Annotated in this window: 168 protein-coding genes, 2 tRNA genes and 1 pseudogene (1 of these 171 only partly in view); 60 read left to right on the forward strand and 111 right to left on the reverse strand. The window is 67.0% G+C overall.

All coding sequences use genetic code 11. The annotated features are described in order from the left end of the window. From hemF to AC1RCS_RS15680, 3 genes are all read right to left on the reverse strand, one after another. Positions 1 to 261, reverse strand: partial view of an oxygen-dependent coproporphyrinogen oxidase gene (gene hemF, locus AC1RCS_RS15670; protein WP_218338490.1) — the 5' portion only. Its footprint begins 708 nt before the window's first position; 261 of the gene's 969 nt are visible here — the first part of the coding sequence; the start codon lies at positions 259 to 261; its stop codon lies beyond the left edge, outside the window. Between the two features lie 139 nt (positions 262 to 400). Beyond that, positions 401 to 1,678: a phosphoribosylamine--glycine ligase gene (purD, locus tag AC1RCS_RS15675; protein ID WP_492245328.1), complete on the reverse strand. Its 1,278-nt coding sequence runs from the start codon at positions 1,676 to 1,678 to the stop codon at positions 401 to 403. A gap of 115 nt (positions 1,679 to 1,793) precedes the next feature. Beyond that, the gene (locus tag AC1RCS_RS15680; RefSeq protein WP_218294864.1) at positions 1,794 to 2,513 is read right to left on the reverse strand and encodes a YebC/PmpR family DNA-binding transcriptional regulator; all 720 of its coding nucleotides are present in this window, start codon (positions 2,511 to 2,513) and stop codon (positions 1,794 to 1,796) included. Between the two features lie 80 nt (positions 2,514 to 2,593). Between AC1RCS_RS15680 and AC1RCS_RS15685 the strand changes: the two genes are divergently transcribed. The 8 genes from AC1RCS_RS15685 (at position 2,594) to AC1RCS_RS15720 (ending at position 11,938) form a co-directional block, all read left to right on the forward strand. Continuing rightward, complete coding sequence (locus AC1RCS_RS15685) at positions 2,594 to 4,117, forward strand: helicase HerA-like C-terminal domain-containing protein (protein WP_218294863.1); 1,524 nt, start codon at positions 2,594 to 2,596, stop codon at positions 4,115 to 4,117. Positions 4,118 to 4,307: 190 nt separating this feature from the next. Continuing rightward, positions 4,308 to 5,114, forward strand: a complete 807-nt coding sequence (locus AC1RCS_RS15690; RefSeq protein ID WP_492245329.1) for a glycine-rich domain-containing protein — start codon at positions 4,308 to 4,310, stop codon at positions 5,112 to 5,114. A 151-nt stretch (positions 5,115 to 5,265) separates the two neighbouring features. Then, positions 5,266 to 6,111: an enoyl-CoA hydratase-related protein gene (locus AC1RCS_RS15695; protein WP_218294861.1), complete on the forward strand. Its 846-nt coding sequence runs from the start codon at positions 5,266 to 5,268 to the stop codon at positions 6,109 to 6,111. 163 nt (positions 6,112 to 6,274) lie between these two features. Further along, a complete protein-coding gene (locus AC1RCS_RS15700; RefSeq protein WP_218294860.1) occupies positions 6,275 to 7,267 on the forward strand; it encodes a threo-3-hydroxy-L-aspartate ammonia-lyase in 993 nt (330 codons plus the stop codon). 185 nt (positions 7,268 to 7,452) lie between these two features. Further along, positions 7,453 to 8,082, forward strand: a complete 630-nt coding sequence (gene upp / locus AC1RCS_RS15705; protein WP_218294859.1) for a uracil phosphoribosyltransferase — start codon at positions 7,453 to 7,455, stop codon at positions 8,080 to 8,082. Positions 8,083 to 8,288: 206 nt separating this feature from the next. After that, complete coding sequence (locus tag AC1RCS_RS15710) at positions 8,289 to 9,299, forward strand: BMP family protein (RefSeq protein ID WP_218294858.1); 1,011 nt, start codon at positions 8,289 to 8,291, stop codon at positions 9,297 to 9,299. 99 nt (positions 9,300 to 9,398) lie between these two features. Next, positions 9,399 to 10,370, forward strand: a complete 972-nt coding sequence (locus AC1RCS_RS15715) for a 5'-methylthioadenosine/S-adenosylhomocysteine nucleosidase (protein ID WP_492245330.1) — start codon at positions 9,399 to 9,401, stop codon at positions 10,368 to 10,370. Further along, positions 10,367 to 11,938, forward strand: coding sequence for an ABC transporter ATP-binding protein (locus tag AC1RCS_RS15720; RefSeq protein WP_492245331.1), 1,572 nt, complete (start codon positions 10,367 to 10,369; stop codon positions 11,936 to 11,938). The genes AC1RCS_RS15715 and AC1RCS_RS15720 overlap by 4 nt, the downstream gene beginning before the upstream one ends. Before the next feature lie 31 nt (positions 11,939 to 11,969). On the opposite strand, the gene AC1RCS_RS15725 is transcribed toward AC1RCS_RS15720, so the two are convergent. Then, positions 11,970 to 12,518, reverse strand: a complete 549-nt coding sequence (locus AC1RCS_RS15725) for a hypothetical protein (RefSeq protein WP_218294856.1) — start codon at positions 12,516 to 12,518, stop codon at positions 11,970 to 11,972. Positions 12,519 to 12,617: 99 nt separating this feature from the next. Between AC1RCS_RS15725 and AC1RCS_RS15730 the strand changes: the two genes are divergently transcribed. The 4 genes from AC1RCS_RS15730 to AC1RCS_RS15745 all read left to right on the forward strand — a co-directional run bounded on the left by AC1RCS_RS15730 (position 12,618) and on the right by AC1RCS_RS15745 (position 15,817). Then, positions 12,618 to 13,679, forward strand: coding sequence for an ABC transporter permease (locus AC1RCS_RS15730; protein ID WP_218341157.1), 1,062 nt, complete (start codon positions 12,618 to 12,620; stop codon positions 13,677 to 13,679). Next, entirely contained in the window at positions 13,676 to 14,599 is a 924-nt protein-coding gene (locus AC1RCS_RS15735; protein WP_218341156.1) for an ABC transporter permease, read from the forward strand. Before AC1RCS_RS15730 ends, AC1RCS_RS15735 begins: the two co-directional genes overlap by 4 nt. Before the next feature lie 83 nt (positions 14,600 to 14,682). Continuing rightward, positions 14,683 to 15,069 carry a hypothetical protein gene (locus AC1RCS_RS15740; protein WP_492260946.1) on the forward strand — a complete coding sequence of 129 codons (387 nt, stop codon included), beginning with the start codon at positions 14,683 to 14,685 and terminating at the stop codon, positions 15,067 to 15,069. Positions 15,070 to 15,082: 13 nt separating this feature from the next. Then, positions 15,083 to 15,817, forward strand: coding sequence for an AraC family transcriptional regulator (locus AC1RCS_RS15745; protein WP_218294852.1), 735 nt, complete (start codon positions 15,083 to 15,085; stop codon positions 15,815 to 15,817). 64 nt (positions 15,818 to 15,881) lie between these two features. On the opposite strand, the gene AC1RCS_RS15750 is transcribed toward AC1RCS_RS15745, so the two are convergent. Further along, on the reverse strand, positions 15,882 to 16,274 hold the full coding sequence (locus tag AC1RCS_RS15750) for a VOC family protein (RefSeq protein WP_369642553.1): 393 nt from the start codon (positions 16,272 to 16,274) through the stop codon (positions 15,882 to 15,884). A gap of 119 nt (positions 16,275 to 16,393) precedes the next feature. Here AC1RCS_RS15750 and AC1RCS_RS15755 point away from each other — a divergent pair, with 119 nt between their 5' ends. Next, entirely contained in the window at positions 16,394 to 17,668 is a 1,275-nt protein-coding gene (locus tag AC1RCS_RS15755; protein WP_492245333.1) for an amidohydrolase family protein, read from the forward strand. Positions 17,669 to 17,726: 58 nt separating this feature from the next. On the opposite strand, the gene AC1RCS_RS15760 is transcribed toward AC1RCS_RS15755, so the two are convergent. Genes AC1RCS_RS15760 through AC1RCS_RS15770 form a run of 3 tightly spaced genes read right to left on the reverse strand, consistent with a single transcriptional unit; the run spans position 17,727 to position 22,697 of the window. Beyond that, entirely contained in the window at positions 17,727 to 18,860 is a 1,134-nt protein-coding gene (locus AC1RCS_RS15760) for an ABC transporter permease (RefSeq protein ID WP_492245334.1), read from the reverse strand. Position 18,861: 1 nt separating this feature from the next. Then, complete coding sequence (rbbA, locus tag AC1RCS_RS15765; protein WP_492245335.1) at positions 18,862 to 21,633, reverse strand: ribosome-associated ATPase/putative transporter RbbA; 2,772 nt, start codon at positions 21,631 to 21,633, stop codon at positions 18,862 to 18,864. Beyond that, positions 21,630 to 22,697 carry an HlyD family secretion protein gene (locus AC1RCS_RS15770; RefSeq protein ID WP_492245336.1) on the reverse strand — a complete coding sequence of 356 codons (1,068 nt, stop codon included), beginning with the start codon at positions 22,695 to 22,697 and terminating at the stop codon, positions 21,630 to 21,632. The genes rbbA and AC1RCS_RS15770 overlap by 4 nt, the downstream gene beginning before the upstream one ends. Before the next feature lie 157 nt (positions 22,698 to 22,854). Between AC1RCS_RS15770 and AC1RCS_RS15775 the strand changes: the two genes are divergently transcribed. Then, entirely contained in the window at positions 22,855 to 23,511 is a 657-nt protein-coding gene (locus AC1RCS_RS15775; protein ID WP_492245337.1) for a hypothetical protein, read from the forward strand. Positions 23,512 to 23,641: 130 nt separating this feature from the next. On the opposite strand, the gene AC1RCS_RS15780 is transcribed toward AC1RCS_RS15775, so the two are convergent. The 7 genes from AC1RCS_RS15780 to AC1RCS_RS15810 form a co-directional block, all read right to left on the reverse strand. Continuing rightward, positions 23,642 to 24,289 carry a DUF1569 domain-containing protein gene (locus AC1RCS_RS15780; protein WP_492245338.1) on the reverse strand — a complete coding sequence of 216 codons (648 nt, stop codon included), beginning with the start codon at positions 24,287 to 24,289 and terminating at the stop codon, positions 23,642 to 23,644. Between the two features lie 176 nt (positions 24,290 to 24,465). Continuing rightward, a complete protein-coding gene (locus AC1RCS_RS15785) occupies positions 24,466 to 25,734 on the reverse strand; it encodes a GGDEF domain-containing protein (protein ID WP_492245339.1) in 1,269 nt (422 codons plus the stop codon). Between the two features lie 159 nt (positions 25,735 to 25,893). Next, positions 25,894 to 27,189, reverse strand: a complete 1,296-nt coding sequence (locus tag AC1RCS_RS15790) for a hypothetical protein (RefSeq protein ID WP_492245340.1) — start codon at positions 27,187 to 27,189, stop codon at positions 25,894 to 25,896. Positions 27,190 to 27,358: 169 nt separating this feature from the next. Then, entirely contained in the window at positions 27,359 to 28,123 is a 765-nt protein-coding gene (locus tag AC1RCS_RS15795; RefSeq protein WP_218294842.1) for a hypothetical protein, read from the reverse strand. A gap of 150 nt (positions 28,124 to 28,273) precedes the next feature. Continuing rightward, the gene (locus AC1RCS_RS15800; RefSeq protein WP_218294841.1) at positions 28,274 to 28,852 is read right to left on the reverse strand and encodes a hypothetical protein; all 579 of its coding nucleotides are present in this window, start codon (positions 28,850 to 28,852) and stop codon (positions 28,274 to 28,276) included. Beyond that, the gene (locus tag AC1RCS_RS15805) at positions 28,849 to 29,148 is read right to left on the reverse strand and encodes a J domain-containing protein (protein WP_492245341.1); all 300 of its coding nucleotides are present in this window, start codon (positions 29,146 to 29,148) and stop codon (positions 28,849 to 28,851) included. Before AC1RCS_RS15805 ends, AC1RCS_RS15800 begins: the two co-directional genes overlap by 4 nt. 63 nt (positions 29,149 to 29,211) lie before the next feature. Beyond that, the gene (locus AC1RCS_RS15810; protein ID WP_218294839.1) at positions 29,212 to 29,925 is read right to left on the reverse strand and encodes a YebC/PmpR family DNA-binding transcriptional regulator; all 714 of its coding nucleotides are present in this window, start codon (positions 29,923 to 29,925) and stop codon (positions 29,212 to 29,214) included. Positions 29,926 to 30,164: 239 nt separating this feature from the next. Between AC1RCS_RS15810 and AC1RCS_RS15815 the strand changes: the two genes are divergently transcribed. Continuing rightward, a complete protein-coding gene (locus tag AC1RCS_RS15815) occupies positions 30,165 to 31,394 on the forward strand; it encodes a nucleoside recognition domain-containing protein (RefSeq protein WP_218341145.1) in 1,230 nt (409 codons plus the stop codon). A gap of 188 nt (positions 31,395 to 31,582) precedes the next feature. On the opposite strand, the gene AC1RCS_RS15820 is transcribed toward AC1RCS_RS15815, so the two are convergent. The 6 genes from AC1RCS_RS15820 to sbcB all read right to left on the reverse strand — a co-directional run bounded on the left by AC1RCS_RS15820 (position 31,583) and on the right by sbcB (position 38,368). Then, entirely contained in the window at positions 31,583 to 32,527 is a 945-nt protein-coding gene (locus AC1RCS_RS15820; protein WP_492245342.1) for a ZIP family metal transporter, read from the reverse strand. 70 nt (positions 32,528 to 32,597) lie between these two features. Beyond that, positions 32,598 to 33,221 (reverse strand): superoxide dismutase, encoded by a 624-nt coding sequence (locus AC1RCS_RS15825; protein WP_218341143.1) that lies wholly within the window; start codon positions 33,219 to 33,221, stop codon positions 32,598 to 32,600. A gap of 93 nt (positions 33,222 to 33,314) precedes the next feature. Then, positions 33,315 to 33,806 carry a DUF2753 family protein gene (locus AC1RCS_RS15830; RefSeq protein WP_218341142.1) on the reverse strand — a complete coding sequence of 164 codons (492 nt, stop codon included), beginning with the start codon at positions 33,804 to 33,806 and terminating at the stop codon, positions 33,315 to 33,317. Positions 33,807 to 34,184: 378 nt separating this feature from the next. After that, complete coding sequence (locus AC1RCS_RS15835; protein WP_218341140.1) at positions 34,185 to 35,504, reverse strand: protein kinase domain-containing protein; 1,320 nt, start codon at positions 35,502 to 35,504, stop codon at positions 34,185 to 34,187. 29 nt (positions 35,505 to 35,533) lie between these two features. After that, positions 35,534 to 36,781 carry a cystathionine gamma-synthase family protein gene (locus AC1RCS_RS15840; RefSeq protein WP_492245343.1) on the reverse strand — a complete coding sequence of 416 codons (1,248 nt, stop codon included), beginning with the start codon at positions 36,779 to 36,781 and terminating at the stop codon, positions 35,534 to 35,536. Between the two features lie 141 nt (positions 36,782 to 36,922). Next, entirely contained in the window at positions 36,923 to 38,368 is a 1,446-nt protein-coding gene (gene sbcB, locus AC1RCS_RS15845; protein ID WP_492245344.1) for an exodeoxyribonuclease I, read from the reverse strand. Positions 38,369 to 38,581: 213 nt separating this feature from the next. On the opposite strand from sbcB, the gene AC1RCS_RS15850 reads away from it, so the two are divergent. Then, positions 38,582 to 39,961, forward strand: coding sequence for a lytic murein transglycosylase (locus tag AC1RCS_RS15850; RefSeq protein ID WP_492245345.1), 1,380 nt, complete (start codon positions 38,582 to 38,584; stop codon positions 39,959 to 39,961). A 151-nt stretch (positions 39,962 to 40,112) separates the two neighbouring features. On the opposite strand, the gene clpA is transcribed toward AC1RCS_RS15850, so the two are convergent. The 3 genes from clpA to dnaE form a co-directional block, all read right to left on the reverse strand. Then, complete coding sequence (gene clpA, locus AC1RCS_RS15855) at positions 40,113 to 42,461, reverse strand: ATP-dependent Clp protease ATP-binding subunit ClpA (protein WP_492245346.1); 2,349 nt, start codon at positions 42,459 to 42,461, stop codon at positions 40,113 to 40,115. 57 nt (positions 42,462 to 42,518) lie between these two features. Continuing rightward, positions 42,519 to 42,887: an ATP-dependent Clp protease adapter ClpS gene (gene clpS, locus AC1RCS_RS15860; RefSeq protein WP_029414237.1), complete on the reverse strand. Its 369-nt coding sequence runs from the start codon at positions 42,885 to 42,887 to the stop codon at positions 42,519 to 42,521. A 107-nt stretch (positions 42,888 to 42,994) separates the two neighbouring features. Continuing rightward, positions 42,995 to 46,528 carry a DNA polymerase III subunit alpha gene (gene dnaE, locus AC1RCS_RS15865; protein WP_218341139.1) on the reverse strand — a complete coding sequence of 1,178 codons (3,534 nt, stop codon included), beginning with the start codon at positions 46,526 to 46,528 and terminating at the stop codon, positions 42,995 to 42,997. 181 nt (positions 46,529 to 46,709) lie between these two features. Here dnaE and AC1RCS_RS15870 point away from each other — a divergent pair, with 181 nt between their 5' ends. Then, the gene (locus AC1RCS_RS15870; RefSeq protein ID WP_218294827.1) at positions 46,710 to 47,507 is read left to right on the forward strand and encodes an outer membrane protein assembly factor BamD; all 798 of its coding nucleotides are present in this window, start codon (positions 46,710 to 46,712) and stop codon (positions 47,505 to 47,507) included. Here the strand turns inward: AC1RCS_RS15870 and yoaA are convergent. Together yoaA and AC1RCS_RS15880 are read right to left on the reverse strand one after the other, a co-directional pair. Beyond that, a complete protein-coding gene (gene yoaA, locus AC1RCS_RS15875; protein WP_492245347.1) occupies positions 47,470 to 49,518 on the reverse strand; it encodes a DNA repair helicase YoaA in 2,049 nt (682 codons plus the stop codon). The genes AC1RCS_RS15870 and yoaA overlap by 38 nt on opposite strands. Further along, the gene (locus AC1RCS_RS15880) at positions 49,518 to 49,721 is read right to left on the reverse strand and encodes a YdcH family protein (RefSeq protein WP_218294825.1); all 204 of its coding nucleotides are present in this window, start codon (positions 49,719 to 49,721) and stop codon (positions 49,518 to 49,520) included. The genes yoaA and AC1RCS_RS15880 overlap by 1 nt, the downstream gene beginning before the upstream one ends. A 107-nt stretch (positions 49,722 to 49,828) precedes the next feature. On the opposite strand from AC1RCS_RS15880, the gene AC1RCS_RS15885 reads away from it, so the two are divergent. After that, positions 49,829 to 50,635, forward strand: a complete 807-nt coding sequence (locus AC1RCS_RS15885) for a PP2C family protein-serine/threonine phosphatase (RefSeq protein WP_218294824.1) — start codon at positions 49,829 to 49,831, stop codon at positions 50,633 to 50,635. A 118-nt stretch (positions 50,636 to 50,753) separates the two neighbouring features. Here the strand turns inward: AC1RCS_RS15885 and AC1RCS_RS15890 are convergent, their stop codons facing one another. The 5 genes from AC1RCS_RS15890 to AC1RCS_RS15910 all read right to left on the reverse strand — a co-directional run bounded on the left by AC1RCS_RS15890 (position 50,754) and on the right by AC1RCS_RS15910 (position 58,343). Beyond that, positions 50,754 to 51,452, reverse strand: coding sequence for a hypothetical protein (locus AC1RCS_RS15890; protein WP_492245348.1), 699 nt, complete (start codon positions 51,450 to 51,452; stop codon positions 50,754 to 50,756). Continuing rightward, positions 51,449 to 52,546, reverse strand: coding sequence for a cell division protein ZapE (gene zapE / locus AC1RCS_RS15895; RefSeq protein WP_218294822.1), 1,098 nt, complete (start codon positions 52,544 to 52,546; stop codon positions 51,449 to 51,451). Before zapE ends, AC1RCS_RS15890 begins: the two co-directional genes overlap by 4 nt. A gap of 81 nt (positions 52,547 to 52,627) precedes the next feature. Further along, positions 52,628 to 54,055 carry a dihydrolipoyl dehydrogenase gene (lpdA, locus tag AC1RCS_RS15900; RefSeq protein WP_218294821.1) on the reverse strand — a complete coding sequence of 476 codons (1,428 nt, stop codon included), beginning with the start codon at positions 54,053 to 54,055 and terminating at the stop codon, positions 52,628 to 52,630. Between the two features lie 90 nt (positions 54,056 to 54,145). Further along, on the reverse strand, positions 54,146 to 55,408 hold the full coding sequence (gene odhB, locus AC1RCS_RS15905; protein WP_218294820.1) for a 2-oxoglutarate dehydrogenase complex dihydrolipoyllysine-residue succinyltransferase: 1,263 nt from the start codon (positions 55,406 to 55,408) through the stop codon (positions 54,146 to 54,148). Between the two features lie 55 nt (positions 55,409 to 55,463). Then, the gene (locus AC1RCS_RS15910; protein ID WP_218294819.1) at positions 55,464 to 58,343 is read right to left on the reverse strand and encodes a 2-oxoglutarate dehydrogenase E1 component; all 2,880 of its coding nucleotides are present in this window, start codon (positions 58,341 to 58,343) and stop codon (positions 55,464 to 55,466) included. A gap of 233 nt (positions 58,344 to 58,576) precedes the next feature. On the opposite strand from AC1RCS_RS15910, the gene AC1RCS_RS15915 reads away from it, so the two are divergent. After that, a complete protein-coding gene (locus AC1RCS_RS15915; RefSeq protein WP_492245349.1) occupies positions 58,577 to 59,641 on the forward strand; it encodes an AI-2E family transporter in 1,065 nt (354 codons plus the stop codon). Between the two features lie 158 nt (positions 59,642 to 59,799). Here the strand turns inward: AC1RCS_RS15915 and AC1RCS_RS15920 are convergent, their stop codons facing one another. From AC1RCS_RS15920 to tolB, 6 genes are all read right to left on the reverse strand, one after another. After that, positions 59,800 to 60,018 carry a hypothetical protein gene (locus AC1RCS_RS15920; protein WP_218294817.1) on the reverse strand — a complete coding sequence of 73 codons (219 nt, stop codon included), beginning with the start codon at positions 60,016 to 60,018 and terminating at the stop codon, positions 59,800 to 59,802. Between the two features lie 333 nt (positions 60,019 to 60,351). Continuing rightward, positions 60,352 to 60,427: transfer RNA gene (locus AC1RCS_RS15925), tRNA-Lys, on the reverse strand. Positions 60,428 to 60,470: 43 nt separating this feature from the next. Beyond that, positions 60,471 to 61,301 carry a tRNA threonylcarbamoyladenosine dehydratase gene (locus AC1RCS_RS15930; RefSeq protein ID WP_492245350.1) on the reverse strand — a complete coding sequence of 277 codons (831 nt, stop codon included), beginning with the start codon at positions 61,299 to 61,301 and terminating at the stop codon, positions 60,471 to 60,473. Beyond that, on the reverse strand, positions 61,301 to 62,089 hold the full coding sequence (ybgF, locus tag AC1RCS_RS15935) for a tol-pal system protein YbgF (RefSeq protein WP_370627849.1): 789 nt from the start codon (positions 62,087 to 62,089) through the stop codon (positions 61,301 to 61,303). The genes AC1RCS_RS15930 and ybgF overlap by 1 nt, the downstream gene beginning before the upstream one ends. Before the next feature lie 8 nt (positions 62,090 to 62,097). Then, the gene (gene pal, locus AC1RCS_RS15940) at positions 62,098 to 62,637 is read right to left on the reverse strand and encodes a peptidoglycan-associated lipoprotein Pal (protein WP_218294808.1); all 540 of its coding nucleotides are present in this window, start codon (positions 62,635 to 62,637) and stop codon (positions 62,098 to 62,100) included. Between the two features lie 44 nt (positions 62,638 to 62,681). Continuing rightward, positions 62,682 to 64,001, reverse strand: coding sequence for a Tol-Pal system beta propeller repeat protein TolB (gene tolB, locus AC1RCS_RS15945; RefSeq protein ID WP_218341129.1), 1,320 nt, complete (start codon positions 63,999 to 64,001; stop codon positions 62,682 to 62,684). 240 nt (positions 64,002 to 64,241) lie between these two features. Between tolB and msbA the strand changes: the two genes are divergently transcribed. Further along, positions 64,242 to 66,050, forward strand: coding sequence for a lipid A export permease/ATP-binding protein MsbA (gene msbA, locus AC1RCS_RS15950; protein ID WP_492245351.1), 1,809 nt, complete (start codon positions 64,242 to 64,244; stop codon positions 66,048 to 66,050). Between the two features lie 38 nt (positions 66,051 to 66,088). Here the strand turns inward: msbA and AC1RCS_RS15955 are convergent, their stop codons facing one another. The 6 genes from AC1RCS_RS15955 to mltG all read right to left on the reverse strand — a co-directional run bounded on the left by AC1RCS_RS15955 (position 66,089) and on the right by mltG (position 70,852). Next, the gene (locus AC1RCS_RS15955; RefSeq protein ID WP_492245352.1) at positions 66,089 to 66,763 is read right to left on the reverse strand and encodes an ankyrin repeat domain-containing protein; all 675 of its coding nucleotides are present in this window, start codon (positions 66,761 to 66,763) and stop codon (positions 66,089 to 66,091) included. Next, a complete protein-coding gene (locus AC1RCS_RS15960; protein WP_492245353.1) occupies positions 66,760 to 67,566 on the reverse strand; it encodes a TatD family hydrolase in 807 nt (268 codons plus the stop codon). The genes AC1RCS_RS15955 and AC1RCS_RS15960 overlap by 4 nt, the downstream gene beginning before the upstream one ends. Before the next feature lie 154 nt (positions 67,567 to 67,720). Then, the gene (locus AC1RCS_RS15965) at positions 67,721 to 68,080 is read right to left on the reverse strand and encodes a PilZ domain-containing protein (protein WP_015013859.1); all 360 of its coding nucleotides are present in this window, start codon (positions 68,078 to 68,080) and stop codon (positions 67,721 to 67,723) included. A gap of 17 nt (positions 68,081 to 68,097) precedes the next feature. Continuing rightward, positions 68,098 to 69,120, reverse strand: coding sequence for a DNA polymerase III delta subunit-related protein (locus AC1RCS_RS15970; protein ID WP_492245354.1), 1,023 nt, complete (start codon positions 69,118 to 69,120; stop codon positions 68,098 to 68,100). Next, positions 69,117 to 69,794 carry a dTMP kinase gene (tmk, locus tag AC1RCS_RS15975; protein ID WP_218294802.1) on the reverse strand — a complete coding sequence of 226 codons (678 nt, stop codon included), beginning with the start codon at positions 69,792 to 69,794 and terminating at the stop codon, positions 69,117 to 69,119. The genes AC1RCS_RS15970 and tmk overlap by 4 nt, the downstream gene beginning before the upstream one ends. Before the next feature lie 74 nt (positions 69,795 to 69,868). Beyond that, positions 69,869 to 70,852 carry an endolytic transglycosylase MltG gene (gene mltG, locus AC1RCS_RS15980; RefSeq protein ID WP_370627848.1) on the reverse strand — a complete coding sequence of 328 codons (984 nt, stop codon included), beginning with the start codon at positions 70,850 to 70,852 and terminating at the stop codon, positions 69,869 to 69,871. A 45-nt stretch (positions 70,853 to 70,897) separates the two neighbouring features. Here mltG and ygfZ point away from each other — a divergent pair, with 45 nt between their 5' ends. Next, positions 70,898 to 71,806, forward strand: coding sequence for a CAF17-like 4Fe-4S cluster assembly/insertion protein YgfZ (ygfZ, locus tag AC1RCS_RS15985; protein WP_369642615.1), 909 nt, complete (start codon positions 70,898 to 70,900; stop codon positions 71,804 to 71,806). Positions 71,807 to 71,958: 152 nt separating this feature from the next. On the opposite strand, the gene AC1RCS_RS15990 is transcribed toward ygfZ, so the two are convergent. The 3 genes from AC1RCS_RS15990 to AC1RCS_RS16000 all read right to left on the reverse strand — a co-directional run bounded on the left by AC1RCS_RS15990 (position 71,959) and on the right by AC1RCS_RS16000 (position 74,747). Further along, positions 71,959 to 72,816, reverse strand: coding sequence for a YbgC/FadM family acyl-CoA thioesterase (locus tag AC1RCS_RS15990; RefSeq protein WP_218294799.1), 858 nt, complete (start codon positions 72,814 to 72,816; stop codon positions 71,959 to 71,961). Positions 72,817 to 72,824: 8 nt separating this feature from the next. After that, positions 72,825 to 73,793, reverse strand: a complete 969-nt coding sequence (locus AC1RCS_RS15995; protein ID WP_492245355.1) for an alpha/beta hydrolase — start codon at positions 73,791 to 73,793, stop codon at positions 72,825 to 72,827. Positions 73,794 to 73,868: 75 nt separating this feature from the next. Further along, the gene (locus AC1RCS_RS16000; RefSeq protein ID WP_369642617.1) at positions 73,869 to 74,747 is read right to left on the reverse strand and encodes a 2-keto-4-pentenoate hydratase; all 879 of its coding nucleotides are present in this window, start codon (positions 74,745 to 74,747) and stop codon (positions 73,869 to 73,871) included. A 59-nt stretch (positions 74,748 to 74,806) separates the two neighbouring features. On the opposite strand from AC1RCS_RS16000, the gene gbd reads away from it, so the two are divergent. Together gbd and AC1RCS_RS16010 are read left to right on the forward strand one after the other, a co-directional pair. Continuing rightward, the gene (gbd, locus tag AC1RCS_RS16005; protein WP_218294796.1) at positions 74,807 to 75,943 is read left to right on the forward strand and encodes a 4-hydroxybutyrate dehydrogenase; all 1,137 of its coding nucleotides are present in this window, start codon (positions 74,807 to 74,809) and stop codon (positions 75,941 to 75,943) included. Between the two features lie 261 nt (positions 75,944 to 76,204). Next, positions 76,205 to 79,036, forward strand: coding sequence for an EAL domain-containing protein (locus AC1RCS_RS16010; RefSeq protein ID WP_492245356.1), 2,832 nt, complete (start codon positions 76,205 to 76,207; stop codon positions 79,034 to 79,036). Positions 79,037 to 79,043: 7 nt separating this feature from the next. Here the strand turns inward: AC1RCS_RS16010 and AC1RCS_RS16015 are convergent, their stop codons facing one another. The 3 genes from AC1RCS_RS16015 to AC1RCS_RS16025 all read right to left on the reverse strand — a co-directional run bounded on the left by AC1RCS_RS16015 (position 79,044) and on the right by AC1RCS_RS16025 (position 83,589). Continuing rightward, positions 79,044 to 80,243, reverse strand: coding sequence for a patatin-like phospholipase family protein (locus tag AC1RCS_RS16015; RefSeq protein WP_492245357.1), 1,200 nt, complete (start codon positions 80,241 to 80,243; stop codon positions 79,044 to 79,046). Positions 80,244 to 80,331: 88 nt separating this feature from the next. Continuing rightward, positions 80,332 to 81,159 carry an HDOD domain-containing protein gene (locus AC1RCS_RS16020; RefSeq protein ID WP_218294793.1) on the reverse strand — a complete coding sequence of 276 codons (828 nt, stop codon included), beginning with the start codon at positions 81,157 to 81,159 and terminating at the stop codon, positions 80,332 to 80,334. A 60-nt stretch (positions 81,160 to 81,219) separates the two neighbouring features. Further along, the gene (locus AC1RCS_RS16025) at positions 81,220 to 83,589 is read right to left on the reverse strand and encodes a Tex family protein (RefSeq protein WP_492245358.1); all 2,370 of its coding nucleotides are present in this window, start codon (positions 83,587 to 83,589) and stop codon (positions 81,220 to 81,222) included. A gap of 170 nt (positions 83,590 to 83,759) precedes the next feature. On the opposite strand from AC1RCS_RS16025, the gene AC1RCS_RS16030 reads away from it, so the two are divergent. The 5 genes from AC1RCS_RS16030 (at position 83,760) to AC1RCS_RS16050 (ending at position 87,424) form a co-directional block, all read left to right on the forward strand. Then, positions 83,760 to 84,167 (forward strand): hypothetical protein, encoded by a 408-nt coding sequence (locus AC1RCS_RS16030; protein ID WP_492245359.1) that lies wholly within the window; start codon positions 83,760 to 83,762, stop codon positions 84,165 to 84,167. Positions 84,168 to 84,224: 57 nt separating this feature from the next. Further along, positions 84,225 to 85,334, forward strand: a complete 1,110-nt coding sequence (locus tag AC1RCS_RS16035; RefSeq protein ID WP_492245360.1) for a DUF72 domain-containing protein — start codon at positions 84,225 to 84,227, stop codon at positions 85,332 to 85,334. 95 nt (positions 85,335 to 85,429) lie between these two features. Further along, positions 85,430 to 85,714: a hypothetical protein gene (locus AC1RCS_RS16040; RefSeq protein WP_218294788.1), complete on the forward strand. Its 285-nt coding sequence runs from the start codon at positions 85,430 to 85,432 to the stop codon at positions 85,712 to 85,714. Positions 85,715 to 85,723: 9 nt separating this feature from the next. Further along, a complete protein-coding gene (locus AC1RCS_RS16045) occupies positions 85,724 to 86,491 on the forward strand; it encodes a histidine phosphatase family protein (RefSeq protein ID WP_492245361.1) in 768 nt (255 codons plus the stop codon). 9 nt (positions 86,492 to 86,500) lie between these two features. Continuing rightward, the gene (locus AC1RCS_RS16050; protein WP_492245362.1) at positions 86,501 to 87,424 is read left to right on the forward strand and encodes an NAD(P)H-hydrate dehydratase; all 924 of its coding nucleotides are present in this window, start codon (positions 86,501 to 86,503) and stop codon (positions 87,422 to 87,424) included. A 96-nt stretch (positions 87,425 to 87,520) separates the two neighbouring features. Here AC1RCS_RS16050 and AC1RCS_RS16055 read toward each other — a convergent pair whose 3' ends face one another. The 6 genes from AC1RCS_RS16055 to AC1RCS_RS16080 form a co-directional block, all read right to left on the reverse strand. After that, positions 87,521 to 88,738 (reverse strand): multidrug effflux MFS transporter, encoded by a 1,218-nt coding sequence (locus tag AC1RCS_RS16055; RefSeq protein ID WP_218294786.1) that lies wholly within the window; start codon positions 88,736 to 88,738, stop codon positions 87,521 to 87,523. A gap of 116 nt (positions 88,739 to 88,854) precedes the next feature. Beyond that, a complete protein-coding gene (locus AC1RCS_RS16060) occupies positions 88,855 to 89,898 on the reverse strand; it encodes a diguanylate cyclase (protein ID WP_492245363.1) in 1,044 nt (347 codons plus the stop codon). A gap of 133 nt (positions 89,899 to 90,031) precedes the next feature. Further along, complete coding sequence (locus AC1RCS_RS16065) at positions 90,032 to 91,312, reverse strand: TRAP transporter large permease (RefSeq protein WP_492245364.1); 1,281 nt, start codon at positions 91,310 to 91,312, stop codon at positions 90,032 to 90,034. Further along, positions 91,309 to 91,884 (reverse strand): TRAP transporter small permease, encoded by a 576-nt coding sequence (locus tag AC1RCS_RS16070; protein ID WP_492245365.1) that lies wholly within the window; start codon positions 91,882 to 91,884, stop codon positions 91,309 to 91,311. Before AC1RCS_RS16070 ends, AC1RCS_RS16065 begins: the two co-directional genes overlap by 4 nt. Positions 91,885 to 92,073: 189 nt before the next feature. Next, complete coding sequence (locus tag AC1RCS_RS16075) at positions 92,074 to 92,523, reverse strand: type II 3-dehydroquinate dehydratase (protein WP_218294782.1); 450 nt, start codon at positions 92,521 to 92,523, stop codon at positions 92,074 to 92,076. Between the two features lie 20 nt (positions 92,524 to 92,543). Beyond that, positions 92,544 to 93,545 carry a TRAP transporter substrate-binding protein gene (locus tag AC1RCS_RS16080; protein ID WP_492245366.1) on the reverse strand — a complete coding sequence of 334 codons (1,002 nt, stop codon included), beginning with the start codon at positions 93,543 to 93,545 and terminating at the stop codon, positions 92,544 to 92,546. A 199-nt stretch (positions 93,546 to 93,744) separates the two neighbouring features. Here AC1RCS_RS16080 and AC1RCS_RS16085 point away from each other — a divergent pair, with 199 nt between their 5' ends. Further along, the gene (locus AC1RCS_RS16085; protein WP_218294780.1) at positions 93,745 to 94,530 is read left to right on the forward strand and encodes an IclR family transcriptional regulator; all 786 of its coding nucleotides are present in this window, start codon (positions 93,745 to 93,747) and stop codon (positions 94,528 to 94,530) included. A 15-nt stretch (positions 94,531 to 94,545) separates the two neighbouring features. On the opposite strand, the gene AC1RCS_RS16090 is transcribed toward AC1RCS_RS16085, so the two are convergent. The 20 genes from AC1RCS_RS16090 to AC1RCS_RS16185 form a co-directional block, all read right to left on the reverse strand. Next, positions 94,546 to 95,124: a methylated-DNA--[protein]-cysteine S-methyltransferase gene (locus AC1RCS_RS16090; RefSeq protein WP_218294779.1), complete on the reverse strand. Its 579-nt coding sequence runs from the start codon at positions 95,122 to 95,124 to the stop codon at positions 94,546 to 94,548. Continuing rightward, positions 95,114 to 96,019, reverse strand: coding sequence for an SDR family oxidoreductase (locus tag AC1RCS_RS16095; protein WP_492245367.1), 906 nt, complete (start codon positions 96,017 to 96,019; stop codon positions 95,114 to 95,116). Before AC1RCS_RS16095 ends, AC1RCS_RS16090 begins: the two co-directional genes overlap by 11 nt. Then, entirely contained in the window at positions 96,016 to 96,960 is a 945-nt protein-coding gene (locus tag AC1RCS_RS16100) for a glutathione S-transferase family protein (RefSeq protein ID WP_492245368.1), read from the reverse strand. Before AC1RCS_RS16100 ends, AC1RCS_RS16095 begins: the two co-directional genes overlap by 4 nt. 40 nt (positions 96,961 to 97,000) lie before the next feature. Beyond that, entirely contained in the window at positions 97,001 to 98,692 is a 1,692-nt protein-coding gene (locus AC1RCS_RS16105) for an isovaleryl-CoA dehydrogenase (RefSeq protein ID WP_492245369.1), read from the reverse strand. Further along, complete coding sequence (locus AC1RCS_RS16110; RefSeq protein WP_218341107.1) at positions 98,689 to 99,141, reverse strand: GNAT family N-acetyltransferase; 453 nt, start codon at positions 99,139 to 99,141, stop codon at positions 98,689 to 98,691. Before AC1RCS_RS16110 ends, AC1RCS_RS16105 begins: the two co-directional genes overlap by 4 nt. After that, positions 99,141 to 100,157, reverse strand: coding sequence for an NADP-dependent oxidoreductase (locus tag AC1RCS_RS16115; RefSeq protein ID WP_218294774.1), 1,017 nt, complete (start codon positions 100,155 to 100,157; stop codon positions 99,141 to 99,143). The genes AC1RCS_RS16110 and AC1RCS_RS16115 overlap by 1 nt, the downstream gene beginning before the upstream one ends. A gap of 94 nt (positions 100,158 to 100,251) precedes the next feature. After that, complete coding sequence (locus AC1RCS_RS16120) at positions 100,252 to 100,683, reverse strand: PaaI family thioesterase (RefSeq protein WP_218294773.1); 432 nt, start codon at positions 100,681 to 100,683, stop codon at positions 100,252 to 100,254. A 134-nt stretch (positions 100,684 to 100,817) separates the two neighbouring features. Beyond that, entirely contained in the window at positions 100,818 to 101,609 is a 792-nt protein-coding gene (locus tag AC1RCS_RS16125) for an SDR family oxidoreductase (RefSeq protein WP_218294772.1), read from the reverse strand. Between the two features lie 145 nt (positions 101,610 to 101,754). Continuing rightward, complete coding sequence (locus AC1RCS_RS16130; RefSeq protein WP_218294771.1) at positions 101,755 to 101,955, reverse strand: hypothetical protein; 201 nt, start codon at positions 101,953 to 101,955, stop codon at positions 101,755 to 101,757. Continuing rightward, positions 101,955 to 103,808, reverse strand: a complete 1,854-nt coding sequence (locus AC1RCS_RS16135; protein ID WP_492245370.1) for an acyl-CoA dehydrogenase — start codon at positions 103,806 to 103,808, stop codon at positions 101,955 to 101,957. Before AC1RCS_RS16135 ends, AC1RCS_RS16130 begins: the two co-directional genes overlap by 1 nt. Before the next feature lie 54 nt (positions 103,809 to 103,862). Beyond that, positions 103,863 to 104,339: a hypothetical protein gene (locus tag AC1RCS_RS16140; RefSeq protein ID WP_218341104.1), complete on the reverse strand. Its 477-nt coding sequence runs from the start codon at positions 104,337 to 104,339 to the stop codon at positions 103,863 to 103,865. A gap of 144 nt (positions 104,340 to 104,483) precedes the next feature. After that, positions 104,484 to 104,987: a PaaI family thioesterase gene (locus AC1RCS_RS16145; protein ID WP_492245371.1), complete on the reverse strand. Its 504-nt coding sequence runs from the start codon at positions 104,985 to 104,987 to the stop codon at positions 104,484 to 104,486. Positions 104,988 to 104,990: 3 nt separating this feature from the next. Further along, on the reverse strand, positions 104,991 to 106,166 hold the full coding sequence (locus AC1RCS_RS16150; protein WP_218294768.1) for an acetyl-CoA C-acyltransferase: 1,176 nt from the start codon (positions 106,164 to 106,166) through the stop codon (positions 104,991 to 104,993). A 77-nt stretch (positions 106,167 to 106,243) separates the two neighbouring features. Beyond that, positions 106,244 to 108,343, reverse strand: coding sequence for a 3-hydroxyacyl-CoA dehydrogenase NAD-binding domain-containing protein (locus tag AC1RCS_RS16155; protein WP_492245372.1), 2,100 nt, complete (start codon positions 108,341 to 108,343; stop codon positions 106,244 to 106,246). Positions 108,344 to 108,652: 309 nt separating this feature from the next. Continuing rightward, positions 108,653 to 109,348: an ABC transporter ATP-binding protein gene (locus AC1RCS_RS16160; RefSeq protein ID WP_218294766.1), complete on the reverse strand. Its 696-nt coding sequence runs from the start codon at positions 109,346 to 109,348 to the stop codon at positions 108,653 to 108,655. A gap of 3 nt (positions 109,349 to 109,351) precedes the next feature. Beyond that, positions 109,352 to 110,143, reverse strand: coding sequence for an ABC transporter ATP-binding protein (locus AC1RCS_RS16165; RefSeq protein ID WP_218294765.1), 792 nt, complete (start codon positions 110,141 to 110,143; stop codon positions 109,352 to 109,354). A gap of 2 nt (positions 110,144 to 110,145) precedes the next feature. After that, a complete protein-coding gene (locus AC1RCS_RS16170) occupies positions 110,146 to 111,477 on the reverse strand; it encodes a branched-chain amino acid ABC transporter permease (protein WP_218294764.1) in 1,332 nt (443 codons plus the stop codon). A gap of 4 nt (positions 111,478 to 111,481) precedes the next feature. After that, positions 111,482 to 112,435: a branched-chain amino acid ABC transporter permease gene (locus AC1RCS_RS16175; RefSeq protein WP_218294763.1), complete on the reverse strand. Its 954-nt coding sequence runs from the start codon at positions 112,433 to 112,435 to the stop codon at positions 111,482 to 111,484. A 68-nt stretch (positions 112,436 to 112,503) separates the two neighbouring features. Next, the gene (locus AC1RCS_RS16180; RefSeq protein ID WP_218294762.1) at positions 112,504 to 113,736 is read right to left on the reverse strand and encodes a branched-chain amino acid ABC transporter substrate-binding protein; all 1,233 of its coding nucleotides are present in this window, start codon (positions 113,734 to 113,736) and stop codon (positions 112,504 to 112,506) included. A gap of 276 nt (positions 113,737 to 114,012) precedes the next feature. Continuing rightward, positions 114,013 to 115,656 carry a 3-(methylthio)propionyl-CoA ligase gene (locus AC1RCS_RS16185; protein ID WP_492245373.1) on the reverse strand — a complete coding sequence of 548 codons (1,644 nt, stop codon included), beginning with the start codon at positions 115,654 to 115,656 and terminating at the stop codon, positions 114,013 to 114,015. A 216-nt stretch (positions 115,657 to 115,872) separates the two neighbouring features. On the opposite strand from AC1RCS_RS16185, the gene AC1RCS_RS16190 reads away from it, so the two are divergent. Further along, entirely contained in the window at positions 115,873 to 116,559 is a 687-nt protein-coding gene (locus AC1RCS_RS16190) for a Crp/Fnr family transcriptional regulator (RefSeq protein WP_218341101.1), read from the forward strand. A gap of 30 nt (positions 116,560 to 116,589) precedes the next feature. Here the strand turns inward: AC1RCS_RS16190 and AC1RCS_RS16195 are convergent, their stop codons facing one another. Then, a complete protein-coding gene (locus tag AC1RCS_RS16195) occupies positions 116,590 to 118,296 on the reverse strand; it encodes a carboxylesterase/lipase family protein (RefSeq protein ID WP_218294759.1) in 1,707 nt (568 codons plus the stop codon). A gap of 183 nt (positions 118,297 to 118,479) precedes the next feature. Between AC1RCS_RS16195 and AC1RCS_RS16200 the strand changes: the two genes are divergently transcribed. The 6 genes from AC1RCS_RS16200 (at position 118,480) to AC1RCS_RS16225 (ending at position 123,236) form a co-directional block, all read left to right on the forward strand. Continuing rightward, positions 118,480 to 119,523, forward strand: coding sequence for an AraC family transcriptional regulator (locus AC1RCS_RS16200; RefSeq protein WP_218341100.1), 1,044 nt, complete (start codon positions 118,480 to 118,482; stop codon positions 119,521 to 119,523). A gap of 121 nt (positions 119,524 to 119,644) precedes the next feature. After that, positions 119,645 to 121,126 carry a protein adenylyltransferase SelO gene (locus AC1RCS_RS16205; protein ID WP_492245374.1) on the forward strand — a complete coding sequence of 494 codons (1,482 nt, stop codon included), beginning with the start codon at positions 119,645 to 119,647 and terminating at the stop codon, positions 121,124 to 121,126. Beyond that, positions 121,123 to 121,536, forward strand: coding sequence for a peptide-methionine (R)-S-oxide reductase MsrB (gene msrB, locus AC1RCS_RS16210; protein ID WP_218294756.1), 414 nt, complete (start codon positions 121,123 to 121,125; stop codon positions 121,534 to 121,536). The genes AC1RCS_RS16205 and msrB overlap by 4 nt, the downstream gene beginning before the upstream one ends. Before the next feature lie 24 nt (positions 121,537 to 121,560). Next, entirely contained in the window at positions 121,561 to 122,109 is a 549-nt protein-coding gene (locus AC1RCS_RS16215; RefSeq protein WP_218294755.1) for a septation protein A, read from the forward strand. A 13-nt stretch (positions 122,110 to 122,122) separates the two neighbouring features. After that, the gene (locus tag AC1RCS_RS16220) at positions 122,123 to 122,383 is read left to right on the forward strand and encodes a BolA family protein (RefSeq protein ID WP_492245375.1); all 261 of its coding nucleotides are present in this window, start codon (positions 122,123 to 122,125) and stop codon (positions 122,381 to 122,383) included. Between the two features lie 67 nt (positions 122,384 to 122,450). Further along, entirely contained in the window at positions 122,451 to 123,236 is a 786-nt protein-coding gene (locus AC1RCS_RS16225; protein ID WP_218294753.1) for a foldase protein PrsA, read from the forward strand. A gap of 146 nt (positions 123,237 to 123,382) precedes the next feature. Here the strand turns inward: AC1RCS_RS16225 and AC1RCS_RS16230 are convergent, their stop codons facing one another. The 4 genes from AC1RCS_RS16230 to AC1RCS_RS16245 form a co-directional block, all read right to left on the reverse strand. Beyond that, positions 123,383 to 124,180: an acetyltransferase domain-containing protein gene (locus AC1RCS_RS16230; RefSeq protein WP_492245376.1), complete on the reverse strand. Its 798-nt coding sequence runs from the start codon at positions 124,178 to 124,180 to the stop codon at positions 123,383 to 123,385. 185 nt (positions 124,181 to 124,365) lie between these two features. Further along, positions 124,366 to 124,442 (reverse strand) — tRNA-Pro (locus AC1RCS_RS16235). Positions 124,443 to 124,614: 172 nt separating this feature from the next. Beyond that, entirely contained in the window at positions 124,615 to 124,866 is a 252-nt protein-coding gene (gene infA / locus AC1RCS_RS16240) for a translation initiation factor IF-1 (protein WP_218294751.1), read from the reverse strand. A gap of 224 nt (positions 124,867 to 125,090) precedes the next feature. Next, complete coding sequence (locus AC1RCS_RS16245; protein WP_492260948.1) at positions 125,091 to 126,302, reverse strand: HPP family protein; 1,212 nt, start codon at positions 126,300 to 126,302, stop codon at positions 125,091 to 125,093. Between the two features lie 296 nt (positions 126,303 to 126,598). Here AC1RCS_RS16245 and AC1RCS_RS16250 point away from each other — a divergent pair, with 296 nt between their 5' ends. From AC1RCS_RS16250 to asd, 7 genes are all read left to right on the forward strand, one after another. Then, positions 126,599 to 127,786 carry an ABC transporter substrate-binding protein gene (locus AC1RCS_RS16250; protein WP_218294749.1) on the forward strand — a complete coding sequence of 396 codons (1,188 nt, stop codon included), beginning with the start codon at positions 126,599 to 126,601 and terminating at the stop codon, positions 127,784 to 127,786. Positions 127,787 to 127,941: 155 nt separating this feature from the next. Then, complete coding sequence (locus AC1RCS_RS16255) at positions 127,942 to 128,583, forward strand: LysE family translocator (RefSeq protein ID WP_218294748.1); 642 nt, start codon at positions 127,942 to 127,944, stop codon at positions 128,581 to 128,583. Positions 128,584 to 128,601: 18 nt separating this feature from the next. Beyond that, entirely contained in the window at positions 128,602 to 129,465 is an 864-nt protein-coding gene (locus AC1RCS_RS16260; protein WP_218294747.1) for a branched-chain amino acid ABC transporter permease, read from the forward strand. Between the two features lie 64 nt (positions 129,466 to 129,529). After that, complete coding sequence (locus AC1RCS_RS16265) at positions 129,530 to 130,531, forward strand: branched-chain amino acid ABC transporter permease (protein WP_492245378.1); 1,002 nt, start codon at positions 129,530 to 129,532, stop codon at positions 130,529 to 130,531. Then, positions 130,524 to 131,300 (forward strand): ABC transporter ATP-binding protein, encoded by a 777-nt coding sequence (locus tag AC1RCS_RS16270; protein WP_492245379.1) that lies wholly within the window; start codon positions 130,524 to 130,526, stop codon positions 131,298 to 131,300. Before AC1RCS_RS16265 ends, AC1RCS_RS16270 begins: the two co-directional genes overlap by 8 nt. Position 131,301: 1 nt before the next feature. Continuing rightward, on the forward strand, positions 131,302 to 132,015 hold the full coding sequence (locus AC1RCS_RS16275; RefSeq protein ID WP_369642642.1) for an ABC transporter ATP-binding protein: 714 nt from the start codon (positions 131,302 to 131,304) through the stop codon (positions 132,013 to 132,015). Between the two features lie 63 nt (positions 132,016 to 132,078). After that, entirely contained in the window at positions 132,079 to 132,930 is an 852-nt protein-coding gene (gene asd / locus AC1RCS_RS16280) for an archaetidylserine decarboxylase (protein ID WP_218294743.1), read from the forward strand. A gap of 39 nt (positions 132,931 to 132,969) precedes the next feature. Here asd and AC1RCS_RS16285 read toward each other — a convergent pair whose 3' ends face one another. From AC1RCS_RS16285 to AC1RCS_RS16405, 25 genes are all read right to left on the reverse strand, one after another. Then, a complete protein-coding gene (locus tag AC1RCS_RS16285) occupies positions 132,970 to 133,179 on the reverse strand; it encodes a hypothetical protein (RefSeq protein ID WP_218294742.1) in 210 nt (69 codons plus the stop codon). Between the two features lie 194 nt (positions 133,180 to 133,373). Continuing rightward, positions 133,374 to 134,195, reverse strand: coding sequence for an N-formylglutamate deformylase (gene hutG, locus AC1RCS_RS16290; protein WP_492245380.1), 822 nt, complete (start codon positions 134,193 to 134,195; stop codon positions 133,374 to 133,376). A 30-nt stretch (positions 134,196 to 134,225) separates the two neighbouring features. After that, positions 134,226 to 135,623 carry a formimidoylglutamate deiminase gene (locus AC1RCS_RS16295; protein ID WP_492245381.1) on the reverse strand — a complete coding sequence of 466 codons (1,398 nt, stop codon included), beginning with the start codon at positions 135,621 to 135,623 and terminating at the stop codon, positions 134,226 to 134,228. Then, complete coding sequence (hutI, locus tag AC1RCS_RS16300; protein WP_492245407.1) at positions 135,613 to 136,911, reverse strand: imidazolonepropionase; 1,299 nt, start codon at positions 136,909 to 136,911, stop codon at positions 135,613 to 135,615. Before hutI ends, AC1RCS_RS16295 begins: the two co-directional genes overlap by 11 nt. A 90-nt stretch (positions 136,912 to 137,001) precedes the next feature. Further along, the gene (locus AC1RCS_RS16305) at positions 137,002 to 137,619 is read right to left on the reverse strand and encodes a HutD/Ves family protein (RefSeq protein WP_492245382.1); all 618 of its coding nucleotides are present in this window, start codon (positions 137,617 to 137,619) and stop codon (positions 137,002 to 137,004) included. A gap of 17 nt (positions 137,620 to 137,636) precedes the next feature. Continuing rightward, positions 137,637 to 138,506, reverse strand: coding sequence for a phytanoyl-CoA dioxygenase family protein (locus AC1RCS_RS16310; RefSeq protein ID WP_492245383.1), 870 nt, complete (start codon positions 138,504 to 138,506; stop codon positions 137,637 to 137,639). A 55-nt stretch (positions 138,507 to 138,561) separates the two neighbouring features. Further along, positions 138,562 to 139,356 carry an amino acid ABC transporter ATP-binding protein gene (locus tag AC1RCS_RS16315; RefSeq protein ID WP_255594646.1) on the reverse strand — a complete coding sequence of 265 codons (795 nt, stop codon included), beginning with the start codon at positions 139,354 to 139,356 and terminating at the stop codon, positions 138,562 to 138,564. Beyond that, the gene (locus tag AC1RCS_RS16320) at positions 139,353 to 140,021 is read right to left on the reverse strand and encodes an amino acid ABC transporter permease (RefSeq protein ID WP_218341088.1); all 669 of its coding nucleotides are present in this window, start codon (positions 140,019 to 140,021) and stop codon (positions 139,353 to 139,355) included. Before AC1RCS_RS16320 ends, AC1RCS_RS16315 begins: the two co-directional genes overlap by 4 nt. Before the next feature lie 26 nt (positions 140,022 to 140,047). Next, positions 140,048 to 140,797 (reverse strand): transporter substrate-binding domain-containing protein, encoded by a 750-nt coding sequence (locus AC1RCS_RS16325; protein ID WP_492245384.1) that lies wholly within the window; start codon positions 140,795 to 140,797, stop codon positions 140,048 to 140,050. Between the two features lie 31 nt (positions 140,798 to 140,828). Next, positions 140,829 to 141,575: an IclR family transcriptional regulator gene (locus tag AC1RCS_RS16330; RefSeq protein ID WP_369642648.1), complete on the reverse strand. Its 747-nt coding sequence runs from the start codon at positions 141,573 to 141,575 to the stop codon at positions 140,829 to 140,831. 109 nt (positions 141,576 to 141,684) lie between these two features. Next, the gene (gene hutU / locus AC1RCS_RS16335) at positions 141,685 to 143,409 is read right to left on the reverse strand and encodes a urocanate hydratase (protein ID WP_492245385.1); all 1,725 of its coding nucleotides are present in this window, start codon (positions 143,407 to 143,409) and stop codon (positions 141,685 to 141,687) included. A 52-nt stretch (positions 143,410 to 143,461) separates the two neighbouring features. Continuing rightward, entirely contained in the window at positions 143,462 to 145,003 is a 1,542-nt protein-coding gene (hutH, locus tag AC1RCS_RS16340) for a histidine ammonia-lyase (RefSeq protein ID WP_218294733.1), read from the reverse strand. Positions 145,004 to 145,067: 64 nt separating this feature from the next. Beyond that, on the reverse strand, positions 145,068 to 145,889 hold the full coding sequence (gene hutC / locus AC1RCS_RS16345; RefSeq protein ID WP_218341083.1) for a histidine utilization transcriptional repressor HutC: 822 nt from the start codon (positions 145,887 to 145,889) through the stop codon (positions 145,068 to 145,070). A 13-nt stretch (positions 145,890 to 145,902) separates the two neighbouring features. Then, a complete protein-coding gene (locus AC1RCS_RS16350) occupies positions 145,903 to 146,682 on the reverse strand; it encodes an ABC transporter ATP-binding protein (protein ID WP_492245386.1) in 780 nt (259 codons plus the stop codon). Further along, positions 146,679 to 147,515, reverse strand: a complete 837-nt coding sequence (locus tag AC1RCS_RS16355; protein ID WP_492245387.1) for an ABC transporter permease — start codon at positions 147,513 to 147,515, stop codon at positions 146,679 to 146,681. The genes AC1RCS_RS16350 and AC1RCS_RS16355 overlap by 4 nt, the downstream gene beginning before the upstream one ends. 35 nt (positions 147,516 to 147,550) lie before the next feature. Continuing rightward, the gene (locus tag AC1RCS_RS16360; RefSeq protein ID WP_218294729.1) at positions 147,551 to 148,516 is read right to left on the reverse strand and encodes an ABC transporter substrate-binding protein; all 966 of its coding nucleotides are present in this window, start codon (positions 148,514 to 148,516) and stop codon (positions 147,551 to 147,553) included. Between the two features lie 365 nt (positions 148,517 to 148,881). Continuing rightward, on the reverse strand, positions 148,882 to 150,288 hold the full coding sequence (locus AC1RCS_RS16365) for a sensor histidine kinase (protein WP_218294728.1): 1,407 nt from the start codon (positions 150,286 to 150,288) through the stop codon (positions 148,882 to 148,884). After that, positions 150,285 to 150,971 carry a response regulator transcription factor gene (locus AC1RCS_RS16370; protein WP_218341080.1) on the reverse strand — a complete coding sequence of 229 codons (687 nt, stop codon included), beginning with the start codon at positions 150,969 to 150,971 and terminating at the stop codon, positions 150,285 to 150,287. Before AC1RCS_RS16370 ends, AC1RCS_RS16365 begins: the two co-directional genes overlap by 4 nt. A 9-nt stretch (positions 150,972 to 150,980) precedes the next feature. After that, positions 150,981 to 151,298: a hypothetical protein gene (locus tag AC1RCS_RS16375; protein WP_218294726.1), complete on the reverse strand. Its 318-nt coding sequence runs from the start codon at positions 151,296 to 151,298 to the stop codon at positions 150,981 to 150,983. A gap of 16 nt (positions 151,299 to 151,314) precedes the next feature. After that, complete coding sequence (locus AC1RCS_RS16380; protein WP_218294725.1) at positions 151,315 to 151,782, reverse strand: Spy/CpxP family protein refolding chaperone; 468 nt, start codon at positions 151,780 to 151,782, stop codon at positions 151,315 to 151,317. Positions 151,783 to 151,978: 196 nt separating this feature from the next. Continuing rightward, positions 151,979 to 152,254 carry a hypothetical protein gene (locus AC1RCS_RS16385; RefSeq protein ID WP_369642651.1) on the reverse strand — a complete coding sequence of 92 codons (276 nt, stop codon included), beginning with the start codon at positions 152,252 to 152,254 and terminating at the stop codon, positions 151,979 to 151,981. A 42-nt stretch (positions 152,255 to 152,296) separates the two neighbouring features. Then, the gene (locus AC1RCS_RS16390) at positions 152,297 to 152,497 is read right to left on the reverse strand and encodes a hypothetical protein (RefSeq protein ID WP_218294723.1); all 201 of its coding nucleotides are present in this window, start codon (positions 152,495 to 152,497) and stop codon (positions 152,297 to 152,299) included. Positions 152,498 to 152,654: 157 nt separating this feature from the next. Further along, positions 152,655 to 152,966 (reverse strand): hypothetical protein, encoded by a 312-nt coding sequence (locus tag AC1RCS_RS16395; protein WP_218294722.1) that lies wholly within the window; start codon positions 152,964 to 152,966, stop codon positions 152,655 to 152,657. Between the two features lie 153 nt (positions 152,967 to 153,119). Next, positions 153,120 to 153,380, reverse strand: coding sequence for a hypothetical protein (locus AC1RCS_RS16400; RefSeq protein ID WP_218341077.1), 261 nt, complete (start codon positions 153,378 to 153,380; stop codon positions 153,120 to 153,122). A gap of 297 nt (positions 153,381 to 153,677) precedes the next feature. Continuing rightward, on the reverse strand, positions 153,678 to 153,899 hold the full coding sequence (locus AC1RCS_RS16405) for a hypothetical protein (protein WP_492245388.1): 222 nt from the start codon (positions 153,897 to 153,899) through the stop codon (positions 153,678 to 153,680). 40 nt (positions 153,900 to 153,939) lie between these two features. Between AC1RCS_RS16405 and AC1RCS_RS16410 the strand changes: the two genes are divergently transcribed. Both AC1RCS_RS16410 and AC1RCS_RS16415 read left to right on the forward strand, forming a co-directional pair. Further along, positions 153,940 to 154,233, forward strand: a complete 294-nt coding sequence (locus tag AC1RCS_RS16410; protein ID WP_369644009.1) for a DUF2249 domain-containing protein — start codon at positions 153,940 to 153,942, stop codon at positions 154,231 to 154,233. Positions 154,234 to 154,255: 22 nt separating this feature from the next. Then, entirely contained in the window at positions 154,256 to 155,446 is a 1,191-nt protein-coding gene (locus AC1RCS_RS16415) for an NnrS family protein (protein ID WP_492245389.1), read from the forward strand. 105 nt (positions 155,447 to 155,551) lie between these two features. Here the strand turns inward: AC1RCS_RS16415 and AC1RCS_RS16420 are convergent, their stop codons facing one another. Together AC1RCS_RS16420 and AC1RCS_RS16425 are read right to left on the reverse strand one after the other, a co-directional pair. After that, positions 155,552 to 156,643, reverse strand: a complete 1,092-nt coding sequence (locus tag AC1RCS_RS16420; protein WP_218295250.1) for a helix-turn-helix transcriptional regulator — start codon at positions 156,641 to 156,643, stop codon at positions 155,552 to 155,554. A gap of 265 nt (positions 156,644 to 156,908) precedes the next feature. Next, complete coding sequence (locus tag AC1RCS_RS16425) at positions 156,909 to 157,190, reverse strand: hypothetical protein (protein ID WP_218295251.1); 282 nt, start codon at positions 157,188 to 157,190, stop codon at positions 156,909 to 156,911. A gap of 326 nt (positions 157,191 to 157,516) precedes the next feature. On the opposite strand from AC1RCS_RS16425, the gene AC1RCS_RS16430 reads away from it, so the two are divergent. Further along, on the forward strand, positions 157,517 to 157,639 hold the full coding sequence (locus AC1RCS_RS16430) for a hypothetical protein (RefSeq protein WP_255590824.1): 123 nt from the start codon (positions 157,517 to 157,519) through the stop codon (positions 157,637 to 157,639). 229 nt (positions 157,640 to 157,868) lie between these two features. Here the strand turns inward: AC1RCS_RS16430 and AC1RCS_RS16435 are convergent, their stop codons facing one another. Next, positions 157,869 to 158,966 (reverse strand): helix-turn-helix transcriptional regulator, encoded by a 1,098-nt coding sequence (locus AC1RCS_RS16435; RefSeq protein ID WP_492245390.1) that lies wholly within the window; start codon positions 158,964 to 158,966, stop codon positions 157,869 to 157,871. 37 nt (positions 158,967 to 159,003) lie between these two features. Then, a complete protein-coding gene (locus AC1RCS_RS16440; protein ID WP_492245391.1) occupies positions 159,004 to 160,125 on the reverse strand; it encodes a helix-turn-helix transcriptional regulator in 1,122 nt (373 codons plus the stop codon). A 312-nt stretch (positions 160,126 to 160,437) separates the two neighbouring features. Here AC1RCS_RS16440 and AC1RCS_RS16445 point away from each other — a divergent pair, with 312 nt between their 5' ends. From AC1RCS_RS16445 to AC1RCS_RS16460, 4 genes are all read left to right on the forward strand, one after another. Next, on the forward strand, positions 160,438 to 160,875 hold the full coding sequence (locus AC1RCS_RS16445) for a hypothetical protein (RefSeq protein WP_218338735.1): 438 nt from the start codon (positions 160,438 to 160,440) through the stop codon (positions 160,873 to 160,875). 237 nt (positions 160,876 to 161,112) lie between these two features. Continuing rightward, a complete protein-coding gene (locus AC1RCS_RS16450; protein WP_492245392.1) occupies positions 161,113 to 162,363 on the forward strand; it encodes an IPTL-CTERM sorting domain-containing protein in 1,251 nt (416 codons plus the stop codon). 74 nt (positions 162,364 to 162,437) lie between these two features. After that, complete coding sequence (locus tag AC1RCS_RS16455) at positions 162,438 to 163,994, forward strand: IPTL-CTERM sorting domain-containing protein (protein ID WP_492245393.1); 1,557 nt, start codon at positions 162,438 to 162,440, stop codon at positions 163,992 to 163,994. Positions 163,995 to 164,349: 355 nt separating this feature from the next. Further along, the gene (locus tag AC1RCS_RS16460) at positions 164,350 to 165,132 is read left to right on the forward strand and encodes a hypothetical protein (RefSeq protein ID WP_492245394.1); all 783 of its coding nucleotides are present in this window, start codon (positions 164,350 to 164,352) and stop codon (positions 165,130 to 165,132) included. Between the two features lie 37 nt (positions 165,133 to 165,169). On the opposite strand, the pseudogene AC1RCS_RS16465 reads toward AC1RCS_RS16460, so the two are convergent. Then, positions 165,170 to 165,880: pseudogene (locus AC1RCS_RS16465) on the reverse strand (IS3 family transposase); the annotation flags it as partial. Positions 165,881 to 166,205: 325 nt separating this feature from the next. Between AC1RCS_RS16465 and AC1RCS_RS16470 the strand changes: the two are divergent. The 3 genes from AC1RCS_RS16470 (at position 166,206) to AC1RCS_RS16480 (ending at position 168,170) form a co-directional block, all read left to right on the forward strand. Continuing rightward, positions 166,206 to 166,544 carry a DNA cytosine methyltransferase gene (locus AC1RCS_RS16470; protein ID WP_492245395.1) on the forward strand — a complete coding sequence of 113 codons (339 nt, stop codon included), beginning with the start codon at positions 166,206 to 166,208 and terminating at the stop codon, positions 166,542 to 166,544. Continuing rightward, positions 166,541 to 166,747, forward strand: coding sequence for a hypothetical protein (locus AC1RCS_RS16475; RefSeq protein WP_492245396.1), 207 nt, complete (start codon positions 166,541 to 166,543; stop codon positions 166,745 to 166,747). Before AC1RCS_RS16470 ends, AC1RCS_RS16475 begins: the two co-directional genes overlap by 4 nt. 286 nt (positions 166,748 to 167,033) lie before the next feature. Beyond that, positions 167,034 to 168,170, forward strand: a complete 1,137-nt coding sequence (locus AC1RCS_RS16480; protein WP_492245397.1) for an Arm DNA-binding domain-containing protein — start codon at positions 167,034 to 167,036, stop codon at positions 168,168 to 168,170. Positions 168,171 to 168,485: 315 nt separating this feature from the next. Here the strand turns inward: AC1RCS_RS16480 and AC1RCS_RS16485 are convergent, their stop codons facing one another. Further along, on the reverse strand, positions 168,486 to 168,824 hold the full coding sequence (locus AC1RCS_RS16485) for a helix-turn-helix transcriptional regulator (protein WP_492245398.1): 339 nt from the start codon (positions 168,822 to 168,824) through the stop codon (positions 168,486 to 168,488). Positions 168,825 to 169,464: 640 nt separating this feature from the next. On the opposite strand from AC1RCS_RS16485, the gene AC1RCS_RS16490 reads away from it, so the two are divergent. From AC1RCS_RS16490 to AC1RCS_RS16520, 7 genes are all read left to right on the forward strand, one after another. Then, entirely contained in the window at positions 169,465 to 170,601 is a 1,137-nt protein-coding gene (locus AC1RCS_RS16490) for a hypothetical protein (RefSeq protein ID WP_492245399.1), read from the forward strand. Positions 170,602 to 170,606: 5 nt separating this feature from the next. Continuing rightward, entirely contained in the window at positions 170,607 to 171,419 is an 813-nt protein-coding gene (locus AC1RCS_RS16495; protein ID WP_492245400.1) for a GSU2403 family nucleotidyltransferase fold protein, read from the forward strand. 487 nt (positions 171,420 to 171,906) lie between these two features. Further along, positions 171,907 to 172,764 (forward strand): WYL domain-containing protein, encoded by an 858-nt coding sequence (locus tag AC1RCS_RS16500; RefSeq protein WP_492245401.1) that lies wholly within the window; start codon positions 171,907 to 171,909, stop codon positions 172,762 to 172,764. An 11-nt stretch (positions 172,765 to 172,775) separates the two neighbouring features. Next, positions 172,776 to 174,212, forward strand: coding sequence for a Wadjet anti-phage system protein JetA family protein (locus AC1RCS_RS16505; RefSeq protein ID WP_492245402.1), 1,437 nt, complete (start codon positions 172,776 to 172,778; stop codon positions 174,210 to 174,212). Further along, positions 174,209 to 174,901: a DUF4194 domain-containing protein gene (locus AC1RCS_RS16510; RefSeq protein WP_492245403.1), complete on the forward strand. Its 693-nt coding sequence runs from the start codon at positions 174,209 to 174,211 to the stop codon at positions 174,899 to 174,901. The genes AC1RCS_RS16505 and AC1RCS_RS16510 overlap by 4 nt, the downstream gene beginning before the upstream one ends. Continuing rightward, positions 174,888 to 178,340, forward strand: coding sequence for an SbcC/MukB-like Walker B domain-containing protein (locus tag AC1RCS_RS16515; RefSeq protein WP_492245404.1), 3,453 nt, complete (start codon positions 174,888 to 174,890; stop codon positions 178,338 to 178,340). Before AC1RCS_RS16510 ends, AC1RCS_RS16515 begins: the two co-directional genes overlap by 14 nt. Further along, on the forward strand, positions 178,337 to 179,518 hold the full coding sequence (locus AC1RCS_RS16520; protein ID WP_492245405.1) for a Wadjet anti-phage system protein JetD domain-containing protein: 1,182 nt from the start codon (positions 178,337 to 178,339) through the stop codon (positions 179,516 to 179,518). Before AC1RCS_RS16515 ends, AC1RCS_RS16520 begins: the two co-directional genes overlap by 4 nt. Positions 179,519 to 179,832 lie beyond the last annotated feature (314 nt).

Below are 179,832 nucleotides of genomic sequence, written 5' to 3' on the forward strand. Positions count from 1 at the left end.
CGAGGGTGGCAGCTGCGGGCCGCGCACATGGCTGAAGCCACAGCCCGCGCGTTCGAACACCCGGCCGCCTTCCAGGATCTTGGTGATGCCATCGCCCTGCAGCGGCTCGCCGGGCGGCTTGCTCCAGGCATCGGCCAGAAAGCGTGCACCGCCCTCTCCTTCCACGGCCTCGAGCGCATCGGTGATGCGCGCCTGCAGGCCCTGCAAGTAGCTGCGTACGGTCGCCACGGTCGTGGCCGGATTCAATCCAGGTTGTTGCATTTCAGTTGTCCATTGCCATCGGCGCCATGCACTGCCGGTAAAACTGGCGCGGCCCAGGCCAGGGACGCCCAGCAAGGGCCACCCCCGCGTGGGCGTCGTCCCTTGCGGGGGAAGGCGCCGCAGGGGACTCAGGAAGGGGTTATTTCACCGCGCGGAAACCAATGTCGCGGCGGTACTGCGCGCCATCGAACTGGATGCCACGCGCCACGTCGTAGGCACGCTGCTGCGCCTGCTTGACGCTGTCGGCCAGCACCGTCACGCACAGCACCCGGCCACCGGTCACGCTGACCACGCCGTCTTTCAGCTGCGTGCCGGCATGGAACACCACGGCATCGTCGGCCTCGGCGGGCAGGCCGGTGATGGGGTCGCCCTTGCGCGGGTTCTCCGGGTAGCCGTGGGCTGCCATGACCACGCCCAGCGCGGTGCGGCGGTCCCATTGCAGCTCCATCTGGTCGAGCTTGCCATCGGCCGCGGCGGCCATCACATCGCTGAAATCGCTTTTCAGGCGCATCAGGATGGGCTGGGTCTCGGGATCGCCCATGCGGCAGTTGAATTCGAGCGTCTTGGGGTGGCCCTTGGCGTCGATCATCAGCCCGGCATACAGAAAACCGGTGTAGGGAATGCCGTCCTTTTCCATGCCCCGGATGGTGGGCAGGATGATCTCGCGCATGGCGCGGGCGTGCACGTCGGCCGTGACCACGGGCGCGGGCGAGTAGGCCCCCATGCCGCCGGTGTTGGGGCCTTCGTCGCCGTCTTTGAGGCGCTTGTGGTCCTGGCTGGTGGCCAGCGCCAGCACGTTCTTGCCATCGCACAGCACGATGAAACTGGCTTCCTCGCCTTCGAGGAATTCCTCGATCACCACGCGCGCGCCACCTTCGTTGTGCGTCACGCCGTATTTGTTGTCCACGAGCATGAAGTCCACGGCATCGTGGGCCTCCTGCAGCGTCATGGCCACGACCACGCCCTTGCCAGCGGCCAGGCCGTCGGCCTTGATGACGATGGGGGCGCCCAGGCGGTCCACGAAGGCGTGGGCGGCGGCCGGGTCGGTGAAGGTGTCGTAGTCGGCCGTGGGAATGCCATGGCGGCGCATGAAGGCCTTGGAGAAGGCCTTGGAGCTTTCGAGCTGGGCAGCAGCCTTGGTGGGGCCGAAGATGCGCAGGCCATTGGCACGGAACTCATCGACCACACCCGCCGCCAGTGGCGCTTCGGGGCCCACCACCGTCAGTGCGATCTTTTCGGCCTGCGCCCACACACGCAGTTCGCGCACGTCGGTGATGGCCACGTTCTCGAGCTTGGAGTTCAGCGCGGTGCCACCGTTGCCGGGCGCCACATACACCTTGGTCACCTTGGGGGACTGGCTCAGTTTCCACGCCATCGCGTGTTCACGGCCGCCGCCACCAATCACAAGTACTTTCATAGGAGCCTTTGGTGAACCCGGCCCACAGCACCGGGCTGCGTGGCGGGGTTCGGGGAAATATCAGTCGGAAAACAGGTCAGCGCAAGAAAAAATCGGCGATCCAGCGGCGCCGAGGTCAGAGCGCGGCGTTGTGGTAGACCTCTTGCGTATCGTCCAGGTCTTCCAGCACGTCCAGCAGCTTTTGCATCCTGGCGGCGTCGTCGCCGGTCAGTTCAATGGTGTTCTCGGGCCGCATGGTCACGCCCGCCACCTCGGCAGTGAGGCCCGCCGCCTCCAGCGCGTTCTTCACGGCCTCGAAGTCGGCCGGAGCGGTCAGCACCTCCACGGCGCCATCGTCGTCGGTCACCACGTCTTCGGCGCCCGCCTCCAGCGCCACTTCCATCACCTTGTCCTCGCTGGTGCCAGGGGCAAAGATCAGCTGGCCGCAGTGCTTGAACTGGAACACCACCGAGCCTTCGGTCCCCATGTTGCCACCGTGTTTGCTGAACGCGTGTCGCACTTCGGCCACGGTGCGCACCCGGTTGTCGGTCATGGTGTCGATCATGATGGCCGCGCCGCCAATGCCATAGCCTTCGTAGCGGATTTCCTCGTAGGTCAGGCCTTCGGCGTTGCCCGTGGCCTTGTCGATGTTGTATTTGATGCGGTCGGCGGGCATGTTGGCCGCCTTGGCCTTGTCCACCGCCAGACGCAAGCGGGGGTTGGCAGACAGGTCGCCGCCGCCCGACCGGGCAGCCACGGTGATTTCGCGAATGATGCGGGTCCAGATCTTGCCGCGTTTTTCATCCTGCCGCCCCTTGCGGTGCTGGATATTCGCCCATTTGCTGTGTCCTGCCACGAGAGATCCTTTTGTATTGATTTAATCTACTGAGCGCGATTTTACTTTTTGCCGAACCTGTACCCCCGAGGAAACCCCAAATGGCCGAACCCCTGCTGATTGCCAAGCACGACACCATCGAATGCCACCTGCTTCCAGGGCTGGCCAACCGCCACGGGCTCATCACCGGCGCCACCGGCACGGGCAAGACAGTGACCTTGCAGACCCTGGCCGAGAACTTCTCGCGCATCGGCGTGCCGGTGTTCATGGCCGATGTGAAGGGCGACCTCACGGGCGCCAGCCAGCCCGGCAAGATCGGCGACAAGCTGGCCGCCGTGCTCAAGGAGCGCGGCCTTCCCCTGCCCGCCCCCCTGGCCTGCCCCACCACGCTGTGGGACGTGTTCGGCGAACAGGGCCACCCGGTGCGCGCCACCGTGTCCGACATGGGCCCGCTGCTGCTGGGCCGCATGCTCAACCTCAATGAAACCCAGCTGGGCGTGCTCAACCTGGTGTTCAAGATCGCCGACGACAACGGCATGCTGCTGCTGGACCTCAAGGACCTGCGCGCCATGCTGCAGTACGTGGGCGACAACGCCAAGGAGTTCACCACCGAATATGGCAACGTGAGCGCCGCCAGCGTGGGCGCCATCCAGCGCGGGCTGCTGCAGATCGAGCAGCAGGGCGGCAGCGAGTTCTTCGGCGAGCCCATGCTCAATATCCAGGACTTCATGCAAACCGTCGATGGCCACGGTGTCGTCAATATCCTGGCGGCCGACAAGCTCATGAATTCGCCGCGGCTGTATGCCACCTTCCTCTTGTGGATGCTGTCGGAACTGTTCGAGCAACTGCCCGAGATCGGCGACCCCGAGCAGCCCAAGCTGGTGTTCTTCTTCGACGAGGCCCACCTCCTGTTCAACGAGGCGCCCAAGGTGCTCATCGAGCGCATCGAACTCGTGGTGCGCCTGGTGCGCTCCAAGGGCGTGGGCGTGTACTTCGTGACGCAAAACCCGCTGGACATCCCCGACAGCGTGCTCGCCCAGCTGGGCAACCGCGTGCAGCATGCGCTGCGCGCCTTCACGCCCCGCGACCAGAAGGCCGTGAAGGCCACGGCCACCACCATGCGGCAAAAGCCGGGCCTCGACATCGAGACCGCCATCACCGAACTGGCCGTGGGCGAGGCGCTGGTGAGCTTTCTCGATGCCAAGGGCCGCCCGAGCATCACCGAACGGGTGTTCGTGCTGCCGCCCGGCAGCCAGCTCGGTCCCATCACGCCGCAGCAGCGCCAGATGCTGGTGGCCAACTCGCTGGTCGCGGGCGTGTATGAAAAGGTGGTGGACCGCGAGTCGGCCTACGAAAAACTCAAGGGCCGCGCGGCCGAAGCCAGTGCCCAGGCGCCAGCCAATGGCAGCAAAGGCACGCCCGCCAACACGGAAGACAGCGGCGGCGGCCTGATGGGCGGGCTCAACGACGTGCTGTTTGGCACCACCGGCCCGCGCGGCGGCAAACGCGATGGCCTGGCCCAGACCATGGCCAAGTCGGCCGTGCGCACCATGGGCACCTCGCTGGGCAAGGAGATCCTGCGCGGAGTGCTGGGCAGCATCTTCGGCGGCAGCAAGCGCCGTTGACCACGGGCGGGGCGCAGATTCCCGCCCCTGCCCTGCGTCCCCGGCGCGGCACTGTCGCCGCGGCTGCAGCAGGGTGGTGATGGTGCGGCGGGCACACCAGCCGTGCCCCCTGGCGACACCACCCGAAGTGTCATCAATCGGTCACAAAACCGCCGTGAAATCGCCACACAACAACAAAAAAGGAGGGACGATGAAACGCATCGACAACATGCTGCTGTGGTGGGCAAGCAAGGTCGTGCCGCTGGCGATTGCCGTGTGGGTGGTTGCCATCGCCGGGCTCCTGGGCGGCGCCTGGCGCCTGCGCTGGCCCTGGCTCCTGTATTTCCTTGCCACGGTCATCATCACGGCCCTGGCGATCCAGTGGACCCGCGCGGTGCGCCAGCGCACCATCCGCGAAGCCCCCCTGCCCCGCTTTCTGCAGCGCAAGCTGCGCGAAACCTACCCCCACCTGAGCACGCGCGACTGCGAGCTGGTGGAGCGGGGCCTGCGCCAGTTCTTCATGGCCTGCCTGCGCGGCAACAAGCAGTTCGTGGCCATGCCCTCCAAGGCGGTCGACGTGCTGTGGCATGAGTTCATCCTGCACACCCAGGCCTACAAGCACTGGTGCCACCATGCGCTGGGCTTCTTCCTGCACCACACGCCCGCCGAGGCGCTGGGCGCGAAGGCCCGGCACAACGACGGCCTGCGCCGCTGCTGGTACTGGGTGTGCAAGGAGGAATCCATCGACCCCAAGGCCCCCAGCCGCCTGCCCCTGCTGTTCGCGCTGGATGCCAAGTTCGCCATCCCGGGCGGCTTTGCCTACGTGCCTGACTGCTCCGACATCGCCCGCAAGAGCGATGCGGGCGGCAGCGGCGGCGACAGCTACTGCGGCACCAGCTTCTCGGACGGCGGCTACAGCGGCAGCTCGGGCGACTTCGGCGGCGCCGACAGCTCGGATGGAGGCGGGAGCGACGGCGCAGGGGATGGCGGCGGCTGCGGCGGCGGGGGCGGCGATTGACGGGCCATGCCACGGCCGTCTGCCACCCTCGTGCAAATGCTCCTCATTTGATAGCTATTGGCGCTTGATAGATAAGGGCTTGAAGCCAGAATCATCCAAAGTCACCCAGGCGACGACACTGCCGGGGCCTGCGGGTCTACAGTGGCACCCCATGAACAAGACCCTCACCTGCTTCAGCCTCGGCATCTCCCAGCATGTCGCCCACCTGGTGATGAACCGGCCCGAGGCCATGAACACCATGCACCCCACCTTCTGGCGCGAGCTGGACGAGGTGCTGGCCCACCTGCAACAGGCGGGCGAGGCGCGTGCGCTGGTCATCAGCAGCACGGGCAAGCATTTCAGCGCGGGCATGGCGCTGGAGACCTTCGGCGGCGCCATCACCATGGACGACCAGAGCCCCGAAGGCCGCGCCGCCATCTTCGACCTGCTCACCGACATGCAGGCCACCTTCACCCGCATCGAGAACCTGCGCATTCCCGTGATCATGGCCATCCACGGCGGCTGCATCGGCGGCGCGGTGGACATGGTGACGGCGGCCTGCGTGCGCTACGCCACGGCGGATGCGTTCTTCTGCATCCAGGAAATCAACATCGGCATGGTGGCCGACGTGGGCACGCTGCAGCGCCTGCCCAAGCTCATCCCGCTGGGCGTGGTGAAAGAACTGGCCTACACCGGCCGCCGCCTGGGCGCCGCCAGGGCCCTGGGCCACGGGCTGGTCAACGAGGTGTTCGACACGCAGGAGGCCATGCTGGCCGCCGCCCTGCAATGCGCCCAGGAGATCGCCGCCAAGCCCCCCGTCGCCATCTGGGGCACCAAGCAGGCCGTGAACTACGCGCGCGACCACAGCGTGGAAGACAGCCTGCGCCAGATGGGCTGGCTGCAGGGCGCCATCTGGAGCAACCAGCACGTGCGCGAGTCGGTCACGGCCATGAAGCAAAAGCGCGCGGGCGACTTCCCGGCCCTGGCGCCGCTGGTACGGTTCAGCGAACTGGGCTGAGAGCGCCGCGCCGCGAGACCGGCGCGAAAAGTCAAAATTGATAGCTGCCCGCGCTGACAGGACAACCGGCAGAGGCCTTTTCGGCGCGCGGCGATCGCGTCTGGGGCTATCATGTGGCGAACACGGGCAACCCCTTGCCCGCCCCTGCCCCGAGGACGCCGCCATGACATTGCCCAGTCTGACCCCGCCCACCTACGACGACGTGGCCGCCGCCGCGCACCGGCTCAAGGGCATCGCGCACCGCACGCCGGTGCTGCGCTCCACCACCGCCGACGAAATGCTGGGCGCCCAGCTCTTCTTCAAATGCGAGAACCTGCAGCGCACGGGCGCGTTCAAGTTCCGCGGCGCCTTCAACACGCTCGCCCAGTTCACCGACGAGCAGCGCGAACGCGGCGTGCTGGCTTTCTCGGCCGGCAACCATGCGCAGGCGATCGCGCTGTCGGCCCGCCTGCTGGACATGCCCGTCGCCATCGTCATGCCCGAAGACGCGCCCGCCTCCAAGATGGCGGCCACGCGCGCCTATGGAGCCCAGGTCGTCACCTACGACCGCTACACCGAGGACCGCGAGGCCATCAGCCGCCGCCTGGCGCTGGAGCGAGGCATGACGCTGGTGCCTCCGTTCGACCATCCCCACGTCATCGCGGGCCAGGGCACCGCGGCGCTGGAGCTTTTTGAAGAAGTGCCCGACCTCGACTACCTGTTCGTGTGCGTGGGCGGCGGGGGCCTGCTGGCAGGCAGCCTGCTGGCCGCGGGCGCCCTGGCACCGCGCTGCCGCGTGATCGGCGTGGAGCCCGAAAACGGCAACGACGGCCAGCAGTCGCTGCGGGCGGGGCAGATCGTGCGCATCCCGACGCCGCACACCATCGCCGATGGCGCGCAGACCCAGGCGCTGGGCGAGCTCACCTTTCCCATCATCCGCGAGCGGGTGGAAGACATCCTGAGCGTGAGCGACGCCCAGCTCATGCAGTCCCTGCGCTTCTTCGCGGAGCGCATGAAGATCGTGGTGGAGCCCACGGGCGCCCTTGCCTATGCGGGCGCGCACGCGTTCTCGGGTGTCGATGACGGCGGCAAGCTGCTGCAGGGCGAACGGGTGGGCGTCATCATCAGCGGCGGCAATGTGGACCTGGCGCGCTATGCGCGGTTCCTGTCGGATTAGACTCACCCATGCGCCGCGCCGCCGCCGCCAGCCCCAGAGGGCGACGCCAGCGGCCCGCCACGGCCGGCCGCACGGCAGCACGGCAGCACGGCAGCACGCAACCCTGACAGTGCCTGCCGCCAGCGCCTCTGTCAGGTAAAAATGCAGGCGCGCCTCTTTCCATCCCCCAAAACACAGGCCCAGCCATGAGCAACGTCACCGTCATCAACCACCCCCTCGTCCAGCACAAGCTCACGCTGATGCGCAAGAAGGACGCCAGCACCAACAGCTTTCGCCGCCTGCTGGGCGAGCTCAGCACGCTCATGGCGTACGAAGTCACGCGCGACATGCCCCTGCAGGACGTGCAGATCGAAACCCCGCTGGAGACCATGACCGGCCAGGTGATCGACGGCAAGAAGCTGGTACTGGTCTCCATCCTGCGCGCGGGCAACGGCTTCCTCGACGGCATGCTCAACGTGGTGCCCGGCGCCCGCGTGGGCCACATCGGGCTGTACCGCGACCCGGCCACGCTGCAGCCGGTGGAGTACTACTTCAAGATGCCGTCCGAAATGGACGAGCGCGACATCATCGTGGTGGACCCCATGCTGGCCACCGGCAACTCGGCCGCCGCCTGCGTGGACCGCCTGAAAAAGCTCAACCCCCGCTCCATCAAGTTCGTGTGCCTGCTGGCCGCCCCCGAAGGCGTGGCCACGCTGCAAAAGGCCCACCCCGACGTGCCGATCTTCACCGCCGCCATCGACCGCGAACTGAACGACCACGGCTACATCCTGCCGGGGCTGGGGGATGCGGGGGACCGGATCTTCGGCACCAAGTAGGCGCACGCCACACCATCGCGAACCAGCCACCGCGGGGCCAGGCCCTCCGGTGGTTTTTTTGGCGCGTCATTTTTTTACCAACTGGTGGCTTTCCTCTGGCAGACTTGCCTCCGGCCTCGTGCCTCCGGGCGGCTGCCCATTGGCGCGCTCCTTGCTTGGCTGCTGACACCCATTCCTCCTTGTTTGCCTGTCTGAAGGACTCCACCATGACCACTCGCCGCATCTTCACCGGACGCCTGCTCTGCACTTCCATGGCCCTTTCGGCCGCCATGGGCCTGGCACCCTCGCTGGCCCACGCGCAGTCCAAGCTCAAGGTCGCGGCGATCTACACGGTGCCCTACGAGCAGCAGTGGGTGAGCCGCATCCACAAGGCCCTGAAGGCCGCCGAAGCGCGCGGCGAGATCGAATACAAGGCCAGCGAGAACGTCTCCAACGCCGACTACGAGCGCGTGATGCGCGAGTACGCCACCGGCGGCAACCAGCTCATCGTGGGCGAGGCCTTCGCGGTGGAGACCGCCGCCCGCAAGGTGGCCAAGGACTTCCCCAAGACCTCGTTCCTGCTGGGCTCCTCGGGCAAGCCGCAGGCGCCCAATTTCAGCGTGTTCGACAACTACATCCAGGAGCCCGCCTACCTGTCCGGCATGGTCGCGGGCGGCATGACCAAGACGAACAAGATCGGCATGGTCGGCGGCTTCCCCATTCCCGAGGTCAACCGCCTGATGCACGCCTTCATGGCCGGCGCGAAGGAGACCAACCCCAAGGTCGAGTTCACCATCACCTTCATCAACAGCTGGTTCGACCCGCCCAAGGCCAAGGAAGCCACCTTCGCCATGATCGACAAGGGCGCCGACGTGCTCTATGCCGAGCGCTTTGGCGTGTCCGACGCGGCCAAGGAGAAGGGCAAGCTGGCCATCGGCAACGTGATCAACACCCAGGACAAGTACCCCGACACCGTGGTCGCCTCCGCGCTGTGGCACATGGAGCCCAGCATCGAACGCGCCCTCAAGCTGGTCAAGGACGGCAAGTTCACGGCCGAGGACTACGGCCCCTACTCGATGATGAAGCACAAGGGCTCTGAATTGGCGCCGCTGGGCACGTTCGAGAAGAAGGTGCCCGCCGACATCGTGGCCAAGGTCAAGGCCAAGGAGGCCGACATCCTGGCCGGCAAGTTCAGCGTGAAGGTGGACGACAGCCAGCCCAAGTCCACGGCCAGGTAGGCACCCCGGCGCGCGGGCACCGGCTGCGCTGTGGCCTGCGCCGCCGTGCGCTGCGCTGTACGATTTTTCCTTTTCTTCTTTTTCCCGACAAGGAACGCCATGCCCGCACCGCTTTCCCACCGCCCCGAGACAACCGCCCTGGCCGCGCGGTGCATGCGCCTGCTGGGCGCCCTGGCCCTGGCCACGCTGGTGGCGGGATGCGCCGCGGTCGTGCCGGGCCAGGCGGCACGGCTGGACAGCATGCCGCGCATCGCCGTCATCTCGGCCTTTGCACCCGAGCTGACGGTGCTGCTGCCCCAGGTGCAGCAGCCGGCCAGGCACAGCGTCAACGGCGTGGAATTCACCACCGGCATGCTCTCGGGCAAGCCCGTGGTGGTGTTCCTGTCGGGCATCAGCATGACCAACGCGGCCATGAACACACAATTGGTGCTGGACCGCTTCAACGTGAGCCACATCGTCTTTTCCGGCATCGCCGGTGGCGTGAACCCCGGCCTGCACATTGGCGACGTGACCGTGCCCGCGCAGTGGGGACAGTACATGGAATGGCTGATGGCGCGTGAAGACCAGCCCGGCCAGTACAGCGCCCCCGCGTGGATGAAAAGCGAGCTGACGATGCCCGCCTTCGGCATGATGCACCCGCGCCCGGTCGAGGTGAGGTCGGCGGCCAAGCCCGGCATCACCAGACAGTTCTGGTTTGAGGCGGACCCCCAAATGCTGGCCACCGCGCGCGGCCTGCAGGACGTGGGCCTGGCGCATTGCCTGGCCAGCACCTGCCTGAAACAGCGCCCGCAGCTCGTGGTGGGCGGCAACGGCGTGTCGGGCCAGGCCTTCGTGGACAACAGGGCTTTCCGCGAGTACGCGTTCAAGACCTTCGAGGCCAATGTGCTCGACATGGAGACCGCCGCCACCGCCATGGTGGCCCACAGCAACGGCGTGCCCTACATCGCCTTTCGCTCGCTGAGCGATCTGGCCGGTGGTGGCGAAGGCGAGAATGAAATGGGCACCTTCATGGGCCTGGCGGCGGCCAATTCCGCCAAGGTGCTGCTGGCCTTTCTCTCGAACTGGAAATGACGGACCCCTCCGGCCCCGTCCTGCGGCTGCAGGGCATCACCAAACGCTTCGGCAAGCTGGTGGCCAACGACGGCATCAGCCTTGCGCTGCAGCGCGGCGAGGTGCTGGCACTGCTGGGGGAGAACGGGGCGGGCAAGTCCACGCTGATGTCCATCCTGTTCGGCCACTACGTGGCCGACGCGGGCCACATCGAGGTCTTCGGCCAGCCGCTGCCGCCCGGCCAGCCACGCGCGGCGCTGGCGGCGGGCATCGGCATGGTGCACCAGCATTTCACCCTGGCCGACAACCTCACGGTGCTGGACAACGTGCTGCTGGGCACCGAACCCTTGTGGCAGCCCTTCTCACGGCGCGCGGGTGCGCGCGAGCGCCTGCTGGCGGTGTCCCGCCAGTTCGGCCTGCCCGTGCGGCCCGAGGCGCTGGTGGGCGGCCTCTCGGTCGGCGAGCGCCAGCGCGTGGAGATCCTTAAGGCGCTGTACCGGGGCGCGCGCATCCTCATCCTGGACGAACCCACCGCCGTGCTCACGCCGCAGGAAAGCGAAGCGCTGTTCGACACGCTCGCGCAGATGGTGGCGCAGGGCCTGTCCATCATCTTCATCAGCCACAAGCTGGCCGAGGTGCTGCGCGTATCGCACCGCGTGGCCGTGCTGCGCCAGGGCAAGCTCGTGGCCGAGGCGCCCGCGCAGGGCACCACGCAAGGCCAGCTCGCGCAGTGGATGGTGGGCCATGCCATCGAGGCCAGCGAACGCCGCCCCGCCCGGAGCGTGGGTGCGCCGGTGTGCACGCTGGCCAACGTATCCACGGCATCCACGGCTCGTGATCGGCTGCAGGGCGTATCGCTCACCCTGAACGCCGGCGAGATCGTCGCCATCGCCGGTGTCTCGGGCAATGGCCAGGTGGCGCTGGCCGACGTGCTGTGCGGCGTGCGCGCCGCCACCGCCGGCCAGGTGACGCTGCTCGGCACGCCGCTGCAGGCCCGCCCGGCTTGGGTGGTGGACCAGGGCGTGGCCCGCATCCCCGAGGACCGCCATGCCGTGGGCGTGGTGGGCGACCTGCCGGTGTGGGAGAACGCCGTGTCCGAACGCCTGCGCAGCCACTGGTTCGCCCACCCCTGGTTCCGGGCCTTCTGGGTCAAGCGCGGCGCCGCGCGCCAGCATGCCCAGCGCGTGGCCGAGACCTTCGACGTGCGCGGCGGCGGGCCCGACACCCCTGCCCGCGCGCTCTCGGGCGGCAACATGCAAAAGCTCATCCTGGGCCGCGCCCTGCTGCCGCCCTACGACGCCAGCCAGAGCGCCCCTGCGCCGCGCCTCATCGTGGCCCACCAGCCCACCTGGGGGCTCGATATCGGCGCCGTCACCTTCGTGCAGCAGCAGCTCATCAACGCGCGCGACGGCGGTGCCGCCGTGCTGCTGATCTCGGACGATCTCGACGAGGTGCTGGCCCTGGGCGACCGCGTGGCGGTGATGCACGAGGGGCACCTGAGCGCAGCGCGGCCCGCAGAGGGCTGGACGCGCGAGGCCATCGGGCTGGCGATGGCGGGCGCGGCCAGCAGCGCGGAGGAAACCCCGTGACTGCGCAGGCGCCGATTCAGCGCCCGGGCCCTTACCCGCCGCCCATGCCAGCCAGTGTCCTGAAGACAAGCCAGGTGAACACCAGGGCCGGCAGGTACAGCGCGGAGGCGATGGACAGCTCCCACCACGACAGGGCGCGCCGCCACCACACGCCGAGCATCACGGGCGCACACCCCATCACCATCAGGATGATGGATGGAAAGAACCACACCCCCGCCAACAGGAACAGGGGCGCCCACAGCAGCACGCGGCTGATCTTGAAGGCCATGGGCCGGCCGCTGCGCCAGGTATGCAGCAGCAGGCCGAGAAAGCCTGCCACCAGGGCCGACACCACGCCGATGGTGATGCGCCTGTGCCGCACCCGACCTTCTTCCTGCAGCCTGCGTGTGTGGTCCAGCCATTCGTTGATGTCGGCGGTGTATTCCGCTTCGTTCTTCAGCGGCAGGTCCGGCGGGGCGACCGGCGCAGCCGTTGCCGGGCCCTCGCCGGTCAATGCCTGTGCCATGGCACCTGCGCAGCCCAGCGCCAGCGCGCCGCACAGCAACATGCGCCCAAGCCATCCCCACACCAGGTTTTGCATGATCTCTCTCCCGTTATTGGCGGCCTGCGTGGAGCAAGCCGAACCTCTCCGCCGCGGATGGTAATCCGATGCCCTCCATTCCCCACGAAGCGCCGACCCATGCGGCTTGAAAAACGCAACCACATCTCCCCCGCCGCCTACGTGGCGGCGCCGGTGGGCGCCGTGGTGTTCACCCTGCTCATCAGCGGCCTGCTGGTGCTGTGGGCCGGCGCGCCCGTGGGCCAGACCTATGCACTGCTCGTCAAGGGCGCCTTCGGCTCGGTCTTCGCGCTGACCGAAACCCTCACGCGCGCCACGCCGCTGATCCTGACCGGGCTGGCCGCGGCCGTGGCCTTTCGCGCACGGCTGTTCAACATCGGTGCCGAGGGGCAGCTGTATGCCGGTGCGCTGGCCGCCGTGGCCGTGGGCGGCCTGCATGGCGGCACGGGGCTGGAATGGTCGCCCTGGCTGCTGTTCCCGGCGATGATGCTGGCGGCGGCCCTGGCCGGCGCCCTGCTGCTGCTGGGCCCGGCGCTCATGAAGTCGCGCCTGGGGGTGGACGAGGTGGTGACCACGCTGCTGCTCAACTTCATCACCCTGCTGCTGGTCTCGGCCCTGCTCGACGGTCCCATGAAAGACCCGCTGTCCATGGGCTGGCCGCAGAGCGTGGCGCTGCAGGGAGACCTGGAGCTGTCCAGGCTGGTGCCGCAGACGCGCCTGCACACGGGACTGCTGTGGGCCATCGGCCTGGCACTGATCCTCTGGGCCATCCTGCGGCGCACGGTGCCGGGCTTCGACATCCGCGCGGCCGGTGCCAATGCGCGGGCCGCCGCGTTTGCCGGCGTGCCCATCACCCGCACCGTGGTGCTGGTGGCCCTGCTCTCGGGCGGGCTGGCGGGGCTGGCCGGTGCCATCGAGGTGGCGGGCCGCACCGGCTACGTCACGCTCGACATGTCGCCGGGCTATGGCTACAGCGGCATCGTGATCGCCATGCTGGCCGGGCTGCACCCGCTGGGCGTGATCGCGGCGGGCACCTTCGTGGCCGGCGTGCTGGTGGGTGCCGACAGCATGAGCCGCGCGGTGGGCGTGCCCACCTACATCGCCGACGTGATCGTGGCCACCTCGCTCATCGCGGTGCTCGTCGCCACCCTGCTCACGCAGTACCGGGTGAGGTGGAAATGACCGAACTCCTCGACATCCTGGCCAATCCGGCCTTCTGGATCGCCACGCTGCGCGTGGCCACGCCGCTCATCCTGGGCACGCTCGGGGTGCTGCTGTGCGAGCGCGCCGGCGTGCTCCACCTGGGCATCGAGGGCATCATGGTGGCGGGCGCCTTCACGGGCTGGCTCACGGTGTACGCCGGGCACGGCCTGTGGACCGGGGTGCTGGTGGCGGCGCTCACGGGGGGCGTGTTCGGGCTGCTGCATGCCTGGCTCACGGTGGGGCTGGCGCTGTCGCAGCATGTCTCGGGCCTGGGCATCACGCTGCTGGCCACGGCGCTCAGCTACTACGGCTACCGCGTGAGCTTTCCGAAGGTGAACACGCCGCCCACCATCGAGCCTTTCGCCGCCATGGATTGGCTGGGCGTGCCCATTCTCTCAGCGCAGACGCCACTCACGCTGCTGGCGCTGGCCCTGGTGCCGATACTGGCCTGGGTGCTCATGCGCACGCCGCTGGGCCTGGCCGTGCGCATGGTGGGCGAGAACCCGCAGGCCGCCGAGGGCCAGGGCATCCCGGTGGCGGCCACGCGCACGGGGGCCATCGTGGCGGGCTCGGCGTTGATGGGTGTGGCGGGGGCCTTCCTCACGCTGTCGGCGTTCAACGCTTTCTTCTTCAACATGGTGAACGGGCGCGGCTGGATCTGCGTCGCGCTGGTGGTGTTCGCCTCGTGGCGCCCCGGCAAGGCACTGCTGGGCGCGCTGCTGTTCGCTTTTTTCGATGCGCTGCAGCTTCGGCTGCAGCAGGCGGGCGGCGCGTGGCTTCCGTACCAGGTGTATCTGATGCTGCCCTACCTGCTCTCCATACTGGCCCTGGTGCTGGTGGCGCGCAAGGCAGCGTACCCGCAGGCGCTGATGAAGCCCTACCGCAAGGGCGAGCGGTGAGGCGTGCGCCCAGCCCCATCGCGCCTTGGCTGGCGGCCGCGCTGCTGGCCTGTGCGGGGCATGCCCACGCGCTGGGGCAAGACATGCCGTATGAATCCTTCACCGCCGCGCCCGATGTGGACTGGGTCAAGGTTTGCGGTCAGTGGCCCGCCCCGGTGCAGCCGGGTGAAGGCGGCGGCACGTACCGCATCGTGCACGCCACGCGCTACGCGCAGTCTTTTCTCTACCTGCAGTGGATTGCGCGGGACCGCACCGACAGCGCCGCCGCGGTTCACACCGAGGGTTTTGCGCAGATCAACAACGACCATGCCGCCATCACCCTGAGCCAGATGAGCTGCCTGCCCACGCGCCGGGGTATTCGCTTCACAGCGCGGGCGCAGTCTGGCCATGACGACAGTGTGTTCCGTATCACCATCGACGCAGGACACAACCCGGGCGAGGTGCGCTTTCGCACCACACAAAAGCGCTGACGGCGGGCCTGCCATGCCAGACGTGCCGCCTTCTCTCAGCACCAGCCCCTTGCTGCCACTGACCGTGCTGGCGCGCTGGCAGTTCGACACCACCGATGCCAGTGCCACCACGGTGCTGCCCGATGGCTGCAGCGACCTCATCCTGCATGTGGAGGCTTGCGGGCACTCCGCCTGGCATATCTCACCACTGGCCGACGCTGCCATGGAGGTGCCCGGACGCGCTGGCGAGCAGTGGCTGGGCTACCGCCTGTGTCCCGGCACCACCATCGATGCAGCAGCATTGCTGCAGTCCGCACGGGCCATCTGGCACCAGCACAGGCGCCGCGCTGGGCCACGCTCCTGCGGCCTGGGCCACGACACCACGGCGCTGGAAGCCTTGCTGCTGGAGGCCATCGACCACCACACCGACAGGGATCCACGCGTCCAAGAGGCGCTACACGCGCTGGCGCATGCAGCCACGGTGGGCGCGGCAGCACACGGCCTAGGGGTGTCCGAACGCACGTTGGAGCGTCTGACCCAACGCTCCACCGGCCAATCGCCCCGCTTCTGGCGCGCGCTGGCCCGCGTGCGCCGTGCAGCGCAGGCGCTCGGCACGGCCAAACCGCTGGCAGAGATTGCAGCCGACAACGGCTACGCCGACCAAGCCCACTTCCACCGCGACTGTCTGCGCTGGCTCGGGCAGACGCCTGCAGCGCTGCGCCGCACACCACAACTGCTGGCCACGGTGGCGCAGGCGGGCTATGGCTGAATTTCATGTGAAACCCACGCCCCGGGGCCGGCACCACCGTCTACGCCTGCGCCACCACGACCGTTCAAACGGCTGGCGGCCCCATGGGCGTGCACAGCTCCACCAGCGCACCGTTGATGTCCGCGACATAGGCCACCGTCTGGCCCCAGGGCATCTGCCCGGGCGCCTGCACCAGCCGGGCACCGGCATCCACCGCGCGCTGCACGGCAGCAGCCACGTCGGTGGTGGTGAACGCGATCTCGAAACTGGGCGCCTCTGCCGACGCGCGCTGCGGGTTCTTGCCCAGCTCGGCCATCAGCCGCAGCGACGAGAAGGCCAGCGCGGTGGCGCCCGTGTCCAGCTCGCCGAAGTCGCCAGCCTCGTGCACGAAGCGGCGGGTGAGGCCGAAGGCGGCCTCATAAAAAGCGATGGTCCTGGGAACATCTTCGACGTAGAGAATGGTGTAGCCAAATTGCATGAAGACTGCCTTTGCAAAAATGCGCTGAAATAGATGCGCCCTGTGAGACACCCAGCTTAGGCACAAAGCCCGCCACGGTCTTGAAAAAACCCGACACCCCGACACCAGACGCCCCCACCATGCTCGACCTGCTCATCACCCACGCCACCCTGCCCGACGGCCGCCAGAAGATGTCGATTGCCGTGCAGGACGGCCGCATCGCCGAGGTGACCGAGGGCCTGCAAGCCCCCGCGCACGAAACAGTGGATGCGGGCGGCCTGCTCGTCAGCCCGCCGTTCGTGGACGCGCATTTCCACATGGATTCGACCCTGAGCTACGGCCAGCCGCGCGTGAACGAGAGCGGCACGCTGCTCGAAGGCATTGCGCTGTGGGGCGAGCTCAAGCCGACCCTCACGCACGATGCCATCGTGGAGCGCGCCCTGCGGTATTGCGACATGGCCGTGGCGCGCGGGCTGCTGGCCGTTCGCAGCCATGTGGACACCAGCCACGCCAGCCTGCTGCCGGTGCAGGCCCTGCTGGAGGTGAAGCAGCGCGTGGCGCCGTACCTGGATTTGCAGCTGGTGGCCTTCCCCCAAGACGGCGTGCTGCGCGCGCGCGGCGGGCTCGACAACCTCAAACGTGCGCTGGACCTGGGCGTGGACGTGGTGGGCGGCATTCCGCATTTCGAGCGCACCATGGCCCAGGGCGCCGAGAGCGTGAAGGTCCTCTGCGAACTGGCGGCAAGCCAGGGCAAGCGCGTGGACATGCACTGCGACGAATCCGACGATCCGCTGTCACGCCACGTCGAAACCCTGGCCTTTGAGACCCAGCGCCTGGGCCTGCAGGGCCGCGTGACGGGTTCGCACCTCACCTCCATGCACAGCATGGACAACTACTACGTGAGCAAGCTCATCCCGCTGATGGCCGAGGCCGACCTGGGCGTGGTGGCCAACCCGCTCATCAACATCACGCTGCAAGGCCGCCACGACACCTACCCCAAGCGCCGTGGCATGACCCGTGTGCCCGAGCTGATGGCCGCGGGCCTGACCGTGGCGTTTGGCCACGACTGCGTGCTGGACCCCTGGTACAGCGGCGGCAGCGCCGACATGCTGGAAGCCGCGCACATGGGCCTGCACGTGGGGCAGATGACCAGCCAGGCCGCGATGCGGCAGTGTTTTGATGCAGTGACGGTGAATCCCGCCAGGTTGCTGGGGCTGGAGGGCTACGGCATCGAGCCGGGCGCATATGCCGACTTCGTGCTGCTGCACGCACGCAATCCCGTGGAAGCAATCCGCCTGCGCGCAGCGCGCCTGGGCGTGTGGCGGCGCGGCAAGCTACTGGCCAGCAGCCCGCCACCCGTGGCCCAACTGCACCTGCCGGGGCGGCCCGACAACGTGAATTTCACATCAAATTAGCCTCTCGCGCTTATGTATCAAACGCAGGCAGCTACACATTCAATAGCATTGCAAGCATCTACGCCATGCGCGCAATCGTCTTGCGAAACCGCGCCAGCGCCAGGCTGAACAGCACGGTCCCAATCCCCAGCAGCCACACCAGCGACGGCCACACCACCGCCCAGCCCGCGCCCCGGTAGAGGATGGCCTGGGCCAGCTCGGTGAAGTGCGTGGTGGGCGCCAGCGCCATGCCGTACTGCACCCACAGCGGCATGCTCTCGCGCGGGGTGACACCGCCCGACAGCATCTGCAGCGGCATCATCACCAGCACCATCAGCAAGCCAAACTGCGGCATGCTGCGCGCCACCGTGGCCATGAAGATGCCCATGGACGTGGTGGCGAACAGGTGCAGCGTGGCGCCCAGCAGAAACAGTGGCACCGAGCCTTCGATGGGCACGCCAATCGCCCAGCGGATCACCGCCGTGAGCGACACCCAGGTAGCCACCAGCACCACCAGCGCCATGGCCCAAACCTTGGCCAGCATGATCTCGCCCGGGGTGACAGGCATGACCAGCAGGTGCTCCACCGTGCCATGCTCGCGTTCGCGGATCAGCGCGGCGCCGGTGAGGATGATGGAGAGCATGGTCACGATGTTGATCAGTTCCATCAGCGACCCGAACCACGCAGGGTTGAGCGCCGGGTTGAAGCGCGAGCGCACCGTGAGCTCGATGGGCTGCTCGGCCACGGAGCGGTCGCGCTGCACGAACTCCGCCACCTCCAGCTGCACGATCTGCTGCACAGCCCCATTGGCCGCGAACGCCTGCCCCATGCGCGTGGCGTCGATGTTGAGCTGCACCTGCGGCACCCGGCCCGCCAGCACGTCGCGCTGGAAGTGGGCGGGGATGTGCAGCACCAGCGTGAAGCGGCCGGCGTCCAGGCCCGGGTCCACCTCGCGCATGCTGATCATGGCGGGGCGCGTGAACTGGGGGGCGTAGAACGCGGTGGCGATGCGCTGGGACAAGGCCGAGTCGTCCTCGTCCACGATGGCAATGGGCACGTGGTGTAGCGTCTCGGGCTGCGCCATGCCCGCCGAATACACCGCCAGCGTGGTGGTGTAGACGATGAGGAACAGCATGGCCGGGTCGCGCCACAGGCTCCAAAGCTCCTTGATGCCTAACCGAAAGATGTTGGACCACCGTCCACGCAGCGCCATGTCAGGTCTCCTGCTTCTTCAGCAAGGCAATGGCGGCACCGACGATGACCGGCACCGCCACCAGCATGGGCCAGAACTCGGCCTGCAGGTCCTGCAATCCCAGCGCCTTGTTGAACACGCCCCGGCTGATGGTGAACATGTGGCTGGCCGGGTAGACCTCGCCCACCCAGCGCGCAAACCCCGTCATGGACGACACCGGGTTGATGAGCCCCGCAAACTGCACGGCGGGAATGATGGTGCCCACCATCGCGAAGAACATCGCCGCGATCTGGCTGCGCGTGACGGTGGAGGCCAGGAGGCCCATGCCCGTGGAGCACAGGCTGAATACCACGGCGGCCAATGTCAATGTGGCAAAACTTCCCGTCATCGGCACACCAAACACCGTCACCGCTGCCAGGCACATCAAGCCAAAGTTGAACAGCGCCAGTAGCACATAGGGCAGCTGCTTGCCCAGCATGAATTCGGTGCGCGTGGTGGGCGTCACATACAGGTTGATGATGGAGCCCAGTTCCTTCTCGCGCACCACGGCCAGGGCGGTGAGCATGGCGGGCAGCATGAGCAACAGCAGCGGGATCACGGCAGGCACCATGGACGGCAGGCTGCGCACGTCGGGGTTGTAGCGGTAGCGCGGCTCCACCTCCAGCAGGCCCCGGGGCACCACGCCCGTGCGGCTGCGGCTTTGCTCCACCAGCCATTGCTGGTGCAGGCCCTGGGCGTAGCCGATGACGGTTTCGGCGCGCTGGGGCATGGCCCCGTCCACCCAGGCACCGATCTGCACCGGCTGGCCGCGTGCCACGTCGCGCGCAAAGCCGGGCGGGATCTCCAGCGCCAGCGATATCTCGGCGGAGCGCATGCGCGCGTCCAGCTCGGCGTAGGTGGCAATCGGCGGCTGCTCGGTGAAGTAGCGCGAGCCCGCGAGGTTCAGCGTGTAGGCGCGGCTCAGCGCGGTCTGGTCGCGGTCCAGCACGGCAAAGCGCAGGTTCTCCACGTCCATGCTGATGCCGTAGCCCATCACGAACATCAGGATCAGCGAGCCCAGCAGCGCCATGGCGCCCCGCACGGGGTCGCGGCGCAGCTCCAGAGATTCGCGCCACTGGGTGCTGTGGATGCGGGCCAGGCTCTGGCGCAGGCGGGTGCGCCAGGTGGGAGCGTTGGGGATGGGCGCCGGGGATGGCGCGGGGCGCTCGGAAGCGTCCACGGTGGCCTGGACCAGTGCATTGCCTGCAGCATCTTCCAGGTAGCCGATGAAGGCTTCCTCCAGCGTGGCGACGCCGCGCTTGGCCACGATGTCCTGCGGCGCGGCGCTCTCCAGCACACGCCCCGCGTGCATCAGCGAGATGCGATCGCAGCGCTCGGCCTCGTTCATGAAGTGGGTGGAGATGAAGATGGTGACCTTGTCGCGCCGGGCCAGCTCCACCATCAGGCGCCAGAAGTTGTCGCGCGCCATGGGGTCCACGCCCGAGGTGGGCTCGTCCAGGATCAGCAGCTCGGGCTGGTGCACCATGGCCACGGCCAGCGACAGGCGCTGGCGCATGCCCAGCGGCAGCTTCATGGGCAGTGCGCTGCGGGCGGCCTGCAGGTCAAAGCGCTCCAGCATGGCCGTCACGCGCGCCGGCACCTCGGCCTCGGGCACATGGAACAGCCGGGCGTGCAGCACCAGGTTCTGCTCCACCGACAGCTCGCTGTACAGCGAAAACGCCTGCGACATGTAGCCCACCCGCCGCCGCGTGGCCATGTCCTTGGGGTCCACCGGCTGGCCAAACAGCCAGGCCTGCCCGTCGCTGGCGGGCAGCAGGCCGGTGAGCATCTTCATGGTGGTGGACTTGCCGCAGCCGTTGCTGCCCAGAAAGCCAAAGATCTCGCCCCGCTGGATGCGAAAGCTCACATGGTCCACCGCCACAAAGTCGCCAAAGCGCATGGTGAGGTCGCGCGCCTCGATGGCGACGTTGGCAGCGTCGTCTGCCTGCGACCGGTCCAGCGGCGGAATCTGCACCGCCCGGTGGCCCCGGCGCTTGGCCTCGGGCAGCAGGGCCACAAAGGCCTGCTCCAGCGCATCGTGCCCGGTGCGGGCCATCAGCTCGGCGGGTGTGCCGGTGGCCAGGATGCGCCCTTCGTCCATCGCCACCAGCCATTCAAAACGCTGCGCCTCTTCCATGTAGGCCGTGGCCACGATCACGCTCATGCCCGGCCGCGCGGCGCGGATGCGGCCGATCAAATCCCAAAACTGCGCGCGCGCCAGCGGGTCCACGCCCGTGGTGGGTTCGTCCAGGATCAGCAGGTCCGGGTCGTGGATGAGCGCGCAGCACAGCGCCAGCTTTTGCTTCATGCCCCCCGAGAGCTTGCCCGCAGGCCGCGCCAGGAACGGGTGCAGGCCGGTGCTGCGCGTGAGTTCATCAATGCGGCGGCGCCGCTCGGCCGCGTCGTGCCCGAACAGGCGGCCAAAGAACTGCAGGTTTTCTTCCACCGACAGCGTGGGGTACAGGTTCTTGCCCAGGCCCTGCGGCATGTAGGCGATGCGGGGGCACACGCGGCTGCGGTGGCGGCTTTGGGCCATGTCGCCGCCCAGCACCTCCACGGTGCCCTGCTGCACCGCCCGCGCGCCCGCCACCAGGGCCAGCAGGCTGGACTTGCCCACGCCATCCGGCCCGATCAGGCCCACCATGCGGCCTGCGGCCACCTCCAGGTCGATGCCATCGAGCGCCACAGTCCGCCCGTAGCGCTGGCCCACGCCGCGCAGGCGGGCCACGGGTGCAGCGCCGGCCGCTGGGTTCACTGGCCAGCCTTGACGGCGAGTTCTGCGGGCCACTCCACCGCAGGGTCCACCCGCAGCCAGGCCACGCCGGGCAGTCCGGTCTTGACCTGTTCCTGGTGGCGCAGCAGCAGCGCCTTGTCGATCTGCGCGCGCACGCGGAACATGAGCTTCTGGCGCTCGCTCGCGGTCTCCACCGTCTTGGGGGTGAACTGCGCGGTGCTGGCCACGAACGACACGGTGGCCGGGATCACGAAGCCCGGCGCGGCATCGAGCACGATGCGCACCTCGCTGCCCAGCGCCACGCGGCCCGCCACGGTTTCGGGCAAAAAGAAGGTCATGTACACGTCGCTCAGGTCCACCAGCTGCAGCACGCGCGCACCCGTACCCACGACCTCGCCGGGCTGCACCACGCGGAACTGGACGCGACCATCGCGCGGCGCCTTGAGCTCGCTGTCGGCCAGCTCCACATCGATGCGGGCCAGCGTGGCCTGCAGCGCGCGCACATTGGCCTCGGCGCTGGTCACCTGCGTGCGCGACGCACCGATGCCCGCCTGCGCGGCCTTCGCCTGGGCTTTTGCAGCGGTCACAGCGGCTTGCTGGCTGCGCACCTTGGCGCGGTCGTCGTCGAGCAACTGGCTGGAGAAAAAGCCCTCGCGCGCCAGCTGCTCGGAGCGCGGCAGGCGGCGGCGGGCGGTGTCGAGGTCGCTCTCGCGCTGCGCGACCACGGCCAGCGCGGCCTGGTAGTCGCTATCACGCTGGGCCACCTGCACCTGGGCACTGCTGATGGCCAGCTGCGCCTGCTGCAGCCGGGCCACCGCCTCTTCACGCTGGGCCTGCAGGCTGTCGATCTGCATGCGGGCCAGGGGTTGCCCGGCTTTCACGAAATCGCCCTCGGCCACCAGCACATCGAGCACCTTGCCCGCGAGCTTGGTGGCCACGGCGATCTCGGTGGCCTCGATGCGGCCGTTGCCGCTCACGAAGCCGGGGCCTGGCCCTTTGGCCTGCCAGGGCGCCCAGCGCAGCAGCAGCCCTCCTCCCAGCAGCACCACGGCCAAAGCCGCAGCGATCTTCCATTGCTTGCTCATGGTCCATCCTTGTGGGCACCTGGGCCCGTCGGGGGATGGTAGCTTTGCACCCCGCGTTACCCCAAGCCGCAGCACGCCCTCCCTTGACCTGCATCAATCGCCACCCGAACATCCGGCCTGCACCTGCCGCGCGTGGCGGCCCCTTGAACCGAAACCCATGACTGCCCTCACCACCCCGCCCCTTTCAGACACCCTGGCCTGGCTGCTGGGCCGCCCTGTCAGCCCCGAAGACGGGCTGCCGGAAGATGAACTGGCCGCCGCAAGCCATCGCCTGGGTGGCCCAGTGCCCCCTGCCCTGCACGCTTATTACGCCGCCGTGGGCAGGCGTGCCGATTTGATGGCCGGTTTTCAGCGGTTTGCGCCGCCGCAAGACTGGGAGTGCCTGGGCGACAAGCTGCTGTTTCTGGAAGAGAACCAGGGCGTGTGCTGGTGGGCCACCGATTCCCGGCAGCGGGTGTGGCAAACCACCGACCTGGATTCCCCGGACTGGTTCGAGGAAGCCGTGGGCCTGGAGGCGTTTTTGCACACCGTCGCCTACTACCAGATGGCACAGGGCGGCTATCCGTTCTGCGGCATGCGCGCGTGCGGGGCGTTCTCAACGCCCGGCGAGTTGGCGTCGCTGCTGGACGCCCTGCGGGCGCGGCCCGTCGTGGACATGGCGGGGCTGCGCATCTTCACCGTGGGCCCGCAGGCGCTGGTGTGGTACCTGCACTCCGAGGGGGAGCTTGCGGAACCCGGTATGTTCCTGAGCGTGCTGGACGCCCTGCGCTTCGACGCCCTCAGCGCCCAATGGGATTTTGACGATCTGGGCTGAGAGAGAATGGGCACATTCGGGTGAAATATGCCTCTGACGCTTGCTGGACAAGCGCCAAAAGCTATAACTTCAATAGCATCCAGCCGGCATCCGCATGGCATGGAACTGCACAGGGCCGCGCAGCCCGCGCTCAGCCCCCTGCGTCAAACGCCGACAGATGATTGGCCAGGTGCATGGCGTGCGCCTGCTCGTACTGCGCCTTGTCCAGCGCCCCGTAGGCGAAGTGCGGGTGCAGCGGCCCCGCGTGCACGGAGAAGTCCTGCACGGCTTGGCGCAGCCGGGCCAGGGCCGCCGACGCCCCGGGCATGGACGCATCCAGCGCGGGCGCGCCCGGGATGGGCTCCGCCAGGTCGTGGCTCATGCGGCCGCGCAGGGCAAACACGTTGAAAGCAGCCGCACCCAGGGTGTTCTGGAACAGCGCCGACCTGGGCGCCGGGAAGCCCCGCAGCGAGAACTCGATGCTCTGTGCGCAGTGCTCCAGCGTCTGCGGCCAGTTCCAGGCCGTGGCGGGCGCCAGCGGCTGGACCGCAGCGCCCGCAAGGCGCTCGACCTCTTGCATGGCGCGCGCCAGGGTGCCAAAGACGAGTTGCCGGTCGTTGCCCGGCCGGTACAGCAGGTAGCCGGCCCCGGCGGCCGCCGCCACACCCAGGGCTGCCAGCCCCGTGCCGGATGCCAGGAACGCCCTGCGCTGCGCTGCGGGCGCCGACGGCGATGCACCAGGCACGGTGCCGGGGCCCGCGCCGCCGAGCGGGTTGCTGCCGTGGGGATTCAATGCCATGGGGGATGGTGGTGGTCTGGGAATGGACGGGACGAGGCAAGGCCACCATTGTGCGGCGGCGCGCTGCGCGGCGGCACGCCCGAAGGTCGGGCAGCCGACACAGGCAGCGTTTCAGGCCCATCAGGCAAGCGGCAGGGCCCGGCGGCGCGACCGCACGCGCGCCTGGTGGAAGCTGGCTACAGCACCGCCGCGCTGCGCGCAGTGCCTGGCCGCTCCGCGGGGCGCGGCCACTTCAACGGCACGGGATCGTCCGGCAGCGCCACGACCTCCACCCGGTTGCGCCCGCGCGCCTTGGCAAGGTACATCGCCTCGTCCGCCCGCTGCAGCACCGCCTCGGCCGAATCCCCGCTGGTGGACAGCGTGATGCCGATGCTCACGGTCAGGGCCACGCGCCGCCGTTCGGCATCCATGGGCTCGGACTCGACCAGCGCCCGCAGGCGTTCGGCCACGCCGGCGGCACCAGGGCCGTCCGCGTTGGGCAGGAAGATGGCGAACTCCTCCCCACCCAGGCGGCCCATCACATCCTCCCGGCGCAGGCAGCGGTGGGCCAGGTCCACGAAGTGGCGCAGCGCGTCGTCCCCGCACTGGTGGCCGCCGGTGTCGTTGATCTTCTTGAAGTGGTCGAGGTCCATCACCAGCACGGGCAGCGCGGCCCGGGTGCGCTGGGCATTGCTCAGGCCCTTGTCCAGCAGCGTGATGAAGGCGCGGCGGTTGAACACGCTGGTGAGCGGGTCGATCTCGGCGAGGTGGCGCAGCTCGCTCGTCACGAATTCATTGGTCAGCATCAGCACGCCAAACGCGATCATCACGAGGGCCACCGTGGCCTCCAGCACCACGAACTGCGACAGCTGCGTCAGCAGGCCGGCATCCGAAGGGGCGGCCAGCCGGAAGATCACGGGGCGCACCAGCACGCACACCCCATGGAAGGCCATGACGCCCGCGAGCAGGTAGCGCGCCGGCACACGGCGAAAGCCACCCTGCGCCAGCGTGCGCGCCGTGAGCAGGAAGCACACGCCCGCGAACCAGCCCGCCAGGGCGAACCGCGCGCCGGGATGGGGCTGCGCCATCGTGAAATACACCGACAGCGCCACCAGCGACACGATGGCGGCCGCGGCATACCGGTGGGCGATGGGCGGGCGCCCCATGTAGGCGCGGCTGCCCAGCCAGCACAGGTAGGCCGCCAGCGCATTGGCGCCCTGCGCCAGCACCACGGCCGGCACTTCGGGCATCCGCTCGCGCGCCAGCAGCGTGGCGCAGAACACCGACGCGCCCAGGAATGACAGCGTCCACAGCCGCAGGCCCGGGATGTTCTTGTTGAAATGCCACACGGCATACAGCACTGCGGTAACCAGCGCCGACAGGATGGCCGCGAGAATGACGAGTGTGGGGCTGTGCACGGAGACGGAACGGGGCAGCGGCGTAAGGGAGCCCCGCGGGGCTGGCATGAAGGGATTGCGGCAGGACAAGAAACGCGCTGAATGTTAACCGAGCCGTTGCGAAATGCAGGAACTATCGCGCGGGGCCACGCGGCGGCGCCACGGGCGCGGGCCGCCGGTGCCAGCGCCCATGCCCCAGGCCGCGGCCGGCCACCTCTTCCTTGGTGCTCAGTCGCCCACCACGTTGCACTCCCGGCGCAGCAGTGCCAGGGCGTCGTGCATCTGGTAGTCCATGTCGCTGAGCAGGGTCTTTTCCGCGTCCTGCACGAAGCCGGTCCACAGGGCGATGTAGTCCTGCTGGTGCACGCCGGGCGCATGGGCGCGGATGAAGTCGGCCGCCAGCGCGGGCTGCAGGCCCGATTTGCGGATCTTTCGGACGAGGCTCGCGGCGGTCTTCTCGGTCAGCAGCGTCTTCTTGGGGGCCCCGGCCGCCAGGCACAGGAACAGCGTGAGCAGCGAATGTTCGTCATCGTTGCCCTGCACCGTTCTCGTCCAGGTCTTGCTCGCGGGAAGCGGAGGTTCCTCACCCTCCTCCAGCGCATCCAGGCTGCGGTGGAAGTTGTCCACCTCGGCCAAGGGGTCGTCCAGCAGAAAGTAGCGCGCGCGGAAAGCGCCGGTGGGGCGCAGCAGCGTGCGCACCGGTGTGGCCGCGTCGAGCAGCTTGGGCAGGTCGGCCAGCACGCTGGCGCAATGCGCCTGCATCACCTCGCGCAGTTCGGCAGGCAAGCCGGCAGGCAGGCGCAGCTGCACGGGCGGCGCGAGCTTCTTCTTGCGCTGTGCCATCAGCACTTTTTCGAACGACACGGTGTTGGGCCACTCGCCGAGGTCCATGGCCTTGGGCGCCAGGGCCACCATGAGCAAGCCAGCGCGGATGACGGCTTCCGCGTCGGCGCCCGCGGCTTCCAGCTCGTCGGGGTCCAGGTCGAACTGCCCGGCCAGCCACTGGGCGGCCTGGATGGCCTGCGCAATCTGCGTGCGGCGCGCCAGCTCGGCCCGGTAGTCGGCGTGGCTGCGCAGCGACCACACGGCCAGCAGCGGGGTTTCGGCATCGGCATAGCCGGCCATGCCGAAATTGCTGCTCTCGGGCATGGCGATCAGGCGCTTGAGCATGTCCGAGCCCCCTTTGGAGCGCGACAGGAACGAATGGTCGCGCAGCGAGACGGCGGCCTCGTGCAGGTCGCCCCCGGTGGTGTCCAGCAGGTACAGACTGATGAGGTTGACCATGCGGTCGCGCGCCTTCTCCAGCTCGGGGCGCAGAAACTCGCTGCCAAAGTAGCGCGCAATCTGCACCATGCCCTTGGGCGCATCGGTGTTGATGGCCGCGAGCTTGTCGGCGCCAATCACGCCGTGCTGGACACCATACGCCAGCGCCTTTTCAAAGAACGGGCGGGCGTCGTGGAGCTGCAGCGCGTTGGCGGCTGCAATCTCGTCAGTCGTTGAAGAAGGCGTGTTGGGCACAGTCATATCAGTATCTATCGCGCTTCGCAGTGCTCATGGGCCATGAAACTGGCACGCTCCAGGCCAGAACCGCCGCGCAAGGGCCGCCCCGCCGCGCTGGCGGTGTCCCCCTTCCCGAATGGCGCAGCCATTCGAGAGAAGGGGGAAGGCGCGAAGCGCCACAGGGGGTTGTCATCTAAATCGCGGATTCTTCGTCGGACGTGCGGGCGGCGGGCGTGGCCTTGCCACGGTCGGTTTCGCTGGTTTCGAACTTGCCGTCGTCTTCCTCGGCGGGCGATTCGTCGCCCTCTTCCAGGCCCAGGTCAAAGGCGCGGGCCTTGGCGCGCAGCACCAGCAAGGTTTCGATGAACAGGTCGCGGCACTCGTAGCGCAGCAGCCAGGCCATCTGCATCCAGTCGCGGTCCGCCACCTCGTCCTGGTCGATGCGCGGCTGCACATAGCCCGAGGCGAGGAGTTCGTCGTCGGTCAGCGTGGGGCCGTAGTCTTCCACCGCGTCGAACGTGCCGGTGCGGGCAAAGGCCTCGATGCGGCTCCACTTTTCGGCGAAGTAGTTGGCCAGTGCCTCGGCGCCGCCTTCCAGGTCGCCGATGGCCGTGAGGAACTCGACGGGATCGGCGTCGTCGCGGAAGATGACGGCATTGACCATGTTGCGCAGGTGCGTGTGCGTGAGGTCCTTGTACTGCTTTTCCAGCACCATCGCGCGCGCGAACTGCTCGGGCGTGACCAGCAGGTTGACCACCGAGGCCTTGGAGTCGTCGTACTCGCGCATCACGGCCAGGATGTCCTTGGGCGCGAGCTGGTCCAGCACCACCATCAGCGCGCCGTCCCCGTCGGTATCGGCCAGCTCGGCCAGCGCCGACTCGGCGCCCACGATGTCGCCGGCCGCGATCAGGCTGGTGGTCCTGGTGATCAGGGCGAGGTGGGTGTTGTTGCTGCTCATGCGTATTCCTTGGTGTGTCGCTGCGCCGGGCGCAGACCGCTAAAAACTGGCGCGCCGCCGTCGCCAGCGCCGCCTTGCCTTGGTCCGGCTTTGCCGGTCCGCAGCAGGCGTCCCCCTCGCGGGGATGGCGCGCAGCGCCTCGGGAGGGCCTCAGTCCTTCCTGTCGAACCCCACATCGGCCAGCCAGTTGGAGCTGGCTTCCTCGCGGGTGCGGCTGTTTTGCGGGTCCACGGCGTCGTCGGCGCTCAGGGCGCTGAAATCGTCATCGTGTTCCGCCGCATCCGCAGCGTCTTCGCCCTGGTCGCCGTCGCCCTCGGCCGCGTGCGCCGCGGGGGCCATGCGGGCATGCAGGTGCAGGTACTCGAGCCCGGCCGCCACCGCCATGAACCGGGCGCCCTGCGGCTCGCGCAGCACGGTCTGCGCCAGGCTCTGGGCCCAGGGCTCGAGCGTGACGGCATGGGCCAGGCTGTGCCAGTCGGGCAGTTCGTCCACCGGCAGGCCCAGCAGGTGCTCCACCGCGCCGGGCTTGGTGAAGCGAAAGCCATGGTGAAAGACCACCGCGACCATCTCGGGGGCCAGCTCCATCATCTGCACCAGAAAGGCGATCTCGTTGCGCTTTTCCGCCAGGCGCTTGCGCAGGACGTCTTTGCCCTCGGAGTCGGAGACCAGGTCATCCAGCTCGGCCTGGTAGGCGGAGCGCAGATCGTAGAAGTAGGGAGATAGTTTCACGAAGCGGAAGAAGGAGAGGAAAGGATGCGCGAGGAGTAGGCCTGCCAGATCTCCTGCGCAGTCTGCAGCGGGTCGTCCAGCAGGTTGCGGCGGCGGTTGTCGTCGTAGGCCTGTCGGGCGGTGTCGTCCGACAGCACTTCGTAGGCCTTCTGCACGGCCTGGAACCGCTGGGCGGCGTCGGGCGCGCCGTTGCGGTCCGGGTGGTAGAACGACGCCTTCTGGCGAAAGGCCTTCTTGATGTCGGCGAGCGACGCGTTGGCCGCCAGCCCGAGGGCTGCGTAATGGTCTGCGGTCATGGACAAGTCAATTGCGAGGGCGATGCAGGGAGCGGGCCCGGCCGCGAAGCCGGCGCACCGGCATCAGCCGCCCAGGCTCACGAACACGTTCTGGACGTCGTCGTTGGAGTCGATGGCCGCCAGGAAGTTCTCGACCTCTTCGAGCTGCTCGGGCGAGAGGTTGGCGGGATTCACGGGGTTCTTGGGCTTGTAGCCCAGCTTGACCGACAGCACATTGAAGCCATGGGCGGGCAGCGCGCGGCTCACCAGGTCCAGGTCGGTGGGGTCGGTCCAGAAGGTGGTGGTGCCTTCCTCGTCGCCGGCCTCGAAATCCTGCGCGCCCGCCTCGATGGCGGCCAGTTCGGGATCGGCATCGGGCGTGGCGGGCTCGGCTTCGATCATGCCCACATGGTTGAAGTCCCAGGCCACCGATCCCGAAGTGCCCAGCTGGCCCTTGCGGAACAGCACGCGCATCTCGGGCGCGGTGCGGTTCACGTTGTCGGTCAGGCATTCGACCATCACCGCTACCTGGTGGGGCGCGAAGCCTTCATAGATCACGCGCTCGTAGTTGACCGCGTCGGCGCCCGTGCCCGAGCCTTTCTTGATGGCGCGCTCCAGCGTGTCCTTGGGCATCGAGGCCTTGCGGGCCTGCTCGACCACCAGGCGCAGGCGCGCATTGCTGGCCGGATCGGCGCCGCCGCGCGCGGCCACGGTGATTTCCTTGACCAGCTTGCCAAACAGCTTGCCCTTGGCATCCGCCACCTGTGCCTTGCCTTTTGCTTTCCACTGCGCGCCCATGTTGGATCTCTTTTCGTTGGTGTTGCGGCGCGCCAGGCGCCTGAGGATGTGTGGTGCGGACCCCGCAGGCGCGGGAAAAGCGCTTCCCAAAGCCCCCGCACGGCGGTAAACCGAACCCTATAGGGTACCACTGACCCATCCGTTGCCTGCCAGCCACGGTATCGGCGGGTGTTGCGCGGCAAGCCGGGTAACCTTGGCGGCATGCAGGCTGATCCCCCCACTCTTCCCGGTACCCCCTGATGCTCAACACCCTGTGGCTGGGCTTTTTCCTGACCGCCGCGGTGGCGGCGCTGGCGCAGTGGCTCGTGGCGGGCAACGCGCAGATCTTCGCCGCCATGGTCGAGGCGCTGTTCGCCATGGCCAGGCTCTCGGTCGAGGTGATGGTGCTGCTGTTCGGCACGCTCACGCTCTGGCTGGGCTTCCTGCGCATCGCCGAGAAGGCGGGCATCGTGGACGCCCTCGCGCGCTGGCTGGCGCCGCTGTTCCGCCGCCTCATGCCCGGCGTGCCCAGCGGCCACCCGGCCCTGGGCCTCATGACGCTGAACTTCGCGGCCAACGCGCTGGGGCTGGACAACGCGGCCACCCCCATGGGCCTGAAGGCCATGAAAGCCCTGCAGGAGCTGAACCCCGAGCCAGAGACCGCCACGAACGCGCAGATCCTGTTCCTGGTGCTCAATGCCTCCTCGCTCACGCTGCTGCCGGTGACGATCTTCATGTACCGCATGCAGCAGGGCGCGCCCGACCCGACACTCGTTTTCCTGCCCATCCTGCTGGCCACGTCCGCATCCACCCTCGTGGGCCTGCTCAGCGTGGCGGTGGTGCAGCGCCTGCCCTTGTGGAGCCCCGTGGTGCTGGCCTACCTGCTGCCCGTGGCGCTGGTGCTCGGCGGTTTCATGGCACTCCTGACCACGCTGAGCGCGGCGGCGCTGTCGCAGCTGTCTTCCCTGCTCGGCAACCTCACGCTGTTCATGCTGGTGGTGCTGTTCGTGGCCCTGGGCGCCTGGCGCAAGGTCGCCGTGTACGAGGCTTTCATCGAGGGTGCGCGCGAAGGCTTCGATGTGGCCAAGGGCCTGCTGCCGTACCTGGTGGCCATGCTGTGCGCCGTGGGGGTGTTCCGGGCATCGGGGGCGCTGGGCTATGTGCTCGACGGCATCCGCTGGTGCGTGCAGGTGCTGGGCGCGGACACCCGGTTCGTCGATGCGCTGCCCACCGCGCTGGTCAAGCCATTCTCCGGCAGCGCCGCGCGTGCCATGCTCATCGAGACCATGCAGGCCCAGGGCGTGGACAGCTTTGCCGCGCTGGCAGCGGCCACCATCCAGGGCAGCACCGAGACCACCTTCTACGTGCTGGCGGTGTACTTCGGCGCGGTGGGCATCCAGCGCACCCGCCACACCGTCAGCTGCGCGCTGCTGGCCGAGCTGGCGGGCGTGGTGGCGGCCATCGTGGTGTGCTACCGGTTCTTTGGGTAGGGAAAAAGGTCCCCCGGCATGTCTTGCCCCTCCCCCCGGCAAGCCGGCTTCGCGGTGGCACGGGTGCGGACCGCGCCGGGCGGAGGCAGCGGGGGCGGTGCCAGTCCTGCATTCCCTGCACTACGGATCAAATCGGCACCTCCCCCTTGACAGGAAAGCGCTGAAAGCTATTAATTCGATAGCAAAATTCACCCCAGCGCCGTATCCAGCAGCATCATGATCACGAAGCCCAGCATCAGGCCGCCGGTGGCCCAGGCCTCGTGGCCCTTGCGGTGCGACTCGGGGATGATTTCGTGGCTGATCACGAACAGCATGGCCCCGGCCGCGAAACCCAGCCCCCAGGGCAGCAGGCTTGCGGAGTAGCTGACCACGGCGGCTCCCAGCACGGCGCCCACGGGCTCCACCAGCCCGGAGGCCATCCCGAGCCCCACGGCCAGCAAGCGCCGGTAGCCCGCGGCGAGCAGCGCCACGGCCACCACCAGGCCCTCGGGCACGTCCTGGATCGCGATGCCGGTGGCCAGGGCGCTGGCGCGCAGGGCATCGCCGCCCGCGTAGGCCACCCCGATCGCCAGCCCCTCGGGCAGGTTGTGCAGCCCGATGGCGAAGACGAACAGCCACGTGCGCCGCAGCGTGCGCGAGGCCTGCCCGCCCTCCACGCCCTTGATGAAGTGCTCGTGCGGCAGCAGCCGCTCCATCATCAGCAGCACCAGCGCGCCCAGCAGGATGGCCGCCCCCACCGTGCCCCCGGCCGCCCAGGCACCGGCGCCGCCCGCGCGTGCCGCCTGGATGCCGGGGATGATGAGCGAGAACGAGCAGGCGGCGAGCATCACGCCCGCGCCGAAGCCGAACAGCGTGTCCTGCGTGCGCTCGGAAAGGCGCTGCGAGAGCAGCACCGGCGCGGTGCCCAGCGCCGTGGCCAGCGCTGCCGCCAGGCCGGCCCAGAGCGCACCCAGCACCACCGGCTGGCCGGCGATCCAGGCCCATGCCTGCGCCGAGCCCGCCACGATGCCAAGCAGCACGATGCCCAGCCCGAGCCACTGCCGCCCACGCAGGGTGGCGACGCGGCGGGCCGCCGAGGCGGAACGCGCCAGCGGTTCGAGAACCGTGGGGGTGGAAGCGGGCGGGGTCTGCATGGCGGCTCCTGGGGTTGTTGTCGAGGGGCGGTTTTCAGAATGCGGGTGGTGGAGCGGGCGCGATGGCCCGTCAGGCCCGGGCAAGCGCATGGCGGCGGGCCACCTCGGCCCAGTCGATGACGTTGTAGAACGCGGCGATGTATTCGGGACGCCGGTTCTGGTACTGCAGGTAATAGGCGTGTTCCCACACATCAAGCCCCAGCACGGGCGTGTGGCCCGACATCGGGCCCGCCATGAGCGGGCTGTCCTGGTTGCCCGTGCTTTCCACCACCAGCTGGCCCGCCTTGGTCACGCAAAGCCAGGCCCAGCCGCTGCCAAAGCGCGTGAGCGCGGCCTTGGTGAAGGCCTCCTTGAAGGCGCCGAACCCGCCCAGATCCGTATCGATGGCCCGCGCCAGCTCTCCCTGGGGCTGGCCGCCGCCCCGGGGCGACATCACGCTCCAGAAGAGGCTGTGGTTGGCATGGCCGCCGCCGTTGTTGCGGACCGGGCCCTGCAGGTTCTCGGGCAGCAGCACCAGCCGCGCCACCAGCTCATCGATGGGCAGGTGGGCGTGCGGCGTGCCTTCCAGCGCGGCGTTCAGGTTGTTGATGTAGGTCTGGTGGTGCCGGGTGTGGTGGATCTCCATCGTGCGGGCATCGATGTGGGGCTCGAGCGCGTCATAGGCATAGGGCAAGGCGGGCAAGGTATGGGGCATGGTGTCCTTGGATCGGAAACGGAGTGGATAAAAAGGCCGGAGCGCGTCGTCTTTCGGGCCATGGCACCCCACGGCCAGGAAGCGGCACGCCCTTCAGTGCGGCCCCGGGCCGTGGGCCAAATGGGCCGAGGCCAGGGCCTGCGTGACGGACGGGTGCGCGCCATGGGCCTGCACATGGCGCAGCAAGGCGGCATGGGTTTCGCGGCTGTGGCGCCACGCGGCCTGCTGCAGGCCCGCGCCGTGGCGCGCATCGGCCATCAGGCCCAGCAGCACGGCATGGGCGCGGCACAGGATCTGGGTGGCGTCGTCCACGGCGCCCGCCTGCACCTGCAGGTCGGCCACATTGAGGTGCGAGACCACGACCGCCGCCACGCAGTCGTCCTCGCGCCCCGGTGGCGGCGTGTGCTCCAGCAGCCGCAGCGACAACGCGAGGGCCTGGTGCTGATAGGCGGTCGCCATGCGCCATTGGCCCGTCTGCTGCGCTGCCCGTGCGCGCTGCACGGCATGCTGCCACCGCGCCAGCGTGGCGGGCGCGTGGTGCACGGCTGCGCTCTGGTGGGAGTTGGTGTGTACGCCGGTGTCCATGGCAATGCTCCTTGAAGAGGGACAAGCCTTTTGCGGTGGACGGGTGTGGCGTACTCAGGCATTTAAATGATACTGATTCTCATTCATATTGTCGAGATGGGACGCCATCCCGGAAACGCCGGGTCAAAGGCCGGCGGGATAGCCAGTCAATTCGCCGCCCGCACTCCGCCTACGCTCAACCCGTCACCGCCGTGGTGCCGTCAGAGACACCGCCCGGCCCCCTCCATCGTTCCACCACTGTTTGCCATGCATTTTTCGCCCCTGCTGCTTCGACCCCGGTCCCTTTTGCGCGCCTGCCGCTGGCGCGTGGCGGCAGCGGGCGCCGGGTGGAGCCGGCGCCGCGCGGCGCGGGAACCAGCGGTGCGATGAGCGGCGGCCTCACTCCGGCCCGCTCAGGCCCTGTTCCCACTCCGCCAGCTGCTCGCTGGTGGCGATCAGCCGCCCCACCAGCAGCTTGATGAACGCCTTGTCGAAGTGCGACTGCAGGTCTTCCGACGCTCCGCGCAGCGCCGGGTTGCGCACCTTGAGCACCAGCACCTCGGTCTCTGCCACGGCGGTGGCGGTGCGCTTCCTGTTCTCCGGGCGCAGGTAGGTCATCTCGCCCAGGGTGACGCCCGGGCCCAGGGTGCTGAGGGTCCAACCCTGGCGGCTCACGGCCACCTGCCCCTCGATGAGGATGCAGAAGGAGTCGCCAGGCGTGTTCTCGCGCATGAGCACGGTGCCCCGCTCCAGCCGGCGCCAGCTGCCCAGGCGCATCAGCTCCCACAGCGCCACGTCGTGGAAGTCGGCGAAGAACGGCAGTGCGCGCAGGCGCGCGAAGCGTTCGGCCTCGGTGTCCTGCGAGCGCTGGCGCGGCAGGCCCTGGTGGGCGGCGAGCAGGGCCTGGGCGAAATCCTGCCAGGTGGCAAAGCGGTCTGCGGGCTGCTTGGCCAGGGCGCGCAGCAGCACGTCGTCCACATGGCCGGGCAGCGAGGCGCGCAGCAGGCTGGGCGGCGTGGGGGCTTCGTTGCCGATCTTGTAGAGGGTCGCGAAATCCGTGTCGCCGTCGAAGGGGCGGCGGCCGGTGAGCAGTTCGTACACCACCACGGCCAGCGAGAACATGTCGCTGTGGTGGGTGAGGTCCTGCTCGCGCACCTGTTCGGGCGACATGTACGACGGCGAGCCCACCAGGCCCGACAGCTGCGTGGCATCGCTGCGCAGCGACAGCGCCGCGCCGAAGTCGGTGAGCTTGACGTCGCCGCCCTGGGCCAGCATCAGGTTGGCGGGCTTGATGTCGCGGTGCACCAGGCCCTCGCGGTAGGCGTATTCGAGCGCGTTGCAGCACTTGAACGCGATGTCCAGCACCTGGGGCACGGGCAGCAGCGCGTCGGGCGTCGCAAACGCCGACAGGGGCTGTCCGTCGACGTATTCGAGCACCAGGTACGGCGGCAGCGCCTCTTCGTCCGCATCGAGCAGGCGCACGATGTTGGGGTGGCGCAGGCGGCCGGACAAGGCGGCCTCGTTGCGCAGCAGCTTGCGGTAGCGCTCGGCCTGCTCGGGCTGCCTGAGCAGGTGCGCGTGGGTCTGCTTGATGGCCACCTTGCGGCCCCGAAAACCGTCCAGCCCCAGGAACACGATGCCGCTGGCGCCCCGGCCCAGCTCGCGCTCGATGCGGTACTTGCCAATGCTGGCGGGCGGGGCCGAGGTGGTGGTGGCCATGGCGCGCTGACAGGTTGCGGGGTGCCGCCTCAGCAGCCGGCCAGGGCCTGCTCGAAGTCCGCGAGCAGGTCTTCCACCTCTTCCAGCCCGACCGACAGCCGGATCATGCTGTCGGCGATGTCCATGGCGGCGCGCACGGCCGGGCCGGCCTCCCAAAAGATGGTGTGGGCCACCGGGATGATGAGCGTGCGCGTGTCCGCCAGGCCCGTGGCCTTGATCGGCAGCTGCAGCCGGTTGCACACGGGCAGGCACTGCCCGGGGTCGCGCAGCTCGAACGACAGCAGCCACGAACCGGCCTTGAGGTGCTTCTGGGCAAACGCGTACTGGGGGTGCGACGGCAGGCCGGGGTACAGCACGCGCGAGACCGCCGGGTGCTGCTCCAGCCATTGCGCCAGGGCCAGGGCCGTGGCGCTGGTGCGGTCCATGCGCAGCGACAGGGTTTCAGCGCCCAGCGCGATCTGGTGCGCGGCGTGGGAAGACAGCGTGGCCCCCATGTCGCGCAGGCCCTTCTTGCGCAGTTGCTGAAGGCCCCAGCCCTTGGCGTCGCCCTTGCGGTAGGGGGCGAAGATGTTGGGGTACGTGCTCCAGTCGAACAGGCCGGTGTCGGTCACCGCGCCGCCCAGCGCCGCACCCTGCCCGCCGATGCTCTTGGTGAGCGAGTTGAGCACCAGCCCCGCGCCCACCGTGGACGCGCGAAACAGGTAGGGCGACGCCACGGTGTTGTCCACCACGTACAGCAGGCCGCGCTCGCGGCAGACCGTGCCCACGCCGTCCAGGTCGGGGACCTGCGTGCCGGGGTTGGCGATGGTCTCGACAAACACCATGCGGGTGTTGGGCCGCACCGCGGCGGCCACGTGGGCTGCGTCCGTCACGTCCACCAGGGTCACCTCGATGCCCAGGTCGGCCAGCGTGCCGAACACGCTGTTGGTGTTGCCAAACACGAACTGGCTGGCCACCAGGTGGTCGCCCGCCTTGAGCAGCGTGAGAAAGATCGCGCAGATGCCCGCCATGCCCGTGGCGAACACGATGGTGCCCTGCCCTTTTTCCATCTGGGTGATCTTGGCCTCCAGCGCCGCCGTGGTGGGCGTGCCCTGCCGCGCGTAGTTGAAGCCGCCCTTGGCGGTGCCCTGGAACACGGCGATCAGGTCCTCGACCTTGTCGTAGCCGTACTGCACGGAGGTGTGGATCGCCTTGTGGATGGCCCCATGCTCCGCGCCGCCCTGGCGGTCGGCGTGCAGGATCTCGGTCGTGAAATGGTTGGTCTGCGGTGTCGTCATAACAAGAAGCGATGTCTATGTGAAAGGCACTGGCGCCCAAAAACCGGCGCGCCCCCATACCAGCGCACCCGTGGAACTGGCTCCGCCAGGCCACCGGGTGCGTCCCCCTCAGGGGGAAGGCGCGCAGCGCCTCAGGGGGAGTCACCGCTCCGGCGCGATGTGCTCCGCGTAATCGTACAGGGCCCCCAGGATGTCCTGCGTGCGGTCGTCTTCGGCGGTCTCCGACAGCGTGTCGATTTCGGTGAACAGCTGCTCCACCGTGCGTGCCCCGCCCTGCCCGTCGAACAAGCAGGCTGCGCGGTGCGCCTCCCACTGCTGCGCTTCTTCAGGCGACAGCGTAGCGGGGAAGTTGCGCGCCCGGTAGCGCCACAGCAGCTCGGCCAGGCGCGGGTCGTCGAACGCGGCGCGGGAGCGGGCCAGCTTCTCGCCGCTCATAGTGCGCAGGTCGTTGAGCAGCCGGCGGTCGTTGTTGCCGACGAAGCCGCCGTACAGGTCCTGGTCCACATCGGGCGCAGCCTCGGGCGGGCGGGCGAACACGGCGGGCCAGATGCCGCTCATGTCGGGCAGGCCGCGTGCCACCTCGGCATGCTGGGCGGCCTGGGCCAGGTCGATGCCCCAGCGCTGGGCCAGCGCGGGCGTGAGCGTGTTCACGTTGCCCACCACCATGGGCGACTTGTTGAGGTGGATGGTCTTGACCGGCAGGCGCGTCACGCCGTCGGGTAGCGCGTCGGCCTTGCTGAACATGCGCAGGCGGATCTCGTCGGCCCCCATGGTGGCGAGGGCCGCCGGATCCTGGGAGAGATCCCAGGCGATGAGTTCGTTCTTGTTGGTGGGATGGCTGGCCAGCGGCCACATCACGGCCAGGCACCCGCGCTCGGCCGGGAACATGCCCGAGACGTGCAGGAACGGCCGGGCCGTGATGGCGGTGGCGGGCAGGCGAAGCTCGGTGGCCACGCGGTCCTTCTTGTGCAGCGAGAGCGCGAAGTCGAAGAGCTTGGCGTTGCGCTCGCGGATGAGCCGCGCCAGCGCAATGGTGGCGCGCACGTCCGACAGCGCATCGTGCGCCGCCTCGTGCACCAGGCCGTTGGCCTTCGAGAGATGCTCGAGCTTGAAACTCGGCGAGCCGTCCTCCTTCCGGGGCCACTGGATGCCGTCGGGCCGCAGCGCGTACGTCATGCGCACCACGTCCAGCAGGTCCCACCGCCCGCACTGGTTCTGCCATTCGCGCGCGTACGGATCGATGAGGTTGCGCCAGAACATGAAGCGCGTGATCTCGTCGTCGAAGCGGATGGTGTTGTAGCCCACGCCGATGGTGCCGGGCTGCGCGAATTCGGCCTCGATGCGGGCAGCGAACTGGTGCTCGGGCACGCCTCTTTCCAGGCACAGCTGCGGCGTGATGCCGGTGATGAGGCAGGACTGCGGATCCGGCAGGTAGTCGCTGGCCGGCTGGCAATAGAACATCAGCGGCTCGCCGATTTCATTGAGCTCGGCATCGGTGCGGATGGCCGCGAACTGCGCGGGCCGGTCGCGGCGCGTGTTGGCACCAAAGGTTTCGTAGTCGTGCCAGAGGAAGGTGTGGGGGGCCATGGTCGGTGGGCAAACAGGGGCGGGACGGGAACAAGGCAGGGGAAACAGCGAACTGTAACCTGATTTGCAGGCATTTTTAGCCCGCAGCGCATACCGTTCAAGCGCTGGCAGCTATCAAAATAGTAGTAATCGAAGGCCACAGCTTCCACGGCCGCTTCACGCCGTGATACACCTGTGGCCCGGCTCCCGCGCTGCGGCACGGGACAATGGCGCATGCACAGCACCCACCGAGCACCTTTCCCGTTCTTGCGGCACCCTATCTCCCTCGCGTCCCCACTCCGGCTCCCGCTGGCGGCCTGGGCGGCCGCCCTGGCGCTGGCGGGTTGCGCCGCCGCCCCGTCCCCCTCCCACCGCCCTAGCACAGGGACGGCGCCGCAGGCGGCAGCCGCCCGCGTGGCGCCCCCCGCTGCAACCGGCCCGGACACCCCCGCATCCTCCCCCGGCGGCCCCGCCGCCGACATGGTGGACCACGCAGCGGGCTTCGCCGCCTGGCGCGCCGCCTTTTCCGCGCAGGCCCTGGAGGCCGGCATCCAGCCCGGCACGGTGCGCAGCGTGCTGGGCCAGGCGCAATGGCAGCCCCGCGTGGTGGAACTGGACCGCGCGCAGCCCGAATTCACCCGCACGCCGTGGTCCTACCTCGACAACGCGGTCTCCCCGCAGCGCATCGCCCAGGGCCAGGTCAAGCTGGCCGAACACAGCGCCGCGCTCGAGGCGGCCGCCGCCCGCTACGGCGTGCCGGCCACCCTCATCACGGCGATCTGGGGCATGGAGAGCAACTACGGCAGCAATTTCGGCACGTTTCGCACCGTGGACGCGCTGTCCACGCTGGCCTACGAAGGGCGCCGGCGCACCTGGGCCCAGGCGGAGCTGCTCGCGGCGCTGCGCATCGCGGACCAGGGCGACATCCCGGCGGAGCGCATGCTGGGTTCCTGGGCCGGCGCCATGGGGCACACGCAGTTCCTTCCTTCCGTCTTCCTGGCCTATGCCGTGGATGCCGACGGCGACGGACACCGCGACATCTGGGGCAGCATCCCGGACGTGGTGGCATCCACCGCCCACTTCCTGTCCCGCTCGGGCTGGCAACCCGGCGAGCCCTGGGGCGCCGAGGTCCAGTTGCCGGCGGCCTTCGACCACACGCGCGCGGACCCGGCGGTGCGCCAGACCAGCGCGCAATGGGAGGCCGAGGGCGTGCGCGCGCCAGGGGGCCAGCCGCTGCCCCCCCTGGGTGCGGCCTCCATCGCGACCCCTGCCGGAGCGCGCGGGCCCGCCTTTCTGGTGGGGGCGAACTTCCGGGCGATTCTTCGCTACAACAACTCCGTCAACTACGCCCTGGCGGTCGCACTGTTGTCCCGGCAGATCGGCGGGGGCGGCCCCATCGCCGCGCCCTGGCCACGCGACCTGGAGCCCCTGTCGCGCACCCAGCTGCAGGCCCTGCAGGAGGCACTGAACCGCAAGGGCTTCGCGGCCGGCACCCCGGACGGCGTGATGGGCCCCGCCACCCGCGCAGGGCTGCGCGCCTTCCAGCGCAGCACCGGCAGCGTGGCGGACGGCTATCCCACCCTGGAAATGCTGCAGCGCCTGCAGGCGCCCTGACCCCGCAGGGCCCCGCCCGGCTGCACGCCCCCACGGACAGCGCGAAAAGCGCAAGCTTCCGCGAATCCGGCCAAAAAAAAGCCCACGGCATACACCGTGGGCTTTTACCTGGCCGGCACGCACGCGGCCAGGGCGGCCGCGCCGCCGCGTGTCAGTCCGCCGTGGCCTCTTCCGGCTCGGCAGGTTCGGACTTGGCCGAGCGCTCCTTCTTGGGCAAGGGCTGGATGTCCAGCAGCACCTCGGACGTTTCCACGCCCTTGTCGTCGGTCTTGAGCTCGATGTCGACCGTCAGGCGACCCCCTTCCGTCAGGCGGCCGAAGAGCAGCTCGTCGGCCAGCGCACGGCGGATGGTGTCCTGGATCAGGCGCTGCATCGGCCGCGCACCCATGAGCGGATCGAAACCCTTCTTGGCCAGGTGCTTGCGCAGGGCGTCGGTGAAAGTGACTTCCACCTTCTTCTCCGCCAGCTGCGTTTCCAGTTGCAGCAGGAACTTGTCCACCACGCGCAGGATGATCTGCTCGTCGAGCGCCTTGAAGTTGACGATGGCATCCAGCCGGTTGCGGAACTCGGGCGTGAACAGGCGCTTGATGTCGCCCATCTCGTCGCCCGCCTGGCGCGGGTTGGTGAAGCCGATCGTCGCCTTGTTCATGGTCTCGGCGCCGGCGTTCGTGGTCATGATGATGAGCACGTTGCGGAAGTCGGCCTTGCGGCCGTTGTTGTCCGTCAGCGTGCCATGGTCCATGACCTGCAGCAGCACGTTGAAGATGTCCGGGTGCGCCTTCTCGATCTCGTCGAGCAGCAGCACCGCGTGCGGCTTCTTCGTGATGGCTTCCGTCAGCAGACCACCTTGGTCGAAACCGACATAACCTGGAGGCGCGCCGATCAGGCGGCTCACGGCATGGCGCTCCATGTACTCCGACATGTCGAAGCGGATCAGCTCGATGCCCATGATGTAGGCCAGCTGCTTGGCCGCCTCGGTCTTGCCCACGCCCGTGGGGCCGCTGAACAGGAACGAGCCGATGGGCTTGTCGCCCTTGCCCAGGCCCGAACGCGCCATCTTGACCGCGCTGGCCAGCACTTCCAGGGCCTTGTCCTGGCCGAACACCACGCTCTTCAAGTCACGCTCCAGCGTCTGCAGCTTGCCGCGGTCGTCGTTGGAGACGTTGGCCGGCGGAATGCGCGCGATCTTGGCGACGATCTCCTCGATCTCGGCCTTGCCGATGGTCTTCTTGCGCTTGCTCGGCACCATGATGCGCTGCGCGGCGCCCGCCTCGTCGATCACGTCGATGGCCTTGTCGGGCAGGTGGCGGTCGTTGATGTACTTGGCGCTCAGCTCGGCGGCGGCCTGCAACGCTGCAGCGGCGTACTTCACGCTGTGGTGCTCTTCGAAGCGCGACTTCAGGCCCTTCAGGATGTCGATGGTTTCGGCCACGCTGGGCTCCACCACGTCCACCTTCTGGAAGCGGCGCGACAGCGCGGCGTCTTTTTCAAAGATGCCGCGGTATTCCGTGAAGGTCGTCGCGCCGATGCACTTGAGCTGGCCGCTCGAAAGCGCCGGCTTGAGCAGGTTCGAGGCATCCAGCGTGCCACCCGACGCGGCGCCCGCACCGATCAGCGTGTGGATCTCGTCAATGAACAAGATTGCATTGGGCTTGTCCTTGAGCGACTTGAGCACGCCCTTGAGGCGCTGTTCGAAGTCACCCCGGTACTTGGTGCCCGCCAGCAACGCGCCCATGTCGAGCGAGTACACGGTGGCCTCCGCCAGGATCTCCGGCACGTCGTTCTGCGTGATGCGCCAGGCCAGGCCCTCGGCGATCGCGGTCTTGCCCACGCCGGCTTCGCCCACCAGCAGCGGGTTGTTCTTGCGGCGGCGGCACAGGATCTGGATCGTGCGCTCCACCTCGTAGTGGCGCCCGATCAGCGGATCGATCTTGCCTTCCTTGGCGGCCTGGTTCAGGTTCTGGGTGAACTGCTCCAGCGGCGAGGCCTTCTCGTTGCGCTCGGAGCCACCGCCCTCTTCGCCTTCGGCCTGGTTTTCCGCCTTGGCGGGCTCTGGCGGCTCGCCCTTCTTGATGCCGTGGGCGATGAAATTGACCACGTCCAGCCGCGTCACGCCCTGCTGGTGCAGGTAGTACACGGCATGGGAATCCTTCTCGCCGAAGATGGCCACGAGCACGTTGGCGCCCGTGACTTCCTTCTTGCCATTGCCCGTGGACTGCACGTGCATGATGGCGCGCTGGATCACACGCTGGAAGCCCAGCGTGGGTTGCGTGTCCACCTCGTCGGTGCCAGCCACCTGGGGCGTGTTGTCTTTGATGAAGTTCGCCAGCGATGAACGCAGATCATCGACGTTGGCAGAACAAGCGCGCAGCACCTCCGCTGCGCTGGGGTTATCGAGCAATGCAAGCAACAGATGCTCCACGGTGATGAACTCGTGGCGCTGCTGACGGGCCTCAACAAAGGCCATGTGCAAGCTGACTTCCAGTTCCTGGGCAATCATGTGAACTCCTTTGTGCTTGCGTGGAAGGGATAACTGTAGATCGGGATCAAAAACCTGTTATTCAACAGGCTCACTGACACATTGCAGTGGGTGGCCCGCCTTGAGGGCGGCGTCAAGCACTTGTTCCACCTTGGTGGCAGCCACATCGCGGGAGTAAACGCCGCAGACGCCTTTGCCATCGAGGTGGATCTTCAACATGATCTGGGTGGCTTGCTCGCGGTCCTTGCTGAAAAACTCCTGCAGCACCACGATGACGAACTCCATGGGGGTGTAGTCGTCATTGAGCATGACCACCTGGTACATCTGGGGCGGCTGGGTCTTTTGTGTGCGTCTTTCGAGCACGACCGAACCGCCATCATCCCGCGCTGGCCGGGTCACGGGCGGCGCGGTGGGGGGTGAAGGTGGTTTTGTTGCCATGAAAATCATTCTAGCGATCCGCGCGGGGTGATGCCGTGAGAGAAATCTGACGTTGATCCTGTTTTTTTCAAGCTATGGCGCGCCGGATATTCACTCTTTGGTGTCGCGGGCCCGCCCTATTCGTAGACCACGGTGGCGGACCCGCTGCCAGCCTGGGCCGTCCAGGCCGCGAGCGCCGCGTCGGTGGGATAGAAACGGGCGCTTTCTCCCAGTTGCAGCTCCGCGACCGCCGCCGCGTCGCCCGCCACGCAGCGCACGCCCATGCGCACCCGCAGGCCATGGACCAGTTCGCCCTCCGCGATCTCCTCGCGGCGGGCGGGAAATTCCCGCACCAGCCGGGGCACATCCGGCCCCTTGTCGCCCACCAGCACATGCAGATACTTGCCGAAGCGGCAGCGCGCCCCGGCCAGATCCCAGACCTGCTGCACCTTCACGCGCAGCCCGCCACTGAAATGGTCCAGCTGCAGGCGGCCCATCATCACCACGAACTCGTCTTCCTTGAGCTGGTTGCGGTAGGTGTTGAGCAGTGCCTCGTCCGCGGAGGCTTCGATGACACCGGATTTGTCGTCCAGGCGGAAGAGGCCCAGCCTGCCGCGCTGGCCATTGATCACCCGGAAGTCGCTGATGATCCCGGCGAGGACCTGGGGTTCTCGGCTGTCCAGCAGCTCGTCGATGGAGGTGCGCACGAAGCGCCGCACCTCGGTGGCGACTTCGTCGAACAGATGGCCGGAGAGGTAGAAGCCGACCGCCGTTTTCTCCTGCGTCAACCGCTCCTTGATGCCCCAGGGCATGGCATCCACCAGATCCGGCTCCTGCGTGCTCGAGCCATGGGCGTCGTCGCCCATCATGTCGAAAAGCCCCCCCTGGTTCACATTGGCCAGCGTGGCCGCCGAAAAATCGAACGCGCGGTCGATGGAAGCCACCAGGGAGGCACGGTTGAGGTGGAGCGAGTCAAACGCACCCGCCTTGATCAGCGCCTCCACCGTGCGCTTGTTCAGGCGCGCCCGGTCCACCCGCACGCAGAAGTCGAACAGGCTCTTGAAGGGGCCGGTGGTCGAGCCTTGCGGCCCCTCGCCCCGCCCCTCGCGCGCGGCCACGATGGCTTCGATGGCCTGCTGCCCCGTGCCTTTGACGGCCCCCAGGCCGTAGCGGATGATCTTGTCGGTCACCGGCTCGAAGCGGTAGAAGCCCCGGTTGACATCCGGCGGCTCGAACGAGAGCCCCATCTTCTGCGCGTCCTCGAACAGCACCTTGAGCTTGTCGGTGTCGTCCATTTCCACGGTCATGTTGGCGCAGAAGAACTCGGCCGTGAAGTGCACCTTGAGCCAGCCGGTGTGGTACGCCAGCAGCGAGTACGCGGCAGCGTGCGACTTGTTGAAGCCGTAGCCGGCGAACTTCTCCATCAGGTCGAACACTTCGTCGGCCTTCTCCTGGCCAATGCCCTTCTCGGCGGCCCCCTTGCGGAAGATCTCGCGGTGCTCGGCCATCTCCTCGGCCTTCTTCTTGCCCATGGCGCGGCGCAGCATGTCGGCGCCGCCCAGGCTGTAGCCCCCCAGCACCTGGGCGGTCTGCATCACCTGCTCCTGGTACACCATGATCCCGTAGGTCTCGGCGAGCACCTTTTCCACCAGCGGGTGCGGGTATTCCACGACCTCCTTGCCGTGCTTGCGGTTCACGAAGCTGGGGATCAGGTCCATGGGGCCCGGGCGGTACAGCGCGTTGAGCGCGATCAGATCCTCCAGCCGGCTGGGGCGCGCCTCCTTGAGCATGCCCTGCATGCCCCGGCTTTCAAACTGGAACACCGCCTCGGTCTTGCCTTCCGAGAACAGGCGGTAGGTGGGCCCGTCGTCCAGCGGGACGGCTTCATACGTGAAGTTCTCCTGCCCCTTGTGGCGCTTCATGATGAATTCGCGCGCGATCTCCAGGATGGTCAGCGTGGCCAGACCCAAGAAGTCGAACTTCACCAGGCCGATGGCCTCCACGTCGTCCTTGTCGTACTGGCTCACGGCCGATTCGCTGCCCGGCTGCTGGTATAGCGGGCAAAAGTCGGTGAGCTTGCCCGGCGCGATCAGCACCCCGCCCGCATGCATGCCTATGTTGCGCGTCATGCCCTCGAGCTTCTGGGCCATCTCGATGATGGTCTTGACGTCCTCTTCCTTCTGCACGCGCTCGTACAGCTGCGGCTCCAGTTCCAGCGCGTAGTTGTTCTTGTCGCCTTCCTTCTTCACCTCGGGCGGGTAGGCCAGCGTGTACGACATGCCGGGCTTGCCCGGCACCAGCTTGGAGATGCCGTCGCAGAACATGTAGCTCATGTCCATCACCCGGCCCACGTCGCGGATGGCCGCCTTGGCGGCCATGGTTCCGAAGGTGGCGATCTGGCTCACCGCGTTCTTGCCGTACTTGTCCTTCACGTAGTCGATCACCCGGTCGCGGTTGGACTGGCAGAAGTCGATGTCGAAGTCGGGCATGGACACCCGTTCGGGGTTCAGGAAGCGCTCGAACAGCAGGTTGTACTGCAGCGGGTCCAGGTCGGTGATCTTGAGCGCATAGGCCACCAGCGAGCCGGCGCCCGAGCCCCGGCCCGGCCCCACGGGACAGCCGTTGGCCTTGGCCCACTGGATGAAGTCCCCCACGATGAGGAAGTAACCCGGAAAGCCCATCTTGAGGATGGTGCCGATCTCGAACTCCAGCCGCTCCACGTAACGCGGGCGCTGCTGGTCGCGCTCGGCCTCCTTGGGAAACAGCAGTTTCAGCCGCGCCTCCAGGCCATCGAACGATGCAAGCCCGAAATACTCGTCGATCGGCATGCCGTTGGGTGTGGGAAAGTCCGGCAGCTGCGGCTTGCCCAGCACCAGGGTGAGGTTGCAGCGCTGCGCGATTTCCACCGTGTTCGCGATGGCCGAGGGCACGTCCGCAAACAGCGCCTCCATCTCCGCGGAGGATTTGAAGTACTGGTCGCGCGTGAACTTGCGCACGCGGCGCGGATTGGCCAGGATCTCGCCCTCAGCGATGCAGATGCGCGCTTCGTGCGCCTCGTAGTCGTCCGCCGTGGCGAACTGCACCGGATGCGTCGCCACCACGGGCAAGCTCAGGCGCGCCGCCAGCTGCGCCGCGGCCACCACGTGGCTTTCATCGTCCACGCGGCCCGCCCGCTGCAACTCGATGTAAAACCGGTGTGGAAACAGCCCCGCCAGGCGCAAGGCCACCTGGGCGGCGCCCGACTCATCCCCCTTCAGGAGGGCCTGCCCCACGGGCCCTGCCTGTGCCCCGGCCAGGGCGATCAGCCCCTCCGAAAGCTCCTGCAGCCAGTCCCAGGTGCACAGCGCCAGGTTCTTGACGACATTGCGCGTCCAGGCGCGCGCCAGCAGTTCGGACAGATTGAGGTAGCCCTGGCGGTTCTGCACCAGCACGATGAGGCGCGAGGGCGCTGCGCCCGCCTCGCCCTCCAGAAAGATCTCGGCCCCCAGGACGGGCTTGACGCCCTTGCCCCGCGCCTCCTTGTAGAACTTGATCGCGCCAAAAAGGTTGTTGAGATCGGTGATGGCCAGCGCGGGCTGGCCGTCCTTGGCGGCGGCCTTGGCCACCTCATCGATTCGATTGGTACCGTCGACGACGGAAAACTCGGTGTGCAGGCGCAGGTGAACAAACATGGGAGCATTGTAGAAAGCCCCACGCGCCTCGCCACGAAAGCCAGCCGCACGGCGCCTCTTGACAGGGACGGCCGCCGGTACAATGCCTTTCCGTGCCCCGGATGCCAACGGCGCCCGGCCCGCTGGACCGGCGCAGATATCCTGCACCCCCTGTCTCCTCTTTTGCTGAAAGCTGCTTGCGATGCTGCGTGCCCCACTGCCCCTCGTTTCCGCCCTGCTGCTTGCCGGTCTGCTGGCGGGTTGCTCCAGCACGACCGAAGACAAAACGGCCAACTGGAGCCCCAACCGCATCCATTCGGAAGCGCAGGACGAGATGAACAGCGGCGCCTATGACAAGGCCGTTCCCCTGCTGGAAAAGCTGGAGGGCCGCGCGGCAGGCACTCCGCTGGCGCAGCAGGCCCAGATCGACAAGGCGTACGCGCACTACAAGGCCGGCGAGAAGGCCCAGGCCATCGCGACGCTGGACCGTTTCATGAAGCTGCACCCCGCCAGTCCGGCGTTCGACTACGCGCTGTACCTCAAGGGCCTGGTGAACTTCAATGACAACCTGGGCCTGTTCTCGTTCATCTCGCGCCAGGACCTCTCCGAGCGCGACCAGAAAGCCGCCAAGGATTCGTTCGAAGCCTTCAGCGAGCTGGTCACCCGCTTTCCGGAATCGCGCTACGCGCAGGACTCGCGCCAGCGCATGACCTACATCGTCAATTCGCTCGCGCAATACGAAGTGCATGTGGCGCGCTACTACTTCCAGCGCGGTGCCTATGTGGCGGCCATCAGCCGCGCGCAGGTGGCGCTGGCCGACTACCAGGGCGTGCCCGCGCTGGAAGAAGCGCTGTACATCCTCATCCAGTCCTATGACGCGCTGGGCATGACGCAGCTGCGCGACGATGCGCGTCGGGTGATGGACACCTCGTACCCCCAGAGCGAGTACGTGCGCGGCGGCCTCAGGGCCAAGGCCGATCCGTGGTGGAAGTTCTGGTAAGCGCCTGAACCGCGGCCTCGAATTCCTGCTGTGATTCCAGGCGCCGCATCGGCGGCAGCGCCGCCAGCAGGCGCTTGCCATAGCCCATGGTGACCAGGCGGGTGTCGCCCACCACGAGAATGCCGTGGTCGGACTCGCGGCGTATCAGGCGCCCCGCCCCCTGCTTGAGCGCGACGGCCGCCTCCGGCAGCGCGTAGGATTTGAACGCCTTCCCGCCCGATTCTTCGATGCGCTGCGTGCGCGCTTCCACCAGGGGGTCGCCCGGAGGCGGAAAAGGCAGCTTGTCGATGACAACAAGCTGCAATGCGTCGCCGGGCACATCAAATCCTTCCCAGAACGTGGCCGACGCCACCAGCACACAGCCCCGCTGTCCGTGCTCGCTACCTTCCCGAAAACGCTCCATCAGCCGCCGCTTGGGCCACTCGCCCTGCACCAGGACCTCCAGGCTGCCCGATGCCGCAAACCGGTCTCCGAGCGCATCCCCGATCGTGCGCAGGGCCTTGAGCGTGGTGGTCAATACCAGCGTGCGGCCGCCGAGCTGCTCCGCCGCCTGGGCCACCCATTGCGCCAGCATGCCGCTGTGCGCGGGGTCGGCCGGCGACGGCAGGTGGCGCGGGACGTACAGTGCCGCCTGCGACGCATAGTCGAAGGGGCTCGCGACCCGCAGGATCTCGGCATCCTGCAAGCCGGCCCGCTCCGTGAACCAGCTCAGCCGCTCGTCATCGCCCAGCGTGGCCGACGTGAAGATCCATGTCCTGCCGGGGCCCGCCGCGGACTCCTCGGGCCAGCCATCTTCGCCCGCCGGTTCGGCCGGCGCGGCCAGCAGGCGGGTGCGCATGGCCTCGGCGATGTCCAGGGGCGACTCCATCAGGCGCAATTGCGCGCCCGCATCGATCCAGCGCACGGCGTCAGGGTTGCCAGGGCCGGCGAAATGCGCCAGCCGCGCCAGCAGTTCGGTCCCGCGCTCGTACAGCCGCACAAAGTCGGGCGCCATTTCGCTGACCGTGTCGAGCGCCTCCTGGGCCTGTGCGCAGGCGACCGCCACGCTGCGGATGGCCGCATGCCACGCATCACCCGCCACGCCCTGCGGCGCCTCATCCGTCCAGCGCAGCTTCGCCCCGCCCCGCCGCTCTCCCACCGTCAGGCGCAAGTCCCGGGCCGAAAGATCCACCAGGCTGGCCAGCCCCGTCCAGTCCGCCAGGCCGCGCGCATGCTGCAGCCCCACGGCCAGGAGGTCCCTGCCGAAGTCCATCAGCTGGCCCGTGGACAGCGCAAGCCCCAAAAACTGCACGCCGGTCTCGTTGATCTGGTGCGCCTCGTCGAACACCACCACGCGCACCGACGGCAAGAGCTCGGCCATGCCGGATTCGCGGACCGCCAGGTCGGCAAAGAAGAGGTGGTGGTTGATGACCACGATGTCCGCCGCCAACGCCTCCCGCCGTGCCAGATGCACGTGGCATTCGCGGAAACGCGGGCACGGGGAGCCCAGGCAGTTCTCCCGGGTGGATGTGACCAGCGGGATCACGGGCGACCGCTCGTCCAGCCCTGTCAGCTCCGCCAGATCGCCCGAGCGGGTGCCGTGCGACCAGCTCTCCACCTTGGCCAGCACGCGCGCCACGCCGGGCTCACGGGCAGACACGTCCTGGCGCGCCAGCTCCATGCGGTACAGGCACAGATAGCTCGCCCGGCCCTTGAGAAGCGCCATGCGCACCGGCAGGCCCAGCGTCTGGGCCAGGCGCGGAAGATCGCGCGCGAACAGCTGGTCCTGCAGGGCCTTGGTGGCGGTGGACAGCAGCACGCGCTCGCCGCTGAGCAGCGCCGGCACGAGGTAGGAGAAGGTCTTGCCCACCCCCGTGCCCGCCTCCACGACCAGGGCGCCACCGGCCTCGATGGTGCGCGCCACGGCCACCGCCATGTCCGTCTGTCCCGCACGGGGCTGGAAATGCACGTCCGCCCGCGCCAGCACGCCATCGGCGGCGAACACCTCCTGAACCATTTCCGCCAGCGCCATCAGGCGGGCTCTTGGGGTTGAAGGGCCCGCTCCAAGCGATGCATGGCATCGCGCAGCGCAAGGCGGCGCTTCTTGAGGCGGCGCAGTGTGAATTCGTCAGGTGCCCCGTCTGGAGCACACAGGTCGATCAGGGCATCGAGATCGGCATGTTCGATGCGCAGTGCAATGAGCTGCCGGTGCGGAGAATGGAGGCTGAGGTTCAAGGCGTGGGGGCCGCAGGATGGCAAAAATGCCACAGGCGGGCGGATAATACGCGCTTGGCCCGCATTCCGCGACGGCCGTTTGCGTACGCGCCCCCACAATCACCAGCATGACCAAAGCGTTTCGCCTCATCGCGTCCACCGGTATCCACAAGGGTGACCGGGAGTACCAGCAAGACCAGGTGACCTTGATCTCGCACGAGCGGCACAACGGCTGCGTGCTGGGCGTGATTGCCGACGGGATGGGCGGCCGCAGCGGCGGGCGCAAGGCATCCGACCAGGTCATGATGACGGCGCGCCAGCTGTTCGAACGCTATTCTCCGGACACCGACGACCCGGTGGCCATGCTCAAGAGCATGGTCGAGGAAGCCCACATCGTCATCCGCCTCACGGCCATCGCGGCCGAGCAGGAGCCGCACAGCACCATCGCGGCCTTCCTCATCAACCCGCGCGGCGACTGCCACTGGGTGCACGCGGGCGATTCGCGCATCTACCACTTTCAGGGCGCGCGCATGGTGTTTCGCACCAGCGACCATTCCTATGTCCAGGCACTGGTGGACCGGGGCGAGCTCACCGAGGCGGAGGCCAACAACCATCCGCATTCCAACATCCTGGTGGGCTGCCTGGGGACCGAAAGCGACCCGCCTATCACCACCCATGTGATTCCGCAGCTGCAGCCGGGCGACGTGCTCATGGCCTGCAGCGACGGCGTGTGGCACTACTTTTCGCCCACCGAACTGGGTTCCGTGGTGGACTCGCTGTCGCCACGGGAAGCCACGGAGTTCCTGATCGAGAAAGCCCGTTCCCGGGCGCGCGGCGGCGGTGACAACCTTTCCCTGGTCATCGTGAAGATGGAAGCGCTGGTGGAAGAAAAGAAGGTGGCGCGCCTGGTCCCCGCCGACGCAGGCCGGCCCTGATACGCCCCGGGGCCCGGCTGACGCTGGTTGGTGGGCTCACGCCTGCGCCAGCAGATCCAGGCCGCCCCGCCAGATCCCTGCGCGGCGCGCCTGCGCATGCCCTCCGCCAGAACCGTTCTCAGCGCGCCGCCGAAGCGGCGGGTAGCGGCGCGGCGGGTTTGCGCCCCTGGGCAGCGGCCTCTGCCTGCGACTTTTCTATCCGTGCGCGGCGTTCCTGCGCGGCCTTGAGCGCGGCCGCGTGGCGTTCGCGCGCCTGCGCGGCACGCTCGGCATTCGTGGCATTGTGGGCAGCCCGTTCCTCTGCCTGCTTCTGCACCCGGTCGCGCTGCTGCTGCGCCCGTTGCCCTGCCTCCTGGTCGCGCTGGGACTTCATGCCCTGCGGATCGTGCGGCTTGCGCAGCAAGGCATCCGGCGCGCTGGCACCCGCCGACGGCCCCTCCGGCACCACCGCCCGCTGCTTTTCCTCGATCGATTTCAGGCGCTCCGCCGCCTTTTCCTTGCGCTCCGCGTCGTTGAGTTCGATCTCCTGGGCACGCAGGCGGGATTCCGCGTCACGCGCTCCCGCACGGACACCGCGAAGGCAGTCCTCCACCGAGAAGCGCTGGTAGCAGGCCGCTTCGTCCTGCTGGCGCCGGGCCTTGATGGCATCGCGCTCGTGGCGAATACGGTCGTGCTCCGCCTTGCGCTGGGCGGCCGCGGCCTGTGGGCTGCCCTGCGGCACACCCGCTGGCGCACCGGATTGCGCCGGTGCAGGGGCCGCGAAAACACAGGCAAAGCCTGCGAGGACAACAAGGGCCAGGCGCTTCAGCATGATCATGTCAGCCCCGTATCGACAGTGCGGCGCTCCAGCGCCAGGAATTCCTTGGACTGCATCTCGTTGAGCCGCGAAATCGTGCGCGGGAACTCGTGCGCCAGGGGGCCTTCGGTGTACAGCTGTTCGGGCGGCACCGCCGCGGACAGGATGAGCTTGACCCGCCGGTCGTAGAGAACGTCCACGAGCCAGGTGAAACGCCGCGCGGGCGACGCCATGCTCACGGGCATGTGGGGCACGTCGGACAGCAGCACGGTATGGAACTGCGTCGCGATCTCCAGGTAGTCGTTCTGCGAACGGGGACCGCCGCACAGCGTCTTGAAGTCGAACCACACCACCCCGCCGGCCTTGCGGCGGGCGCGGATCTCGCGGGCCTCGATGTGCAGCACCGGGTCTTCGTCGTGCACTTCGGCCAGCTGGTCGAAGGCCTGGCCCATCTCGGCGTCCGCCTCGGGCCCCAGTGGCGTGTGGTACAGCTTCACATGCTCCAGGGTGCGCCGGCGGTAGTCGGTGCCGTTGTCGACATTGACGACTTCCAGCCGCTCGTTGAGCAGGGCGATCGCGGGCAGGATGCGGTCGCGGTGCAGGCCGCCGGGGTACAAGTCGTCGGGCTTGAAATTGGAGGTGGTGACAAAACCCACGCCGTTGTCGAACAGTGCCGCCAGCAGGCGGTGCAGGATCATCGCGTCGGTGATGTCGGCAACGTGGAACTCATCGAAGCAGATGAGCTTGTAGCGCCGCGCAATGCGTTCGCCCAGCACGTCCAGCGGGTTCACCGTGCCCTGCAGCGCCGCCAGCTCGCGGTGGACCTCGCGCATGAATTCATGGAAATGCAGGCGCACCTTGCGCTTCAGGGGCACGGCGTCGAAGAAGCACTCCATGAGGAAGCTCTTGCCGCGCCCCACCCCGCCATACATGTACACGCCGCGCGGAATGTCCGGCCGGTTGATCAGCTTCTTGAGCGCGTTGGAGCGGCGGGCCTTGTAGGCCGCCCATTCATCGGCGCAGCGCTGGAGGGCATCCACGGCACGCAGCTGGGCAGGGTCGCTTTGAAAGCCTTTGGCGGCCAGCTCGGCCAGGTAAGCCTGTTTGACGGTCACGTGGTGGTTGTCCTGATACTATGAATTTAATAGCTGCCAGCGCTTGATGGTCAAGCGCTGGAGCCGGTTTTTATTCAAATATCAGAAGTTCAGCGTGCGCTTGTCCACGGCCAGGGCCGCTTCCTTCGTGGCTTCGCTCAGGGACGGATGCGCGTGGCAGATGCGCGCGATGTCTTCGCTGCTGGCCTTGAACTCCATGGCCACCACGGCTTCGGAGATCAGCTCGCTGGCCTGCGGGCCCACGATGTGCACGCCCAGGATCTCATCGGTGTCGGCATCGGCCAGCATCTTGACCATGCCGGTGGTGTCGCCCAGCGCGCGCGCGCGGCCGTTGGCCAGGAACGGGAAGGTACCGGCCTTGTACTTCACGCCGTCGGCCTTGAGCTGCTGCTCGGTGCGGCCCACCCAGGCGATCTCGGGGCTGGTGTAGATGACCCAGGGCACGGTGTTGAAGTTCACGTGGCCGTGCTGGCCGGCAATGCGCTCGGCCACGGCAACGCCCTCTTCTTCCGCCTTGTGCGCCAGCATCGGGCCACGCACCACGTCGCCCACCGCCCACACGCCGGGCAGGTTGGTCTTGCAGTCTGCATCGACGACGATGGCGCCGCGCTCGTCCAGGGCCAGGCCCACGGCTTCGGTGTTCAGGCCGATGGTGTTGGGCACGCGGCCGATGGAGACGATGAGCTTGTCCACCTCCAGCGCCTGGGCTTCGCCCTTGGCGTTGGTGTAGGCGATGGAGACGCCCTTCTTGCCGGTCTTGATCTCGCCGACCTTCACGCCCAGCTCGATCTTCAGGCCCTGCTTGTCGAACGCCTTCTTGGCTTCCTTGGCGATCTGCTCGTCCACGGCCCCCAGGAAAGTGGGCAGACCTTCGAGGATGGTGACTTCAGCGCCCAGGCGGCGCCACACCGAGCCCATTTCCAGGCCGATCACGCCCGAGCCGATGAGGCCGAGCTTCTTGGGCACCGCGCCCACGCGCAGCGCGCCGTCGTTGGACAGCACGAACTCTTCGTCGAACGGCGTGCCGGGCAGCGCGCGCGCGTTGGAGCCCGTGGCGATGATGATCTGCTTGCCCGTGATCGCCTCTTCGGCGGCGCCGGCCACCTTGATCTCGTAGCCGCCTTCGGCGGCCTTCACGAACGAGCCGCGGCCGTGGAAGAAGCTGACCTTGTTCTTCTTGAACAGGTACAGGATGCCGTCGTTGTTCTGCTTCACGACGGTGTCCTTGCGGGCGATCATCTTGGCCACGTCCATCTTCACGCCGGTGGCCGTGATGCCGTGTTCGGCGAAGTGCTTGTTGGCGTGCTCGAAGTGCTCGGACGATTGCAGCAGCGCCTTGGACGGAATGCAGCCCACGTTGGTGCAGGTGCCGCCGGGCGCGGGGCCACCCTTCTCGTTCTTCCACTCGTCGATACAGGCCACGTTGAAGCCCAGCTGGGCAGCGCGGATGGCGGCGATGTAGCCGCCGGGGCCACCACCGATGACGATCACATCAAATTGTTTGCTCATGGGAAATCTCGTTCAGTCAGTTGGAGAAAGACCCACCGGCGGGCAGGACCAGAGGCCGGGCCACGCGGGTGGGTCGATACAGTCAGGGGATCAGATGTCGAACAGCAGGCGCGATGGGTCTTCCAGCGCGTCCTTCATGGCCACCAGGCCCAGCACGGCTTCGCGGCCGTCGATGATGCGGTGGTCATACGACATGGCCAGGTAGTTCATCGGGCGGATGACGATCTGGCCGTTTTCCACCACGGCGCGGTCCTTGGTGGCGTGCACGCCCAAAATGGCCGACTGGGGCGGGTTGATGATGGGGGTGGACAGCATGGAGCCGAACGTGCCACCATTGGAGATGGAGAACGTGCCGCCGGTCATTTCTTCGATGCCCAGCTTGCCTTCCGACGCCTTCTTGCCGAACTCGGCGATCTTCTTCTCGATGTCGGCGAAGCTCATCTGGTCCGCATTGCGCAGGATGGGCACCACCAGGCCACGGGGCGAACCCACGGCGATACCGATGTCGAAGTAGCCGTGGTAGACGATGTCGTTGCCGTCCACCGAGGCGTTCAGCACGGGGTACTTCTTGAGGGCGTGCACGGCGGCCTTCACGAAGAAGGACATGAAGCCCAGCTTGGTGCCGTGTTCCTTGGTGAAGGAGTCCTGGAACTTCTTGCGCAGATCCATCACGGGGGCCATGTTCACTTCGTTGAACGTGGTCAGGATGGCGTTGGTCGACTGCGACTGCAGCAGGCGCTCGGCCACGCGGGCGCGCAGGCGGCTCATGGGCACGCGCTGCTCGGGACGGCCGCTCAGGTCTTCCTTGGCGGCAGGCGCGGACACCTGGGGCAGCGTCTTGGTCGGCACGCCCGTGGGAATCACGCTCGGAGCCACAGCAGCCTTGGCGCCGCCGGCCACGGCGGACAGCACGTCGCCCTTGGTCACGCGGCCATCCTTGCCCGTGCCGGCCACGGCCGACACCGACAGGTTGTTGTCGGCCAGCAGCTTGGCGGCTGCGGGCATGGCCACATCGCCCTTCGAACCGCCAGCCGCTGGTGCGGCGGCGGGCGCTGCGGCCGCGGGAGCCGGCGCAGCGGCAGCCGGTGCGGGGGCGGCTGCGCCAGCCTTGCCTTCGGTGTCGATCTTGGCGATGAGCTGTTCGGCCACCACGGTGGCGCCGTCGCCCTGAATGATTTCGGACAACACGCCAGCCGACGGCGCGGGCACTTCGAGCACGACCTTGTCGGTTTCGATCTCGATCAGGATTTCGTCCACGGCCACGGCCTCACCGGCCTTCTTCTTCCAGGTCAGCATGGTGGCTTCCGCCACGGATTCGGACAGCTGGGGGACTTTGACTTCTACGATAGCCATTTTGAATTCTTTCAGTAGGGTTCTGTTTGTTCTGTGTTCGTTCGGGTAGCTGGCCTTACTTGGTCAGGACAAACCCCTTGAGCTTGGCAAACGCGCCGTCCACCAGCGCCTTTTGCTGTTCCTGGTGCAGGTGCGAGTAACCCACGGCAGGCGACGCCGATGCCGCGCGGCCGGAGTAGCCCAGCTTCTGGCCTTCGAGCATGTTCTCGTGGATGTTGTGCTGGATGAAGAACCAGGCGCCCTGGTTCTGCGGCTCGTCCTGGCACCACACCACGTCGGTGGCATGGGGGTAGCGCTTGAGTTCGGCGGCAAAAGCCTTGTGCGGGAAGGGATAGAGCTGTTCCACGCGGATGATGGCCACGTCATCGTCTTCGCGCTCGGTGCGCTTCTTCACGAGGTCGTAGTACACCTTGCCGGAGCAGGCGATCACGCGCTTGACCTTGGCGGCCTTCTTCACGATGGCTTCGTCCTGCTCCGGGATCACCGTCTGGAAGCTGCCCTTGGTGAACTCGGACAGCGGCGAGGTGGCATCCTTGTTGCGCAGCAGCGACTTGGGCGTCATGATGATCAGCGGCTTGCGAAGATCACGCACCATCTGGCGGCGCAGCACGTGGAAGATCTGGCTGGCCGTGGTTGGCTGCACCACCTGCATGTTGGCGTCGGCCGACAGCTGCATGAAACGCTCCAGGCGTGCCGAGCTGTGCTCGGGGCCCTGGCCTTCGTAGCCGTGCGGCAGCATCAGCGTGATGCCGTTCACGCGGCCCCACTTCACTTCGCCGGAGGCGATGAACTGGTCGATCACGACCTGCGCACCGTTGGCGAAGTCGCCGAACTGGGCTTCCCAGATCACGAGCGTGTTGGGGTCGTTGGACGCGTAGCCGTACTCGAAGCCCAGCACCGCCTCTTCGGACAGGATGGAGTCGATCACGACGAACGGAGCCTGGTTCTCGGCCACGTTCTGCAGGGGCGTATAGGTGCCGATGTCCCACTTCTCGCGCTTCTGGTCATGGATGACCGAGTGGCGGTGCGTGAAGGTGCCGCGGCCGCAGTCCTCGCCCGACAGGCGCACGGGATAGCCGCTGGCCACGAGCGAGGCGAACGCCATGTGCTCGCCCATGCCCCAGTCCACGGGGATCTCGCCACGGCCCATGGCGGCGCGGTCGTCGTACACCTTCTTGACCAGCTGGTGCGGCGTCACGCTTTCAGGGATGGTGGTGATCTTCTCGGCCAGGCGCTTCCACTCGGCCAGGGGAATGGCGGTGTCGCCAGCGTCCGTCCACTTCTTGCCCAGGAACGGGCTCCAGTCCACGGCGTACTTGCTCTTGAAATTGGTCAGCACCGGGTCGACCGTGTGCTTGCCCGCATCCATGGCGGCACGGTAGGCCTTGACCATGTCGTCGCCCAGCGTTTCGCCCAGGCCCTGCGTGGCCAGCTTGTCGGCGTACAGCTTGCGCGTGCCGGGGTGCTGGCCGATCTTCTTGTACATGAGCGGCTGGGTCAGCGCAGGCGTGTCCTGCTCGTTGTGGCCCAGCTTGCGGAAGCAGATGATGTCCACGACCACGTCCTTCTGGAACTCCATGCGGAATTCGAGGGCGAGCTGAGTGGCCAGCACCACGGCTTCGGGATCGTCGCCGTTCACGTGCAGCACGGGCGACTCGACCATCTTCACGATGTCGGTGCAGTACAGCGTGGAGCGTGCGTCGCGCGGGTCGGAGGTGGTGAACCCGATCTGGTTGTTGATGATGATGTGCACCGTGCCGCCCGTGGAATAACCACGGGTCTGCGCCAGCGCCAGCGTTTCCTGGTTCACGCCCTGGCCGGCAAAGGCCGCGTCGCCGTGCACCAGCACGGGCAGCACCTGCTTGCCATGGGGGTCGGCGCGGCGGTCCATGCGGGCACGCACGGAGCCTTCGACCACGGGGTTCACGATTTCCAGGTGCGACGGATTGAACGCCAGCGACAGGTGGACCGGGCCGCCGGGGGTGGTCACGTCGGAGCTGAAGCCCTGGTGGTATTTCACGTCGCCCGATGGCAGGTCTTCGGGGGCGGTGTGGTCGAATTCGGCGAACAGGTCCGCAGGCATCTTGCCCAGGGAGTTGACCAGCACGTTCAGGCGGCCGCGGTGGGCCATGCCGATCACGATTTCCTGCACGCCCTTGGCGCCAGCGGACTGGATCAGTTCGTCCATGGCGGCAATGAAGCTTTCGCCCCCTTCGAGGGAGAAACGCTTCTGGCCGACGTATTTGGTGTGGAGAAAGCGCTCCAGGCCTTCGGCCGCGGTCAGGCGGTCGAGGATGTGCTTTTTCTTGTCCGCGCCAAAGCTGGGCTTGCTGCGGATGGTTTCGAGCTTTTCCTGCCACCAGCGCTTCTGGTTCTGGTCGGTGGCGTACATGTACTCGGCACCGATGGAGCTGCAGTAGGTTTCACGCAGGGCGTTGATCAGCTCGCGCAGCGGCATCGACTCCTTGCCGAAGAACGTGTTGCTGGTGTTGAACACCACTTCCTGGTCGGAATCGCTGAAACCATAGAAGGAGGGTTCGAGCTCGGGGATGGCGGGGCGCTCGGTGCGCTTCAGGGGGTCCAGATCGGCCCAGCGCTGGCCCACGTTGCGGTAAGCGGCGATCAGCTGCTGGACGGCGGTGCGCTTGCGGCCCAGTTCCGAATCCGCGCCGGTGGCGACGACGACCTTGGTTCCACCCTGCTTGGCGCGCTCGGCAAAGGCATTGACCACGGGGAGATGGGGAACGTCCTTGGCATTGCTGCCGTCCACCGCGGGCACGTTTTGCAGTGCGTCAAAGTATTCGCGCCAGTTGTCTGGCACGCTGCCTGGATTGGCGAGGTAGTTCTCATACATCTCTTCGACATAGGGCGCATTGCCGCCGAAGAGGTAGGTGTTGCCTTGGTAGGCTTGATAGACGGACGTCGTATCGCTCATATTCCGCTGACCTCCGCTTTCCTTGGGAAAGCATTAGCTGGTTGAGAAACCTTCCGCGACACGGCTGAACCGATTGGCGGATGCGACTGTGGCTGGGGAAGGGCCTTGGTACGGGCGCCATTGTGCCACCGAACAGCGTGCCGCCCAACGGGAAAGGTTTTCACGAGCGGGCCGGCCAGCAGCGGGAACCCGCGCTCGCGTACATTCCGGGTATCCCATTGCCACGCACCAACATGACACCACCCCCCCCCCAGAACAAGGCCTTCTTGCTGTTGCTGGCCCTTGTCACCATCGCCTTCGGGGCGATCCTGTGGCAGTTTCACGGGGCCGTCTTCTGGGGTGTCATCCTGGCGATTCTCTTTGCCCCCCTGCACCGCAAGCTGCTGCGGCGCATGCCCAGGCGGCGCAATCTCGCCGCACTGTGCACCCTGGGGCTGTGCCTCATCGTGGTCATCCTGCCCATGACCGCCATCACGGTGTCGCTGGTGCAAGAGGCCACGGTGATCTATGAGCGGATGCGCTCCGGCCAGCTCAATTTCGGGCTCTATCTGCAACAGGTGATCGCCGCCCTGCCCGCCTGGGCGGCCAACCTGCTGGACCGGCTGAACCTCACAACCGTTGGCGAACTGCAACAGAAGTTCTCGTCGGTCGCCGTCCAGGCGAGCCAGTTCGTGGCCGCGCAAGCATTGAGCATCGGGCAGAACACGCTGCAGTTCCTGGTGAGCTTCGGCATCATGCTGTACCTGCTGTTTTTCCTGCTGCGCGATGGATCAAGCCTCGCGCTGCGCATCGGCCAGGCCACACCGCTGGATGACACGCACAAGCGGCAGCTGGTCAGCAAATTCACCACCGTGATCCGCGCAACGGTCAAGGGCAACATCGTCGTGGCCGCGTCGCAGGGCGCCTTGGGCGGATTGATCTTCTGGATCCTGGGCATCCAGGGACCCGTGCTGTGGGGCGTTTCGATGGCATTCCTGTCGCTGCTGCCCGCCGTGGGCGCGGGACTGATCTGGGTGCCCGTGGCGATCTACTTCCTGGCCACCGGCGCTGTATGGCAAGGGGTGGTGCTGACCGCGTTCGGCATCGGGGTCATCGGCCTGGTGGACAACGTCCTTCGGCCGATTCTGGTGGGCAAGGACACCAAGATGCCTGACTACGTCGTGCTCATTTCGACCCTGGGCGGCATGGCGCTTTTTGGCCTGACAGGCTTCGTGATCGGCCCTGTCATCGCCGCCCTGTTCATCGCCAGCTGGGATCTCTTCTCCCCCAGCACGACGGGATCAGCGTCGACAGAATGACATGGCGCTTGCCTGAATAGCCAGGGCGACGGCGTGCGTGACCACACCATCGCCGCCTGGCGGGGTCTCCATCGGCCGACATCGTCGGGGCCCTTGTCGCAGGGGGTCGCACGGAGAGGTCCAAACCGCGGGCACAGAGCTGCCCACCCCATACCCTGTCACAGGATTTCACGCGCCTCGCCCTGGGCCAGCATCGTTCGCCCCTTGTCCGTGAGCGAGAGCACCCGTGCAAATGGCACCGGGCTTTCATCATTGGACACCAGCACCGCGACAAGATCGGCCGCCCGAAGTACCCTGAGTTTGTCAATGCAGGCAGGGTCGTGGACAGTCAATGGAAGCTCGCAAGCGGCGAGTTCTTGCAGGTACTCAAATGGCATGACCAACCTCCGGTGGCGTGTGGAGGAAAAATTGTCAACGCTATGTGAACCAGTGCCTTGTAAGAAAACATCGCAAGCTGGCCACTATCGTTCGCCCAGTCCCCGCGCAGCGGGTACGGCGCTCGTACGGCGCCCGGTGTTTCGAGGGGCTTCTCACTCTCTTGGCAGCGTGCCTTTGTGAAAGCGCCTCGAGGGCTAGGTCAGCCCCATCGGCTCCCTACCAAACGCAATCGTTCACGCCTGTTTGCGCACAAGGGAGTGCATTGGGCAACCCCTCGACGGGAAAAAGAAAACCCCGCTACCAAATAGATAGCAGGGTTTCCATGTAGAGCTTGGTAGGACGTACAAGATTCGAACTTGTGACCAACGGATTAAAAGTCCGCTGCTCTACCAACTGAGCTAACGTCCCGACCTGTTGCAGCAATCGTGGCCGATGGCTGCAAAGCCTTGGATTATAGCGTTGTTTTTACGGCCTTCCTGGAAGTTGCGGCAAGTTTGTCCAGCACCCAGCCCGCGGCACACTGGCCGAAGGTGGCCGTCACGGCGACCACCGAACCATACCCATGGCAATTCAGGGAGCCATCCCCATCGATTTGGCATGACGCATCCGGCGGAGCCACAGCCTCTCGGCTGAAGACACAGGCCACGCCGATCTTCTTGCCCTCGCGTGCGGCGCGGTGGTGCTTGCGCATGCGATAGCGCAGTTGCGCCAGCAAAGGATCGTGGGTCGTCCGCGCGAGGTCGTCCACATCCACCTTGTGCGCATGCCGCTTGCCACCCGCCGCACCCACGGTGATGTGCAGCACCCCGCTGGCCTGGGCCCATGCCGCAATGGCCGTCTTGGCCTTGACTTGATCGCAGGCATCGATCACCGCATCAACGGGCACGGGAAGCAACCCAGGCCAGTTTTCCGGCTCCACGAAGTCCTCGATGCAATGGACCGTGCACTCCGGGTGAATCTGTGCGATCCGGTCCCGCATCGCCAGAACCTTGGCTTGTCCAATGGTCCCGGTGAGCGCATGAATCTGGCGGTTGATATTTGACTCGGACACATGGTCGAGATCGATCAGGGTGATCTGCCCCACCCCGCTGCGCGCCAAGGCCTCGGCGGCCCATGAGCCTACGCCACCAATCCCCACCACCGCGATGTGTGCCTGGCGGATCCGGGCGGCGCCCTGCACGCCGTACAGCCGCTCCAGTCCGCCGAAACGGCGATCCGGGGCGGCGGACTCAGGCACGACAATGGGGTACGGCGCCGCTTGAACAGACGGTACGCCGGGCATCACTTCAAGCGGGAAAGGCGTTCTTTGGCCGCCATCGCAGCTTCAGATTGCGGGTAGGCGCGCAGAAGATCTTCCAGCGTCTTGCGCGCGGCCCGCGTGTCCTTGAGTTCGATCTGGCAGTTGGCGATGGACAGGGCCGCTTCCGGGGCACGGGCATGGGAGGGGGCATCAGCCAGCATCAGCTTGAAGTTGTTGATGGCCTCCTTGTACTCGCGGGTGGCATATTGGGCGTTCCCCAGCCAGAAGCGGGCGGAAGGCACGAAGCCACTGCGCGGGTACTGCCGCACAAACGCCGCAAATGCCGAACTCGCATCGGAAAACTTGCCCGAACGGAACACGGACAGGGCCGCTTCGAAGTCCTTCTTTTCGGCGGGGTCGGCCTGGAACTCCTGGCCGTCCACCGTCACCTTCACCGGCTCAAACTGCTTCAGGCGCTCATCCACTCCCTGGGCAATGTCCTTCTGGCGCCGCTGCAGGTCCGCAGCATCCCGCAGCAACTGCTCGTTCTGGCCCCGAAGCTTGGACTGCTCCATGCGCAGCGTCTCGATCTGCCCCTGCAGATCAAGCAGGCTGCGCCGGAGCTGGCCGTTCTCTTCGCCAAGCCTGCGCATTTCTTCGGCTGCGCGTTGCTGGGACATTTGCAGCCCGTCAACACGCTGGCGCATTTCGATGATGGCGCGGCGGGCCTCGTCGTCCTCAAAAAGGGCTGCATGCGCCGCGGGCAGCAAGGCCGCCGACAGCGCCCCGGCCGCCAGTGCCTTGAACAGGTAGGACACAGGAAAAGACAACGTGCGCATCAACGATAGGACAGTTCTGCCCGGCGATTCTGTGCGTGCACGTCTTCGCTATTGCCTTGGGCGGCGGGCTTTTCCTTGCCAAAGCTCACGGCTTCCATCTGGTTGTCTGGCACACCCAGCAGCGCCAGCGAACGGCGCACGGCTTCGGCGCGCTTCTGGCCCAGGGCCAGGTTGTACTCGCGGCCACCACGGTCGTCGGTATGGCCTTCGATCATGACCTTGCGGCCGTTGCCAGACTTGATGAAGCGGGAATGCGCTTCGATCAGGGACTGGAATTCAGGCTTGATCACGTAGCTGTCGTAGTCGAAATAGACGATGCGGCTCACACCCACGGGGCCGGCTGCATCGCGGCCCGACTGGCCAAGGTCCACGCCGGCCACGCCGCTCTGGGCAGTGTTGCCGGAGTTGGCCCCACTGTTGGTGCCCATGGTGGACGTGGCGTTCTTGTCTTCGACAGGCACGTCATCCAGCTTCACGCCGGAACTGCATCCGGCCATCAATGCGACAACGGTAAGGGCAAGGGTAATGCGTTTGATCATCCAAAATTCTCCTGAAAGCTTGGTAACTGAAAGTGCGGATAAGTTCATTGCTTTTGAAATGGGCCCCAGTCGGGCTCGCGGATATCTCCCGCCTGCCCCGCGAGCCGGGCCTTGATCTTGCCGTCCAGCGTGGTGGTCATGAGCGCTTCGCGCCCTTGCTGCTGGGTGGCATAGACGATGAGGCGGCTATTGGGAGCAAAACTGGGGTTCTCGTCCGCCGTGGTGTCCGTGACTGCATTCACGGTGCCGGAGGACAGGTCCATGACGTGCAGCTTGAAAGCCCCGCCAACGCGGGAAATATAGGCCAGCCAGCGGCCATCCGGGCTGATGCTGGGGGAAATGTTGTAGCTGCCCGTGAAAGTGACACGCTCCGCATTGCCGCCAGAGGCAGGGACCTTGTAGATCTGCGGTGCGCCACCCCGGTCGCTCACGAAGTAGATGCTGCGGCCGTCGCCGGAGAACACGGGTTCGGTATCGATGCCCGAGCTCTGCATGAGGCGGCGCGGTTCGCCGCCATTGGCGTCGATGGTGTAGAGCTGGGAGCCGCCATCACGGCTCAGCGTCACGGCCAGGGAGCGTCCGTCCGGAGCCCAGGCGGGCGCGCTGTTGGAGCCCCGGAAATTGGCGATCAGGCGCCTGCGGCCGGAGGCCACGTCGTGCACGTAGACAACGGGTTTGCGTGATTCGAACGAGACGTAGGCGAGCTGGCCGCCATTGGGCGACCAAGCGGGCGAGATGATGGGCTCGGGGCTCGACAGGGCCGACTGCGCATTCTCGCCGTCGGCGTCCGCCACCCACAGGCTGTAGCGGGGGCCGGTCTTGGTGACGTAGGCAATGCGGGTCGAGAAAATTCCGCGTTCACCCGTCAGCTTTTCATAGATGAAATCGGCGATGCGGTGGGCCACCAGGCGCAGATCGCCCTGCGTGACCACAAAGCTCTGCCCGCCCAGGTCCTGCCCCTTCACCACATCCCAAAGGCGAAAGCGGATGTCGAAGCGGCCATCCGCCAGGCGCGTGATGCTGCCGGTTGCCAGGGAATCCGCGCTTTTCTGGCGCCACAGGGCCACATCGGGGCGCGCGGTTTCGTCCAGCACCGCGCCCGACGCATCCACCGCACGGAACTGGCCACTGCGCTCCAGGTCGGCCTGGACAATGGACGACATCTTCTGGGGCGCCTGCGCCTCGCCCCGGAACGGAGCGATCGCAATGGGCAGCTGGGTCAGGCCAACGCCCGTCACCTCGACGCGAAATTGCGCCAGTGCTGGCAGGGCGGGAGTGGCAATGAGCGCGGCCAGTATCTGGCGGCGCAAGGGATGCGGCAAAGCCGCAGGAGATGGGTGTGTAGAGATTCGATCTGTGGTCATTGGCATCCAGCGGTAGCCGAACAAATGCCGAAGGGCAAACCCGAATGTTACACACAGCGGGAAAACCCCTGTGACAAACTGTGCGGCCACCAGGGCCATCGGCCTTGATTTCGAGCCAACCGTGCGCATGGCCTTCGGTGCTGGCTTTTTCCTGCCGCGCCGGCCCGCATCCGATCAATCTGGCACCGCTCAGAGGAGCGTGCAGGCCCTGGCAGCCCGCGACCGTAGAATCCGGGCCACATGCAAGCCACAGATTCAGGCCCGGGCGCCACGCCCGCCCCCCCTCCTCCTCCTGCCGCAAGCCTGACCACGCGCCTTCAGCGGCTATCGGTCTACTTCGGCAACCAGCGGATGGCCTGGAGCCTTGCCGTTGTCGCCACCCTCGTGGGCGCCGTGACCGAGCCCCTGATTCCCGCGCTGCTGCAGCCTTTGCTGGACCGCGGCTTCACCCAGGGAACCCTGCAGCTGTGGATGGTGCCCCTGGCCATCCTGGGCGTTTTCTTCGTGCGCGGCGTCGCGCAGTTCGTCGGCCAGTACGCGCTGGCACGCATAGCCAACGAGGGCATGCTGACGCTGCGGCAATCGCTGTTCGACAGGGTCCTGGCGGCGGAAATGGGCCTGTTCTCGCGGCAGTCTGCCAGCACCTTGTCCAACACCGTGGTGTACGAAGTGCAGACCGGCGCAACCTTGCTCGTGCAGGCACTGCTGGGCGTATCGCGTGACGGGTTCACGCTGGTGGCGCTGCTGGCCTACCTGCTGTACCTCAATTGGCAGCTCACGCTGATCGTGGCGGTGGTGGTGCCGGGCGTGGCCTGGATCATGAAGACACTTTCCCGGCGTCTCTACCACCTGACAAAAAGCAGCCAGCAGGCGACCGACGAGCTGGCCTACGTGGTGGAGGAAAACGTGCTGGCGCACCGCATGGTGCGGCTGCACGGCGCGCAGGCCGGCCAGGCCGGGCGCTTCGCCGGGCTGAGCCAGAGCCTGCGCCGCCTGGCCATCAAGTCGACGATTGCGTCCGCGGCCATGACACCGCTCACGCAGTTGCTGGCCGCCGCGGCGCTCTCCGTGGTGATCTGCATCGCCCTGTGGCAAAGCCGTGGCGCGGTGGACGCGAAGGACGTCACGGTGGGAGGCTTCGTGTCGTTCATCACGGCCATGCTGATGCTCATAGCTCCCATCCGCCGCCTGGCCGATGTCGCCAGCCCGATCACCCGGGGGGTGGCGGCCCTTGAACGGGGACTCGCGCTGCTGGGCGACACCGGCGCCGAAACAGGCGGCCAGTACCGCACGGACCGCGTGCGGGGCGCGCTGGAGCTGTCCCGGGTGACGGTGTCGTACGGCCCCGACCATGCCCCGGCACTGGACCAGGTCAGCCTGCGCGTGGAGCCCGGTGAAATCGTCGCCCTGGTCGGCCCCTCCGGCGCCGGAAAGACGACGCTGGTCAACCTGCTGCCACGGTTCGTGATGCCCGCGTCGGGCGACATCCTGGTGGATGGCCGCCCCCTGCCCGAGTGGGACCTGGGATCGCTGCGGTCGCAGTTCGCGATGGTGAGCCAGGACGTGGTGATGTTCAACGACACCATCGCCGCCAACGTGGCGCTGGGGCGCGAGGTGGACGACCTGCGCGTGCAGGAATGCCTGGCGGCCGCGAACCTGGCGGAACACGTGGCGGCGCTTCCACGGGGCATTCACACCGTGGTGGGCCACAACGCCACCCAATTGTCAGGCGGGCAGCGGCAGCGGCTGGCGATTGCCCGGGCGCTGTACAAGGATGCCCCCATCCTGATTCTGGACGAGGCCACCTCGGCGCTGGACACCGAATCGGAGCGGCTGGTGCAGGACGCCCTCCAGCGCCTGATGCAGGGGCGCACCACGCTGGTCATTGCCCACCGCCTGTCCACCATCGAACATGCGGACCGGGTCATCGTCATGGAGCGTGGACGCATTGCCGAGCAAGGAACCCATGGCGAACTGATGGCGCGGGGCGGGCTGTACGCGCGCCTGCAGGCGCGGCCGGCCTCGGGCGAAACCGCCGCACTCCACTGAACCCGCGCCACCCCGCGCGGGAAACCCTCGCAGGAGCCCTACCACCTGCCCCGGTTGGGCTGGCGCTTGCGTATGGCAGCGGCAATCCGTTCCGCAGAATCGGTGCGGCTCACGCGCATGGCGAAGTCCGTGGCGGTCAGGCCCAGCTGGTTCTTGAGCGTGGGGTCGGCGCCCTCGTCCAGCAAAAGCTGCACGGACTCGATGGAGCCGTAGTGCGCCGCCATCATGAGGGGGGTCGTGCCGTTGGGCGAAGCGGCATCGATGTACGCATGGTTTTCCAGCAGCAGCGCGATGATCGCCGCATGCTGGGGCGAGCCGGCGGACGCCGCGTAGTGCAGGGGCGTCCAGCCCGTCTTGTTCACATCCGCATCGCGTGCAAGAAGCGCCTTCACGGCCTCCACGTTGCCCTTGAGCGCGGCCATCATCAAGGGGCTCTCGTCCTGTGCGTTCCGTGCATCCACATTCACCTGCCGTGCGGCCAGCAGCGCAAAGAAGGCCTTGGAAGCGCCGTTTTGCAAGGCGATGGTGAGGCCCACCTGGCCTTTCGGGTCGCGCGTATCAGGATCGAACCCCCTGCGCAGCAGCGCGGTGATGGCGCCACCGTCATCGCGCAGGATGGCGACAAAAAAATCCTCGTAGGCTCCTGCCCAGATAGCGGGAGCAGCCAGCCCCAGCGCCAGGGTCGCCAACACGTTGCGGCGATGGTGGATCATTCGGTCACTCCCTTGAACAAGGCGTCGAAGTTGCGGTTCGTGGCCTCGGCCACCTCCTCGATCGCCAGCCCCTTGGTTTCGGCCACCTGCCTGGCCACGTAGGGTACATACGACGGGTTGTTGGTCTTGCCACGGTACGGCACGGGCGCCAGGTAGGGGCTGTCGGTTTCGATCAGGGTGCGGTCCAGCGGCACGAAGGCCACCACGTCGCGCAGTTCCTGGGCGCTCTTGAATGTGACGATGCCCGAAAAGGAGATGTAGTAGCCCAGATCGAGCGCCGCGCGCGCCACCTGCATCGATTCGGTGAAGCAATGGAACACGCCGCCCGCGCGGTTGCCGGGGCCGTCCTCCCCCTCCTCGCGCAAGATGGAGAGCGTGTCGTCCGACGCGCTGCGGGTGTGGATGACCAGCGGCTTGCCGCACGCCCGCGCCGCGCGGATGTGGTTGCGAAAGCGCTCGCGCTGCCACTCCAGGTCGGCGATGCTGCGCCCTCCCTTGCGGTCCTCCATGCCGTAGTAGTCGAGCCCCGTCTCGCCAATGGCCACCACGCGCGGCAAGGCGGCGCGCTCCAGCAGGTCCTGCACCGTGGGCTCGGCGATGCCTTCGTTGTCCGGGTGCACGCCCACCGTGCTCCAGAAGTTGTCGTGCGCCATGGCCAGGGCATGCACGCCCTCGAACTCTTCCAGGGTGGTGCAGATGCACAATGCCCGGTCCACCCGCGCGTCGGCCATGGCCTGGCGGATGGCGGGCAGCTGGCTCGCCAGTTCGGGAAAATTGAGATGACAGTGCGAATCAGTGAACATGCGGTTTCAAAATAATCGTGTTTGCGCGCCAGGCGGGCCACCGGTGGCCACCGCAGTCCTCCGGGGTGGGCGGCAACCCCGCACGCCCGCCGCAGCCAGCAAACAAAAATGCCGACCCGCCTGGCACGGGTCGGCACGGTGGGCGGGTGCCGGCTCAGATGGTCTGTGTCGGCCGGTCGGACCCCAGCGCAGTGCCGAGCAGTTCCTCGATCTTGGCCTTGAGCTGGCGCGACTTCTCGTCCTTGGGAAACTGGATGCCCACGCCCTGCGTCCGGTTGCCCGCAGCCCGCGCCGGGGTGACCCAGGCCACGCGGCCGGCCACCGGGTAGCGCTGCGTGTCGTCCGGCAGCGTCAGCAGCACATAGACATCATCGCCCAGCTTGTAGTCCCGCTGGGTGGGGACAAAAATGCCCCCTTCGGCGAAAAAGGGAATGTAGGCCGCGTACAGGGCCGCCTTTTCCTTGATGGCCAGCTGCATGACGCTGGGGCGGGGGGCGGTGGATGGACTGCTCATGGATGGGTGGGTACGGCTCAGTGCTTGGAGTGTAGGGTGTTTCGCGCCTGGGCGACAAGCGCCTCCAGCATGAGGCCGGCATTGAAAGGATGGTCCGCCGTGCGTGCGGCCTTGGCCAGCGCGCGCGACCAGCGTGTCAGCGCGCCCAGCGGCGGCAGCGCCTTCGGGAGGTCCGCCGCCGCGAAGTAGCGCGGAGCGGCGCCCACGCTCGCCGCCAGCAGGTCATGGCAGAGCTTTTGCAGCGCATCGATGGCCTGCGCAGGCGCCCAGTCCCCGAGCGCGGTCACATCCCCCTTGGCGACGGCCTGGGGCAGCGCGGACCAGGCCTGCGGGCTGCGCCCCGACTGGGCCAGCGCCAGCGCATCGTCGGGCCGCCCGCCGGCGGCGCGCAGGAACGCCGTCGCGGCGGCGCCGGCAACGCCCTGCCCTTGCAGCCACTGCAGCATCTGGTCCTCGGCGGGCCAGACCATCGTGTGGCCCAGGCAGCGGCTGCGGATGGTGGGCAGCAACTGGTGCGCGGCCTCGCTGGCCAGGACGAAGCGCACATCCCCCGGCGGCTCCTCCAGGGTCTTGAGCAAGGCATTGGCCGTGATGTGGTTCATCTGCTCGGCGGGATACACCAGCACGGCCTTGCCCCGGCCTCGGGCCGAGGTACGCTGCGAGAACTCCACCGCGTCGCGCATCGCTTCCACGCGGATCTCGCGGCTGGGCTTGCGCTTCTTGTCGTCGATGTCCGCCTGGGCCTTCTCCGATAGGGGCCAGCCCAGCGCCATCATCTGCACCTCGGGCATTAGCACGCACAGGTCGGCATGGGTGCGCACGTTGACCGCATGGCAGCTGCCGCACTGGCCGCAGGCACCCTGCGCGGTCGGTGCATCGCACAGCCAGGCGCGCACCAGCTCCATGCCCAGCGCGTACTGGCCCATGCCCGACGGGCCCTGCAGCAGCCAGGCATGCCCGCGCTGGGCCAGCAGGCTGGCACGCTGCGCGGCGATCCAGGGCGCGAGGGCCGTCGCAGGGGCGTTGGCGGGCTCGCTCATGCCGCTCCTCCCTGGGTGGCCACCATGATGGCCAGCCAGCCCTTGCGCACAAAGACGCTGGTGAGCTGCTGCCACACGCGGTGGCGGTCCTGCGCGGCGTCCAGCCGTGCAAACCGCTGGGGTGCGGCGGCCGCGCGGTCGGCATAGCCCTGGGCCACCCGGCGGAAGAACTCGGCGGGCTGGGCCTCGAAACGGTCGGGCACGCGGGCGCCGGCCAGGCGCTGGGCAGCCACTTCCGGCGCCAGGTCGAACCACACGGTCAGATCGGGCTCACGCATCAGATCGGCCTCTGGCGAAAGACCCGTCTGCGCAAGCCGCTCCAATATCGATAGCACGCCAAGATCGAAGCCCCGGCCGGCCCCCTGGTAGGCGAAGGTGGCATCGGTGAAACGGTCGCACAGCACCACGTCGCCACGCGCGAGGGCGGGCTCGATCACATTGCGCAGGTGGTCCCGGCGCGCGGCGAAGATGAGCAGCGATTCGGTGAGCGGGTCCATCGGGTCGTTGAGGACCATCTCGCGCAGTTTTTCGGCCAGCGGCGTGCCACCGGGCTCGCGGCTCACGGTGACCGCGCGGCCCTGCGCACGGAAAGCCGCCGCCAGGCCCTCGATGTGCGAGGACTTGCCCGCGCCGTCGATGCCTTCAAAGGTGATGAAAAGACCGGGTCGTGACATGAAAGCCTTGGGTTGAATCTGCAGGGGCGCATGGCTCGGGGCGCCGCGGCCGCCCGCGCACCAGGCCGCATGCGCTACTGGCCGCGCTGGTAGCGGTTGACCGCACGGTTGTGCTCTTCCAGCGAGGCACTGAAATGGCTGGTGCCGTCGCCCTTGGCCACGAAGTACAGCGCACGCGTGGGCTCGGGCTGCACCGCCGCGAGCAGGGCGGCCTTGCCGGGCATGGCGATGGGCGTGGGAGGCAGGCCGGCCCGGGTGTAGGTGTTCCACGGCGTGTCGGCCAGCAAATCGCGCCGGCGCAGGTTGCCGTCGAACCGCTCGCCCAGGCCGTAGATGACGGTGGGGTCGGTCTGCAGCAGCATCCCGGCGCGCAGGCGGTTGGCAAAAACCCCGGCAATCTGGGCGCGGTCGCCCGGACGGCCGGTTTCCTTCTCGACGATGCTGGCCAGTATCAATGCTTCATCGGCCGACTTGAGCGGCGTGTCGGCCGCGCGCTGGGCCCAGGCGGCCTCCAGGCGGCGGTCCATGGCGTGCAGCGCCCGGCGCAGCAGGGCGATGTCGCTGGAGCCCTTGGCATAGGCGTAGGTGTCCGGAAAGAACCGCCCCTCGGGAGGCACGCCCGGGCGGCCCAGCTGGGCCATCAGCGCCTCGTCGCTCAGGTTCGCCGCGTCGGGCTTGAGCTGGTCTTCCCTGGCGAGGGCCTGGCGCACCTGGCGCCAGTTCCAGCCTTCCACCAGGGTCAGCGCGCGCAGGGTTTCCTCGCCGCGCACCAGTTTCTGCAGCAGGCCCCGTGGGGTGGTTCCGGGCGGGATTTCATAGTTGCCGGCCTTGATGGCGCGGTCCTGGCCCGAGAAGCGGAACCATGCGTAGAGCATGCGCGCATCGACCCGCGCCCCCGCGGCCACCACGTCGCGCGCAATGCCCCGGGGCGTGGTGCCGGGCTCGATGGCCAGCTCCAGGGGTTCGCTGCCCGTCACCAACGGCTGGTGCAGCCACCAGAAGGCCGCACCGCCCGAGGCGATCAGAACCAACGCAATCAAAGCCAATAGACGTCGCACAACCCTGATGAATGTGTGTGTAGAACCGGGCATCATAATTCAGCGATGACTACCCCCTTGAACGGCATAGCCCCCCTGTCCCACCTGGGCGTGATTCGCGTGGAAGGCGAAGACGCCGCCAAGTTCCTGCACGGCCAGCTCACCCAGGATTTCGCCCTGCTGGGCATGGACCAGGCCCGCCTGGCAGCGTTCCTGTCCGCCAAGGGCCGCATGCAGGCCACCTTCATCGGCTTCAAGCGCAGCGCCAGCGAGATCCTGCTGGTCTGCAGCCGCGACCTGCTGCCGCCCACGCTCAAGCGCCTGTCGATGTTCGTGCTGCGCTCCAAGGCCAGGCTGACCGACGCCACCGCCGACTTCGCCCTGTACGGCCTGGCGGGCGATGTGGTGCCCGGCGGCGGCCAGCCCGCCTGGACCAAGGCCGACGTGGGTGCCGCCTCGGTGGTCCACCTGTATCCCGCCGACGGCCGGCCGCGCGCGCTCTGGGTGGCTCCCGCGGCAGAACCCGCGCCCGCCGGTCCCGCGATGGAACCCGCCCTGTGGCTCTGGAGCGAAGTGCGCAGCGGGGTGGCAACGCTGACCACCCCGGTTGTCGAGGCCTTCGTGCCCCAGATGCTCAACTACGAGTCCGTGGGCGGCGTGAACTTCAAGAAGGGCTGCTACCCCGGGCAGGAGGTGGTGGCGCGCAGCCAGTTCCGGGGCACGCTCAAGCGCCGCACCTACATTGCCCACGCCCCGGCCGATGTGGCGGTGGGGGCCGAAGTGTTCGCCGTGCCGGACCTGGAACAGCCTTGCGGCACCGTCGTGCAGGCCGCCCCGGCACCCGGTGGCGGCACCGACGCCCTCGTGTCGCTGCAGATCGCCGCCGCGCAGGGTGGTGCCCTGCAGGTGGGCAACGTGCAGGGCGTGCCGCTGGCGCTGGCGCCCCTGCCGTACGAGCTGCTCGCGGACATCTGACGCCCGCGGGCAGGACCGGGCCGCTGCGGGATCAGGCCACGCCGCTATGCATTCAGGAGCATCCCGCGCTTGATGCGGGGCGGATCCAGATACGAATCCCCCCAGGGCCGTTTGCAGGAAAGCGCGAGGCGCTTTCTTTTTGATAGCAAAATCTACCAGCGCCGCGCCATGGCGATGTGGGCGATGCCCGCCTCTTCCCAGGGCTCGCCCACCACGGCGAACCCCGCGCGGCGGTAGAAGCCTTCCGCGCTGCGCTGGGCGTGCAGGCGCACCTCGCCGTCGCCACGGGCCCGCGCGGCGGCCACCAAGGCTTCCAGCAATTGCTGGCCCCACTGCGCGCCGCGCACGGAGCGGTCCACCGCCATGCGCCCGATGCGGCCCACGCCGGCCGCCTCCTGCAGCAGCCGCCCCGTGGCCACGGGCATGCCCAGGCGGTTGTAGAGCACGGCGTGGCGCGCGCTGGCGTCCAGGGCATCGGCCTCGATGTCCGCGGGAATGCCCTGCTCGCGCACGAAGACCGCGGTGCGCAGGCGCCCGGCATCGCGGCCCAGCGTGTTCCAGTCGCCGGTCTTGACCTCGGCCATCGCGGCGCCGGCCTCGAAGCCCTCGAAGATGGAGCGCAGGCTGTCAGGCACCGGGCGCGAAGTCTGCGTGGCCGGGTCGGCGAACACATAGACCAGCTCGCCCGAGACGAGCAGCTGGTCGCCGCTGAAGATGCCCGCCTGGAACAGGCTGGACGAATTGCCCACCCTGGCGCAGCGCAGGCCCACGTCCAGCGTGTCGTCCAGACGCGCCGACGCATGGTATTCCAGCGTGGCCTTCTTCACGTACATCTCGCCGTCCAGGGCCAGCATGCCCGCTTCATACGGCAGCGCCAGCGCCCGCCAGTAGTCGGACATCGCCGTGTCGATGTACATGAGGTAGTGTGCGTTGAACACGATTTTTTGCATGTCCACCTCGGCCCAGCGCACGCGCAGGCGGTGAAAACAGCGGAAGTCACTGCGTTGCATGGATAGATTCACTCCGTGGTTTGAAAGAACGCCTGGCGCAGCGCCCGGGCCGCATCGGCATGGGCGGTGCGCGCCTCGGGAATGGCACGGCCCATCTTGATGAATTCATGGGTCACCCCGCGGTAGATCTCCAGGTCCACGGGCACGCCGGCGAGCCGCAGCTTGTCCGCATAGTCCACGCCCTCGTCCACCAGCGGGTCGCATTCGGCCAGGCCGATCCAGGCGGGGGCCACGCCGTCCACGTCGGGGGCGTGCAGCGGGGCGAAGCGCCAGTCCTCGCGCTCGGCGCGGCTGCGCACATAGTTGCCAAAGAACCAACTGATGGCAGGCTCTTCCAGCACCAGGCCACGCGCGAACGTGGCATGCGAGGGCGTGTCCTGGTGGGCCGCGCAGCCCGGGTAGAACAGCAGCTGCAGCGCCAGCGGCAGGCCCGCGTCGCGCGCCAGGATGGCGTTCACGGCGGCCAGTGTTCCGCCCGCGCTGTCTCCGCCCACGGCCATGCGCGCCGGGTCGGCGCCCAGTTCGCGGGCGTGGGCAGCAAGCCATGCGAGCGCATCCCAGGCATCGTTGCTCGCGGTGGGAAAACGGTGCTCGGGCGCGAGCCGGTAGTCCAGCGACACCACCATGCAGCGGCCCAGGCGCGCCAGCTCGCGGCACAGGATGTCGTGCGTGGCGATGTTGCCGATGGTGAAGCCGCCGCCGTGGGTGTACAGCAGCACTGGCAGGCCCGCCTCCGTGGTCGGTGCGTACAGCCGCGCGGGCAGCGCATGGCCGTCGCGCGCGGGGATGTGCAGGTCCTCCACCCGTGCCAGGGCCGCCTTGGGCACCTCCAGCACATCGGCGCCCGCCTGGTAAGCCGTGCGTGCGTCCTGGGGCGAGCGGGTGTGCAGCGGGGGGTGCCCCGCGCGCGCCATGCGCTCAAGCACGCTGCGCATCTGGGGGGTCAGGCGGGTGTGGTGGATGTGCAGTTCGGCCAACGGTCAGGATCTCGGCAACAGGAGGAAGCCCGCGCAGGCGGGCAGCCCGCGGGTCGTTTGTTTGTTTGTTTGTTGTTACTTGAAGGTCACGCGCACGGGCGCGGCGCCCGGCAGGCCGTCGTAGGTCGCTGTCACCGCCAGGCCCGCCTTGGGCGGCAGCAGCGGCGAGAACGAACCCAGGCTGATCAGGTCGCCCGGCTGCATCGCCAGCCCCTCCTGCGCGAGGGCGCCCGCGAGCCACACCACGGCATTGAGGGGATGGTCCAGGATGTCGCTGCCCTTGCCACCGCCCAGGCGCGCACCCGCGCCGTCGGCCAGCGACACATTCATGTCGGCCAGGGCCTGCAGCATCGCGAAGCGCTCGGCCCGGTAGGCCGGCACGGGCAGCGGCGCGCCCGCCACGCCCAGCCGCGCACCCACGTTGATGGCCGTCACGCCGGCGCCATTGAGCTTGGGCGGCGCCTGCACCATGAGGTCTGGCAGTTCGATGAAAGGGATGACCTGGTCCACTGCTTCCAGCACCTCCATCGGCGTCCTGGCATGGTTGATGGCGGTGCTCTTCACCCGCACCAGCATGTCGGCTTCGTACAGCGGCCGGGCGCCGAAGGCCGCGTCCACGGTGGCGCCACTGGGCAGGACCATGCCTTCATAGAGCTTGCCCCACACGGGCTTGTCGGTGTTGAAGCGCTTTTGCACCGCAGGATTGGTAAGGCCGGCCTTGTAGCCCACGACCTTGCCCAGACGCTGCGCCAGCAACTGGTTGACCTTGGCGCGGGTGCAGGCGCCATCGGCGTCCGACAGGTCCTCGGGGTTGGCGGCCGGGGTCTTCGCGGTGTAGTGGGCCACCAGCTCGGCGGCCTGGGCATCGGTCAGGCAGCCGGCCTGCGCGGATGTCGCAAACGCGACGAATGCACCGGCCAGTGCGAGCGGAATGAGGGTTTGCTTCGTGGTCATCGGTGCCTCCGGGTTGTAGAGTCTTTGCAGCAATCGTAAACGTAACTTCCACCTTCACCATGGCTTTCATCTACTACGTCACCCAGATCCAGTTCGAGTTCGGCGCGGTCAAGCTGCTGCGACAGGAATGCGAGCGCGTCGGCATCACACGCCCCCTGCTCGTGACGGACCCCGGCGTGAAGGCCGCTGGTGTCCTGCAAAAGGCGCTGGACGCCCTGCCTGGCATGACCGTGGCGGTGTTCGACCAGACGCCCTCCAACCCCACCGAGGCCGCCGTGCGCGCCGCCGTGGCGATCTACCAGGCCGAGGGCTGCGACGGCCTGATCGCCGTGGGCGGCGGCTCGGCCATCGACTGCGCCAAGGGCATCGCGATCGCCGCCACGCACGACGGGCCGCTCACGCACTACGCCACCATCGAAGGCGGCTCGCCCCGCATCACCGAGCGCGCCGCGCCGCTGATCGCGGTGCCCACCACCAGCGGCACCGGCAGCGAGGTGGCGCGCGGCGCCATCATCATCGTGGACGACCACCGCAAGCTCGGGTTCCACTCGTGGAACCTGGTGCCCAAGACCGCCATCTGCGACCCCGAGCTCACGCTGGGCCTGCCGCCCATGCTGACCGCCGCCACGGGCATGGACGCGATCGCCCACTGCATGGAAACCTTCATGTCGGCCGCCTTCAACCCGCCGGCCGACGGCATTGCCCTGGACGGCCTCACGCGTGGCTGGGCCCACATCGAGCCGGCCACGCGCAACGGCAGCGACCGCGAGGCGCGCCTGCACATGATGAGCGCGAGCATGCAGGGCGCCATGGCCTTCCAGAAGGGACTGGGCGCCGTGCACTCGCTCAGCCACAGCCTGGGCGGCGTGAACCCGCGCCTGCACCATGGCACGCTCAACGCCATGTTCCTGCCCGCCGTGGTCCGGTTCAATGCCGGCGCCGAATCGGTGCGCAACGAAAAACGCCTGGAGCGCATGGCCCACGCCATGGGGCTGGGCGCGGCGGGCGACATCCCCGAGGCCATCCGCGACATGAACGCCCGCCTGGGCCTGCCCACGGGCCTTGCCGCCATGGGCGTGACCGAAGGCATGTTCGACGACATCATCAGGGGCGCGCTGGCCGACCATTGCCACAAGACCAACCCCCGCATCGCCACGCCCGAGGAGTACCGCGAGATCCTGAGCCAGTCGCTGTAGGGCCCGCTCCCGTCCCCCCGGCTTTCGCCAGCCCCCCGCCGCGCCTGCCCCGCTGGCGCGCCGCGCGGCCAGCGGGCGGCGGCCCCCCCCTCGCCGCGCCCGCGCGCCCGCAACGCACCCCCAGCCTTCCCCCGGGCGAAGCCCGGCGGGATTGCGCTACCCCGGGTGCCGCACACCCCCTGCCCACACGCTAGACTCCGGTCGGTCAATAATTAATTAACAATTCATTACCCTGGGGTTTTGGGGGGAGGGCCACGACCGATGCGCACCGGAAATCTCAGTACCTGGCTCCTGCGGGGCACCTATCCCCGGCTGTACGTTCCGATTGTCCTGATCATCCTGCTGGTCAGCGCCGTGCGCTACCACTACCTGATGGCCGCGGAAACCGACGAAGTCCGCCGCCATGCCGCCACCGAGCTGCGCCGGGCGGGCGATGCGCTGCTGCCCGGGGTGGCGGCCCTGCCCGCTTCGGAGCACGAAGCCCAGGCCACGCTTTTGCATGAAGGGGTCGCCCGCTTCGGGCCGGGCGTCCAGTCGGTGAAATGGCAGGTGGGCGGCGGGCCCGTCATCGATGTCCAGGCGCCGCCCCTGCGCGCATCGGCCCCGGGATGGTTCGCAGAGTGGGTGCGCATCGCGCCGCCCACGCAGCAGTTCGGGCAGGCCGTGCCCGGCGGCCAGACCGGGCGGCTGACGGTGACGCTGCAATCCGCGCCCCTCGTAGGCCAGATCTGGAGCACCGTCGTGGTGCAGCTGCGCATCTCGGCGCTCAATATCTTCACGATCCTGTTCCTGCTCACGCTGCTGCTGCGGGCCAATGCGCGCATGCTGCGGCGGCTGGCCGAAGCCACGGACGCGTTCCGCCACGGCCATCTGGACACGCGCATGGAAGTGACCGGCACGCTCGAATCACGCGCCATGGCGGCCACCTTCAACGACATGGCCGGCAAGGTCCAGTCGCTCGTGCTGTCGCTGCGCGAAACCCAGCACCTGCAAAGCGAGCAGCTGCATTTCACGCGCCAGCTGATCGACGCGCTGCCCCTGCCCGTCTTCGTGCGGGACGCCAATGGCGCCTACCTGGAAGTCAACCGGGCCTGGCAACGGCTCTTTCACACGCCCGCCAGCGCGGGCACGGCCCCCGCATCCCCCCCGGCGTACCCCGAAGAGCTGGCGCCCGCGCGCTCCGCGCAGATCGCGCAGGCGCAGGACAACGAGATCCGCATCCACCCCGCCAACCACCAGCCGCCCCGGGACATGGCCTACTACGAAGCCCCGTTCACCACCACGCGGGGCACACTGGCCGGCACCATCGGCACGCTGGTCGACGTGACCGAACGCAAGCGCGCGCAGGAGGCCCTGCGCGCCGAGAAGGAGCGTGCCGAGGTCACGCTCGCCTCCATCGGCGACGGCGTGATCACCACCGACCTGGCCGGCTGCATCGAGACCATCAACGAAGCCGCGCAGCTCATGACCGGCTTCACGGCGGACCAGGCCCTGGGCCGTCAGCTGGACGACGTGTTCCGGCTGTACCAGGAGCTCGCGAGCCGCAATGCCAGCTCGGCCGCGGAGCGCGAGACCGTGCCGGGCGCCCTCCACCAGGTCGCGCACGAGGTGCTGATCCACCGCTCCGGCGAGCGCTACGCCATCGAGTACACCGCGTCGGCGATCCGCAAGGGCGACGGCACGGCCGTGGGCTGCGTGCTGGTGTTCCGCGACGTGACCGAGACGCGCAACCTGCGCCACCAGATCTCGTGGCATGCCCGCCACGATGCGCTCACAGGCCTGTACAACCGGACGGCGCTGGCCGAGCGCCTCACGCACGCGATCTTCGTCGCCCGACAGAAAGGCCTGCTGCTGGCCGTGTGCATGCTCGACCTGGACCATTTCCAGGCCGTGAACGACACCCACGGCAACCGCGTGGGCGACCGGCTGCTCAAGGAAACCGCGCGGCGCCTGGGCGCGTTCATCACGCCCCAGGACGCGGTGGCGCGCATGGGGGGCGACGAGTTCGTGCTGCTGCTGGGCGAGCTGCCGGACGTGCCCGCCATCGAGGCCCGCGTGGGCGTGCTCATGCAGCAGTTGGCCGCCCCCTACGCCATCGACGACCGCGTGCTGCACACCACCGTGAGCGTGGGCGTGGCCGTGTTCCCGCAGGACGACGCCAACCCCGACACCCTACTGCGCCACGCCGACCAGGCCATGTGCCAGGCCAAGGGCTTCGGCCGCAACCAGATGCACGTGTTCGACGTGCAGCTGGACCATGCCGTGCAGACGCAGCACACCCGCCAGACGCGCGTGGCCCAGGCCCTGCACGGGGGCGAGCTGGTGCTGCACTACCAGCCCAAGGTGCACCTGCGCACCGGCGAGATCCTGGGGCTGGAGGCCCTGCTGCGCTGGCAGCATCCCGACCACGGCCTGCTGGGCCCGCAGCATGTGCTGCCGCTGATCGAGGACGCAGAGCTGGAGGTGGAACTGGGCGAATGGGTGCTGCGCCAGGCCCTGGCGCAGATGCGGCAATGGACCGATGCCGGCATGCAGTGGGAGGTGAGCGTGAACATCTCCGCGCCGCACTTCCACCGGCCCAACTTCGTTGAGCGGCTCAAGGACATCCTGCACACCTGCCCGGAGGTCTCGCCCACCCGCCTGGAACTGGAAATCCTGGAATCCGCGGCCCTGCAGGACATGCAGTACATGCGCCAGATGATGCAGAACTGCCAGCTGCTGGGCGTGCGCTTCGCCCTGGACGACTTCGGCACCGGCTTCTCCTCGCTGTCCTACCTCAAGCGCCTGCCGGCCGAGACCATCAAGATCGACCAGTCGTTCGTGCGCGGCATCCTGGAAGACGGCGACGACCTCACGCTCGTGGGAGCCATCGTCGCGCTCGCCACGGCCTTTCAGCGGCACGTGGTCGCGGAAGGGGTGGAGACCGCCGAGCAGGCCGCACGGCTGCTGGAGCTGGGCTGCGAGCGTGCCCAGGGCTTTGGCATCGCCCGGCCCATGCCCGCGCACGAGGTACTGACCTGGGCACGGCAACACACGGCCCGCCACGCGGCCCGGGCCGTGCAGGATGCGGCACGGCGGCCTGCAGCGACCTGAGCGGCCCCTACAGCGGGTGCACGGCGTTCATGTCCGGCCGCGCCAGCCACGCCTGCCACTCGTCCACCAGCTGCTGGCTGGCCCGCGTGGCCGCCAGCCAGGCCTTGGCGCGCGCGGCGCTGTCGGCGCCGTAGTGCGTGAAGTCGTTGCGGTCGGGCAGCTTGGCGTTGGGCAAGCTGCGCACCCAGTCGGGGCTGGGCGACAGCACCACCATGTTGTCCAGCGCAGGCGTGGAGCGGTGGCGCCACTTGAGTCCCTTGTCCAGCCAGCCGGGCACCACGCGGTGCTGGAAATGCGGGTACAGCACCAGGCCGGGCGAGGCAGCGGGGTCAGAATTCAAGTCTTTTTGGCCTCCAGCGCTGGATGGAAAAGCGCTATCAGCTATTAATTCAATAGCATTCTGCTTTTGCCTGCCATAGGCCAGGTGCAGGTGGTAATCGGTGATGCCCCCGTCCCAATACGCCCCACGGGGCGCACCCGGAATGTTGTGCACCGCCTGCAGCACAAACGGGATCGAGCAGCTGGCCTGCAGCGCCTGCATGAAGTTGCCGTTGCTGAGCAGCACCTGCCGCGTGCGGTAGTCCGAGGTGCCAAAGGGCAATGCAGCACACGCAGCCCCCGCCCCCTCGGCGAAGGTACCGGACGCATCGGACGAGGAGAACACCACCCGTTCCAGCCACGCCCCCATCGCCTTGCGGTGCACCGTGTTCGTCAGAAAGGCTCCCAGATAGCCCAGCGGCGTGGCCACGCGGTGCTCGCGCCCCAGCAGGTGCCGCCCCCGCGAGGTGACGATGTGCAGGCGGTAGCGCGGGTGGTTCAGCACCTCGTCGATACGCCCGCCATAGAACGCCTGCAGGTTCTGGCCAAACCGCTCGCTCACGTGGGCCGCCGACGGGCGCTTCTTGCCGGGCGGCAGGTCGTAGTCCTGGTGGATGTAGTCGTGCTCCAGCCGCTCGAAGGCCGCCACCGGCTGCTGCAGGCAGGCCGTGGCCATGCGCCAGGCGCCAATCGACGCGCCCACCAGGTCCACCGGCTGGCGCGCCTGGGCCAGCCATTCGCCGAAGATGAAGCGGTCCAGGGGGCCCAGGATGAGCCCCTTGGGGCCACCGGCCGCTGCGGGGATCACGCCCACGTCGCCCGGCCGCAGGCCGTGGTTTTCAAGGTGCTGCCAGGCGCGGGGGCCGGCATGGATGCGCAGGGCTTTCATGGACGGCATTGTCGCAAAGCACCGCGCCCCGGCGTGTCGCGCAAGGTGCCCGGGCCGGGCGCAAGCACCCCGGTTCGCAAACCCGCTGTCAGACCACGTAGTCGGCGGCCTCGGGCCGGGCCGTCCAGTCGATGGGGTCCTGCTGCAGCACCATGTCGATGTCCAGCCCCAGGGTCAGGCCGACCTCGCCGGGGAACGATACGGCCATCTCCTTCTCGCCCAGCTCCGCCTCGCGGGCCCGCGCGCGCCAGGAGGCCAGGTGGATCACTCCCGCCAGGGGCTCGTAGGCGTTGTTGTCGAACGGCACGCTCTGGTGCTGCAGCGCATCGACCACCACCTCGGGAAGCTGCCAGCGGCGCGCCAGCCCGGCCGTCACATGGCCATAGCAGTAGCCGAAGATGCGCTGCTCGATCTTGCCGCGCCGCAGATCGAATGGCGCCACCAGCGTGTTGACCGACTGCGCCTTTTCCGGGTCGGCCAGGTGAATGACCAGCTCGCCCAGCGCGTGCAGCAAGCCCGCGGTGTATGCGGCGATCTGGTCCTGCTGCGCGATACCCGCCAGCGACCGCGCCAGCTTGGCCGTGTTGAGGCTGTAGCGCCAGAACTGCTGCATGTTCACTCCGGGCACCGAGCGGGAGGTGGTGCCCAGCGGTGCCGAATTGACCAGCGAGCGCACCTGGGCCGTGCCCAGCAGCGCCAGGGCCTCCGGGATGCCCGCGATCTGGCGCGGCAACTGGAAGGTGGGGGAATTGGCCAGCTCCAGCAGTCGCCCGGCCAGCGCCGGGTCCGTGCCAAAGAGCTGGTTCAGGCGCCGCAGGCTGGGCTCTTCATGGGCCAGTTCGCTCATCAGCAGCGCCACCGCCCGCGGAAGACTGGGCAGAGCCACTGGTTGTGCCAGCAATGCGTTCAACTCCATGGGGTCAGGCGCCAGAGTTTCGATTGCTGGCGATTATGGCCCCCATCACCCCCCAATCCGTCAACGGCCCTTCGCCTGTTGCAACTTGGCGAATGCCGACGCCATGGCCGACTGCTGCGCGGGCTCGGGGGCACGGCGCTGCGGCTGCGCGTAGCCCCGGCCAGCGCCCTCGAACCGGTTGTCGCGGGGCGCGCCCCGCTCCCCGCCCTGGCGCGGCGGCGCGGCATCGAGCTTCATCGACAGGCCGATGCGCTTGCGCTCCACATCCACCTCCATGACCTTGACCTTCACGATGTCGCCGGTCTTGACCACCTCGCGCGCGTCGTTCACGAACTTGTGCGCCAGCTGGCTCACGTGCACCAGGCCGTCCTGGTGCACCCCCAGGTCGATGAAGGCGCCGAACTGGGCCACGTTGCTCACCGTGCCCTCCAGGACCATGCCTTCCTTGAGGTCCTTGATGTCCTCCACGCCGTCGTTGAAGCGCGCCACCTTGAAGTCCGGGCGCGGGTCGCGGCCGGGTTTCTCCAGCTCGGCCAGGATGTCCTTGACGGTGATCACACCAAATTTCTCGTTGGCGAACAGCTCGGGCTTCAGGGTCTTGAGCATGTCGGCACGGCCCATGATCTCGGCCACCGGCTTGCCGGTCTTTTCCATGATCTGCTCGACCACCGGGTAGGTCTCGGGGTGCACCCCCGTCACGTCCAGCGGGTTGTCGCCGCCGCGGATGCGCAGGAAGCCCGCGCTCTGCTCGAAGGTCTTGGCGCCCAGGCCCGCCACGTCCATGAGCTGCTTGCGGCTCTTGAACGCGCCGTTGGCCTCGCGCCAGCGCACCACGGCCTTGGCCACGCTGCCCGACAGGCCCGACACGCGGCTCAATAGCGGCACGCTGGCCGTGTTCAGGTCCACGCCCACGGAGTTCACGCAGTCCTCGACCACGGTGCCCAGGGTACGGGCCAGCTCGCTCTGGTTCACGTCGTGCTGGTACTGGCCCACGCCGATGCTCTTGGGATCGATCTTCACCAGTTCGGCCAGCGGGTCCTGCAGGCGGCGGGCGATGGAGGCGGCACCGCGCAGGCTCACGTCCACATCGGGCATCTCTTGCGACGCGTATTCGCTGGCGGAATAGACGGATGCACCGGCTTCGCTCACCACCACCTTTTCAATCACACGGTCCACCTTGGCCGCCAGCTTGATGAGGTCGGCCGCCAGCTTGTCGGTCTCGCGGCTGGCCGTGCCGTTGCCGATGGCGATCAGGTTCACGCCGTGCTTCTCGGCCAGCTTGGCCAGGGTGTGCAAAGAACCTTCCCAGTCGCGGCGCGGCTCGTGCGGGAACACGGTGGCGGTCTCGACCAGCTTGCCCGTGGCATCGACCACGGCCACCTTCACGCCGGTGCGGATGCCGGGGTCCAGCCCCATCACCACGCGCGGGCCTGCAGGCGCCGCCAGCAGCAGGTCGCGCAGGTTGTCGGCAAACACCTTGATGGCGACCTTCTCGGCGTCGTCCCGCAGGCGGGCGAACAGGTCGCGCTCGGTCGACAGCGACAGCTTCACGCGCCAGGTCCAGGCCACGCTCTTGCGGATCAGGTCGTCGGCCGGGCGGCCTGCATGGCTCCAGCCCAGGTGCAGGGCGATCTTGCCTTCGGCCAGGCTGGGCTTGCCGGGCTCGGGCTCCACGGGCAGCACCAGCTTGGCTTCCAGGATCTCCAGCCCCCGGCCGCGGAACACGGCCAGCGCGCGGTGCGACGGCACGCGGCCAATGGGCTCGTCGTATTCGAAATAGTCGCGAAACTTGGAGACCTCGGGGTCGTTCTCGTTCTTGCCCTCCACCTTCTTGCTGCGCAGCAGGCCCTCGGCCCAGAGCCATTCGCGCAGGTTCTGCACCAGCACGGCGTCTTCGGCCCAGCGTTCGGACAGGATGTCGCGCACACCGTCCAGCACGGCCGGCACGGTCGAGAAATCGGCGCCCGTCTTGCCGTCGTCCAGCACTTCGGGCGGCCGCGTGAAGGCCGCGGCCTCGGTCGTCGGGTCCAGCGTGGGGTCGGCAAACAGCTTGTCCGCCAGCGGCTCGATGCCGAACTCGCGGGCCATCTGGCCCTTGGTGCGGCGCTTTTGCTTGAAGGGCAGGTAGATGTCCTCCAGCTCCTGCTTGGTGGGCGCCTGTGCAATGGCCAGGCGCAGGGCATCGGTCAGCTTGCCCTGCTCGTCGATGCTCTTGAGCACGGCGGCGCGGCGGTCTTCCAGTTCGCGCAGGTACGACAGGCGCGCTTCGAGTTCGCGCAGCTGGATGTCGTCCAGCCCGCCGGTCACTTCCTTGCGGTAGCGCGCGATGAACGGCACCGTGGCGCCGCCATCGAGCAGCTCCACCGCTGCGCGCACCTGGGATTCACTGACTTTGATTTCTGCGGCCAACTGCCGGACGATCTGCTGCATGGGGGGGCGAACTCTCTGAGACTCAATCAAACAAAACGCGAAGCGCGCGAGTTTGCCACAGGCACTTTTGGTAACAGGCCGATTCGCGGCGGACAGAGCCATCCCGCCGTCTGCCCAGGCCACGCCCGCAACCTCCCTAGAATGCCCAGGCTTGGCAACCCTTGCTGTCCATGAACTCTGCAGCCCCCTTCCCCATCCGCACCGAATGCCCTCCCGGCACCTGCGTGTGCGGCCGGGATGCACTGCTGGAGGCGCCGGGCGGCGATGTCCGCATCCTGCGCCTCACGCGCAACGAGGAAAAAAAACTGCTTGAGCGGCTGGAAAACCTCACCAGCCTGAGCGACCTGCGCCGCCTGCTGGGCCGCATGGAAGACCAGCTGGGCGTGCGCCTTTCCATCACCCCCAGCCCCCATGAGGTGCGCAGCCTGCGGGGCATTGCGATCCTGGTGCTGGAGCAGCCCGGCCTGTGCCGCAAGACCCGCCAGGCGATTCCCGCCGCGATCCGCAAGAGCATGGACCAGCACCCGGAAATCACCTACGAACTGCTGAACGAAGGTGGACTGTTCGCGGGCCTGTGACCTCCTCTGCGGCACCCCATTCCGGCTCGCGCCCGCCACACCATCCGCGTCCCTCACATGCAAGACGACCTTTTCGGCGGCCCGTCGGTGCCGCCCCCTCCCACCGACAAGGCCGCCGCCGCTGGCTTCGCGGCCGATGCAGATGAGCCCGCGGCGGCCAGGCCGCGCCGCACCGGGGTGCATCCGGCCCCCGGGCACGATGGTCTGCGCGCCCTGGCCGCCGCCCTCCCCCGCCAACTGCGGCTGGGCACGTCGTCATGGACATACCCCGGATGGAAGGGACTGGTGTGGGAAGGCGAGCATTCCGAGTCCATGCTCTCCAAGCAGGGGCTGGCCGTCTACGCCCAGCACCCGCTGCTGCGCACGGTGAGCATCGACCGCAGCTTCTACCGGCCGCTCACGGTGAGCCAGTACGAGCGCTATGCCTCGCAGGTGCCCGATGACTTCCGCTTCGTGGTGAAGGCACCCAGCCTGGTGACCGACGCCCTCGTGCGCAGCGAGGACGGGCGGGGGCGCCAGCCCAATCCGGCTTTCCTCAGCCCCGAACTCGCCCTCAGTGAATTCGTGGAACCCGCGCTGCAAGGGCTGGGGCACAAGCTGGGGGCGCTGGTGTTCCAGATCAGCCCCCTGCCCCTGGCGCAGCTGGACCGCATGCACGAGCTGCTGGAGCGCCTGCGCGCCATGCTGTGCGCGCAGCCTGCGTTGCACCCCACCGCGCCGGACGGCGTAATGGCCGTGGAGGTGCGCGATCCCCAATGGCTCACCCCGCGCTTCGCGGCGGTCCTGCGCGAGGCCGGGGCCACCTACTGCCTGGGCCTGCACGCAAAGATGCCGCCGCTGCAGGAACAGCTGCCCATGCTGCGCGCGCTCTGGCCCGGTCCGCTGGTGTGCCGCTGGAATCTCCACCCCATCCACGGCCCCTATGGCTATGAAGACGCGGAAAAGAACTATGCGCCCTATGACCGGCTCCACCACCCCGACCCTGGCACGCGTGCCGCGCTGGCGAGCCTGATCGCGGGCGTCACCGGGCGGGGGCACAACGCCTTCGTGGCCATCAGCAACCATGCGGAAGGCTGCGCGCCGCGCACCGTGCAGGCGCTGGCCGAATGCGTGGCGGCGCAGCTTGGAGGCCCGGCGCCCGCCGCAGCGCCCGGCCCCGTGGTGTAGGACGCGGAGCACCCGCGCCAAAACCGTGCGCTGACACCGGGCGGCCTTACCCTGCGCGACGATGGCGGCATGCTGTCAACGTCAGGGCCCGTCACATGAACCTTCTTCAAAAACTCCGCGGCGTGCGCCAATGGGACGCCGAACGTGCCGGTTTTCCGGGCGAGCACTGGCTGGTGCTGGGTGCGGGCCTGCTGGTGCTGCGCGGCGCCAGCCGCAGCCGTGGCCTGGTGCGCCGCGCAGCCGGCCGGGCCCTGGGCAGCGCCCTCATCGCGCGCGCCGCATCGGGGCGCGACGGGGTGGCCGGCAAGCTGGCACGGGCGGCGGAAAAGGCCCCGGCGGCTGGCGCCGTGGGCAGGGCCCGCCTTCGCGCCCCTCGGTAGCCCGAGGCCATGGAAACACGCTGGCCCGCGCGGCTGTGGGTGGTGCGGCATGGACAAAGCGCCGGCAATGTCGCGCGCGACGCGGCCGAGGCGACGGGGCTTCAGACCATCGACCTCGCATGGCGGGACATCGATGTGCCGCTGTCGGACCTGGGAACCGCGCAATCGGTGGCGCTGGGGGAATGGTTTGGACGCCAGCCCGTGGATGGGCAGCCGCAGGTCATCCTGTGCTCGCCCTACGTGCGCGCGCTGCAGACCGCCCGTCTGGTGGCGCGGTACAGCCGTCTGGAGCATGTCACCCTGCGGCTGGACGAGCGGCTGCGGGAAAAGGAGTTCGGCATCCTGGACCGGCTTACCAAGTTCGGCATCCAGCAGCAGCACGCCCAGCTGCATGAGCAACGCACCCACGTGGGCAAGTTCTACTTCAGGCCGCCCGGCGGTGAAAGCTGGTGCGACGTGATCCTGCGGCTGCGCAGCCTGCAGGAGATGGTCACGCGCGAATACGCGGGGCAACGGGTGCTGGTGGTCGCGCACCAGGTCATCGTCAACTGCATGCGCTACCTCATCGAGCAGATGGACGAGCAGCAGATCCTGGAGATCGACCGCCAGGGCGACGTGCCCAACTGCGCGGTGACGATCTACCGCGCCCATGGGGCGCACGAGGGGCGCACCGAGGAGGCCATGCAGCTGGTCCAGGCCAACTTCCTTGCCCCGCTGCGCGACGCGCGGACACCGGTGACGCGGGAGCCCGACGCCGCCACCGCCCCCAAGCCCTGACGGCACGCCATGCCCCGCAACCCTACCTGGCCCCGGCCCAGAGCCCTGACCGAGGCACTGCTTCGGCGCTGGCCCCTGCCCCATCCCGGCGACGATGCGGACAAGGAAGCGCGCGGGCACGTGCTGGTGGTCGCGGGCAGCCATGAAATGCCCGGCGCGGCGCTGCTGGCGGCCGTCGCCGCGCTGCGTGCGGGGGCCGGTAAACTCACCGTGGCCGCACCGGAGCGCGTGGCGCAGGGCCTGGCACTGGCCATCCCCGAGGCGCGCGTGATGGGGCTTGCCGAGACGCGGGCCGGGGGTTTTGCCGCGCGCGACTGCGACCGGCTCGGGCCCCTGTCCGACCAGGTGAGCGCCGTGGTGCTGGGCCCCGGCATGCTGGACGAAGCCCGCAGCGTGGCCTTCGTGCGCACGATGCTGCCGCTGTTTCGCCGCAGCACGGTGGTGCTGGACGCCTACGCCATGTCGGCCGCAGTCGGCGCAGCGTTCGACCAGCCCGTCGTCATGACGCCCCACGCCGGCGAGATGGCCCACCTGACCGGTGCATCCAAGGACGCCGTGCTGGCCGACCCACTGGCCGCCGCCCGGGCGGGCGCGCAACGCTGGGGCGCCTGCGTGGCGCTCAAGGGCAGCACCACCTGCATCGCGCAGCCCGACGGCTGTTCGTTGCGGTTTGCGGGCGGTACCCCGGGGCTGGCCACGTCGGGCTCGGGCGATACGCTGGCGGGCCTCATCGGCGGCCTGGCCGCGCGCGGCGCGCCGCCGCTGCATGCCACGGCCTGGGGCGTGCTCCTGCATGCACGCGCGGGCAGCGCGCTGGCGCGGGACCAGGGCACGCTGGGCTACCTGGCGCGCGAACTGTCGGCGCAGGTGCCTGCGCTGATCCATGCCCTGGGCCCGCGCGCCACCCCACGGCGCCATGCCGGGCCGAAGTGATCCACAGGGCTCGCCCGCATCACGCGGTTTGAACGAAAAAGGCCGCCTGCGCTGGATGCACAAGCGCAGAAAGCTATTAATTCAATAGCAATCAAGCTACGGCGCGTTGCCCTTGGCCAGCGGCCGTGCCGCGCGCTCGCCGCCCAGCGTGACCCAGGTCAGCACCAGGCCCAGGAGCGCGCCGCTGGCCATGCCCACCACCATGGGCAGCGGCTTGCCATTGGCGAACACACCGACCACGCCCATGGCGGCAGCGCCGATCAGCATCTGCAGCGTGCCCAGCAGCGCCGAGGCGGTGCCCGCGATGGCGCCGTGCTCCTCCAGGGCGAGCACCGAGGTGGTGGGAATCACCAGCCCCATCAGGCCGCTGGCGACGAAATACAGGCCCAGCAGCACTTCCAGCCGGTCGCCGCCCGCCAGGTAGTAAGCCAGCATCGCCACCATCACGGCGCCCGCACCGGTGACCGCCACCTTGACGGTGGGCACCAGTCCAAAGCGGCGCCCCAGCCGGGCGGTGAACTGCGCGGCGGCAAAGAATGCGGCGGCATTCACCGAGAACGCCAGGCTGTACTGCACGGGCGTGAGGCCGTAGTGGTTGATCAGCACGAAGGGCGAGCCCGCCAGGTAGACAAAGAACCCCGCCATCGAGCAGCCCCCGATGAACACGAGGCCGAGGTAGTGCCCGTCGCGCAGGAGGAGCCAGTAGCCCGAGAGCGCGCCCGCCAGGCTGCTTTCGAGGCGCTCGGCTGCCGGCCGCGTTTCGCGCAGCCCCCGGGATACCAGCAGGAGGCCGGCGACCGCCGCCACCGCCACGGCCCAGAACACCCCGCGCCACCCCGTCAGCGCAATGACGCCACTGCCCGCCAACGGCGCCAGCAGCGGGGAAATGCTGAACACCAGCATCAGCAGCGACATGAGGCGCGCGGCCTCGGTGCCGGTGTGCAGGTCGCGCACCACGGCGCGGGGAATCGCCATGCCGGCAGCGGCGCCCAGCCCCTGCACGAAACGCAGGACCACCAGGGTCTGGATGTCGGTGGCGAGCGCACAGCCCACGCTCGCCAGCGTGAAAAGCAGCAGACCCACGTACAGCGGCGGCTTGCGGCCCACCATGTCCGACACCGGACCATAGAACAGCTGGCCAACGCCCAGCGAAATGAAGAACGCCGTCAGGCTCCACTGCACGGCGCCCACCTCCGCGCCCAGGCTCGCGCCGATCTCGGGCAGCGCCGGCAGGTACATGTCGATGGCAAAGGGGCCGATGGCCGACAGCAGGCCCAGGATCAGGGCCATCTTGAAGAAACGGGAAGCATGCATAGCAGGCCATTGTCACCAGTTTGGTGCAAGCCTGCGGGTTAACCCTGCAAAAACCCGCAACAGCGCGGCCGCCCCCCGGTTGCGACGCAAGGCGCCGGGCCCGCGCGCGCTGCCTGTCAGCCCGCCCCGTCGGCCAGTTCGATCCGGTTGCGCCCGCCCTGCTTGGCGCGGTACATGGCGCGGTCGGCCAGGCGCACCAGCATCTCGGGCAACTCGTCGCGCTGCGGCTGCACGCTGGCCACCCCGAAGCTCACGGTGACGATGCCCAGCGGCGCCCCTTCGTGCGGCAGCGCCAGCTGATGGATCGCCTCCTGGATGTGGCGCGCCACATCGGCCGCGGCCTGCAGGTCGGAGCCGGGCAGCAGCACCACGAACTCCTCGCCGCCAAAACGCGCGGCCAGCTCGCCCTCGCGCCGCGCGCCCGTCTGCGCGAGCGTGAGGGCCAGCGCCTGCAGGCAGGCATCGCCCGCGAGGTGGCCATAGTGGTCGTTGAAGTGCTTGAACACATCCACGTCCAGCATGATGAGGGCCAGCGGCGTGCGGGCCCGCTGCGCGCGCGCCCATTCACGCGCCAGGGCATCGTCGAAGTGCCGGCGGTTGGCGATGCCCGTGAGACCGTCGGTATTGCTCAGCAGCTCCAGGCGCTGATTGGCCTGCGCCAGGGCCTGGGTGCGCTCCTGCACCAGCGCCTCGAGTTCGCGGTTGCGCTGGCGCAGCTCCTCGATGGGGTACACCTCGCTGCCACGGGCCTTGCCGAACGGGATGGAGACGCTCACGTGCGCGATCTTCCAGTCGCCTCCCGCCTCCTGGCCGCCCTCGCGCCGGAACAGCACCACCTTGCGCGCGGTCTCGCGGGCAAACAGCGCGTCGGGAATGGGCAGGTGGATGTGGAAGAAGGCGGTGGCGGCAAGCAGGTCGGCCCCCAGGTCCTGCACGAAAAGCTCGACCATCTCGATGCCGATGCGCGCTGGAACCTGCGCGAAATCCTGCTGCGTCACCTCGATCCATCCGGCACGGGTCTTGACCAACTGGTCGCTGCTGCCCGCGAAGCCGCTGAAATTCTCGCTGAAACGCGCCAGCAGCCGGGCATCGCGCGCGGCATACATCTCGATGTACTCATCGAAGAGCATGCGGGTCAGTCGCTCGCGTTCCGGTGACATGCGGTGGGTCCTTGTCGGGTGCTGGGGGGATGCGCCGCCGCGCGCGGCCCGCGCCAGCAGGCATGTTTTGAATGTAACACCCGCCCTGTCCCCGCGAAAACACGGAACTACCCTGCATCCTCCACGCCCCGCTTCAGCCGTGGAACCACTTCGCGGGCCAGGTCACCAGCCAGGGAAAGACCACCATGAGGAACATGATGGCGAACTCCGCGACCATGAACGGGACGACCCCCTTGGTCACATCGTCCATCGACATCCTGCCCACCCCGGCCACCACGTTGAGCACCGTGCCCACGGGCGGGGTGACGAGGCCGATGGAGTTGTTGATGATGAACATCACGCCGAAGTAGACCGGGTCGATCCCTGCCGCGTTGACCACCGGCATCAGCACGGGCGTGAGGATCAGGATGGTGGGCGTCATGTCCATGGCGGTACCCACGGCCATCACCAGCACCATGATGGCCGCCATCAGCAGGATCTTGTTGTCCATGAAGGGCTGCAGCAGGCCCACCACCTTGGACGGCAGGTCCGCCACGGTGATGAGCCAGGCGCTCACCATGGCGGCGGCGATCAGGAACATCACGATGGCGCTGGTCTTGGCGGCGGCCACGAAGATGCCGTACAGGTCGCGCCAGCTGATCTCGCGGTAGATGACGGCCGAGACGAAGAGTGCGTACACCGCCGCCACCACAGCCGCCTCGGTGGGCGTGAACACCCCCATGCGCAGGCCGACGAGGATGATCACCGGCAGCATCAGCGCCCACAGCGCCTTGCGCAGGGCCGTGAGGATCTCCGCGGCGGACTTGCGCGGTGGCGGCACGATCTTCTCGCGCCGCACCAGGAAGGCCCAGGTGAGCCACAGCGCGGCACCGATCAGGATGCCCGGCACGATGGCCGCGAGGAACAGCTTGGAGATCGACACATTGGCCGCCACCCCGAAGATCACGAGACCGATGCTGGGCGGGATCACCGGGCCGATGACGCCGGTGGCCGCGATCAGCCCGCCGGCACGCGACTTGTCGTGCCCGGCCTTGACCATCATGGGCAGCAGCAGCGCCGTGAGCGCCGCGGCATCGGCCACGGCCGAACCCGACAGGGCCGACAGCAGGCAGCCGGCCATGATGGTCACATAGCCCAGCCCGCCCTTCACATGGCCCACCAGCGCCAGCGCGAAGTCCACGATGCGGCGCGACAGGCCGCCCACGTTCATGATTTCGCCGGCCAGCATGAAGAAGGGCACGGCCAGCAGCGGAAAGCTGTCGGCCCCGCCGATCAGGTTCTGCGCCAGGATCTGCGCGTCGAACAGGTCCAGGTGCCACATCAGCGCCACGCCGCTGGCCAGCAGCGAGAAGGCGATCGGGATGCCCATGGCCATGGCCAGCAGCAGCGATCCGACAAAGACGAAGATGGTCATCGCGCGCCCTCCTTGCCGCGCGGCGCCTCGGTGCCTGCCGCGCCCAGGATCTGCTGCAGCTGCACCGCCTCTTCCGACTCCTGCACCATCACCAGGTCCTCGTCGGCGATCTGGCCGCTGAGCAGCTTGTACAGGTCGATGGCCAGGATCAGCGCCGCGCAGACGGCGAACACCAGGCCCGCGCTGTAGACAATGGCCATGGACGCGCCCGTGGTCGGCGCCGTCACGTCCCAGTTGATGCGCGCCTGCGCCAGGCTGCCCTGGAACAGCAGCCAGACGATGTAGAGCATCACCCCATGGCCCAGGGCCAGGCAGATCTTCTTGCCCACGGCCGGCAAGCGCTGCACCACCATGTCCACCCCCAGGTGGCCATGCTCGCGCAGCGCGACGATGGCGCCGAGGAAGGTCATCCAGATGAAGAGCCAGCGCGACACTTCTTCCGACACGGTGATGCCGGAATTGAAGCCGTAGCGCAGCACCACGTTGCCGAACACCAGCACCACCATCAGCGCCAGCAGGGCGGCGATCACCGCCTCCAGGCCGCGGCAGGCGCGGTCCATCCATCTATTCATGTTGTATGTCCTAAAAACACCCCCTGAGGCGCTTCGCGCCTTCCCCCTCTCTCGTCTCGCTGCGCGAGTCGGGAGGGGGACGCCCCCAGTGCGGCGGGGCGGCCCTTGCACGGGGGCCCTGGCTTGGGCTGCGCCAGCTTTGTGCGTTGCGCGCAACGCGCAGCGCAGTGAATCCTGGCGGAACGGCGCTCAGGCGGGCTGGGAGGCTTCGCGCAGGCTTTCCACCAGCGAGCGCAGCGCGGCCAGGTAGGAATGCGGACCGAAGCCCTGCACCGTGGCCTTGACGGCCGGCGAGATGATGGAGTGCGCGCGCCAGGCCTCGCGCGCGGCAATGTTGGACATGTGCACCTCGATCACCGGGAAGGGCATGGCCTTGATCGCGTCGTGCAGCGGCACGCCATGCTGCGTGAGGCCGGCGGGGTTCACCAGCGCGCCCTGCGCCGCGTCGATGTGCTCGTGCAGGAAGTCGATCAGCGCGCCTTCGTGGTTGGACTGCAGGATGCCGAGTTCCACGCCGAGCTCGGCAGCGAGCTTCTGCAGGCGCTCGTTGATCTGCGCCAGCGTGGTGGTGCCGTAGATATGGGGTTCGCGGCGCCCGAACAGGTTGAGGTTGGGGCCGTGGAGGACAAGGATTTTCATGGGGTTTCGGGCCGGATGGCTCATTTGCGGATGCGGGCGAGTTCGTCGTTGTAGAGCTTCACGATGGCCGGGTCGTAGGTGGCCGCGAACTTCTCGATCACCGGCTTGGCGATCTGCTGCATGCGTGCCAGCTCGGCGGGCGCGATCTCGTTGTAGGCCATGCCCTTGGCCTGCAGGTCGCCTACCGAGCGCTGCGCTGCGGCGCGGCTCACCTGGCGCTGGTAGCCACGCGCCTCGTTGGCGGCATCGTTCATCATCTTCTGTTCGGCGGGCGACAGCTGGTCCCAGAACTTCTTGCTCACGAGCACGATGTTGGCGGCGTACACGTGGTTGGTGGCGCTCACGTACTTCTGCACCTCGAACATCTTGTTCGACAGGATCACCGCGTACGGGTTCTCCTGGCCGTCCACCGCCTTGGCTTCCAGCGCGCCGTACAGCTCGGCGAACGGCATGGGCACGGGGTTGGCCTTGAAGGCCTTGAAGGTCTCAAGGAACACCGGGTTGGGGATTACGCGCAGCTTGAGGCCGTCGAAGTCGTCGGCCTTGGTGATCGCGCGCTTGCTGTTGGTCACGTTGCGGAAACCCAAGTCCCAGTAGCCCAGGGCCACCAGGCCCTTTTCAGGCAACTTGGCGATCAGCGCCTGGCCCAGCGGGCCGTCGAGCAGGGCATCGGCCTGCGCAAAATTGGCCACGGCGAACGGAAAGTCCACCAGCCCGAATTCCTTGACGATGCCGGCCAGCGAGGTGGTGGCCGGGGCCGACATCTGCTGCACGCCGCCTTGCAGGGCCGACTGCTGCTGCATCTCGTTGCCCAGCTGTGAGGCCGGGAACTCCATGACCTTCATCTTGCCGCCGCTCTTGGCCGCCAGCAGTTCGGCAAAGCGCTTGACGCCAAAGCTCACCGGATGGTCCGCATTGTTCAGGTGGCCGAAGCGGATCACGCGCTCTTGCTGCGCAGCGGCCGGCAGGGCCAGCAAAAGGGACAGGCCGGCGGTGGCCAGCAGGCAGGCAGTTTTCTTCACGGGGGATCTCCATCAAAAAGGGACCAAGGCTTGCCAAGGCACGACCGAAGTCGCCGCCGCAGCACTTGGGACGCATCGTAGAAAAAAGTGGAAAGCGTTTCCATAGTAGAAACCCTTTAACAATTTTTGGTACATTGCTGCCGAACCGGTGCGGACGCTCCCAGCGTGCGTCCGCACAAATCTTCGAAAGCCATTGCCCATGAGCAGCATCCTCGAGCGCAGCTTCAAAGTCCTGGAACACCTCGCGCCCCACCCTGAAGGCAAGGCGCTGTCGAACCTTGCGTCCGAACTGGACATGCCGCTGAGCGCCACGCACCGGCTGCTGGCCGAGCTGGTCCGCTGCGGCTATGTGCGCCAGGAACACAACCAGGGCAACTACATGCTGACGATCAAGCTGGTGTCGCTGGGCCTCGGGTTCCTGAGCGCCAGCGGCATCGTGGACATTGCGCAGCCGCTGCTGGACCGGCTGGCCGCCGAATCGGGCGAGCTGGTGCGCCTCGCGGTGGTGGATGGCGACGAACTGACCTTCGTGGCCAAGGCGCAGGGGGCGATGCGCGGTCTGCGCTACGACCCGGACATGGGCCTGTCGGTGAACCTGTCGTGCAGCTCGGCCGGCCACGCGTGGCTGTCCACGATGACCGACGAGGAAGCCCTGGCGCTGGTCGCCAGGCGTGGCTTTGGCAAGCCCGAGGACTACGGCCCCAACGCGCCCACCACCGTGAAGGCGCTGCTGGCCTACCTGCAGGCCGCGCGCGAGCGCGGCTTCAGCATGATCGTGGAAGTGTTCGCCCCCGCCATGACCGCCATGGCCGCGCCCGTCCGCAGCAGCCACAACGGCGCGGTGATCGGCGTGGTCACCATCGCGGGGCCTCTGGTGCGCCTGACCGAGGAGCGCATGCTGGCCCTGGGCCCCGCTCTGCTGGCCACCACGCAAGAACTCGCCATGGCCAGCAGCGGCTCGGCCCTGCTCAGAAAACGCGGGTAGGCCCTGAGGCCGGCATCAGTCCCGTGGCGCGAAGAGCGCCAGGGTCTCATGGGCGAACGCGCCCTCGATCTCCAGCATGCGCATCTTGGTGGCGGCCCCCCCACCGGCCGAGAAGCCGCCGGTCTTGCCGCCCGCCGCGAGGATGCGGTGGCAGGGCACCACGGGCGCGAAGGGGTTGTGGCCCAGCGCCTGCCCCACGGCGCGCGCGGCGCCGGGCTCGCCCAGGGCGGCGGCCATTTCGCCATAGGTCATGGTCTTGCCGGGCGGTATGCGCCGGGCCAGCTCGTAGACACGGGCATTGAAGGGCGGCACGCCCTCGGTGGCCAAGGGCACGTCGAGCAGGTCGTCGTGCGCGCCCGCGAGCAAGGCCACCACGCGGGCCGCCCAGGCGGCCACTTCGGGTGGCATGGGCGATTCAGGCGCACCCGGAAAGCGCCGCTGCATGCGCGCACGCGTGTGCGCCTCGCCCTCGTCCTCGGGCAGCTGCACACCGACCAGCAAGGGGCCATTCCAGGCCAGGCCACAGTGCCCCACCGCCGTCGAAAACAGCGCGAAGCCCTGGGCTGCTGCAGGCCCGCGTTTTTCAGTCAGCACGCAGGGCGGCCTTGAGCTGGGCGCCGATCTCGGGCTTGCCCGCGAAGGGGTCGGTGGGGTTGCGGCCCTGCAGCACGTCCTCCATGCGCGTCTGTACGGAAGCCAGCGCCTTGGGGTGGCTGTAGATGTAGAACTGGCCCTGCGAGGCCGCGTCGAACACTTTCTGCGCCACCTCGGCCGCCGTCACCTTGCCGCTGCCCACGGCCTTGTCGCTCATGGCCTGGCCGATGAGCTGGCTGCGCGTGGGCTTGCCGGCCTGCAGCTCGCCTGGGCGGTTGCGGTGGCTCTGGGCGATGCCGGTGGGCACGAAGTACGGGCACAACACGCTGGCGCAGATCTGGTCGGTGACGAGGGCCAGGTCCTGGTACAGCGTTTCGGACAGGCTCACCACCGCGTGCTTGCTGACGTTGTAGATGCCCATGTTGGGGGCATCGACCAAGCCGGCCATGCTGGCCGTGTTGACGATGTGGCCGCGCCAGGCGGGGTCCTTCTTGGCGGCGGCGAGCATCATGGGGGTGAACAGGCGCACGCCGTGGATCACGCCCCAGAGGTTCACGCCCAGCACCCACTCCCAGTCCTTGGCGGTGTTTTCCCACACCAGGCCGCCCGCGCCCACGCCGGCGTTGTTGAACACCAGGTGCGGCGCGCCAAAGCGCTGCTCCACGTCCGCCGCCAGCTGCTCCATCTGCGTTGCGTCGGACACGTCCACCTTGCGCGCCAGCACCTGGACACCGGCGGCCTGCGCCTCGGCGGCGGCCGCGTCGAGCGCGTCCTGCTGCACATCCACCAACACCAGGTTCATGTGGAGGCCCGCGCCGATGCGCGCGCATTCCAGGCCGAAGCCCGAACCCGCGCCGGTGAGAACGGCTGTCTTGCCTTTGAAATCGTCGATCATTTGGTGGCTTCGGCCTTTCGCAATGTGTAGCCAATCCGGGGAAAGTGCACGTGCACCGTGCCCGCACGCGGGTCGGTGCGGCGCAGGGTGTAGCGCGTGCGCGTGGCGGCGATCAGTTCGCCCTCCGTGGGTTCGGTGCCAAAGCTCTCGGCGGCGATCGTCACCGGGCTGCCCAGCGGGATGCCGTGCTCGTCCTGGAACACGTCGTCCGCCAGGGGCAGCGGGTCCAGCCCCGCCGCCACGGTGATGGCGTCCTCGGCGCTCAGCTTTTCCATGCGGCCATGGCCCAGGGCCGCCACGCGGTCCATCCATTCGAGCAGCGCGGGCGTGGCGTTGAAGATGTCGGCCATCACCGGCACGCACTGGCGCGTGAACCACAGCGGATGGTAGGCGGCAAAGTCGGCCAGGCAGGGCTCGGCGCCGAACAGGAAGTCATGCTCCTCGGCCATGTGCGCGATGCGGCGCAGGTAGGAGCGGTAGGCTGCCGTGGCATCGGCCGGGCGCAGGCGCTGCATGCCGGCGCTCATCTCGCGGCGGTCTTCGCCAAAGGCCTGGGCCGCGGCCGGCGGCAGGTTGGCGAACATGGCCGATGCGCCCTTGGGCTGCAGGTTGTAGGCCATGGCGGCCCAGAACAGCGTGGTGTCGGCCCACTGGGCGAAGACCCGCGCCACGCCCTTGAGGTGTGGCGGGTAGAGCACGGGCTCCGGCTGCACGTGCTCGAGCACGTCGCAGACCAGGGCCGAGTCGCAGTAGATGTCGGCACCGATCTGCAGGAACGGCGTCTTGCGGTAGCCGCCCGTGAGCGCCACCACATCGGGCTTGGGCGCGATGCTGGGGATGATCACCGACTTCCAGGCCAGTTGCTTGTAGCCCAGCGCCAGCCGGATCTTTTCCGAGAAAGGGGACGAGGGGTAGTGGTGCAGGATCAGGGAGGTGGTCATCGGGGGCTCTCCGGCAAGGCTGTGGTGGTGGGGGTGCCGCTCATGCAGGCAGCGCGCGGTCCAGCAGGGCGTCGAAATCCACGCCCGCGCCCAGCGTGCCGAAACTGTAGCCCCAGTCGCCACCCAGGCGCGCATCGCAGAAGGCGCCGAACACGCTGGCCGGCGCGCTCTTGTACAGCAGCGCCGCCTGCACGGCCAGGGCCACGTCCTGCGCCAGGCGCCGGGCCTCGGCCTCGGTGGTCATCGCGTCCACGCGCAGCGGCAGTGCGCTGGCCATGCGGTCGAGTGCCGGGTGGGCGCCGCGCGCCGGGGCCAGCTCGTCTGCCAGGGCCGCCGCCGTGTCAGCGCGGCGCACGGCGCGCAGCAGATCGAGCGCCATGATGTTGCCCGCGCCTTCCCAGATGGAGTTGAGCGGCATCTCGCGGTAGATGCGGGCCATGGTGCCTTCGCCGCCCTCCTCCACATAGCCGTTGCCGCCCAGGCACTCCATGGCCTCCTGGGCGAACGCGCTGCCGCGCTTGCACACCCAGAACTTGGCCACGGGCGTGAGCAGGCGGGCCATCACGGCCTCGTACCCACTGCTGTCTTTTTGATCAAAAGCGCTGGCAAGCCTTATGGATAGTGCGGTAGCCGCTTCACTTTCAAGAGCAAGATCGGCCAGCACATTGCGCATGAGCGGCTGGTCGATGAGCTTCTTGCCAAAGGCCGAGCGCTGGCGCGTGTGGTGCAGCGCGATGCTCAGCGCCTGGCGCATGAGGCCGCTGGTGCCCAGGGCGCAGTCCAGGCGCGTCATGGTGCCCATCTCCAGGATCTGGGCCACGCCACGCCCCTCCTCGCCCACGCGCCAGGCCAGCGCATCGATGAACTCGACCTCGGAACTCGCGTTGGCGTGGTTGCCCAGCTTGTCCTTCAGGCGCTGGATGCGGATGGTGTTGACGGACCCCTCCCCTTCACCGGGCAGCACGCGCGGCAGGAAGAAGCAGGTGAGCCCGCCGGGCGCCTGCGCCAGGATCAGGAAGGCATCACACATGGGCGCCGAGAAGAACCATTTGTGCCCGGTGATGCGGTAGCGTGGGCCCCAGGCGTCCTCGCCATCAGGCACCGCCTGCGTGGTGTTGGCGCGCACGTCCGAGCCGCCCTGCTTCTCCGTCATGCCCATGCCCATGGTGAGCGCGGTTTTTTGCGAGAACAGGGCCAGGCGCGGGTCGTACCGCCTGCTGGCCAGGCCCGCGCTCCAGTCGGCCCACACGGCGGGGTTGCCGCGCAGCGCGGGCGTGACGGCGTAGCTCATGGAGACCGGGCACAGCACCGAGGGCTCGGCCTCGGTGAACAGCATGAAGCCCGCCGCGCGCTCGATGTGGGCATGCGGCACCGGCGCGCCCGCCGCATCCTTGCGCGACCAGGGCGTGGCGTGCAGCCCGTGGCGCAGCGCCGCGCCGATGAGCGCGTGGTAGCTGGGGTGGAACTCCACCACATCGGTGCGGTGGCCGAAACGGTCGTGCGTGCGCAGCTGGGGCTGGCAGGTGTTGGCCAGGCGGGCATGGGCCTGCATCTCGGCGGAGCCCATCTCGGCGCCCAGCGCGGTCAGGCCTTCCAGCGGCAGCGCCGGGCTGTGCAGGCGCAGCGCATCCTGCAAGGGACGGTTGGTGGTGAACAGATTGACGTCGGCCCAGGGGGTGCTCTGGTTGAACACCTCATGGGTGCTGGCGGGGCGGGCAGCGGCAGTGGTCATGATGGGCTCCACAACATTTCGATATGGGGGATATCGTCTTCGAGGTATTCGTCCGACACGGCCGCGAAGCCCAGGCTGCCGTAAAAGCGCTGCAGGTGGGCCTGCGCACTGATGCGGATGGACTGGCCGGGCCACGCACCGCTGCAACGGGCGATGCCTTCCAGCATCAGCGCCCGGCCCGTGCCGTTGCCGCGCGCCTCCCGGGCCGTGACCACGCGGCCGATGGACGGCTCGGGGTAGTTCACGCCCGGGTCCACCACGCGCAGGCAGGCCTGCAGCGCACCCGCCTCGCCATAGCCCAGCAGGTGCCACGATTGCTTGTCCGCGCCGTCCGGGTCCTGGTACGGGCCCTGCTCCAGGATGAAGACCCTGCAGCGCAGGGCCAGGGCGTCATGCAGCGCGTGCACGCCCAGGTCATCGAAGCGGGCCCAGACCCAACGGAGCGTCATCAGATCAGCTTCACCAGTTGCTTGCCGAAGTTCTTGCCCTTGAGCAGGCCCAGGAAGGCCTCGGGCGCGGCGGCAATGCCCTGCGCCACCGTCTCGCGCGGGCGCAGCTTGCCGGTGCCCACCAGGGTGCCCAGCTCCTTGAGCGCCTCGGGCCACACTTCCATGTGTTCGCTCACGATGAAGCCCTCGATCTTCATGCGGTTGATCAGCATCAGCGCGGGGTTGGCCATGGGCAGGGGCTGGCCGTCATAGCCGGCGATCATGCCGCACAGCGCCACGCGGCTGAAGGCGTTCATGCGCAGCATCACGGCGTCCATGATCCAGCCGCCCACGTTCTCGAAGTAGCCGTCGATGCCGTTCGGGCAGGCTTCCTTCAAGGCCTTGGACAGGGCCTTCACATCGCTGTGTTCCTTGTAGTCGATGCAGGCGTCGAAGCCCAGTTCCTCGACCGCATAGCGGCACTTGTCGGCACCGCCGGCAATGCCCACCGCGCGGCAGCCGCGCGCCTTGGCCAGCGCGGCGAAGGCGCTGCCCACGGCGCCGGTGGCGGCGCTCACCACCACGGTGTCGCCTTCCTTGGGGGCGATGATCTTCACCAGGCCGTACCACGCCGTCACGCCGGGCATGCCCACGGCGCCCAGGTAGTGCGACAGCGGCACATGGGTGGTGTCCACCTTGCGCAGCGCGCCCACGGCATTGCCGTCCACCACGCTGTACTCCTGCCAGCCGCCCATGCCCACCACCTTGTCGCCCACGGCGTACTTGGGGTGGCGGCTCTCGGCCACCTCGCCCACGGTGCCGCCGATCATGACCTCGCCCAGGCCCTGGGACGCCGCATAGCTCTTGCTCTCGTTCATGCGGCCGCGCATGTAGGGGTCCAGGCTCAGGTAGTGGTGGCGCACCAGCACCTGGCCGTCCTGCAGCGCAGGCGTGTCCACCGCCACCAGCTTGAAGTTGCTGGCCACGGCCTCGCCCTGGGGGCGGTTGTCGAGAACGATCTGTTGGTTGCGTGGCATGGGAAACTCCTTGAAAATTTGCTACTATTTTGATAGCTGCCAGCGCTTATCCATCAAGCGCTAGTGGCCATTTTTACCCAAATTCCGAGCGGACTCAGTCGGTGGAAATCACCTTGAGGCCATTCGCGGTGCGGCTGTCCACCGGCAGGCGCTTCACGTACTTGAAGGTGCCGGTGGCGTGGCTGCACACCTTGCCTTGCGCGTCGTACACCGTGCCTTCGGTGAACGCCATGGTGGCGGTGCGGTGGATGAGCCGCCCCTTGGCCACCAGCGGGCCGCGGGCGGGCTGCATGAAGCTGGTCTTCATCTCGATGGTGACCACGCCCATGTCGGGCGTCTCGCTGCGCGCGGCCGTGGCCATGGTCACGTCCAGCAGCGTCATCGACGCGCCGCCGTGGGTCACGTCGAAGGAGTTCAGGTGCTCGGGCCTGGCTTCGTAGCGCAGTTCGGATTCGCCCTTTTCCATGCGGTGCAGGGTGAAGCCAAGGTGGCTGACAAAGGGGATTTCGACACCAAAACTTTTCACGGCATTTCCTCAGTACACAAACTCAAAAACTGGCGCGGCCCCAGCCAGCGACCGCCGCGCTGGCGGTGTTCCCCTTCCCGGCGAAGCCGAGAGAAAGGGGAAGGCGCGAAGCGCCTCGGGGGGTTGTACTCCAACTAGCCGCCCGTGACGATGCTCACGCCGCCATCGACCGCAAGCCACTGGCCCGTGATGTGCTTGCCGGCATCGGACGCATACAGCGCACACAGGCCCTTCAAATCCTCATCGTCGCCCAGGCGGCCCAGGGGAGCATGCGCCGCCAGTGCTTCCTCGCCCATGGCCTTCAGGGTACCCACCGTCATCTTGCTCGGGAAGAAGCCTGGGCAGATGGCGTTGACGCGGATGTTGTAGGCGCCCCATTCTGCCGCCAGCGCACGGGTGAAGTTGATCACCGCGCCCTTGGAGGTGTTATAGGCAATGGTATTCATGCCCTTGGGGTTGCCGCCCAGGCCGGCGATGGATGCCACATTGATGATGCTGCCGCCGCGGCGGCCGATCATGCTGTGCTTGGCGATGTGCTGGGAGAGGATGAAGTAGCCGCGCACGTTGAGGTTCATCACCTTGTCCCAGGCCTCCACGGGATGGTCCTCGGCCGGTGCGCCCCAGGCGGCGCCCGCGTTGTTCACGAGGATGTCCACGTGGCCCAGGCGCTCCAGCGTCTCGTCGGCCAGGCGGCGGATGTCGGCCTCGTTGGCGCAGTCGGCGGCGATCCAGCGGGCGTCGATGCCGGCGGCCTGCAGGTCGGCGGCGGCTTCTTCCAGGTCGGACGCCTTGCGCGAACTCAGCACGATCTTGGCGCCGGCCTCGCCCAGCGCGTGGGCCAGCTGCAGGCCCAGGCCGCGCGAGCCGCCGGTGACGAGCGCGGTCTTGCCAGTCAGGTCAAACAATTGTTGGATGGTGCGGGTCATGGGTTGTCTCCTTGGGTTGCTCTGGATGGGTCGTCTGCCCGGAACGGAGGCGCCACGCGCCGCGCTGTTCCGGCAGGGGAAATCAGTCAATGATTGTGCGGCGCAACGCGGGGCCATTGTGTCGCCCCCGCGTCGGCCGGCGGGGTCAGCCCGCCTTCAGGCGCGCGCGCACCGCGATCAGCGCCACGCCCACCACGGCCACCAGGGCGCCGCCCACCACCAGGCTCCAGCCCAGCGCACCATCGGTGCGCCCCGTGGCGATGCCCAGCACCAGCGTGAGCAGGCCGCCGTAGATGAGTGTCCAGATGAGCTTGTGCAGGCGTTGCAGCGTTCGGGGTGCCACCATCAGAATGCCTCTTCGGGAAAGGCGGCGCAGGTCGCATCGCGCGCGCTCACCACCTGCAGCCAGGCACCGATCTTGGGCAGCTCGTAGTGGAAGAAAAAGCGCATCGCGCCCATGCGGCCCACGCTGGCCGGCCGGGCCAACTGTGCATCGGCGGCCAGCGTGACCAGCGCCACGTCCAGCCACACCCAGGCCAGCACCATGTGGCCAAAGGCCTGCATGTAGGGCACGGCATTGGCCAGCGCGTCGGCGGGCTGGCCCGTGGCCCATGCGGCCTTGGTGGCGGCGCCCACCTGCTGCAGCGCCGCGCCCAGCGCGTTGGCATGCGCGGCCAGCGCGGGCACCTGGATCGCGCGTTCGATGGTGGCATTGATACGCCCGGCCAGCAGTTGCAGGCCACGCCCGCCCTCCATCAGCACCTTGCGGCCCAGCAGGTCCATGGCCTGGATGCCGTGCGTGCCCTCGTGGATCATGTTCAGGCGGTTGTCGCGCCAGTACTGCTCCACCGGGAAATCGCGCGTATAGCCGTAGCCGCCGTGGATCTGGATGGCCAGGCTGTTGGCCTCCAGGCACCACTCGCTGGGCCAGCTCTTGGCGATGGGAGTCAGCACCTCCAGCAGCAGACGCGCCTCGTCGGCGGCGGCCGAATCGCCCGTGGCCTGCTCGTCCACCAGGCGCGCGCAGAACAGGTTGAGCGCCAGTGCGCCCTCGCCGTACGATTTTTGCGCCAGCAGCATGCGCTTGACGTCGGCGTGCTCGATGATGCGCACCTGCGGCTGGGCCACGTCCTTCACCACGGCAGCGGCGCCATCCTTGGGTCCCTGCACCGGACGGCCCTGGGGGCGGTTCTTCGCGTAGTCGAGGCTCGCGTAGTAGCCCGCCAGGCCCAGCATGGTCGCGGCCATGCCGATGCCGATGCGCGCCTCGTTCATCATGTGGAACATGCAGTGCAGGCCCTTGCCGGGCTGGCCTACCAGGTAGCCCACGGCGCCGGCCTCGCCATCGACCGGGTACTTGCCCTCGCCGAAGTTGAGCAGCGTGTTGGTCGTGCCGCGCCAGCCGAGCTTGTGGTTCAGGCCCGCCAGCGCCACGTCGTTGCGCACGCCGGTGAGCTTGCCCTCGGTGTCCACCAGTTTCTTGGGCACGATGAAGAGCGAAATGCCCTTGGTGCCGGGCACGAGCTTGCCGTCGGGCCCGGGGATTTTGGCCAGCACCAGATGGATGATGTTCTCGGTGAGCTCGTGCTCGCCGGCCGAGATCCACATCTTGTTGCCCTTCAAGCGGTAGCGCGGGCCCAGCGGGTCGCTCTCGAAGCCCTCGCCATCGGGCACGGCGCGCGTGGCCACGTCGCTGAGCGACGAACCCGCCTGCGGCTCCGACAGGCACATGGTGCCCGAGAAGCGGCCCGAGAATTCGTTGAGCGCGAACACGGTTTTCTGCGCCTCGGTGCCATGCACCATCAACAGGTTGGCATTGCCCACCGTGAGCAGGCCCGAGCCCATGCTGATCGACGCCACGGCGAAGAAGCTGTTGGCCGCGGCCTCCACCGTGTAGGGCAGCTGCATGCCGCCAATGTCGTAGTCCTGCGCGGCACTGAGCATGCCCGAGGCCGCGTAGGCCTTCTGCGCATCGTGCGTGCACTGGGGCAGCGTGACCTTCTCGCCGTCGAAATGAGGCTCCTCGATGTCCACCGTGCGGTTGAAGGGCGCGTACTTCTCGCGCGCGATGCGCTCGCAGGTGTCGAGCACCGCGTCGAAGGTGTCGCGCGAATGGTCGGAAAAACGCGTGCGGGCCGTGAGGGCCTTGGCATCAAGCCAGTCGTACAGCAGGAAGTCGAGGGTGGAACGCAGGGTCATAAGGTCTCCTTGTCACTGCGTGCAATGCCCGGTCCGGCCCCTGCGTTCAGGGGCTCAGCGTGCGGGCAGCACAATATTCTTGAAACACCAGTAGTCCATGTCCGAATCGGGCCTGGGCTGGCAACTGGCCTCGCCCAGCTGCAGGCGCGATGCACCCGCGGGGAGCGGCGGGAAGGTGATCTTGAGGATCTTGGTGCGGCCGGGCTTCACCACATCCATCTTCACATTGCAGAACGTCAGGCCGCTGATCGCCTGCTGCTGCAGCACGGCGCCGCTGCCCAGGTCCTTGAGCGTGAACGCATCGGCCGAGCCGGTGGGCTGCGCGCAGGCCTCAAACGCCTCGTCGGTGGTGTTTTTCACCAGCAGCGTCACACGCGTCTGCCGCGCGTCGAGCACGATGTCCTGCAGCACCACGTCAGGATCGGACTCCAGCGGCAGCTGGAGCTTGAAGCTCTGGGCGTGGGCGCCACATGCCACGGCCAGGGCCGACAGGGCGACAAGAAGGGGGGCGGAAGGAAGCAAGCAACGCATGGAAGGTACCGGGTTGGGGTGGAGGACGGAGGCCAGGGCCACCAGCACATCGGTGGCCGCGGGGATTCTGCCCGTGCGGCCGGCACCGGACCTCCACGTCACGCCCCGACAAAGAAACAATTTGTAGTCCGCCCCTTCATCCCGTCAGTCTTCGCCCGCCGCGGCCCCTTCGCCCGGCACGCCCTGCCCCGCCGCAGCGGGCAATGCCGCAATCGTGCCCTGCGCCACGGCGCAGAGCTTTTCCTGCCCGCCTCGGACCGCAAATACCTCGCAGCGGCATACAGCCTGGCTCTTGCCATGGTGCACCGCCTCGGCACGGGCCAGCAGGCGTTCGCCCACCGCGGGCCGCAGGTAGTTGATCTTGAACTCGGACGTGACCACCGGCACCTGCATGGCCGTTCCACCGGCATAGGTGAGCGCGTTGTCCGCGAGATAGCTCACCACCCCGCCGTGCGCAAAACCATGCTGCTGGAGCAGTTGCGGCGTGAGCGCCAGGGACAGCTCGCACCGACCCGGCGCCAGCGCCGCCAGCTCCGCCCCCAGCAGCACGCTGAAGGGCTGGTTGGCCAGCACCTGCCGGCCCAGCGCCAGGAAGGCCTCGGGCGAGGCCATCCCGGACCGCATGTCGGTGGAGCGGTCCGAGGCCATGCCTCAGAACACCTCGAACACGCCTGCGGCACCCATGCCGCCGCCAATGCACATCGTCACGCACACGCGCTTGGCGGCGCGGCGCTTGCCTTCGATGAGCGCATGGCCCGTGAGGCGCTGGCCCGACACGCCGTAGGGATGGCCCACGGCAATGGCCCCCCCGTTCACGTTCAGGCGGTCCGCCGGAATGCCCAGCTTGTCGCGGCAATAGATCACCTGCACCGCGAAGGCTTCGTTGAGCTCCCACAGGTCGATGTCGTTGACCGTGAGACCCAGCTTCTTGAGCACCTTGGGCACGGCGAAGACCGGGCCGATGCCCATCTCGTCGGGTTCGCAGCCCGCCACCGCGAAGCCCAGGAAGCGGCCCAGGGGTTTCAGGCCCTTCTTGCTGGCGTACTCCTCGCTGGTCACCACGCAGGCGCCCGCGCCGTCGGAAAACTGGCTGGCATTGCCGGCCGAGATCAGGCCGCCGGGCAGCGCCGAGCGCAGGCCCTGGATCGCCTCGACAGTGGTGCCTTCACGCGTGCCTTCGTCCTTGCTCACCGTGACCTGCCTGGTGATCAGGCCCAGTGTCTTGTCGGCCACGCCGGCAGTGACGGTGATGGGGGCGATCTCGGCGTCGAAGAGGCCGGCGGCCTGCGCCGCGCAGGCCTTTTGCTGGCTGGCGGCACCGTATTCGTCCATGGCTTCACGGCCGATGTTGTAGCGCTTGGCCACCTGCTCGGCGGTCTGCAGCATGCTCCAGTAGATCTCGGGCTTCTGCTTGGCCAGGGCCAGGTCCTGGATCATGTGCAGGTTCATCTCCTGCTGCACGCAGGAGATGCTCTCCACGCCGCCGGCCACGAACACGTCGGCTTCGCCCGCGATGATGCGCTGGGCGGCCAGGGCGATGGTCTGCAGCCCGGAGGAGCAGAAACGGTTCACCGTCACGCCCGAGCTCGTGATGGGCAGGCCGGCCTTGAGCGCGATCTGGCGGGCGATGTTGCTGCCGGTGGCGCCTTCGGGCGTGGCGCAGCCCATGATGACGTCATCGACATCGGCGCCGTCGATGCCGGCGCGCGCCACGGCGTGCTGCACGGCATGGCCGCCCAGCGTGGCGCCGTGGGTCATGTTGAAGGAACCCTTCCAGCTCTTGGCGAGCGGGGTGCGGGCGGTGGAAACAATCACTGCGGAGGTCATGGGGAAATCCTTTCAGGGGGTGGAACGCACCCGTGGCGGCCTGCGGCCTGCGCACGCGGTGCGGCTTCGCATCGATGTCAGTTGAACGCCTTGCCTTCTGCGGCGAGTTTGGCCAGCAGCGGGGCGGGCTTCCAGAACGCCGCATCGTCGTTGGGGTTCTTGGCAAAGCGGTCCATGGCCTGCACCACGTTGAACAGGCCCACTTCGCTGGCGTAGTGCATGGGGCCGCCACGGTGGATGGGGAAGCCGTAGCCCGTGAGGTACACCATGTCGATGTCGCCCGACTTGCTGGCAATGCCGTCTTCCAGGATGTGCGCGCCTTCGTTGACCAGGGCGAACACCAGGCGCTGCACGATCTCTTCGTCCGAAATCTTGCGCGGCGTGATGCCCAGTTCCTTGCGGTGGTCTTCGATCATCTTGTTGACCAGGTCGCTCGGGATCGCATCGCGCTTGCCGGCCTGGTAGTCGTACCAGCCCGCGCCTGTCTTCTGGCCAAAGCGGCCCAGCTCGCAGAGTTTGTCAGCCGTGCGGCTGTACTTCATGTCGGCGCGCTCCACGGCGCGGCGCTTGCGGATGGCCCAGCCGATGTCGTTGCCGGCCAGGTCGCCCATGCGGAACGGACCCATGGCAAAGCCGAACTTCTCGACCGCCTTGTCCACCTGCTGCGGAGTGCAGCCTTCGTCCAGCAGAAATCCTGCCTGGCGGCTGTACTGCTCGATCATGCGGTTGCCGATGAAACCATCGCACACGCCCGAGACCACGGAAGTCTTCTTGATCTTCTTGCCGATGGCCATCACGGTGGCCAGCACATCCTTGGCGGTTTGCTTGCCGCGCACCACTTCCAGCAGCTTCATCACGTTGGCGGGGCTGAAGAAGTGCATGCCCACCACGTCCTGCGGGCGCTGGGTGAAGGCGGCGATCTTGTCCACGTCGAGCGTGGAGGTGTTGGAGGCCAGGATGGCACCGGGCTTGGCCACGGCGTCGAGCTGCTTGAACACGGCTTCCTTCACGCCCATCTCTTCGAACACGGCCTCGATGATGAGGTCGCAGTCCTTCAAGTCGTCGTAGCTCAGCGTGGTGCTCAGCAGGGCCATGCGCTGCTCGTACTTGTCCTGCTTGAGCTTGCCCTTCTTGACCTGGGCTTCGTAGTTCTTCTTGATAGTGGCCACGCCACGGTCCAGGGCTTCCTGCTTCATCTCCAGGATCTTGACGGGGACGCCCGCGTTCAGGAAATTCATGGAGATGCCGCCGCCCATGGTGCCCGCGCCGATCACGCCCACCAGCTTGATGTCGCGCTTGGGGGTGTCGGACGGCACGTCGGGAATCTTGCTGGCCGCACGCTCGGCCATGAACAGGTGGCGCAGCGCGCGCGACTCGGCCGTCCACATCAGGTTGATGAAGATCTCGCGCTCGACCAGCATGCCTTCGGCAAACTTCTTCTTCGTGGCGGCTTCGACCGCGTCCACGCACTTGGCGGGCGCCGGGAAGTTCTTGGCCATGCCCTTGACCATGTTGCGCGCGAACTGGAAGTACGCGTCGCCTTCGGGATGCTTGCAGGGGAAATTGCGCACCAGGGGCAGCGGACGGGCGTCAGCCACGCTCTGGGCGAAGGCCAGGGCTTCCTGCGCCAGGGACTCGGCGGACGCGGCCATCTTGTCGAACAGCTTCTGGCCTGGCACGCCACCAATCATTTCGCTCTTGACGGGCTCGCCGCTCACGATCATGTTGAGCGCCGCCTCCACGCCGATCACGCGCGGCAGGCGCTGCGTGCCACCCGCGCCGGGGATCAGGCCCAGCTTGACTTCCGGCAGCGCGATGGCGCAGCCAGGCGCGGCAATGCGGTAGTGGCAACCCAGAGCCAGCTCCAGGCCACCGCCCATGGCGACCGTGTGCATGGCGGCGACGACGGGCTTGGCCGAGTTCTCGATGGCGGCGATCACCGACAGCAGGTTGGGCTCCTGCAGCGACTTGTCGGTGCCGAACTCCTTGATGTCGGCCCCCCCGGAGAAGGCCCCGCCAGCGCCGGTGATGACGATGGAAGTGACCGCTGCATCGGCATTGGCACGGCCGAGGCCGTCCACGATGCCCTGGCGGGTCGCCAGACCGAGTCCGTTGACGGGGGGATTGGCCATGGTGATCACGGCAACGGAGCCGTGGACTTTGTATTCAGCGGTCATGGTGCTGTTGTTCCTTGGAGAGTGAAAAAGAACGATCGTGCGTTTTTATTGTAGAGACTTCGCGCGGCGCTGGCGTGTCAATTTGTCCCGGTGGGGACATGGCTCCTGGCCGCCAACCCGTCTCTTCGGGCAAAAAAAGAGGCGCCAGGTCAGTCCAGGCGCCTCTCTCGGCCAATCACAGGCTGTAGCAGGGCTCATGGCCTTTGAATCGGACGCGGCCAAGGCCAGCGCTCCCGCGCAAGGGCCGCCCCGCCGCGCTGGGAGCGCCCCCTCCGTGGGGGGATGGCGCGAAGCGACTCAGGGGGGCCTTCATACCTCCAGCCATTCCTTGCGGATGTAGTTGTCGGCCCGCAGGCTGTCCGGCGTGCCCTGGAAGACGATGGAGCCATGCCCCATCACCAGCGCGCGGTCCGAGATCTTCATGGCGATGGTCAGCTTCTGCTCGATCAGCAGCACCGAGATGCCGCGCGCCTTGATGGTCTGCAGGTACTGGCCCACCAGCTCGACGATCTTGGGCGCCAGGCCCTCGGTCGGCTCGTCGATGATGATCAGGTCCGGGTCGCCCATGAGCGTGCGGCACAGCGTGAGCATCTGCTGCTCGCCGCCGGACATCACCCCCGCCTCGGTGTGCTGGCGCTCCTTGAGGCGCGGGAACATCTCGTACATGTCGTCGAACGACCAGCGGCTGCCCTTGCCGTTGCCCTTCTGGCCGAGCAGCAGGTTCTGGTGCACGGTGAGGTTGGGGAACACGTCCCGGCTCTCGGGCACGTAGCCCAGGCCCAGGTGGGCGATCTCATAGGCCTTCTTGCCATTGAGGTCCTGGCCCTTGAACTGCAGCGTGCCCTCCCAGTCCACCAGTCCCATGATGGCCTTGGCGGTGGTGGAGCGGCCCGAGCCGTTGCGCCCGAGCAGCGCCACGATCTCGCCGGGCTGCACGTCGAAGCTCACGCCATGCAGCACATGGCTCTTGCCGTAGTAGGCGTGGAGATTGTCTATTTTCAGCATAAGTCAGTGTCCCGCGCCCTGCTCGTCGGCCACGGCCGATCCCAGGTAGGCCTCCTGCACGCGCGCATTCGCGCGCACCTTCTCGGGTGTATCGAAAGCGATCACCTCGCCATACACCACCACGGCGATTTTGTCGGCCAGGCCGAAGACCACGCCCATGTCGTGCTCCACCGTGAGCAGGGTGCGGCCCTCGGTCACCTCCTTGATCAGGTGGATGAAGCGCGTGGTCTCGCTCTTGCTCATGCCGGCCGTGGGTTCGTCCAGCAGGATCACGTTGGCGCCGCCCGCGATGGTGATGCCGATCTCGAGAGCGCGCTGCTCGGCATACGTGAGGTTCATGGCCAGCGTGTCGCGTTTCTTGTCGAGCTTGATCATCTCCATGAGCTGCTTGGCGCGCTCGTTGGCGTCGTGCAGGTTCGACAGGAAACGCAGGAAGGTGTAGCGGTAGCCCATGCTCCACAGCACGCCGCAGCGCAGGTTCTCGAACACCGAGAGCTTGGGAAAGATGTTCGTGATCTGGAAGCTGCGCGACAGCCCCTTGCGGTTGATCTCGTACGGTGCCAGGCCGTTGATGCGCTGGCCGTTGAGGATCACGTCCCCACTGGTGGGTGCGAAGCGCCCGCTGATGAGGTTGAACAGCGTGGACTTGCCCGCGCCGTTGGGGCCGATGATGGCCACGCGTTCGCCCGGAGCGACCGCCAGGTTCGCGCCACGGATGATTTCCGTCTTGCCAAAGCTCTTGCGCAGGTCGCGCAGTTCGAGCGCATAGGTATTGGTTGCGTTGTCAGCCGCCATGTTTACAGCGCCTCCCCACGCTTGATTTCATGTTCGATCTCTTCCTGGATCGTGCTCCACTGGCGCACGAACTGGCGACGGCAGAGTTCAAAGAGTCCAAAGCCCGTGACCATCACGAAAATGGCGCCGAACCAGCTCGTGAAGCCCTTGGCATTGAGTGTCGCGCCCAGGAACGTCAGCTCAGGCCCCAGCGCTGCGTTGAGCTGCAGGTGGTAGGTCATCTCGATCATGCAGGCCGCACCCATCACGCCCACCAGCGCCGTGCCGGCCAGGGCCAGGTAGGAGCTCCAGAGCGGGCGCAGCTTGCCGTACTTGGCCAGCCGCAGGTTCATCATGATCAGGCTGGCGATGCCGCCGGGCGCATACATCACCATGAACAGGAACACGAGGCCCAGGTACAGCAGCCAGGCCTTGGACAGCTCGGACAGCAGCACCGACGCCAGCACCAGCAGCACCGCGCCGATGATGGGCCCGAAGAAGAAGGTGGCACCGCCCAGGAACGTGAACAGCAGGTAGCCGCCGGAGCGGATCACGCTCAGGCTGTCGGCGCCCGTGATGATCTCGAAGTTGATGGTGGCCAGCCCCCCGCCAATGCCCGCGAAGAAGCCCGCGATGATGAACGCGAAGTAGCGCACGCGCTGCGTGTTGTAGCCGATGAACTCCACGCGCTCGGGGTTGTCGCGCACGGCGTTCAGGATGCGGCCCAGCGGCGTGCCGGTGAACGCGAACATGGCGGCGGTGCAGACGAAGCAATAGGCTGCGATCAGGTAGTACACCTGCATGCCCGAGCCGAAGTTCAGGCCGAAGAAGGCCTTGCCATACACGCGGTCGGTGGTAATGCCGCCCTCCCCGCCAAAGAACTCAGGGAACATCAGCGCCATGGAGGCGACCAGTTCGCCAATGCCCAGCGTGATCATGGCGAAGGTGGTGCCCGACTTCTTGGTCGTCACGAAACCGAGCAGGATGGCGAAGAACGCTCCGGCCAGGCCGCCGACCAGCGGGATGAACACCAGGGGAATGTTGACCGAGCCCTTGGTCGCCATGTTCATCGCGTGGATGGCGATGAACGAACCCAGCCCGGTGTACACCGCGTGGCCGAAACTCAGCATCCCCCCCTGCCCCAGCAGGATGTTGTAGGACAGGCAGATGATGATCAGGTAGCCGATCTGCGAGAGCATGGTCAGCGCCAGGCTGCTGCGAAACAGCATGGGCGCGACGATGAGCATGACCGCGAACAGGGTCCAGATCATGAACCGGCCCACGTTCCACGGCTTGAACCGGTAGTAGGAGGTGGCGCTGGAAACAGCGGGGGTGGTTGTCGTAGTGGAATTCATGGCATCAGTCCTCCCGCGTGCCCAGAAGGCCCTTGGGGCGGAAGATCAGGATCAGCACGAGGAACAGATAGGGCAGGATGGGCGCCACCTGGGAAATCGTGAGCTTGAGCAAGGGATAGCCGAAGGTCTGGTCGGTCACCGCCACGCCCACGGCCTGGAAGACATGGATCAGCGAATAGTCGAGCGCCACGGCGAAGGTCTGCACCAGGCCGATGAGCAGCGACGCGAGGAAGGCCCCCGCCAGCGAGCCCATGCCGCCGACCACCACCACCACGAAGATGATGGAGCCCACCGATGCCGCCATCGCGGGCTCGGTCACGTAGGTGTTGCCGCCGATCACGCCGGCCAGGCCGGCCAGCGCGGCGCCGCCGCCGAACACCAGCATGAAGACGCGCGGCACGTTGTGGCCCAGCGCTTCCACCATCTCGGGGTACTTGAGTGCCGCCTGGATCACCAGGCCGATGCGTGTGCGCGTGAGCAGCAGCCACACGGATACCAGCATCAGCAACGCCACCAGCATCACGAAAGAGCGCGACTTGGGAAACTGCGTGCCATACAGGGAGAACAGGGGTCCCTGCAGTTGCTCCGGAAGGCCATAGGGCACGGTGGAGCGTCCCCACACCAGCTGCACCACTTCAAGAATCAGGTACGAAAGGCCGAAGGTGACCAGCAGTTCGGGCACGTGCCCGAATTTGTGCACCCGGCGCAGGCAGTAGCGCTCGAAGGCGGCGCCCAGCGCGAACACGACGAGCGGGGCCAGCACCAGCGCCGGCCAGAAGCCCACCACCCCGGAGATGGTGAACGCGAAATAAGCCCCCAGCATGTAGAAGCTGGTGTGCGCAAAGTTGAGCACCCCCATCATGCTGAAGATCAGCGTGAGGCCCGAGCTCAGCATGAACAGCAGGAGCCCGTAGCTCACGCCGTTCAGCAGGGAAATCACGAAAAACTCAGGATTCATTGGAATTTTTCATTGCAAGGTAAAAAAAAGGCCCGAGTAGGTCGGGCCTCGAAGCGATGGAACCGGATTTATGGGCGCTTCATCTGGCACGACGTGGGCGTGCTGGCCACATAGGGCTCGTAGTACTTCACAGGGACGAAGGTGTAGCCGGTGTTCTCCGAGTCGATCGGGAACTTGGCGCCCGCCTTTTCCCACTTGGAGATGAACAGGCCCTGCTGCAGCTGGTGGTCGGTCTTGCGCATCTCGACCTCGCCGTTGAAGCTCTTGAACTTCATGCCTTCGAACACGGCGGCCACCTTGACCGGGTCGGTGGACTTGGCCTTGGCGAAGCCTTCGGACAGCATGGTGAACGCGTGGTACACGGCACCGGTGTACATGTCGTCGTTGAACTTCTTCTTGTAGTCCACCACGATCTTGTTGAGCTCGCCCGGCAGGTTCATGTGCGCATAGGCCACCATGTACACGCGGCCCGCCGCGGCGGCGCCCATGGCCGTGGGGCTGCCGGTGACGGAACCGTAGTAGGTGTAGAAGTTGACGTTGTTCAGGCCCGCGTCGTTGGCCGCCTTGATCAGCAGCGCCAGGTCGGAACCCCAGTTGCCGGTGATCACGCTGTCGGCACCCGACTGCTTGATCTTGGCGATGTAGGGCGAGAAGTCGCGCACCTGGGCCAGGGGGTGCAGGTCGTCGCCGACGAACTGCACGTCGGGGCGCTTGCGCTGCATCATTTCCTTGGCGAACTTCGCCACCTGGTGGCCGTGCGAGTAGTTCTGGTTGATCAGGTAGACCTTCTTGACTTCAGGCAAGTCCTTCATGTAGGTCGTCAGCGCTTCCATCTTCATGGAGGTGTCTGCATCGAGACGGAAGTGCCAGTAGCTGCACTTGCTGTTCGTCAGGTCGGGGTCCACGGCCGCGTAGTTCAGGAACAGCACTTCCTTGCCGGGATTGCGCGCGTTGTGCTTTTCCAGCGCGTCCATGATGGCAAGGGCCGGACCGGAACCGTTGCCCTGCACCACGTAGCGTGCGCCCTGGTCCATGGCCGAACGCAGGGCGCTCGTGGTCTCCTGGGGGCTGAGCTTGTTGTCGATGCCGATGATCTCGAATTTGACACCCGCCGGGTTCTTCTTGTTGAACTCTTCAGCGATGAACTGGAAGCTCTTGAGCTGGTTCGTTCCCACTGCCGCCATCAGGCCGGAGAGCGGGTCGAGCCAGGCGATCTTCACCGTCTCGCCCTTTTGAGCGAATGCCCCGCCAGCGCTTGCCAACAGTACCGAGGCTGCTACAGCCTTAATAGCAAATTTCATGGTCTTGTCTCCTTGTAAATCAACACAACGCAGCGTACCGCGTTGCAACAAAGCGATGCTCAGGGATTGCCCCTACCAGCGTCGCACACGTGACTGGAATCGGTGTCACCCCCTGTGGCGCTGCGCGCCTTCACCCTCTCTCGCTGCGCGGGAGGGGGACGCACCCGGTGGCCCGGCAAAGCCGGTTCCACGGGTGCACTGGCCTGGTCTGGTCTGCGCCGGATTCGACGGCCACGACGACGGCGATGCACTGAGGCCACCGCCGTCAAGCTTTCTTCAAAGGCCCGGAAGCTTGTAGTCCTTCAATTGCTCGCGCAATTTGGTCTTGAGCATCTTGCCGGTGGCGCCCAGTGGAATGGCCTCGACGAACACCACGTCGTCGGGGATCTGCCACTTGGCGGTCTTGCCTTCGTAGAAGGCCAGCAGCTCCTCGCGCGTGACCTCGGTGCCGGGGCGCTTGACCACGGCCACGATGGGGCGCTCATCCCACTTGGGATGCGGCATGCCCACGCAGGCCGCCATCGCAATCGCGGGGTGCGCCATGGCGATGTTCTCGATGTCGATGGAGCTGATCCATTCGCCGCCGGACTTGATCACGTCCTTGCTGCGGTCGGTGATCTGCATGAAGCCGTCGGCATCGATGGTGGCCACGTCGCCGGTGGGAAACCATCCCCGGCCCTGGGCATCCTGGATGAGCGGATGGCCGCCCTCGCCCTTGAAGTAGCTGTCCACGATCCACGGCCCCTTGACCAGCAGGTCGCCGTAGGTCTTGCCGTCCCAGGGCAGCTCGCTGCCGTCGCTGCCCACGATCTTCATGTCCACGCCGTAGATCGCGCGGCCCTGCTTCTGCAGGATCTTCATCTGGTCGTCCTTGGACATGGCCAGGTGCTTGTTCTTGAGCGTGCACAGCGTGCCCAGCGGGCTCATCTCGGTCATGCCCCAGGCGTGCAGAACTTCCACGCCGAAGTCTTCCTTGAACGCATGGATCATCGCGGGCGGGCAGGCCGAGCCGCCGATGACGGTGCGCCGGAGCGTGGAGAACTTCAGGCCGGCCGGCTTCATGTGGCCCAGCATCATCTGCCACACGGTGGGCACGCCGGCCGCGTAGGTGACCTTCTCGGATTCGATGAGTTCGTAGATCGACTTGCCATCCATGGCCGGGCCGGGGAACACCAGCTTGCAGCCCGTGAGCGCCGCCGAGTACGGGATGCCCCAGGCATTGACGTGGAACATGGGCACCACGGGCAGCACCGAGTCGCGGGCCGACAGGCACATCACGTCCGGCAGCGCGGCGGCATAGGCGTGCAGCGTGGTCGAGCGGTGGCTGTAGAGCGCGGCCTTGGGGTTGCCCGTGGTGCCGCTGGTGTAGCACATGCTCGATGCCGAGTTCTCGTCGAACGCGGGCCAGGCGTAGTCCGGCGGCTGCGCGCCGATCCAGGCTTCGTAGCTCGTGAGGCCGGGGATGCCGGAATCCGCGGGCAGCTTGTCCGCATCGCAAAGGGCCACCCATTTCTTCACCGTGGGGCACCGGGCATGCACGGCCTGCACCAGGGGCAGGAACGTCACGTCAAAGCACAGCACCTGGTCTTCGGCATGGTTCATGATCCAGGCGATCTGGTCGGGGTGCAGGCGCGGGTTCACGGTGTGCAGCACCCTGCCGGAGCCGCTCACGCCGAAATACATCTCCATGTGGCGGTAGCCATTCCAGGCCAGGGTGGCCACGCGGTCGCTGAACGCGAGCTTGAGCTCGTCCAGCGCATTGGCCAACCGGCGTGCACGCGCGCCCAGATCGCGGTACGTGTAGCGGTGGATGTCGCCCTCGACCCGCCGCGACACGATTTCGGCATCGCCATGGTGGCGCTCTGCGAACTCGATCAACGACGAAATCAGCAACGGTTGGCTCTGCATCAGGCCCAGCATGTGTGCTCCTTGGATGTTGTGGTGAATGGAATGGTCATCGTAGCGCGGCGTGTCTCATTGCGGTGTCGCCCAGGGCAAGCGGACTGGCCGGCCGGCGCACATGCAACAGGGCCGCAGTGTGCGCGCGGCGGCCGCGCCTGCCAACACCTGTCGTCCCATTGACAAAGGCCAAGGGAATACCCTGAACGCCTGGCGTGGGCGGTGACAATCACGCCCATGCTCAGTTCCGCCCCCTCCGCCCCACGGTTCATCGCGGCCCAGCCCTGGTTTGCCAGCGTGCCCGCAGCCCTGCAGGAGCGCCTGCGCGCCGAGGTATTCGCCACGCACGGCGACAAGGGCGCAGTGATGATGCCGGCCGGCAGTGCCGTGCAAGGCTGGCACGCGGTGCTGTCCGGCCTGGTGATGCTCCAAAGCCCCGCCAGCCAGGGGCGCTCCTCGGCCTTCATCGGCGTGCCCGATGGCGAATGGTTCGGCGAAGGATCGGCCATGAAGCCCGAGCCCCGTCGGTACCACGTGGTCGCCCTGCGCCCCACCACGCTGCTGTGCCTGCCGCTGCCGCTGTTCGCAACGCTGCGCGAGAGCAGCCTGGCGTTCAACCAGTTTCTGGTGCTGCACCTGAACATGCGGCTGGGCCAGGCCATGACGATCATCGAGGCCGGACGGACCCAGTCCACCGAGCACCGCGTCGCGCTGTACCTGAGCCGCCTGTTCTGGCGCAGCACGCGGCGGCTGAACCTCACGCAGGACGAGCTGGGCCAGCTGGTGGGCCTGTCGCGCCAGACGGTGAACAAGGTGCTGCGCGCGCTGGAAGGCATGGGCATCGTGTCGCTGGACTTCGGACGTGTGGCCATCGTGGACGACGAGGCGCTGAACGCGTACCTCGCCGCCACCGCGGCGCGCTGACACCCTGCAGATCGCACTGGCACCCTCACCTTATTGCACACTCAGGCGCACGGCCTTCTGGTCGGCGTCGAACAGGAGCCGGCTGGGCCACGGCTTCCAGTTCTGGTTCACCGTCGCGTTGTTCGGATCTCCCGTGTGCACGAAGGCGCGCACGCTGTCCATCATGGCCTTGGAGAGCGCCAGGCGCCCTGGCTGGTTGGCCGCGCTGTTGGTGGCCCTGGCAAAGACCGAAGGCCCGAAGTTGCCAAACAGGAACGGCAGGTCGAACGCATGCGCCGCGCCGTACACGTCGTTCCAGGGCGCGGGCTGCTGCGCCCAGTTGAACTGGTAGCTCCATACCGCGGATTGCTGGCTGCGCAGGGTGTTGAGCAGGTTGTCGCGGCTCGGGTCGATGAACACGCTGCCCAGCAGGCGGGTGCGCGCGTTGTAGCCCGTGCCGGGCGCCGTCACGGGCAGATAGGAGGCATCCAGGATGTCGCCGGCCGTGAGCGTGGTGGGCGCGTCGGGGTTGAACTTCTGCATCATCGCGAAGCGGTCCGCGTCGGAAATCTTCATCCCTGGCTTGCCCCCCAGCAATGCCAGGAACGGCGCGAACAGCTTGCCCTCGTCCGCCGTGTAGCCGGACAGGACAGGCACCTTGTGATAGCGCCCGGCTCCCAGTTCGGCGATCGGATCGGCGGGCACCACCACGCCGTCGGGGATGGGGCCGGACCCGGTGAGCCCGTTCTTGAGCAGCGTCTGCAGGATCACGCTCGCATCCTTGCCGCGCAGGTAGCCGGCCACCTGGGAGGCGGGCCAGCCCGCGACCAGCGCCTGGGCCGCGGGCAACGCGGGCGCCAGGCCGTCGGCCAGCGCCAGATGCGCCAGCAGCATGCCGGACTGGGTGGCATACCGGGATGCAGGATTGAGCGTGGGAATGGAGCCGGGCGGCAGATTCGCCGCCAGCGAAATCCCCCCGCTCACCGGCAGGAGCTTGTGGAACAGCCCAGCAGCCTGGGGCGCCGTCAGCAGCGCCAGCGCATTGATGGCGCCCGCCGACTGCCCCATCAGCGTGACATTGCCCGCGTTGCCGCCAAAACCGGCGATGTTGTTCTGGATGAAGCGCAGTGCCTGCACGTTGTCGAGCAGGGCGTAGTTGCCCGTATAGGGCTGGCCGCCGCCGTGCAGCTGGGGCAGCTGCATGAACCCCAGCACGTCCAGGCGGTAGTTGGCGGTCACCACCACGGCATTGGCCGCGCGGGCCAGCGCCGCGCCGTCGTACACGGGATCGGCGGTGTAGCCCGAGATGGCGCTGCCGCCATGCAGGAACAGCAGCACGGGGAGGTTGTCCTGCGACGTGGCCGGGCGCCAGATGTTGAGCGTCAGGCAATCCTCGTTCCCCACGGGCGTGTTGAGCGTCTGGCCGATGGTGTCGTCGAACCGGTTGTTGGCGCCGGGACCGTAGATGCGGCCCATCTGCAGGCAGGCATTGCCGAACTGGCTGGCATTGCGTTCGCCCGACCACGCCACGGGCTCCACCGGCGGCTGCCAGCGCAGCTCGCCCACCGGCGGCCTCGCGAAGGGAATGCCCTTCCAGGCATAGGTGCCGGTGGCGGCGCTGTCGTCCACGCCACGCACCATGCCGTAGCGGGTTTCCCGCAGCTCGGGGGGCTTGCCGTCCGAACCGCCACACGCCGTTGTCGCCAACACCGACAGCACGGCGGCACTCCACCGCAGACACCACTGAAAATCGGGCATGTTTTGTCTCCTTTGGGGTTTTCAGGAATGGGGCGGGCCTCTCTGAAGCGTCACACTTGCGGCAGGGCCCGTCCTCAGCGACGATTGTGTGAATGCTTCGCCTTCGGCCCACTATCGCAACCTCGCCAAAACAGTGACTTCAGAACACCACCCTAGCGTTAACCCTGAGGGGAAAAACCACCCATGACCCCACGCACCAGTTCGGCCGCCTGGGTGCGGGGCATCGCGGACATGTTCGCGGCCGAGGGCCTGCCGGCCGCGCAGCTGTGCACCGAGGCGGGCATCGACCTGGCCGCGCTGCACCTGCCCCAGACCCGCGTCGACGTGGACCGCGTGAGCCGCCTGTGGGAGCTGGCCGCGGCGCAGTATGGCAAGCCGGGGCTGGGGCTCGACCGCAACCTCACCGGGCGCTACGGCAACGTGGATCTGGTGGGCTATGCGCTGGCGTCGGGCCCCAATCTCCTTGTTGGGTTTCAGCACCTGCAGCGACACATGGCGGTGATCTCGGACGCCACCACCTTCGAGATGGAGCGCGGGCCGCGCGGGTACTGGCTCGTCCTGAGCCACATCGGCGCCACACGGCCCATTCCGCGCCAGCGGGTCGAGTTCGCCGTGCTGACCCTGCTGACCCTGTGCGGCTGGCTGACGCGCCGCGAGCTCACGCCGCTGGCGGTCGAACTCATCACCCCGCCGCCCGCGGACGAGGCGCGCTACCGCTCCGCCTTCGGCCTGCTGCCGCACTTCAGCCAGCCCGCCAACCGCTTCCTGCTGGCCGAGGCCGACCTTCTGGCCCCCATTCCCACCCACAACCCCAGCCTGTGGGCCCTGCACGAAAGACTGGTCGAGACCGAACTGGACCACCTGGGCCAGACGCTGGCCAGCACGCGCGTGCGCACCGAAGTGGCCCGCATCCTGCACCTGGGCGAACCCCGCCGCGAAGACGTGGCGGCGCGCCTGCACCTGACCGACCGCACGCTGCAGCGGCGCCTGCAGGCCGAATCCGTGAGCTACCAGCAACTGCTGGACGACACGCGGCGCGAGCTGGCCGGCCAGTACCTGAGCGATGAGCGCCGCAGCCTGGCGGAGGTGGCCGATCTGCTGGGGTTCGCCGACCAGAGCAACCTGTTTCGGGCGTGCAAGCGCTGGTTCGGCATGCCGCCCGGCCAGTACCGGGCCCACGTACTGCACGCGGAGCCCGAAAGCACGGCATCCGAACAGGGCGCCTGAGAACACCCGGCGAACCCACGCGGGCCGCGCGGCGGCCTGCGCGCGGCGCAACGGGTTCCACCCTCCCCCACCCATGGCCCTGCCGGGGCCGGGGCATCACCGGTGCGAGACAATCGACCCCATGAACCTGCCCGCCGACAGCGACACCACCGCCGACATCGGCCTGGCCTGGAACCATGGTTTCGCGGCCCTGGGACCGGACTTTTTCACCGAACTGCGCCCGACCCCGCTGCCCGCGCCGCACTGGGTGGGAACCAGCGCCGCCGTGGCGCGGCTGATCGGCCTGGACCCTGCATGGCTGGAGAGCGACGAAGCCCTGCAGGCCTTCACGGGCAACGTGCTGCTCGCTGGCTCGCGGCCCCTTGCAAGCGTCTACAGCGGGCACCAGTTCGGCGTCTGGGCCGGCCAGCTGGGCGACGGCCGGGCCATCCTGCTGGGGGAAACCGCCGGCGGGTTGGAAATCCAGCTCAAGGGCGCGGGGCGCACGCCCTACTCCCGCATGGGCGACGGGCGGGCCGTGCTGCGCTCCAGCATCCGCGAATTCCTGTGCAGCGAGGCCATGCATGGCCTGGGCATTCCGACATCGCGCGCGCTGTGCATCACCGGCTCGCCCGCGCCCGTGCGCCGCGAAGAGATCGAAACAGCCTCCGTGGTCACGCGCGTGGCCCCCAGTTTCGTGCGCTTTGGCCATTTCGAGCACTTCGCCGCCAACGACCTGCAGCCACAGCTTCGGGCCCTGGCCGACTATGTCATCGACCGCTACTACCCTGAATGCCGGGACACCACCGAGGTCGGCGGCAATGCCTACGCCGCGCTGCTGCAGGCCGTGAGCGAGCGCACGGCCAGGCTGATGGCGCAGTGGCAGGCCGTGGGGTTTTGCCACGGGGTGATGAACACCGACAACATGAGCATCCTGGGCCTGACCATCGACTACGGCCCTTTCCAGTTTCTGGATGCCTTCGTGCCCGGCCACGTGTGCAACCACAGCGATACCCAGGGCCGCTATGCCTACAACCGCCAGCCCAACGTGGCGTACTGGAACCTGTTTTGCCTGGCGCAGGCGCTGCTGCCCCTGATCGGCGACCAGGAACTGGCCAAGCAGGCCCTGGAGTCCTACAAGAGCGTGTTCCCCGAGGAATTCATGGCCCGCATGCGCGCCAAGCTGGGGCTTGCGGGCGCCAGCGAAGGCGATGGGCAACTGATCGACGGCATCCTGCTGCTGCTCGCCCGCAACGGTGTGGACTACACGATCTTCTGGCGCCGCCTGTCGCATGCAGTGGCCGGGCGCGATTTCGAGCCCGTGCGGGACCTGTTTGCCGACCGCGCCGCCCTGGACCAGTGGTTGCTATCCTATTCAGAGCTGCTGGCGCTTGATGAGCAAGCGCCAGCGGCCGATTTGATGCTAAAAACGAATCCCAAGTTCGTCTTGCGCAACCACCTGGGCGAGCAAGCCATCCGTGCGGCGAAACTTGGCGACTTCAGTGAACTCCAAACCCTTCAGCGGCTGCTGGAGTACCCCTTCGACGAGCACCCCGGGCACGACGCCTACGCAGCCTTCCCGCCCGACTGGGCGTCTTCCATCGAGATCAGCTGTTCATCATGACCTACCCCGTCCAGAAGACCGAAGCCGAGTGGCAAGCCATCCTGCAGGGCAAGGGCGCCGAACCCGCCGCCCTGCAGGTGACGCGCCATGCCGCCACCGAACGCCCCTTCACCGGCAAATACGAGGCCCACTGGGCCGATGGCAGCTACCACTGCATCTGCTGCGGCGCGAAATTGTTCGATTCGGTGACCAAGTTCGATGCCGGCTGCGGCTGGCCCAGTTTCTCCGAGGCCATCCCCGGGGCGATCACCGAGATCGTGGACCGCAGCCATGGCATGGTCCGCACCGAGACAGTGTGTGCACAATGCGGGGCCCACCTGGGCCATGTCTTCGAAGATGGCCCCACCCCCACCGGCCTGCGCTACTGCATGAACTCGGCCTCGCTGGATTTCGAATCCGGCAAGGACTGAGCCCCGAGACCCGCCCCTGACCCCATGAAAATCCTGATCGACTTCTTCCCCATCCTGCTGTTCTTCGGGGCCTACAAGCTGTACGGCATCTATGTGGGCACCGCGGTGCTCATGGGCGCCACCGTCGCGCAGATGGCCCTGATCTACGCCATCGACCGGCGCCTGCAGACCATGCACAAGGTGACCCTGGTGCTGATCCTGCTGTTCGGCACGCTCACGCTGGTGCTGCAGGACGACCGCTTCATCAAGTGGAAGCCCACCGTGCTGTACGGCGCCATGTCCGTCGCGCTCGCGGTGGCGGTGTGGATCATGAAGAAGAACTTCCTCAAGATGCTGCTGGGCAGCCAGCTGACCCTGCCAGAGGGTGTGTGGCACCGGCTGAACGTCGCCTGGATCGTGTACTGCGCGTTCATGTCGGCCATCAACGCGTATGTCGTCGTCAACTTCAGCACTGAGGCCTGGGTGGACTTCAAGCTCTGGGGGTATGCCTTCCCGCTGGTCTTCCTGGTGGGCCAGGGCATCTATGTGGCGCCCCACCTCAAGGGCGACGAAGGCGATGAGCCCGCAGCCTGAAGGACGACCTGCCATGACCATACTCGCGCAGCAGATGCACCAGGCCCTGGCGGACCGCCTCACGCCCACGGCCCTGGAAGTGCTCGACGAAAGCGCCGCCCATGCGGGACATGCGGGAGCCAACGGCACTGGTTTCGGCACCCATTTCCGGGTCCGCATTTCGTCACCTTTGTTTACAGGCAAGGCCCGGGTCGCGCAGCACCGCCTTGTGTATGATGCGCTGCAAGAATTTATTGACCAAGGGGTTCACGCCCTTGCCATTGAAGTTCTCTGAACCGGCCCCCATGTCCCCAGTTGCCGGAACTCAGCTGGCAAACAACCTCTCATTTTTTGGATTCCGCATGAAGAAACAGCTCCTGTCCGGCCTCGTGGCCGCCGCCGTGCTGGGCACGATGGCCCTGCCCGTTTCCGCCCAGAATGTCGCCATCGTCAACGGCAAGGCCGTGCCGAAAGAGCGCGTCGAGGCACTCAAGCAGCAAGTGGAGCGCTCGGGCCGCCCCGTGACACCGGACATCGAAGGCCAGATCAAGGAAGAAGTCATCACCCGCGAAATCTTCATGCAGGAAGCGCAAAAGCGCGGCCTGGAAGGCTCGGCGGACTACAAGGCGCAAATGGATCTGGCCCGCCAGACCATCCTGATCCGCGAACTGTTCGCCGACTACCAGAAGAAGAACCCGGTGACCGATGCCGAGATCCAGGCTGAGTACGACAAGTTCGTCGCGGCCAACAGCGGCAAGGAATACAAGGCCAGCCACATCCTGGTGGAAAAGGAATCGGATGCCAAGGCCATCATCGCTTCCATCAAGAAGGGCGCCAAGTTTGAAGACATCGCCAAGAAGCAATCCAAGGACCCAGGGTCCGGTGCCAAGGGCGGCGACCTGGATTGGGCCAACCCTTCCAGCTATGTGAGTGAATTCACCGAAGCCCTGGTCAAGCTCGAAAAGGGCAAGATGACCGACGCCCCCGTGAAGAGCCAGTTCGGCTGGCACGTCATCCGCCTGGACGATGTGCGCCAGGCAGAACTGCCCAAGCTGGAAGAAGTGAAGCCCCAGGTGGCACAGCAGCTGCAACAGCAAAAGCTGGCGAAGTTCCAGGAAGACCTGCGCGCGAAGGCCAAGGTCGAGTAACGGGTCCCGCCGCATCGCATTGCTGCGATGCCCACCCGAAACGAACGCGGCCCAGGCCGCGTTTTTTCATGGTGGCATAGCGGTGTTTCTGTCGATGCCGCCGCATGCAACGCATGCATCAGCGCCCCCTGCTCCCCGCGCGCTAGCTAGCCCTTCGTCGTGATCCAGGCCACGGCCATCAGCAGTCCGATCATCACGGGCTGGTGCAGCATGTAGTAGCTCAGGCTCCACCGGCCCAGCAGTGCCAGGGGCTGAAAAGCCCCCGGAAGCCGCCCAAACGGCGCCCCTCCGGCCCGCGCCCTCGCCGCCATGGCCCATTGGCCAGCGGCCAACCCCCACCACAGCACGCCCAGCCAGGGCAGCACCGGCACGTAGTCCTCCGTGAACGGCTTGCGAGAAACCAGGCCCAGCCAGTTGAGGGCGCGTCCGTTGAACCACGGCGCGGCCTCGGACCATGCGCTGGCCAGAAGCTGCTGCGCCAGCGGCGGAAGCGCCACCGCCACCAGCCCTGCCAGCCACAGCCACCGCCCCCAGCCCGCCGTGCCTCGGGCGATGAGCAGCATCACCGCCATGCCGTGGAGCACGCCAAAATAGATAAAGCTGCGCGGGAACATCACGAACGACCCCGCGGACACCAGCAGCGCGCAGCCGGCGATCTGCAGCCATCGCCGCCCAAACCGTCGCCACCCCTGCCCCTGCTGAAGTGCGATGGCCTGCCCCAGGCCGGCACAGAACAGGAACAGGCTCACGATCGCCGTGCGCTGCAGGGTCCAGACCGGATCGCCCCGGAAATCCTGGGGCCAGAAACCCAGATGGCTCAGGTCAAAGCAAAAATGAAAAACCGTCATCCACACCATCGCCAGGCCGCGCAGGGCATCGACGCTGTCATAGCGCGGCGACGAATGGGAAAACGAAGCAGGCAAAGGGGAAGGCACGCGGTTCATTGCATTGCAGGCGAAGGGGCGGCGAGCGGTGATGGGGGTGCGGATGGCAGCTCGCCACGGCGAGCCCCGATGGTACGGAAATCCGATGCCGCCGCGGCAGCCGCGTGGAACCGCAACCAGGAACCGGGAAAACCAGCAGGCAAGAAAAAAGGCCCTGCAGCATGTGCTGCAAGGCCTTCAAACATTGGTCGGAGCGGCGGGATTCGAACTCGCGACCCTCTGCTCCCAAAGCAGATGCGCTACCAGGCTGCGCTACGCTCCGACAGCTCGTATTCTAACCCGGGAATTTGCCTGTTTTTTGCTCGATGCCCGCTTTTTGTGATTTTTCTGAAAGCAATTCATGGGGACCGGCACCGACAGGTATCACACCCCGTGCGAAGCAGCGCGCGGTCACGGGAACAGCAAGAAAACCAGCGGACCTCAAGCCCAGGGGATCAGCGGTTGCTGGAAGGGCCAGGGCCGCGGCCGGCCAGATGGCGGAAGGTGATGCGCCCCTTGGTCAGGTCATAGGGCGACATTTCCAGGGATACCTTGTCACCCGCCAGGATGCGGATGTGGTGCTTGCGCATCTTTCCGCCGGTGTATGCGATCAGTTGGTGACCGTTGTCCAGCGTGACGCGAAAGCGCGAGTCGGGCAAGACTTCCGTCACGGAGCCTTGCATTTCAATGAGTTCTTCTTTGGCCATGTTCTATCTCTTCAAAACAAATATTCTGTGATCGGCGCCTGATTCGTGCATCCACCACGGCAGCTACCGCGTGGGACGGTGCTCGACACACGGTGCATTGCGGGCGGTGGGAGTCGCTGCACCCGGGGCGCAGATCAGGCAGAGGGCCGGGGGAGACGGCGTCAATGGACAGGCAGAGCGCTGTGCAAAGCCTGTCGATTGTACCGCGATGTGCAGCAATCTGCCTACGGCCTTGCCTGGGCGGCCGGGGCCGCCTGCGCACGAGGCGCCCGGGGCGGTGCAGACATGCCATCTTCGGCGCGCCCCTGCACGGCCACGGCGAGGGTCCGCACCAGATCGGTCTGGGTGATGACGCCCGCCAGGCGGTCTTCTTCGTCCACGATGGGGATGTGGTGGTGGCCCCCCTGCGAAAACAGGGGAACGAGGTCCATGGCGTGCTGCCCGGTCCGGGCCACCTGAACCGGGTGGGACATGATCTGGTCCACCGCAGTGGGCTGGCCGCTGCGGCCCATGACCAGCGCACGCAGGCGCTGGCCCAGGCCTTCATGCAGGTCCAGGTTGGCGAGCCGCATGAAATCCGCCACGGTCACGATCCCGATGACCTGCCGCTGCATATCGACCACGGGCAGCGCCTTGATCTGCTCGCTGCGCATCAACGTCCATGCCTCCTTGAGCGAGACACCCGCCTCCACCGCGAACGGAGGCTTGGACATGATGTCCACACAGCGCACATCTCCCAGCGTGCGCTGGAACGCGGCACGCCCCGCCAGATGGAGCAGGCCCTCCAGGTCGGCCCGGCTGACATCGAGCACCTGGTTGTAGTGGGCCAGCGCCGTGTCCACGTCAGAGGCGGTGAACGCGCCTTTGGCGACGTGGGTTCTGGGCGCCACCCGCTGTGGATGAGGATACCGGCGCCCGGTGAGACCGTTGTAGACCATGGCCGCGATCAGCAGGATCACGACATTGAACAGAATGGGAAACACGGCCAGATGCAAGCCATCGCCCGCCGTCAGCACCACATACAGGGCCATGGCACCGCCCGGCGGGTGCAGGCAGCGCAGCGGCACCATGAGCGCAATGGCCAGTCCCACGGCCAGGGCGCCGGATATCACGGGGTCAGGCACTGCCGCCGAGCACAACGCCCCCACCAGCGCCGACAGCGTGCTGCCGCCCAGCACCGGCCACGGCTGCGCCAGGGGACTCGACGGCATGCCGAACACCAGCACGGCGCTGGCCCCCAGGGACGCCACCATCCAGGGGCCCGAGGCCGCATCGCCCGCCCACCACCGGCTGAGCAATGCCGTGATGAGAACCCCGATCACGGCACCGGCGATAAAGCGCAGGCGTTCACGCCCGTCGATGCCCAGCGGCGCAGGCCAGAAATTGCGAAGCCAACGCAGGGTCCGGACATACGCAGATGCGTCTGCCCCCTCCATGGCGGCAGAAGAAGACACGGAATGATCGGAGTCGGATGGGGGCATGGAGCAGCAGCAGCGGTTCGCGGCAACGCAACCGCTTCAGGGCGGAGTCCCTCGCCGTCACGAGGGGCATGAGGCGCGGGCGTTCGAAAGGAGGTTCTGGACAACCCCTATTTTGCCGCCTTCATGCCAGGCGATCCCGGGGCGCCCCACCAAGCCCCCATCGCTGTGCCCCCGGTACGGGTAAGCCATAGGTTTCCTGCAGGGGACGTTGGGGTAAATTGCTTTAAGCCTAAACAAAGGAGCTCCATTCCATGACCACCCGCCGCCTCGTCATCAGCCGCAGCGCCGCCCTCGTTGGCGCCGCATCCACGGGCCTGTTGCTGCCCTCCATCGTGCGTGCGCAAAGCGGCAAGGTACGGGTGGGTTTCATGCTGCCCTACACGGGCACCTTCGCCCAATTGGGGGTGGCCATCGAGAACGGCGTGCGCCTGGCCATCGACCAGCAAGGCGGCAAGCTCGGCGGGCGCGAGATTGAGTGGTTCAAGGTGGATGATGAGTCCGAGCCCAGCAAGGGCGTCGAAAACGCCAGCAAGCTGGTGCAGCGCGACAAGGTGGACGTGCTGATCGGCACCGTGCACTCGGGCGTGCAGATGGGCATCCAGAAGGTGGCGCGCGACACCGGCGTGCTCAACCTCATCCCCAACGCGGGCGTGCATGCCGCCACGCGCGCCCTGTGCGCCCCCAACGTGTTCCGAACCTCCTTCAGCAATTCCCAGCCCACGCTGGCCCTGGGCAAGGCCATGGTCGAGAAGGGCCACAAGAAGGCCGTCTGGATCACCTGGAAGTACGCGGCCGGCGACGAGGCCTTCGAAGGCTTCAAGCAAAGCTACACCGCCGCGGGCGGCACCATCGTCAAGGAGCTGGGCCTGCCCTTCCCCAATGTGGAGTTCCAGGCGCTGCTGACCGAGATCGCCGCGCTCAAGCCCGATGCCGTGGCCTGTTTCTTCGCCGGCGGGGGCGCCGCCAAGTTCATCCGGGACTACGCGGCGGCAGGCCTCAAGGACAAGATTCCGCTGTACGGGTCGGGCTTCCTGACCGAAGGCGTGCTGGACGCCGCGGGCCCTGCGGCCGACGGCATCATCACCACCATGCACTACAGCGATTCGCTGGACACGCCGCGCAACAAGCAGTTCCGCCTGGAGTACGCCAAGGCGTTCCGCAGCCAGCCCGACGTCTACGCGGTGCAGGGCTACGACACGGGCCTGCTGCTGGTGCAGGGCGCCAATGCCGTGAAGGGTGATCTGTCTGCCAAGCCCGCCGTCATCAAGGCCATGGAAAACGCCACCATCGACAGCCCGCGCGGCAAGTGGACGATGAGCAAGTCGCACAACCCGGTGCAGGACATCTACCTGCGCCGCGTGGAGAACAAGGAAAACAAGGTGATCGGCGTGGCCGCCAAGGCCCTGGCCGACAGCGGCGCAGGATGCCGAATGGGCTGAAGCCCCCGCGCGCCGCGGACGGCCCGCCCAAGGCGCGCCCCGCCTTCCGTGGCGGCAACCCGCGACTTTGACACAATGCACCAAGGGGCTGCCCGGGGGCAGGCCCGTCTGCCGTGCGCCCGGACTTTGCGGCCACCTTCCTCGAACCTCCTTCCATGTCGCTCAGTACCTACCTGCTTTACCTCGCCGCAGTGGCCCTGCTGGTCCTGTCCCCCGGACCGACGATGCTCATGTGCATGACCAGTTCCCTGCAGCACGGCCCGCGCAAGGCCCTGGCCGCGGCGGCAGGCAGCGTGACAGCGGTTCTGGGCACGATGCTGCTGTCCGCCCTGGGGCTGGGGGCGCTGCTGGCGGCCTCCGAAACCGCATTCTGGGTGCTCAAGGCCGCGGGCGCGGCCTACCTGATCTGGCTTGGCATCAAGACGTTCCGCAGCCAGACCACGGTGTTCGACCACATGCCCGCGAAGGGCGACCAGTCCAAGGCCACGGCCTTTGCGCGCAAGCTCTACGTCCAGGGGTTGATCGTGGGCGGCAGCAATCCCAAGGCGTTGCTGTTCTTCACCGCGTTCTTTCCCCAGTTTCTGGATCCGGCAGCGGCGTGGGCGCCACAGTTTGCCGTGCTGGCAAGCACCTTTGTCGCCTTTGAATTCACGGTGCTCACGCTGTGCGCCCTGGGCGTGGCGCGCCTGGCACCGGTGCTGCGTTCAGGCACCCGCATGCGCTGGTTCAACCGCGTCTCGGGCGGCCTGTTCACGTTGATGGGCACGCTCCTGCTGGCCACGCGCCGCGCCGCCTGACCCTTGCGCCAGCACGCCATGGACTTCGCCACTTTCCTGATCCAGCTGCTCAACAGCGTGCAGTACGGGCTGCTGCTGTTCATGCTGGCGGCGGGCCTCACCTTGATCTTCGGGATCATGGGCGTGGTGAACCTCGCGCACGGAAGCTTCTACATGCTGGGGGCCTACCTGGGCTATTCGCTGTCGGGCTACTTCGGCAGCCTCACGCTCGCCATCCTTGGCGGCACGGTGCTGGCCGTGGTCTTTGGCCTGGCCCTGGAGTGGCTGCTGTTTCGCCACTTCTACCACCGCGACCACCTGGACCAGGTGCTGCTCACCTTCGGCCTCATCTACATCTTCGAGGAACTGCGCTCCATCCTCTGGGGCGACGACGTGCATGGCGTGGCGATTCCGCCGGTGCTGGAATGGTCCATCCCGCTCACCGACACCCTTTCCTACCCCGTGTACCGGCTCTTCATTTCCGGGGTCTGCATCGCGCTGGCGCTGGCCCTGTACCTGCTGATCTCCAGGACCCGGCTGGGCATGAAGATCCGCGCCGGCGCGTTCAACCGCGACATGGCCGAATCGCTGGGCGTGAACATCAAGCTCATCCATGCCATCGTGTTTGCCCTCGGCGTGGGGCTGGCCGCCGTCGCGGGCATGGTGGCCGCGCCGGTGTCCAGCGTCTATCCCAACATGGGCTCCTCGGTGCTCATCATGTGTTTCGTGGTGGTGGTGATCGGCGGCATCGGTTCCGTGCGCGGCGCACTCATCGCGGCGCTGCTGGTGGGCTTTGTCGATACATTCGGCAAGGTGCTCTTGCCCTCCATGGCCGGGATGCTGGTCTATATGCTGATGGCGGCTGTGCTGCTGTGGAAACCTGAAGGTCTTTTCAAGCAATGATGCCCCCCACGTTCATCACTTCGTGTATTTCGCTGCCCGCCCCGGGGCGGCCCGGCGGCAGCGCATGAGCACGCCCCGCGCCAACATCGAGGTGCTGCCGCACAGCGTGCAACTCGCCCTGGCACTGGGGCTGGCTGCGCTGCTGCTGTTCCCGGTCGTCGGCAGCGACTTCTACGTGCAGATGGTCACGCGCATGATGATCATGGCAATCTTCGCCATGAGCCTGGACCTGCTGCAGGGCGTGACCGGCCTGGTCTCGCTGGGCCATGCCGCCTACTTTGGCGTGGCGGGCTACGCGCTCGCGTTCCTCACGCCCGCCGACATGCCGGTGAGCCTGTGGTGGTCGCTGCCGCTGGCCGTGGCCGGCGCGGGGCTGGTGGCGCTGTTCATCGGCTTTTTCGTGGTGCGCACGCACGGCATCTACTTCATCATGGTCACCATGGCGTTCGCGCAGATGGTGTTCTATCTGTTCTTCGACAACAAGGTCCTGGGCGGCTCGGATGGCCTGTACATCAACTTCCGGCCCGACGCCTCCATCTTCGGCTGGCTGCCGTTCGACCTGGAAGGCCGCAAGACCTTCTACTACTTCACCCTCGCCCTGGTGGTCATCGTCTATGTGCTGCTGCGCCGCCTGCTCTGGAGTCCGCTGGGCCGCGCGCTTTCGGGCATCCGCATCAACGAGCACCGCATGCGCGCCATGGGCTTTGGCACGCGCGGCTACAAGCTCACCGCCTTCACCGTGGCGGGTGCGCTCGCGGGGCTGGCGGGCTACCTGTGGGGCGCGCAGACGGGCTATGTGAACCCGGAGCTGATGGGCTTTCACATGAGTGCCCACGCCATCATGATGATCATCCTGGGCGGCATGGGCAACTTCGCGGGCGCCATCGTGGGCGCCTTCGCTTTCGAGTACCTGCTGCACGTGTTCAAGGACATCACCAAGCACTGGCAGCTGCTGATGGGCAGCTTCATCGTGCTGGTGGTGGTGGCCGCGCCGCGCGGGCTGCTGGGCATGCTGGGGCAGCGCCGGGCCGCCAAGGCGCAGGAGGAGGGTCCGCACCATGGCTGATGAAACCCTGCTCTCGGCCCGCCAGCTCACCAAGCGGTTCGGCGGCCTGGCCGCCGTCAACGGAGTGTCGCTGGACCTGTGGCGTGGCCGCATCCATGCCGTGATCGGCCCCAACGGCGCGGGCAAGTCCACGCTGACCAATCTGCTCTCGGGCGACCTGGCGCCCACCTCCGGGATGGTGCAGCTTGGCGGCACCGAGGTGACCGGGTGGGCCCCCGAGCGCATCTCGCGCCAGGGCCTGGGCCGCAGCTACCAGAAGACCAACATCTTCTTGCCGCTCACGGTGCACGAAAACGTGCGCCTGGCCGCCCAGTCGCGCGATGCGCAGCAGCCCTGGAATCCGCTGCGCTGGTGGCAGGACACGCGCGCCAACACTATCAAAAACAAAGCTATCCACGCCCGCCTGGAAAGCGCCATCGAGCTTTCTGGCTTGAAGGACAGGCGCATGGCGATTGCAGGCGCCATGAGCCACGGCGAGCAGCGCCAGCTCGAAATCGCGATGACCCTGGCCACCGAACCGCGGGTGCTGCTGCTCGACGAGCCCCTGGCCGGCATGGGCGTGGCCGAGGCCGAACGCATGGTCGAGCTGCTGCAACGCCTCAAGCCCGCCCACGCCATCATGCTGGTGGAGCACGACATGGATGCCGTGTTCGCGCTGGCCGACCACCTTACCGTGATGGTCAACGGCGAAGTCATCGCCCACGGAACGCCCCCCGAGGTGCGCGCCGATGCCACGGTGCAAGCCGCCTACCTGGGGGAGGATCACTGACATGGCGACTCCCTGGATTGATGCGCGCGGCATCCACACCTTCTATGGTCCCAGCCACATCCTGCACGGCGTGGACTTCACCGTCGGCCAGGGCGAGACCATCGGCCTCATGGGCCGCAACGGCATGGGCAAGAGCACGCTGCTCAAGTCGCTGATGGGCCTGGTCAAGCCCCGCTCCGGCTCGGTGACCGTCGCGGGCCGCGACATGACCGGCCGCCCGCCCTTCGAAGTGTCGCGCCTGGGCGTGGCCTACGTGCCCGAGGGGCGCGGCATCTTCGGCAACCTCAGCGTGGTCGAGAACCTGCAGATGGCCGCGCGCGCGGGAACCCGGGGCCAGCGGGACTGGACCTACGAACGCGTGCTGGAGACCTTCCCCCGCCTGAAGGAGCGCCTGGGCCACGGCGGCCAGCAGCTCAGCGGCGGCGAGCAGCAGATGCTGACCATCGGCCGGGCGCTCATGACCAACCCCGACGTGCTCATTCTCGACGAGGCCACGGAAGGCCTGGCGCCGCTCATCGCACGCGAGATCTGGCGCATCTGCAGCCTCATCAAGGACAGCGGCATCAGCAGCGTGATCGTGGACAAGAACTGGAAACACGTCACGCAGATCACCGACCGCAACGTCATCCTGGTCAAGGGCCAGGTGGTGTTCGAGGGCAGCTCCGACGCCCTGCATGCGCAGCCGCAGCTGCTGGAGCAGTACCTGGGGGTATGAAGCCCCGGTGGCGGCAGCCCGCGCCGATAGAATCATCCGCTTTCCTCCTGAAGGGCCCCACCCGTGTCTGATCGCCTGGCAGTCCTGCCGCAATACCTCATGCCCAAGCAGGCCCTGACCACCCTGGCCGGCAAATTTGCGTCGGCCCGGCTGGGTGGCCTCACGACCTCGGTGATCCGCCGCTTCGTGGCCCGCTACAACGTCAACATGGCCGAGGCGGCCAACCCTGACATCGCCAGCTACGCATCGTTCAACGACTTCTTCACGCGTGCGTTGAAGCCTGGTGCCCGCCCGCTGGCGCAGGCCGATCTGGTCTGCCCCGTGGACGGCGCCATCAGCCAGTTCGGCCCCATCGCCAAGGACCAGATCTTCCAGGCCAAGGGCCACACCTACTCCACCACCGCGCTGGTGGGCGGCGATGCCGCCGCCGCGGCGCGGTTTGACAACGGCCACTTCGCCACGCTGTACCTGAGCCCGCGCGACTACCACCGCATCCACATGCCCTGCGCGGGCGAGCTCACGCGCATGGTGCATGTGCCTGGCGACCTGTTTTCGGTGAACCCCACCACGGCGCGCGGCGTGCCCGGGCTGTTTGCCCGCAACGAGCGTGTGGTGTGCTTCTTTGAATCGGCACAGGGGCCGTTCGTGCTGGTGCTGGTGGGGGCCACCATCGTCGGCAGCATGGCCACGGTATGGCATGGGCAGGTGAATCCACCGCGTCCGGGCACGCCGCGCCAATGGGACTATGCCCAGGGACAGGTGAGCCTGCGGCAGGGCGAGGAAATGGGGCGCTTCCTGCTGGGTTCGACCGTGGTGATGCTGTTTCCCCAGGGCCCGCTGCAGTTCAACCCGCAGTGGGCGCCCGCCCGGCCCATCCAGCTGGGCGAGGCGATGGCGCAGTTCGGCGCACGCTGAGGTTCGTCAGCCCACGGTGGCGGCGCGCCGGGCGCCGCGTCAGAACCGGTCGGGAACGCGCGTGAGGTGGAAGGCCGTGGGCTCCACCCGAAGGGCATCGGGGTGCACCGGCGCATCGTGCCCCACCAGGTAGATCATCATCGCGTTGCGGCGCACCACCACGTGGCTGACCGTCTCGCGCTGCTGTCCCCATTGCACGGAGGCTCCGGGCTTGAAAAGGGGCATGTAGTAGTAGGCCGCTGGATCCATGAGGGGGTGCGGCTCCTTCCGCATTGGCTGACCGGGCACAGGGTGGTGAAAACAGGGGGCGCCCGCCGGGCGATTCCGAACCATCGCTGCAGCCATACTAGCACCGAACCCCCGCCACCCTGGCCCATGCCGCTACAAGAATTCGAGCAGAGGGGCACACCGCCGCACCGTTGGGGCCCCTGCGGACCCGTGGATCAGCGCGGAGCCTGGCGCGCGTGCGCGAATGCCAGCGCGGCCCGCAGCATGCGTTCGAGGTGCGGCTGCACGCGCTGCGCCACGTCGGGCAGGTAGTCGAACGGCAAGGCCTCCTGCATGTAGCTGCACTGCGTCATCTCCAGCTGCACGGCATGCACGCCCTGCCCCGGCTGGCCATAGTGGCGCGTGATGTGCCCCCCCTTGAAGCGGCCGTTGAGCACCGCCGTGTAGCCGCCCGCAGCCTCCGCGATGGCCAGCAGCTCCCGGGCCAGTGCGGGATCGCAGCTTTCGCCGTTGGCCGTGCCCAGGTTCAGGTCCGGCAGCTTGCCTTCGAAGAAGCGCGGGAGCACCGAGCGGATCGAATGCGCGTCCCACAGCACGGCCACGCCATGCCGGGCGTGGATGCGATCGAGCTCGGCGCGCAGTTGCGCGTGGTACGGCGCCCAGACGGCATCGCGGCGCGCGGCGACTTCGGCTTCGCCCGGCACGTCGCCCTGGGCGTAGATGGGCGTGTCGTCAAAGGTATCGACCGGGCACAGGCCGGTGACGCTCTGGCCGGGGTAGAGGCTCGCGCCGTCGGGCGGACGGTTCAGGTCCACCACGTAGCGCGAGTGCGTGGCCACCAGGATGGAAGCGCCCATGTCGCGCGCAAAACCGTACAGCCGGTCCATGTGCCAGTCGGTATCGGGCACCTGGCGGGCCTCTTCGGTAAACCGCGCGGCCAGCGCGGGCGGCACGTAGGTTCCCGCGTGGGGCATGGAGATCAGCAGCGGCTGGGTGCCTTGGTGAAAGACAAACGGAGATGGTGCGGTGTCGGTCATGGTGGGTTCAGAAATAAAACAAAGACAGCCTCAATCCGGCGCGATGGTGGCCGACCGGGCTGCCACAAAGGCCCGGGCCGCCGATTCGTGGAGTACATGCCGGCCTCCGGACACGCGGCGCACGCCCGCCACCCAGAGGCTGCCGATGGCCGAGGTCCGGTGGCTGCCAAACACATGGGCCGAGAGCATGCTGTGCGCAGGCAGATCGCGCAGCGCCACATGCTGCGCGTCCAGCGCCACCATGTCGGCCTGCTGGCCCACCGCGATGCCGCCAACGGCCCGCCCCGCAGCCTGCGCCCCGCCAGCCACGGCCTGCAAGGTCATGGCGGTTGCGACCTCGGGCTGCGCGGCGGAGGCCAGCACATTGCGCTGCCGGCGTGACAGGCGCTGGCTGTACTCCAGCATCAACAGCTCTTCGGCCGCATTCACACAGGCATGGCTGTCCGAGCCCACGCCCCAGCGCCCACCCTGCTGCAGCCACAGCGGCATGTCGAAGATGCCGTCGCCCAGGTTGGCTTCGGTGGTGGGGCAGATGCCAGCGACGGCGCGGCTGCGCGCGGCGCCGGCGTATTCATCGGGCGTCATGTGGGTGGCGTGCACCAGGCACCAGCGTTCGTCCACCGGGGCGTGGTCGAGCAGCCACCGCACGGGGCGCTGGCCGCTCCAGGCGATGCAGTCGTCCACCTCCTGCGTCTGCTCGGCGATGTGGATGTGGATGCGTGCGTGGGGATCGAGGGCGGCGAGGCCCTGCACGGCGGCGGTCAGGCTCTCGGGCGGCACGGCACGCAGCGAGTGAGGGGCCAGGCCCAGAACGGCCCCCTGCACCCGTGCAGCGGGCGCCAGGCGCTCCAATAAAGAGAGCATATTGCCGGTGCTGCGGATGAAGCGCGCCTGGTCGGCCCGTGGTGGCTTGGCGCCAAAGCCGCTGGTCTGGTAGAGCACCGGCAGCAGCGTGATGCCCATGCCCGCGTTGCGGGCGGCGCGCAGCAGGGCCAGCGACAGCGTGGCGTCGTCGGCATAGGGTGTGCCACCCTGGTCGTGGTGCACGTAGTGGAACTCGCACACCGAGGTGTAGCCCGCCTCCAGCATCTCCACATACAGCCAGGTGGCGATGGCCTCCAGCGATTCGGGCGTGATGCGGGCGGCAAAGCGGTACATGAGGTTGCGCCAGCTCCAGAAGCTGTCCTGGCTTTCTGCCCGGTACTCGGTGAGCCCGGCAAACGCGCGCTGGAAGGCGTGCGAATGCAGGTTGGGCATGCCGGGGATCACCGGGCCAGCAGCCACCGGCGTGCCTGCTGGCACCGCAGCATCGGAGGCCACGCCGGTGATGCGCCCTGCCCCATCCCACTGCACCAGCACATTGCGCGCCCAGCCGGTGGGCAGCAGCGCATCGGCCGCAAAAAGGCTGTGTGAAGCGTCAAGCGCCATGGCGGGCCCCCTGCTGTGTTTGGATGCCCATGCCATCGGCCACCACCTGCCCCTGCCGCACGACGGTGCAAGCGGGCTTGTGGCCGTACCAATAGGCCAGCTCGGCCGCCTCGCCCAGCGGCCACAGCACAAAATTGGCGGGCCTGCCTGATGCGATCAGGCCGTGGGAATCTTGCAAGCCCAGCGCGCGCGCGGCGTGTGTGGTGATGCCGGCCAGGGCCTCGGGCACCGTCAGGCGGAACAGCGTGCACGCCATGTTGGCCATGAGCAGCAGGCTGAGCGCGGGCGAGGTGCCGGGGTTGTGGTCGGTGGACACCGCCATGGGCACCCCGGCCTCGCGCAGCTGCGCAATGGGCGGCAGGTGCGTGTCGCGCAGCGTGTAGTAGGCACCCGGCAGCAGCACGGCCACGGTGCCCGCGGCCTTCATGGCGGCGATGCCGTCCTGCGACAGGTGTTCGATGTGGTCGCACGACAGCGCGCCGTAGCGCGCGGCCAGGGCCGCGCCGCCCATGTCCGAGAGCTGCTCGGCATGCAGCTTGACCGGGATGCCCAGCCTTTGCGCGGCCTGGAACACCTGCTCGGTCTCGGCCAGCGTGAAGGCGATGCGTTCGCAGAACACATCCACCGCATCCACCAGGCCTTCTGCCGCCAGCGCGGGCAGCATCTCGTTGCAGACGAGGTCGGTGTAGTCCTGGCTGCGCCCTGCGTATTCGGGCGGCAGCGCGTGCGCGCCCAGAAAGGTGGTGCGCACCGTCACGCCGAATGCCTCGCCCAGGCGGCGGGCCACGCGCAGCTGCTTGCGCTCGTGAGCGAGGGCCAGCCCATAGCCGGACTTGATCTCGATGGCACACACGCCCTCGTCCAGCAGGGCCGAGAGGCGCGGAGCGGCCAGGGCAAAGAGCTCGTCTTCCGACGCCCCGCGCGTGGCCTTCACCGACGACACGATGCCGCCACCCGCCCTGGCCACTTCTTCGTACGTGGCACCCGCCAGCCGCATCGCGAACTCGTTGGCGCGCTGGCCGCCGTAGACCAGGTGGGTGTGGCAGTCCACGAAGCCGGGCGTGGCCAGCGCGCCCTGCCCATCCCAGCGGCGCAGGGGATGGAAGGCCGGCGGCAGGTGCGCCTCGGGCCCGATCCAGGCCATGCGGCCGTCCTGCACCACCACGCAGGTGGGTTCGCCCTCGGGCACGGGCACATCGGCCGCCACGAGTCCGGCCACGGGCTTCAGATTCACCCACACGCCCTCGGCGCTCTCGCCGGCCGGGCCACCGGGCCGCGCCTGCTGCATCTGCTTGTCTGCCGGAAGGTTCATGGTATCGATTGCTATGCAAACAATAGCTTCCAGCGCTTATTCAGCAAGCGCCAGAGGCCATTTTTATCAAAATTCTGTGCTGGAACCACGCTCCAGCGCGATCCAGGCCAGCGCCGGCGCATCCGCCGCACTGCCGCCATGGGCGGGCTCCAGGCGCCCCTGCAAGGCAGCACCCTCCTGCACCCACCAGAAGCCCTGCCCTGCGTGCAGCACGCGGGGCTCGCCGCCCTGCTCTCCCGGCACCCATCGCCAGCCACCCTGCAGCACCATGCACAGGCCGGCGTGCACGCCCGCGGGCGCCCGCGCCTCGCCTGCCACCTGCAGGGCGCCGTGCCAGGCGCCCCGGCGCAGCATGAGGTTGAAGTCCTTCGAGGTGCCGCCCAGCATGGCGCCGTCCACGGCGTCGTCCCCCGGGAAGGCGAACGGCTGCCAGCGCTGGTCCAGCCCGTGCTCCCAGCCCGGGCCGCGCAGGTGCAGGCCGTCGCCTCCCAGCAGCATGATCTGGCGGTCGATGCCCGGAAAGACCGAGAACGGGCCGGGCCGGTCGACCGTGGCCAGGCTGACCCGCCACTCGAAGGCGTTCATGTCCGCTCCCGGCGGCCAGCAGGCGAGTTCCTGCGTGCTGCCGCCGCCATTCTTCCAGGGCGTGGCGGGGGTGGCGGCAAGGTCAAAGAAGACTGGCATCCCCATCGGTGCCCCGCTCATCGCGCACCCTCCCCGGCCTGCACCGCTTCGGCCACCAGCAGCGGAAACAGCGGGTGGTCCATCTCGGCTCCGGCGGGCAGCACGTCGGTCAGGCCCGCAAACTCGGGCGAGGTCTTCCAGGGCCGGGGGGCGTGGCGGATGTCGTCGCCCAGAAAGCGCACCGAAAACACGCGCCGGCGGTTCACGCCCTCCACCCCGCCCGCGGCGTGCAGGGTGAGCATGTGAAAGCACACCACATCGCCGGGCTCGATCTCCCAGCCGACGATGGGGAAAGCCTCGCGGCGGGCCTCGACATCGGGCAGGTCCTGCAGGCTGCCTTCAGGGAACCACTTGGCCTGGTTGTCCATGAAGGTGCGCGGCATGAGCCAGGGCCCCTTGTGCGAACCGGCCACGAATTCAAGCGTGGCCGCGCGCGACACCGGATCGACCGGAATCCACATGCTGATGTTCTGCAGGCCTTCGATGTTGTAGTACGGCTGGTCCTGATGCCACGGAGTGCGCTGACGCGTGCCGGGCTCCTTCACCAGCACATGGTCGTGGTACAGCCGCACGGTGCGCGACCGCATGAGGCGCTGCGCGGCCAGGGCCAGCGGCGTCTCGCGCACGAAGCGGCCGAACTGCGGGATGTCCTGCCAGTTGCAGAAGTCCTCGAAGAAACGGCCCGGGTCGTCGGGGCGGCTGGCCACCTTGGCGCGCGGGCTGGGCGCGGCCAGGTTGGCGTCGATGCCTTCGCGCAGCAACGCCACCTCCCCGGGCGTGAGCAACTGCTTGATGCACAGCGCGCCGTCGCGGTCGAAGCGGGCAATGTCGTCCTGGGTCAGGCGCTCTTGCAGGCGCTGCTGCATCACGGGTGAAAGCGGGGACATCGGGGGTTTCCTCCTCTGGGGTTGACGGCAACCGTGCACAGCGCCGCGCAGCGCCTCAGGCGCGGGTGAGCACGGCCTGCAGGAAGGAGCGCGTGCGCTCCTGCGTGGGGTTGGTGAAGATGGTGGCGGGGGCGCCGGCCTCGATGATGCCACCGCCGTCCATGACGACGACCACGTCGCCCACCTCGCGCGCGAAGTCCATCTCGTGGGTGACGACCATCATGGTCATGCCTTCGCTGGCCAGCAGCTTCATGACCTGCAGCACCTCGCCCACCAGCTCCGGATCGAGCGCCGAGGTGGGTTCGTCGAACAGCATCACGCGCGGCTCCATGGCCAGTGCACGGGCAATGGCCACACGCTGCTTTTGCCCGCCGGACAGGCTGGCGGGCATGGCCGACGCCTTGTGCGCCAGCCCCACCTTGGCCAGCAGGGCCTGGGCACGCTCGTCGGCCTCCTTGCGCGAGAGGCCGCGCAGCTTGCGTGGGCCCAGCGTCACGTTGTCGAGCACCGACAGGTGCGGGAACAGGTTGAACGACTGGAACACCATGCCGACCTCCTCGCGCAGCGCGTTGAGGTCATGGTCGGGCAGCATGCGGCCTTCCTGCACCAGCGTGCGGCCGCAGATCTCGACCGTGCCGCCCTCGGGCTGCTCCAAGCCGTTGCAGCAGCGCAGGAAGGTGCTCTTGCCCGAGCCGCTGGGCCCGATGACCACCACCACCTGCGATGGGAACACGTCGAAGTCGATGCCACTGAGCACCACATGGCTGCCAAACGACTTGCGCAGGCTGCGAATGCGCACGATGGGCTCGGAAGCCGGGTTCGCGCCGGTCACTGCAGACGTTGTCTTCATTGCACCATCCCTCCGGCGCGCAGGCGCAGTTCCATGCGGCGCAGCACCAGCGTGGTGGCCCCGGTCAGAATGAAATACACCACCGCGATCGCCAGGTACACCTCCAGCGAACGGTACGACACGCTGATGATCTTCTGCCCCTCGTGCATCAGGTCGTGGATGGTGAGCAGCGACACCAGCGCCGAGTTCTTAATGAGTGCGATGAACTCATTGCCCAGCGGAGGAATCATGCGCACCACCGCCTGCGGCAGCACCACGGTGCGCATGGCCAGGCCCGAGGACATGCCGATGGAGCGCGCCGCCTCCATCTGCCCCTTGTCGATGGACTGGATGGCGCCGCGCACCACCTCGGACACATAGGCGCCCGAGTAGATGCCCAGGCCGATCACGCCACACACGAAAGCAGGCAGCAGGATGCCGAACTGCGGCAGGCCAAAGAACAGGATGAACAGCTGCACCAGCAGCGGCGTGCCGCGGATCGCGGCCACGTAGGCGGTGCACAGGGCGTAGACCACGCGGCGCCTGGGGTTCAGGCGGCCAATGCCCACCAGCAGGCCCATGACGCAGCCCAGCAGCAGCGAGGCGGCCGTGATTTCCACGGTGACCAGCGCGCCCGCCAGCAACTGGGGCAGCCCGGCCCAGACAGGAGAAAAATCGAGTTCCATGGTTCAGTCCGGCAACGGTCCGTGGCTTACTTGGCAGCGCTGTTGCTGAACCACTTCTTGACGATGGCCGCATAGGTACCGTCGGCCTTGAGCCTGGTGATGGCGCCGTTGACGGCCTTCGTCAGCTCTGGCGTGTCCTTGCGCAGGGCCATGCCGTATTCCTCGGTGGTGAGCTGCTCGTCGAGCACACGCAGGCCCGTGCGGGTGCGCACGTACTGGAACGCGGCGGGCTTGCCGGTCACGGCGGCATCGGCCCGGCCGATGTCCACCAGGTTGAACATCTCCTGGTTCTTCTCGACCTCGACGCGCTGCACCTTGGGGAATTTTTCGGTCAGGTATGCCACCGACTTGGTGCCCACCTGCACGCTGACCTTTTTGCCGTCCAGGTCGGCGAGCTTGTTGATGGCCTTGTTGTCGGCCTTCACCATCACCACCAGGCCGCCGGCATAGTAGGAGTCGGTGAAGTCCACCACCTTCTTGCGCTCGTCGGTGATGTAGATGGCCGATACCGCCATGTCGAAGCGCTTGGAGATCAGGCCGGGAATCAGGCCCTTGAAGTCGATGTCCACCCATTCGACCTGCTTGCCCATGGCCTTGGCGATCGCTTCCACCAGCTCGACGTCAAAGCCCGTGCGTTTGCCATTCTCGACGAACTCCATGGGCGGGAACGTGGCATCGGTGCCCACACGCAGGACGTTGTCCTGGGCCTGCGCACCCGTGGTGCAAAAGGCGGCGGCGGCCAGGCTGGCCAGAAGAAGGTTGCGACGAAGGTTCATGGGGAAAGCTCCTGGGGAGGGGTGAGGGAAATCAGGGAGAAGTGAGCTGGCGGGAGATGCGCGCGGCGGCGATGACGGCCATGCCGGTGAGCGCGGCCTCCTGCCCCTGGGCTCGCAAGATCGGGGCCATCAGGGTGATGGCCCCCGCGGCCTGCCGGGGAGAGCCGAACACGGGCACGCTGACACCCCAGACACCGGCATCCACCTCGCCGGAGCTGACGGCGTAGCCCGCCTTGGCAATGCCTTCCAGCTCGGCCAGCGCCGCCTGGCGCTCGGGGGTGCCCGCGCCGTAGTGCAGGTCCAGAATGGCATTGCGCGTGGCCGGGGCCACATGGGCCAGCAGGCACTTGGCGGAGGCGCCGGCGCGCAGCGGCACGCTGCGCCCCTTTTCGAACGAGCAGCGCAGGGCCTGCGTGCTGTCCACCATGTCCAGGCATACCACGCTGTCGTTGACGGCCACCACCAGCCCCACGCTTTCATGGGACTGCCGGGCCAGGGCCTGCATGTCCGGCCGTGCGTGGTGCACCAGGTGCGACGCCATGTCAAAGCCCAGGGCCAGTTGCAGGCTCAGCGGCCCGGGCGCGTAGTGCCCGCTGCTCTCCAGCACGAAGCCCCACAGCTTGAGCCGCGCGAGCTGCCGGTACAGCGTGCTGCGCGCCAGGCCCGTGGCCTCCATCAGCTCGGCGGCCGACATGGGCTGGCCATGCTGCGCCAGCACCGCCAGCACGTGCAGAACACGGTCGGCGGCGGCAACGGAGGTCGGTCCACGGGTGGGCATGGACTCAGTATCAAAGGATTGCAGCGGCATTCAAACCCAGCATTCCCACCGAATGGGAATGCCGTTCCCTTTTTTCACATCCCTGTCACACCTCCTTGCCGACGCTGTTTCACTTCACCATGGGCAGGTTCAGGCCCTGCTTCTTCGCCGTTTCCACGGCCAGTTCGTAGCCTGCGTCGGCATGGCGCATCACGCCGCTGCCGCAGTCATTGACCAGCACGCGCGCCAGGCGCTCGGCCGCCGCATCGGTGCCATCGGCCACGATGACCATGCCCGAGTGCTGCGAGTAGCCCATGCCCACGCCGCCGCCGTGGTGCAGGCTGACCCAGGTGGCGCCGCCCGAGGTATTGAGCAAGGCGTTAAGCAGCGGCCAGTCGCTCACGGCGTCGGTGCCATCCTTCATGCCTTCGGTCTCGCGGTTGGGACTGGCCACGCTGCCGGTATCGAGGTGGTCGCGGCCGATCACGATGGGCGCCTTCAGCTCACCGCTCTTCACCATCTCGTTGAAGGCCAGGCCCGCGATGTGGCGCTCGCCCAGGCCCAGCCAGCAGATGCGCGCGGGCAGGCCCTGGAAGGCGATGCGCTCGCCTGCCATGTCGAGCCAGCGGTGCACGTGCTTGTTCTCCGGGAACAGCTCCTTGATCTTGGCGTCGGTCTTGCGGATGTCTTCCGGGTCACCCGACAGCGCCACCCAGCGGAACGGGCCCTTGCCTTCGCAGAACAGCGGGCGGATGTACGCGGGTACGAAGCCGGGGAAGTCGAACGCGTTTTTCACGCCCTCGTCGAACGCCACCTGGCGGATGTTGTTGCCATAGTCCACCGTGGGAATGCCCATGGCCTGGAAGTCGAGCATGGCCTGCACATGCACCGCGCAGGAGCGGGCCGCGGCCTTCTTCAGGACTTCGTGCTGCGCCACATCCTGCTGCGCCGCGCGCCATTGCTCCACCGTCCAGCCGCTGGGCAGGTAGCCGTTGACGAGGTCGTGGGCGGAGGTCTGGTCGGTGACGAGGTCGGGCTTCAACCCACCCGCCTGGGCGCGCTTCACCAGTTCAGGCAGCACGTCGGCCGCATTGCCCAGCAGAGCGATGGAGATGGCCTCCCCGGCCGCCGTGTGCTGCTGAATGAGCTCGATGGCGTGGTCGATGTCGCGCGCCTGCTTGTCCACATAGCGCGTGCGCAGGCGAAAGTCGATGCTGCTTTGCTGGCATTCGATGTTGAGCGACACCGCGCCCGCGAAGGTGGCGGCCAGCGGCTGCGCGCCGCCCATGCCGCCCAGGCCCGCGGTCAGGATCCACTTGCCCTCGAGCGAGCCGCCATAGTGCTTGCGGCCGGCTTCGGCAAAGGTCTCGTACGTGCCCTGCACGATGCCTTGCGTGCCGATGTAGATCCAGCTGCCGGCGGTCATCTGGCCGTACATGAACAGGCCCTTCTGGTCCAGCTCGCTGAAGTGCTCCCAGTTGGCCCACTTGGGGACCAGGTTGGAGTTGGCCAGCAGCACGCGGGGTGCGTTGGCATGGGTCTTGAACACGCCCACCGGCTTGCCGGACTGGATGAGCAGGGTTTCGTCGTCGTTCAGGTCCTTGAGCGAGGCGAGGATCTGGTCATAGCACTCCCAGTTGCGCGCGGCGCGGCCGATGCCGCCGTACACCACCAGGTCCTGTGGGCGCTCGGCGACTTCGGCGTCCAGGTTGTTCTGGATCATGCGGTAGGCGGCTTCGGTGAGCCAGCTCTTGCAGGTGAGCTGGCTGCCGCGCGGCGCACGGATCACGCGGCTGGCGTCGTGGCGGGGATCGGTGTTGGAAGCGGCTGCAATGATGGCGTCGTTGGCGTTCATGGTGGGCTCCTGTGAATGGGTGGCGTGGCAAAGAGAGAAAGAAAGGAAAAAATCAGGAATGGCTGGGCAGGCACTGCAGCAGCGGCGCGGGCCATGGCGTCTCCGAGGCCCATTCGCGCATGGATTCGATGTCGGTGGCCAGGAAGCGGTCTTGCTCCAGGTAGGCCACGCGCTGGCGGATGGCAGCGAACTGGTCTTCGATGAGCACAGAAGATTTCAGGCTGCGGTCGAACTCCATGCCCTGCGCGGCGGCCATGGCCTCGATGCCCACCATCACCGCCGCATTGCGCACCATGTCGCCCAGGCGGCGTGCGCCGTAGGTGGCCATGGAAACGTGGTCTTCCTGGTTGGCCGACGTGGGCAGGCTGGTCACGCTGCTGGGGTTGGCCAGGCACTGGTTCTCGGCCGCCAGCGCGGCGGCGGTGACCTGGGCGATCATGAAGCCCGAGTTCACGCCGCTGTCGCGGATCAGGAAGGCCGGCAGGCCCGACAGGCCGGGGTCGAGCAGCAGCGACAGTCGGCGCTCGGAGATGGCCCCGATCTCGGCCACGGCCAGCGCGATGATGTCCGCCACGAAGGCCACGGGCTCGGCGTGGAAGTTGCCGCCCGAGATCACGTCGCCGTTGTCGAATACCAGGGGGTTGTCGGACGCGGCGTTCGCCTCGATGGCCAGCACCCGCGCGGCGTGGTGCAGGTTATCGAGGCACGCGCCCATCACCTGCGGCACGCAGCGGATGGAGTACGGGTCCTGCACGCGGCCGCAGTGGGGATGCGAAGGGTCGATGGCGCTGCCATCCAGCAATGCGCGCACGGCGGCCGCCACGGCGATCTGCCCCGCCTGGCCGCGCGCCTCGTGGATGCGTGCGTCAAACGGCTTGACCGAGCCCTTGATGGCCTCGAGCGACAGGCAGCCTGCGACCAGCGCGGCGGCGAAAACGCTCTCCGCGCCGAACAGCCCCGCCAGCGCGAGCGAGGTGGATACCTGCGTGCCGTTGAGCAGCGCCAGCCCTTCCTTGGGGCCCAGCACGAACGGCGCAAGGCCGATGGAGCGCATGGCCTCGGCCCCAGACACCACCGTGCCATCGACCTTGGCCTGCCCTTCGCCGATCAACACGCAGGCCAGGTGGGCCAGCGGCGCCAGGTCGCCCGACGCGCCCACCGAACCCTTGGCCGGAATCACGGGCAGCACGTTGGCGTTGGCCATGGCCAGCAGCGCATCCACGATCTCGGGACGGATGCCCGAATGCCCACGCGCCAGGCTGATGGCCTTGGTGGCCAGGATGAGGCGCACCACGGGATCGGGCAGCGCATCGCCCGTGCCCACGCTGTGGGACAGCACCAGGTTGCGCTGCAGCTCGGCGAGGCGCTCGTGGGCGATCTTGGTGCTGGCGAGCTTGCCGAAGCCGGTGTTGATGCCGTAGACCACCTGGTCCTCATCCACGATGCGCTGCACCGTGGCCAGCGACGCCTGCATGAGGGCACGCGCGGACGGGTCCAGCGACAGCTGCACGGGCGCGGCGTGGATGCTGCGCAATTCAGCCAGCGTGACCCGGCCGGGGTGCAAGATCAGAGAGGAAGCGGTGGTTTTTGTCATGGCGTTGATCCTGTATATACAAGTAGGTACAAGCGTAAAAAAATCGGGCCCTTCAGGCAAGCGTTCAACCAGCGACCGGGTTGCCGTCGGCTCTAAAGCGGCTGCCCAGGCGGTAGCGGGTCGCGGGGTGCAAACAACGCACCACGGTGATGGGAATCCCGCGCGACCAGGTGCGGCGGGTGAGCAGCAGGCAGGGCTCCTGCGGCGACATCTCCAGCAGCGTGGCCTGCTCGGCGGTGGGCATGACGGCATCGACCACGTGCTCGATCTGGTCGAACGGCACGTTGCGCACCAGGTATTCGGAGGGCTGCAGCAGCGTGAAGTCCTGCGCGGCGAACTGGGGCACCTGGCGCGGATTCACGTGGCGGTCTTCCAGCTGCACGGGCAGGCCGTCCTCGCGGTGGACGCACAGCGAGTGGAACACCGACTCCCCCGTGCGCAGGTCCAGCGCTGCCGCCACTTCGAGCGTGGCCGAGATGCGCTCCACGGCCAGCACGTCGCAGCGGTAGTCGTGCCCCCGCTGGCGGATTTCGCTCGCGAGGTTGGCGATCTGCAGCAACGTGGACTGTGGCTTGTCTTCCGCCACGAAGCTGCCCACGCCGGCCACGCGCACGATGCGGCCCTGCTCCACCAGTTCGCGCAGCGCGCGGTTCACCGTCATGCGCGAGATGCCGAACTGGGTGACCAGCTCATTCTCGGACGGCAGTCGGTCGCCCGCGCGCCAGATGCCTTCCTGGATCTTGCGCGAGATATGGTCCTTGATCTGCTCGTACAGCGCCATCGCCTGTGCGGGCGCCGCCACGGCCGCCACCACCCTGGCCGGAGCGGCAAGCGGCGCGCTGCGCGGGGCAGCTGCTGCGGGACGGCGGGAAGGACGGGCGCTCATGGGACGAAGGCGTTCAGTGCAGATCGGCCGCCATGGATTCGGCGCGGATCTCTTCCGTCAGGCGCGCCTTGAGGTCCATGAACTCGGGGCTGGTCTTGATCGTGTAATGGCGCGGGTGCGGCAGGTCCACCGCCAGCTCGGTCTTGATGCGGCCGGGCCGCGCGCTGAACACGGCCACGCGGTTGGCCATGAAGATGGCCTCGTCGATGTCGTGGGTGACGAAAAGCACGGTCTTGCGCTCGGCCTCCCAGATGCTCAGCAGCAGCTCCTGCATGAGCACGCGGGTCTGGTTGTCCAGCGCGCCGAAGGGCTCGTCCATCAGCAGGATCTTGGGGTCGTTGGCCAGCGCGCGCGCAATCGCGGTGCGCTGCTGCATGCCGCCCGACAGCTGCTTGGGAAAGTGCTGCTCGAAGCCGCGCAGGCCCACCTTGGCGATGAAGTACGCGGCGCGTTCCTTCTGCTGGGCTTCGGGCATGCCGCGCTCGCGCAGGCCGAAGCGGATGTTCTGCTCGATGGTGAGCCAGGGGAACAGCGTGTAGCTCTGGAACACCATGCCGCGCTCGGCGCCCGGGCCTTCCACGGGCGCGCCGTCGAGCAGCACGCGGCCGCTGGTGGCGTGGTCCAGCCCCGCGACGATGCGCAGCAGCGTGGACTTGCCGCAGCCCGAGGGGCCCAGGATGGTGACGAAATCGTTGTCCCGCACTTCGAAGTCGACCGGCTGCAGCGCCTGCGTGCGCTGGCCCTTGGCGGTCTCGAAGACGCGCGAAACGGCTTGGATGGATACGCGGCTCATCGCACAAAACTCCAGGCAAACAGACGGTGGTTGAGCGCCTTGAAGGCGAAGTCGGACACCAGCCCGATGAGGCCGATGATGATGATGCCGAAGATGATCTGGCCGGTATTGAGCAGCGACTGGCTGTCGGTGATCATGTGGCCGATACCGCTCGAAGAACCGATCAGCTCGGCCACGATCACGTAGGTCCAGGCCCAGCCCAGCACCAGGCGCAGGGTCTCGGCGATCTCGGGCGCGGCGCCCGGGATGAGCACGCGCGTCACGATGCCCTTGTGGCCGGCGCCCAGCGTGTAGGCGGCCTCCACGAGGTCGCGCCGGGCGCCCCCCACGGTCACGGCCACCATCAGCGTGATCTGGAAGACCGAGCCGATGAAGATGACCAGGATTTTCTGCGTCTCGCCAATGCCGGCCCACAGGATGAGCAGCGGAATGAAGGCCGACGCGGGCAGGTAGCGGCAGAACGAGACGAAGGGCTCGAAGAACGCCTCGATGCCCTTGTAGGCGCCCATGGCGATGCCCAGGGGCACGGCGATCACTGCGGCCAGCACAAAGCCACCGACCACGCGCCAGATGGTCATGCCGATGTCCTTGATGAAGCCGTATTCGGTGAACAGCAGCCAGCCTTCCTTGGCCATGGTGATGGGGCTGGCCAGGAAGGTGGGCGACACGAAGCCGCCCAGCGTGAAGAACGCCCACACCGCCACGAACACGACGAAGAAGGCCAGCCCCAGCATCCAGCGGGCACGGCTGCTCACGGGCTCCAGGGGAGCCAGCGAGCGCCGGCGCACGGGAGCGTGGGACTCGGTAACGGACAGGGGTTGCACTGCAGACATGGCGCGCTCTTCTTTGGCTCGGGAAAACTCAGTTGTTACTTGATGAAGCTCGCGTCGAAGGTGGCGGCCAGATCTTCAGGCGCCTTGCGGATGATGCCGGCCTCCAGCAGGATGCCGGTGGCATCCTTCATGAACGTGGTCAGCTCGCCCGCGAAGAACTTCTGGTTGGCGGCCTTGTCCTGCCAGCGCAGGAAGGACGACGACTTGGCGAACTGCTCGCCCGTCTGCTTGACGGCCGCGCCCATGATCTCGTTGGACTTGGTGGGGTCGGCCTTGATCATGTCGAGCGCCTGGAAGTACGAATTGGCCAGGGCCTGCGCGGCCTTGCCATTGGCCTTGAGCCAGGTGGGGTCGCAGCCCACGGTGTCCATCACCATGGGGTAGTCGAGCGTGGTGGCCAGGATCTTGCCGGCGGCAGGGTTGTCGCGCACGGTGGAAAGATAGGGCTCGTACGTCATGGCGGCATCGTTCTGGCCGGCCACGAAGGCCTGCGCGGCCGCCTGGGGCGACAGCGTGGTGGTCTTCACGTCCTTGAGGCTCATGCCGTTCTTGCTGAGCATCCAGGCCAGGCCAAAGTACGGGGCGGTGCCGGGGGCATCCACGCCGATGGTCTTGCCCTTCAAGTCGGCAAAGCCCTTGATGTCGCCCCGCACCGCAATGCCGTCGGCGCCGTAGGACTTGTCCATCTGGAAGATCTGCACGATGGGCACGCCGTTGGCGTTCCAGGCCACATGCGTCTCGACGGTGGTGGCAGCGCACTGGATGGACTTGGAGGCCAGGGCCAGGTGGCGGTCCTTCTGCGGGATCATCTTGATCTCCACATCCAGGCCGTTCTTCTTGAAGATGCCCGCCTTGTCGGCCAGGGTGAGCGGCGCGAAACCCGTCCAGCCGGACATGCCCAGCACAATCTTGGTTTCCTGCGCCTGGGCCGGGGCGGCCAGGGCCATCACGCATGCCGTTGCCGCTGCCAGCGACGTCCATTTCACAACCGATCGAGTCATCATCTGCTCCTGTTTGAAGAAAGTACCTTAGCCCATCCCGGCCGGGTCGCACCCGCATTCCAGCCGCCATGATGACAGCCGCAGCATACCTGTATATACAGGGTAAACGCTAAAGAGTCCCCCAAAGGGGCCGGTAGCCAGTCTGAGCAAGAATGAGGCCAACGTAAGTACCCCATGCCGGCGACCGCAGGGGAAAATCAGAAATTGATAGCAAACCATCCATGGCAGGTATATGTCCACGCCGGTCTGGCATCCATTTCGCGCTTCGCGAAATCGTACGAAGAAAAACACCGCGCCACGCCAACGCACCATCGCGGTGCAGTGCGGCGCCCTCGGCAGGCCGGGGGGCCGCGGGGGCACCCAGCTCAGGCGACGATCGGCAGGCGCACCGTGACCGAAAGGCCGGGCCCGGCGTTGCGCATCTGCAGCGTGCCGCCGTGCGCCTGTGCCACCAGCCGGCACAGGTACAGGCCCAGGCCCACGCCGCCGGTGGTGCGCTGCCGCGCCGTGTCGGGCCGGTAGAACGCCTGCGCCAGGTGCGGCAGGTGCTCTGGGGGAACACCCGGTCCGTGGTCGCGCACCTCCAGTTCGAGCGTCTGCGCCGCGAGGCGCAGATGCAACTCGGGCGGCGGCGCGGCCGGATCGCTGCTGTGGCGCAGGCTGTTGTCCAGCAGGTTGCGCAGCAGCAGGCGCATGCGGGAGCGGTCAAGCGACAGCGGCGGCATGCCCTGCTGTGCATGGAGGGTGATCCCCGCCGCGCCGGCATGGCGGCCGCCGAGCTCGGCCACCACCTCCCGCGCCAGCGCAGCCAGGTCCACGGGCTCGCGGTGCAGGGCGGCGTGGCGTCCAGCCAGGCGCTCGCTTTCGAGCAGGTCGGTGATGAGTCCGGCCATTTCACTCAGGTCGCGCATCAGGGCCTGCCGCTGGGCCTGCACGTCGGCGGTCTCGGGCAGCAGCTCGGTGTTCAGGCGGGCGCGGGTCAGGGGGCTGCGCAATTCATGGCTCATGGCCAGCAGCAGGGCCCGCTTGGCCTCCAGCATCTGGTGGATGTCATCCCCCATGGTATTGATGGTGGCCGCCAGTTGCCCCAGCTCGTCGGGCCGGTGGGCATGCCGCACGGGGATCGCCTGGGCGAAATTGCCTTCGCCAAACCGCTGCGCGCCCCGGCGGATGTCGTCGAGCGGGCGCAGCAGATGCCGCACGTACACATAGGCCAGCGCGGTGAGCAGCAACAGCACCGTGAGCGTGCCCCACGCAATGCGCGGGCGCTTTTCCCAGGACAGCGCATTGAGCCCGAACTCGATGCTGTGTCCGTCCGCCGTGGTGCGCTGCAGGAGCCGGCGGCCCTGGTCGTCGCTGCCATGGCCGTTCCAGTGCTCCTCGCGCTGGAACTTGTCGCTCATCCAGTCGCTGCGCGGCTGATCGGGGTGGGATTCCCAGTGGACCACCGGCCCGTCAATGCGCAGCGTGACCGGCAACCGGCTGGCGATGGCCTTCGCCCGCTCGATGCTGGGCGGGCTGCCGATCTCGTCCGCGAGGCGGTCCACGTAGTCCATCAGCAGGGGCCTGGCCGCCTCGCGCCAGCCCACGGACACCGCCTTTTGCACTCCGCCCATGAAGGTGACGGCCACCGTCACCGCGAGCGCCATGAACACCAGCACCAGCCGGATGCGCAGCGAATACCCGACCGCACGCCGCGCGCGGCGGTGCCAGGGGCAATCGTGCCCGTCTTCGGCCCCCTCGCCAGGGCGCGAACGCCGCCAGAACCTCATGGCGCCGCCCGCCGCAGGGCCAGCGAGTAGCCCGCGTTGCGCAAGGTCTTGATGCAGTCGAGCGGTTCCAGCTTCTTGCGCAGGCGACTCACCACGATATCGACGGCGCGGGTGTACAGCTCGGCCTCGTGCCCGCGCAACTGGTTCAGGATGTCATCGCGGCTGAACACCTTGCCCGGTTCGCGTGCCAGCAGATGCAGCAGGTCGAATTCGGTGCCGGTCAGCTCGACGATGCCCCCTTGTCGCAGCACGCTGCGGCGCGCGGCATCAATGCTGAGGCCTTCAAACTCCAGCGTCCCCGAATCGCCGCCCTGCCCCGGCGCGCGGCTGCGGCGCAGCACGGTCTGCAGCCGTGCCACCAGCTCGCGCGGCTCGAAAGGCTTGGGCAGGTAGTCGTCGGCACCCAGCTCCAGGCCCACCACGCGGTCCATCACCTCACCCCTGGCCGTGAGCATCACGATGGGCAGGTCCCCCTGCTTGCGGATGGTGCGGCACAGTTCAAAGCCGTCCATCTCGGGCAGCATGACATCAAGGATGGCGGCATCAAAGCCGCCCGCCCCGAGCCGGGCCAGGCCTTCGCTGGGCTTGAGCGCATGGACCAGTTCCAGCTCGAAACGCTGGAAATAGATGGCAAGCGGCGGACCCAGTTGGGCGTCGTCGTCAATGAGCAGGATGCGGTGCATGCGCGATTCTTACATTGGCAGGCCGCTGCCGGCCACCGGCGGAGCAAGCAATGCGCGGTGCCGCCGGATGAGCTCCCGCAGGCGGTGCTGCGCAGGCAGGTGCAGCGCATCGAAGGCGTCCGCGGCCGCGAGCAGCGCAGGCAGGGCGGGCGCGGCGGCAGCGGGCTGGCGCGCCACGAGCCCGAGCGCATGCTCCCTGTCAAAGCGCGGCCCCCATACCAGCGACATCAACTCGTCATGGGGCTCGGGCATGCCTGCCAGCAGCACAGGGCCGTGCATGCGCACTTCCTGCGTCAAGTGGTGGATGGGATCCAGCATCGGTGACATGGAAAATGCTCCTGCCTCAGCCGCGCGCCATCCAGCCCCTGCGCCGCTGCATCAGCTCGCGCACCTTCTGCTGCTGGTCCGGATTCAGGCTGTCGTAGAAGTCCGCCAGCGCATTGATCACTTCAGGGCTGTTCGCCTGTACCGCGCGGGTCTTCTCCTCCAGCAGGCTCTGCGCGCGTGCACGGTCGAACTTGTCGCCCGCGACGATGGCCTGCACTTCCGCGCGCGGATCGGCTGTCTTGCCCAGGAAGGCCGTGCGCTGTGCCTCCATCCTGTCCGCCAGCACATTGAGCTTTTGCTTCTGCGCATCGTTCAGGTCCAGCTTGCCGCTGACCCGGTCGACCACCTTGGCGCGCACCTCCGCCATTTTCTCCGGGCTCATGGGCCCGTGGCGGTGGGCTCCACTGGAACAGGCCGTCAGACCACCCACCATGATGGATGCGCCAAAGATTCCTACCAGCGTTCTCTTGATCCAGGGTTTCATGATCAGTCCTTTCGGGACGGTGTTGAACATGGCCCTGATGGTGCCGGCAGGTGCTTCGGGAGTGGTCTCGACGGAGTTTCGGTTTATTTCATTTTGTTTCGCGGGATAAGGCGCTGGCAAAGGCCCAGGTCCTTTGGAGCGCTTCAAGCCGCGCCCGCAGGTGGGGTGCAGCAGCCAGATCGAGACAGGCGGAATCTCAGCGCAGGACGGCGGACAACACCACCAGCCGGTTCGACAGCTCCACGGCGTCGGTGCGCATCTGGATGAGCGGAACCGTGCCCACGCTGCCCCCGCCATACCAGATGTTGAAGGCGGTTACGCCGGGGAACCCGTCGGCGTGGCCATAGGCCTCGATGGCCTCGTCAATTTCGGCATGCAGGGTGGGGGTGCCGACCAGGACCTTTCCGTCAAACACCCGGGCCAGGTATTGCGCGGCGCCCTCGGGCCGAATGTGCAGTGTCAACACCCGCATGGTTTCTCGCTGCACGCACCCGGGGCGCACCCAGTCCCGTCGTCAACCCATCGCCTGGGGTTCGCGGTATTCCAGGTCTGCAAACTGTAATTCCCGCTCCATGCCATGGCTGTCTCCCCGCCAAGGCGCGAGATCGTCGGTTTGCTGGCGCTGGAAAACCCGCTCCATCGGCTGCCCCATTTGCAAGGCAGGCGCTTCTGGCCACGCTTCTAGATGATGGGATGGGGGATCGAAAGAAAACATGCTGAACTCCTCGCACGGGCGCCGCACTGGCCCCGTGGTGATTGAGGCATGGGCCCGAACACACGCATGTCGGAACCCCGTGAAGACAGGTGTAGGACAACACTGACGTGGATGCGGGCGCCGCCCCGCCGGCAGGATCGCAAAGCCCTGGGCGCCGTCAGGCGGCCTTTGCCAGCAGCGGGGATTCCCCGATCCCCAGGGCATCGCCCTCGCCCGCTAGAAGGCCGATGCAGTCCAGGGCCGTCGGCGGATCGCAGGGCTCGGCATAGACGCGCAAGGCTATGTCTTGGGCGGCGGGAGAGAAATAGAGCCAGAGATTGTCCTTTTCCTTGTCATAGCAGGAAAAGAGCGCCCTGCCGGACCCCGGGGGGCACATCAGGAACTTCGACATGAACATCTGCTGAATGCGCAGCGTGGGCTCAAAGGCCTGATCATCATTGCCGAGTGCCAATTTGTACCAACTGCTCATATGCGCCTTTCACCTGGCCGTGCCAGTAAATACGGATGGCCCATCGTATTTACGCAGCGCGGCCGCGGCACTTCTGGTGCGGCGCATCAATTTGTAGGACAGTGACTCCGAGCGGGGTTTACGGGCATGAGGCCGGATACGTGGCACGGCCCATCAGTCGTATGAAGCCTCCAGATCGGTGTGCGCCTGCGGGCGGGGCGCCCTCACGCGGGATCGATAGGCTCTGAGCGTCGCGCAACCCAGGCCGGTGATGTACAGCACCTGCGCCTTCTGCTGTGGCGAATCGACGGGCGGGAGCTGCACTTCCACCATACCGGCCGCACGCAACACGCGCAGCTTGTCGATGTTGACCACGTCCGATTCAATCAGGGGAAGCGCATCGCGCTCCAGCTCCCTTAGATACTCCATTGGCATGGCGGCCTCCGGCGTGAATGAAGGAATATTGTGCGGCGCGAGCCCCCGGGGTTCAAGGATTGATACACGAAGCTACAACCTTGCGGGCCGGGCAGCCAGGGGCCCCAAATGAAGCACCAGCGCGGCTGGGCGCCCCACTGGCAGCCGCGTAAACCCCTGCCGATATTGTTGCCATTCGGATTTTTGTAACAAATCCCGCGCCATCCATACCGGTCTTACCGTAGGAAACCGCCTACGCGGTCCTTCGCTGTTGTCGCACTCCGGCCTGGAGTACGCACACCTAGCATCCTTGCTTCATCAAAGGGGATGGCCATGCCAATCGTCGTGATTTTCTTCGGGATCCAGCTGATCGCCGTGGCGCTGGCCGCCGCGATCGTGGGCATCTGAAATCTGATCTTCGTACGGGATATGGACGGAAGCGCCGGGAGCATCGGATTCCACGACCACATGCCTGTGAGTCCCCGCGGACAAAAGCCACAGCCCTTGATTGACAATCATCAACCAACGATCTGGCAGCATGCGGCAAAATAGATTCATAAAACATGAATCTTTAAGCACCATGCCAGACCAAGCAACCACCGCAGCCACCATCGACGTGCGCGCAATCGCCCCCCGCGAGCGCCATCCGTCCATTTTTCTCGCCTTTGGCAAGCTGGCTGCCGGGCAGGCCATGGACCTGGTCAACGACCACGATCCCCGGCCGCTGTACTACCAGTTCCAGGAAGAACTGCCGGGCCAGTTCACCTGGAGCTACCTGGAGAACGGGCCCGCGCAATGGCGCGTGCGCATCCAGAAACAACGCGCCCCAGGCCACGGCAGCGGGCAATGCTGCGGCGCCTGCGGCGGTGCGTAGCCCGGGCCGGGGCCCTACCGCCATGGCACTCCCTATCGGCATGGAAGAACCGCGCCCCGCCCCGTCCCGGCGGTTGGCCCTGTTCGCGCTCGGTTTCCGGCCGTTCTACCTGCTGGCAAGCGTGTTCGCAGCGCTGTCCGTTCCCTTGTGGGCGCTGCAGTTCTCCGGCGCGCTGGGCCGCCCCTATCTGGCGGGCCCGCTCTGGCATGCCCACGAGATGCTGTTCGGCTTCGCGCTGGCGGTCATCGTGGGCTTTCTCTTCACCGCCGGCCGCAACTGGACCAACCTTCCCACCCCGACGGGATGGCGCCTGGGTGCGCTGGCCGCCCTGTGGGTGGCGGGACGGATTCTGGTGCTCACACCCTTCGCAGCCACGGCCGCCGTGGTGAACGTGGCATTTCCGCTGGCAGCGGCGGCGAGCCTGGGCATTGCGTTCTGGAAGGCGCGGAACCAGCGCAACTATTTCTTTGTGGCGCTGCTCCTGCTGCTGGGCGCCGCCACGCTGCTTTTCCATCTGTCGCAGCTGGGCGTCTTTCCCGTCCCCGCAGGGCTCGGCATCCGGATCGCGCTGGACGTGGTTCTTTTCATCCTGGCCGTCATGGGCGGGCGCGTGATCCCGATGTTCACCAACAACGGCGTGGCGGGCGCGCAAGCAACCCGGCGGCCTGCCGTGGAAAAGGCCGCGCTGGGATCGGTGCTGGCCCTGCTCGCCGCGGACGCCACGGGCCTGGGCGGATGGCCACTGGCCACCATCGCGGCATTCGCCTGTCTGGCTCATACCTGGCGCTGGGCGCTGTGGCAGCCCTGGACGGCGCTGCGCGTGCCGCTGGTCTGGGTGCTGCACATGGCCTATCTCTGGATTCCCGTGCACCTGCTGCTTCGCTGCCTGGGCGACCTGGGCCTGGCGGCCTCCTCCCTGGCCACCCACGCCCTGACGGTGGGCGCGGTGGGTGGGCTCATCATCGGAATGATGACGCGCACCGCGCGCGGCCACACAGGGCGGCCCCTGCGCGCGGACCGCTGCGACACCGCCTGCTACCTGCTGGTGCTGCTGGCCGCCGCCGTGCGTGTGGCGGTGCCGCTCGCCAGCCCCGCGCAGACGGTGCACGCCAGCCTGCTGTCCGCCGCCCTCTGGTCGGCAGGCTTTGCGCTGTACGCCGTGCGCTACTGGCCGGTGCTGTCCCGCCCACGGGCCGACGGCCATCCGGGGTAGCGGCCGTGCGCCGCGCCGCCGTCAAGGCCATCTCCACTCCGGCGCCAGCCCACCGGGTCCGTGGTGCGTGCGTGGGCGCGTGCGCGCGGCTGGCCGTGCCCTCCCTCATGCCGGTGCGAAGAGGTAGTCCTGCAGCTCCAGCCGGCTTTGCACGCCCAGCCGTGTGTAGATCTGGCGGCGGTGGTAGGTGGTGGTGTTCTCGCTGATGCCCATCCGCGTGGCGATCTGCGCCTCGGGCAGGCCGCGCGCGAGCCAGTACGCAAGCTCGTGCTGGCGCTGCGGCAGGCCCAGCGCGCGCAACGCGGGCAGCAGCTGCGCCACGCGCGAGACCCGCTGGGTGATGTGGATGCCCGCCGCCCGGCCTTCGCCGGCCGCGGCGGCCATCAGCGTTGCGCGCAGCGAAAACGCGCCGCTGGCGTTGCGCAGGTCCAGCTGCGGCGGCGCGCGGACGCTGCCCCCCTGGCGGGCATGTTCCAGGCGCTGCAGCAGCGCCTGGAGCGCGGGCGGCAGTTCGGCACGCCGGTACCAGCGCGGCCCGAACGCCAGCGCCATCAGCCGGTCGGCCTGGGGCGATGTCCACAGCAGCTGCCCTTGCGGCGAGGCCACCAGCATGGCGCTTTCATGCACCACGCTGTCGTGCGCATCCACTTCGCCGGGCTGCAGGATGCGCGCCAGCCACGGCTCCAGCCGGGCCAGCAGGGCTGCGTCTTCGGCCCCGAAGCGCGGCGCCTGCGGCCTGCGATACAGCTTGAGCGCGCCCACGCCCGCCCCCTGTGGCGTGCGCAGCACCAGGCTCAGGCAGTCCAGCAGTTCCGCGGGGCGCAGCGCCAGGTTGTAGAAGTCGCTGCGCAGCAGCTCGCCCATCGGCACGGTGATCAACTGCTCCATCACCTGCGGCCCATGGTCGTCGCGCACGGCGGCGGCGAAATCGTGGGCGCTGCGGCGGATCACCTTGTGCTCGCTCGCCCTCACCTGCGGCTCGAAGTACAGGTGCATCAAGTCACGCGCCAGCGATGGCTCGATGTACACATCCAGCGCGCCGTCGCTGCCAGGGTGGAAGTAGCCGCTCGTGTCGAAGGCGATCAGGTGGTGCAGCTCATGCAGCAGGGGTTCGATGAGCTGCGGACCGTTGACGTCCAGACAGGCCAGCTGTTGCAGGCGCGCCAGGGCGCGCCGCTGAATACGGGAAAAAGGCATGGAGTAGTTGAGTTATGTGCCACAGCGCATCCAGGCAATGCGTGGAGGCAAAGCTAGCACACCGGCCCCCCACAGCAACCCACCCCCAGGGGTGGGGCGCGGCGCCCCGGGGACGCATGGCCTCTGCTTTTTGGCGCCGGGCCCGTGGTGGCGCGGCGCCCCGGCCGGGCCGCCATGCAAGGTTTCAGCGCGGCCACGAACCGCCGCGTGTCTCTTTGGGGGTACCCGCCCCCCCCGCAAGCCGCGCAGCATCCTCGCGGTTTCTTTAGAACAGGGATGAGGGTGACTGGCGTTCCCACTGGGGGGAAGGCTGCAGCTCGCCAAAATGGCTTGTCTCGGATTCAATCGCATCCTCGACCAGATGCAGCAGGTGCGCTGCCCGCAACTCGTCGTGCGGGTCGCGCACACCGGTGAAGTCGTGCCGCTCCACGCGGATGGACAGGCCTTCGAAGTTGGGATCGGTTTCTGGCAACCCCTGGGCCAGGGCCTCTATTCGCTCGAAGGCCTCGCGGGCGACCGTCGGCGCGACGGTGATGGTGATGGACATACCGCACCTTCCATTCTGGGCGCTGCGGTACTTACGGCGAACTGCCCAGCTCCGGTCGCAACCAAGGTTTGTCCCCATCATGCGCGGACAGGGCGAACAATGGTTTCCCCCATACCCCTGCGGACAGCGTGGTCGGCCTTCCAGAGGCAAGGCATCCACCGTCCGCTGCAAGCGGTCCCGCCCTGCGGACAGGCCCCGCTTGCTCTCGCTGATTGCGCGCGCAACCAAACCCGCTCCCGCCAGGCCTTCCCTTCGCGCCGCTGCGGTACATGTCCAGCCAAATACTGTATATTTACACAGTATTCGTATTTCCCTGGAGCGAAAACATGAAAACCGCCGCGCTCAGCCACGCCCTCCCCTGCTGGCTTTTTGCCGGAGCCACGACGCCCCTGCTCGTGGGCCTGTTCGCCGTTGCCCTCGTGCTGCGCAGGATTTGGAAATGGGCATGACCTCCGCACGCCCTGCCCTCCCAGGTCATGGCTTGTTGTCGGGCGCCTTGGGGTCGTCCTGAGCCTGGTGGACCGGGTTCACGCCCCGACGGACCGCTGAGCCCTGCTGCCGGCTCTGGCCGCCAGCCTGCTGTTGCTGGCATGGCTGGCTGGCTACCGCATGGCCAGAATGCTCCCAATTTGATAGCTTATAGCGCTTGATGCACAAGCGCCAGCGGGCCAAAACACCTCAGACAATATCGCCGACCGCCAGGCACTCGAGCAGCTCCGCCCGGCTCGCCACGCCCAGCGCCGCATAGAGCTGCCGCCGGTGGTAGACCACCGTGTTCGCGCTGATGCCCATGCACCCGGCGATGCGCGATTCGGGCAGGCCGCGCGCAAGCCAGTAGGCCAGTTCGCGCTGGCGCGGAGGCAGGCCGGTGCGGCCGAGCGCCTCCAGCAGGCGGGCCGCGGGGGCCACGCGCTGGGTGATGTGCAGGGCCACGGCCTCGCCGGGGCCGGTGGCCGCGGCCAGGGGCGCGGCGCGCAGGTGGAACGCGCCGTGGGCGTTGCGCAGCGCCATGTCCGGCGCGGGCGCACCGGGCAGGCGCAGGCGCTGGATGAGCAGCTGCAGCGCATGCGGCAGCGGCGCGCGGCCCGCGCCGCGCCAGCGCCAGCCCAGCGCCTGGGCCATGAGCGCCTCGGCCTCGGGCGAGGCCCACAGTGGCTGGCCCAGGGGCGTGGCGACGAGCACGCCCTCGCGCAGCACCTCGCCGCCCGCGTTCACGCCGCCGGGCCACAGCGTGCGCGCCAGCCACGCCTGCAGCCGCGCCAGCATGGCCAGGTCCTCGTCGGCAAAGGGCCGCGCCCCGGGAGGGCGGAACAGGAACAGCATGCCCACACCCTGGCCCATGCCCTGGCCTTGCGGCGCGCGCAGCGGCAGGCTGAGCCAGTCGGCCACGCCGGCGGGGCGCATCACCACGTTGTAGTAGTCGCTGCGCAGCAGCTCGGCGGGGGGCACGCGCAGCATCTGCGCCAGCGACTGCGGGCCGCGCGGGTGGCGGGCGATGTCGTCGCCGTGCTGCAGCACGTTGTGAAAGACCCGCGCCTCGCTCGCCAGGATGCGCGGGTCGAAGTGGTCGGGCACGGCGGCCTGCACGGCGGGGTGTTCCATGTGCACGTCCAGCTCGCCGCCCGCACCGGGGTAGAAGTAGCCGCTGGAGTCGAAGCCGATGAGCGCGTGCAGCGAGGCGAGCACGGGCGCGATCAGCTCCGGACCGCTCGCATCCAGGCGGGCGAGGTGGCGCAGGTGCGCAATGGCGTTCGTCGCCTGGTGGTGCGTGGGCATGGAGGGCCGAATCTATCGGCCCCGCGCGCCGCGCGGCCTACCCCAGGGGGGTAGTTGTCGATGGGGGTGGCAGCAGCCGCTCGGCCAGCCCCTGGCGGCCCTGCACGCCCAAAGCGTCGTAGAGCTGGCGGCGGTGGTAGGCCACGGTGTTGATGCTCACGCCCATGCGCTCGGCGATCTGCGACTCCTGCGCACCGCGCACGAGCCAGTAGGCCAGCTCGGCCTGGCGCCGGGGCAGGTCCTGCGCGCGCAGGTGGGCGAGCAGCCGGGTGCCGCGCGGCACCCGGCGGGTGATGTGGATGGCGGCCGCCTCGCCCGCCCCCGCCACGCCCGCCAGGCGCGTGGCGCGCAGCGAGAACGCGCCGTGGGCATTGCGCACCGCCACGTCGGGCAGCGGCGCCTCGCCGTCCGTGGCGGGCCAGAACAGGCGCTGCACCAGCAGGCGCACCACGTCCGGCAGATCACTGCCGCCGCCCGCGCGCCAGCGCGTGCCCAGGGCCAGCGCCAGCAGCGCCTGCGCCTCGGGCGACATCCATTGCAGCCGCCCATCGGGCGACACGACGAGCAGGCCCTGGCCGCAGACCTCGCTGTCGCCACCGGCCTCGCCCGGATCCAGCGGCTGCAGCGCGCGCGCCAACACGGGTTCGAGGCGGCCCAGCGCGGCGGCGTCCTCGGGCGTGAAGCGCCGGTCCGCCTCGCGGCGGTACAGCCACAACATGCCGACACCCTGGCCCGCGCGCGTGTGCAGCGGCAGCTTCAGGCCATCGCCCACGTCGCCGGGGCGCAGCACCGCGTTGAAGAAGTCGCTGCGCACCAGCTCGGACAGGGGCACCTTGGCCATCTGCGGCAGCATCAGCGCGCCGCGTTCCACGCGCAGCGCCTCCTGAAACAAGCGCGCACCCCGGTGCATCACCCGCGCCTCGCTCGCCAGGATGCGCGGGTCGAAATAGTCGGGCATCGCGGCCTGCAACACGGGGCTCTCCACGAACACCTCCATCTCGCCGCCCGCGCCGGGGTGGATGAGGCAGCCCGCGTCGAACCCGATCAGGTGGTGCAGCTCGCCCAGCACGGGCGCGATGGCGTGCGGCCCGGTGGCATCCAGGCAGGCCAGTTGCCGCAGATGGGCGGCGGCTTGGGTGGCGCGGCGGGGCGTGGGCATGGTTTTTTTCACGAAAGCGCGAATGTAGCGCGCCGCGCCGCCGCACGACTACCCCGCCGGGGTGGGGCCGCACGGGCGGTGCGCCCCTAGCCTTGCGCGCATCCCCACGGCGGGCCGGCCCGGCTGCCTGGATACATCGACAGGACGTGCGCAAACAAGGATGCCACAGCGGCCTTGCCATGGTGCAAACGTCTTTCCGGAACCCGTTCTTGCGTAAATCCTCATCGAATTTGATAGCTGCCAGCGCTTGTACAGCAAGCGCTTTCGGCCATTTTTACTTCAAACCAAAACCTTGTCCTCGTGAACACTGCCATGCCCCTTGCCATCACCCACACCCTCGCCGCGCTGGCGCTGGTCGCCACCACCGCCAGCGCCTGGGCGGCGGGCGCCGCCGACCCGGCGCACTTTCGCCTCACGCCCGCGCTGCTGGACCGCATGGAAGCGGCGGCGGCCGAGCTGCGCAAGCTGCCGCAGGCGCCCGGGAGCAGCGGCGATGAGGACGACGACGCCGACGCCGAGTCGGTCGAGGACCTCGCCCGCAAGCTCGACGCCCACCCCCAGGTGCGCGCCGCGCTGGCGCGCCAGGGCCTGACCAGCCGCGAATACGCCACCGCCACGCTGGCCGCCCTGCACGCGGGCATGGCGCTGGCCGTGGAGAAGGCGCCCGGCGCCCAGCCCGCGCCAGGCTTCACGCCCGAGCAGCGCGCCAACGTGGAAGTGATGCGCGCGCGCCGCAAGGGGCGGCCTTGAGCGCTCTTTTTCACGTCCTTTTCCCAACGACAGCACATCCAGAGGAATGCTTCTTTCCATGCCCGGCCACAGCCAGCCCTGGTGGCGCGCTCCCGACGCCCCCGTCACCTACCTCGGCGACGAGGACGAATGCTCCATCGCCGCCAAGGACCAGCGGGCGCGATTGGAATCACTCCTGATTCGATAGCTTCCAACGCTTGACAAATAAGCGCCGGTGGCACTTTTTAACCACAACCCATGACACACGCCATGCACCACCCCCTGCGCCACTGGCTCGCAGCCGTGCTGGCCACTGCCGCGGCCTGCGCGGCGCAGGCCGCGCCGTTCGCCATCACCAGCACCGGCACCATCGACCAGTCCACCTTCGCCGAAATCCGCGATGGCGAGCGCTACGCCGTCACAATGGTCTACGACAACGGGGGCAATACCGCCCAAAGCCAGACATGGCGGCCCGCCGACCTCAGGTGCGTCATCTGGCGCATGAACAATGCCGCCAACGTGGTCTACACGCAGGCCAGCTTCAACGGGGCGCAGTTCTCGGGCCCCTTTACCGCCACGGATGCCAGCGGAGCGCTGCTGCCCAACGGCTTGAACATCACCAGCCTGGCCAGCAACAACAACCCCTACACCGTCGATGGCTTGGTGCTCGCCACCGCCCCGAGCTGGAATGCCGAGTTCAGTGGGAGCATCAATACTTTCAGCGAGGGCATATCGGGCGGTCGGAGCTTCCGGCAGCTCAATCTGGGCCTGCGCATAGGCACCGCCAACCCCGTCGCCGTCGCCAGCGACTGCGAGGCACCGCCGCTGCCGCCGGGCGTGCCCACCCAGGCCGCCGCCACGCCCGGCGATGGCGAAGTGGCCGTGCGCTGGCAAGCACCCGCGGGCGGCGCGGTGAGCGCCACGCCGGTGAGCTACACCGTCACCGCCCTGAACCTGAGCGCCGTCAGCGGCACCTGCACCGCGCCGCACCCCGCCACCAATTGCATCGTGAGCGGTCTGAGCAACGGCACCAGCTACCGCTTCCTCGTGAGGGCGGCCGCAGCGGACGGGTCCATCTCCCCTCCTTCATTGGCCTTCGCGACACCCAGCGCCAATCCCGCCCCTGGCGCCCCCACGGGCGTGACGGCCCAGCCCGGCAACGGCCAGATCACACTGAACTGGCTGGCACCCGTGGGCGGCACGCCGCCCGTGAGCTACACCGTCACGGCCAGCCAAGGCGGCGCCAGCTGCACCGTGCCAGCGCCCACCACCCGCTGCACCGTGCCGGGCCTGACCAATGGCACGGCCTACACCCTCTGGGTGACGGCCACCGGAGCCAATGGCAGCGTGTCCGCCAACTCGTTCCCGCTGGTCATCGCCACGCCCCGCGCGATGCCTCCAGGCCCCGGTGGTGTGCAACCCGTGCCCACGCTGTCGCAGTGGGGCGTGCTGCTGCTGAGCGTGCTGGTACTGCTGGCAGTCGTTCGCCGCCGTGCCATCAACTCCTGATTCGATAGCTGCCAGCGCCTTTCCATAAAAGCGCTGGAGCCACTTTTAACCACAAAAAAGAGGATCTCACCCCCATGCACTCACCCACCACCCACCACCGCAGAGCCCTGCGGCGCCTGCTGCACGCCAGCGCGCTGTACCTGGGCATGGCCGCCGCCCATGCGGGCTGGACCCCCATCGCGCCCATGGACGAGGCCCGCACGCTGCACACCGCAACCCGGCTGGCCGATTCCACCGTGCTGGTGGCGGGCGGCGACACCGGCAACGTGGATGGCGGAAACAACCCCATCGCCCTCGCCACCACCCGCCTGTACAACCCCGCGGCCAACACCTGGAGCAGCGGCCCCGACCTGCCCAGCCCCCGTTTCGGCCACACCGCCACCCCGCTGCCCGGCGGCAATGTGCTGCTGGTCGGCGGGCGGGAGGCCGGCCCGGTGAACAGCGCCAACGCCAACAGCCTCCTCTACAGCGCCCTGACCAACACCTTCGCCGCCAGCACGGGCCAGCTGACGCTGCGCCGCTCCCACCACACCGCCACGCTGCTGCCCAATGGCACCGTGCTCGTGGTGGGCGGCCGGGGCATCGCGGGGCAGGAGGCGCTGTCCTCCGTGGAAATCTTCGACCCCGTCACCGGCACCTGGTCCAGCGGCATCGACCTGCCCGCCCGCAGGCGCGAGCACACCGCCACGCTGCTGCCCGATGGCCGCGTGCTGGTGGTGGGCGGCTACGACAACGGCAACATCGCCGCCCAAAGCGCCTACCTGCGCGACCCCGCCACGGGCGCATGGACGGAGGTGCCCGTGCCCGCCCTGAACACCTTCTACCGTGCGCGGCACACCGCCACGCTGTTGCCCGATGGCCGGGTGCTGGTGGCAGGCGGCAACAGCCACGTCACGACCACCCTGGTGTTCAACCCCGCCGACAGCACCTGGGCGGCGGGCCCGAATCTCCCCGCTGTCGAGTTCGGCGGCAACAGCGCCACCCTGCTGCCTGGTGTCCCTGGCAACGTGCTGGTGGCAGGGGGCGACAGCGCGGGTGGCGCCAGCGTCATCGCCTCGACAGTCTCCTTTGCCTCCGGCCCGGGTCAAGCCACCCGGCAGCCCGACTTGGTCACCGCCCGCCGGGGCCACACCGCGACCCTGCTTGCTGGCGGCCAGGTGCTGGTGCTGGGCGGCGAAACCACTGGCAACGCCGTCACGAACACCGGCGAGCTGTACACCCACACCGCCCCCCTGCCCCCCGCCAACGTCACCGCCCAGCCCGGCAACACCCAGGTCACCGTGCGCTGGCAACCCCCCGCAGGCACCGGAACCACGCCCGCCCACTACACCGTCACCGCCCAGCCCGGCGGCCGCACCTGCACCGCCAACTACCCCGCGACCAGCTGCACCGTGACGGGGCTGACCAACGGCACGCCCTACACCTTCACCGTTGTCGCTTCCGCCCTGGGCGGCATCGACTCGGCCCCCTCGGCGCCGCCCGCCGCCGCCACGCCCAGCGCGGCGGCCCCCGGCGGGCCGGGCAACGCACAGGCCGTGCCCACGCTGTCGCAGTGGGGCGTGCTGCTGCTCAGCGCGCTGATGCTGGCAGGCCGCGTCCTAGGACGCTGGCTCAAGGGAGGGTCCAAATGACCTCTTTCCCCAAGGAGCGCCATAGCAACCCACTCCCAACGAATATCCCGCCCACGAGGTTCCCGAGACCTGCCATCTACCACCGGGCAACCTGCTCCCCATATGGAAACATCAATACTTCCGCCGCAGCCTCCGTTCCCGAAGTGGACAACATTGGCGAAGTTAAAGATGACTACAACACTTTGCCACCAGCCCGCCTAGAGACTGCAAGGCACAAACAACAGCCAGACTGGCGAACTGGACAACGGCGCGTGAATCAACACACAATTTGAAACCAAATTTATCCGAATGATTAAAGTTGACTCTGCCAAGCGTAAAATTAAAGATAAACCATTCTCAATAGGCAATCAATTCAATGATACGCCATACTATTTTATTTTTTTATCTTATTTTTCCAACATTCGCAATCGCCGATCACAGCGATACCAATAGAATTTTGTATGCTGTGGGTGGAACTGGCGGCTTTGACTGGTATGCTGCACCGGAATTCAAAAAATCGACTTCTTCAATTGCGAGCGGCTCAGTGAAGTTACAAGCACGCTTTGTCTGGAATGGGCCTGCGGGGACGGTATGGGAGGGAGGCGATCACGCCATAGTAATGTTTGGCCAAGGCTCTAATCCCGGCACATTGAACTCACCTCTTCAGCCTCAACCTCCGCAACAAGAACCTCAAGATCGAACATTCTGGACGTATGGTGTTGGTGCATTTGTTGGCTCTGCGGGTCTGAGTCTTGAACTCTGGTTCGGCCCAAGTTCTGCCTATTTCTGGAATAAAGATGCAATGTGTGGAAAAGGAGTCAAGACTCCAGATCCGACTAATTTATGCCTAACTTCATTTGTCAACATTTCCAACACTAACTATATTACACCGCCCCCCGCCGGTTGGAAAATTAAACTAGGCGTTCCATATTGGGTTCGAATCAGCCTCACTCAAGATGCCAACCCTACATATGCATTGCTGCATGCAGAGTTGCTCGAAGAGACGCAACCGGGTTACGCCATGTCTCAGCAAACTGCCTCTATTCGCTTGATCCAATCTGCATTCCTGCCTTTTAGCGAAAACATGCGTGGTGTTGTTGCGCGGGCTCCTGGTACCGGGCAGAATATTTCGTATGATGCTTTCGACTATGGTTTCTGACTAATCTATACGCGGCCTTTGAATCGCCCCGGTTTCCCTAGAAATTTTTGAGCCGTTGGAAATAGCGTTGCTCGAACTGTACGGGTGACATGCCGCCAGCGGTATTGTGACGACGGGTCGGGTTGTAGAATATCTCGATGTAGTTGAAGACGTCGGATCTGGTTTGCTGGCGCGTGGGGTAGATCTGGCGCCAAATGCGCTCGTGCTTGAGCAACTGGAAGAAGCTCTTGGCGACCGCGTTGTCGTGGCAGTTGCCGCGGCGGCTCGCGCTGCAAATCAGGTTGTGGTCCCGCACAAAGGCCTGCCACTCATGGCCAGTGAATTGGCTTCCCTGCTCGGAGTGAATCAGAACCTGCTGCTTCGGCTGGCGCCGCCACAGCGCCATCATCAGCGCATCCAGCACAAGCGCAGTGTCGATGCGATGCCCCATCGACCAGCCGACGACTTGGCGCGAGAACAGATCCAGCACCACAGCCAGACATAGCCAGCCTTCGTGCGTGCGGATGTAGGTGATGTCGGTGACCCAGGACTGGTTGGGTGCATCGACCGTGAATTGCCGCTGCAGATGATTGAGCGCGACGACAGCGGGCTTACCACCCCGGCTGCCTGGCCTGCGCCGGTAGCCGGTCTGTGAACGTAGCCCTTCGCTCTTGAGCAACCTTGCCACGCGGTGCTTGCCGCAGTTCTCGCCCAACTCTCCCATGTCCAGCGTGAGCTTGCGATAGCCGTACATGCCGCCGCTCTCCAGTCAGGCCTGCTTGAGCAGGCATCAGCATGCGACTGCGCCACGGGGCGGGCCAAGCGCGTGAAGTCCACAGCCGAACGCAGGTTCGTCATGGTGTCGCCCAGCTTTACCGGGATACGCGCCTGATCCACGCGGGTGTCCACCGTCACCACCAGCGGCAGCCAGCAGCAGCTCGCCGTGGCCCACCTCACAACGCTGCGCAAGCACAGCGTCGGCCGCGATGCGCGGGATCCGGTGCCTGTCGTCTCCGCCGGCGGCGAGCACCACGCCCTGGTGCGGTACGAGCTGAGCAAGGAAGACGAGGCAGGGGCGCTGCGCTGCGTTCCTAATGCGCTACCACGCCAGCGGCGGCCAGTGGGCCGACCTGCGCGACCCCATGACCACCATCACGACGCACGACCGCCTGGCGCTGGTGACCGTGTGGTACCGGGGCGAGCCCTGGGTGATCGTGGACATCACGCTGCGCATGCTGGTGCCGCGCGAACTCTACAACGCCCAGGACTTCCCACCCGACTACGTGATCGACCGCACCTCCAGCGGGAAGGCCCTCACGAAGACCGCCCAGGTGCGCATGGCGGGCAACAGCGTCAGCCCGCTGCCCATGCGCCTCATCGTGGCCGCCAACTACGCGGAGGTGGCAAACAGCGAACAACGCCGCGCGGCATGACCGCTCCTCCCGACTCGCACGCCGCAGACAAGGCCTACCAGCTCCACCACACCACATGCCCACAGTGCCGGGCCGCCGGGCTCAACCTGCGCGGCCTAGACCGCTGCCCCGACGGGGCCGAGCTGTGGGCCACCTATCAACAGGCGGGAGATCCGCCGCACTTCACCTGGCTGCGCAAGCGCCGGGGAGGAACGAAGCCATGACCAGCACCCAAAAGCAGGCAAACAACGAAACACATTTTGTTACATAACCCGCGCAGGGTGGCAGCACAGTCCCGCCCCAACCCGAATGGATTCTGGCCTCCAAGTACCAGGACCTGACGAGCGTCACCCGTGAAACGGTGAAGCAGCGCAAGAAGAGCGGGGTCTGGAAAGAGGGGCAACAGGTTGCTGTTGTCGCCAGGCGCCTTTACGTCAACATCAAAGCAGCCGACCAGTGGATAAACGACCAACTCCCCCAACCCCGCCGGGCGTAAAAATTCGGCCATCCGTGGCCGGCGACCGCCTGCAGATCGCATTCACGCTTGATGGAGTGCAGTGCCGCGAGCTGCTCCCACCCTGCCCCATCAACAAGTCGAGCATCCAGCGCGCAGCGTCATTGCGCGAAGAGATCAGGCGCAAGATCGATGAAGGGGCATTCGTCTATGCCGACTACTTCCCCGACAGTCCACGCGCCGCGGCCCCCAAGAGGGACAGCACACTCATGGAGCGACTGCTGAGAAAGCAGCTCGAAACCAACGAGCGTCAGGTCGCCAACAGCCAGCTCTCCCCCTCCACCTACGGTGGCTACAAAAAGGCCCTCACCGGGGAACGCATGCGCCGCTGGCATGGCCTGCAGGTACGAGATGTCACGCCGAGCATGCTGCGCGAGTGGGTAGCAGAAATGGACTGCACCAGCAAGGCTATCCGGAACACCCTCACCCCCCTGCGCAGCGTTTTCGAGGACGCGCTGAACGATGAGCTGATCGACTTCAACCCTTTCGACCGCGTGGCCCTGACGAAGCTCATCCGCCAGACAGCCAAGGCCAGCGACTACGTGGTCAGCCCGTTCACATCCACGGAGCGGGCGGCATTGCTGGAGGCGTGCCGCCCGGACGAACGGCCAATGCTGCAGTTCTGGTTTGGAACAGGCCTGCGCCCCGGAGAGCTGCAAGCGCTGGAATGGCGGCACATCGACTGGGACCGGTGCATTGCCCGCATCGAGCAGAACCAGGTGGCCGGCGTCATCAAGGCGCCCAAGACCACCGCAGGCATCCGCGATGTGGACCTGGACGCCAGCGCGATTGCCGCCCTGAAAGCCCAGCGCCCGCTATCCGAAGCCAAAGGCCAGCGCATCTGGCTGAACCCCAGGGACGGGAAACCCTGGTCCACCGACGCCCAGGTGCGAAAGACATTCTGGCTGCCGGTGTGCACCCGATCCGGCGTGGAGTACCGCAACCCCTACCAGGTCCGACACACCTACGCCTCCACGCTTCTGACGGCCGGGCAAAACCCCTTGTATGTTGCCGCCCAGCTCGGGCACGAAGACGTGGAGATGGTTTTTCGCACCTACGGGCGCTTCATTCGGGAGGACTACCAGAAGCCCAAGCCTGAATTGCGCATTGTGGGAAGTTCCAGATCGGTGTGAATTCGGTGTGATTTCCGTGTGAATTCACCGACACCGCCAGACACTGCGGGGCAAAGAAAAACCGCCACAGACTGGGGTTTCCAGTGTGTGGCGGTGTCTTGTGGCTGGCGTCAATTGAATGAAAGCTTTAAACCCGCATGAGAACTGGATTTCAATTTTTATTTTTTTGACTTGTTCCCCCGTTTGTTCCCCCACCTTTTCACCATAAGCTGCCGCGCGAAAAACTGTGGATGGAGACGGATCCATGACCGATCAATTTGGGCAACCCAAGATGCCATCACCACATCGTCAGCGAGGTCTACTTTGCCCCATCGGCTACAAACCATCCACACGCTGCGCTATCCAGTTTCGTACTGCCTTGGCTGACCATGAGGTCGCACGCTGCCCGATCTTGATAGAACCCGGAAACTGCCCTCGCGCCATTTGGTCGTAAAGGGCCGAGCGGCACATCCCCGTCAAGCGCAGCACCTCTGGCAACCGCAACAGGCGGTCTTCGTCGCCTCCATCTTCCAAAGGCGGCCTTCGTATCGACTCACCACTCTCCAGCAGCGACAACGCCTGCCTCATCAACTGGGCAGCACGGTCGGTGATTTCTCTATCGACAGCTTCCCGTTGGTTGCCACGCTCCTTGTGAGTCTGTGCTGCTGGTCTCATATGACTCCTTTTCCGACCCTGCGACACCTGCCGCCGATTCCGTAGAGTGCCAAGGACATCCGACCCATTCCATCCATGCAGGCGCAGCCCAGCGCACCAGGGCAAATACTCCTATGGCTGTTCATCCGGTGGGATTTATCCATGATCCCGAAGCGGGGCAACTCCAGCTCCAAGACCCATTCGGATGCACAACCTATTGAGACACGACGTCCAAGCGCGCTCGGCCCCCTCTTCTACCTCACGGCGGCATCCCACCGAGTGTTCGAGCCGGCTGCTCAACCCCGCCCAAGATGGCGTCAAGAACACGCGGTGATAAGTCCTGTGGCAATTCGGCTTGCACTTCGGCGATGTCCGCGGGAGTCCGGGCAAGGATTTCTTCGATGATTGGTTTGGCGGTCGAGGGATGGCCCACGGCCCACTTTCTGCACGGTGCTATTGACGTGCCTTCGCTGGATACCTTGCATCTCATGGTGCCGAAGCCATGCTCGGTCAAAATGATCGGCGGCTGCCCGGTCCATTTTTTGCGCTGACGAGAAAACCAGCCCCGATGAGCTGATCAGCACAATTAGCTGATGAATAACATGGCCACGATTGACAACACGGCCATGTTAAATAAAATGGCCATGTTAAAAGCCACCATATGCGAGCACCTCTTTCCCCCAACAAGTACGTTCATGCAGAGCAGTACGTTGCCAACTTCTTCCGGTCCAACGGTTGGTCTGTGGAGATGCAGCATGAAGACTCGCTCAGCGCCGACTTGCTCATTCGGCACGGAAAACACCGATTCATTGTCGAAATCAAGGCGCTATCCGAAGCTCGCCCAGACCGCGTGCTGCCGGTTCTCTCTATGGGGATTCTCCAAGCCAAAGCTGCAGCCGAGCTGTCCGGCAATGCCCTCCCTCTCGCAATCATCTTCGTGCCGGAAGCACCTCTGTCTTTGGCTAAGCACGTGAAGGTGTTTGCGCAGAAGTTCGCGAAAGATGTGTCTGTCGGAATAATCTCGGGACGCGGCGAACAATATTTCAGTGATGAGGTCTTCAAGCAGCTGAACCGATTGCCAGAGGAGCCAAGCCGCTTGTCGGCCCGCCGCCCATCGCAAGCTATCAACCTGTTCTCGGACCTCAACCAGTGGATGCTGAAGCTCCTGCTGGCGTGGGAATTGCCGAACGGCTTGTTGAACGCCCCCAAAAGGCAGTTCAAGAACGGCTCCGACCTGGCCGAAGCTGCGCAGGTGTCCGCCATGAGCGCTTCCCGGTTCCTGCAGCAACTGCGCAGCGAAGGATATTTGAGCGACTCATCGCCTCATCTGAAGCTCGTTCGTCGCGAAGAGCTTTTCCGCCGTTGGGGCGCCGCCGCGATGCGCGCGTGTCCGGAGATGCCATGCCGCTTTCTTCTACGAGCCCCTGCTGCTCAACAAATTCGAGGCTTGCTAAGCCACCATTCCAAAAACGCTTGTCTGGGACTTTTTTCCGCTGCCGATGAGCTGGGCATCGGGCACGTCAGCGGTGTGCTTCCGTATATCTATGTTCCCAAGCTGCCCAAAGTGGGGGCATCGGACTGGCCAGGGCTGATGGCGTATCCATCGGATCGACCGGACTTGATCTTGCGGCAAGCATCTTTTCCGCAGTCCACCTTCAGGGGGGCCGTGGATCGCGACGGACTCTTGGTCACGGACATCCTCCAGGTATGGCTGGACGTCATGAACCACCCAGCGAGGGGGCCTGAACAAGCTGGGCTGATCTACAAGAAATATCTCCTGCCACTCGTCGGCAACTGACTCTGATGAACGATCTGGAAGCTTTCGCGAAACTGGTTCAGGCCCTGGCAGCCTGGCGCCAGCAGCTGATCTTCATCGGCGGTTGGGGCCATCGTCTCCACCGACTGGATCCAAGGGCCAACCGGCCTGACTATCAGCCTGTGTTCACTCGTGACACGGACCTCGCCTTTGCAAATAGGGAGCCGATTGAGGGAGACATCAAGCAATCGCTCCTGCAGCATGGCTTCCAGGAAGAGTTGAGTGGCGACCATCGACCACCTGCGGCCCATTACACGCTTGGCGACGAGGCCGGCGGCTTCTATGCCGAGTTCCTGACACCTTTGACGGGAAGCGGCCGTAAACGAAGCGGAGAAGCGGATGCAACCATGACAAAGGCTGGGATCTCGGCTCAGAAGATCCGCCACCTGGACGTCCTTCTGGTCGATCCCTGGATCATTAGTCTGGGACAACAAGAGGGCGTTCCGCTGCCGGAACGAATTGATGTCCAGGTAGCCCACCCCTTGTGCTTCATGGTCCAGAAGTTCCTGATTCAGCAATATCGACCGGCGAACAAACGAGCCCAGGACGTGCTGTACATCTACGACACGATCGAACTCTTCGGTGCACTGTTGGACGAATTCAATGTGCACTGGAAGGCGCGAGTTGCCCCGGCGCTTGGTGGTCTGGCCGATGACGTGCGAAAGATCAGCACGCAGACATTCGCTGAAGTCAACGACATGATCCGCGACGCCGCACGTATTCCTGCTGATCGCGACCTACCCCCTGAACAAATCCAGGCAACGTGCAGCTACGCCTTCGAGCGCATGTTGCGATCGTAGATTGTTCAATGCACGCACCGTCTCAACGCGAGCACGGCCGCGCAAACCATCAACTGAACGTGTTCAGCAATGGTTAGGACAAGGCCTCTGGGTGTTGCTCTTGGGCCATGTGCGTCGGCCATCCGTGCAGGGAAAAACAAGCTGACGACTGGTGTTCAATTGACAGCGTGAGTTCGGTGGTGAATCGACCGGCGATTCAGTGGCGGATGAAGGAGTGCAATCACTGCGAAGTTGAGTCCGGGCCGCGTGCCCCCGGTGACCTTACGGCCCTGAGCATCAACCGCCTCGTTCACCTGTCTTTCGAGGATGGCAGGGTTGACGGCTGCAGCACATCCTCGACATCCACTCAACATAGACCAGCACAGCCATGCGTCGAAAAAGTCCCTACTCCCCGGAGCGAGTGGCGGAAGCCATCCCGGTAGCACACTAGCTTTGAATGGTATATATTTTTACATGATATGTTTTTATACACCATGAAGCCGACCTGATGAGCCTAGCCAATCTCTTGGAGAAAAACCGCTACAAGGTCATGCGTCGCATGGCTCTATGGGAAGGGCGGCTAAGCCGGGGTCGACTTATGGACGTCCTCGGACTGAGCGGCATTCGAGTGAGTCAGCTTCTTAGAGAAGTTCGAGAAGAAACCCCCGACTGGTTCGAGTGGGACAGCAAAAGTAAATCCTACTTTGTCACCCCTGTTGCCTACAAAAAAGTCCAGGCCGATCTAAAGGCAGGCACATCAGACCTCACCCTGGCTGCCTACCTTGCAGAAGCGGACATCCATGCTGACCTCGCCCCAGGTGCTGGACCCGTCACCGTTGCTCCGTGGGGCTTCTCCCAGGTCAACCCCAATATCTTCTCCCGCATTCGCCTGGCAATCGAGCAGGGCACGCGCCTGAGCCTGGACTACCGGTCCATGCGTACACCCGAGCCACACTCGCGTACCGTAGAGCCGCACAGCCTGGTGCAGGCCGGCCGGCGCTGGCACATGCGTGGCTACTGCCTGGAGACCGGTGGCTTCCGGGACTTCGTGCTGGGGCGTATCGCGAAGCTTTCCATGCTGGACCAAAAGGCCGAATCCACAGTCGCAGAAGACACAAAGTGGAACGCTGTGGTGAAGGTGCGCATCCAGGCGCACCCCAAGCTGACACCTGGCCAGCAGGACCTGGTCCGCAGCGAGTATTTCGAGGGGACTGCGGCGCGCGTGCACAGCTGCCGCGGCGCCCTGTTGCCCTACCTGGTCCAAGAACTGCGACTGGCCCTGGACGTGGCCAAGGAATTGCCGCCTGAGTACCAACTGGCGGTGGAGAACGTCGCGGAGGTGCGCAAATGGCTGTTCCCAGCGTAACCCCCGCCTCCATGGCGCTGTTCCAGCGCATTCCGGAGCGCCTCTTCGGGCCCCTAGCCTCGCAAAACCGCCACGGCTACTGGGCACTTCTGTGCCACCTGCACCGCCGGCGTTTCGGCCCCGACGCGCCACTGCCGCCCAGCTACGGTTTCCTGCAGCGCGATGTCATCCAGGAAATCGAGGACCACCTCAAATACGCCGACGAATGGCAGCCCGAGTCTGGCGATCAGCCCGACACGCCACTGAACATCCGTGCCATTGGCATCTTCAATCGCCTGGTCGATGCAGGATGGTTCCGATTGGAGAGGTATGGCATTGAGAAGACGGTCAACATGGCTCCGGCCGTGGGCCAGTTGCTGACCCAGCTGATCAACTTTGCGGAGACGGGCCCGGTGTTCGTTTCCGGCAAGATCCGCGCGATAGATGCTGCCGTGGCCCAGGTGCACAAGGGCGAAGCCAGTGGCGACCTGCTGCGCGAGGCGGCCGAGCAATGCCGCAACCTATTGGTCTACATCCGCAACACCAGCACCAATGTGCGCGACCTGATGGCCGCCATCGGCGCAGAGCCCACCACCGCCCAGTACGTGCGGTCCTTCTTCACCTCCTACGTCCAGGAGGTCTTCATTGGGGACTACCAGGAACTGCGTACCCGGGAGCACCCCTTGTCCAAGCGCCAGCAGATCCTGGACGCCGTCACCGAAATCGACACGCAGCCCGAGCAGCGCAGCCGCTTGCTGGACTGGTATGTGAACCGACTCTCCAGTGGGGATGACAAGAAGGGCCAGGCCGCATTCCAGAGGGACCTACAGCGCCTGTACGAGTTGGACCGGATCGAGGAGTACCTGGAGCGGCTGGACGAAGAGATCCGGGTCGCCAACCGGCGCGCGCTGGCCTTCCTGGAATACAAGCTGCGCGCGATCCGCCCCATCGACAACCTGCTGCGGCAGACCATGGACCGGTTGATTGCCAATCCCGACATCGATGTCGCCCCCGTGTTCCCGCCGGATACCCTGATGGGCGGTGCCCGTCTGGCCCAGCCACGCAAGGAGGTGCCGCGGCTGGCGCCCACACCTTTGCGCCAAGTGATCATCTCCGACCGCACGCGCGCGATCGGCAACCTGGTGCGCCGCGCCCAGGAGCGCCGATCCATCACGCCCATGAAGCTGCGCGCCTATGCCGAGAAAGTGCTGCAGGACACGACCTCCGCCGGCAGCGACGCCCTGCCTTGTGGATCCATTGAGGACCTGCGCGCCTTCCAGGTTCTGACCAGCGTGGCCATGGCCACCAACTCCCGAATTCCGAGGCTGGAGATGGAAGGTCGGGCATCGGCCCCAGGCATGGAACTGCGCTACACCAGCGACGAAGCCGCTGAGCACCCGTATTTGAGCGGCAAGCCATTCACACTGAGCTGGCGCAAACGCCAGACTAAAAACAGGGAGACCAAATGAGCAATCCCCGCGATTGGGAGGATCTGGCCGGCAGGCTGGATGGCGTCTATACCGTCGAAGACTTCGAGACCGCCGCCTACCGGCTGGTGGCCGAGCAGGTGATCTACCACTCCGACCGCAGCAGCAGGGTGACCTATGGAATCCTGGATCTCTACGAGCGCGAGTTCGCCAAGGTGCTGGCACCGCTGGGTGTGTCCTTGTCGATCAACCGGCAGTTGCGCTATGTCACGGCCCTCCCGCGGCATGCCAAGGCGGGTACCGCTACCGTGGCCCAGACGCTGTTTGCGCTGGTGCTGCGCGGCTTGTACGACGAAGGCGTTCGCGCTGGCGGCCTCACGGAGGATGGTGAGGTCCTGTGCGACTACATCGAGCTGCAAGAGAAGTTCCACCTTATGACCGGGCGTGACCTGCCCACCCGCGGCGAGCTCGACACCCTGCTGCGCTCTGCCAAGCGTTGGGGCATCGCCCGGCGTCTGGAGGACGATGACAGCGGCCACCTGACGCCCCTGCAGGAGCAGTCAGCCGGCGGTGTGGCCATTCGCCCGGCCATCGTCGACGTGCTGGGTGAGACGGCCTTGATTCGGCTGGCGCAGTGGGGAGTAGCCAAGGATGAGGCGCATGTGGAGGGGGCAGCTGGCGAGCCAGTGGCGATCGAAGACAACCAGGAAATGAACAATGAAACGGCTTGAGAGCGTCAAACTGGTGCAGTTCCTGTTGTACGAGCAGCAGGAATTCCGTCTGGAAGAAATCACTGGTCTATTTGGCCGCAACGGCAGCGGCAAGAGCTCAGCGCTCGATGCGGTGCAGATCGCCATGATGGGCGCCAACAAGAACCAGATGCACTTCAATGCACAGGCCGACAACAAATCGCACCAGCAAAGCCGCACCCTGCGTTCTTATTGCCTTGGTCAGTACGGAGACACCATTGAACAGTGCGCGCGGCCGCAGGCCACCACTTACATCACACTGGTCTGGCGGGACACAGAGACCAATGAGCCGGTTTCCATGGGCGTATGCATTGAGGCCTCACTGAACAACGAGGCGGAGAAAGTGCTGGGGCGCTACGTCATCCGCGGCGTGGAGCTGAGCATGTCCGAGCACCTGCAGACGGTGGACGGGGCGACCACGCCCCTTCCCTGGAGCAGTTTCCGCCATCGGTTGCTGGACCAATCCAAGGTCACTGGTGAAGAACCGCTGTTTGACGATGGCGCCAGCTACGTCAAGCAAGTGCTGTTTATGCTGCGTGGCAAGGCGGGCCCTGCGTCCTACGACGCGTTTGCGCGCGCCTTCCGCTTCGCACTACGCATGAGCTTCTCCAAGTCGGTGGATCAGATTGTTCGCAATGATGTGCTGGAGGACCGCCCCACCAACATCGCCAGATTCAAGCAGCTGGTGGAGACCTTCAAGCGGATCAACCTATTGGTCGAGGGCGTCGAGCTCAAAATCAAGCAAGGCCAGGAGGTCAGTAAGAACTTTGAAGCTGCACTGGCCGAGGCGCGCAAATCCGCCACGTGGACGGGACTACAGGCCTCCGCGGCGTACGAGCTCAGCAACGCGGCCCACGAAATGCTGACGGGGCAAAAGTTTGACCAAGAGGGCGTGTTCGAAGAGTGCACCAAGGCCAGCACTAAAGCCGATCAGGCGCTGGAGGCCTGGACCCGCGAAGTGGCTCAACTGTCAGGCCTGCAGCAAGCCCATGCGGACCATGCCGAGAACGCGGGCGCCCAGCAGGATCTGGCGCAGGCGCAAGCAAAAACCGCTCGCCAGGAAAAAGATCTGAAGGCGGAGCTGAGCAGCTTCCGACAGCTGCTCCAAAACGCCAGTTCCAACGGCCTACTTACCCAGTGGCAGCCCGCGCTTGCGCAGGCCGCACAGCAGCTTGGTGCGTTCTCATGGGAGCAGAACCAAGTCGACCAGGATGCGCTGGGCCAGATCATCCGGGACCTTGGAGAAACGCTAAAGGCCGCTGGTGCCCACCTGACTGAGGAGCACGACGTCATCAAGGAGCAGCTACGGGTCGCCAAAGAGCGTCTCAATACCATCGGCCTGGGCATGGAGCGCGCCAATACCAACCGCGCGCAGGTCAGTACCCCGACGGCTTTACTGATGCATGAGTTCGCGGACCACGGATTGCACCCCACCCCCGTCTGTGACCTGGTGAAGGTGACCGATCCCAAATGGCAGCCAGCGATCGAAGCTTATCTGGCCAAGAACGTGGAGGCCATTCTGCTGCGGAACTCGCAGGAGGAGGAAAGAGCTTTTGGCATCTACCAGTCCTTGCAGGGCAAACGCAGTATCTACGGCGTCAAGATCGTGCGCTCCGACCGAGCCCGGCCTGGGCAGGGCCAGCCGGCCGCCGACACGGCGGCCAGCCTGATACAGGGCAGCAACCAAGTGGCCGTGGCCTACCTACGTGGCAAGCTGGGCAACCTCAAACGCGCGAATTCCGCCCAAGAGGCGCTGCGGGGCGAGCGAACCCTGACCCTGGACGGCATGCTGGTGGGGCCCGGAGACTTTGAGCGGCTACGCCTAGTGCCAGAGGCGGACCTGCAGATCGGCGCCGGCGCCAAAGGCCAGGTCGACGGACTCAGGGCCGAATCCCGCAAACTGAACCAACAGGTTGCTGACCTTCAAGGGCGCCAGGGCGACATTGATCGGATCCGCCTGGCGGTGCAAAGCTTGTCGTCCCCTGAGACCCTGCGCCTCCTACTTGGATCTGCCCGCCAGCTGGGCGAAGCGCTCACCGAGAGAGAACTCGCCGAGAAACGTATCGCTGGAAGCACCAGTGCCGAGTACCAGGCCCTGTCCGCCAAACTGCGGGAACTGCAGGCGCGCAAGCCTCAGCTGGACACAGATTCCCGCAAAGCCCGTGATGCCGTTGTGCGGGCCGAGACAGAACTGGAGAGATTGACCAGGGAATGCGCAGCCAAGCTGCAGGAGCTCCAGGGCAAGCGCACGGTGCACGAAACCTGCCGCAGCCATGCCGACTATGACCCGGAATATGCTTCCGATCGCTGGGACGAGCTGCTGGAGCAATACGGCGACGACTACCAAGCCATGGCCAACCAGTGCGAAACCCAGTCCAGGCGCTGTAACACCGCCATGACGCGGCATCTGGGCCCGGCCCAAACGCTGCTTGGGACCTTCCTCACGGAGCACCGCGAAGCTATCAGCGATGAGGTGACGTCCGACTGGCGCAAAGCCAAGGAATGGATGGAGCAGCAAGTCAGCAGGCTGCAGAACACGGAGCTACCCCAGTACAAGGAGCAGGCGCAGGAAGCTTACCTTGCCTCGCAGAACACCTTCCGTCAAGACGTGGCGCTGGCCCTGCACGCCAACCTCAAGTACCAAACCACCACCTTCAAGCGCTTGAACAATGCGCTCAAGGCCTCCCCCGCCTTCACCAATGGGGAGCGATACCAGTTCCAGGCCAAGGTGCGCCCAGACCTCATGCCACTGAAGAAGTTCATCGAGAACATCGCCGACTTCGGTGCCGATGGTGGGCTGTTTGGCGAGCCTGGGGACATCCCCGCCCAGTTCGCGGAACTGCTGCGCGAAAAAACCACCACCGGCAATGCCGCAGTCAAGAGCCCGCTGGATGACTATCGGGAGTTCTTCGAGTTCGATATCGAGATTGAAACCGACGACCCGGTCACCGGTGTCACCAAGACCATCGGGCACCTGAGCAAGCGCATTGGCCCCGGCTCCGGTGGCGAGCACCGCGCGCCGCTGTACGTGATCGCCGGCGCAGCGCTGTCCTCGGCCTACCGCATGGATGAGAACAACCAGGATGGTTTGCGGCTCATCCTTTTGGACGAAGCCTTTGACAAGATGGACACGCCCAACATCGTGGCCACCATGCGCTATCTCGAAAAGCTCGGTCTGCAGGTGTTGCTGGCAAGTCCAGGGGAGAACCTGCCTACGCTGACTGCATTCCTGCACCGCTACTTCGAAATCATGAAGGACGAAACCCGCCATGTGATCCACGTGGAGGAGCGCCGAGTTAGCGAGGCCATGCGGGAACAGTTTCGAGAGGATATGTGGGAGTACCACCCTGAGCTTCTGGAAACTGAGCTGTTGGCCGTCCGCCAGGAGTCCATTGCACAACATGCTGATGCCACCCCATGAGTGCGGGCACCATCGCCAAGGACCTGTTGGCCAAACTGTTGGATGCCAGCGACAAGCACGCTGCCGGAGCCCGTGCGCGCGCACCCGCGCTGACAGCCATGCACCTGAAGCCTTACAGGGAACTGCGGAGCTGGCATCAAAAGCAGGAATGTGATGAGACCTTCCTGGCAGCGCGCGACGCCGGCGCCGTGACTTTGCAGCGGGACAAGCTGAATCCTAAAGATGGATTGATTGAGCGCATTGACCTAGTGGACGTCCAGGCACTGGCTCGGTTCCTGGGGCGCAGCACCTATGCGGACAAATTGTCAAAGACCATTGAGCAGCTGGAGTCGCTGAAAGCAGAGTTCCCTGTGATTTTGGACGTATTTGGACTCTGGGCTGGCATGGAAAAGATACGCGGCTTGGGCCCGCAGGACGCGGGCGCTTGGATCGATGCGGCCAAGACAGTTCGGGCCTGCGCTGCACGTAGCCAGGATGCTATTGCAGCCCCGGTGCGTGAATTCAGTGCTCGCCTGTTTCTAGACAGCAAGCGGATTGAGGCACTCACACCCCAACTTGACATCCTGCTGAGTGGCAGCGTTGAGGACAGCCCAAGGGCGGCAGCCCAGGTTTGGCAGGAACTGGGCCTGTTCCGGGAAGAGCATCCCGTATTACTGGCTGGGCACGTGCACATCGCACGGGATCGCTCAACCGGCTTGATTGACGCGCCCTACATGGGACTACCGGCAGCAACCATTCTGGGAGCACGCAGTTTGGTCACTGAGGTCATCACCATCGAGAACAAGACCACGTTTCACAGTGAGGCCAAACGCCGGCAAAACGACAAGGTACTTCTGATTTATACGGCGGGCATGCCTTCTCCAGCTTGGCGAGCAATGTACGGGCGTCTTCTGGAGAGCCTGCCGCTGACCACTCCGATCTATCACTGGGGTGACGTTGATGAGGGAGGTTTTCGAATCGCTTCGACGATCGCAGCTACAGCCAGAGGTATGGGTTTTTCCCTGCAGCCGTATGGAATGTCGCCGGAGGATGTGCCATTGGAAATGCGGGTCAAAGCCTCAGCACGGACCTTGGAGCGCATTCACCACTTCGCGTGTGCGGCAGGATGGCACGAATTAGGGCAGGCAATGCGTGAGGCCGGGTTCGTTGCAGAACAGGAGGCTCTCGAACGGGAGTAAAAGATAGCGCGACGTGAAGGGTCTCTTTCAACTTTAGGCCAAAGTAAGGGCAGTCCGTTCAAGTACCAGAGAGATTCAAAGCCACCCACTTCTTGGCTTCCTCAACGTCCAAGTTGAGACTCGCATACGCCTTCTTGAGCAATTCAGGAGGCAGTGCCCAGTCCCATTTCTTGAATCGCCCCGGGTTTTCTAGACACCTCTGAGCCTCAAACCTGAGGCCCAATAGGAGGTGCCATGTGAATCGCCCCGGATTCCCTAGACACTTTTGAGCCGTTGGAAATGGCGTCTTTCGAACTCTACCGGTGAAGTATCTC

The sequence above is a fragment of the Acidovorax sp. GW823-FHT01C06 genome (assembly GCF_058798375.1).

Excerpts from the sequence above, each read along its gene's own strand:
- purD (WP_492245328.1), bottom strand. The coding sequence starts at position 1,678 with ATGAAAGTACTTGTGATTGGTGGCGGCGGCCGTGAACACGCGATGGCG.
- AC1RCS_RS15685 (WP_218294863.1), top strand. The coding sequence starts at position 2,594 with ATGGCCGAACCCCTGCTGATTGCCAAGCACGACACCATCGAATGCCAC.
- AC1RCS_RS15690 (WP_492245329.1), top strand. The coding sequence starts at position 4,308 with ATGAAACGCATCGACAACATGCTGCTGTGGTGGGCAAGCAAGGTCGTG.
- AC1RCS_RS15695 (WP_218294861.1), top strand. The coding sequence starts at position 5,266 with ATGAACAAGACCCTCACCTGCTTCAGCCTCGGCATCTCCCAGCATGTC.
- AC1RCS_RS15700 (WP_218294860.1), top strand. The coding sequence starts at position 6,275 with ATGACATTGCCCAGTCTGACCCCGCCCACCTACGACGACGTGGCCGCC.
- upp (WP_218294859.1), top strand. The coding sequence starts at position 7,453 with ATGAGCAACGTCACCGTCATCAACCACCCCCTCGTCCAGCACAAGCTC.
- AC1RCS_RS15710 (WP_218294858.1), top strand. The coding sequence starts at position 8,289 with ATGACCACTCGCCGCATCTTCACCGGACGCCTGCTCTGCACTTCCATG.
- AC1RCS_RS15715 (WP_492245330.1), top strand. The coding sequence starts at position 9,399 with ATGCCCGCACCGCTTTCCCACCGCCCCGAGACAACCGCCCTGGCCGCG.
- AC1RCS_RS15720 (WP_492245331.1), top strand. The coding sequence starts at position 10,367 with ATGACGGACCCCTCCGGCCCCGTCCTGCGGCTGCAGGGCATCACCAAA.
- AC1RCS_RS15725 (WP_218294856.1), bottom strand. The coding sequence starts at position 12,518 with ATGCAAAACCTGGTGTGGGGATGGCTTGGGCGCATGTTGCTGTGCGGC.
- AC1RCS_RS15730 (WP_218341157.1), top strand. The coding sequence starts at position 12,618 with ATGCGGCTTGAAAAACGCAACCACATCTCCCCCGCCGCCTACGTGGCG.
- AC1RCS_RS15735 (WP_218341156.1), top strand. The coding sequence starts at position 13,676 with ATGACCGAACTCCTCGACATCCTGGCCAATCCGGCCTTCTGGATCGCC.
- AC1RCS_RS15740 (WP_492260946.1), top strand. The coding sequence starts at position 14,683 with ATGCCGTATGAATCCTTCACCGCCGCGCCCGATGTGGACTGGGTCAAG.
- AC1RCS_RS15745 (WP_218294852.1), top strand. The coding sequence starts at position 15,083 with ATGCCAGACGTGCCGCCTTCTCTCAGCACCAGCCCCTTGCTGCCACTG.
- AC1RCS_RS15750 (WP_369642553.1), bottom strand. The coding sequence starts at position 16,274 with ATGCAATTTGGCTACACCATTCTCTACGTCGAAGATGTTCCCAGGACC.
- AC1RCS_RS15755 (WP_492245333.1), top strand. The coding sequence starts at position 16,394 with ATGCTCGACCTGCTCATCACCCACGCCACCCTGCCCGACGGCCGCCAG.
- AC1RCS_RS15760 (WP_492245334.1), bottom strand. The coding sequence starts at position 18,860 with ATGGCGCTGCGTGGACGGTGGTCCAACATCTTTCGGTTAGGCATCAAG.
- AC1RCS_RS15770 (WP_492245336.1), bottom strand. The coding sequence starts at position 22,697 with ATGAGCAAGCAATGGAAGATCGCTGCGGCTTTGGCCGTGGTGCTGCTG.
- AC1RCS_RS15775 (WP_492245337.1), top strand. The coding sequence starts at position 22,855 with ATGACTGCCCTCACCACCCCGCCCCTTTCAGACACCCTGGCCTGGCTG.
- AC1RCS_RS15780 (WP_492245338.1), bottom strand. The coding sequence starts at position 24,289 with ATGGCATTGAATCCCCACGGCAGCAACCCGCTCGGCGGCGCGGGCCCC.
- AC1RCS_RS15785 (WP_492245339.1), bottom strand. The coding sequence starts at position 25,734 with ATGCCAGCCCCGCGGGGCTCCCTTACGCCGCTGCCCCGTTCCGTCTCC.
- AC1RCS_RS15790 (WP_492245340.1), bottom strand. The coding sequence starts at position 27,189 with ATGACTGTGCCCAACACGCCTTCTTCAACGACTGACGAGATTGCAGCC.
- AC1RCS_RS15795 (WP_218294842.1), bottom strand. The coding sequence starts at position 28,123 with ATGAGCAGCAACAACACCCACCTCGCCCTGATCACCAGGACCACCAGC.
- AC1RCS_RS15805 (WP_492245341.1), bottom strand. The coding sequence starts at position 29,148 with ATGACCGCAGACCATTACGCAGCCCTCGGGCTGGCGGCCAACGCGTCG.
- AC1RCS_RS15810 (WP_218294839.1), bottom strand. The coding sequence starts at position 29,925 with ATGGGCGCGCAGTGGAAAGCAAAAGGCAAGGCACAGGTGGCGGATGCC.
- AC1RCS_RS15815 (WP_218341145.1), top strand. The coding sequence starts at position 30,165 with ATGCTCAACACCCTGTGGCTGGGCTTTTTCCTGACCGCCGCGGTGGCG.
- AC1RCS_RS15820 (WP_492245342.1), bottom strand. The coding sequence starts at position 32,527 with ATGCAGACCCCGCCCGCTTCCACCCCCACGGTTCTCGAACCGCTGGCG.
- AC1RCS_RS15825 (WP_218341143.1), bottom strand. The coding sequence starts at position 33,221 with ATGCCCCATACCTTGCCCGCCTTGCCCTATGCCTATGACGCGCTCGAG.
- AC1RCS_RS15830 (WP_218341142.1), bottom strand. The coding sequence starts at position 33,806 with ATGGACACCGGCGTACACACCAACTCCCACCAGAGCGCAGCCGTGCAC.
- AC1RCS_RS15835 (WP_218341140.1), bottom strand. The coding sequence starts at position 35,504 with ATGGCCACCACCACCTCGGCCCCGCCCGCCAGCATTGGCAAGTACCGC.
- AC1RCS_RS15840 (WP_492245343.1), bottom strand. The coding sequence starts at position 36,781 with ATGACGACACCGCAGACCAACCATTTCACGACCGAGATCCTGCACGCC.
- sbcB (WP_492245344.1), bottom strand. The coding sequence starts at position 38,368 with ATGGCCCCCCACACCTTCCTCTGGCACGACTACGAAACCTTTGGTGCC.
- AC1RCS_RS15850 (WP_492245345.1), top strand. The coding sequence starts at position 38,582 with ATGCACAGCACCCACCGAGCACCTTTCCCGTTCTTGCGGCACCCTATC.
- clpA (WP_492245346.1), bottom strand. The coding sequence starts at position 42,461 with ATGATTGCCCAGGAACTGGAAGTCAGCTTGCACATGGCCTTTGTTGAG.
- clpS (WP_029414237.1), bottom strand. The coding sequence starts at position 42,887 with ATGATTTTCATGGCAACAAAACCACCTTCACCCCCCACCGCGCCGCCC.
- dnaE (WP_218341139.1), bottom strand. The coding sequence starts at position 46,528 with ATGTTTGTTCACCTGCGCCTGCACACCGAGTTTTCCGTCGTCGACGGT.
- AC1RCS_RS15870 (WP_218294827.1), top strand. The coding sequence starts at position 46,710 with ATGCTGCGTGCCCCACTGCCCCTCGTTTCCGCCCTGCTGCTTGCCGGT.
- yoaA (WP_492245347.1), bottom strand. The coding sequence starts at position 49,518 with ATGGCGCTGGCGGAAATGGTTCAGGAGGTGTTCGCCGCCGATGGCGTG.
- AC1RCS_RS15885 (WP_218294824.1), top strand. The coding sequence starts at position 49,829 with ATGACCAAAGCGTTTCGCCTCATCGCGTCCACCGGTATCCACAAGGGT.
- AC1RCS_RS15890 (WP_492245348.1), bottom strand. The coding sequence starts at position 51,452 with ATGATCATGCTGAAGCGCCTGGCCCTTGTTGTCCTCGCAGGCTTTGCC.
- lpdA (WP_218294821.1), bottom strand. The coding sequence starts at position 54,055 with ATGAGCAAACAATTTGATGTGATCGTCATCGGTGGTGGCCCCGGCGGC.
- odhB (WP_218294820.1), bottom strand. The coding sequence starts at position 55,408 with ATGGCTATCGTAGAAGTCAAAGTCCCCCAGCTGTCCGAATCCGTGGCG.
- AC1RCS_RS15910 (WP_218294819.1), bottom strand. The coding sequence starts at position 58,343 with ATGAGCGATACGACGTCCGTCTATCAAGCCTACCAAGGCAACACCTAC.
- AC1RCS_RS15915 (WP_492245349.1), top strand. The coding sequence starts at position 58,577 with ATGACACCACCCCCCCCCCAGAACAAGGCCTTCTTGCTGTTGCTGGCC.
- AC1RCS_RS15920 (WP_218294817.1), bottom strand. The coding sequence starts at position 60,018 with ATGCCATTTGAGTACCTGCAAGAACTCGCCGCTTGCGAGCTTCCATTG.
- AC1RCS_RS15930 (WP_492245350.1), bottom strand. The coding sequence starts at position 61,301 with ATGCCCGGCGTACCGTCTGTTCAAGCGGCGCCGTACCCCATTGTCGTG.
- pal (WP_218294808.1), bottom strand. The coding sequence starts at position 62,637 with ATGATCAAACGCATTACCCTTGCCCTTACCGTTGTCGCATTGATGGCC.
- tolB (WP_218341129.1), bottom strand. The coding sequence starts at position 64,001 with ATGACCACAGATCGAATCTCTACACACCCATCTCCTGCGGCTTTGCCG.
- msbA (WP_492245351.1), top strand. The coding sequence starts at position 64,242 with ATGCAAGCCACAGATTCAGGCCCGGGCGCCACGCCCGCCCCCCCTCCT.
- AC1RCS_RS15955 (WP_492245352.1), bottom strand. The coding sequence starts at position 66,763 with ATGATCCACCATCGCCGCAACGTGTTGGCGACCCTGGCGCTGGGGCTG.
- AC1RCS_RS15960 (WP_492245353.1), bottom strand. The coding sequence starts at position 67,566 with ATGTTCACTGATTCGCACTGTCATCTCAATTTTCCCGAACTGGCGAGC.
- AC1RCS_RS15965 (WP_015013859.1), bottom strand. The coding sequence starts at position 68,080 with ATGAGCAGTCCATCCACCGCCCCCCGCCCCAGCGTCATGCAGCTGGCC.
- AC1RCS_RS15970 (WP_492245354.1), bottom strand. The coding sequence starts at position 69,120 with ATGAGCGAGCCCGCCAACGCCCCTGCGACGGCCCTCGCGCCCTGGATC.
- tmk (WP_218294802.1), bottom strand. The coding sequence starts at position 69,794 with ATGTCACGACCCGGTCTTTTCATCACCTTTGAAGGCATCGACGGCGCG.
- ygfZ (WP_369642615.1), top strand. The coding sequence starts at position 70,898 with ATGACTACCCCCTTGAACGGCATAGCCCCCCTGTCCCACCTGGGCGTG.
- AC1RCS_RS15990 (WP_218294799.1), bottom strand. The coding sequence starts at position 72,816 with ATGCAACGCAGTGACTTCCGCTGTTTTCACCGCCTGCGCGTGCGCTGG.
- AC1RCS_RS16000 (WP_369642617.1), bottom strand. The coding sequence starts at position 74,747 with ATGACCACGAAGCAAACCCTCATTCCGCTCGCACTGGCCGGTGCATTC.
- gbd (WP_218294796.1), top strand. The coding sequence starts at position 74,807 with ATGGCTTTCATCTACTACGTCACCCAGATCCAGTTCGAGTTCGGCGCG.
- AC1RCS_RS16010 (WP_492245356.1), top strand. The coding sequence starts at position 76,205 with ATGCGCACCGGAAATCTCAGTACCTGGCTCCTGCGGGGCACCTATCCC.
- AC1RCS_RS16015 (WP_492245357.1), bottom strand. The coding sequence starts at position 80,243 with ATGAAAGCCCTGCGCATCCATGCCGGCCCCCGCGCCTGGCAGCACCTT.
- AC1RCS_RS16020 (WP_218294793.1), bottom strand. The coding sequence starts at position 81,159 with ATGGAGTTGAACGCATTGCTGGCACAACCAGTGGCTCTGCCCAGTCTT.
- AC1RCS_RS16025 (WP_492245358.1), bottom strand. The coding sequence starts at position 83,589 with ATGCAGCAGATCGTCCGGCAGTTGGCCGCAGAAATCAAAGTCAGTGAA.
- AC1RCS_RS16030 (WP_492245359.1), top strand. The coding sequence starts at position 83,760 with ATGAACTCTGCAGCCCCCTTCCCCATCCGCACCGAATGCCCTCCCGGC.
- AC1RCS_RS16035 (WP_492245360.1), top strand. The coding sequence starts at position 84,225 with ATGCAAGACGACCTTTTCGGCGGCCCGTCGGTGCCGCCCCCTCCCACC.
- AC1RCS_RS16040 (WP_218294788.1), top strand. The coding sequence starts at position 85,430 with ATGAACCTTCTTCAAAAACTCCGCGGCGTGCGCCAATGGGACGCCGAA.
- AC1RCS_RS16045 (WP_492245361.1), top strand. The coding sequence starts at position 85,724 with ATGGAAACACGCTGGCCCGCGCGGCTGTGGGTGGTGCGGCATGGACAA.
- AC1RCS_RS16050 (WP_492245362.1), top strand. The coding sequence starts at position 86,501 with ATGCCCCGCAACCCTACCTGGCCCCGGCCCAGAGCCCTGACCGAGGCA.
- AC1RCS_RS16055 (WP_218294786.1), bottom strand. The coding sequence starts at position 88,738 with ATGCATGCTTCCCGTTTCTTCAAGATGGCCCTGATCCTGGGCCTGCTG.
- AC1RCS_RS16060 (WP_492245363.1), bottom strand. The coding sequence starts at position 89,898 with ATGTCACCGGAACGCGAGCGACTGACCCGCATGCTCTTCGATGAGTAC.
- AC1RCS_RS16065 (WP_492245364.1), bottom strand. The coding sequence starts at position 91,312 with ATGACCATCTTCGTCTTTGTCGGATCGCTGCTGCTGGCCATGGCCATG.
- AC1RCS_RS16070 (WP_492245365.1), bottom strand. The coding sequence starts at position 91,884 with ATGAATAGATGGATGGACCGCGCCTGCCGCGGCCTGGAGGCGGTGATC.
- AC1RCS_RS16075 (WP_218294782.1), bottom strand. The coding sequence starts at position 92,523 with ATGAAAATCCTTGTCCTCCACGGCCCCAACCTCAACCTGTTCGGGCGC.
- AC1RCS_RS16085 (WP_218294780.1), top strand. The coding sequence starts at position 93,745 with ATGAGCAGCATCCTCGAGCGCAGCTTCAAAGTCCTGGAACACCTCGCG.
- AC1RCS_RS16095 (WP_492245367.1), bottom strand. The coding sequence starts at position 96,019 with ATGATCGACGATTTCAAAGGCAAGACAGCCGTTCTCACCGGCGCGGGT.
- AC1RCS_RS16100 (WP_492245368.1), bottom strand. The coding sequence starts at position 96,960 with ATGACCACCTCCCTGATCCTGCACCACTACCCCTCGTCCCCTTTCTCG.
- AC1RCS_RS16105 (WP_492245369.1), bottom strand. The coding sequence starts at position 98,692 with ATGACCACTGCCGCTGCCCGCCCCGCCAGCACCCATGAGGTGTTCAAC.
- AC1RCS_RS16110 (WP_218341107.1), bottom strand. The coding sequence starts at position 99,141 with ATGACGCTCCGTTGGGTCTGGGCCCGCTTCGATGACCTGGGCGTGCAC.
- AC1RCS_RS16115 (WP_218294774.1), bottom strand. The coding sequence starts at position 100,157 with ATGCCACGCAACCAACAGATCGTTCTCGACAACCGCCCCCAGGGCGAG.
- AC1RCS_RS16125 (WP_218294772.1), bottom strand. The coding sequence starts at position 101,609 with ATGACCCGCACCATCCAACAATTGTTTGACCTGACTGGCAAGACCGCG.
- AC1RCS_RS16130 (WP_218294771.1), bottom strand. The coding sequence starts at position 101,955 with ATGGTGGCACCCCGAACGCTGCAACGCCTGCACAAGCTCATCTGGACA.
- AC1RCS_RS16135 (WP_492245370.1), bottom strand. The coding sequence starts at position 103,808 with ATGACCCTGCGTTCCACCCTCGACTTCCTGCTGTACGACTGGCTTGAT.
- AC1RCS_RS16140 (WP_218341104.1), bottom strand. The coding sequence starts at position 104,339 with ATGCGTTGCTTGCTTCCTTCCGCCCCCCTTCTTGTCGCCCTGTCGGCC.
- AC1RCS_RS16145 (WP_492245371.1), bottom strand. The coding sequence starts at position 104,987 with ATGGCCTCGGACCGCTCCACCGACATGCGGTCCGGGATGGCCTCGCCC.
- AC1RCS_RS16150 (WP_218294768.1), bottom strand. The coding sequence starts at position 106,166 with ATGACCTCCGCAGTGATTGTTTCCACCGCCCGCACCCCGCTCGCCAAG.
- AC1RCS_RS16155 (WP_492245372.1), bottom strand. The coding sequence starts at position 108,343 with ATGACCGCTGAATACAAAGTCCACGGCTCCGTTGCCGTGATCACCATG.
- AC1RCS_RS16160 (WP_218294766.1), bottom strand. The coding sequence starts at position 109,348 with ATGCTGAAAATAGACAATCTCCACGCCTACTACGGCAAGAGCCATGTG.
- AC1RCS_RS16165 (WP_218294765.1), bottom strand. The coding sequence starts at position 110,143 with ATGGCGGCTGACAACGCAACCAATACCTATGCGCTCGAACTGCGCGAC.
- AC1RCS_RS16170 (WP_218294764.1), bottom strand. The coding sequence starts at position 111,477 with ATGAATTCCACTACGACAACCACCCCCGCTGTTTCCAGCGCCACCTCC.
- AC1RCS_RS16175 (WP_218294763.1), bottom strand. The coding sequence starts at position 112,435 with ATGAATCCTGAGTTTTTCGTGATTTCCCTGCTGAACGGCGTGAGCTAC.
- AC1RCS_RS16180 (WP_218294762.1), bottom strand. The coding sequence starts at position 113,736 with ATGAAATTTGCTATTAAGGCTGTAGCAGCCTCGGTACTGTTGGCAAGC.
- AC1RCS_RS16185 (WP_492245373.1), bottom strand. The coding sequence starts at position 115,656 with ATGCTGGGCCTGATGCAGAGCCAACCGTTGCTGATTTCGTCGTTGATC.
- AC1RCS_RS16190 (WP_218341101.1), top strand. The coding sequence starts at position 115,873 with ATGCTCAGTTCCGCCCCCTCCGCCCCACGGTTCATCGCGGCCCAGCCC.
- AC1RCS_RS16195 (WP_218294759.1), bottom strand. The coding sequence starts at position 118,296 with ATGCCCGATTTTCAGTGGTGTCTGCGGTGGAGTGCCGCCGTGCTGTCG.
- AC1RCS_RS16200 (WP_218341100.1), top strand. The coding sequence starts at position 118,480 with ATGACCCCACGCACCAGTTCGGCCGCCTGGGTGCGGGGCATCGCGGAC.
- AC1RCS_RS16205 (WP_492245374.1), top strand. The coding sequence starts at position 119,645 with ATGAACCTGCCCGCCGACAGCGACACCACCGCCGACATCGGCCTGGCC.
- msrB (WP_218294756.1), top strand. The coding sequence starts at position 121,123 with ATGACCTACCCCGTCCAGAAGACCGAAGCCGAGTGGCAAGCCATCCTG.
- AC1RCS_RS16215 (WP_218294755.1), top strand. The coding sequence starts at position 121,561 with ATGAAAATCCTGATCGACTTCTTCCCCATCCTGCTGTTCTTCGGGGCC.
- AC1RCS_RS16220 (WP_492245375.1), top strand. The coding sequence starts at position 122,123 with ATGACCATACTCGCGCAGCAGATGCACCAGGCCCTGGCGGACCGCCTC.
- AC1RCS_RS16225 (WP_218294753.1), top strand. The coding sequence starts at position 122,451 with ATGAAGAAACAGCTCCTGTCCGGCCTCGTGGCCGCCGCCGTGCTGGGC.
- AC1RCS_RS16230 (WP_492245376.1), bottom strand. The coding sequence starts at position 124,180 with ATGAACCGCGTGCCTTCCCCTTTGCCTGCTTCGTTTTCCCATTCGTCG.
- infA (WP_218294751.1), bottom strand. The coding sequence starts at position 124,866 with ATGGCCAAAGAAGAACTCATTGAAATGCAAGGCTCCGTGACGGAAGTC.
- AC1RCS_RS16245 (WP_492260948.1), bottom strand. The coding sequence starts at position 126,302 with ATGGAGGGGGCAGACGCATCTGCGTATGTCCGGACCCTGCGTTGGCTT.
- AC1RCS_RS16250 (WP_218294749.1), top strand. The coding sequence starts at position 126,599 with ATGACCACCCGCCGCCTCGTCATCAGCCGCAGCGCCGCCCTCGTTGGC.
- AC1RCS_RS16255 (WP_218294748.1), top strand. The coding sequence starts at position 127,942 with ATGTCGCTCAGTACCTACCTGCTTTACCTCGCCGCAGTGGCCCTGCTG.
- AC1RCS_RS16260 (WP_218294747.1), top strand. The coding sequence starts at position 128,602 with ATGGACTTCGCCACTTTCCTGATCCAGCTGCTCAACAGCGTGCAGTAC.
- AC1RCS_RS16265 (WP_492245378.1), top strand. The coding sequence starts at position 129,530 with ATGAGCACGCCCCGCGCCAACATCGAGGTGCTGCCGCACAGCGTGCAA.
- AC1RCS_RS16270 (WP_492245379.1), top strand. The coding sequence starts at position 130,524 with ATGGCTGATGAAACCCTGCTCTCGGCCCGCCAGCTCACCAAGCGGTTC.
- AC1RCS_RS16275 (WP_369642642.1), top strand. The coding sequence starts at position 131,302 with ATGGCGACTCCCTGGATTGATGCGCGCGGCATCCACACCTTCTATGGT.
- AC1RCS_RS16285 (WP_218294742.1), bottom strand. The coding sequence starts at position 133,179 with ATGGATCCAGCGGCCTACTACTACATGCCCCTTTTCAAGCCCGGAGCC.
- hutG (WP_492245380.1), bottom strand. The coding sequence starts at position 134,195 with ATGACCGACACCGCACCATCTCCGTTTGTCTTTCACCAAGGCACCCAG.
- AC1RCS_RS16295 (WP_492245381.1), bottom strand. The coding sequence starts at position 135,623 with ATGGCGCTTGACGCTTCACACAGCCTTTTTGCGGCCGATGCGCTGCTG.
- hutI (WP_492245407.1), bottom strand. The coding sequence starts at position 136,911 with ATGCAGCAGGCGCGGCCCGGTGGCCCGGCCGGCGAGAGCGCCGAGGGC.
- AC1RCS_RS16305 (WP_492245382.1), bottom strand. The coding sequence starts at position 137,619 with ATGCCAGTCTTCTTTGACCTTGCCGCCACCCCCGCCACGCCCTGGAAG.
- AC1RCS_RS16310 (WP_492245383.1), bottom strand. The coding sequence starts at position 138,506 with ATGTCCCCGCTTTCACCCGTGATGCAGCAGCGCCTGCAAGAGCGCCTG.
- AC1RCS_RS16315 (WP_255594646.1), bottom strand. The coding sequence starts at position 139,356 with ATGAAGACAACGTCTGCAGTGACCGGCGCGAACCCGGCTTCCGAGCCC.
- AC1RCS_RS16320 (WP_218341088.1), bottom strand. The coding sequence starts at position 140,021 with ATGGAACTCGATTTTTCTCCTGTCTGGGCCGGGCTGCCCCAGTTGCTG.
- AC1RCS_RS16325 (WP_492245384.1), bottom strand. The coding sequence starts at position 140,797 with ATGAACCTTCGTCGCAACCTTCTTCTGGCCAGCCTGGCCGCCGCCGCC.
- AC1RCS_RS16330 (WP_369642648.1), bottom strand. The coding sequence starts at position 141,575 with ATGCCCACCCGTGGACCGACCTCCGTTGCCGCCGCCGACCGTGTTCTG.
- hutU (WP_492245385.1), bottom strand. The coding sequence starts at position 143,409 with ATGAACGCCAACGACGCCATCATTGCAGCCGCTTCCAACACCGATCCC.
- hutH (WP_218294733.1), bottom strand. The coding sequence starts at position 145,003 with ATGACAAAAACCACCGCTTCCTCTCTGATCTTGCACCCCGGCCGGGTC.
- hutC (WP_218341083.1), bottom strand. The coding sequence starts at position 145,889 with ATGAGCGCCCGTCCTTCCCGCCGTCCCGCAGCAGCTGCCCCGCGCAGC.
- AC1RCS_RS16350 (WP_492245386.1), bottom strand. The coding sequence starts at position 146,682 with ATGAGCCGCGTATCCATCCAAGCCGTTTCGCGCGTCTTCGAGACCGCC.
- AC1RCS_RS16355 (WP_492245387.1), bottom strand. The coding sequence starts at position 147,515 with ATGTCTGCAGTGCAACCCCTGTCCGTTACCGAGTCCCACGCTCCCGTG.
- AC1RCS_RS16360 (WP_218294729.1), bottom strand. The coding sequence starts at position 148,516 with ATGACTCGATCGGTTGTGAAATGGACGTCGCTGGCAGCGGCAACGGCA.
- AC1RCS_RS16365 (WP_218294728.1), bottom strand. The coding sequence starts at position 150,288 with ATGAGGTTCTGGCGGCGTTCGCGCCCTGGCGAGGGGGCCGAAGACGGG.
- AC1RCS_RS16370 (WP_218341080.1), bottom strand. The coding sequence starts at position 150,971 with ATGCACCGCATCCTGCTCATTGACGACGACGCCCAACTGGGTCCGCCG.
- AC1RCS_RS16375 (WP_218294726.1), bottom strand. The coding sequence starts at position 151,298 with ATGTCACCGATGCTGGATCCCATCCACCACTTGACGCAGGAAGTGCGC.
- AC1RCS_RS16380 (WP_218294725.1), bottom strand. The coding sequence starts at position 151,782 with ATGAAACCCTGGATCAAGAGAACGCTGGTAGGAATCTTTGGCGCATCC.
- AC1RCS_RS16385 (WP_369642651.1), bottom strand. The coding sequence starts at position 152,254 with ATGCGGGTGTTGACACTGCACATTCGGCCCGAGGGCGCCGCGCAATAC.
- AC1RCS_RS16390 (WP_218294723.1), bottom strand. The coding sequence starts at position 152,497 with ATGTTTTCTTTCGATCCCCCATCCCATCATCTAGAAGCGTGGCCAGAA.
- AC1RCS_RS16395 (WP_218294722.1), bottom strand. The coding sequence starts at position 152,966 with ATGAGCAGTTGGTACAAATTGGCACTCGGCAATGATGATCAGGCCTTT.
- AC1RCS_RS16400 (WP_218341077.1), bottom strand. The coding sequence starts at position 153,380 with ATGCCAATGGAGTATCTAAGGGAGCTGGAGCGCGATGCGCTTCCCCTG.
- AC1RCS_RS16405 (WP_492245388.1), bottom strand. The coding sequence starts at position 153,899 with ATGCTGCCAGATCGTTGGTTGATGATTGTCAATCAAGGGCTGTGGCTT.
- AC1RCS_RS16410 (WP_369644009.1), top strand. The coding sequence starts at position 153,940 with ATGCCAGACCAAGCAACCACCGCAGCCACCATCGACGTGCGCGCAATC.
- AC1RCS_RS16415 (WP_492245389.1), top strand. The coding sequence starts at position 154,256 with ATGGCACTCCCTATCGGCATGGAAGAACCGCGCCCCGCCCCGTCCCGG.
- AC1RCS_RS16420 (WP_218295250.1), bottom strand. The coding sequence starts at position 156,643 with ATGCCTTTTTCCCGTATTCAGCGGCGCGCCCTGGCGCGCCTGCAACAG.
- AC1RCS_RS16425 (WP_218295251.1), bottom strand. The coding sequence starts at position 157,190 with ATGTCCATCACCATCACCGTCGCGCCGACGGTCGCCCGCGAGGCCTTC.
- AC1RCS_RS16430 (WP_255590824.1), top strand. The coding sequence starts at position 157,517 with ATGAAAACCGCCGCGCTCAGCCACGCCCTCCCCTGCTGGCTTTTTGCC.
- AC1RCS_RS16435 (WP_492245390.1), bottom strand. The coding sequence starts at position 158,966 with ATGCCCACGCACCACCAGGCGACGAACGCCATTGCGCACCTGCGCCAC.
- AC1RCS_RS16440 (WP_492245391.1), bottom strand. The coding sequence starts at position 160,125 with ATGCCCACGCCCCGCCGCGCCACCCAAGCCGCCGCCCATCTGCGGCAA.
- AC1RCS_RS16445 (WP_218338735.1), top strand. The coding sequence starts at position 160,438 with ATGCCCCTTGCCATCACCCACACCCTCGCCGCGCTGGCGCTGGTCGCC.
- AC1RCS_RS16450 (WP_492245392.1), top strand. The coding sequence starts at position 161,113 with ATGACACACGCCATGCACCACCCCCTGCGCCACTGGCTCGCAGCCGTG.
- AC1RCS_RS16455 (WP_492245393.1), top strand. The coding sequence starts at position 162,438 with ATGCACTCACCCACCACCCACCACCGCAGAGCCCTGCGGCGCCTGCTG.
- AC1RCS_RS16460 (WP_492245394.1), top strand. The coding sequence starts at position 164,350 with ATGATACGCCATACTATTTTATTTTTTTATCTTATTTTTCCAACATTC.
- AC1RCS_RS16470 (WP_492245395.1), top strand. The coding sequence starts at position 166,206 with ATGCGCTACCACGCCAGCGGCGGCCAGTGGGCCGACCTGCGCGACCCC.
- AC1RCS_RS16475 (WP_492245396.1), top strand. The coding sequence starts at position 166,541 with ATGACCGCTCCTCCCGACTCGCACGCCGCAGACAAGGCCTACCAGCTC.
- AC1RCS_RS16485 (WP_492245398.1), bottom strand. The coding sequence starts at position 168,824 with ATGAGACCAGCAGCACAGACTCACAAGGAGCGTGGCAACCAACGGGAA.
- AC1RCS_RS16490 (WP_492245399.1), top strand. The coding sequence starts at position 169,465 with ATGCGAGCACCTCTTTCCCCCAACAAGTACGTTCATGCAGAGCAGTAC.
- AC1RCS_RS16495 (WP_492245400.1), top strand. The coding sequence starts at position 170,607 with ATGAACGATCTGGAAGCTTTCGCGAAACTGGTTCAGGCCCTGGCAGCC.
- AC1RCS_RS16500 (WP_492245401.1), top strand. The coding sequence starts at position 171,907 with ATGAGCCTAGCCAATCTCTTGGAGAAAAACCGCTACAAGGTCATGCGT.
- AC1RCS_RS16505 (WP_492245402.1), top strand. The coding sequence starts at position 172,776 with ATGGCGCTGTTCCAGCGCATTCCGGAGCGCCTCTTCGGGCCCCTAGCC.
- AC1RCS_RS16510 (WP_492245403.1), top strand. The coding sequence starts at position 174,209 with ATGAGCAATCCCCGCGATTGGGAGGATCTGGCCGGCAGGCTGGATGGC.
- AC1RCS_RS16515 (WP_492245404.1), top strand. The coding sequence starts at position 174,888 with ATGAAACGGCTTGAGAGCGTCAAACTGGTGCAGTTCCTGTTGTACGAG.
- AC1RCS_RS16520 (WP_492245405.1), top strand. The coding sequence starts at position 178,337 with ATGAGTGCGGGCACCATCGCCAAGGACCTGTTGGCCAAACTGTTGGAT.